General features: G+C 38.0%; 219 protein-coding genes, 1 tRNA gene, 1 pseudogene and 1 riboswitch (2 of these 222 only partly in view). Of the genes and pseudogenes, 177 read left to right on the forward strand and 44 right to left on the reverse strand.

Annotated elements, in window-relative coordinates; translation table 11 throughout:
• From IGK01_RS05130 to IGK01_RS05145, 4 genes are all read left to right on the forward strand, one after another.
• Positions 1 to 123, forward strand: partial view of an ECF transporter S component gene (locus tag IGK01_RS05130; RefSeq protein WP_019723230.1) — the 3' portion only. 489 nt of this gene lie to the left of the window's left edge; only the last 123 of its 612 coding nucleotides appear in the window; its start codon lies beyond the left edge, outside the window; its stop codon occupies positions 121 to 123.
• A 556-nt stretch (positions 124 to 679) separates the two neighbouring features.
• Entirely contained in the window at positions 680 to 2,203 is a 1,524-nt protein-coding gene (locus tag IGK01_RS05135) for a YfcC family protein (protein WP_010735777.1), read from the forward strand.
• Positions 2,204 to 2,579: 376 nt separating this feature from the next.
• Positions 2,580 to 3,920, forward strand: a complete 1,341-nt coding sequence (locus IGK01_RS05140) for a M20 family metallopeptidase (protein ID WP_409173801.1) — start codon at positions 2,580 to 2,582, stop codon at positions 3,918 to 3,920.
• 212 nt (positions 3,921 to 4,132) lie between these two features.
• A complete protein-coding gene (locus IGK01_RS05145) occupies positions 4,133 to 4,864 on the forward strand; it encodes an alpha/beta hydrolase (protein WP_438840538.1) in 732 nt (243 codons plus the stop codon).
• A 257-nt stretch (positions 4,865 to 5,121) separates the two neighbouring features.
• Here IGK01_RS05145 and IGK01_RS05150 read toward each other — a convergent pair whose 3' ends face one another.
• Positions 5,122 to 5,343, reverse strand: a complete 222-nt coding sequence (locus IGK01_RS05150) for a ferredoxin (RefSeq protein ID WP_010735774.1) — start codon at positions 5,341 to 5,343, stop codon at positions 5,122 to 5,124.
• A 29-nt stretch (positions 5,344 to 5,372) separates the two neighbouring features.
• On the opposite strand from IGK01_RS05150, the gene IGK01_RS05155 reads away from it, so the two are divergent.
• From IGK01_RS05155 to IGK01_RS05200, 10 genes are all read left to right on the forward strand, one after another.
• Positions 5,373 to 6,392 carry a helix-turn-helix domain-containing protein gene (locus IGK01_RS05155; protein WP_438747847.1) on the forward strand — a complete coding sequence of 340 codons (1,020 nt, stop codon included), beginning with the start codon at positions 5,373 to 5,375 and terminating at the stop codon, positions 6,390 to 6,392.
• Entirely contained in the window at positions 6,379 to 7,770 is a 1,392-nt protein-coding gene (locus IGK01_RS05160; RefSeq protein WP_023519474.1) for a RecQ family ATP-dependent DNA helicase, read from the forward strand. The genes IGK01_RS05155 and IGK01_RS05160 overlap by 14 nt, the downstream gene beginning before the upstream one ends.
• An 84-nt stretch (positions 7,771 to 7,854) precedes the next feature.
• A complete protein-coding gene (locus IGK01_RS05165) occupies positions 7,855 to 8,490 on the forward strand; it encodes an SAG1386/EF1546 family surface-associated protein (protein ID WP_010735771.1) in 636 nt (211 codons plus the stop codon).
• 126 nt (positions 8,491 to 8,616) lie between these two features.
• Positions 8,617 to 9,297, forward strand: coding sequence for a (d)CMP kinase (gene cmk, locus IGK01_RS05170; protein WP_010735770.1), 681 nt, complete (start codon positions 8,617 to 8,619; stop codon positions 9,295 to 9,297).
• Between the two features lie 133 nt (positions 9,298 to 9,430).
• The gene (gene rpsA / locus IGK01_RS05175) at positions 9,431 to 10,663 is read left to right on the forward strand and encodes a 30S ribosomal protein S1 (protein ID WP_010735769.1); all 1,233 of its coding nucleotides are present in this window, start codon (positions 9,431 to 9,433) and stop codon (positions 10,661 to 10,663) included.
• A gap of 212 nt (positions 10,664 to 10,875) precedes the next feature.
• Positions 10,876 to 12,186: a ribosome biogenesis GTPase Der gene (gene der / locus IGK01_RS05180; RefSeq protein ID WP_010735768.1), complete on the forward strand. Its 1,311-nt coding sequence runs from the start codon at positions 10,876 to 10,878 to the stop codon at positions 12,184 to 12,186.
• A 246-nt stretch (positions 12,187 to 12,432) separates the two neighbouring features.
• Positions 12,433 to 12,708, forward strand: coding sequence for an HU family DNA-binding protein (locus IGK01_RS05185; protein ID WP_002290178.1), 276 nt, complete (start codon positions 12,433 to 12,435; stop codon positions 12,706 to 12,708).
• A gap of 243 nt (positions 12,709 to 12,951) precedes the next feature.
• A complete protein-coding gene (locus tag IGK01_RS05190) occupies positions 12,952 to 13,998 on the forward strand; it encodes a hypothetical protein (RefSeq protein ID WP_409173802.1) in 1,047 nt (348 codons plus the stop codon).
• Positions 13,999 to 15,258, forward strand: a complete 1,260-nt coding sequence (locus tag IGK01_RS05195) for a tetratricopeptide repeat protein (RefSeq protein ID WP_438840539.1) — start codon at positions 13,999 to 14,001, stop codon at positions 15,256 to 15,258. It begins immediately after the preceding gene.
• Positions 15,259 to 15,263: 5 nt separating this feature from the next.
• Complete coding sequence (locus tag IGK01_RS05200; protein ID WP_023519477.1) at positions 15,264 to 15,824, forward strand: YpiB family protein; 561 nt, start codon at positions 15,264 to 15,266, stop codon at positions 15,822 to 15,824.
• A 724-nt stretch (positions 15,825 to 16,548) separates the two neighbouring features.
• On the opposite strand, the gene IGK01_RS05205 is transcribed toward IGK01_RS05200, so the two are convergent.
• Positions 16,549 to 17,430: a YitT family protein gene (locus IGK01_RS05205; RefSeq protein ID WP_438747856.1), complete on the reverse strand. Its 882-nt coding sequence runs from the start codon at positions 17,428 to 17,430 to the stop codon at positions 16,549 to 16,551.
• 247 nt (positions 17,431 to 17,677) lie between these two features.
• Here IGK01_RS05205 and IGK01_RS05210 point away from each other — a divergent pair, with 247 nt between their 5' ends.
• The 14 genes from IGK01_RS05210 to lepB all read left to right on the forward strand — a co-directional run bounded on the left by IGK01_RS05210 (position 17,678) and on the right by lepB (position 30,639).
• Entirely contained in the window at positions 17,678 to 18,016 is a 339-nt protein-coding gene (locus IGK01_RS05210) for a nucleotide pyrophosphohydrolase (protein ID WP_010735763.1), read from the forward strand.
• A 19-nt stretch (positions 18,017 to 18,035) separates the two neighbouring features.
• Positions 18,036 to 19,241: a CCA tRNA nucleotidyltransferase gene (locus IGK01_RS05215; RefSeq protein WP_438840540.1), complete on the forward strand. Its 1,206-nt coding sequence runs from the start codon at positions 18,036 to 18,038 to the stop codon at positions 19,239 to 19,241.
• 265 nt (positions 19,242 to 19,506) lie between these two features.
• Positions 19,507 to 19,962 carry a hypothetical protein gene (locus IGK01_RS05220; protein WP_010735761.1) on the forward strand — a complete coding sequence of 152 codons (456 nt, stop codon included), beginning with the start codon at positions 19,507 to 19,509 and terminating at the stop codon, positions 19,960 to 19,962.
• Between the two features lie 228 nt (positions 19,963 to 20,190).
• Positions 20,191 to 20,466, forward strand: a complete 276-nt coding sequence (locus IGK01_RS05225) for a hypothetical protein (RefSeq protein ID WP_010735760.1) — start codon at positions 20,191 to 20,193, stop codon at positions 20,464 to 20,466.
• Positions 20,467 to 20,478: 12 nt separating this feature from the next.
• Positions 20,479 to 22,575, forward strand: coding sequence for a cation:proton antiporter (locus IGK01_RS05230; protein WP_010735759.1), 2,097 nt, complete (start codon positions 20,479 to 20,481; stop codon positions 22,573 to 22,575).
• Positions 22,576 to 22,797: 222 nt separating this feature from the next.
• A complete protein-coding gene (locus tag IGK01_RS05235) occupies positions 22,798 to 24,684 on the forward strand; it encodes an ABC-F family ATP-binding cassette domain-containing protein (protein WP_010735758.1) in 1,887 nt (628 codons plus the stop codon).
• 10 nt (positions 24,685 to 24,694) lie between these two features.
• A complete protein-coding gene (locus tag IGK01_RS05240) occupies positions 24,695 to 25,642 on the forward strand; it encodes a thymidylate synthase (protein WP_023519479.1) in 948 nt (315 codons plus the stop codon).
• A 14-nt stretch (positions 25,643 to 25,656) separates the two neighbouring features.
• Positions 25,657 to 26,169: a dihydrofolate reductase gene (locus IGK01_RS05245; RefSeq protein WP_023519480.1), complete on the forward strand. Its 513-nt coding sequence runs from the start codon at positions 25,657 to 25,659 to the stop codon at positions 26,167 to 26,169.
• Between the two features lie 264 nt (positions 26,170 to 26,433).
• Complete coding sequence (locus tag IGK01_RS05250; protein WP_438840541.1) at positions 26,434 to 27,276, forward strand: DegV family protein; 843 nt, start codon at positions 26,434 to 26,436, stop codon at positions 27,274 to 27,276.
• Positions 27,277 to 27,518: 242 nt separating this feature from the next.
• Positions 27,519 to 28,415, forward strand: coding sequence for an SGNH/GDSL hydrolase family protein (locus IGK01_RS05255; protein ID WP_409173809.1), 897 nt, complete (start codon positions 27,519 to 27,521; stop codon positions 28,413 to 28,415).
• Positions 28,408 to 29,064, forward strand: a complete 657-nt coding sequence (locus IGK01_RS05260; RefSeq protein ID WP_010735753.1) for a YpmS family protein — start codon at positions 28,408 to 28,410, stop codon at positions 29,062 to 29,064. The genes IGK01_RS05255 and IGK01_RS05260 overlap by 8 nt, the downstream gene beginning before the upstream one ends.
• Before the next feature lie 32 nt (positions 29,065 to 29,096).
• Positions 29,097 to 29,615: a peptide-methionine (S)-S-oxide reductase MsrA gene (gene msrA, locus IGK01_RS05265; protein ID WP_438840542.1), complete on the forward strand. Its 519-nt coding sequence runs from the start codon at positions 29,097 to 29,099 to the stop codon at positions 29,613 to 29,615.
• The gene (locus IGK01_RS05270) at positions 29,612 to 29,839 is read left to right on the forward strand and encodes a YozE family protein (RefSeq protein ID WP_010735751.1); all 228 of its coding nucleotides are present in this window, start codon (positions 29,612 to 29,614) and stop codon (positions 29,837 to 29,839) included. The genes msrA and IGK01_RS05270 overlap by 4 nt, the downstream gene beginning before the upstream one ends.
• A 248-nt stretch (positions 29,840 to 30,087) precedes the next feature.
• On the forward strand, positions 30,088 to 30,639 hold the full coding sequence (gene lepB, locus IGK01_RS05275) for a signal peptidase I (protein ID WP_010735750.1): 552 nt from the start codon (positions 30,088 to 30,090) through the stop codon (positions 30,637 to 30,639).
• Positions 30,640 to 30,691: 52 nt separating this feature from the next.
• Here lepB and IGK01_RS05280 read toward each other — a convergent pair whose 3' ends face one another.
• Positions 30,692 to 31,090: a VOC family protein gene (locus IGK01_RS05280; RefSeq protein ID WP_010735749.1), complete on the reverse strand. Its 399-nt coding sequence runs from the start codon at positions 31,088 to 31,090 to the stop codon at positions 30,692 to 30,694.
• 358 nt (positions 31,091 to 31,448) lie between these two features.
• On the opposite strand from IGK01_RS05280, the gene IGK01_RS05285 reads away from it, so the two are divergent.
• The 12 genes from IGK01_RS05285 (at position 31,449) to IGK01_RS05340 (ending at position 44,659) form a co-directional block, all read left to right on the forward strand.
• Positions 31,449 to 32,093, forward strand: coding sequence for a helix-turn-helix domain-containing protein (locus tag IGK01_RS05285; RefSeq protein WP_409173811.1), 645 nt, complete (start codon positions 31,449 to 31,451; stop codon positions 32,091 to 32,093).
• Between the two features lie 677 nt (positions 32,094 to 32,770).
• Entirely contained in the window at positions 32,771 to 33,547 is a 777-nt protein-coding gene (locus IGK01_RS05290) for an aminoglycoside phosphotransferase family protein (RefSeq protein ID WP_010735747.1), read from the forward strand.
• 120 nt (positions 33,548 to 33,667) lie between these two features.
• Positions 33,668 to 34,528 carry a ribosome biogenesis GTPase YlqF gene (gene ylqF, locus IGK01_RS05295; RefSeq protein WP_023519485.1) on the forward strand — a complete coding sequence of 287 codons (861 nt, stop codon included), beginning with the start codon at positions 33,668 to 33,670 and terminating at the stop codon, positions 34,526 to 34,528.
• On the forward strand, positions 34,521 to 35,288 hold the full coding sequence (locus IGK01_RS05300) for a ribonuclease HII (RefSeq protein WP_010735745.1): 768 nt from the start codon (positions 34,521 to 34,523) through the stop codon (positions 35,286 to 35,288). Before ylqF ends, IGK01_RS05300 begins: the two co-directional genes overlap by 8 nt.
• 55 nt (positions 35,289 to 35,343) lie before the next feature.
• Positions 35,344 to 36,201 carry a DNA-processing protein DprA gene (gene dprA / locus IGK01_RS05305; RefSeq protein ID WP_409173813.1) on the forward strand — a complete coding sequence of 286 codons (858 nt, stop codon included), beginning with the start codon at positions 35,344 to 35,346 and terminating at the stop codon, positions 36,199 to 36,201.
• A 126-nt stretch (positions 36,202 to 36,327) separates the two neighbouring features.
• On the forward strand, positions 36,328 to 38,406 hold the full coding sequence (gene topA / locus IGK01_RS05310) for a type I DNA topoisomerase (RefSeq protein ID WP_023519488.1): 2,079 nt from the start codon (positions 36,328 to 36,330) through the stop codon (positions 38,404 to 38,406).
• Positions 38,407 to 38,428: 22 nt separating this feature from the next.
• A complete protein-coding gene (gene trmFO / locus IGK01_RS05315; protein ID WP_023519489.1) occupies positions 38,429 to 39,754 on the forward strand; it encodes an FADH(2)-oxidizing methylenetetrahydrofolate--tRNA-(uracil(54)-C(5))-methyltransferase TrmFO in 1,326 nt (441 codons plus the stop codon).
• 277 nt (positions 39,755 to 40,031) lie between these two features.
• A complete protein-coding gene (gene xerC, locus IGK01_RS05320) occupies positions 40,032 to 40,928 on the forward strand; it encodes a tyrosine recombinase XerC (protein WP_438840543.1) in 897 nt (298 codons plus the stop codon).
• A gap of 24 nt (positions 40,929 to 40,952) precedes the next feature.
• A complete protein-coding gene (gene hslV, locus IGK01_RS05325) occupies positions 40,953 to 41,501 on the forward strand; it encodes an HslVU peptidase proteolytic subunit (RefSeq protein WP_010735740.1) in 549 nt (182 codons plus the stop codon).
• A gap of 11 nt (positions 41,502 to 41,512) precedes the next feature.
• Positions 41,513 to 42,910 (forward strand): ATP-dependent protease ATPase subunit HslU, encoded by a 1,398-nt coding sequence (hslU, locus tag IGK01_RS05330; RefSeq protein ID WP_010735739.1) that lies wholly within the window; start codon positions 41,513 to 41,515, stop codon positions 42,908 to 42,910.
• A 15-nt stretch (positions 42,911 to 42,925) separates the two neighbouring features.
• Positions 42,926 to 43,717 carry a GTP-sensing pleiotropic transcriptional regulator CodY gene (gene codY / locus IGK01_RS05335; protein WP_010735738.1) on the forward strand — a complete coding sequence of 264 codons (792 nt, stop codon included), beginning with the start codon at positions 42,926 to 42,928 and terminating at the stop codon, positions 43,715 to 43,717.
• A gap of 66 nt (positions 43,718 to 43,783) precedes the next feature.
• Positions 43,784 to 44,659: an aldose 1-epimerase family protein gene (locus IGK01_RS05340; protein ID WP_409173814.1), complete on the forward strand. Its 876-nt coding sequence runs from the start codon at positions 43,784 to 43,786 to the stop codon at positions 44,657 to 44,659.
• A gap of 137 nt (positions 44,660 to 44,796) precedes the next feature.
• Here the strand turns inward: IGK01_RS05340 and plsY are convergent, their stop codons facing one another.
• Positions 44,797 to 45,432 (reverse strand): glycerol-3-phosphate 1-O-acyltransferase PlsY, encoded by a 636-nt coding sequence (gene plsY, locus IGK01_RS05345; protein ID WP_010735736.1) that lies wholly within the window; start codon positions 45,430 to 45,432, stop codon positions 44,797 to 44,799.
• Positions 45,433 to 45,529: 97 nt separating this feature from the next.
• Between plsY and IGK01_RS05350 the strand changes: the two genes are divergently transcribed.
• The 7 genes from IGK01_RS05350 (at position 45,530) to IGK01_RS05380 (ending at position 56,176) form a co-directional block, all read left to right on the forward strand.
• Positions 45,530 to 45,955, forward strand: coding sequence for a CoA-binding protein (locus IGK01_RS05350; protein WP_010735735.1), 426 nt, complete (start codon positions 45,530 to 45,532; stop codon positions 45,953 to 45,955).
• Positions 45,956 to 46,242: 287 nt separating this feature from the next.
• Positions 46,243 to 48,288 carry a DNA topoisomerase IV subunit B gene (parE, locus tag IGK01_RS05355; RefSeq protein ID WP_023519491.1) on the forward strand — a complete coding sequence of 682 codons (2,046 nt, stop codon included), beginning with the start codon at positions 46,243 to 46,245 and terminating at the stop codon, positions 48,286 to 48,288.
• 11 nt (positions 48,289 to 48,299) lie between these two features.
• Entirely contained in the window at positions 48,300 to 50,750 is a 2,451-nt protein-coding gene (gene parC / locus IGK01_RS05360; RefSeq protein WP_010735733.1) for a DNA topoisomerase IV subunit A, read from the forward strand.
• A 273-nt stretch (positions 50,751 to 51,023) separates the two neighbouring features.
• A complete protein-coding gene (gene pflB / locus IGK01_RS05365) occupies positions 51,024 to 53,255 on the forward strand; it encodes a formate C-acetyltransferase (protein ID WP_409173815.1) in 2,232 nt (743 codons plus the stop codon).
• 198 nt (positions 53,256 to 53,453) lie between these two features.
• Positions 53,454 to 54,215, forward strand: a complete 762-nt coding sequence (gene pflA / locus IGK01_RS05370; protein ID WP_010735731.1) for a pyruvate formate-lyase-activating protein — start codon at positions 53,454 to 53,456, stop codon at positions 54,213 to 54,215.
• Positions 54,216 to 54,299: 84 nt separating this feature from the next.
• Complete coding sequence (locus IGK01_RS05375) at positions 54,300 to 55,226, forward strand: manganese-dependent inorganic pyrophosphatase (protein WP_019724232.1); 927 nt, start codon at positions 54,300 to 54,302, stop codon at positions 55,224 to 55,226.
• A 98-nt stretch (positions 55,227 to 55,324) separates the two neighbouring features.
• Positions 55,325 to 56,176, forward strand: a complete 852-nt coding sequence (locus IGK01_RS05380; RefSeq protein ID WP_169058244.1) for a DUF1803 domain-containing protein — start codon at positions 55,325 to 55,327, stop codon at positions 56,174 to 56,176.
• Between the two features lie 163 nt (positions 56,177 to 56,339).
• On the opposite strand, the gene IGK01_RS05385 is transcribed toward IGK01_RS05380, so the two are convergent.
• Entirely contained in the window at positions 56,340 to 56,951 is a 612-nt protein-coding gene (locus IGK01_RS05385) for a hypothetical protein (protein WP_041684186.1), read from the reverse strand.
• Between the two features lie 138 nt (positions 56,952 to 57,089).
• A complete protein-coding gene (locus IGK01_RS05390) occupies positions 57,090 to 57,638 on the reverse strand; it encodes a DUF2179 domain-containing protein (protein ID WP_019724126.1) in 549 nt (182 codons plus the stop codon).
• A gap of 137 nt (positions 57,639 to 57,775) precedes the next feature.
• On the opposite strand from IGK01_RS05390, the gene IGK01_RS05395 reads away from it, so the two are divergent.
• From IGK01_RS05395 to IGK01_RS05415, 5 genes are all read left to right on the forward strand, one after another.
• The gene (locus IGK01_RS05395; RefSeq protein ID WP_041684187.1) at positions 57,776 to 58,162 is read left to right on the forward strand and encodes a hypothetical protein; all 387 of its coding nucleotides are present in this window, start codon (positions 57,776 to 57,778) and stop codon (positions 58,160 to 58,162) included.
• A gap of 8 nt (positions 58,163 to 58,170) precedes the next feature.
• Positions 58,171 to 58,932, forward strand: a complete 762-nt coding sequence (locus IGK01_RS05400; RefSeq protein ID WP_096081472.1) for an alpha/beta fold hydrolase — start codon at positions 58,171 to 58,173, stop codon at positions 58,930 to 58,932.
• A 156-nt stretch (positions 58,933 to 59,088) separates the two neighbouring features.
• Positions 59,089 to 60,057, forward strand: a complete 969-nt coding sequence (locus tag IGK01_RS05405; RefSeq protein ID WP_010735724.1) for a LacI family DNA-binding transcriptional regulator — start codon at positions 59,089 to 59,091, stop codon at positions 60,055 to 60,057.
• Between the two features lie 62 nt (positions 60,058 to 60,119).
• Positions 60,120 to 60,812 carry a hypothetical protein gene (locus tag IGK01_RS05410; protein ID WP_010735723.1) on the forward strand — a complete coding sequence of 231 codons (693 nt, stop codon included), beginning with the start codon at positions 60,120 to 60,122 and terminating at the stop codon, positions 60,810 to 60,812.
• Positions 60,813 to 60,963: 151 nt separating this feature from the next.
• Positions 60,964 to 62,013 (forward strand): zinc-binding alcohol dehydrogenase family protein, encoded by a 1,050-nt coding sequence (locus tag IGK01_RS05415; RefSeq protein WP_438840544.1) that lies wholly within the window; start codon positions 60,964 to 60,966, stop codon positions 62,011 to 62,013.
• A 133-nt stretch (positions 62,014 to 62,146) separates the two neighbouring features.
• On the opposite strand, the gene IGK01_RS05420 is transcribed toward IGK01_RS05415, so the two are convergent.
• Complete coding sequence (locus IGK01_RS05420) at positions 62,147 to 62,812, reverse strand: YitT family protein (RefSeq protein ID WP_010735721.1); 666 nt, start codon at positions 62,810 to 62,812, stop codon at positions 62,147 to 62,149.
• 509 nt (positions 62,813 to 63,321) lie between these two features.
• Here IGK01_RS05420 and IGK01_RS05425 point away from each other — a divergent pair.
• The 8 genes from IGK01_RS05425 (at position 63,322) to IGK01_RS05460 (ending at position 71,775) form a co-directional block, all read left to right on the forward strand.
• Positions 63,322 to 63,537, forward strand: a complete 216-nt coding sequence (locus IGK01_RS05425; RefSeq protein WP_010735720.1) for a hypothetical protein — start codon at positions 63,322 to 63,324, stop codon at positions 63,535 to 63,537.
• A 128-nt stretch (positions 63,538 to 63,665) separates the two neighbouring features.
• Complete coding sequence (locus IGK01_RS05430) at positions 63,666 to 65,204, forward strand: ABC transporter permease/substrate-binding protein (protein ID WP_077151639.1); 1,539 nt, start codon at positions 63,666 to 63,668, stop codon at positions 65,202 to 65,204.
• Positions 65,201 to 66,148 (forward strand): ABC transporter ATP-binding protein, encoded by a 948-nt coding sequence (locus IGK01_RS05435; protein ID WP_409173820.1) that lies wholly within the window; start codon positions 65,201 to 65,203, stop codon positions 66,146 to 66,148. Before IGK01_RS05430 ends, IGK01_RS05435 begins: the two co-directional genes overlap by 4 nt.
• Before the next feature lie 411 nt (positions 66,149 to 66,559).
• Positions 66,560 to 68,044, forward strand: a complete 1,485-nt coding sequence (locus IGK01_RS05440) for a helix-turn-helix domain-containing protein (RefSeq protein ID WP_409173821.1) — start codon at positions 66,560 to 66,562, stop codon at positions 68,042 to 68,044.
• Between the two features lie 330 nt (positions 68,045 to 68,374).
• Positions 68,375 to 69,847, forward strand: a complete 1,473-nt coding sequence (locus IGK01_RS05445; protein ID WP_438840545.1) for a helix-turn-helix domain-containing protein — start codon at positions 68,375 to 68,377, stop codon at positions 69,845 to 69,847.
• Between the two features lie 333 nt (positions 69,848 to 70,180).
• Positions 70,181 to 70,507: an LPXTG cell wall anchor domain-containing protein gene (locus IGK01_RS05450; protein ID WP_224434657.1), complete on the forward strand. Its 327-nt coding sequence runs from the start codon at positions 70,181 to 70,183 to the stop codon at positions 70,505 to 70,507.
• 41 nt (positions 70,508 to 70,548) lie between these two features.
• Positions 70,549 to 71,151: a hypothetical protein gene (locus IGK01_RS05455; protein WP_010735714.1), complete on the forward strand. Its 603-nt coding sequence runs from the start codon at positions 70,549 to 70,551 to the stop codon at positions 71,149 to 71,151.
• A gap of 99 nt (positions 71,152 to 71,250) precedes the next feature.
• A complete protein-coding gene (locus tag IGK01_RS05460) occupies positions 71,251 to 71,775 on the forward strand; it encodes a hypothetical protein (RefSeq protein WP_409173822.1) in 525 nt (174 codons plus the stop codon).
• A gap of 110 nt (positions 71,776 to 71,885) precedes the next feature.
• On the opposite strand, the gene IGK01_RS05465 is transcribed toward IGK01_RS05460, so the two are convergent.
• Positions 71,886 to 72,482 carry a LysM peptidoglycan-binding domain-containing protein gene (locus IGK01_RS05465; RefSeq protein WP_016249999.1) on the reverse strand — a complete coding sequence of 199 codons (597 nt, stop codon included), beginning with the start codon at positions 72,480 to 72,482 and terminating at the stop codon, positions 71,886 to 71,888.
• A 399-nt stretch (positions 72,483 to 72,881) separates the two neighbouring features.
• Entirely contained in the window at positions 72,882 to 73,094 is a 213-nt protein-coding gene (locus IGK01_RS05470) for a DUF378 domain-containing protein (RefSeq protein ID WP_010735711.1), read from the reverse strand.
• Between the two features lie 210 nt (positions 73,095 to 73,304).
• Between IGK01_RS05470 and IGK01_RS05475 the strand changes: the two genes are divergently transcribed.
• Complete coding sequence (locus IGK01_RS05475) at positions 73,305 to 73,997, forward strand: hypothetical protein (RefSeq protein ID WP_010735710.1); 693 nt, start codon at positions 73,305 to 73,307, stop codon at positions 73,995 to 73,997.
• 96 nt (positions 73,998 to 74,093) lie between these two features.
• Positions 74,094 to 74,369 (forward strand): hypothetical protein, encoded by a 276-nt coding sequence (locus IGK01_RS05480; protein WP_034691354.1) that lies wholly within the window; start codon positions 74,094 to 74,096, stop codon positions 74,367 to 74,369.
• A 146-nt stretch (positions 74,370 to 74,515) separates the two neighbouring features.
• Here IGK01_RS05480 and IGK01_RS05485 read toward each other — a convergent pair.
• Positions 74,516 to 74,598 (reverse strand) — tRNA-Leu (locus IGK01_RS05485).
• A 64-nt stretch (positions 74,599 to 74,662) separates the two neighbouring features.
• On the opposite strand from IGK01_RS05485, the gene IGK01_RS05490 reads away from it, so the two are divergent.
• The 4 genes from IGK01_RS05490 to nagA all read left to right on the forward strand — a co-directional run bounded on the left by IGK01_RS05490 (position 74,663) and on the right by nagA (position 78,671).
• On the forward strand, positions 74,663 to 74,824 hold the full coding sequence (locus IGK01_RS05490; RefSeq protein WP_438840546.1) for a hypothetical protein: 162 nt from the start codon (positions 74,663 to 74,665) through the stop codon (positions 74,822 to 74,824).
• A gap of 134 nt (positions 74,825 to 74,958) precedes the next feature.
• The gene (locus IGK01_RS05495; RefSeq protein WP_023519505.1) at positions 74,959 to 76,176 is read left to right on the forward strand and encodes a pyridoxal phosphate-dependent aminotransferase; all 1,218 of its coding nucleotides are present in this window, start codon (positions 74,959 to 74,961) and stop codon (positions 76,174 to 76,176) included.
• 435 nt (positions 76,177 to 76,611) lie between these two features.
• Complete coding sequence (locus IGK01_RS05500; protein WP_010735706.1) at positions 76,612 to 77,448, forward strand: helix-turn-helix domain-containing protein; 837 nt, start codon at positions 76,612 to 76,614, stop codon at positions 77,446 to 77,448.
• A gap of 74 nt (positions 77,449 to 77,522) precedes the next feature.
• Positions 77,523 to 78,671: an N-acetylglucosamine-6-phosphate deacetylase gene (nagA, locus tag IGK01_RS05505; protein WP_349520267.1), complete on the forward strand. Its 1,149-nt coding sequence runs from the start codon at positions 77,523 to 77,525 to the stop codon at positions 78,669 to 78,671.
• Between the two features lie 94 nt (positions 78,672 to 78,765).
• On the opposite strand, the gene IGK01_RS05510 is transcribed toward nagA, so the two are convergent.
• Positions 78,766 to 79,554 (reverse strand): MerR family transcriptional regulator, encoded by a 789-nt coding sequence (locus IGK01_RS05510; RefSeq protein WP_232092493.1) that lies wholly within the window; start codon positions 79,552 to 79,554, stop codon positions 78,766 to 78,768.
• 161 nt (positions 79,555 to 79,715) lie between these two features.
• Here IGK01_RS05510 and IGK01_RS05515 point away from each other — a divergent pair, with 161 nt between their 5' ends.
• Positions 79,716 to 82,307 carry an HAD-IC family P-type ATPase gene (locus tag IGK01_RS05515; RefSeq protein ID WP_137072310.1) on the forward strand — a complete coding sequence of 864 codons (2,592 nt, stop codon included), beginning with the start codon at positions 79,716 to 79,718 and terminating at the stop codon, positions 82,305 to 82,307.
• Positions 82,308 to 82,565: 258 nt separating this feature from the next.
• On the opposite strand, the gene IGK01_RS05520 is transcribed toward IGK01_RS05515, so the two are convergent.
• Complete coding sequence (locus IGK01_RS05520; protein WP_023519508.1) at positions 82,566 to 82,925, reverse strand: hypothetical protein; 360 nt, start codon at positions 82,923 to 82,925, stop codon at positions 82,566 to 82,568.
• Between the two features lie 9 nt (positions 82,926 to 82,934).
• Positions 82,935 to 83,747: a DNA/RNA non-specific endonuclease gene (locus IGK01_RS05525; protein ID WP_349520274.1), complete on the reverse strand. Its 813-nt coding sequence runs from the start codon at positions 83,745 to 83,747 to the stop codon at positions 82,935 to 82,937.
• A gap of 126 nt (positions 83,748 to 83,873) precedes the next feature.
• Here IGK01_RS05525 and IGK01_RS05530 point away from each other — a divergent pair, with 126 nt between their 5' ends.
• Positions 83,874 to 84,398, forward strand: coding sequence for an NfeD family protein (locus IGK01_RS05530; RefSeq protein ID WP_438840547.1), 525 nt, complete (start codon positions 83,874 to 83,876; stop codon positions 84,396 to 84,398).
• 13 nt (positions 84,399 to 84,411) lie between these two features.
• Complete coding sequence (locus IGK01_RS05535) at positions 84,412 to 85,893, forward strand: flotillin family protein (RefSeq protein WP_019723963.1); 1,482 nt, start codon at positions 84,412 to 84,414, stop codon at positions 85,891 to 85,893.
• A gap of 49 nt (positions 85,894 to 85,942) precedes the next feature.
• Here the strand turns inward: IGK01_RS05535 and IGK01_RS05540 are convergent, their stop codons facing one another.
• Positions 85,943 to 86,539, reverse strand: a complete 597-nt coding sequence (locus IGK01_RS05540; protein WP_010735697.1) for an FUSC family protein — start codon at positions 86,537 to 86,539, stop codon at positions 85,943 to 85,945.
• 109 nt (positions 86,540 to 86,648) lie between these two features.
• On the opposite strand from IGK01_RS05540, the gene IGK01_RS05545 reads away from it, so the two are divergent.
• Positions 86,649 to 87,614, forward strand: coding sequence for an aromatic acid exporter family protein (locus IGK01_RS05545; protein ID WP_023519510.1), 966 nt, complete (start codon positions 86,649 to 86,651; stop codon positions 87,612 to 87,614).
• Between the two features lie 57 nt (positions 87,615 to 87,671).
• Here IGK01_RS05545 and IGK01_RS05550 read toward each other — a convergent pair whose 3' ends face one another.
• Positions 87,672 to 88,631, reverse strand: coding sequence for a Gfo/Idh/MocA family protein (locus IGK01_RS05550; RefSeq protein WP_438840548.1), 960 nt, complete (start codon positions 88,629 to 88,631; stop codon positions 87,672 to 87,674).
• A 196-nt stretch (positions 88,632 to 88,827) separates the two neighbouring features.
• Between IGK01_RS05550 and IGK01_RS05555 the strand changes: the two genes are divergently transcribed.
• The 9 genes from IGK01_RS05555 (at position 88,828) to purB (ending at position 97,210) form a co-directional block, all read left to right on the forward strand.
• A complete protein-coding gene (locus IGK01_RS05555) occupies positions 88,828 to 89,364 on the forward strand; it encodes a hypothetical protein (protein ID WP_438840549.1) in 537 nt (178 codons plus the stop codon).
• A 13-nt stretch (positions 89,365 to 89,377) separates the two neighbouring features.
• Positions 89,378 to 90,178 carry a M15 family metallopeptidase gene (locus tag IGK01_RS05560; RefSeq protein WP_019723460.1) on the forward strand — a complete coding sequence of 267 codons (801 nt, stop codon included), beginning with the start codon at positions 89,378 to 89,380 and terminating at the stop codon, positions 90,176 to 90,178.
• A 9-nt stretch (positions 90,179 to 90,187) separates the two neighbouring features.
• Entirely contained in the window at positions 90,188 to 90,802 is a 615-nt protein-coding gene (locus IGK01_RS05565) for a glycoside hydrolase family 73 protein (RefSeq protein WP_023519513.1), read from the forward strand.
• A gap of 24 nt (positions 90,803 to 90,826) precedes the next feature.
• Positions 90,827 to 91,504 carry a hypothetical protein gene (locus IGK01_RS05570; RefSeq protein ID WP_010735691.1) on the forward strand — a complete coding sequence of 226 codons (678 nt, stop codon included), beginning with the start codon at positions 90,827 to 90,829 and terminating at the stop codon, positions 91,502 to 91,504.
• A gap of 276 nt (positions 91,505 to 91,780) precedes the next feature.
• A riboswitch (purine riboswitch) is annotated at positions 91,781 to 91,878 on the forward strand.
• Positions 91,879 to 91,963: 85 nt separating this feature from the next.
• A complete protein-coding gene (locus tag IGK01_RS05575) occupies positions 91,964 to 92,545 on the forward strand; it encodes a xanthine phosphoribosyltransferase (protein WP_438747887.1) in 582 nt (193 codons plus the stop codon).
• A gap of 2 nt (positions 92,546 to 92,547) precedes the next feature.
• Positions 92,548 to 93,852 carry a nucleobase:cation symporter-2 family protein gene (locus IGK01_RS05580; protein ID WP_019723457.1) on the forward strand — a complete coding sequence of 435 codons (1,305 nt, stop codon included), beginning with the start codon at positions 92,548 to 92,550 and terminating at the stop codon, positions 93,850 to 93,852.
• 443 nt (positions 93,853 to 94,295) lie between these two features.
• On the forward strand, positions 94,296 to 94,784 hold the full coding sequence (gene purE, locus IGK01_RS05585; RefSeq protein ID WP_010735688.1) for a 5-(carboxyamino)imidazole ribonucleotide mutase: 489 nt from the start codon (positions 94,296 to 94,298) through the stop codon (positions 94,782 to 94,784).
• Positions 94,777 to 95,901: a 5-(carboxyamino)imidazole ribonucleotide synthase gene (purK, locus tag IGK01_RS05590; protein ID WP_010735687.1), complete on the forward strand. Its 1,125-nt coding sequence runs from the start codon at positions 94,777 to 94,779 to the stop codon at positions 95,899 to 95,901. Before purE ends, purK begins: the two co-directional genes overlap by 8 nt.
• Positions 95,902 to 95,914: 13 nt before the next feature.
• Complete coding sequence (purB, locus tag IGK01_RS05595) at positions 95,915 to 97,210, forward strand: adenylosuccinate lyase (RefSeq protein WP_438840550.1); 1,296 nt, start codon at positions 95,915 to 95,917, stop codon at positions 97,208 to 97,210.
• Positions 97,211 to 97,350: 140 nt separating this feature from the next.
• On the opposite strand, the gene IGK01_RS05600 is transcribed toward purB, so the two are convergent.
• Positions 97,351 to 97,728, reverse strand: coding sequence for a hypothetical protein (locus IGK01_RS05600; RefSeq protein ID WP_010735685.1), 378 nt, complete (start codon positions 97,726 to 97,728; stop codon positions 97,351 to 97,353).
• 256 nt (positions 97,729 to 97,984) lie between these two features.
• Here IGK01_RS05600 and purC point away from each other — a divergent pair, with 256 nt between their 5' ends.
• The 38 genes from purC to holA all read left to right on the forward strand — a co-directional run bounded on the left by purC (position 97,985) and on the right by holA (position 145,094).
• Positions 97,985 to 98,716 carry a phosphoribosylaminoimidazolesuccinocarboxamide synthase gene (gene purC, locus IGK01_RS05605; protein ID WP_010735684.1) on the forward strand — a complete coding sequence of 244 codons (732 nt, stop codon included), beginning with the start codon at positions 97,985 to 97,987 and terminating at the stop codon, positions 98,714 to 98,716.
• 3 nt (positions 98,717 to 98,719) lie between these two features.
• Positions 98,720 to 98,974: a phosphoribosylformylglycinamidine synthase subunit PurS gene (purS, locus tag IGK01_RS05610; protein WP_010735683.1), complete on the forward strand. Its 255-nt coding sequence runs from the start codon at positions 98,720 to 98,722 to the stop codon at positions 98,972 to 98,974.
• A 1-nt stretch (position 98,975) separates the two neighbouring features.
• Positions 98,976 to 99,650 carry a phosphoribosylformylglycinamidine synthase subunit PurQ gene (gene purQ, locus IGK01_RS05615; protein WP_023519515.1) on the forward strand — a complete coding sequence of 225 codons (675 nt, stop codon included), beginning with the start codon at positions 98,976 to 98,978 and terminating at the stop codon, positions 99,648 to 99,650.
• A complete protein-coding gene (purL, locus tag IGK01_RS05620; RefSeq protein ID WP_409173871.1) occupies positions 99,651 to 101,873 on the forward strand; it encodes a phosphoribosylformylglycinamidine synthase subunit PurL in 2,223 nt (740 codons plus the stop codon).
• The gene (purF, locus tag IGK01_RS05625; protein ID WP_438840551.1) at positions 101,858 to 103,297 is read left to right on the forward strand and encodes an amidophosphoribosyltransferase; all 1,440 of its coding nucleotides are present in this window, start codon (positions 101,858 to 101,860) and stop codon (positions 103,295 to 103,297) included. Before purL ends, purF begins: the two co-directional genes overlap by 16 nt.
• A 30-nt stretch (positions 103,298 to 103,327) precedes the next feature.
• Positions 103,328 to 104,371 carry a phosphoribosylformylglycinamidine cyclo-ligase gene (purM, locus tag IGK01_RS05630; RefSeq protein WP_438840552.1) on the forward strand — a complete coding sequence of 348 codons (1,044 nt, stop codon included), beginning with the start codon at positions 103,328 to 103,330 and terminating at the stop codon, positions 104,369 to 104,371.
• Entirely contained in the window at positions 104,368 to 104,946 is a 579-nt protein-coding gene (purN, locus tag IGK01_RS05635; RefSeq protein ID WP_023519518.1) for a phosphoribosylglycinamide formyltransferase, read from the forward strand. Before purM ends, purN begins: the two co-directional genes overlap by 4 nt.
• Positions 104,943 to 106,475 carry a bifunctional phosphoribosylaminoimidazolecarboxamide formyltransferase/IMP cyclohydrolase gene (purH, locus tag IGK01_RS05640; RefSeq protein WP_023519519.1) on the forward strand — a complete coding sequence of 511 codons (1,533 nt, stop codon included), beginning with the start codon at positions 104,943 to 104,945 and terminating at the stop codon, positions 106,473 to 106,475. Before purN ends, purH begins: the two co-directional genes overlap by 4 nt.
• Positions 106,476 to 106,490: 15 nt before the next feature.
• Positions 106,491 to 107,756, forward strand: a complete 1,266-nt coding sequence (gene purD / locus IGK01_RS05645) for a phosphoribosylamine--glycine ligase (RefSeq protein WP_438722744.1) — start codon at positions 106,491 to 106,493, stop codon at positions 107,754 to 107,756.
• Positions 107,757 to 107,874: 118 nt separating this feature from the next.
• On the forward strand, positions 107,875 to 108,789 hold the full coding sequence (locus IGK01_RS05650) for an aldo/keto reductase (RefSeq protein ID WP_153830393.1): 915 nt from the start codon (positions 107,875 to 107,877) through the stop codon (positions 108,787 to 108,789).
• Positions 108,790 to 108,894: 105 nt separating this feature from the next.
• Entirely contained in the window at positions 108,895 to 110,016 is a 1,122-nt protein-coding gene (locus IGK01_RS05655; RefSeq protein WP_409173874.1) for a hypothetical protein, read from the forward strand.
• A 238-nt stretch (positions 110,017 to 110,254) separates the two neighbouring features.
• Positions 110,255 to 111,232, forward strand: coding sequence for a GMP reductase (gene guaC, locus IGK01_RS05660; RefSeq protein WP_438748930.1), 978 nt, complete (start codon positions 110,255 to 110,257; stop codon positions 111,230 to 111,232).
• Between the two features lie 242 nt (positions 111,233 to 111,474).
• Positions 111,475 to 112,911, forward strand: a complete 1,437-nt coding sequence (locus IGK01_RS05665; RefSeq protein WP_153830395.1) for a PLP-dependent aminotransferase family protein — start codon at positions 111,475 to 111,477, stop codon at positions 112,909 to 112,911.
• A 518-nt stretch (positions 112,912 to 113,429) separates the two neighbouring features.
• Positions 113,430 to 114,539 (forward strand): pyruvate dehydrogenase (acetyl-transferring) E1 component subunit alpha, encoded by a 1,110-nt coding sequence (gene pdhA / locus IGK01_RS05670; protein WP_010735671.1) that lies wholly within the window; start codon positions 113,430 to 113,432, stop codon positions 114,537 to 114,539.
• 2 nt (positions 114,540 to 114,541) lie between these two features.
• The gene (locus IGK01_RS05675; RefSeq protein WP_438840553.1) at positions 114,542 to 115,519 is read left to right on the forward strand and encodes an alpha-ketoacid dehydrogenase subunit beta; all 978 of its coding nucleotides are present in this window, start codon (positions 114,542 to 114,544) and stop codon (positions 115,517 to 115,519) included.
• A 24-nt stretch (positions 115,520 to 115,543) separates the two neighbouring features.
• The gene (locus tag IGK01_RS05680) at positions 115,544 to 117,196 is read left to right on the forward strand and encodes a dihydrolipoyllysine-residue acetyltransferase (protein ID WP_023519524.1); all 1,653 of its coding nucleotides are present in this window, start codon (positions 115,544 to 115,546) and stop codon (positions 117,194 to 117,196) included.
• A 7-nt stretch (positions 117,197 to 117,203) separates the two neighbouring features.
• A complete protein-coding gene (lpdA, locus tag IGK01_RS05685; protein ID WP_010735668.1) occupies positions 117,204 to 118,610 on the forward strand; it encodes a dihydrolipoyl dehydrogenase in 1,407 nt (468 codons plus the stop codon).
• Between the two features lie 168 nt (positions 118,611 to 118,778).
• A complete protein-coding gene (locus tag IGK01_RS05690; RefSeq protein WP_010735667.1) occupies positions 118,779 to 119,054 on the forward strand; it encodes a UPF0223 family protein in 276 nt (91 codons plus the stop codon).
• 4 nt (positions 119,055 to 119,058) lie between these two features.
• The gene (locus IGK01_RS05695) at positions 119,059 to 119,826 is read left to right on the forward strand and encodes an inositol monophosphatase family protein (protein ID WP_137072328.1); all 768 of its coding nucleotides are present in this window, start codon (positions 119,059 to 119,061) and stop codon (positions 119,824 to 119,826) included.
• Positions 119,827 to 120,173: 347 nt separating this feature from the next.
• Positions 120,174 to 122,003, forward strand: coding sequence for a translational GTPase TypA (typA, locus tag IGK01_RS05700; RefSeq protein ID WP_010735665.1), 1,830 nt, complete (start codon positions 120,174 to 120,176; stop codon positions 122,001 to 122,003).
• A 504-nt stretch (positions 122,004 to 122,507) separates the two neighbouring features.
• Positions 122,508 to 126,422, forward strand: coding sequence for a cell wall protein (locus tag IGK01_RS05705; protein ID WP_438840554.1), 3,915 nt, complete (start codon positions 122,508 to 122,510; stop codon positions 126,420 to 126,422).
• Positions 126,373 to 127,629, forward strand: coding sequence for an LPXTG cell wall anchor domain-containing protein (locus IGK01_RS05710; protein WP_438840555.1), 1,257 nt, complete (start codon positions 126,373 to 126,375; stop codon positions 127,627 to 127,629). The genes IGK01_RS05705 and IGK01_RS05710 overlap by 50 nt, the downstream gene beginning before the upstream one ends.
• Positions 127,630 to 128,063: 434 nt before the next feature.
• On the forward strand, positions 128,064 to 129,842 hold the full coding sequence (recQ, locus tag IGK01_RS05715; protein ID WP_438840556.1) for a DNA helicase RecQ: 1,779 nt from the start codon (positions 128,064 to 128,066) through the stop codon (positions 129,840 to 129,842).
• Between the two features lie 97 nt (positions 129,843 to 129,939).
• Entirely contained in the window at positions 129,940 to 130,242 is a 303-nt protein-coding gene (locus IGK01_RS05720; RefSeq protein WP_010735661.1) for a YlaN family protein, read from the forward strand.
• A 2-nt stretch (positions 130,243 to 130,244) separates the two neighbouring features.
• Positions 130,245 to 131,411, forward strand: a complete 1,167-nt coding sequence (locus IGK01_RS05725) for an FtsW/RodA/SpoVE family cell cycle protein (protein WP_438840557.1) — start codon at positions 130,245 to 130,247, stop codon at positions 131,409 to 131,411.
• Positions 131,412 to 131,432: 21 nt separating this feature from the next.
• Positions 131,433 to 134,861, forward strand: a complete 3,429-nt coding sequence (locus tag IGK01_RS05730; RefSeq protein ID WP_023519529.1) for a pyruvate carboxylase — start codon at positions 131,433 to 131,435, stop codon at positions 134,859 to 134,861.
• Between the two features lie 17 nt (positions 134,862 to 134,878).
• On the forward strand, positions 134,879 to 136,009 hold the full coding sequence (locus tag IGK01_RS05735) for a CAP-associated domain-containing protein (protein ID WP_062805346.1): 1,131 nt from the start codon (positions 134,879 to 134,881) through the stop codon (positions 136,007 to 136,009).
• Positions 135,996 to 136,427, forward strand: coding sequence for a YlbF family regulator (locus IGK01_RS05740; protein ID WP_041684405.1), 432 nt, complete (start codon positions 135,996 to 135,998; stop codon positions 136,425 to 136,427). The genes IGK01_RS05735 and IGK01_RS05740 overlap by 14 nt, the downstream gene beginning before the upstream one ends.
• Positions 136,411 to 136,752 (forward strand): YlbG family protein, encoded by a 342-nt coding sequence (locus IGK01_RS05745; RefSeq protein ID WP_010735656.1) that lies wholly within the window; start codon positions 136,411 to 136,413, stop codon positions 136,750 to 136,752. The genes IGK01_RS05740 and IGK01_RS05745 overlap by 17 nt, the downstream gene beginning before the upstream one ends.
• Before the next feature lie 183 nt (positions 136,753 to 136,935).
• Positions 136,936 to 137,493 carry a 16S rRNA (guanine(966)-N(2))-methyltransferase RsmD gene (rsmD, locus tag IGK01_RS05750; protein ID WP_023519532.1) on the forward strand — a complete coding sequence of 186 codons (558 nt, stop codon included), beginning with the start codon at positions 136,936 to 136,938 and terminating at the stop codon, positions 137,491 to 137,493.
• Positions 137,494 to 137,985: a pantetheine-phosphate adenylyltransferase gene (gene coaD, locus IGK01_RS05755; RefSeq protein ID WP_010735654.1), complete on the forward strand. Its 492-nt coding sequence runs from the start codon at positions 137,494 to 137,496 to the stop codon at positions 137,983 to 137,985. It begins immediately after the preceding gene.
• Positions 137,975 to 139,018: a SepM family pheromone-processing serine protease gene (locus IGK01_RS05760; RefSeq protein WP_438747905.1), complete on the forward strand. Its 1,044-nt coding sequence runs from the start codon at positions 137,975 to 137,977 to the stop codon at positions 139,016 to 139,018. Before coaD ends, IGK01_RS05760 begins: the two co-directional genes overlap by 11 nt.
• Before the next feature lie 303 nt (positions 139,019 to 139,321).
• Positions 139,322 to 140,464 (forward strand): hypothetical protein, encoded by a 1,143-nt coding sequence (locus IGK01_RS05765; RefSeq protein WP_438840558.1) that lies wholly within the window; start codon positions 139,322 to 139,324, stop codon positions 140,462 to 140,464.
• Positions 140,465 to 140,586: 122 nt separating this feature from the next.
• Positions 140,587 to 141,240 (forward strand): helix-hairpin-helix domain-containing protein, encoded by a 654-nt coding sequence (locus tag IGK01_RS05770; RefSeq protein WP_438747909.1) that lies wholly within the window; start codon positions 140,587 to 140,589, stop codon positions 141,238 to 141,240.
• A gap of 19 nt (positions 141,241 to 141,259) precedes the next feature.
• Positions 141,260 to 141,742 carry a ComE operon protein 2 gene (locus IGK01_RS05775; RefSeq protein WP_034689319.1) on the forward strand — a complete coding sequence of 161 codons (483 nt, stop codon included), beginning with the start codon at positions 141,260 to 141,262 and terminating at the stop codon, positions 141,740 to 141,742.
• Entirely contained in the window at positions 141,735 to 142,013 is a 279-nt protein-coding gene (locus IGK01_RS05780) for a hypothetical protein (protein ID WP_438840559.1), read from the forward strand. The genes IGK01_RS05775 and IGK01_RS05780 overlap by 8 nt, the downstream gene beginning before the upstream one ends.
• A 15-nt stretch (positions 142,014 to 142,028) precedes the next feature.
• Positions 142,029 to 144,011 carry a DNA internalization-related competence protein ComEC/Rec2 gene (locus IGK01_RS05785; RefSeq protein WP_438840560.1) on the forward strand — a complete coding sequence of 661 codons (1,983 nt, stop codon included), beginning with the start codon at positions 142,029 to 142,031 and terminating at the stop codon, positions 144,009 to 144,011.
• 36 nt (positions 144,012 to 144,047) lie between these two features.
• Positions 144,048 to 145,094, forward strand: a complete 1,047-nt coding sequence (gene holA, locus IGK01_RS05790) for a DNA polymerase III subunit delta (protein ID WP_041684194.1) — start codon at positions 144,048 to 144,050, stop codon at positions 145,092 to 145,094.
• Positions 145,095 to 145,208: 114 nt separating this feature from the next.
• On the opposite strand, the gene rpsT is transcribed toward holA, so the two are convergent.
• From rpsT to IGK01_RS05810, 4 genes are all read right to left on the reverse strand, one after another.
• Positions 145,209 to 145,463: a 30S ribosomal protein S20 gene (rpsT, locus tag IGK01_RS05795; RefSeq protein ID WP_010735647.1), complete on the reverse strand. Its 255-nt coding sequence runs from the start codon at positions 145,461 to 145,463 to the stop codon at positions 145,209 to 145,211.
• A 401-nt stretch (positions 145,464 to 145,864) separates the two neighbouring features.
• Complete coding sequence (locus IGK01_RS05800; RefSeq protein ID WP_010735646.1) at positions 145,865 to 146,134, reverse strand: hypothetical protein; 270 nt, start codon at positions 146,132 to 146,134, stop codon at positions 145,865 to 145,867.
• A gap of 195 nt (positions 146,135 to 146,329) precedes the next feature.
• The gene (locus tag IGK01_RS05805; protein ID WP_010735645.1) at positions 146,330 to 146,455 is read right to left on the reverse strand and encodes a hypothetical protein; all 126 of its coding nucleotides are present in this window, start codon (positions 146,453 to 146,455) and stop codon (positions 146,330 to 146,332) included.
• A gap of 70 nt (positions 146,456 to 146,525) precedes the next feature.
• Positions 146,526 to 146,981, reverse strand: a complete 456-nt coding sequence (locus tag IGK01_RS05810) for a DUF441 domain-containing protein (protein WP_010735644.1) — start codon at positions 146,979 to 146,981, stop codon at positions 146,526 to 146,528.
• 434 nt (positions 146,982 to 147,415) lie between these two features.
• On the opposite strand from IGK01_RS05810, the gene IGK01_RS05815 reads away from it, so the two are divergent.
• The 4 genes from IGK01_RS05815 to IGK01_RS05830 are packed head-to-tail and all read left to right on the forward strand — an operon-like array spanning position 147,416 to position 149,660.
• Complete coding sequence (locus IGK01_RS05815) at positions 147,416 to 147,844, forward strand: DUF1310 family protein (RefSeq protein WP_438840561.1); 429 nt, start codon at positions 147,416 to 147,418, stop codon at positions 147,842 to 147,844.
• The gene (locus IGK01_RS05820) at positions 147,831 to 149,069 is read left to right on the forward strand and encodes a lipase family protein (protein ID WP_224434679.1); all 1,239 of its coding nucleotides are present in this window, start codon (positions 147,831 to 147,833) and stop codon (positions 149,067 to 149,069) included. Before IGK01_RS05815 ends, IGK01_RS05820 begins: the two co-directional genes overlap by 14 nt.
• Positions 149,070 to 149,071: 2 nt before the next feature.
• Positions 149,072 to 149,398, forward strand: coding sequence for a hypothetical protein (locus IGK01_RS05825; protein WP_438747921.1), 327 nt, complete (start codon positions 149,072 to 149,074; stop codon positions 149,396 to 149,398).
• Positions 149,399 to 149,420: 22 nt separating this feature from the next.
• Positions 149,421 to 149,660, forward strand: a complete 240-nt coding sequence (locus IGK01_RS05830; protein WP_010735640.1) for a hypothetical protein — start codon at positions 149,421 to 149,423, stop codon at positions 149,658 to 149,660.
• Between the two features lie 181 nt (positions 149,661 to 149,841).
• Here IGK01_RS05830 and IGK01_RS05835 read toward each other — a convergent pair whose 3' ends face one another.
• Together IGK01_RS05835 and IGK01_RS05840 are read right to left on the reverse strand one after the other, a co-directional pair.
• Positions 149,842 to 150,798: a permease prefix domain 1-containing protein gene (locus tag IGK01_RS05835; protein ID WP_010735639.1), complete on the reverse strand. Its 957-nt coding sequence runs from the start codon at positions 150,796 to 150,798 to the stop codon at positions 149,842 to 149,844.
• The gene (locus IGK01_RS05840; protein WP_019723123.1) at positions 150,795 to 151,127 is read right to left on the reverse strand and encodes a PadR family transcriptional regulator; all 333 of its coding nucleotides are present in this window, start codon (positions 151,125 to 151,127) and stop codon (positions 150,795 to 150,797) included. The genes IGK01_RS05835 and IGK01_RS05840 overlap by 4 nt, the downstream gene beginning before the upstream one ends.
• A gap of 507 nt (positions 151,128 to 151,634) precedes the next feature.
• Here IGK01_RS05840 and abc-f point away from each other — a divergent pair.
• Positions 151,635 to 153,218 carry a ribosomal protection-like ABC-F family protein gene (abc-f, locus tag IGK01_RS05845; RefSeq protein WP_438747924.1) on the forward strand — a complete coding sequence of 528 codons (1,584 nt, stop codon included), beginning with the start codon at positions 151,635 to 151,637 and terminating at the stop codon, positions 153,216 to 153,218.
• 115 nt (positions 153,219 to 153,333) lie between these two features.
• Here abc-f and IGK01_RS05850 read toward each other — a convergent pair whose 3' ends face one another.
• From IGK01_RS05850 to IGK01_RS05860, 3 genes are all read right to left on the reverse strand, one after another.
• Positions 153,334 to 154,167 carry an undecaprenyl-diphosphate phosphatase gene (locus IGK01_RS05850; protein WP_010735635.1) on the reverse strand — a complete coding sequence of 278 codons (834 nt, stop codon included), beginning with the start codon at positions 154,165 to 154,167 and terminating at the stop codon, positions 153,334 to 153,336.
• 153 nt (positions 154,168 to 154,320) lie between these two features.
• On the reverse strand, positions 154,321 to 155,025 hold the full coding sequence (locus tag IGK01_RS05855; RefSeq protein ID WP_010735634.1) for a histidine phosphatase family protein: 705 nt from the start codon (positions 155,023 to 155,025) through the stop codon (positions 154,321 to 154,323).
• Positions 155,026 to 155,048: 23 nt separating this feature from the next.
• Positions 155,049 to 155,675: an MBL fold metallo-hydrolase gene (locus IGK01_RS05860; protein ID WP_010735633.1), complete on the reverse strand. Its 627-nt coding sequence runs from the start codon at positions 155,673 to 155,675 to the stop codon at positions 155,049 to 155,051.
• Between the two features lie 315 nt (positions 155,676 to 155,990).
• Between IGK01_RS05860 and IGK01_RS05865 the strand changes: the two genes are divergently transcribed.
• Positions 155,991 to 158,339, forward strand: a complete 2,349-nt coding sequence (locus IGK01_RS05865) for an ATP-dependent DNA helicase (protein ID WP_438840562.1) — start codon at positions 155,991 to 155,993, stop codon at positions 158,337 to 158,339.
• Positions 158,340 to 158,397: 58 nt separating this feature from the next.
• Here the strand turns inward: IGK01_RS05865 and IGK01_RS05870 are convergent, their stop codons facing one another.
• A complete protein-coding gene (locus tag IGK01_RS05870) occupies positions 158,398 to 158,892 on the reverse strand; it encodes a YajQ family cyclic di-GMP-binding protein (RefSeq protein WP_019723741.1) in 495 nt (164 codons plus the stop codon).
• Positions 158,893 to 159,066: 174 nt separating this feature from the next.
• Here IGK01_RS05870 and IGK01_RS05875 point away from each other — a divergent pair, with 174 nt between their 5' ends.
• The 6 genes from IGK01_RS05875 (at position 159,067) to IGK01_RS05900 (ending at position 163,794) form a co-directional block, all read left to right on the forward strand.
• Complete coding sequence (locus tag IGK01_RS05875; protein ID WP_034691361.1) at positions 159,067 to 159,996, forward strand: YitT family protein; 930 nt, start codon at positions 159,067 to 159,069, stop codon at positions 159,994 to 159,996.
• Between the two features lie 247 nt (positions 159,997 to 160,243).
• Complete coding sequence (locus IGK01_RS05880) at positions 160,244 to 160,582, forward strand: metal-sulfur cluster assembly factor (protein ID WP_019723739.1); 339 nt, start codon at positions 160,244 to 160,246, stop codon at positions 160,580 to 160,582.
• A gap of 181 nt (positions 160,583 to 160,763) precedes the next feature.
• Positions 160,764 to 161,741: a tyrosine-type recombinase/integrase gene (locus IGK01_RS05885; RefSeq protein WP_438840563.1), complete on the forward strand. Its 978-nt coding sequence runs from the start codon at positions 160,764 to 160,766 to the stop codon at positions 161,739 to 161,741.
• Between the two features lie 79 nt (positions 161,742 to 161,820).
• Positions 161,821 to 162,441 carry an AbiTii domain-containing protein gene (locus IGK01_RS05890; RefSeq protein WP_104764517.1) on the forward strand — a complete coding sequence of 207 codons (621 nt, stop codon included), beginning with the start codon at positions 161,821 to 161,823 and terminating at the stop codon, positions 162,439 to 162,441.
• Positions 162,434 to 162,994 carry a hypothetical protein gene (locus IGK01_RS05895; RefSeq protein WP_104764518.1) on the forward strand — a complete coding sequence of 187 codons (561 nt, stop codon included), beginning with the start codon at positions 162,434 to 162,436 and terminating at the stop codon, positions 162,992 to 162,994. The genes IGK01_RS05890 and IGK01_RS05895 overlap by 8 nt, the downstream gene beginning before the upstream one ends.
• A gap of 227 nt (positions 162,995 to 163,221) precedes the next feature.
• Positions 163,222 to 163,794 carry a tyrosine-type recombinase/integrase gene (locus IGK01_RS05900; protein ID WP_301357585.1) on the forward strand — a complete coding sequence of 191 codons (573 nt, stop codon included), beginning with the start codon at positions 163,222 to 163,224 and terminating at the stop codon, positions 163,792 to 163,794.
• A 21-nt stretch (positions 163,795 to 163,815) separates the two neighbouring features.
• On the opposite strand, the gene IGK01_RS05905 is transcribed toward IGK01_RS05900, so the two are convergent.
• Both IGK01_RS05905 and IGK01_RS05910 read right to left on the reverse strand, forming a co-directional pair.
• Positions 163,816 to 164,724: a hypothetical protein gene (locus IGK01_RS05905; protein ID WP_136771031.1), complete on the reverse strand. Its 909-nt coding sequence runs from the start codon at positions 164,722 to 164,724 to the stop codon at positions 163,816 to 163,818.
• A 535-nt stretch (positions 164,725 to 165,259) separates the two neighbouring features.
• Positions 165,260 to 165,979 (reverse strand): hypothetical protein, encoded by a 720-nt coding sequence (locus IGK01_RS05910; protein WP_136771030.1) that lies wholly within the window; start codon positions 165,977 to 165,979, stop codon positions 165,260 to 165,262.
• A gap of 346 nt (positions 165,980 to 166,325) precedes the next feature.
• Between IGK01_RS05910 and IGK01_RS05915 the strand changes: the two genes are divergently transcribed.
• From IGK01_RS05915 to IGK01_RS05935, 5 genes are all read left to right on the forward strand, one after another.
• Positions 166,326 to 166,892, forward strand: coding sequence for a recombinase family protein (locus IGK01_RS05915; protein ID WP_123834916.1), 567 nt, complete (start codon positions 166,326 to 166,328; stop codon positions 166,890 to 166,892).
• A gap of 452 nt (positions 166,893 to 167,344) precedes the next feature.
• Positions 167,345 to 168,412, forward strand: coding sequence for a hypothetical protein (locus tag IGK01_RS05920; protein ID WP_136771029.1), 1,068 nt, complete (start codon positions 167,345 to 167,347; stop codon positions 168,410 to 168,412).
• Entirely contained in the window at positions 168,405 to 168,641 is a 237-nt protein-coding gene (locus IGK01_RS05925; RefSeq protein ID WP_136771028.1) for a hypothetical protein, read from the forward strand. The genes IGK01_RS05920 and IGK01_RS05925 overlap by 8 nt, the downstream gene beginning before the upstream one ends.
• A 452-nt stretch (positions 168,642 to 169,093) precedes the next feature.
• A complete protein-coding gene (locus IGK01_RS05930; protein ID WP_136771026.1) occupies positions 169,094 to 169,363 on the forward strand; it encodes a hypothetical protein in 270 nt (89 codons plus the stop codon).
• Entirely contained in the window at positions 169,344 to 171,188 is a 1,845-nt protein-coding gene (locus tag IGK01_RS05935; RefSeq protein WP_430596395.1) for a hypothetical protein, read from the forward strand. Before IGK01_RS05930 ends, IGK01_RS05935 begins: the two co-directional genes overlap by 20 nt.
• An 803-nt stretch (positions 171,189 to 171,991) precedes the next feature.
• Here the strand turns inward: IGK01_RS05935 and IGK01_RS05940 are convergent.
• Positions 171,992 to 172,288 carry a hypothetical protein gene (locus IGK01_RS05940; RefSeq protein ID WP_136771024.1) on the reverse strand — a complete coding sequence of 99 codons (297 nt, stop codon included), beginning with the start codon at positions 172,286 to 172,288 and terminating at the stop codon, positions 171,992 to 171,994.
• Positions 172,289 to 173,437: 1,149 nt separating this feature from the next.
• Between IGK01_RS05940 and IGK01_RS05945 the strand changes: the two genes are divergently transcribed.
• The 6 genes and pseudogenes from IGK01_RS05945 to IGK01_RS05970 form a co-directional block, all read left to right on the forward strand.
• The gene (locus IGK01_RS05945; RefSeq protein ID WP_136771197.1) at positions 173,438 to 173,755 is read left to right on the forward strand and encodes a DUF2500 domain-containing protein; all 318 of its coding nucleotides are present in this window, start codon (positions 173,438 to 173,440) and stop codon (positions 173,753 to 173,755) included.
• 549 nt (positions 173,756 to 174,304) lie between these two features.
• Complete coding sequence (locus IGK01_RS05950) at positions 174,305 to 178,981, forward strand: DEAD/DEAH box helicase (protein WP_136771196.1); 4,677 nt, start codon at positions 174,305 to 174,307, stop codon at positions 178,979 to 178,981.
• Positions 178,982 to 179,067: 86 nt separating this feature from the next.
• Positions 179,068 to 180,327, forward strand: coding sequence for an adenylate/guanylate cyclase domain-containing protein (locus IGK01_RS05955; RefSeq protein ID WP_225429079.1), 1,260 nt, complete (start codon positions 179,068 to 179,070; stop codon positions 180,325 to 180,327).
• Positions 180,328 to 180,334: 7 nt separating this feature from the next.
• The gene (locus IGK01_RS05960; protein WP_053108560.1) at positions 180,335 to 180,829 is read left to right on the forward strand and encodes a Pycsar system effector family protein; all 495 of its coding nucleotides are present in this window, start codon (positions 180,335 to 180,337) and stop codon (positions 180,827 to 180,829) included.
• Positions 180,830 to 180,978: 149 nt separating this feature from the next.
• Positions 180,979 to 181,263, forward strand: coding sequence for a hypothetical protein (locus IGK01_RS05965; RefSeq protein WP_136771195.1), 285 nt, complete (start codon positions 180,979 to 180,981; stop codon positions 181,261 to 181,263).
• 347 nt (positions 181,264 to 181,610) lie between these two features.
• Positions 181,611 to 181,784 (forward strand): annotated as a pseudogene (locus IGK01_RS05970) (metal-sulfur cluster assembly factor); the annotation flags it as partial.
• A 287-nt stretch (positions 181,785 to 182,071) separates the two neighbouring features.
• Here IGK01_RS05970 and IGK01_RS05975 read toward each other — a convergent pair.
• Positions 182,072 to 182,578 (reverse strand): phosphoribosylanthranilate isomerase, encoded by a 507-nt coding sequence (locus IGK01_RS05975; protein WP_153830405.1) that lies wholly within the window; start codon positions 182,576 to 182,578, stop codon positions 182,072 to 182,074.
• A gap of 250 nt (positions 182,579 to 182,828) precedes the next feature.
• Here IGK01_RS05975 and IGK01_RS05980 point away from each other — a divergent pair, with 250 nt between their 5' ends.
• The 4 genes from IGK01_RS05980 (at position 182,829) to IGK01_RS05995 (ending at position 184,603) form a co-directional block, all read left to right on the forward strand.
• Positions 182,829 to 183,317, forward strand: a complete 489-nt coding sequence (locus tag IGK01_RS05980) for an ASCH domain-containing protein (protein WP_062805336.1) — start codon at positions 182,829 to 182,831, stop codon at positions 183,315 to 183,317.
• Complete coding sequence (locus tag IGK01_RS05985; RefSeq protein WP_153830406.1) at positions 183,307 to 183,765, forward strand: GNAT family N-acetyltransferase; 459 nt, start codon at positions 183,307 to 183,309, stop codon at positions 183,763 to 183,765. Before IGK01_RS05980 ends, IGK01_RS05985 begins: the two co-directional genes overlap by 11 nt.
• A gap of 175 nt (positions 183,766 to 183,940) precedes the next feature.
• Positions 183,941 to 184,132, forward strand: coding sequence for a hypothetical protein (locus IGK01_RS05990; RefSeq protein WP_023519549.1), 192 nt, complete (start codon positions 183,941 to 183,943; stop codon positions 184,130 to 184,132).
• 24 nt (positions 184,133 to 184,156) lie between these two features.
• Positions 184,157 to 184,603, forward strand: coding sequence for a GNAT family N-acetyltransferase (locus IGK01_RS05995; protein WP_010735620.1), 447 nt, complete (start codon positions 184,157 to 184,159; stop codon positions 184,601 to 184,603).
• Positions 184,604 to 184,815: 212 nt separating this feature from the next.
• Here the strand turns inward: IGK01_RS05995 and IGK01_RS06000 are convergent, their stop codons facing one another.
• Positions 184,816 to 185,070: a hypothetical protein gene (locus IGK01_RS06000; protein ID WP_010735619.1), complete on the reverse strand. Its 255-nt coding sequence runs from the start codon at positions 185,068 to 185,070 to the stop codon at positions 184,816 to 184,818.
• 21 nt (positions 185,071 to 185,091) lie between these two features.
• Positions 185,092 to 185,274, reverse strand: coding sequence for a helix-turn-helix transcriptional regulator (locus IGK01_RS06005; RefSeq protein WP_010735618.1), 183 nt, complete (start codon positions 185,272 to 185,274; stop codon positions 185,092 to 185,094).
• A 260-nt stretch (positions 185,275 to 185,534) separates the two neighbouring features.
• Here IGK01_RS06005 and arsC point away from each other — a divergent pair, with 260 nt between their 5' ends.
• Positions 185,535 to 185,969 carry an arsenate reductase (thioredoxin) gene (gene arsC, locus IGK01_RS06010; RefSeq protein ID WP_062805334.1) on the forward strand — a complete coding sequence of 145 codons (435 nt, stop codon included), beginning with the start codon at positions 185,535 to 185,537 and terminating at the stop codon, positions 185,967 to 185,969.
• 344 nt (positions 185,970 to 186,313) lie between these two features.
• Positions 186,314 to 186,868 carry a ClbS/DfsB family four-helix bundle protein gene (locus IGK01_RS06015; protein ID WP_438747931.1) on the forward strand — a complete coding sequence of 185 codons (555 nt, stop codon included), beginning with the start codon at positions 186,314 to 186,316 and terminating at the stop codon, positions 186,866 to 186,868.
• Between the two features lie 62 nt (positions 186,869 to 186,930).
• Here the strand turns inward: IGK01_RS06015 and IGK01_RS06020 are convergent, their stop codons facing one another.
• Positions 186,931 to 187,527, reverse strand: a complete 597-nt coding sequence (locus IGK01_RS06020; RefSeq protein ID WP_016249999.1) for a LysM peptidoglycan-binding domain-containing protein — start codon at positions 187,525 to 187,527, stop codon at positions 186,931 to 186,933.
• Positions 187,528 to 187,868: 341 nt separating this feature from the next.
• Between IGK01_RS06020 and IGK01_RS06025 the strand changes: the two genes are divergently transcribed.
• Positions 187,869 to 188,303: a universal stress protein gene (locus IGK01_RS06025; protein WP_023519554.1), complete on the forward strand. Its 435-nt coding sequence runs from the start codon at positions 187,869 to 187,871 to the stop codon at positions 188,301 to 188,303.
• Positions 188,304 to 188,376: 73 nt separating this feature from the next.
• Here the strand turns inward: IGK01_RS06025 and IGK01_RS06030 are convergent, their stop codons facing one another.
• Positions 188,377 to 188,631: a hypothetical protein gene (locus IGK01_RS06030; protein ID WP_010735611.1), complete on the reverse strand. Its 255-nt coding sequence runs from the start codon at positions 188,629 to 188,631 to the stop codon at positions 188,377 to 188,379.
• 170 nt (positions 188,632 to 188,801) lie between these two features.
• On the opposite strand from IGK01_RS06030, the gene IGK01_RS06035 reads away from it, so the two are divergent.
• Together IGK01_RS06035 and IGK01_RS06040 are read left to right on the forward strand one after the other, a co-directional pair.
• On the forward strand, positions 188,802 to 189,065 hold the full coding sequence (locus tag IGK01_RS06035; protein ID WP_010735610.1) for a hypothetical protein: 264 nt from the start codon (positions 188,802 to 188,804) through the stop codon (positions 189,063 to 189,065).
• Positions 189,066 to 189,087: 22 nt separating this feature from the next.
• The gene (locus IGK01_RS06040) at positions 189,088 to 189,276 is read left to right on the forward strand and encodes a hypothetical protein (protein ID WP_010735609.1); all 189 of its coding nucleotides are present in this window, start codon (positions 189,088 to 189,090) and stop codon (positions 189,274 to 189,276) included.
• Positions 189,277 to 189,439: 163 nt separating this feature from the next.
• Here the strand turns inward: IGK01_RS06040 and IGK01_RS06045 are convergent, their stop codons facing one another.
• A complete protein-coding gene (locus IGK01_RS06045) occupies positions 189,440 to 189,625 on the reverse strand; it encodes a hypothetical protein (protein WP_019724087.1) in 186 nt (61 codons plus the stop codon).
• A gap of 159 nt (positions 189,626 to 189,784) precedes the next feature.
• Here IGK01_RS06045 and IGK01_RS06050 point away from each other — a divergent pair, with 159 nt between their 5' ends.
• On the forward strand, positions 189,785 to 190,156 hold the full coding sequence (locus IGK01_RS06050) for a YxeA family protein (RefSeq protein ID WP_010735607.1): 372 nt from the start codon (positions 189,785 to 189,787) through the stop codon (positions 190,154 to 190,156).
• Between the two features lie 92 nt (positions 190,157 to 190,248).
• Here IGK01_RS06050 and IGK01_RS06055 read toward each other — a convergent pair whose 3' ends face one another.
• Together IGK01_RS06055 and IGK01_RS06060 are read right to left on the reverse strand one after the other, a co-directional pair.
• A complete protein-coding gene (locus IGK01_RS06055; protein ID WP_066026276.1) occupies positions 190,249 to 190,671 on the reverse strand; it encodes a hypothetical protein in 423 nt (140 codons plus the stop codon).
• 59 nt (positions 190,672 to 190,730) lie between these two features.
• A complete protein-coding gene (locus IGK01_RS06060; RefSeq protein ID WP_153830407.1) occupies positions 190,731 to 191,480 on the reverse strand; it encodes a C39 family peptidase in 750 nt (249 codons plus the stop codon).
• A 271-nt stretch (positions 191,481 to 191,751) separates the two neighbouring features.
• Between IGK01_RS06060 and IGK01_RS06065 the strand changes: the two genes are divergently transcribed.
• Together IGK01_RS06065 and IGK01_RS06070 are read left to right on the forward strand one after the other, a co-directional pair.
• Entirely contained in the window at positions 191,752 to 191,949 is a 198-nt protein-coding gene (locus IGK01_RS06065) for a hypothetical protein (RefSeq protein WP_010735604.1), read from the forward strand.
• Positions 191,950 to 192,190: 241 nt separating this feature from the next.
• Complete coding sequence (locus tag IGK01_RS06070) at positions 192,191 to 192,679, forward strand: hypothetical protein (RefSeq protein WP_010735603.1); 489 nt, start codon at positions 192,191 to 192,193, stop codon at positions 192,677 to 192,679.
• A gap of 68 nt (positions 192,680 to 192,747) precedes the next feature.
• On the opposite strand, the gene IGK01_RS06075 is transcribed toward IGK01_RS06070, so the two are convergent.
• Entirely contained in the window at positions 192,748 to 193,344 is a 597-nt protein-coding gene (locus IGK01_RS06075; protein ID WP_438840564.1) for a nitroreductase family protein, read from the reverse strand.
• 373 nt (positions 193,345 to 193,717) lie between these two features.
• On the opposite strand from IGK01_RS06075, the gene IGK01_RS06080 reads away from it, so the two are divergent.
• The 6 genes from IGK01_RS06080 (at position 193,718) to pheT (ending at position 206,755) form a co-directional block, all read left to right on the forward strand.
• Positions 193,718 to 195,181, forward strand: a complete 1,464-nt coding sequence (locus IGK01_RS06080) for a peptide MFS transporter (protein WP_010735601.1) — start codon at positions 193,718 to 193,720, stop codon at positions 195,179 to 195,181.
• 142 nt (positions 195,182 to 195,323) lie between these two features.
• Complete coding sequence (locus IGK01_RS06085; protein WP_438840565.1) at positions 195,324 to 198,854, forward strand: PD-(D/E)XK nuclease family protein; 3,531 nt, start codon at positions 195,324 to 195,326, stop codon at positions 198,852 to 198,854.
• Positions 198,851 to 202,570 (forward strand): helicase-exonuclease AddAB subunit AddA, encoded by a 3,720-nt coding sequence (gene addA / locus IGK01_RS06090; protein ID WP_438840566.1) that lies wholly within the window; start codon positions 198,851 to 198,853, stop codon positions 202,568 to 202,570. The genes IGK01_RS06085 and addA overlap by 4 nt, the downstream gene beginning before the upstream one ends.
• Before the next feature lie 66 nt (positions 202,571 to 202,636).
• Positions 202,637 to 202,978, forward strand: coding sequence for a winged helix-turn-helix transcriptional regulator (locus tag IGK01_RS06095; RefSeq protein WP_019724054.1), 342 nt, complete (start codon positions 202,637 to 202,639; stop codon positions 202,976 to 202,978).
• A 308-nt stretch (positions 202,979 to 203,286) separates the two neighbouring features.
• Entirely contained in the window at positions 203,287 to 204,330 is a 1,044-nt protein-coding gene (gene pheS, locus IGK01_RS06100) for a phenylalanine--tRNA ligase subunit alpha (RefSeq protein ID WP_010735597.1), read from the forward strand.
• Between the two features lie 4 nt (positions 204,331 to 204,334).
• Positions 204,335 to 206,755, forward strand: a complete 2,421-nt coding sequence (gene pheT, locus IGK01_RS06105; protein WP_438770686.1) for a phenylalanine--tRNA ligase subunit beta — start codon at positions 204,335 to 204,337, stop codon at positions 206,753 to 206,755.
• A gap of 70 nt (positions 206,756 to 206,825) precedes the next feature.
• Here pheT and trpS read toward each other — a convergent pair whose 3' ends face one another.
• A complete protein-coding gene (trpS, locus tag IGK01_RS06110) occupies positions 206,826 to 207,839 on the reverse strand; it encodes a tryptophan--tRNA ligase (RefSeq protein ID WP_062805322.1) in 1,014 nt (337 codons plus the stop codon).
• Positions 207,840 to 208,092: 253 nt separating this feature from the next.
• On the opposite strand from trpS, the gene IGK01_RS06115 reads away from it, so the two are divergent.
• From IGK01_RS06115 to cbpB, 8 genes are all read left to right on the forward strand, one after another.
• A complete protein-coding gene (locus IGK01_RS06115; protein ID WP_010735594.1) occupies positions 208,093 to 208,830 on the forward strand; it encodes an amino acid ABC transporter ATP-binding protein in 738 nt (245 codons plus the stop codon).
• A 13-nt stretch (positions 208,831 to 208,843) separates the two neighbouring features.
• Positions 208,844 to 209,659 carry a transporter substrate-binding domain-containing protein gene (locus IGK01_RS06120; protein WP_010735593.1) on the forward strand — a complete coding sequence of 272 codons (816 nt, stop codon included), beginning with the start codon at positions 208,844 to 208,846 and terminating at the stop codon, positions 209,657 to 209,659.
• A gap of 12 nt (positions 209,660 to 209,671) precedes the next feature.
• Positions 209,672 to 210,319: an amino acid ABC transporter permease gene (locus IGK01_RS06125; RefSeq protein WP_023519564.1), complete on the forward strand. Its 648-nt coding sequence runs from the start codon at positions 209,672 to 209,674 to the stop codon at positions 210,317 to 210,319.
• Positions 210,320 to 210,333: 14 nt separating this feature from the next.
• On the forward strand, positions 210,334 to 210,990 hold the full coding sequence (locus IGK01_RS06130) for an amino acid ABC transporter permease (RefSeq protein WP_010735591.1): 657 nt from the start codon (positions 210,334 to 210,336) through the stop codon (positions 210,988 to 210,990).
• A 212-nt stretch (positions 210,991 to 211,202) separates the two neighbouring features.
• Positions 211,203 to 212,030: a glutamate racemase gene (gene racE, locus IGK01_RS06135; RefSeq protein WP_019724592.1), complete on the forward strand. Its 828-nt coding sequence runs from the start codon at positions 211,203 to 211,205 to the stop codon at positions 212,028 to 212,030.
• Positions 212,030 to 213,382, forward strand: a complete 1,353-nt coding sequence (gene rph / locus IGK01_RS06140) for a ribonuclease PH (RefSeq protein ID WP_438748932.1) — start codon at positions 212,030 to 212,032, stop codon at positions 213,380 to 213,382. The genes racE and rph overlap by 1 nt, the downstream gene beginning before the upstream one ends.
• Complete coding sequence (locus IGK01_RS06145) at positions 213,383 to 213,895, forward strand: metallophosphoesterase (protein WP_010735588.1); 513 nt, start codon at positions 213,383 to 213,385, stop codon at positions 213,893 to 213,895.
• 106 nt (positions 213,896 to 214,001) lie between these two features.
• Complete coding sequence (gene cbpB, locus IGK01_RS06150) at positions 214,002 to 214,508, forward strand: cyclic-di-AMP-binding protein CbpB (protein WP_010735587.1); 507 nt, start codon at positions 214,002 to 214,004, stop codon at positions 214,506 to 214,508.
• Between the two features lie 279 nt (positions 214,509 to 214,787).
• Here the strand turns inward: cbpB and IGK01_RS06155 are convergent, their stop codons facing one another.
• Complete coding sequence (locus IGK01_RS06155; protein WP_010735586.1) at positions 214,788 to 215,705, reverse strand: mechanosensitive ion channel family protein; 918 nt, start codon at positions 215,703 to 215,705, stop codon at positions 214,788 to 214,790.
• Between the two features lie 177 nt (positions 215,706 to 215,882).
• Between IGK01_RS06155 and IGK01_RS06160 the strand changes: the two genes are divergently transcribed.
• Positions 215,883 to 216,896, forward strand: a complete 1,014-nt coding sequence (locus IGK01_RS06160; protein ID WP_137072360.1) for a branched-chain amino acid aminotransferase — start codon at positions 215,883 to 215,885, stop codon at positions 216,894 to 216,896.
• Between the two features lie 66 nt (positions 216,897 to 216,962).
• Here IGK01_RS06160 and fabI read toward each other — a convergent pair whose 3' ends face one another.
• The gene (gene fabI / locus IGK01_RS06165; RefSeq protein ID WP_023519569.1) at positions 216,963 to 217,718 is read right to left on the reverse strand and encodes an enoyl-ACP reductase FabI; all 756 of its coding nucleotides are present in this window, start codon (positions 217,716 to 217,718) and stop codon (positions 216,963 to 216,965) included.
• A gap of 210 nt (positions 217,719 to 217,928) precedes the next feature.
• Between fabI and fabZ the strand changes: the two genes are divergently transcribed.
• The gene (fabZ, locus tag IGK01_RS06170) at positions 217,929 to 218,369 is read left to right on the forward strand and encodes a 3-hydroxyacyl-ACP dehydratase FabZ (RefSeq protein WP_010735583.1); all 441 of its coding nucleotides are present in this window, start codon (positions 217,929 to 217,931) and stop codon (positions 218,367 to 218,369) included.
• A gap of 444 nt (positions 218,370 to 218,813) precedes the next feature.
• Here fabZ and IGK01_RS06175 read toward each other — a convergent pair whose 3' ends face one another.
• Positions 218,814 to 219,566 (reverse strand): peptidylprolyl isomerase, encoded by a 753-nt coding sequence (locus tag IGK01_RS06175; protein ID WP_019723747.1) that lies wholly within the window; start codon positions 219,564 to 219,566, stop codon positions 218,814 to 218,816.
• A gap of 186 nt (positions 219,567 to 219,752) precedes the next feature.
• Between IGK01_RS06175 and IGK01_RS06180 the strand changes: the two genes are divergently transcribed.
• The 9 genes from IGK01_RS06180 to IGK01_RS06220 all read left to right on the forward strand — a co-directional run bounded on the left by IGK01_RS06180 (position 219,753) and on the right by IGK01_RS06220 (position 229,729).
• Positions 219,753 to 220,844 (forward strand): DUF871 domain-containing protein, encoded by a 1,092-nt coding sequence (locus tag IGK01_RS06180; protein WP_019723746.1) that lies wholly within the window; start codon positions 219,753 to 219,755, stop codon positions 220,842 to 220,844.
• 154 nt (positions 220,845 to 220,998) lie between these two features.
• Positions 220,999 to 221,931 (forward strand): alpha/beta hydrolase, encoded by a 933-nt coding sequence (locus tag IGK01_RS06185; protein WP_438840567.1) that lies wholly within the window; start codon positions 220,999 to 221,001, stop codon positions 221,929 to 221,931.
• Between the two features lie 251 nt (positions 221,932 to 222,182).
• Positions 222,183 to 223,496, forward strand: coding sequence for a GTPase ObgE (gene obgE / locus IGK01_RS06190; protein ID WP_034689254.1), 1,314 nt, complete (start codon positions 222,183 to 222,185; stop codon positions 223,494 to 223,496).
• 264 nt (positions 223,497 to 223,760) lie between these two features.
• On the forward strand, positions 223,761 to 224,348 hold the full coding sequence (locus IGK01_RS06195) for a hypothetical protein (protein ID WP_023519572.1): 588 nt from the start codon (positions 223,761 to 223,763) through the stop codon (positions 224,346 to 224,348).
• Between the two features lie 151 nt (positions 224,349 to 224,499).
• Positions 224,500 to 225,441, forward strand: coding sequence for a ribonuclease Z (rnz, locus tag IGK01_RS06200; protein ID WP_438840568.1), 942 nt, complete (start codon positions 224,500 to 224,502; stop codon positions 225,439 to 225,441).
• Positions 225,438 to 226,226 (forward strand): SDR family NAD(P)-dependent oxidoreductase, encoded by a 789-nt coding sequence (locus IGK01_RS06205; protein WP_029594283.1) that lies wholly within the window; start codon positions 225,438 to 225,440, stop codon positions 226,224 to 226,226. Before rnz ends, IGK01_RS06205 begins: the two co-directional genes overlap by 4 nt.
• A gap of 9 nt (positions 226,227 to 226,235) precedes the next feature.
• Entirely contained in the window at positions 226,236 to 226,670 is a 435-nt protein-coding gene (locus tag IGK01_RS06210; RefSeq protein WP_438840569.1) for a lipopolysaccharide assembly protein LapA domain-containing protein, read from the forward strand.
• A gap of 234 nt (positions 226,671 to 226,904) precedes the next feature.
• Positions 226,905 to 229,202 carry a single-stranded-DNA-specific exonuclease RecJ gene (recJ, locus tag IGK01_RS06215; protein WP_438840570.1) on the forward strand — a complete coding sequence of 766 codons (2,298 nt, stop codon included), beginning with the start codon at positions 226,905 to 226,907 and terminating at the stop codon, positions 229,200 to 229,202.
• 14 nt (positions 229,203 to 229,216) lie between these two features.
• On the forward strand, positions 229,217 to 229,729 hold the full coding sequence (locus IGK01_RS06220) for an adenine phosphoribosyltransferase (protein WP_010735573.1): 513 nt from the start codon (positions 229,217 to 229,219) through the stop codon (positions 229,727 to 229,729).
• Positions 229,730 to 229,933: 204 nt separating this feature from the next.
• Here IGK01_RS06220 and IGK01_RS06225 read toward each other — a convergent pair whose 3' ends face one another.
• Together IGK01_RS06225 and lexA are read right to left on the reverse strand one after the other, a co-directional pair.
• The gene (locus tag IGK01_RS06225) at positions 229,934 to 230,152 is read right to left on the reverse strand and encodes a hypothetical protein (RefSeq protein WP_023519576.1); all 219 of its coding nucleotides are present in this window, start codon (positions 230,150 to 230,152) and stop codon (positions 229,934 to 229,936) included.
• Positions 230,153 to 230,328: 176 nt separating this feature from the next.
• Positions 230,329 to 230,686 carry the 3' portion of a transcriptional repressor LexA gene (lexA, locus tag IGK01_RS06230; protein WP_010735571.1) on the reverse strand. It continues 266 nt past the right edge of the window, so 358 of the gene's 624 nt are visible here — the last part of the coding sequence; the start codon falls outside the window, past its right edge; it ends in the stop codon at positions 230,329 to 230,331.

The following is a 230,686-nucleotide window of genomic DNA, read 5'->3' on the forward strand; positions in this document are numbered from 1 at the left end:
CCTTTTAACTTGATCAAAGGATTTATCGTTAGTGTGGCATTCCTTGTCTTACACGCCAAACTACTGCCTTGGTTGAGCAGAAAACAACACCAGTTAGAAAAACGGCATAGCGTTGTAAAATAAAAGTAAATGACTCTTTTAAAAAAAAGACTAGGATAGCATATAATACAAAGAATACAAGTAAACTTGAAAGTAGGAATTCCTACTTTCAAGTTTTTTTTATGAAAAAGAGCATTTTCAGTTATTTATATAGAGACTAGATAGGTTATATGGGAGGGGAACAAATGACCAATCATAGGTATTCGCATAGCTAACACTTATTTTTTTAAAGTTTTTCTTAATATTTTGTTATGAAAAAAAATTCAATAACCGACATTGTGTAAGCGTTTTATAAATCGTGTCTGAGTATTTTTTGCCTTTTTGTATAAAAATGTATTTTATACGTTTTGATGTGAAATTCTTCTCCTTTTGTTTGTTAGATGGACCGGATATAATAGACGACGGAAACGCTACAATTAGTATGAATAAAGCATTTCAATTAAATAATCAAAGGAGGGACAATAAACGAGGGTTTTGAATAAAATTTATCGAATCTACTAGTTATTATTTTTGTTCTTATCATCTTTTTGATAAAATACCGATGTGTCAAAGATTTTTGAAACAAGAAAGGAAGAAGAAAATGGAACAAACAACGAAGAAGAAATTTCAAATGCCTTCAGCGTACTCGGTCTTATTCATTATTATTGCCATTATCGCTGTACTTACATGGTTCATCCCAGCAGGACACTACAGTGTGGATGAAGCCGGTAATATCATTGCAGGGTCTTACGAAAGAGTCCAACAAAATCCACAAGGACTTTGGGATATCTTTATGGCTCCAGTCAACGGGATGTTGGGTGTACCAGCGGGTGAGTTAACGAAAGAAACACCTGCGGCAATTCCAATTTCCTTCTTTATCTTAATTGTTGGTGGTTTCTTAGGAATCATCAATAAAACTGGCGCATTAGATGCTGGGATCGCAACTGTTGTGAAACGCTTCAAAGGAAAAGAAAAAATGTTGATCCCTGTATTGATGCTTTTATTTGCTTTAGGTGGTTCAACTTATGGAATGGCGGAAGAAACGATTCCATTTTACGCATTATTGATTCCTGTTATGATGGCCGTCGGTTTTGATACTGTCACAGCAGTAGCCATCGTGTTGGTCGGATCTCAAGTGGGTTGTTTGGCATCAACAGTTAACCCATTTGCGACAGGAGTTGCATCACAAGCTGTTGGTATTTCAATGGGTGAAGGAATCGGGTTACGTTTCTTTATGTTCGTTGTCTTACTAGCAATCTCTATTATTTATGTGTATCGCTATGCGTCGAAGATCGAAAAAGATCCAACCAAATCTTTAGTATATAATCAGCGCGAAGAAGACATGAAACACTTTGATATCGAAGCAATCAATCGTCAAGAAATGATCACGAAGAAACAAAAACATGTCAATGTATTGTTCTTCCTTACTTTTGGTATCATGATCATTAGTTTGATTCCATGGACAACATTGAATGAAAACTTCACTATTTTTGAGTCATTGACAAATTGGTTAACTGGCCTACCTGTAATTGGAACTGTTTTAGGTAAAAACATGTTGCCTCTAGGTGATTGGTATTTCCCTGAAATCACAATGTTATTCTTAGTAATGTCAATCGTTGTGGCAATCACTTTTGGTATGAAAGAATCTGATTTTGTCAAAGAATTCTTAGCAGGTGCTTCAGACTTGATTGGTGTAGCAATCGTTGTTGCTGTTGCTCGTGGGATCCAAGTAGTGATGAACAACGGTTTGATCACAGATACGATCTTACATTGGGGAGAACAAGGATTAAGCTCATTATCATCAAGTGTCTTCTTGATCCTTACATTTATCTTCTATATCCCTATGTCATTCTTGATTCCATCAACTTCTGGCTTAGCAGCTGCTACAATGGGCATCATGGGACCAATGGGAGAATTTGCTGGTGTCGGTAAAGATCTAGTAATCACTGCTTACCAATCAGCATCTGGATTAGTGAACTTGATCACGCCAACTTCTGCTATCGTAATGGGTGCAATCGCCATTGCTCGCTTTGATATTTCCGTTTGGTGGAAATTCACTGGGAAGTTGATTGCCATCTTATTTGTTGCTATCTGTGTGATCTTAGGTGTAGCAGCAATGTTCTAATTCTAGACAAATGACAGCCAAAGTTCTATGATAAATGAAGAAACAATATCTGTTGACTGAATAAAGAGACATGAATCCTTTATTCATCAAGTACGATGTATCACTTGTATGTAAGAGATCGTCGGTAGAAACAAGACCTTTGAAAAAACGAGTTACTCTGTTGATGAAATGGTGACTGAAGAATCCAGCGCCAAGAAATAAGCGACAAAACCCGAAACTTGGATTTTGGGTTTTGTCGCTTATTTCCGAAGGCGTTGGCTTTTTCACAGAAAATTTCGTGAATAGTGTCCTATTGCACTCGAGCAGATGTACATGTGGATCAAAGTAGTATTTTCTGCCGTCATCTTTTTTTTAAAATAATGAGGAGGCAAAGTTGATGAAACAATTTGTAACAGAACAACATCATGAACAAGCATTAGAATCATTAAGTGAGTTGATTAGAATTCCTTCTGTGTTGGATGAATCTGATTCTGGAGAGGGACATCCTTTTGGGAAAAAAGTTGTAGAAGCTTTAGATAAAGTGTTAGAAATCAGTGAAGGATTAGGTTTCAAAACATTTAAAGATCCCGAAGGCTACTATGGTTATGCAGAAGTAGGCTCAGGAGACGAGTTATTTGGTATCTTATGCCATATGGACGTTGTCCCTGGAGGCGATGAAAAAAACTGGGAATCTAAACCTTTTGAGCCAACGATCAAAGATGGCTGGTTAGTTGGCCGTGGCTCCCAAGACGATAAAGGACCTTCGATTGCTGCAATGTACGCAGTGAAAGCATTGATGGATGCAGGGGTAGAATTTAATACGCGCATTCGTTTCATCTTCGGAACGGACGAAGAAAATCTTTGGCGTTGTTTAGATAAATACAATGAAAAAGAAGAAGGAATCACACAAGGCTTTGCGCCAGATGCAGAGTTTCCTTTGATCTATGCAGAAAAAGGTTTGCTACAAGCTTACTTGACCGGTCCTGGCACAAATGAATTCTCTGTAAATGCTGGTGGGGCACTAAACGTAGTGCCGGATTCAGCACCTTATTCAGGTGAAAAATTGGCAGAAGTGAAAGCAGCGTTAACGAAACACAACTTCGATTTTGAAGATCAAGGTGACTCGATCACAGTGCTAGGAAAAAGTATCCATGCAAAGGATGCCGCAGAAGGTGTCAATGCGATTTCTCGTTTAGCGATCGCTTTGTCTGAAGTTTTTGATTTTGCGCCAATCAAGTTTTTAGGAGAATTAGTCCAAGAAAATGCGACTGGTGAAAAAGTAGTCGGAAAGACTGTTGACGAACAATCTGGTGAGTTGACGATGAACTTCGCTAGTTTAGAAATCACACCTGAGCAAACAAAAATCGGGGTGGACATGCGTATCCCTGTCACCTTCAAAAAAGATGAACTTGTCGAAAAAATGAAAGAAAAAATCAAAGCATACGATTTATCATATGAAGAATTTGATTTCTTGGATTCATTATACGTTCCTTTGGAGAGTGAATTGATCCAAAACTTATTAGCAACGTACCGTGATATCACAGGGGATATGACTGAGCCATTTGTTTCTGGTGGAGCAACCTTTGCTCGTACGATGAACCAATGTGTCGCTTTCGGTGCAATGTTCCCTGATACACCAGACTTCATGCACCAAGCCAATGAACGATGGGAATTAAGCAGTATGTACAAAGCGATGGAAATCTACGCAGAAGCGGTTTATCGCTTGTGTGGGAAGTAAACCAATAGTTAGTTAAGAAACGAATAAGAGTCATAAAAGTAACCACCCCTATTTTGAGGAACTTTGTCAAAATAGGGTGGTTTTTCATTGTCAGTTGTTCCTCCTTACAAAGATATCCAATAATAACATCTTACATAAAATCATTTGCAATTTTACCGTATTTTATTTAGTGTATAAGAGTATCAAATGAAAGATGACGGAAGGTGATGTTTTTGAAAATATTCAAAAGAGTCCTGATAGGATTAGTGCTCGTACTGGGATTAGGTGCTATTGGAGGTTATTTTTATTGGCAACAAAGTGTGTACGAACCATCGACTCAAGCAGAGCAATCATTTAAGCAAGGAATAGATAAAGAGGATTATTTATTATTCGAATCGCAAAAATCGGCGAAACATCCAATGGTGATTTTTTATCCTGGTGCGCTCGTCGAACCAGAAAGTTATAGTATATGGGCAGAGCAACTAGCAGAAAATGGCTATACGGTAGCCATTGCTAAAATGCCTTTTGAACTGGCGATCCTGAGTGGCAACAAAGCAGACAAAATCAGAGAGGATTTCAAAGATCAAGATTTTGTGATTGGAGGACATTCTTTAGGTGGGGTGATTGCAAGTCGTTATGCTAATGCAAATCTGGATGATGAACGATTAAAAGGTATTTATTTCATGGCAAGTTATCCGGATGAAAAGGGGACATTGGCAAAAACTGATTTACCGGTCATCAGTATCACCGGAAGTGAAGATGAAGTCATGAACCAAGAAGCAGCTGATGAAGCAAAAGCTTATTTACCTGAACAAACAGAATTTGTTTCCATCGCTGGAGGGAACCATGGCGGATTTGGTAGTTATGGTCATCAAAAAGGTGATGGTGAAGCAACAATCAGTAATGAAGACCAACAAACAGCAATCGTCACGACCATGATGAATTGGCTGAATCAAATCAAGTAAGAGCGTCACTTTTCGGACCGGCGAAAAGAAATGATCCGTTTATAATTGAAAATTTCACAAGCTGATCGGCGGATACAGACGTCTCAAAGGAAGCTCCTAGAAAAATAAGGCGTCATCCACAAAAAAATTTAAGAATCATTTTCGTGGATGACGCCTTATCACTTGAGGGGAATACGATTACCTCATCTATTTTTGTAACATAGAAAAACAAGTAGATCATCGGACAGTCCTGCTAAAAGTTAGTTGTAAGAGAGCGGTCAATTTTCTTTTTCCAATAAGATTGCTCGAACCGGACATTTTTGATAAGCTTTGGTTACGTTGGCTTCTTCTAAAGGCTGAACGAATTGTTGATGTGCTTCTGGTTCTTGTGCAAATAAGACGATTCCTTCTTCATCATAATCAAAGATATCAGGCGCCTCGATTTGACATAGACCACATGCGATACAACGTTCAGGAACTAATTTACATAATAATGACATATTCACCATCCTAACGTAAGGGGATTACTATGACTGAGTTTATTTTATCTTTATTTTCTTCAAGTGACAAGTTACGAGCAAGCTCACTCTATCAATTATTAAGTGGCAAGCGTACATCCTCGGTACTACTTTTTGGCTTTTTTCAGCGATTATTAGTTGTTCATGGTTGTTTTCCTTCACTTGAACAAGCAACGTTTGATACGCAGATCCAACAGATGATAGATGAGGGATTATTAAAGTGGGAAGACCGAGAGTTGCAACTGACGAAAAAAGGGGAAATGCGAAGAAAAAATAAATCCCTCCTTGGACTACACTATGATAAGTATGGACGTACAGCTACTGTTAGTTGGCGTTTGCTGAAATTCTATGTACAAGTCGTCTCTCACTTATCCGCCAATGAAACAGCTTATTTACCAGTAGAGACGGGTCCTTTTTATGCTTACCAAGTTAAGAGATGGTTGAAAGAAGCAACGTGTACCAAAACGGAGCTGGTTGCTCAAGTATCAAAGGAACTTTCTACTATTTTTACTCTGATGCCAGACGAACAAGCGAACTTCTTAGCGAACCAATTTTCTGGTAAAAAGCAAACAGGCTTACTCGCGTACCAACTGACTACCCTTGAAGATGGCACAGCTCAGCAATTATTCCAAGATCAGTGTATCCATCGCTTATTAGCGATTATCGAACAGCACCCAGATTTCTTATTATACGATTTGCTTGCACCGTTGCTTAGACAAAATTATAATCAAAGCATGTTGACGACGAGAGCATTGATTTTATCTGGGGATTCGGTGGAGCAAGTGATGGTGAAACGAGGACTGAAGAAAGGCACGATCAATGACCATTTGATTGAGTGGGCCATCTTTTTTGATGATTTTCCTTTTGAACGCCTGATCCACTCCGAGACAAGAAGATCTTTAGCTTCGTTGGATCGACCACTTCTTACGCTCAGATATAAAGATCTTGAAGGACAAACGATCGATTACGGAGAATTTCGTTTGGCACAAATCGAGGCATTTAAAGGAGGGGATAAAAATGGATTTGCTTGATCCATTGAAACAGTACTTTGGTTTTACCTCTTTTCGCCAAGGACAGGAAGAGATCATTTCCACCTTATTGAATCAGAAAGATGTTTTAGCGATCCTGCCAACTGGTAATGGCAAAAGTTTATGTTATCAGTTGACTGGCTATTTGCAAGATGGGATGGTATTGATCGTTTCTCCGTTACTCTCTTTGATGGAAGATCAAGTAGGGCAATTGCAAAAACGAGGGGAGAAAAGGGTGGTTGCCTATAATAGCTTACTCACTAGAAGTGAGAAACAGTATGTGTTAGCTCATTTATCCGAATATAAATTTGTCTTTGTCAGTCCCGAGATGTTGCAGCAACCGGAAGTGCTTCATGCCCTGAAGCAACAAAAAATCTCGTTGTACGTAGTCGATGAAGCTCATTGCGTGTCACAGTGGGGCATTGATTTTCGACCTGAGTATCAATCTCTCGGAAGAGTCGCAAAAGAATTAGGATCACCAACTACTTTAGCTTTGACGGCAACAGCCACGCGACCGGTACAAGAAGAGATCGAACACATTCTCTTTCGCACACAACCTGCCCTCGTCAAACATTCAGTTAATCGAGAAAACATCTCATTATTTGTCTTTCATACAGATGAAAAAGACCAGCAATTACGTCAGTTGATGGCACAAGCAGACGGAGCAATGATCATTTATTGCGCGACTAAAAAAGAAGTCGAACGTCTTTATCAACTGCTTCGCAAAGACTATGCTGTGGGGTATTATCATGGAGGGCTAGATGCCTCACAACGCCGCCAACTTCAACAACAATTCAGTCAAAATCAACTGCAATTTTTGATTGCGACGAATGCATTTGGTATGGGAATCGATAAAGCAGACATTCGGTATGTCATCCATTACGATCTACCAGATAGCCTGGAAAATTATATGCAAGAAATTGGTCGAGCAGGCAGAGATCAACAACCAAGTAGCGCTATCTTACTTTATCAACCAGGGGACGAAGGGATCCATTACTTTTTCCAACAATTATCTAAAGAACAACGTCAGATTTTCGAAGAACATCTGTCAACTGGGCAAACAGAGGCGCCCCAGTTCGATGAGATCCAGCAAAAATGGCTGATGCTGGTAAATGAAATGCAAAGTCCTGATACATGGCTTCTGCAATTAAAAAAACAAGAACAAGTGAAAATCAAGCAACTACAGCAGATGCTTGCTTATATCCATACAACATCATGTAGACGAGAACGTCTGATGGATTATTTCGGTGAAACCCTCAAAGAAAAACCTGAAAAATGTTGTGATCGAGATGGTGCGTCCTTATTTCTTTCTGAAACTGGACATACTAGTCCAACCGTAGAAGCAACAGACTGGCAAACCATTTTACTAAATTTATTTTAAAAAAATGGTGCGAGGTATTTTTTTCGTACAATCAAGATTATCCTATGGTATAATTACTAGGAAAGAATTTAGGAGGTCAATAAGGTGAGTAGAAAAGATAGACATCAATCATCAGAAAATAACGAAACACAAGAACCATGGGAGCAACCAATTTACGATACAGAGGATGAAGCATCTTCAAGAAGTACGCAAAGACAGCAAAAGAAAGGGAACACCCTGTTCTTATCGCTATTTTTGATTTTATTAGTTTTATGTATTGCCATTCCGGCAGGAGCTTACTTCTGGATCAGAAACGGATCAAGTAATAGTGCGACCGCTGCATCTTCTTCCTCTACGACTTCATCGATCGTAGAAAGTTCGACTGTAGAATCAACTGTAGAATCGACGACAGTTTCTAGTGAACCAACTTCTGATACACAATCAGTTGCTGGAGAAACAACACCCACGAGTGCTGTGACACCAGAAACAACACCATCTTCAACAGTAACAGAGCCAGAACAAACAACACCAAGCAGTGTGGCTCCACAAGAAACAACACCTACTTCAACACCAGAGGCAGGCACAGGTGTTTCAGGCTCAACCACAGTCGTTCAAGCGGGTGAAGGTCCTAGACAAGTAGCAGAACGCGCAGGCATTACAGTCGACCAATTGTTCCAATTGAACGGAATCGATCCAAACAACTACATGTTATATCCAGGACAAGAACTTAGAGTCCAATAAATGGAGTTAAAAAGATAATACTGAAGAGTTGTTTTTCCTCAGAGTATCTTCATAAAATGTAATTAAATAAGGAGCAGTGGCTTGAGCCACAGCCCCTTTTTTTTGAGAAAAGGGAGTTTATGAAAAATGACACGAATTAGTATCGCAATTGACGGTCCTGCCTCTTCAGGCAAAAGTACGGTAGCTAAAATCATCGCAAATGAATTGAACTATATTTATACAGATACGGGCGCGATGTATCGTGCAGTCACTTACTTGGCAATCAAACATCACATTGCTTTTTCAGATGAAACAGAGTTAGTCGATTTGATCAACAAACACCCGATTTCATTTGAGCAAATGGCGGATGGACAACATGTCTTTGTAGCTGGGCAAGACGTTACTTCAGATATTCGACAACCAGACGTTACACGAGCGGTCTCTGAAGTAGCTGCGCATTCAAAAGTACGCGAAGCTCTTGTTGCGATCCAGAAAAAAATCGGTGAAGATGGTGGTGTCGTCATGGATGGTCGAGATATCGGTACCGCTGTTTTACCAAAAGCCGAAGTGAAGATTTTCTTGGTAGCCAGCGTATCTGAACGGGCACAAAGACGACACAAAGAAAATCTTGAAAAAAATATTCCAACAGACTTAGAAGAATTGACAAAAGAAATACAAGCACGTGATGAATATGACTCTACTAGAAAAGTTTCACCCCTGAAGCAAGCAGAAGATGCGATACGGATCGATACAACCGGTAAAACGATTCAAGAAGTTGTCCAAGCGATCAAAGAAGTGATTCAACAAAAAGGATATTTTCTTGACTAAATAGAAAAAAAGCGAAGAATCCGACCATTTTAATGGAAAACAAACGAAATCGCTTTATTTTTTTTAAATAATCAATTAAACTATAGGCAGTACCGTAGTTAACGGCAGAATGTTGGTTAGGAGGACAAGTGTTATGACAGAATTTGAACAAAATCAGACAGATAACAACCAATCTATGGAAGATGCAATGAATAGCGTTCAAGAAGTGAGCGTTGGCGATGTCGTCAAAGGAGAAGTTTTAGTTATTGAAGACAAACAAGCCATCGTTGGAATCGAAGGAACGGGTGTTGAAGGCGTAGTTCCTGCAAAAGAATTATCTACTTTACCGGTTGAAGATATCAACGAAGTGGTAAAGGTTGGCGATACGTTAGATCTAGTCGTGATCAGCACGATTGGTAAAGACAAAGAAAACGGAAGTTACCTTTTATCAAAACGACGCTTAGATGCGAAAAAAGTTTGGGAGGATATCGAAAAAGATTTCCAAGCTGGAAACATCATCGAAGCACCAGTGACAAATGTAGTTAAAGGTGGTTTAGTTGTCGATGTCGGTGTTCGTGGATTTGTTCCGGCATCAATGGTAGAAGATCATTTTGTCGCTGATTTTTCTGAATACAAAGGAAAAACGATGACATTCAAAATCGTTGAAATCGAACCATCAGAAAATCGCTTGATCCTTTCACACAAAGCAGTCGTTGAAACAGAAAAAGAAGCACAGAAAAAAGAATTACTATCAACTATCCAAGAAAATGACGTGATCGAAGGACGCGTTGCTCGTATCACAGATTTTGGTGCGTTTGTTGATTTAGGCGGCATCGATGGATTAGTACACGTTTCTGAGATTTCTCACGGACATGTTGCTAAACCCGGTGATGTTTTAGCTGTTGGCGATGAAGTGAAAGTCAAAGTTCTTTCAATCAATCCAGAACAAGGACGTATCTCATTATCGATCAAAGACACATTGCCTGGACCTTGGACAGATATCGAAACAAAAGCTCCAGTAGGCGCTGTACTTGAAGGAAAAGTGAAACGATTAACTAGCTTTGGTGCCTTTGTTGAAGTATTCCCAACAGTGGAAGGGCTTGTCCACATCTCACAAATCTCACATAAACACATCGCGACACCACATGAAGTGTTGCATGAGGGCGATGATGTCCAAGTGAAAGTTTTAGAAGTCAATCCAGAAGAGCATCGGATTGCATTAAGTATCAAAGCATTAGAAGAAAAACCTGCTTCTGATAAAGAACCAAAAGAAGTTGAGTCTTATGAGTTACCTGAAGAAAATACAGGATTTACAATGGGTGACATCTTAGGCGAAGCCTTAAAAGGGGAAGTAGAAGAAACAGCAACAGATGATTCTGAAAAATAAATGAATGATCGTTCCCGAAGCGCGAATTTACAGCATCAAGGGAAGTTGTACATGTGTAAAACAAGTGGTCTGGGGATTACGCCCCAGACCATTTTCTTTTGTAATAGGCAGTGATCCAGAAAAATACTTGAATGTTCACCGATCTAAGCTTGAAAGTTCGCGAAGTATTCGGTACACTAAGTGAGATTGGAAACATGTGAGGAGGAAAAAATATGGCAAATCCAACAATTGCAATCGTTGGTCGCCCAAACGTCGGTAAGTCGACGATTTTTAACCGTATCGCCGGTGAGCGTATTTCGATTGTCGAAGATACTCCAGGAGTTACTCGTGATCGTATTTATGCTAAAGGGGAATGGTTAGGTCGTGATTTCAGTATTATTGATACTGGTGGGATCGACTTAGGCGATGAACCATTTATGGATCAAATCAAGCACCAAGCAGAAATCGCAATCGATGAAGCAGACGTAATCGTCTGTGTCGTCAGTGGCCGTGAAGGCATCACTGATGCAGATGAAGTCGTAGCAAAAATTTTATATCGCAGCAATAAACCGGTGATCTTAGCCGTTAATAAAGTCGACAATCCTGAAATGAGAAACGATATCTATGAATTTTATGCACTAGGTCTAGGTGATCCTTACCCTGTATCTGGAAGTCATGGATTAGGGATCGGCGACATCTTAGATGAGGCAGTGAAATTCTTTGATGAAGAAGCAGAAGAAGAAGAGGATGATACCATCAAATTCAGTTTGATCGGTCGCCCGAATGTAGGGAAATCTTCCTTGATCAATGCGATCCTAGGTGAAGACCGAGTGATTGTTTCGGACATCGAAGGAACGACGCGTGATGCTATCGATACGCACTTCGTCTCAGAAGACGGTCAAAAATTCATGATGATCGATACAGCTGGAATGAGAAAACGTGGGAAAGTTTATGAAACCACAGAAAAATACAGCGTGATGCGTGCCATGCGTGCGATTGACCGTTCAGACATCGTGTTAATGGTCTTGAACGCAGAAGAAGGCATCCGTGAACAAGATAAACGAGTAGCTGGCTATGCGCATGAAGCTGGCCGTGGTGTGATCATCGTTGTCAATAAATGGGATCTAGTAAAAAAAGAAACGAATACGATGCGTGACTTCGAACAAGAGATCCGTGAAGAATTCCGTTACTTAGACTATGCGCCGATTCTGTTTGTTTCAGCTGTGACTAAGCAACGATTAGAACGTTTGCCTGAAATGATCGAAGAAGTGAGTATGAACCAAAACTTACGTGTTTCTTCAGCAGTCTTGAATGATGTGATCATGGATGCCGTAGCGATCAACCCGACACCGACAGATAAAGGTAAACGATTAAAGATTTTCTATGCCACACAAGTTGCAGTTAAACCGCCAACCTTTGTTGTTTTTGTTAATGAAGAAGAATTGATGCATTTCTCTTATGAACGTTTTTTGGAAAATCAAATCAGAAAAGCATTTACGTTTGAAGGAACTTCGATCCGAATTATTCCACGTCGAAGAAAATAGGCATTTTACCATAGTAGTCCGTTTTTTTCAAAAAAAATAAGCATATTTTTGTATTACGTTTTTATGACTAAAAAAAGCGGTTAAATAATGCCAAAAACCTTGCTATTAAGCGATTCATATGATATCGTGATAACAGAATATTGAAACTTAATCAATATTTCTTATAAACTTCTGGACCACTCAGAAAGTTTTTAAACTAAAATGATGTTCCTATCATATCTCTTGTTGGAGGAGGTGAATCTATCCATGGCAAATAAAGCAGAATTAATCGAAAAAGTTGCTTCAGCTACAGATTTAACTAAAAAAGACGCAACTGCAGCAGTTGACGCTGTATTTTCAACTATCCAAGATGCTTTAGCTAACGGCGAAAAAGTTCAATTAATCGGTTTTGGTAACTTTGAAGTACGCGAACGCGCGGCTCGTAAAGGACGTAACCCACAAACTGGTGAAGAAATCGAAATCCCAGCTAGCAAAGTACCTGCATTTAAACCAGGTAAAGCATTGAAAGACGCTGTTAAATAAGACAGTTGAAAAAGCGCTTGTGGCTACGGCTACAGGCGCTTTATTTTTTATATAGATGGATAAAAGAGGCGGAAAGCAGTAGAAAGGCAACAACCAAATAGTTCAGCAACCAAATGGAACTCGTTACATACCAAATAAAAGAATAGAGTTGATCAAAAAAGGCATGGGTTCATTCACTCGTTTTTCTTATTCTTTTTTTATTTTACTTACTAATGGTAAAATAAAAGAAAAGGGGAGGGCAACATGGAGTTATCCTATCGCTACCAACAAGAAGAAACAACAATCTTTTATGGGGAAACATTTGTCAGTCAGTTGAAAAATGAATCGATTGATCAAGCGATTCTTTTTTTAACGAACCAACGTTATTATGATCTATACGCTGAGAAAATGACACAGTCATTCACGAACAAGTTAGCGATTGATTGGTATATTTGTGGCAATACGCAGTGTAATCAATTATCTGAATTGCATAGCCTCTTGTCCTATGCGAGACGCTATCCTGAAAATCGACCGCTTTTAGTAATAGGTTTTGGCAATGAGGGAATTATGGAGTTGGCGGGCTTCTTTCAAAAACATACGTATCTTCAGACTACACTTTGGTTGATCCCCGTCTCGATCCGCTCCATGGCACGGGCACTTAATCCTCAATGCGAGATTTTACATGGGTCGAACGAATCGGCTCTTCAAACGACGAACCTTCCAGAACGGATCATTTATGATCGGACGATCAGTGAAAAACAAATCGAAGGGAAACAAATCGATTTTTTGATTTTTATCTGTTGTGGGTTAGTCTATGATCATCCGTTTCTTCAAAATCTTTACAAAAATTATCCGAATCGCGAAAAATTATTCAATCGTCCTTTTGCTGGCATGTTAGAAGAAATCATTTATTTTTATCGAGAAGACGCTGAACAAGTGGCAAATTATGGTAAACTATTTGAGCAAGCTTTTTATCTGACTGAAAATAGTCATTTGCTTTCCGCCAGTATGAAAAAATTTTTAGGTATCTTGATGCAACTTATCTGGAATTCAGAAATCAAGTCGCTTTCTTTCCAATTGAAGAATTTTTTTATCTGGCTGCAGCATCTAGGTTATCCAATTATTTGGCCTGAAGAGATATCAAAAATGGATTATCTAGAAAATGTGCTGGTTTTAGCAGAAAAGAGCAAAAAAATTCTCGTTTTGGAAAAAATTGGTATAATAGATGGATATCAATTGCCAAACGAGCAAGAACTATTGAAAACAATGGCGTCCTATGAAAGGATCGTTCAAGAGATTAGAGGGATTTAGATGATGACAAATAGTGAAAAAATGCTACAAGCATTAGCAGACGAAAATTTGACAGAAGCAAATGAATATTTGGCAAAGGCGCTCCAAGAAGATCCGGCTGATGTGTTACATGAGTTAGGAGAAGAATTATTAGCCATCGGTTTTTTAGAAGAAGCAAAAGCAATTTTTGAACATCTGCTAACTGTATCGCCTGAAAATGATGAATGGAATATTCCGTTGGCAGAGATCGCTATCGAAGACAATGAGATCGATCAGGCATTTGACTATTTAGAAAAAATCCAGCAAGATAGTGAGTACTATCCACAAGCACTATTAGCAATCGCTGACTTGTACCAAGTAATCGGTATTCCTGAAGTAAGTGAAGCAAAATTGAAAGAAGCAGCGAAGCTATTACCAGAAGAACCATTGATTCAATTTGCATTGGCTGAATTGTATTATTCAGTTGACCGTTTCAATGAAGCTTCCGCACTTTACGAAATGTTGTTAGCAAATGGTATAGAAGAAATTTCTAGTATTTCCATGCAAGAACGCTTAGGACAATCGTTGAGTATGCAAGGGGATTTTGAAGCAGCAATCCCACCACTGGAAGCAGCTTTAGCCGAAGAGCGGACAGATGATCGTTTGTTCCAATTAGCGTTCACGAATCTACAATTACATGAGAACGAAAAAGCTATCAATTATTTGCAAGAGTTACGGGAATTGAATCCACAGTATCAATCCTTATACCTTTATCTAGGTCAGGCCCTTCAAGAAGAAGAGATGATCGAAGAAGCACAAAAAGTCTTAGAAGATGGTATCAAAGAGAATCCATTCCAAGTAGAACTTTATCACCTAGCTTCGAAAAATGCCTTTCGTCTACATGACAAAGAAAAAGCAGAGAAGTTACTACTTGATGCCTTGAACGTCGGCGACAAACAAGATGAAACGTTGTTGACGTTGAGTAATCTTTACTTGGATCAAGAACGTTATGAAGACGTTGTTCAAACAGTCAACCAAATGGAAGAAGTTGCTAATCCATATGCAGAATGGAACCTCGCTCATGCCTATAATCAATTAGAAGATTTTGCGGTAGCAGCAGTCCACTATGAACAAGCAGCCCACGAATTAGATCATGAGCCAGATTTCTTGAAAGAATATGCTTTATTCTTACGTGAAGAGGGCCAATTAGCAAAAACACGAGAATTATTGGAACAATATTTAACTTATGAACCAGGGGATATGGAGGTATTGTCGCTATTAGATGATTTAACAGAGAGGTGATGAATATGTTGATTGATGTTAAAGAAAAGAAGAATTTCTTAACTTGGATGGTTAACCATGTCTCTTTCAGTCGTAGAGAAGTATTTTGGATTTTGAACTATCTGGCAAATCATGAAGCAATCTTACACAATGTGCGTTTTGTTGAAGGTGCAAACTTAACAAGACGTGGTTTACAGATCACCGATCTTTCCTATGAAGGTGAGCCGATGAAGCTATTTTTAGATGGAAAGGAATTTACTGACACTGATCAGATCTTCCACGAAATCCGTCTGAATTGGAAAAATCCACTCTATGTCGAATGCCTTTTTGAAAATGCGTGGCAAACGAAAGAATATTTAGAAATCATCGAAGATAACCCGTTAGCCTCATGGGAAGATGCAATCAGCGAAGAATCAACAGAATTAATCGAGCATTATTTCCAAGAAAAAGAGCAAGCAGCTAAACTAAACATGCTTTACCAACAGATCGATCAGGCATTAGAAGAAGGCGATAAAGATGCGTTTCTTGAACTATCTGATGAAGTGAACCGCATGATTCTTCAAGCGCCACAGAAGAGTAAGAGCTGAGTGTGGGGAAAGCTGACCAGGGAAAAGTAACATTATGATAAGTAAGTAACTATAGTGAAAATATATATAATAAAGTCTAGGCTTCCTTCCGAGTAATATTCGTAAAGGAAGCCTAGTTTTTATTAAGTTTTTTGGTCAACAAAAAATGGATTTCAATAACAAAATTTCTTAAAAAGCTTATTATAATCAAATTTGTTCCAGAATATCTCTGGTCGCTTCCCTAAATTCCTTTGGTTGATCCGTATGAACGAAATGTCCAGAGATCTTTACATATTCTAGATTTTTGGAAGGTGCGTTGATCTGTTAGAAATGTATACATATTTGATTCCAGTGATATTTTCAGATAGTAATATAGGCTCTCTTAAATATTATCAGTTATATTTTAAATAGTTCATCTATCTTTCATTCTGTGCAAAAAAATATGAAACGATAAAGCTATTGATCAAAAAAAGATGTGACATAAGTATCCAGCTATGGCAAATAAGCGTGAATCCCAAAAATTTGAAGAGCCATTTTCGTTTTTCACGCTTATTTATGAAGGTAAGCTTGTGGAGCACCATATATTCGGTTTTAGGAAGCACAAAAGGCCTAATCGCCCAGGTACTTCTGAATGAACTGAGAATATCTCTAAGTAGACATGTGCAACTCCTTGATCACGAAGTACGCAGAACTACGTTATTCTATATACGTAGAAAGCTTCAGTATCAGGTTGATTGATTCAAAATCATTCTGTTATTTTTTTAAATCGCCTCGTTTGTGGTTTAAGATAGGTAAAGCCTTCTCCTTCTACTTCATGGACATTTAGAATTGAAAGAAAGGCATGTTCGTCAATTTCATGAATGATCCGTTTTACTTCGTTTAATTCCCTGGCACTTACCACCATATAGATCATTTTTTTATCGACACCAGAAAAGCCACCTTCTCCATGCAAGAATGTGACACCACGTTGTAAGCCGGTCATCAATAAAGGTGCAATTTCCTCACTTTTATTTGAGACTACCAGAATCCCTTTGGCAGAGTAACCACCATCAAGGATAAAATCGATGACACGACTAAATACATAGGAAGCGATTAACGTGTACATCATCCGCTTCAAATCGATATAAGTTAATGAAGCAAGTAAAACGATGACATCAAAAGCTAAAAGGGAACGTCCCATAGAGATTCCATGATTTTTTTCAAGTATCCGAGCGATGATGTCACTTCCTCCTGTAGTACCTCCCATACGATAAACGATCCCGCTGCCGACTCCGGCAATCAGTCCTGCAAGTAAAGAGACGATCAGTAAATCATGCTCTAAGTTGATTTGTAAGGGAATCCTTTGCCAAATCCATAAGAAGACAGAAAGCGAGACAGTGCCTAAGACAGTATACGCGAGCGCGCGTTTTCCTAAGATTTTTCCGCCTAGTAGGATCAATGGAATATTAATCAATAAAGTAGAATAAGCTGGGTCGATATGAAAAAGAGCACGCAAAATCAGGGTAATACCTGAAACTCCACCCTCGGCTAGCTGGTTTGCGATATTCAAATAGACTAGTCCAAAAGCATAAATACTTGTTCCTAAAATAATAAAAAAAACTTCTTTTATTGTTTTCAATGATGTCATCGAATCCCCACTTTCTACTATATGATATGATTCATTGTGCAACAAGCGGTATATCCTAGATATAGACCTAGGGATTAGGAAACTGGTTCTTCATTTTTATAGTTATAGAATAGACCAAGTTGGCTTGTTGCTAAGAATTTATTAAGTATACCTAACATAATGTAGCATGTATTCTTTGTTTTCACAATTGCACTTCTTGCGGTTTTGCTGTAAAGTTTTTTAGGAAGAGATGATTGGAGGGTTCTTAATGAAAGAAGAGCGTTCACTAAAAAGTATGCAAGAAGAGGTCGATGCGTACATCCAACAATTTAAAGTTGGGTATTTTTCGCCATTGGCGCAAATGGCACGTCTGACCGAAGAAGTAGGTGAATTGGCACGAGAGGTCAATCATTCATATGGCGAAAAAAGTAAAAAAGCAACAGAACCTAGTAATTCAGTGGCAGAAGAATTAGGCGATGTTCTATTTGTAACAATGATCATGGCAAACTCGTTAGGAATTGATTTGACGACGGTATTTGAAAAAAATATGGAGAAGTTCAATCGAAGGGACCATCATCGTTTTGCCCGAAAAGATGAGGAACAGTGAGAGGATAGAAGGAGTAAAAATGAGACTAAATGAATTACCGATCGAATATAAAAAAGCAATTCCAGTAATAAGAAAAATTGAGGCAGCTGGATTTGAGGCGTACTTTGTTGGTGGTAGTGTGCGGGACACGTTACTCGGACAAAAAATTCATGATGTAGATATTGCTACTAGTGCGTTTCCAGAGGAAATCAAGCAGTTGTTTCCAAAAACGATCGATATCGGGATAGAACATGGAACGGTTCTCGTCTTGCATGAAGAGGAGCAATATGAGATCACGACATTTCGTACGGAATCGACTTATCAAGATTATCGGCGTCCTGATAGTGTTTCATTTGTTCGTACACTAGAAGAGGATCTAAAGCGCAGAGACTTTACGATCAATGCTTTTGCTTTGAAAGAAGATGGTGAGATCATTGATTTATTCGACGGGTTAACTGATTTAGAAAATCACGTCTTACGAGCAGTTGGACGACCTTTCGAGCGATTTCATGAAGATGCTTTACGAATGATGCGTGGGCTTCGTTTTGTGAGTCAGCTAGGGTTCAAATTGGAAGAAGAAACGGCCAAGGCGATCGAAGACAACCATGCGTTATTGGACAAAATCTCTGTTGAGCGAATGAATGTTGAATTTATCAAAATGCTTTTAGGGGATTTTCGTAATCATGGCTTGGCCGCATTTGTCGAAACAAAATGTTACATCTATTGTCCACAATTAAAAGAAGATGGTGAGGCATTATTAAGATTTGCCGATTTACCATCTATTCCATTAAAAAAAGAAAGTCAAGCTTGGGCATTATTACTCAATCAACTCGGTCGATCTGAGCAAGAGGTGGCACCTTTCTTAAAAGCATGGAAATGTTCCAACCAAATGATTCGAGAAGTCCAACGTTTGGTCAAAGGATTGGCGAAGCGACAAGAACGACGATTAACACCATTGGAGATTTATCATCTTGGAAAAGACGCATCGTTGGATGTGGAAGAATTGATGATTTACTTCCATCAAACCCCTGACACAACAACTGTGCTAGACATCTATCATGCACTTCCTATCAAGACAATGGGTGAGTTGGCGATTGATGGCAAGGTGTTATTAGCTACGAGTGAAAAAAAACCAGGTAAATGGGTCAGTGAAGCGTTAGCACTTGCGGAGTCAGCGGTAGTGAACGGACTGGTACAGAATGAACAAGCTGCATTATTAACCTATCTGAAAGAGCAACAAGGTTAGTCAACGAAATCGTGACAATCACTAATTACGTCTGTTTGGCGGGCTAATCATATACTGACATAGCTAAAGTAAGGGCATGAGAGTTATCTATAGAAGCGGTTGGCTTTTTTGTAGGATGTTTCTCATGTCCCTTTTCTCTTTTAGAGGAGGATTGTTATCAAAAAAGCTGACAGAAAAGCAAACATGAGAGATGACCGCTTTTGTTGTTTTATGCTAAACTAGTAATGAAACAGAATATAATGCGTCAAAAAAGGAGATTTTTTTAATGAGCAAAGAAATGACAGCGCTAAAATTTTATTTCCGTAACGGCGAAACATGGACGATCAATCGTCGTCACATCGGCGACCTTTGGATCAAACAAATCACGACAAGTTTTGGTCGTATCAATGGGAGTGAATTTATCGAGATCCATCCATGTGCCGGTTTTAAAATCGAAATCTTTCATGAGGGAGATTCAGTAGCTACTCATGATATCAATCTAGGTGGTTTGGAAATGGGTATGTTCAATCGTGCTTTGAAATATGAAGATATTGAACGTATGGAAATCTTGTATCGCAATGGTACACCTGATCTAGTATACTTCCCTTACTTGGACAAAGGAACAGAGGGATTAGATAATCAATATCAATCAACAAAAATCAGTGAAAAAACTGGTAACTTATACATTGTGATCAACCCAGAACAACGTGTTGACGATGTTTATGGCGAATATTTCGAATAAGAGCGAATGACGTTTAAAAATAGCACATGCAAAACTTTTGAATGGGTTTTGCATGTGTTTTTCTTTTGTCTTTATTTTACGATTACAGTTGATATTTTATAGTGATTGGACTAGAATGAGTTTCTGGAATTGAAACGAATACTTCATCCTAAAAGTAAAAAGGTTTTAGTTGCATTCTAAAAACTTTTTGCTATAATTGGTGCAGTTTGAATATAGGAGATCTTGAAAATGAGAGAGAGTTTTGAAGAACAAAAGAAACGACTGGTTGATCACTATGGTACTTTTTCAATGGAAGATCGTCGCCAGATCTTATGTAAGTTGCGTAAAAGGAATATCTTGATGTATCGTCAATTAGGACGCTTGAAACACGAATTGCTCCGTTTAGAATCAAAACGTGTGCAATGTGAGTTAGATGGTCGGGTGACCCAAGCGGAAATTGTTGAAAACAAAATTTTAAAGAAAAAAGAGCAATATTTGAAAGTTCTTGCACAAAATAAAAAATAAAGGGGATCAAGCATGGAATTTGCAGAGTTAGTGATTGTTTTTGCAGTCACGATCACGCTATCCAACATAGCAAGTCGTATCTTGCCAATGATCCCTGCACCACTGATCCAAATATTTCTTGGCGTGGTTTTAGGATTGACCGAATGGGGTGAATCCATCAATTTTGAACCTGAATTATTTTTAGTGATGATCATCGCCCCCTTGCTTTTTAGAGAAGGAGAAAAAGCGGATATCGCCTCGATCCTGAAAAATTTCGATACGATATTGTTTCTCGCTTTTGGTGGGGTGATCTTGACTTTGATTGGCGTTGGAGCAACGTTATCATTTCTGTTGCCCAGTGTCCCTTTAGCCGCGTGTTTCGCTTTTGGTGCAGCACTAGGTCCGACAGATGCGGTGGCAGTCAGTTCGCTTTCCAATCGTGTGAACATTCCGAAAAAAGCCATGCATATTTTAGAAGGTGAAGGGTTACTGAATGATGCTTCTGGCGTAACAGCCTTCCAATTTGCCTTAGCTGCTTTGATCACTGGGACGTTCTCTGCGGTAAACGCAGGCGTTACACTGATTTTATCAAGTATTGGCGGGGCAGTAGTCGGCTTTTTGCTTGTCTGGGTAAAAAGAAAAATCATTGGTTTGATCGAGAAAGCATCGGCACGTGACGTAACAGGCTACTTATTGATTGAATTGTTGTTGCCTTTCTTAGCGTATGTTTTAGCCGAAGTCTTTCATGTTTCAGGAATTATTGCAGCAGTGGTTGCAGGGGTATTACAAGCCTCAGGATTTAAAAAAATCTCAGTCTTTGATGCGGAGTTGTCAACTTTATCGAATAGTACATGGACAACGATTGCCTTCACATTGAATGCGCTGGTATTTATATTTTTAGGAATTGAACTGACACAAGTCTTTACACCAGTTTGGGGAGATGGACTGTATTCGAATAGTTTGTTGCTAATGATCATTTTATTGGTTTCAATCATGCTGTTCGTCATACGCTTCGTTTCAATCAGCTTATTTTATATGTTTAAGGGCGGTTTTCAAAGTTTCAAAAAACAACTGAATGAAGTCTTGATCTTAACTTTTGGGGGTGTAAAAGGAACAGTCAGTTTAGCGACTATTTTTATTTTACCATTCACGATCAATCAAATGGCATTCAATCAACGATCATTGCTCTTATTTTTAACGGCAGGGGTTATTTTGGTCACGTTGATTATCGGGATCATTGTATTGCCAATGTTGACTGAAACAGAAGAAGCAGCGACAACTGATTTAAAAGCTTTGATGATCTTGGAAGAAGTGATTGAAACACTACGCTTAGAAAAAGAAGCGGAAGAACCAGGATCAAAAGCTTATTTAGCGATAGAAGCAGTGATTGAGACTTATCAAGAAAGAATCAGTGAGCTTTATTTATCTGATTTGAGTGGAGATGAAAAGCAAGAAGTCCAAGAAATCCAAGCGTTGATTTTATCGATTGAGCGAGATGGCTTGGATGAAAGATATCGTTCTGGGAAGTTGTCTTCTAATGGCTATCGCTTTTATTCAAGATTCCTAGCTAACTTTGAACAGTCGATCACAAGTCAAATTTTGTCATTCATTGGATTTTGGTTTATTGTGGTACGCCGATTGATGCGGATCGTTCTCCACCCCAAAATGTTTTGGCAAAGACGGCAAAGTGATCGCCAAACTATGATCTCTGATAAAGACATTCAGGAAATTCGAGAGACGTATCAAAAGAATACGCAATTGATCATCGAAAGTTTGGAGAATCTAACGGACGTTTATGATGATACGATGATCGGATTCTTTATCGAACAACGAAAAGCTCAGGGGATTCGGATGATGAGTGGTAATCTGATTTCCACTTGGATGATCCAACAAGATCGTTTGTTTACGAAGAAGATGCTAAGAGGTTACTATTTAGAAAGAAAAGTCATTGATGAATATGAAGTCGCAGAAACGATCACGACTTTTTCTGCGAATCAATATAGACGAAATATCAATCTGTTGGAGTCCTATACAATGAATCAACCGACAGATCGTTTTTCATTTCGCTTTGCGTTCCAAGCGAAAGCAAAGAAATTTCAATTGAAACAAGACCAAAAGAGGAAGTTGTGACAAAGCACAGCTCCTCTTTTTTTTTGAGGTTGTGACAGAAGTCGTTCAACCTTAATAATTAAGTTCATCCAGGAAGTCAGGTTTTTGAATCCTGTGTATTTGGTTATATGAAGTGAGAGAACACGTATCTTCAATGCTACCTAAAAAAAAGAATATTCGAAAAAAACTATCTTTTAAACAATTGTTTTATGTTACAATATCCAAGATAAGGGGGGAGTACTGGTGAAAGAGCTAAAAATAACTGACCTCAAAAAAACATATGGAGAAAAAGAATTATTTAATCAGATCTCCTTTTTGATCCATGAACATGATCGCATCGGTTTGATTGGTACCAATGGAACTGGTAAAACAAGTCTTTTGAATATCATCGCTGGACTTGACAGTGGAGATGGTGATCAGCAGACAGTTTTTTATCCGAATGATTACCGTATCGGTTATTTATCACAAACCGATTCATTTGCAGAAAATGATACGGTCTTACAAGCTGTTTTTCAAGGGAATAGTCCATTGATCCAGACTGTACGACTCTATGAGGAAGCCTTGATTGCATTAGCTGAAAATGGCGATGATGAAGCAGTCCAAAAACGCTACGCATTGGCAGAAGAGCGAATGAATAAAGAGGACGCTTGGACGACGGATACAAATGCCAAGATCATTTTGCAAAAACTAGGGATCAGTCAATTAGAAAAGAAAATCGGTGAGCTTTCGGGTGGACAAAAAAAACGTGTCAGCTTAGCACAGGTTTTGATCGATGAACCTGATCTTTTATTACTTGACGAGCCGACAAACCACTTAGATTATGCAGCGATCGAATGGTTGGAATCTTACTTGAAACAATATCGTGGTGCCTTATTGATGGTTACCCATGATCGTTATTTCTTAGATCGTGTCACGAATCGGATCTTTGAACTTGCCTTTGGGAATCTTTATGAATATAAAGGCAATTATGAAGCTTATCTTATTGAAAAAGCCGAGCGAGATCGTGTCGAAGTCGAACAAGAAGAAAAGCGTAAACGCCTGTATAAGCAGGAGCTTTCTTGGATGCGAGCGGGAGTACAAGCTCGTGGGACGAAACAGCAAGCACGTATCAATCGCTTTGAAGATTTAAAAGAAAACTTATATCAAGTCAATCATGATACGGATATCGAACTAAATATCGCGACACAACGTTTAGGTAAAAAAGTGATCGAGATCAAGGATGGTTCGTATTCGATTGAAGGAAAACCTTTGCTCCAACACTTGGATCTATTGATCCAATCAAGAGAGCGTCTAGGAATCACTGGAGAGAACGGTGCTGGAAAGTCAACGTTGTTAAATATCTTAGCAGGGAAATTATCCTTAGATAGTGGCATCTATACGATTGGCGAAACTGTTCGATTAGCTTACTATACACAGGAAAATGAAAAAATGTCTCCGGACAAACGAATGATTGCTTATCTGCAAGAAGCGGCAGAAGAAGTCCAAACTGCGGATGGAACGCAAATCGGTGTCGCCGAACTTTTGGAGCGGTTCTTGTTTCCAAGATTCATGCACGGAACACTGATCCGTAAACTGTCTGGTGGGGAAAAGCGTCGTTTATATTTACTCAAATTATTGATCCAGCAACCAAATGTTCTATTGCTGGATGAGCCAACCAATGACTTAGATATCGCTACTTTAACGATTTTGGAAGATTATTTCCGGACATTCCCTGGAGCGGTGATCACCGTTTCTCATGACCGTTATTTCTTAGATAAGGTAGTTGATAAACTGTTAGTTTTTCTAGGAGATGGCAAACAAGAGCTTTATTATGGCGATATGTCTAGCTATTTAGCCAAACGCAAAGAAGATCAACAGATTCAACCAGAAAAAGTCAAAGCTAAGATAGAAGAAAAAAAATCTGAGCCAAAGAAAAAGCTTTCTTATATGGAACAGAAAGAATGGGCAACAATCGAAGATGAGATTGCGGAACTAGAGAATCGTTTGGATGAATTGCAAGAGGAGATGAACCATCAAGGGGATGATTTCACACGATTGCAAGAATTACAAAAAGAAGTAACCACAACTGAAGAACTGCTGGAAGAAAAAATGTCACGTTGGGAATATTTAAGTGAATGGGCAGATAATTAGGAGGGAAAAGATGGAGCAAGCATATCTTGATCTAGGGAAAAAGTTGTTATCTGATGGACATGTAAAAGGTGATCGTACGGGAACAGGAACATTTAGTTTATTCGGTTATCAAATGCGATTTGACCTGCAAAAAGGCTTTCCGTTATTGACGACAAAACGTGTACCTTTTGGTTTGATCAAAAGCGAATTATTATGGTTTTTAAAAGGAGACACGAATATCCGTTATCTTTTACAAAATAATAACCATATTTGGGATGAATGGGCATTTGAACGGTATATCAAAAGTGAGGATTACCAAGGGCCGGATATGACAGATTTTGGACATCGTAGTTTGACTGATCCAGAATTCAATAAAGTCTATCAAGAAGAAAGCAAGAAATTCTGTGAAAAGATAGTGGCAGATGAAGAATTTGCAGAAAAACATGGAGATCTTGGTCATATTTATGGCTATCAATGGCGTCATTGGGAAACCAAAGAAGGTAGTTTCATCGATCAAATCAAAGAAGTGATCGAAGCTATCAAGCAGACACCTGATTCAAGACGACTGATCGTCTCAGCATGGAATCCAGAAGATGTGCCAAGTATGGCTTTACCTCCTTGCCACACGATGTTTCAATTCTATGTAAATGACAATAAACTAAGTTGCCAGCTGTATCAAAGAAGTGCTGACGTGTTTTTAGGTGTCCCGTTCAATATTGCTAGCTATGCTTTATTGACACATCTGATTGCGCATGAAACGGGATTAGAAGTTGGTGAATTTATCCATACTTTAGGCGATGCGCATCTTTACTCAAATCACGTAGAACAAATGAAAGAACAATTGTCTCGTGAAGTTCGTCCATTTCCGAAGCTAGTATTGAATACAGAAAAAAACTCTGTGTTTGATTTTGAAATGGATGATATCAAAGTTGAAGGATATGAGCCGCATCCTTCAATAAAGGCACCTATCGCGGTCTAAGAAAGGATGAGAAAATGTTCGCTGCAATCTGGGCACAAGATGAAAACGGCCTGATCGGAAAAGAAGATAGACTTCCTTGGCATTTGCCGAATGATTTGAAATTTTTTAAGCAAATGACTGAAGCGAATGTATTGATCATGGGACGAAAAACATTTATGGGGATGGGCGGTAAGCCACTACCTAATCGTAAAACGATTGTTTTGACAAGAGACCGTGAGTTTACAGCCGAGGGCGTACTAGTGATGCATGATGTCAATGAAGTATTAGCTTATGAAAAAGAAGTAGATGAAATTTTATTTGTTGCTGGAGGGTCAGCAATCTATGAAGAATTTTTACCTTACTGCACAATTTTGTATCGTACGGTGATCCATCACTCTTTCGAAGGAGATACGTATTTTCCTGCTGTAGACTGGCAAGCATGGTCATTGATCAATATCAGTCCGGGAGAAATAGATGAAAAAAATAGTTATGCACATCAGTTTGAGACGTATAAACGTAAAGAAGAACACACAACAGAAGAGATATAATGTTTCGTTGAACCTATAGATTCAAAGCGGAAGAAACCGAAATGGATTTTTTATCATTCAGGTTTCTTCTGCTTATTTTGTCGTTCCATCAAAAAAAGTAGAACAGATAAAGAAAACTGAGTAGAACCATGTTATCATAACAAACAATTTATTTTAAATTTGTTTATAACTGAATTTGATGAAAAAACAGAAGTTCTTTGGTATACTGAAAGTGGACCTGCCTGAAAAATGCTAGGCACTTTGTGAAAGAAAGAGTGTGAAATAATGACAAACGTAAAAATAGTAACAGATTCTTCTTGTACAATGGAAAAAGCAGTACGAGATCATTTGAATATTCATGTTATGCCATTATCAATTATGATCGATGGCGTTGTATATTCTGATGACGATCAACTAGGCGGAGAGAAATTCATGGAAATGATGGCTAAATCAAAATCATTACCTAAAACAAGTCAACCGCCGATCGGCGAATTCATTTCAACGTATGATGAATTAGGACAAGATGGTAGTGAAGTGATTTCCATCCATATGACGAAAGGGTTAAGTGGAACGGTTGAAGCTGCAAGACAAGCAAGCAACTTAACGAAAACAAACGTCACAGTCATTGATAGTGATACGACTGACCAAGGTTTATCTTTCCAAGTGATTCGTGCGGCTGAAATGGCCAAAGAAGGTAAATCAGCAGAAGAGATCCTTGCTGAAATCGAGAAGATCAAAAATAATACCAAACTTTATATCGGTATCTCCACATTGGATAACTTAGTAAAAGGTGGAAGAATCAGTCGTGCAACTGGTTTACTATCAAGTATGTTAAACATTCGTGTGGTGATGAACTTTGTTCATTCAGAGCTGATTCCTGTGACAAAAGGTCGTGGGAAAAAGACTTTCGACAAGTGGTTCGATGGCTTGAAGAAAGAACTGAAGGCTCTACCGAACGTTCGCCAGATCGGTATCTCACATGCAGGTGCCACAGAGCTTGCTCGAGAGTTTGAAGAAGGCTTGAAACAATTGTTTCCCGATATGGACATCCCAGTACTGCATACAAATCCAGTGATTGCTACCCATACAGGGGAAAATGCTTTTGCAATCATGTATTATACCGATTGATGAATGTAAAATAAGGAACAGAAGGACAGATCATGTGAAGACAAATAAACGTGTTCTTTGTGATCTGTCTTTTTTCGTTCAAGTGCTACTAGCATAAGGAAGTGAGGAGGAAAAGACATTTTGAGATGCTCCACTTCCTTTAGCAGATGAGAAACAGCCTCTTTCTTTTTTTCAGAAAAGGGCTATTTTTTTAATTGGAATTTTGGTAATATAAGAAACAATCATGGTCTAGAGGTGAAACAATGAAACGAATGAAACAACAGTGGTTACTTGTTTTGATCCCTTTGTTCACTGCAGTTCTTCTCTTTGTCGGACTCTCTTTGAGCGTGCCGAAAGCACAGCCTTTGTTAAAACCGGCAGCAACGGTTACTTCTGAAAGCAATCAAAAGGAAAAGTTACACTATGTAGCAATTGGCGATTCATTGACTGAAGGAGTAGGCGACCAGACGAAACAAGGTGGTTTTGTTCCGTTAGTCGCAAATGACATAAAAGAAAGATACGGTTTGACAGCCATTGAAATTGAAAACTATGGTGTAAATGGCGAACGAAGTGATCAAATATTAAAAAGATTGAAAAGCAATGAAGAAATCCAAAAGAATATCGAAACCGCAGACATTATTACCTTGACTGTTGGTGGGAATGATTTAATGAAAGTGATCCAAAATAACCTTTTTGGTATCAGTATCCGTTCATTCAATAAACCAATCAAGAAGTATCAAGAAAACGTCCAAGCCATCATCGAAAAGATACGAGGGTTAAATAAAGAGGTACCTATCTATATTTTAGGGATCTACAATCCATTTTATTTGAACTTCCCTGAGATTACAGATATGCAAACGATTGTGGATAACTGGAATGAAGGAACACAGCAAGTAGTAAATGAAGCAGAAAATAGCTATTTTATCCCGATCAATGATCTATTGTATCAAGGATTAAATCAAGAGGTCGGAATTACTGAAGCTTCTGATCAGTCAGCTTCTAGCGATAGTTCGAACGGGACGAAAAATAATGTGTTATATGAAGAAGATCATTTTCATCCTAATAACTTAGGCTATCAATTGATGGCTAATGCTGTGAGAGATCAATTAATCGAAACGCATGAAAAATGGCTGGTCAAGGAGGGAAACAAGGATGGATAAACGTAGTTCAACAGTTGTAAAAAACAAAAGGCATAACTACTGGAAATACGCATTTCTGATTTTATTAGGTCTGATCATTGGTTCGACGATTTTCTTGGGTACGCGGATATTCGCCAATCGTGAACCTGATTTGCCAGAAGTACCAGCGATTACAGAAAGACAAGGCGATCCAGTATTGACGATCAATACTCAAAAAGAAAAAGTCAACCAACTGATCAGCTTTTTCTTGACAGATTTCCAAGAAGGACAAGATATCAAGTACAAATTTTATTTAGAAAATGAAGCATTGCTTAATGGGACGTTTGAAGTGTTAGGATTCCCTATCGACTTTTACTTGTATTTTGATCCGTATGTAATGGAAAATGGTAATGTTCAGTTAAAAGCAAAAAGTCTATCGATCGGTACATTGAATCTGCCGATCAAAGATGTGATGAATATGATCAAGCGAAATTACAAACTACCTGAATGGATCGAGATCAATACAGACGATTTAACGATCATGTTACGATTAGACCAATTCCGTATGCAAAATGGAATGTACATCAAAGCGGACAAAATTGATTTAGTCAACGATGATATTCGCTTTAGTTTGTATTTACCAAAAGATTCCTCAACGACGGAAGAAACGACCGAATCTAGTACTAATTAAGTGATATCTCGAGAGTAAGGGAGGAATCAACAATGGAACGAGCAATATTTGCAGGAGGTTGTTTTTGGTGCATGATCCAGCCTTTTGACACATTACTTGGCATCCACACGATCATGTCCGGTTATACTGGAGGTCATGTGCCAAATCCAACGTATGAACAAGTGAAAGCCAAAACAACAGGACATACTGAAGCAGTAGAAATCTTGTATGATCCTGAATTGATCTCATACGAGGCATTACTTGAGCTTTATTGGCAACAAACAGATCCTACAGACGCTTTTGGTCAATTTGAAGACCGAGGCGACAATTACCGACCTGTGATTTTTTATACTACAGAAGAACAACGTCAAAAAGCTGAAGAAAGCAAACAACAACTTGCAGCAAGTGGTCGCTTTAGTGATCCCATCGTTACGACGATTGAGCCAGCGGAGACCTTCTATTTAGCAGAAGATGAACATCAAGATTACTACAAAAAAAATCCTGAGAACTTTGAGCGTAATCACGCGCGTCGTGCGGCATTTATTGCTGACAATTGGGAGGGAAAGCAATGAATCGCAGCTTCTATCACTATCTGATGACTCTTCGTGGAGGGAAATCTTCCGATGCGTTATCAACGTTTGCAACCGAAGCTGGAAAAGATATCCAGTTTCCAAAACATAGTACGAGTTATGAAGAAATCTCTGATTATTTAGAAATGAATGTTGATTATTTGCCCTCTATGGATATCTTTGATAAAGCTTGGGATCATTATCTAGAGAATAATCATCTCGCCTGAACAATGGATCTGGTATGAAGAGTATGACTAAAAAAAGACGAGACAAGTACTGCTTAGACAATATTTTTGAATAGTCCTATTTGATACAGTGATTTTGGTCTATTCAATTATTTCTAAAGCATCGTACGTATGTCCGTCTTTTTTCGCGTCTATCTGTAAATGATTATTGAACCATTCGCTTTTTCTGTAGTTATTCTATATAATGAGGATAATAGGTTAAGATTTTACGAGGGATGGATTGATGGGCTTTGACAAAAAAGCAGCGTTATATTGACCGTTTTTGGTTATTTATTAAATTTTTACTTTGTTCCATAGTGATTGCATTTATTTTACGGGGATTTATATTGATCCCAGTACCAGTGGAAGGAAACTCGATGGAGAATGTCCTTAAGCAAGGTGATATGGTCGTTATGGAAAAATTCTCTGAAATCAGAAGATTTGATGTAGTCGTTTTCCAACTTTCAGATGGCACGATCTATATCAAGAGAGTCATTGGTTTACCGGGAGAAACTATTAGTTATGAAAAGGACCAACTAAAAATCAACGGCCAGCCAATCGAAGAACCTTATTTAAGTAAAAATATCCGTTCGGACCATGAAAATGCACCTTATACTACCGATTTTACCTTGGAAGAGTTAACAGGATATACAGAATTACCTGAAGATAGCTATTTTGTTTTGGGGGATAATCGTCGTGTGTCAAAAGATAGTCGTTCATTTGGAACAATATCTAGAGATGAAATTTTAGGAAAAGCGAGATTTGTGTATTACCCATTAAATGAAATCAAATGGATCAGGTAAAATAAAAGAAGACTTCCCAATAGTAATATGTTGGAAAGTCTTCTTTTTTTGATTATATTTTCATCCACATTGGTTCCAATGTGTTTCCATCAGGATCTTGTACTTCAAGAGAATACATTTCTTCTTCCGGTATTCCCATCTCGACTGTATGGTAGCTACCACCATTTTCTTTTGCAATTTCACCAAAACGTTTGACTTCTGCAGCATTTGCTAAACTAAAAGCAATCAGTGCACCGCTCATTTTTTTTGTATCTGCGATTTCTTTGTTTTTCAAGAATTTTTTGTAAAAGTCATGTGTCAAGAGCATCACCCAAAATGTGTCATCCCAAACCATTGCGCTTGCTTCCTCAGTTGAAAATTCTTTATTTTGTTTGAATCCTAATTTTGTATAGAATTCGACCGAGCGACCAACATCTTGCACAGGGAAATTGACAAAAACCATTGTGTTCATCTTGCTACAGCTCCTTTCAATTTTCCTCTATCATGCGCTCGTCGGTAAGCGTTGTCAAAGTATTTAACTTGGGGAAGAATTTTTTATTTTATTGGACGTATCCGCTAAATGTATAATCAACAGTACTATAAAAATAATTTTTTCATAAGTACTCCTTTTTTGTTATTTTTTAGTGGACGTTCACCTCTTGATAATAAGTGTTTTGTTTCACATTTTCAATAGCAAGAATCCTTGTTTTACAAGGTGTCACAGATTGTGACATCGAATAATCGGAAATATATCAATTCGTTTCAATAATTCGCTTTTAAGTTCTTTTATGAAATGGTTATAATGAGAGATAGAATAAGGAGGCGATGTTGTGGATTTTGGTAAAATATTAAAAGAAAAAAGGCATCAAGCAGGAATTACACAGGAAGAATTGGCAAAGAGATTAAATGTTAGTCGTTCAGCTATTTCTAATTGGGAAATCGGCAGAAATTACCCAGACATACATACACTAGTGGAAATATCGACCAGCTTAGGTGTGTCTTTAGACGAACTATTGGAAAATTCTACTATGACTGAGACGATGATTGATACTACTAAAGAAATGGCGATGAATCAGAAAAAAAAGCGAGGAAAATTGTTTTTTGTAGTAGCACTTTGTTCGATTGTTCCAGTCATGTCGCTTTTATTTTTTTCATTTTCTAAGCAACCGACGATTGTCTTGAATGCAGTTGAAAACGCCGATTCAGAAGAGGTAGCGCTCTTTAACAAAGAAGACATCAAAGATATTACCCTCAAAGACAAGAAAATGACTGTTCTTTTTACTATACCTAAAGACAGTGAATATGTTGGCTACTATGTTGACGGAAGTAATCAAAAAGGATTTGTAAACCTTGATTTATATAAGACTGCTGATTCTGATGTCAATCAGCGGAAATTAGTACATGATGGACTGATTGAAGTAGATTTAGATATGTTTACAAAAGTGGATAAAATTAGTGTGAATTATAAAAAATAAAGCGTATAGCAAGAAGTATTCAAAAATAGCTGTATGAGGACAAATGAAGGAGTTCTATGGTTAGTGAAGGTAAGTATGGCAAAATAAAAATCTTCTAAAAAACTTTTAGAAATCAGGTGAATCTTCTTGTCAACGAGCTGTATACTTCGAGTCGGATCAGGTTAAAAAGTAAGCTTCATGAAACGAATCGTTCAGTCGATTGTTTTACGGAGCTTACTTTTTTCATTACTATGCAAATTCTTTTTTACATTGATTGCTTTCTAACGTTGGCTGATTGACCGTTTGACATTTCTTAAAACTGACTCATGGCGTACGCCAAAAGATCGGCTAGGAATCAGAAATATAAAGTATTCCTCTTGTGAGTAGATCGGACAAAGGATTTTATCCTGTTAAGGTATTCCCTCCTCATCAAATATTTTTGTCCAGTTTACGATCTGAATAAGCATGGATTCACTTCTCCAGAGTTTCGCATCATATGTCGGTACACGTTCTGAGATAACTATGAAATAGAAGACTTGTTTCAATGGTAAATATTTCTAGGATAGCCAACATTCTCCTTGAATGACTTTAACAAATGGAAACTTGCTTGTTGAAAGGACGTCTCTCTTTCCATTTTTAGAACATGAGGTGGAATCGATATGGTAAACTGAAGAAAAGAGTCGAAAGCGAGGAGCCAGATGATCGAAAAGAAACCAAAAGGAAGAGACGGTGTAGTGATCCAAGAAGAGCAAGTGATTCGTCCTAAGAAAGTCTGGTCGGAGGAGGTCCAAAAATTTTTAAGTTACCTAAGGAACCAAGGTGTAACTTATGTGCCAGAACCACTAGGCTATGATGAGCAAGGAAATGAAGTGGTATCTTATCTCGCAGGTGAGGTCTATGATTATCCTTTGCCCCCTCAATTGTTGACGGACAGTGCCATTTGTTCAGCAGGTCGGTTGTTAAGAGATTTCCACGACCAAAATCAAGGATACCTTACTTCCTTAAGTGGCACAGAACCGTGGATGCTACATTCGTTCGGAGAGCGTGAGGTAATGTGTCACAATGATTTTGCGCCATACAATGTGACAACGAAAAATGGTATAGCCATTGGTATCATTGATTTTGACACGATCACACCAGGATCAAGAACCTGGGATGTAAGCTATGCCGCCTATCGCTGGGTACCTTTAGAGATGAATCAAGGAGATCCAATCACGGATGAAACGTGTCATCGTTTAAAAAAATTTATTGAAGCATACAGACTAGATGAGTCCGAGTATCCAAATTTGATTCCTACGATGATCGAGCGACTTTCTTATATGATGGACTTCATCACTAAAGCAGCGAGTCGCGGGGAAGCAAATTTTCAAAAAAATATACAAGAAGGCCATCTAAAAAAATATGAGCAAGATATTCAATGGTTGCTCGATAATGAGAAAAAAATTCTTAGAAAGTTGCAAAATGAAGAAACTTGAGAATAAGCCGTTTGATTTTTAGTTTTTTTCTTGTATACTCCTAGAAGTGTAGTTCATTCAAGTACTGTATAAGTAAAGAGCAACTTTTTTAGATTTTAAGTTTTAGAGGAGGAAACACCAATGACTATTCAATGGTTCCCAGGACATATGGCGAAAGCTAGACGTGAAGTTTCAGAAAAGATGAAATATGTTGATATCGTCTTTGAGTTAGTTGATGCACGACTACCTTTGTCTTCACGTAATCCAATGTTAGATCAAATCATCCAACAAAAACCAAGACTTGTTTTATTGAATAAAGCTGATCTAGCGGATCCGCAACAAACAAAATTATGGCAACAATACTTTAGAAAGCAAGGACATCAAGCCTTAGCAATCACCGCTCAAGAAAGTAAAGGAATCAAAGCGTTGATCCCTGCGGCAAAAGAAGCATTGAAAGAAAAACGCGAAAGAGACGCAGCTCGTGGCATCAAACCTCGAGCAATCCGCGCGATGGTCCTAGGAATTCCTAATGTAGGAAAATCGACATTGATGAATCGTTTAGTGGGCAAAAAGATTGCACAAACAGGGAATAAGCCTGGGGTAACGAAAGGGCAACAATGGCTTCGTTTAGGAAGTGAATTAGAACTATTAGATACACCTGGTATTTTATGGCCTAAGTTTGAAGATGAAGAAATCGGTAAAAAACTAGCCTTGACTGGTGCAATCAAAGACCAATTGGTACACCTTGATGATCTAGCAATTTACGGCTTAGATTTCTTTGCCCGTTACTACCCTAATAAAATCAGCGAACGTTATGGACTATCAATAGAAGAAGAGCAACAAGTTGCACCTGAGTTATTGATGACGATCACGGAACGTAGAGGGTATCGCCAAGATTATGACCGTGGGAGCGAGCTAGTCGTTTTTGATATCCGCCAAGGGAAACTTGGTCGCTATACTTTAGATCGTTGTGAAGAAATGGAAGAGACTACTCATGAGTGAATCGATCCAGAGTATCAAAGAAAAACTGAAACAACTCACAACGCTTGATGATCCGATAGTCACACAACTAAGATTAGACACAAGAAAAGGTGTCCAACAAGCGTTAAGCTCTTTTGAAAAACGCTTAGCAAAGGAAGCTTTGCTTCGTGAGAAATATGAGACGATGTCCTTCTACGAAAATGAAGGATATGCTCAAGGGTATGACCTGATTGCAGGGATCGACGAGGTAGGAAGAGGCCCCTTGGCTGGCCCTGTTGTAGCCGCAGCTGTTATTTTACCTAAAGGTGTAGAGATTTACGGATTGAACGATTCCAAGCAATTATCTGAAAAAAAACGTGAAGAACTGTATGAACAGATTCAAGAAAAAGCCCTCTCCGTCGGGATTGGTGTGATCGATGAGCAGACGATCGATCGTGTCAATATCTACGAAGCAAGTAAATTAGCGATGTGTGAAGCTCTTAAAGAATTGACACCAGAACCTACGTATTTATTGATCGATGCGATGACTTTAGATCTGCCGATTGCACAAAATAAATTGATCAAAGGAGATGCCCGTTCAATTTCGATTGCTGCTGCAAGTATCATTGCAAAAGTCTATCGCGACCGTTTGATGAAAGAATACGAGTTACAATATCCTGGCTATGGTTTTGCCAAGAATGCAGGTTATGGAACAAAAGAACATCTGTTAGGATTAGCACAACATGGCATCACGCCAATCCATCGTAAAAGTTTTGCACCAGTCAAACAATATTTATCATAAGCGATGCGCCACTTTTTACGTATCTTATAAAAAAGATTAGAAAAGGTGGCGCTTTATGGTTATATACAATGAATTTATTACAAAGTTGGCATTAGTCAAAGGACTGAGCGGAGAGCAAAAATGGCGTGTGATCCGTCATCTATTAAGTGAAAAGAAAGAATGGTTGTCGGTTGATGATATGTTGACAGTTTCGCACTTCAATCGCTCTAGAGCAATTTTTTATGACTATTGGAGCCAGATCAACTATACTTGGCGGAATAGAATAGGAGAGAATCCATACATAACTTTTCTTGATCCGATCTACCCTTCACAATTGCTTCATTTGGCAAATCCCCCGATCTTATTATTTTATCAAGGGGATCTTTCGCTGATGAAACGAAAAATGATCGCTGTCGTTGGTGGTAGACAAACATCTGGTTATGCGCGAAAAATCGTAGAGCGAGTGATCACTCCTGTGATTGACCAAGACTATCTAGTTGTTAGTGGCTGTGCGAAAGGCGTAGACACTTATGCGCATCAAGTAGCGATCCGCTGTTCAGGCAGAACGATTGCAGTGATCGGTACGGGTATCAATCATAGTTATCCGAAAGAAAATCAGCAGTTGCAACGAGGGATTGCTAGAGATCATCTTGTATTAAGTGAGTTTTTACCAGATGTTGGTCCACAAAAATTTCATTTTCCTATGAGAAATCGTCTGATTGCCGCTTTATCAAGTGGAATCTGTGTGATTGAAGCAAAAGCAAAAAGCGGATCATTGATCACAGCAGAGCAAGGCTTAGAGATTGGACGTCCGATTTTTTCTGTCCCTGGGAATATTTTGACAGGTCAATCCACTGGTTGTCACCAATTGATCCAAGATGGAGCGATATGTACCTTTTCAGGACAAGATATCCTTAATGAATTGGAATCATAACGATTGATTTATTATTGCTTTCCTTGACAAACGATTTCTGAATGGATATGATAAGCTACGATTTGTAAAAGTCCTTGTAACATATATATAGTAGGAACCCGAAAATGGAAAGGAGTCCATTCAGGAATGGCATATAAATATTTAGTGATCGTAGAATCACCTGCAAAAGCCAAGACGATTGAAAAATATCTTGGCCGTAATTATAAAGTAATGGCTAGTGTAGGACATATTCGTGACTTACCTAAAAGTAAGATGGGGATCGATTTTGAAAATAATTATGAACCGCATTATATCTCGATTCGAGGAAAAGGCGATGTCATCAAAAGTCTAAAAGCAGCAGCAAAAAAAGCGCAAAAAGTTTACCTCGCAAGTGACCCGGATAGAGAAGGGGAAGCAATTGCTTGGCATTTGGCTTACTTGTTAGGCTTGGATCTCAACGATAAAAATCGTGTTGTCTTCAATGAAATCACCAAGGATGCAGTCAAAGCGGCATTTAAAGAACCACGTACGATCGATGTGGATCTTGTCGATGCGCAACAAGCACGTCGAACGCTTGACCGTATCGTTGGTTATTCGATTAGTCCTATCTTATGGCGTAAAGTAAAAAAAGGCTTGAGTGCTGGTCGAGTCCAGTCGATCGCATTGAAGATCATCATTGAACGCGAAAAAGAGATCCGTGATTTTACGCCGGAAGAGTATTGGAGTATTGACGGAAACTTTAAGAAAGAACGTAAGAAGTTCAAAGCAAACTTTTGGGGAGTCGATGGCAAAAAGAAAAAATTGTCCGATGCCGAAACTGTCAAAGAAGTGACTGACCGGATCACTGGTAAAGAGTTTGCAGTAACAAAAGTCGAAAAGAAGGAACGCAAGCGAAATCCTGCGAACCCATTCACGACAAGTAGTTTGCAACAAGAAGCCGCTCGTAAATTGAATTTCAGAACACGTAAAACCATGATGGTGGCGCAACAGTTGTATGAAGGAATCTCACTTGGAAAACAAGGCACGATCGGGTTGATCACGTATATGCGTACCGATTCTACACGGATCGCCGATACTGCTAAAGCCGAAGTCGCAACGTTCATCGAAGAAACATACGGAAAAGAATTCTCCAGTCATTCGGAACGTAAAGCAACGAACTCTAAAGGGGCACAAGATGCCCATGAAGCAGTGCGTCCAACCAGTGCATTACGTACACCAGATGAGTTGAAACAATACTTGGATAAAGACCAATTGAAATTATATACATTGATTTGGTCACGATTTGTTGCAAGTCAAATGACGCCAGCTGTATTGGATACGATGAAAGTCACGTTGGAACAAAATGATGTAAGATTCATTGCGAATGGCTCAAAAATCAAATTCAAAGGGTTCATGCAAGTGTATGTTGAAGGCCGCGATGATGGGAAAGAAGAAAAAGAAAACATTTTGCCAGAGTTAGCAGAAGGCGATACGGTGCAATCTGTCGATATCGAACCGAAACAACATTTCACACAACCGCCTGCACGTTATAGTGAAGCGACATTGATCCGTGCATTGGAAGAAAACGGGGTAGGTCGTCCCTCGACTTATGCGCCAACGTTAGATACGATCCAACGACGATATTATGTGAAGTTGACACAAAAACGTTTTGAACCAACCGAATTAGGTGAGATCGTCAATTCGTTGATCTGTGAGTTCTTCCCACAAATCGTAGATATCCATTTTACAGCTGAAATGGAAGATGACTTGGATAAAGTCGAAGAAGGAAAAGAAGAATGGATCGAAGTCGTCGATCGTTTTTATAAACCATTTGAAAAAGAATTATCGAATGCCGAAGAAAAAATCGAGAAAATCCAGATCAAAGATGAACCAGCTGGTTTTGATTGTGATTTGTGTGGGCATCCGATGGTGATAAAATTAGGGAAGTATGGTAAATTCTATGCATGTAGTAATTTTCCAGATTGCCGAAACACCAAACCAATCGTCAAGGAAATCGGCGTCACTTGTCCTGTGTGTCATGAAGGACAAGTCATCGAACGTAAATCTAAGAAAAATCGTCTATTCTATGGCTGCTCTCGTTTCCCAGAATGTGAATTCACCTCTTGGGAAAAACCAATCGGCAGAAATTGTCCGAAATGTGACCATTATTTGGTCGAGAAAAAAGTCAAAGGCGGCAAACAAGTGGTTTGTACGAATGGCGATTACGAAGAAGATGTTCAAAAATAAAGAAATGAGAAGAGGTTTTTAGTTGAAAATCGTCAATGTAGTAGGTGCAGGTCTAGCTGGAAGCGAAGCAGCATGGCAAATCGCTCAAGCGGGTGTACCTGTAAAGTTATATGAAATGAGACCAGTTAAGAAGACAGAAGCGCATCATACAGATAATTTTGCTGAATTAGTCTGTTCCAATTCTCTAAGAGGGAATAGTCTTGCGAACGCAGTTGGTTTATTGAAAGAAGAAATGCGTCGCTTAGATTCAGTGATCATCCATTCAGCAGATGAAACAGCTGTACCTGCAGGCGGTGCCTTAGCAGTGGACCGCGATTCATTTTCTGAAACTATCACTCGTAAGGTCAAAGAGCATCCTTTAGTCACAGTGGTGAATGAAGAAATCACTGAGATACCAGAAGGAATCACGGTGATAGCGACAGGACCTCTGACTTCTCATCCTTTAGCAGAAAGCATCAAAGCATTCAATGGCTCAGACGGTTTCTATTTCTACGATGCTGCGGCACCGATCGTCGACAAATCAACGATCGATATGGACAAGGTGTATTTAAAATCACGTTATGACAAAGGCGAGGCGGCTTACTTAAACTGTCCGATGACCGAAGAAGAATTTAAAGCTTTCCATGAAGCCTTGGTCAATGCGGAAGTTGCTGAATTGAAATCTTTTGAAAAAGAAAAATATTTTGAAGGTTGTATGCCAATCGAAGTAATGGCGCAACGTGGCTTTAAGACAATGCTATTCGGACCAATGAAACCAGTCGGCCTAGAAGATCCTAAAACAGGAAAAAGACCATATGCAGTCATCCAGTTAAGACAAGATAATGCAGCCGCTTCTCTTTATAATATCGTTGGGTTCCAGACGCATTTAAAATGGGGCGAACAAAAGCGCGTGTTCCGCATGATCCCAGGATTAGAAAATGCAGAATTTGTCCGTTATGGTGTAATGCATCGCAACAGTTTCATGAATTCACCAGAACTCTTGAAGCCGACTTATCAATCGACTAAACGCGAAGATCTATTTTTTGCAGGACAAATGACGGGTGTAGAGGGTTATGTTGAAAGTGCGGCAAGTGGCTTGCTTGCAGGGATCAACGCTGCTCGCTTAGCGAAAGAATTGGAACCTGTGACGTTGCCACAAGAAACAGCCATGGGAAGTATGGCCTACTACATCACACATGCGGAAGGCAAACATTTCCAACCAATGAATGCAAACTACGGATTATTCCCAGAATTACCTGAACGAATCCGTGATAAAAAATCTCGGTATGAAGCAATTGCACAACGTGCCTTAGCAGCCAATGAAAAAGTGAAGCAAGAAGTCTTGAATAAAGAATTTGCTTCTCGTTAAATGGATGTTATGTAATAAGTCGAAGTGTCTCAGGATGGTGTTTGCCATTTTTGAGTACTTCGGCTTATTTCTCGGTTATTGACTGAACTCATGCCAATTTATATAATAACCATGGTTTTTTTATGTTGATTCTGGACAGCTCATCCCTTAATTGTCAAGCAAACGAATTGAATTGTGAACAAACTTAGAAATATTAGTTAAATTCTGACAATTTGTTTGTTTTTTCTCTGGGGCTATGCTAAATTTATTTTGGGATCTAAAGGTAGGTGTAAAAAGAATGAAGCCAACTTTACAAGAAGATTTTTTGCGTTATTTAATCATAGAGCGCGGGTATTCAGAAAAAACCAAATCTGCCTATGAAGAAGATATCAATGATTTTCAACGATTCTTGGCGGAATCGGGGGAATCGGATCTACTGAAAGTCAGCTATTTGGATGTACGAGTTTATCTAAGTTATCTATCTGATAAGTCGTACAGTCGAAATTCGGTGAGTCGGAAAATTGCGAGTTTACGCTCATTTTATCAATACCTTCTTCGTGAAGAAAAAATCGCTGAAAATCCATTTTCGTATGTTCATTTGAAGAAAAAAAATGTTAAACTTCCTCGTTTTTTTTATGAGAATGAGATGCAAAGCTTATTTGAAAGTGTGACAGGGGATAGTCCTTTAGCATTAAGAGATCGAGCATTATTAGAAGTACTATATGGATCAGGTATCCGTTTGAGTGAATGTAGCCAATTGACGATGTCTGCCATCGATTTTGGCTCAGAGGTGATGTTGATCCATGGAAAAGGAAATAAAGAACGCTATGCGCCGTTGGGTTCATTTGCGCAAGATGCTTTGCAAGAGTATTTTGCCAAAGGGCGCAGCGTCTTAATGACGAAATGCCATAAGTCACATGACTATGTCTTCGTGAATCATCATGGAGAACCAATCACACCTACTGGGATCGAGTATGTATTAAATCAAATCATTAAAAAGAGTAGTTTGGATAGTGATATCCATCCTCACATGTTACGTCATACTTTTGCGACGCACTTATTGAATAATGGTGCCGATATGCGTACAGTGCAAGAACTTTTAGGTCATGCAAATTTATCAACGACTCAAATCTATGCGCATGTCACAAAAGAAAGCTTACAAAAAAATTATCGCTCTTTCCATCCACGAGCGTGATCACATTATTAGGAGGAAATATCTATGGTAGAATCACAGTTTCATTCAACAACCATTTGTGCAGTTGAAAAAAACGGGAAATTCGCGATGGCAGGTGATGGCCAAGTAACGATGGGCGAATCTGTCGTGATGAAGGGCAGTGCGAGAAAAGTACGTCGCATTTACAACGATGAAGTAGTCGTTGGCTTTGCAGGAAGCGTTGCTGACGCGTTTACTTTAGAAGAAAAATTTGAAGGTAAACTAAATGAATACAACGGAAATCTCCAACGAGCAGCCGTTGAATTAGCCCAAGAATGGCGTACACAACAGTCGATGCAAAAGCTAGAAGCGATGTTGATCGTGATGAATGACAAAGAAATGTTACTAGTTTCTGGTACAGGTGAAGTGATTACACCGGATGATGGGATCTTAGCCATTGGTTCTGGTGGGAACTTTGCGTTAGCTGCCGCACGAGCAATGAAAAACTATGCACAAAATGAGATGAGTGCAAAAGAGATTGCTGAAAATGCGTTGAATATTGCAGCAGACATCTGCGTCTTTACAAATCACAACATTATTGTAGAAGAATTATAGAGGTGAATGACATGTATGAATTAAAACAAACACCAAAACAAATCGTCAGTGAATTAGATCAATATATCATTGGCCAACAAGCAGCAAAAAAATCAGTGGCAGTTGCCCTTAGAAATCGTTATCGACGTCTTCAATTAGATGAAAAGATGCAACAAGATATCACACCTAAAAATATGTTGATGATCGGGCCAACTGGGGTCGGTAAAACAGAGATCGCTCGTCGTCTGGCAAAAATCGTCAACGCACCTTTTGTTAAGGTTGAAGCAACGAAGTTTACTGAAGTTGGTTACGTAGGACGTGACGTGGAATCGATGGTTCGTGATCTTGTCGAAAATGCAATCCAGATCGTTGAAAAAGATCAGTATCTTCGTGTTCGTCCACAAGCCAAGAAAAATGCGGAAAAACAATTAGTGAAGATCCTTGTACCAGGTATCAAAAAAGAACAAAAACAATCAAACAACCAGTTTGAGCAAATGATGAATATGTTCAATGCTTCGCAACAACCGGCAGAAACACAAGAAGAAGTCACAGAAGAGATTCGAGTGAATCGTCGCACGGTGTTAGAACAATTGCAAAAAGGCTTGCTTGACAACCGAGAAGTGACGATCGAAGTCCAAGATCAAAAAAAACCAGCACCGATGATGAACAATGGACTGGAACAAATGGGAATCGATTTGAATGAAACACTTGGTGCGTTGACGCCGAAGAAAAAAATCGAACGAACAGTGACCGTCAAAGAAGCCTTAGAATTATTGATCAAAGAAGAATCAGCAAAATTAGTCAATGATGCGGATATCCATAGTGAGGCAATCAAATTAGCTGAATCAAGCGGCATCATTTTTATTGATGAAATCGATAAAATCACTTCTAAATCGCAACAATCTGGGGAAGTATCAAGAGAAGGTGTCCAAAGAGATATCTTGCCGATCGTTGAAGGTTCACAAGTCAATACGAAATACGGTACCTTACAAACAGACCACATTTTATTTATCGCTTCAGGAGCGTTCCACTTATCAAAACCAAGCGATTTGATTCCTGAATTACAAGGTCGTTTCCCAATCCGTGTTGAGTTAGATGACTTAACTGCTGAGGACTTTGTCAAGATCTTGACTGAACCAAACAATGCGTTAGTCAAACAATATATTGCCTTGATTGGCACTGAAAATGTGACTGTCACATTTACTAAAGAAGCAATCGAACGGATTGCCCAAATCGCTTATGATGTGAATCGTGATACCGATAATATCGGTGCACGACGTTTACACACGATATTAGAGAAATTGTTGGAAGACTTGTTATTCGAAGCGCCAGAAATGCAAATGGGAGAAATTACCATTACAGAAGCCTATGTCAATGATAAATTAGGATCAATTGCGGCAAATGAAGATCTAAGTCGCTATATATTATAAAATCGGAGGAAAAAAATGACGGATTTGTTGACGAACACTCGAAAGATAAACAAATTATTGCAACAAAAAAATACGTTTGATATGCAGGCGGATTTACCTTACGATAAAATGGCGGTCACTTTAGGTGCTGTTTTAGACAGCAATACGTATATCATTGGCAGTGAAGGGGTTTTACTTGGTTATAATGAACGGCACGATGTGAACAATGATCGTGTGAAAACAATGTTTGTGCAAAAACAATTTCCTGATGCCTACACAGAAACAGTCGATATGATCACGAAAACAGAGTCCAATATCCCAATCACAAGCGATATGACGGCATTTCCATTTGAAAGTCGCGAAAAATATCCTTTTGGATTGACGACAGTAGTGCCGATCTTTGGCGCTGGTGAACGCTTAGGAACGATCATTTTAGCAAGAATGGAACAAGCCTTTAACGATGAAGACCTTGTTTTAGCAGAATACGGCGCGACAGTAGTAGGGATGCAGATCCTTTATCAAAAATCACGAGATATCGAAGCGGATGTTCGCAGTACGACCGCTGTCCAAATGGCGATCAATACGTTGTCATACAGTGAATTAAAAGCAGTTCAAGCCATTTTTGATGCTTTAGAAGGTAATGAAGGCCGATTGACTGCCTCAAATATTGCGGACAAGATCGGTATTACTCGTTCGGTCATCGTAAATGCCTTACGTAAATTAGAATCAGCTGGAATCATTGAATCCCGCTCTTTGGGAATGAAAGGCACGTATTTAAAAGTATTGAATGCTCGTTTTAAAGATGAGCTGACGAAGCATAGTTATTAAAAGGAAGATTTTTCAGAGGCTTGCTACTCGAAGAAGTGAGTGTCTGAGAAAAGATGGAGGATGACGATGACTGTTATTATTCAAAATGATCAGCTGATTGCTGAAATTTCCGAACATGGAGCAGAATTGATCAGTTTGAAATCAAAAGAACATGATCTAGAATATATTTGGCAAGGCGATCCTAAGTATTGGGGAAGACATGCCCCCGTTCTTTTCCCTATTGTTGGACGTTTGAAAAACGATCAATATGTGTACCAAGGAAAAACGTATTCAATGGGTCAACATGGTTTTGCTCGTGATATGGATTTTGAGATGGTGGAGCACGAACAAGAACGTGCGAAGTTTGTCCTGAAAAGTACCCCTGAAACAAAAGAGAATTATCCGTTTGATTTTGAATTGGTACTTGTTTATGAATTAGGGGGAGACGGGATCACTGTTCATTATCAAGTTGAAAATATTGGGGAAGAAGAGATGTATTTCTCGATTGGCGGTCATCCAGCATTCAATGTGCCATTAGAAGAAGGTTTGACTTTTGAAGACTTTTATTTGGCTTTCTCTCCTAGAAAATCACGTTTGCGTTTACCATTAGCTGGACCATTCATCGACATGGAACAAAAAACGATTGGACAAACGAACACCAACCTTGCGTTATTTCGGGAGCTGTTTGAACAGGATGCGTTAGTATTTGAAACAAGGGGTTTGAATGCTTACAGTATCCGTAGTGAAAAGTCTAGTCACAGTGTCACCCTCAGTTACAAAGATATGCCTTACGTTGGGATATGGTCGCCCTATCCTAAAGAAGCACCATTTGTTTGTATCGAGCCGTGGTTTGGAATCGCAGACACTGTTGATAGTAATGGGCAGTTGAACGAAAAAGCAGGAATCAATCAATTAGGCGCTCACGAATTATTCAAGACGAAATATTCGATCACTGTCAAGTAAACACAAGTCGATTACATGTGTTCTCTTGATCTAGTTCGATGAAACAAAACATGCCTTCTGAACAAATGAACGAATTGTTGAGCAATCGATCAGTCATTTGTTTAGAAGGCATTGTTTTTTATCATTCATCAAAAAGATTATTTCTTTTTGCTACTATTCAAACCGAATGGGATTCGGCTTTCTGTTTTATTTTTGATACGCTTGATATTGTCTTTATGACGGTAAAAAATAAAAGCGGAGACACCACAAGCAATCAACGTCAAAAGTAAATTTGGTTCTGGTAAGATTGCTGGTGCAATGTATGGTAAGAAGATGGTGGATAAAGTGATCAAGACCGCACTTATCATGCTCGTTAAGCTTACCATGCTCGTGCAGTATAAACTGATCACGAAAATTGCTGATGAATAAAGAAAGAACAGTGGATTGAAGCCTAATAACATACCGGCACTTGTCGCCACTGCTTTGCCACCTTTGAACTTAGCAAAGATTGGAAATGTATGTCCTAAGATCGCACAGACACCAAACCATAGCGGGTTGACAGAAGTGACATGGAAAATGACGGGTAAGGCAGTAGCTAATGTTCCCTTTAAGATGTCCATAAATAATACCACTGTTCCAGCGGTTTTACCTAAAACACGAAATGTATTGGTCGTTCCCATATTTCCACTACCGTGTTCACGGATGTCTTTTTTAAAAAAGATTTTACCAACCCATACTCCAGATGGAATGGAACCCAAAAGATATGCTACAATAAACAATAAGATTATTTTCATTTTTTAACCTCTTTCAAGTTGAAACTAATGTATATTTTAGCATGAAAGAATGCTTCAAACAATCGAAAAAATCGAACGATCGAAAGGAGTCATCCACATGTCATTTAAAAATCCAGAACAAGCGAATATCTTTCGCTATCTTCAAGAAGCAAAAACGATCGCGGTCGTTGGTTTAAGTAATAAGCCTGAACGGACAAGTTATCAGATCGCACAATTACTACAAGAACACGGCTATCGTATCATTCCAGTCAATCCAGTATTGGCAGGGGAAGAAGTGTTAGGTGAAACCGTTGTCGCACAGCTGACAGATATCAATGAACCTATTGATATCGTGGATATTTTCCGCCGTAGTGAGTTTTTACCAGAAGTAGCGGTAGATTTTCTGAAAACAGATGCGAAAGTCTTCTGGGCACAGTTAGGCATTGAGAATGAAGAAGCTGCTGAAATGCTCCAAGCAGCTGGAAGAAATGATATCGTCATGGATCGCTGTATCAAGATCGAATTAGCAAAAATGGAACAATAAAAAACAGGAATAACAGAAATAACAGAAATAACAGAAGCACATATCCTGATAGTCAGTGACACTTTTACTGGCAAACGGTTTAGCTAAGTGATGAAAAATGTTTTGACCTGTTATCAAAAAAGAGTAAGTGATCGTTACCACTGACAAGCTGAGAGAAAAGAAAGAAAAAAGCGGGAGAGTTGGTTGTTTCTTGTAATTCTGACCTTCCCTCTTTTTTTTTGAAGACTTTTCTAGTATGATAAGCGTGGTGCGGTTATATCGCAAGTATTATTGAAGGAGCGTTTGCCTTGGCAAAAAAAATTAAAAATGAATACAATGATGCCTCGATCCAAGTTCTTGAAGGATTAGAAGCAGTAAGAAAACGACCAGGGATGTATATCGGGTCGACTGATAGCCGAGGCTTGCATCATTTAGTCTATGAAATCGTTGATAATGCCGTAGATGAAGCTTTATCAGGCTACGGAAATGAAATCGCTGTGACGATCCACGAGGATAACAGTGTGACTGTTACGGATAGTGGACGTGGTATGCCTGTTGGCATGCATGCTTCAGGTATCCCAACGGTCGAAGTTATTTTCACTGTGCTACATGCCGGCGGTAAATTTGGCCAAGGAGGATATAAAACTTCTGGTGGACTTCATGGTGTAGGTGCCAGTGTCGTCAATGCTTTATCTAAATGGCTAACAGTGACGATCGTCCGAGATGGTATCGAATACCAACAAACATTCAAACAAGGTGGAAAACCAGACGGAACGTTGAAAAAAATTGGCAAAACGAAGAAAGCCAATGGGACGTCTGTTCATTTCTTACCAGATGATAGTATTTTCTCAACCACGAAATTTTCCTATGATACGTTATCTGAACGTTTAAGAGAGTCTGCATTTCTGTTAAAAGGTGTAAAAATCACTTTGACAGATCTAAGAGGTGACGAAACAGTTCAAGAAGTCTTTCATTACGAAGAAGGAATCAAAGAATTCGTTGCGTATTTAAATGAAGAAAAAGATACGTTGACGCCAGTAGTCTATTTCTCTGGTGAAAAAGAAGGAATCGAAGTAGAAGTGGCCTATCAGTATAATGATGGCTATTCTGAAAATGTCCTGTCGTTTGTTAACAACGTGCGAACAAAAGATGGTGGGACACATGAAGTCGGCATGAAAACAGCAATGACCAAAGCCTACAATGAATATGCCCGTAAAGTAGGCTTGTTGAAAGAACGAGATAAGAACCTAGAAGGTAGTGACTTCCGTGAAGGACTTGCGACAGTCTTGTCGATCCGGGTACCTGAACATTTGCTACAATTTGAAGGACAAACGAAAGAAAAACTAGGTACACCGATTGCTCGCTCCGTCGTTGATAATGTCATGAGCGAACAAATGGGCTTCTACTTACAAGAAAATAGCGAAATGAGCCAAATGCTGATCCGTAAAGCAATCAAAGCGAGAGAAGCAAGGGAAGCCGCTCGTAAAGCCAGAGAAGAAAGCCGTAATGGGAAAAAACGTAAAAAGGGCGAATCATTACTTTCTGGAAAATTAACACCTGCACAATCGAGAAACCCTAAGAAAAATGAATTGTATCTTGTCGAAGGAGATTCAGCCGGTGGATCAGCCAAACAAGGGAGAGATCGGAAATTTCAAGCGATATTGCCACTTCGAGGAAAAGTCATCAATACCGAAAAAGCAAAAATGCAAGATATCTTAAAAAATGAAGAAATCAATACGATGATCTATACGATCGGTGCCGGCGTCGGGCCTGAATTTTCACTTGAAGATTGCAACTATGACAAGATCATCATCATGACCGATGCGGATACCGATGGTGCCCATATCCAAGTCTTGTTGTTGACATTTTTCTATCGCTATATGAAACCATTGATCGAAGCAGGGAAAGTTTACATTGCTTTACCGCCGCTATATAAAGTATCTAAAGGCCAAGGGAAAAAACAAGTAGTCGAGTATGCATGGACCGATGACGAATTAGCTGCAGTCATCAAGACTGTCGGTAAAGGCTATATGTTGCAACGGTACAAAGGTCTTGGGGAGATGAATGCGGAGCAGTTATGGGAAACGACGATGGACCCAACCTCTCGGACCTTGATCCGGGTGAGGATCGATGATGCTGCGCAAGCAGAGCGACGCGTAACCACCTTGATGGGGGATAAAGTCGAACCACGTCGTAAATGGATCGAAAACCATGTCCAATTCAGCTTAGAAGAAGAACGTAGTATTCTAGACAAAAAAGAAGAAACTGAGACTTCCGCGTCTGTTTCTAATGACCTATTAGAAGAAGAACGCGCAGAAGAAAACAAAAATGAACAATCAGTAGAGGTAGAATAGGAGGTCACCTAATGGAAGAACGTCAAGAAATCCAAGAATTAACGTTAGAAGAAGTGATGGGTGACCGCTTCGGACGTTACTCGAAATATATTATTCAAGAACGTGCTTTGCCGGATATCCGTGATGGTCTGAAACCCGTTCAACGTCGTATTTTATTTGCGATGAACAAAGACGGCAATACGTTTGATAAAGGATTCCGTAAATCAGCAAAATCTGTCGGGAATATCATGGGTAATTATCATCCTCATGGTGACAGCAGTATCTATGATGCAATGGTTCGTATGAGCCAAGATTGGAAACTACGAGAAGTACTCGTAGAAATGCACGGAAACAACGGAAGTATGGACGGAGACCCACCAGCGGCGATGCGTTATACAGAAGCGCGCTTATCGAAATTGAGTGGTGAGATGCTTGCTGATATTGAAAAAAATACGGTCGACCTTGTGTGGAACTTTGATGACACTGAAAAAGAGCCGACTGTATTACCAGCGAGATACCCCAATCTATTAGTCAATGGATCAACCGGTATCTCTGCGGGCTATGCTACTGAGATACCAACGCACAATCTCGCGGAAGTCATTGATGGAACGGTCTATATGATCGACCATCCACAAGCCAGCTTAGACAAATTGATGGAATTCATTCCAGGTCCTGATTTTCCAACTGGGGGCATTTTACAAGGAAAAGATGAAATCAAGAAAGCTTATGAAACTGGTCGTGGGAAAGTGATCCTACGCTCAAAAACGGCGATCGAATCTATCAAAGGAAACAAGCAACAAATCGTGATCACTGAGATTCCTTACGAAGTGAACAAAGCGACTCTTGTCAAAAAAATGGATGAGATACGCTTGAACAAGAAAATCGATGGGATCGCAGAAGTTCGTGACGAAAGTGATCGTACGGGTCTACAGATCGTTGTGGAATTGAAAAAAGACGCTAACGCTCAAGGAATCTTGAATTATTTATTCAAGAATACCGAATTACAGATCAACTACAACTTCAATATGGTGGCAATCGATCATATGACCCCTCATCAAGTAGGGTTGAAGGATATTTTAAGTAGTTACATCGAGCACCGCAAACAAGTGATCACCAAACGTAGTCAGTTTGACTTGGAGAAAGCGCAAAGAAGACAACATATCGTTGAAGGGCTGATGAAAGCTCTATCGATTTTAGATGAAGTCATTGCAACGATCCGTGAGAGTAAAGATAAAAAAGATGCGAAGCACAATTTAGTCCAAATGTTCCAATTTACAGAAGAACAAGCTGAAGCAATCGTTACGTTACAGCTTTATCGTTTGACGAATACAGACATTACCGAACTACGCCGTGAATCGCAAGAATTGATTGCTCTGATCACTGAATTAAATAAAATCCTTTCAAACGATAAAGAATTATTTTCTGTCATGAAAAAAGAACTACGTGAAGTCAAGAAGAAATATGCTTCTTCTCGCTTGACGATGATCGAAGATGAAATCGAAGAAATCAAAATCGATACACAAGTATTAGTTGCGCAAGAGGATGTCATTGTCAGTGTCACACGTGAAGGCTATGTGAAACGAACAAGCCTTCGTTCCTATAGTGCATCAAAACCAGAAGAAATCGGTATGCGTGAAGGAGATTATCTTCTATATGCTGGGGAACTGAATACGTTAGATCATTTGTTACTGGTCACCAATAAAGCCAATGTGATCTATCGACCAGTTCACGAACTACCAGATTTGAAATGGAAAGATGCCGGTGAGCATATCTCACAAACGATAGTGAATCTAGCTGTTGATGAATCCATTTTAGCGGTATTCCCCTATCAGAAAATCGATTCCGAAAAAACATTTGTATTTATCAGTAAAAACGGCTTGATCAAACAGACGCGGATGACAGATTTTGAACCATGGCGTACGTATAAGAGTCGTCCATTGAGTGGCATGAAGCTAAAAGCCAGTGAAGATGAATTAGTGGCTGTCTATCTTGAAAAAGAACAAACAGATCGTGATATTTTCCTTGTTACGCATCAAGGAATGGGCCTACGCTATCCGTTGACTGAAGTGCCAGTTGTTGGAACGAAGGCTGCAGGTGTCAAATCGATCAATTTGAAAGAAGAAGATTATGTCGTTAATGGTTTACTTGTCTTAGCAGAAGGAGATACGCCTATCGTTATCGTCAGCCAGCGTGGGGCAGTAAAACGAATGCTTGCACAAGAAATCAGTCAGACTTCTCGTGCCAAACGAGGTGTGACTGTATTGCGAGAATTGAAGAAACAACCACATCGAGTGATCTATATGTCAGAGGGGCATGCCAAAACGATGACGTTGATCAATCAAAAAGGACAAGAATTACCAATCGATCCGACGGATTATCCAATTGGTGATCGTACGTCCAACGGTTCATTTGTTTTAGATGAGAAAAAAGGCGGAGAAGTACAAATGGTGATTGATTCTCCAACGATGGATATCAAGGAATAACTGTTATAGTTTTTTATGGGATAGCTGGCAACTGTATTATTACAGTTGCCAGCTATTTTTTATTTATTAACATAAAATTAAGACTTGCACAAATAAAATATGAATAGATTCACAATAGATAAATGCCTATGTATCAGCTTTAATAACTACTATTATTTTATATTTGCTTTATTTGTTAATAAAAAAACAAGAAAACCCTTGCATTGGAGGCGACATGTGTTATACTTATCACGTAAAAACTGTTACATAAAACAGAAACGGGAGGTCCATACGATGGAACAATGGAATGGATTTAAAGGAACTAAGTGGAAAGAAGGCGTGGATACACGTGACTTTATCCAAAACAACTATACAGAATACCGCGGTGATGACAGCTTTTTAGAAAAACCCACTGAAGCAACAGAAAATTTGTGGGAAAAATTACAAAAATTGAATGATATCCAATTTGAACGTAATGGTGTATATGACATGGATACAGATGTCGTATCAACAATCACTTCTCACGAAGCAGGATACCTAGACAAAGATTTAGAAAAAATCGTCGGTCTGCAAACTGAAACTCCTTTGAAACAAGCATTCATGCCATTTGGTGGCATCAACATGGCGAATCATGCGTTAACAAGTAACGGCTATGAGCCAAAAGAAGAGTTAACACATATTTTCACAGACTGGAGAAAAACACATAACCAAGGTGTATTCGATGCTTATACTGCAGAAATGCGTGCTGCACGTAAAAACAAGATCATCACTGGACTTCCTGACGCTTACGGACGTGGCCGCATCATCGGTGACTACCGTCGTATCGCATTATACGGAATCGACTATTTGATGGCTCAAAAGAAAAAAGACCATGACAATACAGGCTACCATACGATGAGTGAAGAGGTTATCCGTCTTCGTGAAGAAATCTCAGAACAATATCGTGCATTAGCTCAAATGAAAGAAATGGCTGCAAAATATGGGTATGACATTTCAAAACCAGCTGCAAACGCAAAAGAAGCCGTTCAATGGTTATACTTTGGTTATCTAGCTGCAATCAAATCTCAAAATGGTGCAGCTATGTCGATCGGACGTATCTCTGCATTCTTAGACATTTATATCCAACGTGATTTAGACAACGGTGTGATCACTGAAAAAGAAGCACAAGAATTAATCGACCATTTAGTAATGAAATTACGTATGGTGAAATTTGCACGTACGCCTGAATACAACCAATTGTTCTCTGGCTTCCCGATCTGGGCAACCTTATCAATCGCTGGTATGGGCTTAGACGGACGTTCATTAGTCACAAAAAATGATTTCCGTATGTTGCACACATTGACAAATATGGGACCTTCACCAGAACCAAACTTGACTGTTTTATACTCAGAAAACTTACCAGAAGGCTTCAGAACGTATGCAAGTAAAATTGCGATCGAAAGTTCTTCGATCCAATTTGAAAATGATAACTTGCTTCGTGAACAATGGGGTTCAGATGACTGTGCGATTGCATGTTGTGTATCTGGAACGGTTGTTGGTAAAGATATGCAATTCTTCGGTGCTCGCGCAAACTTAGCTAAGGCTTTGTTATACGCGATCAACGGTGGCGTGGATGAAATGACAGGCGCACAAGTAGGTCCTGAGTATCGTCCGATCACAAGCGACACATTAGACTTTGAAGAAGTAAAACACAACTTCATGAACATCATGGACTGGTTAGCTGAGCTTTATGTCAATACGCTAAACATCATCCACTATATGCACGACAAATATTCTTATGAAGCAGCACAATTAGCTGTCATGGATACAGACTTGAAACGTACATTTGCGACAGGTATCGCAGGTATCTCTCACGCAGCAGATAGCTTATCTGCAATCAAATATGCACAAGTTAAACCAATCCGTAATGACAAAGGGATCACAGTTGACTTTAAAGTAACTGGTGACTTCCCTAAATATGGTAATGACGATGACCGTGCCGATGAGATCGCTGAATGGATCTTAGAATACTTCATGGGTCAAATCAAACGTCATAAAACTTACCGTAATTCAACTCCGACAACTTCATTATTAACGATCACATCAAATGTCGTTTACGGGAAAAATACTGGGAATACACCTGACGGACGTGAAGCTGGTAAACCTTTAGCACCTGGTGCAAACCCAAGTTATCAAGCAGAACAAAATGGGTTGCTTGCAAGCTTGAACTCAACTGCGAAATTCAACTATGCACACGCACGTGATGGTATCTCTAATACACAAACAATCAACCCTTCTGGTTTAGGGAAAGATGAAGAAACAAGAATCGACAACTTACGTAACGTCTTAGATGGTTACTTCTCAAGAGGAGCATACCACTTGAACGTGAACGTATTCAGTAATGACTTATTGCGTGATGCCATGGAAAACCCAATGAAATATCCAAACTTAACGATCCGTGTTTCTGGATATGCGGTTAAATTCCGTGACTTGACAAGAGAACAACAATTAGACGTATTAATGAGAACGTCACACGACAGAATGTAAGACAATTAATGCAGTGTAAAAAGGAAAGGCAAAAGTTCCGCATGAGCTTTTGTCTTCCTTTTTTACAACTATATGTAAAAAAAGGATATATAGAGTGTTAGAGGCAAACAGATAGATCTCCTCTTCACAGCATGTTGAGAAGTCGCAACATTGTCCGTGGCTCATAACGAAAGAAACTAAAGAAAAGAAGTGATTAAAATGGAAGAACAAACAAAAGGCTATGTCCATTCGATTGAAACATTTGGGTCTGTAGATGGACCAGGCGTTCGCTTTGTCGTCTTCATGCAAGGTTGTCGCATGCGTTGTGAATTTTGCCATAACCCAGACACCTGGAATATTGGTGGAGGAAAAGAATATACCACAGATGCAATTTTAGACCAAGCAGAACGTTACCGTTCTTATTGGGGGAAACAAGGAGGGATCACGATCAGTGGTGGTGAACCTTTATTGCAGATCGATTTCCTGATCGAATTATTCCAAAAGGCGAAAGAACGTGGCATTCATACAACAATCGACACATGTGGAAAACCATTTAGCCATGATGAGCCTTTCTTTTCTCGTTTTGAAGAGTTGATGAACTATACGGACTTACTGTTATTCGATATCAAACACATCGATAACGAAGCACATAAAAAATTAACTCATTGGGGCAATGAAAATATCTTAGAAATGGCTCAGTATCTTTCAGATATCAAGAAACCTGTCTGGATTCGTCATGTGTTAGTCCCAGAACGTAGTGACTATGATGAGTATTTGATCCGCCTTGATGCATTCATCAAAACACTTGAAAATGTCGATCGTGTGGAAATCCTTCCTTATCATACAATGGGTAAATACAAATGGGAAACGCTTGGTTTGACGTATCCATTAGAAGGAATCGAACCACCGACAAAAGAACGAGTAGAAAATGCAAAACGTCTTCTTCATATCGAAGATTATACAAAGTATTTAACTAGATAGACGCGAACGGAAGGAAGATAAGTATTGCTTCTTTCCGTTTTTTTGCTATTATTGAATAGGAGAAAACAAAAAGGAGCGAGTCAAATGTCAAAAGTTTTAGTTTTTGGTCATCAAAATCCTGATACAGATGCAATTGGAGCAGCGATTGCATTTTCATATTTGCAAAATCAATTAGGAGTAAACGCTGAGCCTGTCGCTTTAGGCACGCCAAGTGAAGAAACACAATTTGCACTAGATTACTTCAAATTAGAGGCGCCTCGAGTGATCACATCGATCAAAGAGGAACAAGCAGATGTCATGCTTGTCGATCATAATGAATTCCAACAAAGTGTGGTAGATATTGCGGAAGCTACGATTCTAGCAGTAGTTGACCATCATCGTATCGCCAACTTTGAAACAGCGAATCCATTGTATTATCGTGCTGAACCAGTGGGTTGTACAAGTACGATCATTCTAAAATTATTTAAAGAAAATCAAATTGAGATTCCGAAAGAAATCGCTGGAATCATGTTATCAGCAATCATTTCAGATACATTGTTGTTCAAATCACCAACTTCAACAGAAGCAGATCAATTGGCTGCAAAAGAGCTAGTTGAAATCTCTGGTGTAGACTTAGAAGCGTATGGTTTAGACATGTTGAAAGCAGGTACAAATCTAAGTGATAAACCAGCAGAAGTATTACTTGATCTAGATGCGAAAAGTTTCCCTATGGGTGAAGCAAGTGTTCGTATCGCTCAAGTCAATACAGTTGATCTAAATGAAGTAATGGATCGTCAAGCTGAACTTGAAACTGCTATGCAAACAGAGATCGCGACAAATGGGTATGATCTTTTTGTTCTTGTTGTAACAGACATCTTGAACAGCAACTCAGAATTATTGATTGCTGGTGAAAGAAAAGAACAAGTTGAACAAGCTTTTGGCGTGAAGTTAGAAAATAATCGCGCATTTTTACAAGGGGTCGTTTCACGTAAAAAACAAGTGGTACCTCAATTAACAGAAGTTTTCAATTAGGCAATGAGATTGGAAGAAGGGAGTGGGAGTGTAACCAGTTGGCTGGGACCTCCCGCTTTTTTCATTCAAGGTGTCACATAGAAAGCAGGTAAACAGATATGCAATATTTTTATTCTTTAGAGAACGAACGAAAACTAATTGAGCATCCGCTCTTCCAACCAATGATCGACTATTTGATCGAACAAGGCTCACAAGAGGTCATTTTACGCCAACTAAAGAAAGCATTTCCCCAAAAGAAAATGGAACACTTTCTTGATCAAATGATCGATAGTGGCTTGATCATCCGAGAAAATCGCCGTTACCGCTGTGCTTTTCCGGTCTATGACCAAGGAGATTTCCAAACAGAGATCAATCAACTGACTAAAGAATTGATCAATGAATTAATGAAACAACCGGAACACCTCAGAAATCTCTTCTTATCAGAAGAAATTTGGGATTTCTGCCATGAAACAACGTCTCCTTATTTTTATGCCACTACTTTTTCAGTTCCTACGATTGTGCGGTTGGAAGCAGGAAATGAGAACTATCGCTTTGTAACGCTCAACCAAGGAGAGAACGTGGTTTCTTTACCAACGTATTTCCATCTCCAAAAACAGCAAACCCCACTATCTGAGGAATTTCAGGCTCTAGGGCAGTTGATTGGCGATGTGAATGAAACCTATTTTTTTGACCAAATAGAAGTGATTATCGAACGAATTTGTGAAAACAAATACAAAAAACGCCGTGAGTCGATTTTTTTAGATGCCTTATTATTAGCGGGGGTTGTTGTCCAACAGGAGCAATATCAATTGCTCTTGCCTGTAACAGAGGATAGGAATGACGCATTGCTACAAAAATATAAACCTTCAACGGAAACACCGATGCAAGCCGCCTTTATTAAAGAACAAGCGTTGGTCGAAGTCATGCGGCAATTGGATTTAAAATCTTATTCTTATATCAAGAAAATATGACCTCAACAATTGTCGGGGACCCCGCCGACTAAAACCGAAAAAAGTGAGAACAGAAGGAACTACTTCGAAAAATCAGGCAGCATCCACAAAAATTATTTTCTAATTTTTGTGGATGCTGCCTGATTTCACGAGACTTAACACTCCTGTCCAGATCTCATTGGGATCATGCTGCTTTACGAAAATGCCGCATCATATAAGCCAAATTCCCAATAAACAAGATATCTAGAATATTACTAGTGATTTGGATATTGGCAGAATTAATCGATGGCGCAAAGGCTAGGATGAATAGTGCTACGAGACTATAGCAAAAACAGAAAAAGGTGCTGGTTTGTATGACCATTGGCATTCTTAATTGCTTGGTGATCAATGAAAAAATAAAGAAAGTAAATATCGTTAAAATCACAACTAAACCGTTAATAATGAAGAAAAAAAGTGAATCTTGATTAACCGTATAGAGCATAGCTGTTAAAAGGTTCAGTGATTTCAGTATCACGAAAATAACATTTACTTCATTAAATGTATTCATCTTTTTTTTAGCAAAATAGGCGGCGAAACATAACGAGAAGATAAGGCCGCAGAAAGTAGAAAGAATCAAGAATGTTGGGTTGTCAGTCGATTGGTTCAGCTCGGAATGGTCAAGCAATAACCAGCCAAATGAATTGCATGGGATGCTTGAAGTCTTAAAATAAGCATAAAAGAAAAAAAGTAAAGCATTCAAAACGGCAAAAACAGATCCCCAATGTAGATAGGTCGTTGTTTTTTGTTGTATTTCCATAAGTACTCCCATAAATTTAATGATATACAATATAATAACAAAATGATGAGGAATTGTCGATGGTTTTTAATAAAACAAATAAATAGACGATGGTCGGATGAAAAAATTTCATCTGATCATCGTCTATTTTGTGAATATTCATTTCACATTACTTCGACGTTTGCGCACTTTCTTTGTCCAGAATCCGCCAGAAATATATTTTGGTTCGTAGGAGATAATAAAAGCGCGTTCTTCAACTTCTTTGATCAAGCGATAAAGCTCACGTTCACTTTTGCGTGGAGATAAAATCTCTAGAACTAACCGTTCACCTTCTAAACCAGTTGCTGACGTTTGAGTCACTCCAAACCCATTTTGTCGAAGAATGATCGGTAAATTTTTATCCTCTGAAGTATTTGCTGGTAGGATCGTCGTTACCATGATATATCCTAGTGCTAATTTATCCTCAATGGCAATCCCAACACTGATACCAACAGCATAGCCTAACGCATAAACGAACAAATTCAATGGATTATCTAAGCGGTCTAAAACCAGCGATAAACCAACGATATAAATAGTGATCTCAACCATACTAACTAATGGAGCGATGTAGCGATAGCCTTTCATGGTCAACATAAAGCGTAGGGTATTTAATGTGATGTAAGCGAAATTGATGAAAAAGATCATCGCTAACATTTTTGGATCGAACATAATAAGAACTCCTTTCAGTAGCGTCTATGTTCATCATATCAGAAATAATGCGATTGAAGAAAAGAATAAACGTTTATTACTTTAAAAAAATGATAAAATGATTATAATAGAATTATAAAGAGAGTCAGGTGAGCGCGATGAAGCGAATGAACAGGGTCATTGGAGTCAGTCATATATGTAGTATTTTTCTTAGTATGTATTTAGGGACCCATGCGATCCAACAACCCATTGAAGCGAATTCCTTGTTATTCCCAATCTCACTAACTGATGGGGTAATATTAAGTATTTTTCTTTTTCTAATGGTGTTTATTGGTAATATTTTTGGTAGTGTGGCTAGCTTCTTTAAAATGTCGATTTCCCCAGCCTTATCCATAGGATTAGGAACCATAGGAATATTCGCCATGTTATTCTTTGTTAAAAGAATGGATTTTTATACTATTACATTTGGGCTACTATGCCTTGTACAAGTCATGCTAAGTTTATGGTTGTCTTTACGGTCAACCAATCTAATGAAAATCAGGTGAATCAATCAGTGAATCCAATTATTTTGAAACGAACCATCAAAAACATACCCGTATTAGAAGTTGTCCAAAAAGAGTTGAAGACAGAGAAAATCCCAGTAGTGATCTACTATCATGGTTGGCAGACAAGCAAGGAGCTTGTATTGACTCAAGGTAGAAAAATGGCTAAAAAAGGGATGCGAGTTTTGCTTCCAGATGCGATGAACCATGGCGAGCGTAAACAACCCGTTTCAAAAATTCCTTCCTTTACTTTTTGGAGTAGTATCTACGGGAATCTATTCGAGTTTGATACATTGATCGAACATCTAAAAAAACGTGAACTTCTTTCAGATAAATTAGCTGTGGGTGGTGTGTCAATGGGTGGAATGACCACTTGTGCATTGCTAGCCAAACACCCAGAAATCACTGGCGGAATTTGTTTGATGGGATCACCATCACCACTTGAATATGGTGAAGAAATCTCACGTAGAGCACAAGAATTCCAGTACAAGTTGCCCGTTGACTACTTTGATTTGATTTCTTGGGTTAACCAATATGATCTATCTTTACAACCAGAAAAATTAGCAGGTCGTCCTTTATTTTTCTGGCATGGTGAAAAAGATGAAAAGATTCCTTTTCGACAAGTGTCTAAATTTGTCAAAAAAAACCAAGATAAGTCTTATGGTAAGGGAATCGTCTTTCGTGCTTCTTCGGAAAAACGTCATATGGTTGAAGTCCCATTGATGGATGAAGCAGCGGATTTTTTGAGCCAAATGATGGCTGTGTCTATATAGTAAGTAAGAGGACTAAATAGATAAAACGTCTATCAAAGAGAAATTTTTTTCTTTGATAGATTTTTTTTCAGAACTACTTCAGAGTTGCTCTTTTTTAGCACAAATCTTTGCTATAATGACTATAGTTATGGAATTAGGCATGGAAGGGGAGATTTTATGCCAACATTGGCAGATGTAGCTAAACGAGCAAATGTCTCGAAAATGACGGTTTCTCGGGTGATCAATCATCCAGAACAAGTCACTGATGAGCTAAAGGAACTAGTTTTTACAGCCATGGCTGAATTGGATTATCGTCCAAATATTGCAGCAAAAGCGTTAGTTTCGAACCGTTCACAGATCATCAAGTTGTTTATTCTTGAGGAAATCGATACCACGGAACCCTATTATATGAATCTACTCATGGGAATTGCTAAAAGGATTGGTAAAGAGCACTATTCCTTGCAATTAGTGACCAACGATGCTTTTGACGTCGGCTCCTGCGATGGTTATATCATCACTGGCGTGCGTCAAAGAGATTTTGATTGGATCAATCGTCTAGAAAAGCCAGTCGTGTTATTTGGTGAAAATCGTATGGGCTATGATTATGTTGATAGCGATAATCAATATGGGACCGCCAAAGCGACACAATATGCCTTAGAAGTTGGTTATCAAACGGTTGTTTATATCGGCATTGATGAAGCAGAACCTTTTGAACTATCTAGAGAAGCGGGCTATCTAAAAGTGATGGAAGAGGCTGGGCTAACTCCGAAAATGCTGCGTTTTGATAATCATTCCACCACACCAGAAAAATATATCACGGAACATTGGGACGAATTTTCAGATAAAACGTGTTTTGTTTGCAGTTCTGATCGTTTAGCGCTTGGTATCGTTCGTGGCATCACACAAGTTGGCGGACAGTTACCCGATCAATTTGGCGTTATTGGTTTCGATGGCGTATTTCTTGATCAAATCAGTTCCCCAAAACTGACTACCGTTAAACAAGACATCATTCGTATGGGGGAAGTGTGCGGCGAAATGCTATTAAAGAAAATTACTGAAAAAGGAGCAAGCCAAGGATACCGTCACTTTTTCCCAGAATTGATCATTCGTGAAACGACAAGAAAGTTAAATAAGACTAACGCTTAGCTATAGAAAATAGACGATTTGTGCTATTATAAGAGAAAGTCCACTTAAAAAGGATGGTTTACATGACAGAAATCAAACGAAAACATTTTCGCTTTCCTGCATACGATGATCACATAGGTGTAAAGTTAAAAAATGAAAATAGGCGTGTGCTGTTTGACGGACAAGATGATCTGATGACCGATACAAGCGACAAACCATTGTTCGAGCAAATCAATGAATTTCATTTTGAGGATTATTCAAAAAATGAAAAAAATCCTCATTCGACAGTCAATGTTCGGCATGCTTCAACACAAAAAGCAAATCTAGCAAAACATAAACAAAATTTGCCAGACTATAGGCAGAGTAAAAAAACACAAACCAAACGAAACAGTCAGACGAATTTTGGCTATAATCGTCATGCCAGCCCTTCAGAGCAAAGACCAACACAAGAAAAAACAAGCCAATCACGAAGTGTATTCAATAGTTCGGGAAGAGAACGTTCTTATTTTGTACCTAAGTACGTACCAGCTTCGATCATTCCTGATCCGAAGAAAAATAAAATCTCTGAAGAAGAATTGCTCGCTTCGATCAAAAAAGAAAAGAATGCGTATCTTTTATTTGAAACAGAAAATACACCCTATGATGGAAAACAAGGTGTAACAATGAACCAAGAGAAAAGTTCAAGTAAGAAAACTCATGGAGTATTAGATCGTTCGTTGGAAGGCCTGATCAATGACCAAGGTAATTCCTTGAAAGGCAATGGTTATTTCCAATAAGTAGTAACTGCTCAAGTATGAGAAAAAGTTGTTCCTTCAAACATTCAGACACATAAGAAACAAGCAGGACTTGTGAAAAAATGTCTGGATGTTGGAGCGGAACAGCTTTTTTTTGACCGACTATATTATTGCAGTAGAAAGGAACAGGAAAATGATAAATAGACCCTCATCAATGAAAAGGTTTGGTTTTACTTATGAGACCCCTTATCCACAATTGATTGAAGAAGATACTATGGTACCAAAACCTGGCGAACACGACTTATTGATCGAAGTTGTAGCACTTTCGATCAATCCTATAGATACGAAGCGAAGAGAAATCGTCAAAGAAGAAACATTCACTGTGCTCGGCTATGATAGTGTGGGTTATGTACGGGAAATGGGCGCGGCTGTAAAGGGGTTCGAGCTGAATGACCGTGTCTATTATGCAGGAACGACTCAACGCGAAGGGAGTCAACAAGAGTATCAAATCGTTGATGCACGGATCGCTGCAAAGGCTCCTAAGAATCTTAGCGACGAAGCTGCTGCAGGGATTCCATTGACTGCACTCACTGCCTATGAATTGCTATTTGAAAATTTTCAGTTAGTTCCTCAAGAAAAAGCAAATGAAGGGAAAGAGCTTTTGGTGATCAATGGAGGAGGTGGCGTTGGTTCGATCATGACGCAACTAGCGAAGTGGACGGGTATGAAAGTTTATGCAACTGCTAGTCCGCAAAATTTTGGATGGCTTGAAAAAAATGGCGTAGATGTTCCGATAGATTACCATCATTCTCTTTATGACCAATTAAAACAAGCTGGGAGCGAGGGTGTTGACTATATCGCAGTGTTGTATGATATTGAATCCTATCTACCAGAAATAAAAAAAATCATTCAACCTTTAGGGCATATCGGAATGATCGTCAATACAAAAGCGAAAATCGATTGGAATGAATATAAAAATGATTCAATCAGCTTCCATTGGGAGTATGTTTTCACGAAAACAGATCATAATAAAGAAATCGCAACACAAGGCGCAATCCTAGAGACATTGACAAAGTTATTTGAAGAAAATAAACTTCATAGCCACGTAACCACTGTTTACTCAGATGGTATCAGCCGAGCTTCACTTGAACAAGCGATGAAGTTGGTGAAGGAAGGTAGCCAGCAAGGTAAAGTCGTTTTGTCAGGTGGGTTCAAATCCACCGGTGGAAAAATGGCTCGATAAGACAAGTAGTAAGAATGACTATAAAAAAGCAACTGTGGCTGGAACATGGTTTCTCTCGCACTATCTAAAACCAGATAAACGGCGAGAAATAAACACTTCTGTTCCGACCTCAGTTGCTTTTTATGGTAAGAGTTCAATCTATATATGAATCTTCCACAGGTTCTAATTGATTGACTGTTGGGGATGGAGCTGTGATTTTTTTGAAAGGATTAGCGAAGCGGAAGTACTTCACTTTATTCAATGTATAAGATAAAATTGAGCAACTCAAAAGAGTATAGGCAAAATGCGTAAAATCCAAATACAACAAAGACACAACTAAAATCCCAAACGTGATAACAAATAGACTTTTCCCGATATTCACATGATAATATTTTTCAATTGCTTGATAAACGATATCGGTTCCGCCAGTGCTGCCCCCAAAACGAAAAACTAAGCCACAACCGATTCCCGAAAGAATGCCAGTCATTAGACTATTCACTAAAAGATTTCCAACAGCAAAGTGGACATTTAAATTTTCCCATACATGCAAGAAGAAGACCAGAGAAAATGTTCCGACGATCGTTCGAATAAATGCATGTTTTCCAAAAATAAACAAGGAAATCAGCAATAAAGGTAAATTTATGATCAGTGAGGTGATGGAAGGCGCAAAGCCAAATAAATGATTAAGTAAAAGAGCAATTCCTGTGACACCACCGTCAGCTAATTTTGAAGGGAGATTGATTCCGGTTACCGCTAATCCATAAAGAGCAGCCCCAAAAATAATTCCACATAAGTCTAATAAAAATTTTACTTGTTTCATCTCTAACCTCTTTTCTTTTTGAAAATTTTCAGCAATCTTTATATTACACTGAACGGCTCTATAAATTCAATAGGTAAATAGAAAAAAATATACATAATGAAGTGTATTTAATTTCGGTCAATCATTCCTTGTAAAACAATCTTTTAAATCAAAAATGATTCTATGTAAAAATATGTATTGCATAATTTAGAGATAAAAAAATAGTGAATAAAATAGTGTGATAAATAAAAAAATGTATTTAAATATAAAAAAACATAAATTATTTTATTAAATTTAACGATTATGATGTTAAAACAACCGATTTTTACTTTTTTGGTCACTGACACACAACTTAAAGTATAATAATTATTGAACAAGCCAGTAAACAAGTATCTCCCCCACGAGATTTTAAAAGTTACTGGCTGTTTTTTTTGTTCAAAATTCCAACTTCTACTTTACAACGAGAACAATTGTTCGTATAATAAAAGAGCGAACAATCGTTCGGTATAAAATAATAGAGGTGATCAGAGATGCAATCAATGAGACGTTTTGGTGCGATGTTGTTGATTTTATTTTTTGGAATTATTATAGGTAATTATGGGTTACAAACAGCATTATTGATTTTTTTACCTTCGTTTGTATTATGGTTTGTGATGTGGGATGAAAAAAAGTATCGACAAAATGAACGAAAACGCAGGTATGAAGAAACCTTCTATCAACATAGAGCTACGTACGATTCAAAATAACTAAATACAAAAACAAAACTTGCAATCACTTCTCACCATCTAGTCGATTGCAAGTTTTTTTAAAACAACTTAGTTGGGGATTTACTTCGCTATGTTTATACTTAAAGGAGAACAGAAAGGAAGGTCATATGAATACGTTTATCGAAACGCTCAGTGAGAGAAAAGAAGAGTTATTCGCAGCAACATTTCAGCACTTATCTATTTCATTGATTGCATTATTGATTGCCGCAGTGATTGCGATCCCGCTTGCTATTTGGGCAGTCAACCATAAAAGAATGGCAGAATTTTTGTTACAAGTAACGAGTGTGCTGCAAACCATTCCCTCACTTGCACTTTTAGGATTATTGATTCCATTTGTAGGGATTGGCACTTTACCGGCGTTGATTGCCTTGATCTTATACGCCTTATTACCGATATTTCAAAGCACTTATATAGGATTAGCAGAAATCGATCCATCAATTGAAGAAGCAGCAGTTGCCTTTGGGATGTCTCGTTTTCGAAGATTGATCAAAGTAGAGTTACCCATCGCGCTGCCTGTCATTATCTCAGGTATCCGCACTGCGTTAGTATTGATCATTGGTACAGCAACATTAGCAGCCTTGATCGGTGCTGGCGGGCTAGGAACATTTATCTTACTAGGAATCGATCGGAATACACCTGTTTTAACTTTGATCGGCGCAATCAGCTCCGCCTTGTTAGCTATTGTTTTCAGTAGCTTGATCCGTCTATTACAACACTTGAAACCTCGTTATACGATGATCACTTTAGGCTTGATTTTGACTTTAGTCGCAGGTGCTTCCATTTATCAAACTGGTTTCTTGAAACAAGAGAAAATCACGATTGCCGGTAAGCTTGGTGCAGAACCAGATATATTGATCCAGATGTACAAAGGATTGATTGAAGAAGAAACCGAAGCGGAAGTCGAATTAAAACCGAATTTCGGTAAAACCAGTTTTCTATTCAGCGCTTTAGAAAACAAACAAATTGATATTTATCCTGAGTTTACTGGAACAGTATTAGAGAGTCTGGTTACAGTTCCAGAATCAATCAAGGACCAAAAATTAACAAAAGAAGAAACGTATCACGAGGCCAATAGACTGTTAAATGAACAGTTCTCAATGACACTTTTAAGTCCGATGGCTTATCAAAACACATATGCTCTTGCTGTTAAACGCGACTTTGCGGATGAGCACCAATTAAAATCAATTTCTGATTTAGCTAAAATCGAGAATCAAATCAAGGCAGGGTTCACGTTAGAATTTATCGATCGTGCAGATGGGTACAAGGGGATACAGGAACTTTATCAGTTAGATTTTCCGAGTGTCCAAAGCATGGAACCTAGTTTGCGTTACCAAGCAATAAATAATGGTGATGTCAATGTAGTTGATGCCTATTCTACCGACAGTGAACTGAAACAATACGATTTAGTCGTCCTAGAAGATGACCGAGGCTTGTTCCCTACCTACCAAGGCGCACCATTGATGAATGAAGATTTTGCCAATGATCATCCAGAAGTCGTGGCAGCTTTAGAGAAACTTAGCGGCAAAATAACGGAAGAACAGATGCAAACGATGAATTATCAAGTAAATGTCGAGAAAAAACAACCAGCTGAAGTGGCACGACAATTTTTGGTTGACCAAGGTTTAGTGAAGGAGGATAACAATTGACCGAACTGATTGAATTTAAAAACGTCCAAAAAACCTTTAATGATAAGTATGCAATTAGACAATTAGACCTTTCAATCAATGAGGGAGAGATCTTTGTATTGGTAGGTCCTTCGGGAAGTGGAAAGACAACTTCACTAAAAATGATCAATGGACTCTCATTACCAAGTGTCGGTGAGGTATATTTCAAAGGTAAATCATTAAAGGACTATAACTTGCAAAAAATGCGTTGGCAAATGGGATATGTCTTGCAACAGATTGCATTATTTCCAACGATGACTGTCAAACAGAATATCGAAGTGATCCCTGAAATGTTAGGCTGGGAAAAACAGAAACGATCCGAGACTTCGGATCAGTTACTGACAAAAGTTGGTTTAGATCCTGATGTCTATCGTGATCGAATGCCACAAGAATTGTCTGGAGGAGAACAACAGCGTGTAGGGATCATTCGGGCGTTAGCAGCCAATCCTGAAGTGATCTTGATGGATGAGCCTTTCAGTGCGTTGGACCCTTTATCAAGAACTTCCTTGCAGGAGCTTGTTTTATCACTTCATAAAGAATTAGGTACGACGATTGTTTTTGTTACCCATAATATGGAAGAAGCAATTAAACTAGGGGATCGCATCGCTGTGATGAAAGAAGGGGCATTGATCCAATGTGATACACCAGAACAATTATTGATGCATCCTAAGAATGACTTTGTACGTAGTTTCTTCGAGGAATCGATCCAAGAAAAAGATCAGACAGTTGAACAACTTGTACTTGCTGGCTTTTTTGAGAAAGAGATCACTGAACAACGAAGAGTGGTTCAGCTTGATACACCACTAAAACAATTATTTGCTCAACTAGAAGCAGTCGAAACAGTCAACATCTATAAACAAGAAATTCTGATTGGATCGATCTCCAGAGAAAATGTTTTTGCATTTCTAAGTGGGAAACAGAGTTGATTTGGATGTTTTAGACAGGTGAACAATGACTTATTTAGATAACTAGACACAAAGAAGTAGTGGTTCAATAAAAGTTATTTAAAAAAATATTAGAATAACAAATAAAGAAATGATTGAATAAAGGCGTTGAATTTCGGATGCTTTTATTCGATCATTTATTATTACGAATATTATTTAACGGTAAATTAAAAATATCTCATGTTATCTTCATTTTTCTTGTAGACATAAGACGATTTATATTTTAAAATTATGATTAAGTAATAGTACATATATTTTTGTTGAAATCTTATTTCAATGATAAATCTAAAAGAAAATTGAATAATCATATAAGAAAAAAATAAAAAAATCACAGACGGGGTGTTATTTTTTTTGTTTATTACTGTGCTTTTTTATTAGATTTGGGGGAGTAAAATGAAAGGAATATTAAATAAACAAAGTACAAGGCAATTAGCATTATTAGAATTGCTGTGGGAAAATGAATGGTTGACCGTATCGAAAATTGTCCAAGTCATCGGGGGAGTCGAAAAGACGATACGAACGGATATCAAACATTTAAATGAAATAATCAAACCGCTTAAAATTGAAACATCTTTTAAACACGGGGTTTTCTTGGATAAAACACTTGGGGTCTCAAAAACACATCTTTATTCTTTGTTTTTGCAAAACTGCATCGAATGTCAGATCATCGAAGAAATTTTTATCAATCCGAAGCTTTCTAAAGGTGAGTTATGTGATTGCTTGTTTATCTCAGAGACACAGTTGAACCGCTTGTTGGCCAAGCTAAATTCAGTTTTAGAAAAATTTTCAATACAAATCAGTCATGAATTGACGATTGAAGGTTCAGAGATAAATATTCGTAAATTATTTGCTAGTTTGATGTATGAAAAATATCTTTCTGCGGAACCGCTTCTTTTAAAAGAAGAGTTTGACCTGATCGATCGATTGATCCAATGTTTTTATGAGGAAAACATAACGATCATTGAAGCGAATGACCAACATCATTTTTTATTAAATAAAATACATTTAAAAGTACTAGCTGCGCTATATCGATGCAAGCAAGGCGCTTTTATAGAAAAAAAAGCAACTGTTTTTAACTACAAAACTATTTTGAATGACGAAGAATTAAAACGTAGATGTAAAGAATCTTTTGAAATTGAACTGAATGAAGACATATTATACAATTTATTTGCCAACTATTGCGAACCTTTTAAAGTGACCGGAGCTTGCCAACAGTTTGGTAGGTTTCAATCATCCTTACATAGTAAAATTGAACGACTGATCAAAGATTTATCTCAACGATTTAATATCGAGTGTTCCCATAGTGATACATTGATTGCTGACATTTTATGGAGTAGTTTTCGAATCACTGGCCCGACTTTCATATTGAACAATGTGATTGAAGAATTTGTTTTAGAATTAATGGGTGAAAATCAAACAATCATGTTTGAATTAAGAGAGTGTTTTGCAGAAATATATGAAGAACTTGAACTTAAACCGTTTGATAAGAAAAATATGGTGTATCAATCGATCTATAGTTTGGTTACACAGTGGTCTGATTTTAGGATCGAGATGAAAAAGACCTATCAGATCAAAGCTGCATTGATCTTGGATGTTCCCATTGGTCATTTGCGTATGTTGAAGGAAGAAATCGAAATGCATTTCAGAAGTACGTACTCCGTTGATATCTTGTCACCATTTGATCTGTTCAGCCAAGTAAAATTAGAAAAATATGACTGTGTGTTGACAGATGTTTGTACAATCCGAGGGTCCATCGAACAACCGAGGGTGATTGGCATCCCACATTATTTCGATAATGAGTTCATTCACAAATTACATACTTTTATTATAAACAGAAAAGAAAGTGTCAAGTTATTTAGAAAAGAACTTGTGATGTAATCTGTTTAATAATCCAATTTATTAGATATGCCTATACTGGTATATCTTTTCTTATTTTTAATTAATAAAAACGCAAAAAATCATTGCTAAACATCTGTTTTGAAAATGGTTATAAATAGAATGATCACTGAATAAATGAGAATACATTAACTTTTTAATCTATACCAATTTTTTTAATGATAGAATTATTGACATTTTCAATACATTCACCTATAAGTTCTAACGTTATTTTACCAAGCGGTCGGTAGATTGAGATTATTTTTAGATAAATCATTATGTTAAAAATAATGTAGACGTTCAATATTTTTTGTTTGGAGAGGTGGAACCGAAATGAGAGAAATCTTAGATGGACGTTTGAAACGTCAGTTGAAGATTTTGGAAATATTATGGGATACTCAGTGGATGACGACAGCTGAATTAGCCGAAATGATCGAAAGCTCAGAAAAAACAACTCGAAATGATCTTTCACAAATCAATGAGATGATTGCACCGCTGACAATTGAAACCTCCTTTAGATCAGGAGTATTGCTAAAGAAAAATATGAAAACACAAAAAGCATTCATCTATTCAAAAATTTTGAGTAAAAGTTTGGAATATACCTTACTTGAGACACTATTTTTTAGAAGAGTAAGTTCAAAAGACGATCTGAGTGATAGTTTATACATATCTGAAACACAAGTATCACGTGTTATTAATCGAATCAATCAAGTCATCAGTAAATATGAATTTCAAATCAATAATCATCTCGATATTGTAGGTAATGAAGGGAATATTAGAGATTTTTTTTCTGCTTTCTTTGCAGAAAAATATAATTTACCTGAGAATTTAATGAAAGGCGATGATCTCTCTCTGATCACGGATATCATCGAAGTATTTGTAAAAGAGAATACGATCTGGGCATTAGTCAATAATGACAATCATTTGTTTTTAGGAAATATGAAATTTCATTTATTTATTTGTTTTGTTCGTTTGAAGCAAGATTATCAGTTGATCTCGAGGAATATACCGTTTATTTTCCAACATTTCGCAAATGAAACAGAACTTTTAGGACGTATCAATGAAAAGTTTGTCGTCAATTTAAGAGAAGAAAACCTCCAACAACTTTTCTATGAGTTTTATCAACCGATTCATCCGACTTTACGATTACAATATTTAAATGTCCAAGTTGATGCAGTAAATCAAAAAAATAAACTAAATCAAGTAATTGAATACTTAGAAAATAAGTTCGGTATAGTTTGTGAAAATCGTGATCAATTGATTCATGATATTTATTGGACAACCATGAATATGGTAAGACCCACCTATATTTTACATAATAAGAAACGAGAATTTTTTCAAAACGTAAAAAGAGACAGTCCCACACTAGTGAAAGATTTAGAAGACCGATTTTTTGAGATTTATCAGACATTAGGATCTGCATTTCATAGTTATTTAGATGAAATGATCCATCAATCTGTCTTCAAGTTGTTGACTTCCTGGTCAGATCTATGGGTACAAGTACGGAAGCAAAAGATAAAACTCCATGTCGCCCTATTATTAGATAGTTCTTATGATCATATGTGTATGCTCAAAGAGGAAATCAAATTTTATTTTCGACATAATATCAATATAGAGATTCTTCACCCTGCGACAAAAATACAAAATGATTATTTAAAAAAGTTTGATTGTCTTCTGACAGATATATATTTCAATGACTATTTTGAAGTGCCTACTCTTGGAATTTCTAACTATTTAGATGAAGCCATCATTGATAAATTGGTCGAGTACTATCACATCAAAGTGGATGAACTTGCTGAGATTTGATCTACTATACAAAAATCAGTTGGCAATTATTTCTGTTGGTGGGAATTATTAAGAAAAGTTCAAACTGATTAGTTAAAATAATATGTTATTTATTTTTTCTTGATTTCATATGGACTCTATAATGCTATTTTATCACTGTTATATATGGGGGATTGGTCAATTATTGTAATTCTGGTTTGTATTTGTTACTAAAATAAATAACTATATATTCTTATTTTGTTTACCAAACTGGCGGTAAAACTTGGTTTTAAAAGTGCTGGTTTTTTAAGGATAATTGTTTTGTGGGAATCGTGTCGTTTATATTAGGAGGTGAAGGGTGAGATAAAAAAGACGATGTATTACATGATAGGTGTGTTGTTGTTATGCTTTATGAGTCCAACTGTCTATCATGCTCAACAATCAGAAATACAAACAGTTCATGTCGAAGCAACGATCGGTGATTTAGGTAATAGTTCCGAAAATCAAGACGACACAGGGCAGAGTACCCAAAATGAAGAACAGCAAACATCAAACAAAAGTGAAGGTTCTTCCTCTAATTTCCCGCAAACTGGGGAACGTTTGACCAATGGAATTGCTTTGATCGGTTTATTGCTTACTCTTTTTTCGATAGGATCGTTTTATACATTCAATCAAAAAGAAGAACGACTACAAAAAATTTAGTGAAATAATATAGATTATTTCAGCAAGGAGAGAAATTCAATATGAAGAAGCTAAGTAATTTAGCGATTGTATCTACAATTTTATTAAGTGGTTTAGGACTTGGTTCAATAAACGTTGCTGCCAATGACTTGGGATGGATTCCTGGACAACCAGACAATACACCGGGACAAACGATCAAAGGTGATGACAAAGCAGATGTTCAAGTTTCAGGATGGATCGGAGAATGGGATCCAGTTGATCCAGAAGATAAACGCTATATCGATATCACGATCCCAACGACTGTAAGATATGCAAATGCGATGGCAGAAGACGGAACGCCTCAACCAGAGATCGTTTCCCCATTATATGCAATGACAAATAATTCAACTTCACATAGAGTGATGATCGAAGTAGATAGTTTTGCGGAGACAAGCTCAACTGGGATCACTCAAGATTTGTTCTTTACACCATTAAATGAAGCAGCGGTTCGTTTGCAAAGTGCTTCTGGACAGTTCTTGAATACTCGTACTTATTTGACAACTATTGGAACAGGACAAACAAAATCCTTGAAATTTGAAGGAGCAATCACTAGTCCTTTCCAACAGGATGTTATTGTGACACCTGCATACACGATGTCATTCCATTTTTCTGCATTAGCTAACTAATCTTAGCAAAGTTGATAAGTATTCCATTACTCAGTTTAGTAGAAAGAGCCTGAATGAAAGACTTTTCAGTTATAATTTTGAGAAAGGAGGTTGAGAAAAATGGCACATAGTAATAATTTTGAAAAAAAGAATTATAGTAAAAAGAAGAGAACTTATATCTTGTTTTCTTTGCTACTCGTATGTCTTGTAGCAGGGATCGGCGGATACTTTTATTTTAATCAATCTCCTCCTCAAGTAGTGGCAGGATTGCCTGATTTAGATGATCATCTGTCAAGATTGAGTAATGAAGAGATTTTAAAAGCAATGCAAGATCAAGTAGATAAAGACAAAATGCGTATTCTTTTGAAACATGATATAGAAGTTGATAAAGAAGGAAAAGCGAGTGTCGATGTACGTAATAATGGTCAGAATGCATTCAATATCCAAGTAGAATACTATCTAGCATCAAATAATAAACAATTGTATAAATCAGGATTGATTCCTCCAAACAACCGAATAGACTCTATCCCTTTTGAGAATCTACCTGATGCTGGCAGTCATGATGTTAGAATTTTATACAATATTTATAACGAAGAAAAATTGGTCAATACAACAACGATCGATGGTAAAATCAACATTAGTTGATCGCTGATTGAAGGTAACATAAATAAAAAATGGAAGGCTCTGAAAATAGATTATCTATTTTCGAGCCTTCCAATTTTTTATTTAGCTTTTAACTCAATGATAAATTGTTCTTAGTACCAACCGTTAGCTAACCAGAAAGCTTTGGCTGCATCCCAAGAGCCATAACGAGAAGCAACATATTGTTCTGCCACTCTTTCTTGATTGGCAGCAGAATAGTCACCGTTCAAGTAAGAAGAGTCTAATTGGTAACGGCCGATATAACGTCCGTTTGTTGCTGTATAAGAACCGCTAGATTCTTTTTGTGCGATCCATTCTTTGGCATCGTTCGTACCAGTTGAAACAGCGACTTCAGTAGCTGGTGCTTGTTCTACAACTGGTGCTTGTTCTACTACAGGTGTTTCCACAACTGGCGCTGTTTCTTGAACAGGTTCTACAGGTGCTTGAGTAGCGACAGGAGCAGTTGCTTGCTCACCAGTAGGAATAGTTAATTCTTGACCTGAAAAAATCAGGTGAATGTTTGAGATTGAGTTAGCTTCGGCAATTGTTTGGATCAAGGAGTTGTCACCAACGTATTTTTGAGAAATCGTTGATAAAGTATCACCTGATTGAACAGTGTAGGCTTCGTCTGCGTGTGCAGAAGTACCCATAAATAATGCAGCGCCGGCGGCCAAAGTTGTTCCAAAAAGAATAGTTTTAAGTGATTTCATGAAAGATCTCCTTCGTATTTTAAAAAGTTATTTTGATTAGCTGTTTTCGCTAACGAGTAATACTTTACCATGATGAGACATTTCATAGGTGATAAAAACGTAACAGTTTATGACAAAGCTACCTTTTTTGTAATATTCAACGAAACATATGTAATCGAAAAACGCTTTCTTTCTTTTAATTGAAAGAATGTATGTTCTCGTTTTTTGATGAAAAAAATTAGTTAAGAAAATATTAAGCGGATAATAAATATGTTTTTTTCTATTGTAGAAGATAAAATGGGTGGCTATCTATCAGTCATAATAGCTATTCTTAAGCCTAATGACGACAATCAAAGGAGTAAATAATAAAAAAACATGGAGCAAATGGTTGCCCCATGTTCTAAAAAAATCAAATCCCAATTATTGATGTTCAACACGATTGGAGATCATTGGAAAGAATTTCAAACAATAAATAGCACAAATCCCAACAATAATATATATAGCTTTAGCTAAAATAGTCGTAGAGCCGCCTGCAATCGTCGCAACTAAATCAAATTCTAATAAACCGACTAACAACCAGTTCAATCCTCCAACAATCAACAATGTTAAAGCAATCATATCTAATGTTTTCATTGAAATTACCCCTTTCCTATATGACATACTATTATTATAAAACAATTAAAGAATTTGTACTAAAATATTGCCTGTAATTTAATTTATAGTCCTTTCATTTCAACGTTTTATAGAATTTGAAAATTTAAAATAGATATGTCTTGACAATAGACAAGTAAAAGATTAGATTTAGCTGGTTATAAAATAATAATATTTATTAAGGAGAAGAACATGAAAAAAAAATGGATGATTACTGGATTGATTGCATTGTTGCTAGGGGCTATTGGTTATACGGGCACACGGTTTGCAGGAGAAGTTTTATTCTGGGGTGGAGAATCTGATATCACTAAGATCAACGAAAATTTAGAAAAACTTGATCAACAGTTAACAAGCCATGACCAAAAAATCACTGACTTAAATAGTCAATTAGCAATAAAAAATCAAGATCTTCAAAATATACAAACAAAAGCGCAAGAATACCAAACAAAGATCACTGACTTGGAAACGCAAAAAAGCCAATTGGTTGCTGAACATGCAAATTTACAAAACCAATTAACTAGTAAAGAAAATCAATTAAATGACAAACAAATCGAAATCAACAATAAGATCAATGAAATAACTCAAAAAATAAACGAAATCAATACCCTAAATAGTCAATGGAATACTAGACTTCAAGAAATCCAGGGCAAATATACAGAGATGCAAAGTACTGTTAATCAATTAAACGAACAAATCAGCCAATTAAATCGAGAAAAAACAAATTTGCAAACTGATTTAGCAACCGCGAAGAAACAATTAGAAACTATTTCAGCAGAAAATAGTAATTTGAGAAGTTATATCGCACAATTAGAAAAAGCGAGAAACGATGCAAAGCAAACGGCGGAAAAATCTCAACAAATCGTTGATCGCCAAGTGAATAAGTAGACGTTAAAGATACTTTTTTAGAGTTGTTTTTCCAAGGAAAATCACTTGAAAAACGGAACATTTGTTCGTATAATGGTGATGAGGGGAGAGATGACAATGGAAAGAAAATATGGAACAGTCTCAAAAATCAGAACGATCAAACTAGGGGAACGACCACTGATCCGTTTTACTTTAGGCTCAGAGAATTGCTTGATTGCTAATCATAGTCTTAATTTTATTGCCGATGTAGATGAAGGAATGAAGATATTTGTGAAAGGCTACTATAATAACCGCAAGCAATTTGTCGTCAAAGACTACACGGTATTAGAAAAATCAAACATTGTTGTCGCTTTTGAAAATAGTCTCTTCCCTAAACAGAAGATCATCAAATGAGAGAACAAAGTCAATGTTCGATATCAAGAACTAATGGATTACTCTTATATAGGTAGAAAAATTGTAAATTGACTCGATGAACTGCCTTGTTTTTTTAATAACAAACAAAAAAACTCATGGCATAAACCATGAGTTTTACTTATTTATGCAGACGATGGGATTTGAACCCACACGAGCTTACGCTCACAAGACCCTCAATCTTGCATGTCTGCCGTTCCATCACGTCTGCAAGAAACAACACTTTAATCATAGCGAGTAACGAAATAGATGTCAAGATATGAAAGAGGAAAATCATGAATAAATATGATGGGGAATTTTCAATTTTAGGAATGGTGGTAGGCATTATCATTGGATCTGCATTTGGACAATTGACCATGGGGATATTCTTAGGTGTGATTATCGGAATTGCTATGGATTGGGCAGCAAATCTTTGGAACGATCGGCATGAGAAATAAAAGTAAAAAAAGTTGATTTTCATCTAGGATTTCTTTAAAACGGTGGCAAAATCCAGATGAATGGAGTATGATATGGAAATAAATGGGTATAATCAGAAATTTCTAACTTTTTTGAAACGAGGGATTGGATCACTATGAGAGAATTTGAAAAATCCAACAAATTAGAAGGCGTAAGTTACGATGTCCGCGGACCGGTTCTTGAAGAAGCAGAACGAATGCAAGAAGAGGGCATCAGTATATTAAAATTGAATACGGGAAATCCAGCACCATTTGGATTTGAGGCACCAAATGAAGTGATCCGTGATTTGATCATGAATGCCAGAGATTCAGAAGGCTATTCGGATTCAAAAGGGATTTTTTCTGCACGAAAAGCGATTGAACAGTATTGTCAATTGAAAAAATTTCCAAATGTGACGATCAATGATATCTATACTGGTAATGGGGTCAGTGAGCTGATCACGATGTGTATGCAAGGGCTGTTGGACAATGGCGATGAAGTATTAGTGCCAATGCCAGATTATCCTTTATGGACAGCTTCTGTTTCTTTGGCTGGAGGAAAACCAGTTCATTATGTATGCGATGAACAAGCCGAATGGTATCCAGATATTGAGGATATCAAATCTAAAGTTACCAGCCGGACAAAGGCAATCGTGATCATCAATCCTAATAATCCAACAGGAGCTTTATATCCGAAAGAATTATTAGAAGAAATCGTGAAAATCGCACGAGAACATCAATTGATCATTTATTCAGACGAAATCTATGATCGTTTAGTGATGGATGGCTTAGAGCATATCCCGATTGCGACTTTAGCACCTGATCTATTCGTTGTCACATTGAATGGCCTATCTAAATCACATCGTGTGGCGGGATTCCGTGTCGGCTGGATGGTGTTGAGTGGTGACAAATCAAATGTAAAAGGCTATATCGAAGGGTTGAATATGCTTTCCTCTATGCGTCTTTGTTCAAATGTTCTGTCACAACAAATCATCCAAACTGCTCTAGGGGGCTACCAAAGTGTGGATGAATTGCTATTGCCAGGTGGACGGATCTACGAACAAAGAGAATACATTTATAATGCAATCAATGATATCCCTGGATTATCAGCGGTTAAGCCGAAAGCAGCTTTTTATATCTTTCCAAAAATCGATACGAAACGCTTCAATATTACCAATGATGAGCAGTTCGTATTAGATTTTCTGCACGAGCATAAGATTTTACTTGTTCACGGAGGCGGTTTTAACTGGCCTGATCCAGACCACTTCAGAATCGTTTACTTACCAAAATTAGACGATCTAAAAGTAACGGCGAAAAAAATGCGTGAATTCCTGACAACCTACCGACAAAGATAGGAAATGTCATATTTTGGCTGTTGTGCGTGTGTATTAAGTAGGTAGTTTTAAGCGTAAGCGAGTAACTGACGGGATAAATCAAGATTTTATGAAGTAAGTGAATCACTATAACAATTGGAATCAACGATTCTTATGGGCATTTGCTTACTTCACTAAATCAACCGTTTTTGTCTGAGTTTTATTCTCATTTGACACCTGCAAATAACCAGTTTCGAGTAAGAGCCAACGAGTAGTAAAAACGATGTGATTGGCAAATTTTTTTATAAAGTAAATACGACTTCACCTAAAAGCCGTCCCGATACCGAGGCGTTTTTTTAATGTCAATTTTTGAAAAATGATTCGTTGCTATTGGACTTTTCTTGAAGTTTACAAAGTAGTCAAGTACAATACATGTAGTCATGCGAATACGCATATTTTTTTGAGAGGGGGATACTTATGGAAGCATTAGTCGATTCCTTTGGTACGATCATCAAAGAAATCCGAAAAGAACAAAAAATGACTCAACAAATGCTTTCACAAGGCATTTGTTCTCAAAGTGTGCTGAGTAGAATCGAAAATAACGAAGAGTTACCAAATGTATTAGTGATGGCTCAGATCTGTCACAGGCTTGGTGTAACGATCGATTATGTAATGAACTTATCCAAGGACAAGATTCGAGCAGCAACTAGACAGTTTGATCTTCTGGATCTTTACTTTTTAAAAAGAGATTATCGTAAATTAGAACAAGAACTAAAATCAGCGAAGGTGACAGAGAATCTCTATTCAGCTGAGGATTTTCAACGGTATTATTATTATTTAGGTGTTTGTGAATTTACATTAAGGAAAAACCTAGTAAAGGCACTTAGTTACTTGAAAGAAGCATTGACTTACTCCAGCCAAAAAGATCGGACACATGTCTGTGATATAGAGATCCAATTGATCAGCTGTATTGGTAAAGTCTATGGGGTTGCAGGGAGAAGTACAGAAGCAAGATATTATTTAAGTCGTAGCGTCCAACTCTTACATGATACGATCAACGAGCACAACAAAAGCGAATTGACCCAGATTTTTTATAATTATGGTAGTTTTCTATTTCATCAAGGAGAACGCCAAGCAGCCCTTGAACAAGTGAATCAAGGGATTCGTTGGGCACAAGAAAAAAATAGCTATTATTATTTAAATGATTTATTTATTCTAAAAAGTTTGATCTACAAACAGCAAAATGAACTGTCAAAAGCATTGTTTTATGAAGAATTAGCTCAAGCAGTAAAAAAGATTGCTAAAAGTATATAAATGGTGTAGACCATTCTTGACTTCTTTCGTAAATAAGAGTAATTTAAAGGTAGATCATCAAAGGAGAGAATAGAATGAGAACTTATATCTATGCTGACAAATTCTTTTTAGCATCTGGTGTGAAAAACGCTGGATATCTTGAAATCACTGATGGGCTTTTTGGCGAATATCTTTCAGAAAAACCAGTTGGTGAAGTAACGATCATTGATCAAAGCGGTAAATGGATCGCCCCTGGACTTGTAGACACACATATTCATGGGTTTATGAATCACGATGTTATGGATAATGACGCAGAAGGAATCAAAGCTATGTCAGAAGGTCTGTTATCTTGTGGGGTAACTGCCTTTTTACCTACAACATTAACCTCTAGTAAAGAACGTCTAAGAGATGTGGCAGAGACGATCGGAAAAATGTACCATGAAGCTCCTGGCGCTAAAATCAAAGGGATCTATTTTGAAGGACCATTCTTTACAGAAGAGCATAAAGGCGCGCAAAACCCAAGTTATTTTGGCGACCCTGATTTGGCAGTCTTCAATGAATGGCAAGAAGCTTCAGGCGGATTGATCAAAAAAATCGCATTAGCACCAGAACGCGCAGGTGCCGAAGAATTTGTAAAACAAGTGACAGATGAAGGCGTTGTAGTTGCTTTAGGTCATAGTAATGCAACGATCAATGAAGCACAAGCAGCTGTTGAAGCAGGTGCAAGCGTGTTTGTTCATGCGTTTAACGGGATGCGTGGCTTGAACCATCGTGAGCCAGGTATGGTCGGCGCATTATTATCATTGGATCACGTATTTTCTGAGTTGATTTGTGACGGTCACCATGTCCATCCAAATGCAGCACAGATCCTGATGGAAAAAGCAGGACATGAACATGTGGCTTTGATCACGGATTGCATGATGGCTGGGGGGATGCCTGATGGTAATTACAATTTAGGTGAGTTCCCAGTAGTCGTAAAAGATGGAACAGCTCGTTTAGAATCTGGAAATCTAGCTGGAAGTATTCTAAGATTAAAAGAAGCAATCAAAAATGTCGTAGATTGGGGCTTAGCTACACCAGAACAAGCCATCATGATGGCTACGTACGTTCCTGCAGTTAGCTGTAAGATCGACGATACATGTGGAAAGATTGCTAAAGGAAGAGATGCTGATTTCATCGTCTTGAATCCTGACATGACCTTAGATGCCACTTATTTAGATGGTATTGAACGTTATCATGCGTAAAAAAGAATAAATGAACAGCCAAAAGGAAGAAGCAACTCGTAGCTTTACTCTCTTTTGGCTGTTTTTTTGTGGTGTTTTTTAGATAAATAGTTGGTTACTGGATCAATACTTCTAAGCGTGTAATAAATTCATTCTGGTCATTGGTTTCATGGAAATCTACGAGATAGAGTTCATAAAATGGACTCTTTAATTCTAGTTGATGTGTTTGTGCATATTTTTTCATTTCTTGAATGCCTGTGACTTGTTGCTCATAGGCTCCTTGGTAAGTGTAGGCCAAGTATTTCCCGGATGGTAACGTGGACACCTCATTGATCAAAGAGGCAGTTTCTGGATAGAAATAAAAGACTTGATAGGCAAAAGACTCTGACTCTTCATGTAAGATACTTCCAAATAAATTTTGATTGTTGGCACTGAGTTGTTTCTCATGTTTTTTATGCAGCTGTTTCAATGCGTAATCGACATCATCGCTAGTCGTCATTTCATCGTCTTTGATTACTTGACGTAATTGATGTTCCATCACGATCGGTTGATTGAATGGAGTATCTTCTACTTCATAGATCAACTGTAAGCGATCATCTAATAAGGAGATTTTTTCTTTTGATTCTGCAATCAAACGATGCAAAGAATCAATTTCAAATCGTAAAAGTTCTTTTGTTCGATCGATATTTTTATTATTCAGATATTCGACGATCTCAGGCAAAGAAACATCAAAATATCGCAGATCGCGAATCGTATTTAGTTGTTCTAATTCTTTGTACGAATAATTTCGATAACCGTTATCGTCATAATCTGGTTGGATCAAACCGATTTTTTCATAGTAACGTAAAGTATGTGGGGTAATATCATATAATTTTGCTAATTCATTGATTTTCAATCGATTCACTTCCGTTTGATTTATTTATACTTTATATCTGTTCCTCATTTTACTATTAGTTGATTCAAAAAAGCGAGTATTTTTAAATTATTTACACGAAACCCTTGACCTTAGAGTTACTCTAACCTGTAAGCTGATTATAGATTAGTTAGTGTTGGAGGAGAAAAAGTATGGAATGGTATAACAAGTCAACGGAAGAAACAATCAAACAAGTTCAAGTCACAGAATATATCACAGAGAGTGATCGGCTGGAACGTCAAAAAAAATATGGAAAAAATAAAATGGAAGAAAAAGATCAAACACCAGAATGGCAAAAATTCTTATCTTATTTCCATGATGCGTTGATGTACATCTTATTAGGGGCAGCGATATTGAAAGTTGCAACTGGTGCATTGATGGAAGGTGGCATGATCTTTTTAGTTGTTTTTCTAAATGCGATGATCGGGTACTTCCAAGAACGAAAAGCAGCTTCTTCTTTAGATAGTATCAAAGGATTATTGAGTGATAAAGCAGTGATTTTAGAAGATGGAAAAAAACGAGAGATCGATCCGGCAGACTTGGTCGTCGGCGATCAAGTAGTCTTGACTGCTGGAGATATCGTACCAGCAGATGTTCGGATCATCGAATCATTCAATTTACAAGTGGATGAGGCGATTTTAACAGGAGAAACACATTCTGTCAGCAAAACTGTTGATAGCTTACCTGAAAATACAGAATTAGCTGAACAAGTAAATATGGCTTTTTCGGGCACTAAAGTTGAATCTGGCAATGGATTAGGTGTCGTTGTTGAAGTAGGTTCGAATACTCAAATCGGTAAAATCAGTCATTCTTTATCAACTGTTGAAGAACAAGAAACCCCGTTATTGAAGAAAATCAAGGAAATGAATACAAGTATATTTAAAGGAATCAGTGCGTTGATTTTGTTAATTGCTCTTGTTTCGTATTTTTATTATGGTATGACATGGGGCTATATCGCTACGGCGATCATTGCTTTGATCGTTTCTTCGATTCCAGAAGGCCTGCCGTCGATTTTAACGATCATTTTGTCGATTGGCGTGAATCGAATGGCAAAGAAGAATGCCATTGTAAAAACATTGCCTACAGTAGAAACCTTAGGTGCGATGACGGTTATTTGTTCAGATAAGACAGGGACATTGACAAAAAATGAAATGTCTTTAGTTCATATAGCGACACTAAATGATTGGTATACGCCTGAATCATTTGCACAAGTAGCACATACAAAAGTCGAAGAATATTTGTTACAAGCAATGCATAATTGTCAAGAAACACAATTAGCAGATGGGGATTGTCCTGAAACGGGAAATGCAACAGAACTTGCATTATTACGTTATACAAATACGCAACAGGCAATAATCCATTCACCTATTGCCAAAATTCCTTTTGATTCAACGTATAAATACATGGGGACTGTTCATGAGATCAATGGGAAAAATATCTTGTTCGTAAAAGGTGCACCGGATGTATTGATCGAAAAAGCGGGACAACAAATGGATGCTAGAGGTATGAGCCAGTCGATCGATAAAAAACGTTGGCATAAGAAAAATGAAGATTTAGCGAGCCAAGGGCAACGTGTGTTAGCTTTTGCGATGAAAGAAATCGGCGATGAAGACTTATCTCATGATGCACTAGATGAAGCATTGACGATGATTGGCTTATGCGGTGTGATCGACCCACCAAAAGAGTCAGCAATCGAAGCAGTGAAATCAATGCAACAAGCTGGAATACGTGTCAAAATGATCACAGGCGATCATCCACTGACAGCGAAAGCCATCGCAAAACAACTAGGATTGCAAAATCATCAAACAGCAATCACAGGAAAAGAGCTGAATCAACTGTCAGAGCAACAATGGCAACGCGCAGTAAGTGAAAACGATGTATTTGCGCGAACGACACCAGAACACAAATTGGCAATCGTTTCTTATCTGCAAGCGCAAGGTGAAATTGTTGGGATGACCGGCGATGGTGTAAATGATGCACCAGCATTGAAAAAAGCTGACGTCGGGATTGCTATGGGAATCAAAGGGAGCGATGTTAGTAAGCAAGCAGCAGATATGGTTTTAGTCGATGATAATTTTGAGACGATCGCTTATGCAGTCAAAGAAGGACGTCGGATATTCGACAACTTGAAGAAAACGATTCTCTTTTATTTACCAACATGTTTGGCGCAAGGATTATTGTTACTATTCTCATTGATCGGAAACTCCCCATTACCTTTGACGACTGTGCAAATCCTATGGTTGAATCTAGTTGCTTCGATCACCTTGTCCTATGCTTTAGGATTTGAACGGGCAGAAAAACAAGTGATGAGTCGACGACCACGACCATTGAATGAACGGATTTTGTCACGATATGCGTTGGTGCGCATTTTATATGTAGGGATGATCTTGACGATCTTAGGCTTAACTGCGATGGAATATGTCTCAAACGATGCACGTCAGACGGTGTTGATCAATGCGATGGTGTTTGGTCAGGCCTTCTATATGATCAATTGTCGTAGGATCAGCGAATTTAGTTTAGATAGAGGATTATGGAAAAATACCGCATTGTTTTATTCAATTGGGATCATGATTTTGCTTCAAGCTGCGATGATCTGGTTCCCACCATTAAGAATGGCTTTAGGAACAAACCTACTATCAAGTACGGAAGTCGTCATCAGTCTTTTACCTGGATTACTTTTATTCTTCTTAGTAGAAATCGAAAAATATGTTTTATCAGCTAGAAGTTACAGGGTAGGTGCTTGATCATTCATATTATTGAAAAAAACATAGAAGGATACCAAAGTAACTAGGTGCTTTTTATTCACACTAAACCCAAGTAACGTTGGAAGAAGAAACTAGTTTATAAAATAAGTTAGTAAAAACGTCCGAAATGAGAATGATCATTTCGGACGTTTTTTTGTTTTATATACCTAAACATACGCGATACGTTTTTTGTTAAATGTTCAAAGATAAAGCCCCAGTTTGTCATTGTTAATGCGAGCAACCTTAGTTAGTAGAAAGTTAAAAAAATTCGACAATCGATTTCGAAGAGTTTGCGTATCTTATTAGTAAATCGGCAAAACTCCCATTAAATCGCTGGATTTCTTCTTTTTGGTGAGAGCGAGGAAACAAACAAACCGTTTTTTCATTTGCTAAGAGATAATCACCATCGATCGTACGAGCCACCAAGTGAAAGGATGAAAGGAGATTCGCGACCTCCGCTTCATCCAGGGAGTTATAATCGATTGTTCGCAGAATACTAGCTTTGAAATGTTGGTAAGAAGGGAAAAACACAAGTTCCTCATAATCGAACAGCTCGTTTTCTTCCAGCCATGCGAGTGTTTCTTCTAATGTACGATTTTGCTTCAATTGTTCAAACAATCGTTTCACCTACTTTTTATTTGGTATCAATACCGTAAAATCAATCGTTGGGTTATTGCCTGTTCCTTTTGCCTCTAACTCGACACTTTCAGGGATGAGTTCATCGCCAACATAATGTGGAGTAACACGATAGCGTACAGTTTCACCATGATTCAACGCCTTACGGATTTTTAGTTCATAGTAGTTCATGTAAGGATCATTTACTGGGAATTGAAACAAAGTAACTAGATTTCTTTCGTCGTCGCCACTACCACCGAACTGTTTAGCGATCAGATGTCCGCGAGAATGATCATATCTGGGTCCAGAAATAAATCCAGGAGGACGGATGTCACGGTTTGCGCTGGTTCCTGTATTGATCATTGATTTTTCCAATAAGGCAGCCGCACCAGTGGGACGTCCTAATCGATCAAGCTCATGATACTCGATCCATCCTTTGTTTGTTGAGAGCTCAGCCACATCAAAGGAAGCTGTTCCTAATTCTTGTGGCCCAGGATTGTTTCCAGTCGGTGCTAAGTCTTCTTCTTGAGGTAAGCCGTTGTTTCTTGGCTCAGATGAGTCAGGTATACTACTTGTGATAGTAGCTTCACTTTTGCTTGTACTTTCGACTGGTTTATCAGAAGATTCCATACTATATGTATTCATGTTTGATCGTTGGTCAGTAGAAACTCCCGCTTCACTCTCGATTGAAGCAGTATAACTAGATTCACTGTAATCACTTGAGATCGGTTGTTCTACATTCAATAGATCCATTCCGATAAAGCCAATTGCGCCAAAAACAACTATAGAGATCAATGTACCCCATAGTTTTTTTAAATTTTTCATTCGTTCACCTCCTTTGTTAGTATAATCCAAAACCAAGCGGACTAAAAGTGAAAACTTTATCCAAAGTAGGTTAATTATATAGGTTAGTATGATATGATAATCTTGTACACAAAGGAGGCGAATGAGATGATAGGAGGAATCGCAATCATCACGATTTACTGGTACGTTTTACTCATATGCGCTGGGGTTGCAGTGTTACTTGTTATTTTTGGAGATGTCTTTGATGTCGATGGACCTATTGATCCGATGCTGATCGTTCCCTGGTTGACTTTTACCAGTTTATTAGGTTATTTAGGTGAATCCTTGACCAACCAGTCCTCATTAGTGATTTTCGTGATCAGCGCGATTATTGCAACCGTTTTAGTTTTTTTGTTGAATTTTTATATCTTGATGCCGATGAAGCACGCAGAATCGACGCTATCAACTTCTGAAAAAACATTAGAAGGTCAAATCGCGACAGTGGTGACCCCGATACCGATCCAGGGAATGGGAGAAATCCAATTAAAAAGTGTTACTGGTTCAATCAGTCGCCCTGCTTGTTTTTATACGCCCCAAGAGAAAATGATCGGACGTGGCGAAAAGGTTTTGATCATTGAAGTAAGAGACCGTGTTTGTTATGTTACACCGTACGAAAGTATGTTGAAAATGTAAAGGAGTGGAAGAAATGGAAATATCTGGAGTGTTTGTTGCAATTGTTTTAGCAGTGTTGATCGTTTTAATGTTATTAATCGTCTTTGTCGCTAAGTACCAAACGGCAAAGCCTGACGAAGCATTGATCATCAGTGGTAGTTACTTGGGAAGTAAAAATGTCCATGCCGACGAGAGTAACAATAAAATCAAAATCGTCCGCGGTGGAGGTGCATTCGTATTACCAGTTTTCCAACGTTCGAATCGCATCAGTTTATTATCAAGCAAATTAGACGTGTCTACCCCAGAAGTTTATACAGAGCAGGGTGTGCCGGTGATGTGTGACGGTACTTCGATCATCAAGATCGGTTCTTCTGTCGAAGAAATTGCGACAGCAGCGGAACAATTTCTAGGGAAAACGCGAGAAGAACTTGAAAATGAAGCCCGTGAAGTCTTAGAAGGTCATTTGCGGTCGATCCTAGGTTCGATGACAGTAGAAGAAATTTACCAAAATCGTGACAAATTCAGCCAAAGTGTGCAAGAAGTTGCCTCGGTGGATCTAGCAAAAATGGGCTTGATCATTGTTTCGTTCACGATCAAAGAAGTCCGTGATAAAAATGGTTATTTGGATTCTTTGGGGAAACCACGGATTGCTCAAGTCAAACGTGATGCAGATATTGCAGAAGCAGAAGCACTAAAAGAAACGCGTATCAAAAAGGCGGAAGCAGAGAAAGAATCTCAAGCCGCAGAATTACAACGCCAAACAGAGATCGCCGAATCTTTAAAAGAAAAAGAATTGAAATTAGCTGCCTATAAACAGGAGCAAGATGTGGCACGAGCAAAAGCTGACCAAGCGTATAATTTAGAAAGTGCCAGAGAACAACAACAAGTAATCGAACAAGAGATGCAAGTAAAAGTCGTCGAACGTCAAAAACAAATCGAATTAGAAGAAAAAGAAATCATTCGTCGTGAAAAACAATACGATTCTGAAGTGAAGAAAAAAGCCGATGCGGATCGTTACGCCAAAGAACAAGAAGCCCAAGCACAAAAAGTCAAAGAAGTGACTGAGGCAGAAGCAGAACAATTTAGAATCGAAGCCTTAGCCCAAGCCCAAGCCAACCAAACTCGTTTAGCTGGACAAGCCGAGGCAGAAGCCACGTTAGCAAAAGGGAAAGCGGAAGCAGAAGCAAAACAAAAAATCGCAGATGCGTTCAAAGAATATGGAGAAGCTGCTGTGCTTAGCATGGTGATCGAAATGTTGCCTCAATTGATGCGTGAAGCGGCACAACCGCTAGGCAATATCGAAAAAATCTCTGTTGTTGATACAGGAAACTCCTCAGGTGAAGCAGGTGGCGCCAATCGAGTGACAAGCTATGCGACAAACTTATTGTCGACGACACAAGAAACGTTGAAAGAAACAACTGGATTGGACATCAAAGATATCATTGAGAATCTTTCCACTCGTGGAAATTCTAGACAATTGAATGTCTATGAAGGATCAAATGAACCGAAAGAATAACTTAAGAAAGACTCAAAGGATCATGTCCTTTGAGTCTTTTGTTGGTTCGCTATTTATTTTCATTTTGCTCACGGATCTGTGCTTTTACTTCTTCAAGACTTTCAAGTAAAGCCTGCTCTTTTTTTCTTAATTGTTCTAAGTCCTCGACAATCTCTTCTTTTTTTTCAACTTCTGGCGGACGCAAGCAAAAATTGATACCGATAGCAATAAATGTCCCGATAAATGTATCGAAAACCCGCTCAATCGCATAGAAGGCTGACTCTCCTTGAGGGATACTTAAAGAGATCAGTAATAATGTTGCAATAGCAGCAATGATTCCAGAATTATTATTGATACCGTCAGATAAGACGATCACAATGATCACTAAAAGTGGGAGAACGATCAGTTCAACTAAAAAATCATTGTGGAAGTAACTTTTTACAAAAAAATAGAAAATACCTAATCCGCCACCAAGTAGATTGCCAATAATACGCGAGCGACCAAAAGAAAAGGTCGTAGTCAAATCCTGGCGCAAGGAAAAAACAGCAGATAGGGCAGCAATCATTGGAATGCCACGATCAAAGAGATGAAAGATCAAAATACATAAGAAAACGGCTAAAGCACTCTTCATTGTACGCATACCAAGTCGAAAGCGTCCAAATTGCATAGTATACTCTCCTTTACGTTCTTTACAATATCATAACTAAACTTACCTTGGATTGCTAGTTTTTCATGAACGAATTTAGTATAATTCAATAAAAAGAAAGGAGCCGATCATGCGTATTGGAATGAGAACGGTAAAAACGGTCATCAGTGTATTTGCTTCCATGTTGGTTGCAAACTACTTTTCCTTATTATTCTGGCCATCTGCCGGTATTATTGCGTTGTTAAGCGTAGGGAATACTCGTCGCTCCACCTTGATGACTGGGATCTATCGAGTCGCTGCATTTATTGTCGCTACGCTTATTGCCTACATGTGTTTTACACTTTTGGGCTATCGAATCATCAGTTTCAGTGTCTTTCTATTATTTTTTATTCCAATCGCCGTGCGGTTCAAATTGACAGAAGGAATCGTTGTAAACTCAGTCTTGATCACTCATTATCTTAGTGAACAAAGTATGAGTTGGCAATTGATCACAAACGAAGCAGCCTTGATGATCATTGGTGTAGGCTTTGCTTTGTTATCTAATGTCTATATGCCAGATAGTAAAAAACGTTTAAAGGAAAATCAAATGATCATCGAAGAGCGATTTCGTCTTCTTTTGAAGAATATGGCAGACTTTTTGCTTTCTGGCGAAGCTTACGAAAATCAAGGGTTATGCAAAGAATTACAAGTTTATATTCGAGAAAGTCAAGCATATGCACGGAATCACCAAGAGAATAACTTGCTTAGACAAAATCAATACTATGAAACCTATTTTTCTATGCGACGGGCTCAGATCAATGTGATCCAAGATATGCAAGAAAATTTAGCTTATATCCAGGACCCAGTGCCTTATAGCGACCATATATACGGCTTGTTGATCTATACAGCTGAGACATTTTCTGAATCAAATGATGGCAAAGAAATATTGACACGGATCGAAGAGGTCTATGGAATGTATCGTCAAATGCCATTGCCGACTACTCGAAGTGAATTTGAGGATCGTGCGGAATTGTTTCAGTTTTTACAGTCATTTAAAAGTTTTATTGAAATAAAAGTAGAATTTTCTCAGCAGATGATAGTGGATGCGGAAAAGTGAACAAATAAGACGAAGCGATGAGGAGACCATTCTCGCTTCGTCTTATTTTTATTTTGTTTATTTGTTATTCTTCCAATGCTCTTGCATATCATCTAAGAGTGCAATCACTTCGGTGGTTAAGTACAGGGAACGGTTTGGAAGTTCTCCTTCGATCATTTTTACCATATTTTCAATTTCATAATTCATTGCTTGCGCACGATGGCCACTTTCGATCAATTCTTTTGTACCGTCAGTATACATGATTTCGGCTTGGTCAGCTCTAGGATAATCATTGATCGAGATATACCCATTTTCAAAAGCAACGATTCCGACTTTTGGCATTTTTGCTTGGAAGGTCAGGTTGATCGTAGCTAGTTCATTTTCTTTATTTTGCAAGATCGTTACAGATTGTTCATCGACACCTGTTTTAAATGGAATCATACGAGAGGCGATGACTTCCGGTTGTGAGCTCAAAAAGAATCGAGCAAATGAAACAGCATAGGTTCCAATGTCAAGTAATGCTCCACCTGCTAAATCAGGGTTGAAGAAGCGGTTGGTCGGATCAGGTTCTTTGTAACTGCCAAAAGGTGCTTGGATCATCTTTAATGCACCTAACTTGCCTGAATCGATCATTGAACGAAGTTGATGATACAAAGGCATGTTGAAAATCGTCATCGCTTCTGCCAAGATCAGCTGTTTTTGTTCGGCTAATTGGATGGCTTGTTGAAGTTCTGCCTTATTCATCGTGATGGCTTTTTCGCATAAGACATGTTTCCCAGCTTCCAAGGCAGAAAGGATATAGTCGATATGTTGACGATTCGGAACGGCGATATACACGATATCAACTTCAGCATCTTGCAACATTTCATGATAATCGCCATACGCTTTTTTGATAGAATGGCGTGTAGCAAAATCCTGTGCTTTTTCCAAAGTTCGTGATGCAACAGCAACCAATTCACTTGATGTTTGATCGAAGTTTTCTGCAAATTCGTTAGCAATCGATCCTAGACCGACAATGCCCCATTGGTATTTTTTCATTTTTCATCTCTCCTTGACGTGATATATTTAATATAAGGGTATTTAGTTGAATACTCTTGGTTTCGCTATTATTATATCAAAAAAAGGACTTCCAATCGTTTTGAAGAATTGCTTTCTAAAAAAAGGTGAAAGAAATGTTCTAATAGATGATTTTTTACCTTAATTTAAGTAGAATAAGAAGGAGGAGGAGATTGCGATGCATCAAGTATACGTTGATCTTATTATGAGTGTTTTACTCGAACAATTTGAAACAGAAGAAAATTTCTTAGATACTTATCTATTGGTGGATGAAACAACTTGGCAAGCTTGGAAGCGTGGTGAACAAAACTTACCATCCGAGGTCATGCAAAAAGTGAAAAATCTTTTTACGGACTATGAATGGATGTTGACGCAAAAAATTCTACGTCAAACCACTATTTTCCCTGAAAAAAGAAACGTTGCAGTAGCCGAATATAAGCAAATCAAAACACGTATTGCTCAGAAATGGGTAAGTAGTGGCAGTGCGAATGTAGAGTTGCTCCCTTTAAAAAATGATCAAATTGTCAATGGATATCTTGACTTGAAAGTCAGTATTCAATATGATGAGTGGGGTTATGATGACATTTTGAACTTTCGATTACCAGCAGAAGTTCAAAAGCAAATCGAAGGGGAGAAAATCGAGTTGTTAGATTGGGTAAATGAAAATCTGGAAGAAACTTACGTGAGTGAGAAAGTGGAACCAGAAAGGGAATGAAAGGATTTTTTGCGTGAATAAAATTTTAGGCGTTATCTCAGTCGTGATTATGATTGTTGCGATGGGCTATCTGGTTGTTAGTGAGAGTCGGACGGATACGAAAGCTCAAGCTGATAATTCAAAGACAGAACAAACAAATACGACGAGTGCGACAGAAGAAAGTACAGAAAAAGCAACAAAAAAAGCAACCTCTAGTGATTTGCCAGATGTTAAGTTGGATGATTGGTCGCTAGTATTGGTAGGACCTGATCATAAAATCGAGACAGAAATCGATGAAGCCAACCAATTGGCTGCGCTAGATAATGGCTATCTGATCGACAAACGTATTAAAGCTGATTATGAAGAACTGGCTAACGCAGCTAAAGCTGCGGGCTTTCCTTTAGTTATGGTATCGGCTTATCGCTCAGTTGCGACACAACAAGAGGTGTTCGCTCAAAATGTCCAACAGGTGATGAGTAGTCAGGGAGTCACTGAAGAAGAGGCGACCGCGATTACGAAAAAAACTATGACAGAACCGGGTTACAGTGAACACCATACAGGTTTAGCTGTGGATGTGGTCGATGAAACATGGTACAACAATTATCCCAATACTGTATTGGATGAAAAATATGGTGACGAACCAGGTGCGAAATGGCTTGCGGACAATGCCTCTAAATATGGCTTTATCATCCGTTATCCAAAAGGTCGAGAAGATATTACAAAAATCACTTACGAACCTTGGCACCTGCGTTATGTAGGCAAAGAAAGTGCAGAATATATCACATCAAACGATTTAACGATGGAGGAGTACTTGGACCAACTAAAAGAAAAGTAGGAATAAGAGATGGCAAAAAACAAATGGAAAAAACAAAGGCGTAAAAATAATCGCTGGTTTGCTGTAGTTTTAGGGAGTATGTTGATCATGATGGCTTTTGTTTTTTCTTTGAGAAGTTTGTCATCGCCCTACTCTACGGAAGCACAGCAACAAGAAACACTGACTCATCAGGAATTTATCAACGCATTAGTTCCACATGCGAAAGAACTACAACAAGGCTATGGCGTTTTGCCAAGTATCATTATTGGGCAAGCCATCCTTGAATCTGATTGGGGCAATAGTACGCTTGCCAGTAAATATAAGAACTTGTTCGGTATCAAAGCGTTTGGGAACGAAGAAAAAGTCAATCTGGAAACAAAAGAATATATCAATGAAGAATGGATCACCATCCAAGGAGACTTTCGAGTCTATTCTTCGTGGAAACAATCAATGGATGACCACACAGCTTTATTTGTCAATGGTGTCGATTGGAATCCTGCATTGTATGCGAATGTGATCACTGCGACCAATTATATTGAAGCAGCTCATGCGTTACAGGCGGCAGGATATGCGACAGATCCGACATATGCTGATAAAATCATACATGTGATTGAAACTTACCAGTTAAATCAATACGATCAATAATCAGGAAAGAACGGAAGTGGACGGATGGCAGATTTATTTGTTCCAGAAATAATGACAGAATTACGTAAGGATATCGTGAGAGTCCCAGAGGTCATTATGGAAGCAAGTGGTATTAAAATTTTTGGCAAGTTGATACGTTCGATTATCTTCACCACGGATATTGCGATCATCAGAAACACCAATGCAAATGCAGTGATCGCAGTTTATCCTTTTACACCCCATCCGGCGATTACGAAAAGCATCATTGAAGCAGCGGATATCCCTGTATTTTCAGGTGTCGGTGGTGGCTTGACACAAGGGATGCGTTCGGCATATATGAGCCTTTTTGCAGAAGCACAAGGATCATTAGGCGTAGTCTTGAATGGTCCAACACCAGTAGAGACTGTCCATGATGTCTGTCAAGTGGTTGATATACCGGTAATCAGTACAGTCACGTCTAAATACTCGGAAATCGACGAAAAATTGGCAGCAGGCATTACGATCATCAATATCAGTGCGGGAAAAGATACAGCAGACACTGTTCGCTTTTTCCGAGAAAAGTACCCAGAATTACCGATTATTGCGACTGGAGGTCCCACGGAAGAAAGCATCAAAGAAACGATTGAAGCTGGCGCCAATGCAATCACCTACACACCACCTAGTAGCGGAGAGTTATTCAGTCGTAAAATGGACAAGTATCGAAAAATCGAGAAAACCAATTGAGTACCAAACGAAAATAAATATCATTCAACCAACCATAGATAATAGTTATCGATATAAACTTGGCTTTAGCAACCTTTTCCTTTATGGGATTGGTTGCTTTATTTCATAAATACTATTTTGTTTGTTAGGATGAAACTATGAGGTTTATCAAGTCTAATCTAAAGATAAATCCTTCATGAGAAAAACAAGAAATATAGTTGTAAGTTTCAGAAACAAGTGTTAGACTGTTTTCATCGTTTAAAAATTAAAATATTTTGTTTCTAAAAATATCATTTATCAATCGAATATCGAACAACTTATATATCGTCATAATAAGGATGACAGTTTCTAGCCAGCACCGTAAATGTTGGACTATAAGTGAAAAAGTAGTGAAACATCTTTTTTGCTTATACATGAGCAGTAGAGATGTTTTTTTCTATTTTGAGTGGCATGAATTTAGCAAGAAAAGGAGTAAATAAAGTGAGAGAATTAGTTGAACGTATCAATAAAGATGGACAAGTCTTGGGTGAAGGCGTGTTGAAAGTAGATAGTTTTGTTACCCATCAGGTAGATCCAGTGTTGATGGAACAAATGGGCCAACGTTTTGCGGAAGTATTTAAAGAACAAGGAATCACTAAAGTGGTGACAATTGAAGCTTCTGGTATCGCCCCTGCTTTATTTGCGGCTAAAGAGCTCGGTGTACCGATGATCTTTGCAAGAAAAGCCAAAAGTTTGACGATGGATGAAGAATTATTGACGGCATCCGTTTATTCATTTACGAAACAAGTAACAAGCACGATATCGATTTCTCGTAAATTCTTGTCTTCTGAAGATAAAGTATTGATCATTGATGACTTTTTAGCGAATGGTCAGGCGGCAAAAGGTTTGATCGAATTGTGCCAACAAGCAGGTACGAGTGTTGAGGGAATCGGGATCGTCATTGAAAAATCCTTCCAAGACGGTCGTCAACTTCTTGAAGAAATGGGCTTAAAAGTGGTCTCACTTGCCCGCGTAGCATCACTTTCTGATGGTCAAGTAGATTTTCTTGAGGAGGATGCGTAAGCGTGGAGAAAGAAACTCAAAATGGAAAAGCAGCTGTCTTAGGGTTACAGCATTTATTAGCGATGTATGCGGGAGCAGTCGCTGTACCGTTATTGATTGGTACGGGGTTAGGATTTAATCAAGAACAAATGACTTATCTTATCTCAATCGATATTTTCATGTGTGGATTAGCGACGCTCTTGCAATTAACTGTCAATCGCTTTTTCGGGATCGGTTTACCAGTTGTTTTAGGTTGTGCGATCCAAGCAGTTGCGCCGTTGATTTTGATCGGTAGCACAGAAGGTGTCGGTGCGATCTATGGCTCGATCATCGCGTCAGGGATTTTTGTTGTGCTAGTTGCTGGTTTCTTTTCAAAGATCAAAAAACTATTTCCGCCGATTGTTACTGGAACAGTGATTACAGTGATTGGCTTGACGTTGATTCCAGTAGCCATCGAAAAAATGGGTGGCGGCAGTGCAACTGCTCCAGGCTTTGGTGATCTGACGAATTTATTATTAGCGTTTGTCACGATCCTACTGATCGTTGGTGTGCAATTATTAGGCAAAGGGTTCATTCGATCCATTGCGGTTTTGATCGGTTTGATCGGTGGAAGTATCTTAGCTGCCTTTTTAGGTAGAATCGATCTAGGAGCAATTGGACAAGCCCCTGTTTTTCACGTACCGCAACCTTTTTACTTTGGAAAACCGACATTTGAAATCTGGTCGATCTTATTGATGATCATCATTTCAATGGTAAGTATGGTAGAATCAACAGGCGTCTATTTTGCCTTAGGAGATATCACTGGAAAAAAAGTCGGGGAAGAGCAGTTGAAAAAAGGTTATCGAGCAGAGGGGTTAGCCGTCATCTTAGGTGGTATCTTTAACACATTTCCTTATACAGGATTTTCGCAAAATGTTGGGTTGGTACAACTTTCAGGAATCAAAACAAGAAAACCCATTTACTTTTCCGCTTTCTTTTTGATCATCTTGGGCTTATTCCCTAAAATCGGCGCAGTGGCTCAAATCATACCTGAACCAGTCCTTGGTGGCGGGATGTTGGTCATGTTTGGAATGGTGGCGATCCAAGGAATTCGGATGTTATTAGAAGTAGATTTTACAAATGACAAAAATTTATTGATTGCTGCAGTGTCGATTGGTTTTGGTTTAGGCTTCAATTTGATGCCCGAATTATTCAGCCAGTTACCTGAAACAGTTCAAATGTTCACAGGAAATGGGATCGTTATGAGCAGTATCACAGCAATTGTGTTGAACTTAGTTTTTAACGGACTAAAACAAGACGAGAGAATCATTAAAGAAGCATTGAAGTAATGATGTAGATTACTTTTATAAATCATAGCTAGTAACTGAATAAGGTAGAGACCTTTTTAGCTTAGAGAGATAAGGCGCCATCCACGAAATTTGTTTTTCAAATTTTTGTGGAGGGTGCCTTATTTTCGAAGAGTTTACTTTTGTACCTGCCGTTTATTCGATTTTAGGTGGTGCGAGAAGACGAATGTCCCAGACGAATTTTTTAATTGTAGCAAATTCATGAACAGATTCTCTCTGCATTTTGGATACATGAAGAAAAAGTGTTATATCCTTAAAAAAAAACAAATGATTTGGACCAGAAAAAGCTTGATTTCAACAAGCAAGAGTTGATTTGTTAAAGACGAACAATAAACCTTTTTATCTATTTTTCATTCGAATTTATCTTGATTTACAGAGGGGCGATTGATAAAATATAAGTGAATACGAATCGAGAGGAGAAACGAATGGCTGCAAAAATTTCTGTAATAATGGGGAGCATCTCGGATTGGGAGACAATGAAACATGCGTGTGAGATTATTGAAGAATTTGGCGTTTCTTTTGAAAAGAAAGTAGTTTCAGCACATCGAACACCAGATTTGATGTTTTCGTATGCAGAAGAAGCTCGAGAAAAAGGTATAAAAGTGATTATTGCAGGTGCGGGAGGAGCAGCTCATTTACCAGGGATGGTTGCTGCAAAGACGACATTACCGGTTATTGGTGTTCCTGTTCAAAGTCGAACATTGAACGGATTGGATTCTTTGCTATCCATTGTCCAAATGCCAGGCGGCGTGCCTGTGGCGACGACAGCGATTGGAAAAGCAGGCGCAATTAATGCCGGTCTACTTGCGATACAGATGCTTTCAATGTATGATTTAGAGTTGGAGGCTGCATTAGCGAAACGACGCGCAATGTCGGTTGAATCTGTAATAGAAAGTAGTGATCAACTTGGTTAAACCATTATTACCAGGCTCGACGATCGGAATCGTCGGTGGTGGACAGTTAGGTCGCATGATGGCGATCAGTGCAAAAGAGATGGGATTCAAAGTCGGTGTGCTTGATCCGATGAATGATTGTCCGGCTGCTCAAGTAGCGGACTGGCACATTGAAAGTTCCTACGATGATACGTTTGCTCTAGAAGAACTTGCAAGACGAACTGAGGTTATCACCTACGAATTTGAGAATGTGAGTGTGGAAGCACTGAATGCGATTTTGCCGATGTCATTTATTCCTCAAGGAACAGATTTGTTGGCGATCACGCAAGATCGTCTACTAGAAAAATCATTTTTAGAAACAAATAATATCGTGATCGCTCCACATGCAACGATCGTCAGTCCCACAGATATCCAAGATGCAATCGATGGTATCGGTTATCCTTGTGTCTTGAAAACAACTCGTGGCGGATATGACGGTAAGGGGCAATATGTACTGAAGAGTCGAGCGGACTTAGCTCCTGCGATGGATCTTTTAAGAGAAGGAACTTGCGTATTAGAAGCTTGGATTCCATTTGAAAAAGAACTATCGATCATGGTCGCAGGCAATGGGCAAGGGCAATATACGACATTTCCAGTTGTTGAAAATATCCATTGTAATAATATTCTCCATGAAACGATTGCGCCAGCAACTGTTTCAGCGGATGTGATCGAAGAGGCAGAAAGAATTGCTAAAGTGATTGCTGAAGCAGTGAGTTTGTCCGGTGCACTGGGCGTCGAAATGTTTTTGACGAAGACTGGTGGATTGTATGTGAATGAATTGGCACCGCGTCCACACAATTCAGGACATTACACCTTAGAAGCATGCGGAATGACACAATTTGATGCGCATATCCGTGGGATTTGCGGTTGGCCTTTACCTAAAAAAGTCCCATTGTTAAGTGATGCCGTCATGGTCAACGTTTTAGGTGAACAACTATTAGAAAGTTACAATTTGATTGCGAAAAAACAAGATTGGAAATTTCATTTCTATGGCAAGAAACAAGCGAAAAAAGGTCGTAAGATGGGACACATCACGATTTTGACAGAAGATATCGAGTCGACATTGAAAGAAATCGAAAAAACGAATATTTGGGATTAAAGGAGAATAGTTGATGTTAGAACGTTATACACGACCTGAAATGGGCAATATTTGGACAGAGCAAAATAAATATCAAGCATGGTTAGAAGTTGAAATACTTGCTGATGAAGCTTGGGCAGAATTAGGAGAAATACCTAAAGAAGATGTAGCGAAAATCCGTGAACACGCGTCTTTTGATATCGCTCGTATTTTAGAGATTGAGCAATCGACACGCCACGATGTCGTTGCTTTTACTCGAGCAGTTTCGGAAACACTTGGTGACGAAAGTAAATGGGTTCATTATGGATTAACAAGTACAGATGTGGTGGATACAGCTTATGGTTACCAAATCAAACAAGCAAATGACATTTTGCGCGAAGATTTGAAACGTTTCACAGCGATCATTGGTGAAAAAGCCAAAGAGCATAAGTATACAGTCATGATGGGACGTACGCATGGTGTGCATGCTGAGCCAACCACTTTCGGTCTTAAATTAGCTACTTGGTATTCTGAGATGAAACGAAATATCGAACGTTTTGAACATGCAGCAAAAGGCGTAGAAGCAGGGAAAATCTCCGGTGCTGTTGGTACGTTTGCGAATATCCCTCCGTTCATTGAAGAATATGTCTGCGAAAAACTAGGCATCCGTCCGCAAGAAGTATCGACGCAAGTTTTACCACGTGATCTACATGCCGAATATTTTGCGACAATGTCATTGATTGCGACCAGTATCGAACGCTTTGCGACAGAGATTCGTGGACTTCAAAAATCGGAAACACGAGAAGTCGAAGAATTTTTTGCTAAAGGACAAAAAGGCTCATCTGCTATGCCACATAAACGTAATCCGATCGGTTCAGAAAATATGGCTGGCTTAGCGCGAGTGATCCGTGGGCATATGATTACCGCTTATGAAAATGTTTCGTTGTGGCACGAAAGAGATATCTCCCATTCTTCTGCAGAACGGATCATTCTACCTGATACAACGATCCTACTTGATTATATGTTGAGCCGCTTCGGCAATATCGTTAAAAATCTAACGGTATTCCCAGAAAACATGAAACGTAACATGGATGCGACATTTGGCTTGATCTATAGCCAACGTGTCATGTTGAAATTGATTGATAAAGGGATGCCAAGAGAAGAAGCGTATGATCTTGTTCAACCTAAGACAGCATATGCGTGGGATAATCAAGTGTCCTTCCGTCCTTTACTTGAAGAAGACGAAGCGATCACTTCTGTTTTGACACCAGAAGAAATCGCTGAAGCATTTGATTACAACCACCATATGAAAAATGTGGATGTCATTTTTGAACGTGTCGGTTTAGCATAAACCATTCAGTAAGAATAGATGTTAACAATGTTTCTCGACTGATCGAAAAAAACGAACAATCACTAGCTAGAACTATTTTTTTAAATGCAAGAAAAAAAGAACATCCTTCAGACTAACTTCTGAGGGATGTTCTTTTTGGTTTAAGCATAAGCCATTTGATGACCCAAATTGAAATGTTGGGAATGTAGAAGATTCAATAATGTTTCAACAAATGTATAGCCAAATTCTTGTTGATCGAAGGTCACGAGCAATCGGTAATGATGCTTGAATAACTTTTGCTCATGGATTTGTTTGATCACTAGTTCATGGTTGTTTTGGGTCAAGTAATGGAATGTTCGTTTTCGACACTCCGATTGTCGTTTTGCTGCACGTCGAAGTTTTCTAAATGTATAAAAACTTCGATCCTTCATGCAGGCATCAACATCTTTGATAGCAAGTAGATCATTGTATAAGCGTGATTTTTCTTCAACAGATAAATCGAGTAAAAAGCGTTGGGCAGACGTACTTGGATCTTCCATTTAGTTACCTCCTTGAAACCTCTAACTGTTTTCTTTAAATCTACTATATCACCAATCAATAAATGTGTAAACGCTTCTTAACGAAGAACAACTATTCTTAATAAAAGTGCGAAAGACGAACATTAAATGTTTTTAATGGTTTAAATGTACACTTTTGTATTGATTTGATTACTGACCCTTGGTAAAATTTAAAGTGAAAAGACGAACAAATAATGTGTGTTGGTAATACAACGTTAACAAACAAGGAGTCGTAGACATGGAAAAACAGAACTTGCTCTATGAAGGAAAAGCAAAAAGAATGTTTAACACGAATGATGAAACTGTCCTGTGGGTGGAGTATCTAGATCAAGTGACTGCCCTCAACGGTGGAATGAAAGACCAAATGCAAGGGAAAGCAGAATTGAACAATCAAATCACAAGTGCTATTTTTGAATACTTATCGAATCAAGGAATAAAAAATCATTTTATTGAGAAATTGTCAAAAACCGAACAATTGATTAAAAAACGGTCGATCATTCTCTTAGAAGTGGTCGTCAGAAATATTTCAGCTGGAAGTTTTTCAAAACGCCTAGGAGTAGAAGAAGGGCAAGTGCTACCGACACCGATCGTTGAATTTTATTACAAAAAAGATGAACTAGATGATCCCTTCATTAATGATGCCCACGTTGGTTTCTTAGAGTTAGCAACGCCTGAAGAGATAGCGGAGCTTAAAAAACAAGCGTTGCAAATCAATGACCATCTGATAGAACTATTCAAAAAAATCAATTTACGATTAGTCGATTTTAAAGTGGAATTTGGACGTACTGCGACTGGCGAGATCGAATTAGCAGATGAAATTTCTCCGGATACATGTCGCTTATGGGATCTTACCACTAAGGAACATATGGATAAGGATGTCTACCGGCGAAAGATCGGCAACATCATTCCTGTCTATCAAGAAGTACTCGATCGTTTAAATCAATTATCACTCGAAAATAAAGGAGAATAAATCATGTATTTTGTAAAAGTGTACGTAACATATAAAGATTCAGTATTAGATCCACAAGGAGAGGCAGTTAAAAATGCGGTACATCGTTTAGGCTACGACAACATTGAAGATATTCGTATCGGGAAGTATTTTGAAATCCAAGTCTCAGCTAGTGAAGAGGAAGTAGAAGCAACGATCGAAGCGATTTGCGATCGTTTATTAGCAAATGTCAATATGGAAACGTATCGTTATGAAATCAACAAAATGGAGGAAGTTTAGCATGAAATTTGCCGTGATTGTTTTTCCTGGATCGAATTGTGATGCGGACTTGCTTTGGGCGATCCGTGATGTGATGGGCGCAGAAGCAGACTATGTTCGTTATGACGAATCTTCTCTTGAAGGGTATGACGGAGTATTGATCCCTGGCGGCTTTTCTTACGGCGATTACTTACGTTGTGGAGCGATTGCTCGTTTTTCAACAATCATGGATGAAGTGATTCGTTTTGCGGAAGAAGGAAAACCTGTTTTTGGTACATGTAATGGATTCCAAGTGTTGACGGAGGCTGGATTGCTACCAGGCGTATTAAGAAGAAATGATTCATTACGTTTTATCTGTAAGTCAGCATCACTGAAAGTTAACAATCAAACATCCTTTACTTCAGAGTACGACAAAAATGAAGTGATCCAGTTGCCGGTGGCCCATGGAGAAGGCAATTATTTTTGTGACGAAGAGACGCTTCAAGAACTGATCGACAACAACCAAATCGTGTTTACCTACGAGGGAGAAAATCTCAACGGCAGTGTGGCCAACATTGCAGGGATTACAAACAAAGCAGGAAATGTGTTAGGGATGATGCCCCATCCAGAACGAGCAATGGAAGCATTACTTGGCTCAGAAGATGGCAAACGTTTCTTCGCTTCGCTATTGAAGAATTTCGGAAAGGTGACTGCATAAATGAAAACAATGATGGAGCCAACTGCATTAGAAATCAAAGAACAAAAGATTTATACGCAATGGGGACTGACGGATGAAGAATACCGGATGATCGAAGAAGACATCTTAGGTAGAATGCCTAATTATACAGAGACCGGTCTGTTCTCAGTCATGTGGAGTGAACACTGTTCTTACAAAAACTCCAAGCCGATCTTAAGAAAATTCCCAACAAGTGGGCCGAATGTCTTACAAGGGCCTGGTGAAGGCGCGGGGATCGTTGACATTGGAGACGGACAAGCAGTGGTTTTTAAAGCAGAAAGCCACAATCATCCTTCGGCAGTCGAACCTTATGAAGGCGCAGCAACAGGTGTTGGGGGCATTATTCGTGATATTTTCAGTATGGGTGCACGTCCGATTGCTCTACTTGATTCACTGCGTTTTGGCGAATTAGATAATCCTCGTACAAAATACCTGTTAGAAGAAGTTGTTGCTGGTATCGGAGGGTATGGTAATTGTATTGGCGTACCGACAGTTGGTGGTGAGATCGCCTTTGATCCTTGTTATGAGGGGAATCCATTGGTAAATGCCATGTGTGTTGGGTTGATCGATCATAAAGATATCCAAAAAGGACAAGCATCAGGTGTTGGCAATTCGATCATGTATGTAGGCGCTAAGACAGGTCGGGATGGTATCCACGGTGCGACATTTGCCTCCGAAGAATTTAGTCAGGAAGAAGAACAACAACGTTCAGCTGTGCAAGTGGGCGATCCTTTTATGGAGAAATTATTGTTAGAAGCTTGTTTGGAATTGATTTTGGACCACTCAGACATTCTTGTCGGCATCCAAGATATGGGTGCGGCAGGACTTGTTTCATCAAGTTCAGAAATGGCCTCAAAAGCAGGCTTTGGTTTGGTATTGACCTTGGACGATGTACCGCAGCGTGAATCGCAGATGACCCCTTATGAAATGATGTTATCTGAATCCCAAGAACGGATGTTGATCTGTGTGAAGGCTGGTTCAGAAGCGCGTGTCCAAGCACTATTCCAAAAATACGATCTAGACGCGGTGACGATTGGAAAAGTAACAGATGATGGTCAGTACCGTTTGTATCATCATGGAAAAGAAGTAGCCAATCTTCCGGTAGATGCCTTGGCAGAAGATGCGCCTGTCTATCAGAAAGAAATGGTTGAACCAGAACGGATGGCAAAATTCCGTGAATTAGGTCAATACCAACCAGTGATCTCTGATCCAAATGAAGTATTGACTGCGTTGTTGAAGCAACCGACGATCGCATCAAAACGTTCGATTTATGAGACGTATGATTCGCGTGTCCAAACCAATACAGTGGTTGCTCCAGGTAGTGATGCCGCAGTTTTGCGTATTCGCGGGACCAAAAAAGCGTTAGCGATGACGACAGACTGTAATGCTCGTTATATTTATCTAGATCCAGAAATTGGTGGTCAGATTGTTGTTGCGGAAGCAGCAAGAAATATTGTCGCAAGTGGTGGTCAACCTTTAGCGATTACGGATTGTTTGAACTATGGTTCTCCAGATAAACCAGAAGTATTCTGGGAGTTATCGTACTCAGCTGATGGAATTGCTAAAGCATGTGAAATGTTGGAAACACCTGTGATCTCAGGAAATGTTTCTCTATATAACGAGACAGATGGCCAAGCGATCTATCCAACGCCGATGATCGGTATGGTCGGATTGATCGAAGCCCACGAACATATCACTACCCAAGAGTTCAAACAAGCAGGAGATGTGATCTATGTGATCGGCCAGACGTTTGCAGACTTTAACGGCAGCGAATTACAAAAGCTGCAGCTAGGTAGGATCGAAGGAATGGTGGAGCATTTTGATCTAACTACCGAAAAAGAAAACCAAACCTTGATGTTAGAAGCAATCAAAGCTGGACTGATCCAAAGTGCGCATGACTGTGCAGAAGGTGGGTTAGCGGTGGCTATTGCGGAATCAGCGTTCACAAATGGTTTCGGTGTTTCAACGAGAGTTGATCTGCCAGCTGCTCATCTGTTTTCTGAATCACAATCGCGTTTTATTGTATCTGTAACAAAAGAAAACCAACAAGCCTTTGAAACATTAGCTGGTGAGCGTGGGACACTTCTTGGTCACGTAACGGAAGAAAAACAATTGGTGATACAAGCAAATGATGGAAGAGTTGACTTGGCAGTCGCTTCGGCGAAACAGTCTTGGGAGGAAGCAATCGAATGTCTTATGAAGTAAGAAGCATCAATGAAGAATGTGGAGTGTTCGGTGTTTGGGGACATCCTCAAGCTGCCAATGTCACTTACTTTGGTTTGCATAGTTTGCAGCATCGTGGGCAAGAAGGTGCTGGCATCGTATCAAATGATGATGGGAAATTATATGGTCACCGTGATCTTGGGCTTCTTTCAGAGGTATTCAAAGATCCAAGAAAACTAGCAGCTTTATCTGGACAAGCAGCGATCGGTCACGTTCGCTATGCTACCGCAGGCAATGGCAGTGTGGATAATATCCAACCTTTTTTATTCAAATTTTACGATCAATCGATTGGGTTGGCTCATAATGGCAATCTGACGAATGCTCGCTCTTTACGGACGTCTTTAGAAAAAGATGGTGCCATCTTTCATTCAAATTCAGATACAGAGATCTTGATGCATTTGATCCGTCGTAGTAACGAAGAAACGTTTTTAGACAGATTAAAGGAAGCCTTGGCTGAGGTAAAAGGCGGATTTGCTTACTTATTACTGACAGAAGACGCGATGGTTGCGGCACTAGACCCTAATGGTTTTCGCCCATTAGCCATTGGTCAAATGAAAAATGGCACATATGTCATTACTTCTGAAACCTGTGCGCTGGAAGGGATCGGTGCGCGGTTTGTACGTGATGTCTTGCCAGGAGAAATCGTGATCATCAATGATGATGGCTATACGATCGAGCAATACACGACAGATACTCAATTGGCGATTTGTTCCATGGAATATATTTACTTTGCACGTCCGGATTCTGATATTGCAGGGATCAATGTGCATACAGCACGTAAAAATATGGGGAGACGTTTAGCGGCTGAAGCGCCGATCGAAGCAGATATGGTGGTTGGTGTGCCCAATTCTTCGTTGTCAGCAGCCAGTGGTTATGCTGAAGCAAGTGGTATCCCATATGAAATCGGCTTGGTGAAAAATCAATATGTGGCACGTACGTTCATCCAACCAACCCCAGAATTAAGAGAACAAGGTGTGCGGATGAAACTTTCTGCGGTTCGGGGCGTTGTGGAAGGGAAAAAAATCATTATGGTCGATGATTCGATCGTTCGCGGCACTACCAGCCGAAGAATCGTCAATCTATTAAAAGAAGCTGGAGCAAAGGAAGTCCATGTGCGGATCGCATCTCCACCATTGAAATATCCATGTTTTTACGGGATCGACATCCAAACGAGAAAAGAACTGATCGCAGCGAATCATTCCATCGAAGAGATCAGAGAATGTATCGGCGCAGATTCGTTGGATTTCTTGAGTGAAGAAGGCTTGATTGGAGCAATCGGCCTACAAAAAGATTCCCCTTATTCAGGGTTATGTATGGCTTATTTCAACGGCGATTATCCGACACCGCTATATGACTACGAAGAAAAATACCAAGAATCTTTAAAAGAAAAAGTATCTTTTTTTTAAACGGAGCAAATGAAAGGAGCAAGTAATCAAATGGGTAATGCTTATGCAAAAGCGGGTGTGGATGTAGAAGCGGGGTATGAAGTCGTGGATCGCATCAAAAAACATGTGAAGAAAACAGAAAGAATCGGTGTGATGGGTGCATTAGGAGGCTTTGGTGGCTGCTTTGACCTTAGTGGATTCCAATTAAAAGAACCTGTCTTAGTTTCCGGGACAGACGGTGTGGGTACTAAGTTAGCTGTAGCTATCGCCGCAGATTGCCATGAAACGATCGGTATCGATTGTGTCGCGATGTGTGTCAATGATATTTTGGCACAAGGGGCAGAACCTTTATACTTTTTAGATTATTTGGCAACAGGTAAAAATGACCCAGAACGTCTAGAAAAAGTCGTATCAGGCGTTGCTACTGGTTGTGTTTCAGCAAACATGGCATTGATCGGTGGCGAAACAGCAGAAATGCCAGGTATGTATCAAGGGGACGATTATGATCTGGCAGGTTTTGCGGTAGGGATTGCGGAAAAAGCGCAATTGATTACTGGTCAATCGATCACAACAGGTGATATCTTGCTAGGTTTGCCTTCTAGTGGCATCCATTCCAATGGGTACTCTTTGGTTCGTAAAATCTTTTTTGAACAGCAAGGTTTTTCATTAGAAGAAACGATCGAAAGGTTGGATACCTCTTTGGCAGATGTGTTGCTTGAACCGACAAAAATCTATGTTTCGACTTTATTACCATTAATCAAAAAAGAGAAGATCAAAGGTGCCGCACATATTACAGGTGGCGGGTTCATTGAGAATATTCCGCGGATGTTGCCAGAAAATGTTGCTGCCCGCATCGATCTAGGCACATGGCCAGTTTTACCGATCTTCGATTGTTTGCAAAAGTATGGTGAGATCCCTGCACATGAAATGTATGAGATCTTTAACATGGGCATTGGAATGGTCATTGCAGTTTCTCCTGAACATGCGAGTGAAATCATTGATCAAATCCGTAAATCTGGCGAAGAAGTCTATCAAATCGGGCAAGTCGTACCGTTTGAGGAGCAAAAAGTCGTGATCGCAGAGGGGAAAAAATGAAGATTGCCGTCTTTGCTTCAGGAAATGGCAGTAACTTTCAAGCGCTGGTCGATTATTTTAAAAAGAACCGACTTTCTGCGACAATCGAGTGGTTGTTTTGTGATCAGCCACATGCCTATGTTTTACAACGGGCAAAAAAAGCGCAAGTTCCGAGCACCTGTTTTTCACCGAAAGAGTTTGCATCCAAAACGGAGTACGAACAAGCGATCCTTGAAGAATTAGCAAACCGAGAGATTGATTTGATCGTACTGGCAGGCTATATGCGAATCGTTGGTGAAGGCTTACTGTCAACTTATGAAAATAAAATGATCAATATCCATCCTTCGTTATTACCGAATTTTCCCGGTCTTCATGGGATTCGCGATGCTTTTGAAGCAGGCGTGAAGGAAACAGGTGTGACTGTCCATTATATCGATCGTGGGGTGGATACTGGACCAATCATTCGTCAGGAAAAAGTGATGATCGAAAAAGAAGATACATTAGCTACATTGGAACAAAAAATCCATCAGATCGAACATCAGATCTTTCCAGAAGTGATTGCAAATATAGTAAATATGGGAGATGTAAAAAAATGACAAGAGCGTTAATAAGTGTTTCAGATAAGACTGGGGTCATTGACTTTGCGAAAGGACTACGTGCTGCCGATATAGAGATCATTTCCACAGGTGGAACTAAAACAGCTTTGGAAGAAGCAGGAATCGAAACCATTTCTATCGATGAAGTGACTGGTTTTCCTGAGATGATGGATGGCCGAGTAAAAACTTTACATCCAAAAATCCACGGAGGATTATTAGGGCGTCGCGATAGTGAAAGCCATATGGAGGCAATGGAAAAAGAAGCCATCCAACCAATCGATATTGTCTGTGTCAACCTTTATCCATTCAAGGAAACGATCTTAAAACCAGAAACGACCGAAGCAGATGCGATCGAAAATATTGATATCGGTGGACCGAGCATGTTGCGAAGTGCTGCAAAAAATCATGCTTTCGTAACAGCCATCGTTGATCCCGTTGATTATGCGATCGTTTTAGCAGAAATCCAGCAAGAAGGTCACACGAGCCTTGAGACACGTAGAAAGTTAGCAGCAAAAGTTTTTCGTCATACGGCTGCTTATGATGCGTTGATTGGTCAATATCTCACAGAAGCTGTGGGTGAAAAAGATCCTGAGAATCTAACCCTTACTTATACGCGCAAACAAGACCTTCGCTATGGCGAGAATAGCCATCAAGAAGCAGCATTTTATCAAGCGGCTTTACCAACGAGTTATTCGATTGCAAGTGCGGAACAATTGCACGGTAAGGAACTTTCTTTCAATAATATTCGTGATGCGGATGCTGCGTTACGTATCATGAGAGAGTTCACGGAACCAACTGTCGTTGCGTTGAAACATATGAATCCATGTGGGATCGGAAGTGGCGAGACGATTTTCTCTGCGTGGGAAGCTGCTTATGCTGCTGATCCAGTATCGATCTTTGGCGGCATTATCGTATTGAATCGGGAAGTCGATTTGGTTAGTGCACAAGCAATGACTCAATTGTTTTTAGAAATCATTATCGCTCCTAGTTACAGTGAAGAGGCCCTAGCTGTACTGAAAACGAAGAAAAATCTCCGTCTGTTGCAAGTCGATTTCTCGAATGTGGAAGGAAATGCTAACGAAATGGTCTCTGTCTTAGGAGGTTTACTGGTCCAACAAGATGATCGTGCAATGGAAGAACCAGAAAGTTGGACCGTAGTCACCGATCGTCAACCCACCAAAGAAGAGCAAGCAGCGATGGCTTTTGCTTGGAAAGCGGTCAAACATGTGAAATCAAATGCGATCGTCGTTGCAAATCAACAGCAAACCCTCGGTATTGGTGCCGGCCAAATGAATCGTGTGGGTTCGGTCAAGCTTGCGATCGAACAAGCTGGTGCTAAAGCCGAAACAGCCGCGCTTGCAAGTGATGCTTACTTCCCAATGGATGACTCTGTCGAATACGCTGCGAAGCATGGCATCAAAGCAATCATCCAGCCGGGAGGAAGTATCAAAGATCAAGCCTCGATCGATATGGCAAACAAGTATGGTATCGCAATGGTATTTACCGGCGTGCGTCATTTTAGACATTAAGAAGGAGCGGATAAAATGAAGTGTTTAGTGATTGGCTCGGGCGGGCGAGAACATGCGATAAGCAAAAAACTTTTAGCTAGTCCATTAGTTGAAGCTGTGTATTGCGCACCTGGAAATGCAGGAATGAAAAAAGATGGGGTTCACTTGGTGGATCTTGTTGAAACGGATCATGAAGGATTGATCGAATTTGCTCGAGCTGAAGGGATCGCCTGGACATTTGTTGGTCCAGAAATCCCTCTACTCAATGGGATCGTTGATGATTTTCAAGCGGAAGGATTAGCGATTTTTGGCCCAACAAAAGCTGCAGCCTTAATTGAAGGTTCAAAGAGCTTTGCCAAAGAGTTGATGGCACGTCAAGGTATTCCTGCTGCAGAGTCACAAACGTTTACCCGTTTTGCCGAAGCGAGAGAATACATTGAAGCAAAAGGCGCACCGATCGTTATCAAAGCAGACGGATTAGCTGCTGGTAAAGGGGTCGTTGTGGCGGAAACCCTCGAAGCCGCTGTCGAAGCCGCTTCAGAGATGCTAGAAAATGATCGGTTTGGTGCTAGTGGGCAGAAAATCGTCGTGGAAGAGTTCTTGTCAGGAGAAGAGTTCTCTTTACTTGCTTTTGTCCGAGATAAAGAAGTTTATCCCATGGTGATCTCGCAAGACCATAAGCGAGCGTATAATGGGGATAAAGGTCCTAATACTGGCGGAATGGGCGCTTATACACCTGTGCCGCAAATCCCTCAAACCATGGTTGATCAGGCTGTCGAAAAAGTATTGAAACCAGCAGTGCGAGGGATGAAAGAGATAGGGTGTTCATTTACTGGTATTTTATATGCAGGGCTGATTGCCACAGCAGAAGGACCAAAAGTAATCGAATTCAACGCTCGGTTTGGTGATCCTGAGACGCAAGTTGTGTTGCCACGACTTAAAAGTGATCTAGCGGAAATCATTGACCGCCTATTAACAGGAAGGGCAGTCGAGTTAACATGGGAGACAGAAGGAGTTTGCTTAGGTGTAGTCGTTGCGGCAGAAGGCTATCCAGGAAAATACCAAAAAGGAGCCTTGCTTCCAGATTTTTCAGCTGATCCAGATGTGGCCGTCTATTATGCGGGGGTAGAGGAACAAGCGAAAGAACTGGTAGGTGCAGGGGGACGGATCTATTTGGTGGAAGCGAGTGGTCAGACAATCGAAGAAGCGCAAGAAAAAATATACTCTGTTTTAAAAGTCAAGAATACTGAACGTACATTCTATCGGACGGATATCGGCTCAAAAGCCTTGGTACAAAAGTAAAAGTCACATAAAGAAATAAAACTATTTTTTGCAGAAACGGAAAAATAGTTTTATTTTTTTTGAAGCCTTTTCATGATGGTTATGGTAAAATCGAGTTGCTAAGAAAGGATGAGATTTGATGAAAAAGATTCGTTTAGGGACTTCCGACCAGCTCGTATCCTCCGTCATTTTAGGTTGTATGCGTTTGAATGGTTCTGAGCAACCTGAAAAAGTGATTGAAACAGCTTTTGAAAATGGCATCAATTTTTTTGACCATGCGGATATTTACGGTGGTGGGGACTGTGAAACAATTTTTGCTCAAGCGTTAGCAAAAACTTCGCTAAAACGTGATGAATTATTTATCCAAACGAAATGCGGGATCGTACCAGGAAAGATGTTTGATTTCTCAAAAAAACACATCATTCAATCGGTTGAAGATAGCTTGCGTAGATTAGATATGGAATACGTTGATGCCTTGTTACTTCATCGTCCAGACACGCTCGTTGAACCCGAAGAAGTGGCGGAAGCGTTTGATGAGTTGGAGCGATCTGGCAAGGTTCGTTTCTTTGGTGTGAGCAATCAAAAACCAATGCAGATCGAGTTATTGAAAAAATATGTGAACCAGCCATTACTGGCGAACCAATTACAATTTGGTCTTAAACATTCCGAAATGATCGATCAGGGAATCCATGTGAACATGACGGATCAAGCAAGTATTGACCATGATGGCAGTATCCTAGATTATTCTCGTTTACATGAGATGACGATCCAAGCGTGGTCGCCTTATCAATATGGCTTCTTTGAAGGTGTATTCATTGGAAATGAAAAATTCCCAGAATTGAATCAGTCGTTAAACGAACTGGCAGAAAAATATCATACGACACCAACAGGGTTAGCGTCGGCGTGGATCTTACGTCATCCTGCAAATATGCAGGTGATCGCTGGAACGATGAATCTGACAAGGATTGAAGAAATCGCGAAAGCATCGATGATCGATATGACTCGAGAAGATTGGTATGAATTGTATCGTGCTGCTGGCAATATTTTGCCATAAAATAAAAGATATCGTTAGCCGACTCTCTGTTTTTTATGAGAAAGAGAGTCGGTTTTTACAAAAATAGAAAAACGATGAACAGTATCGAAGAAAAGAGGAGAATCAATGGATAAACAGTTAAGGAAACTATTACAAGATGAGAGAAAATACTTATACGCCGATTTTAGTACATTACATAAAACACAACAAAAACTATATAATGAGATCATCAAAGAACAAAATAACTTATTGAATAAATTTCCCGAAAATGAAAGACAAGCAAAAAAACTCATCAACCCAATCAATTCTTATGAAAATAAGATTGAAATGTGGGTAGCCAACGCCATGCGGATGGAAAAAATGGAGAAACATATCCAATCTATCCGATTAAAATTGCATGCGGGCTTTCATCAACCAAGCAAGGCTTTCGAAAGAATGGGTTATCAGGAAAATTCGGCAAGATTCATGCTTGAAAAACGTAACGAACAGTTTTATCCCAAGGTGTTTCAACAATTGATTTCAAATATCACTTCCTTCCTTGGTCAGGATGTAACTTTCGCTCGTGGTGAAGCAAAAATTCCGCAATCGGTTGATCTAAATCTAAGTAAAAAAACGCTACAAACACGTAAAGATCGTTTGTCAGCTGAGTTTAAAGTACTACATAAAGAATCAAATGAATGGAAAAATGATTTAAAAACCTTAACGAAACAAGTATTACAGCATCGTGAAGATTTAGAAAATCCTGATTTTCGCATGGATTTCAAAAGAGGTTTGGAGTCGCATCATTCTATTGAACATATTGCAGCCCCCGTCATCAATTCGATCGAATCACTCCATTCAAGTATGTTGAATTACGCAGAAAGTTTGATCCATTTAAATAAAAAAGAGGGAGAACTTTTTGAAACCAGAGCGCAAATCAACGGGAAAGAGCAGTATGTTAATGGGAGCCATACGCTGAAAAGTTTGAATTATCAGCGTGGTCAGGCATTAACTGATCTAAAAGCAATAAGCAAATCACACTATACTCCTAAACTGCTGTCAGCGATCGATTATGTACGTAGTTTAGGTGCGGGAGTACTGAGAATAGTTGATGTAGATAAGCATGTACAGACGGACCGAAAACTCCAACAAGTAGCTCAGTTGAAAGCGCAAGGCTCTTTCGCTGACCGGACGAATCGTGCGAAAAAAATGGCGGGAGATTTCCAACAAAATCGCCCAACAACAAGTAACCATGAAAAAAGTCGTTAAGAATCATTGTGATTTTACAAACAAAAAAATAAGGTAGCATCAAAAAAAGCGAACGTTTAAAAATGTTCGCTTTTTTTTACACGAAAACTTAATTAAAGGTAAAATACAACTTTTTTATAATAAAAAGCTTGATTTTTTTATGAAATTACGTTAAATTACTTGAGGTGCTAAAAATGAGCACGTAAAAAGTAGATAATGTTCGTGTTTTTTGCGAATATGAAATCGAGAGGACGATATGATGAAAGTATTTGATTACGAAGATATTCAACTGATTCCTAATAAATGTATCGTAAACAGCCGTTCAGAATGTGATACAACTGTGAATTTAGGTTCACATACATTTAAAATGCCGGTTGTACCAGCAAATATGCAAACGATCATTGATGAAACGATTGCGGAATTTTTAGCTGAAAATGGTTATTTCTATATCATGCATCGTTTTGAAGAAGAAGCACGAATCCCATTTATCGAAAAAATGAAAGCAAGAAATTTAATTTCTTCTATTAGTGTAGGAGTGAAAAAAGACGAGTATGCTTTTGTAGAAGAATTAGCAGAAAAATCGCTTGTACCAGATTATATTACAATTGATATTGCCCATGGACATTCAAATGCTGTGATCGCGATGATCCAGCATATCAAAAAGCATTTACCAGATACGTTTGTCATTGCAGGGAACGTCGGCACGCCAGAAGCCGTTCGAGAATTAGAAAACGCTGGAGCAGATGCAACGAAAGTCGGCATTGGCCCAGGAAAAGTATGTATCACAAAAATCAAAACTGGTTTTGGTACTGGTGGTTGGCAATTAGCGGCACTAAGATGGTGCGCGAAAGCTGCCCGCAAACCTATCATTGCTGACGGTGGTATCCGTACACCTGGAGATGTCGCGAAATCAGTACGTTTTGGTGCGACGATGGTGATGATCGGTTCATTGTTTGCAGGACACGAAGAATCACCAGGAGAAACAAAAGTTGAGAACGGTGTCGTTTACAAAGAATATTTTGGATCAGCTTCTGAATTCCAAAAAGGCGAAAAGAAAAATGTTGAAGGTAAGAAAATTTGGATTCAACACAAAGGATCTTTAAAAGATACGTTAGTTGAAATGCAACAAGATTTACAATCTTCGATTTCTTATGCCGGTGGTCGTGATTTAGAATCGATTCGTAAAGTCGATTATGTCATCGTTAAAAACTCGATTTTCAATGGGGATACGATTTAATTCGAAGTAAGAGAGGTCGGGACGGAAGTGTTCAGCCTCGAGAAATAAGGCGCCATCCACGAAAATTGTTTTTCAAATTTTTGTGGATGGCGCCTTATTTTTCGAAGAGGTTACTTTTGTTCCCGCCGTTTATTCGGTTATAGGTGGGTGAGGTGAACGAATGTCCCACTCCCTTTTTTTACATTTTCTTTCTTTTTGAAACTAAGCTACAATAGTAGAAAGTAAATATTTGGAGAATGCACATGTGGACGAGAATAACTAAACATAAAGGTTCTGCTTACCAACAGATCATGGATCAAATTTTGAAGAAAATCGAAAATGGGCAATTGCAACCAGGAGATAAATTACCTTCTGAAAGAATGTTTGCTGATTTTTTTGGTGTGAATCGTACGACTGTTGTTCATGCGTTAGATGAATTGCGTGGGCTAGGGATATTGGAAAGTCGTCAAGGGAGTGGTCGGTTTATTTCTTCGGTGACTTGGGGTGATTTTTCAGAGCCGCGGATCGATTGGCGTCAATTGATCTCTGCAAGATACGATAAAATCGTTGATAGTTACGGAGAAAAAGTCAAAGAAGCAAGTCGGAAATCCGATTTTTTAGATTTATATTCAAGTGAAATGCCGCTTGATGTATTACCTAATATGAAGATGCCCAATTATACATTAGAAGGTATTTTAAAAGAAGAACAAGCCGTTTCCGTGTTTGGGTATCAACCGCTGATGGCGCAGATCAGAGAACGCTTGACCAGAAATAACGGATTTTCGTTTAAAAAAAGTCAATTGCTAATCACTGGTGGGGGACAACAAGCGATCTTTCTGATTTTACAAACCATTTTGTCGGTAGGAGATGCCATCGCGGTGGAATCCCCCACTTTTTTCTACCGCTTGCCATTGTTTAAAGCACTTGGTACCCGCTTGTTCGGTATTCCGATGGATGATCAAGGGATTGATCTAGAAAAATTGGAAGAAGCTATTCATAAGCATAAGATCAAAGCGGTCTTAGTCAATCCAAATTTTCAAAATCCGACAGGTACAGTGATGGCTGCTGAACGTCGCCAACGTTTAGTCGCGCTGTGCCGCAAATACCAATTGCCGATCATAGAAGACGATGTATTTGCAGATTTAGCCTTTTCTCCGGAGAAACAAGCTTCGATCGCTCCGATCCATGCGATTGATCCGGAAAATGTCTTGTATGTCGGCTCGTTATCGCGTTTGTTGGGGGAAACGACTAAAATTGGTTGGATCGTGGGCCCAACTATTCTGATCCAACGATTGTCTGAGGCACAAAAAATGATGGATGTCTCTTTGAGTATCTTTACACAAATGGCCGCAACTGCTGTTTTTGATTCTTCTTTTGACCAAAACATGGCAAGTCTGTGTCAACGACTAGAAAAGAACAGTCAGCTTTTACGTAGTTGGGTCGATTCGCAAGACTTCTTTCATTTAGCCCCTCTTGCAGGCGGATATTATGGCTGGTTGACTTGGGAGGGTGAAAAGTTCACGAAAGTATTAGCAGAAAGATTATTACGTGAGGGGTTAGGTGTGGCTCCAGGTTATCTTTTTGGCGAAGACATTGGTTTAAGAATCAACTATAGCCGTATGAGTCCTGATGTCCTACCATTGTTCGTTTCACGAATGGACAAACTACGTACATGGTTGGAAGCGAAAGAGAAGCAATAGTAAGAAAAGAAAGAGTAACTTTTGTTATTTTTTCTTTTCTTTTTTATTTTGTGAAGAAATTTCTGGAAAAGTTGGCGTATTGCCTGTTAATTAAAAGAAATATGTAGTTGGACAGGCTTATTGTTTGTAAAAAAGCCTATGTTAAGGATAAAATTAAAGTAAGTGGTTTGTGTAATCACTCACTATCGAGAAAAAAATTAATACAGTGATTGGTAAAAGGTTGTAACAACTTGAATACAGAAAAGAAACGATTGTTATAAAAGGGGAGAAACATCTCTATGTTTTTTTAGAAAAAATGTAAACCGCTTACTACCTTGTGATTACCTTCACTATTTTAACAGAGATAGGGATTGTTATAATTTTTTTAAATGGTGAAAATTTGTGCTTAAAGCTTGTATTTCGGAGGAATACGTGATAATTTATTAGTGAAGCCGGAGAAATAGTGATACAGATATCGTCGCTGTTTCAACCGCGGAATGAAGAGAGTTTCTTATAGATGAGAGAGGAATGTGTGATAAATGGCAAACAAGAAAACACCTATCGACTTCCAAGCGTTGCTTGAAGAAGTCAATTCAGATTTTCCGGTATACCAAGCACTTGATCAAGATGGGAAAGTAGTAAACCCTGATCTTGTTCCAGATTTGACAGATGAAGAGTTAGTAGAATTGATGACTAGCATGGTTTGGTCTCGTGTATTGGATCAACGCTCAACAGCATTGAACCGTCAAGGACGTTTAGGATTTTTTGCTCCTACTGCTGGACAAGAAGCAAGTCAATTAGCTAGTGCATTCGCTTTTGACAAAGAAGATGTACTATTACCAGGTTACCGTGATGTTCCACAATTGATCAAACACGGCTTACCTTTATCTCAAGCATTTCTATGGTCTCGTGGGCATGCAGCTGGTAACTTCTACCCAGAAGAATTGAAAGCTCTACCACCACAAATCATTATTGGTGCACAATACGTCCAAGCAGCAGGTGTTGCATTAGGACTTAAAAAACGTAACAAGAAAAATGTTGTTTTCACTTATACAGGTGATGGCGGTTCTTCTCAAGGTGACTTCTATGAAGCAATCAACTTTGCTGGAGCTTACCATGCGAATGCTGTATTCTACATCCAAAACAATGGATTTGCGATTTCAACACCTCGTGAAAAACAAACAGCAGCAAAAACATTAGCGCAAAAAGCAGTAGCAGCTGGTATCCCTGGTATCCAAGTAGATGGTATGGACCCATTAGCCGTTTATACTGTTTCAAAAATGGCACGTGACTGGGCAGTCTCTGGTAACGGACCTGTATTGATCGAAACATTGACTTACCGTTACGGTCCACATACATTATCTGGTGATGACCCAACACGTTACCGTGAAAAAGATGTTGACGATGAATGGCAATTAAAAGATCCATTGATCCGTTTCCGTAAATACCTAACTGAAAAAGGTTTATGGAGCGAAGAAAAAGAAGAAGCAGTCATCGAACAAACAAAAGAAGAAATCAAAGCAGCAATTGCTGAAGCAGATAAAGTTCCAAAACAAAAAGTTTCAGATTTCTTGAAAAATATGTTTGAAGAAACACCACAAACAATCAAAGAACAAATTGCAATCTATGAAGCGAAGGAGTCGAAATAACCATGGCACAAAAAACAATGATTCAAGCAATCACAGATGCCTTAGCACTTGAACTTGAAAACGACGAAAACGTACTCGTTTTTGGTGAAGATGTCGGCAAAAACGGAGGCGTATTCCGTGCAACTGAAGGATTGCAAGAAAAGTTCGGTGAAGACCGCGTATTTGACACTCCTTTAGCAGAATCAGGTATTGCCGGATTAGGTTTCGGTTTAGCACTTGAAGGATTCCGTCCTGTCCCTGAAATCCAATTCTTTGGCTTTATTTTTGAAGCAATGGATGAAGTTGTAGCACAAATGGCTCGTACGAGATACCGTATGGGTGGAACAAGAAATATTCCAGTAACGATCCGTTCACCATTTGGTGGTGGTGTTCATACACCTGAATTACACTCAGATAACTTAGAAGGATTGATTGCTCAATCTCCTGGTATCCGTGTAGTGATTCCGTCAAACCCATATGATGCAAAAGGATTATTGATTGCTTCTATTAGAAGTGATGACCCTGTTGTTTTCTTGGAGCATATGAAACTTTATCGTTCATTCCGAGAGGAAGTGCCAGATGAAGCGTACGAAGTGCCTTTAGATAAAGCCGCAGTGACTCGTGAAGGAACAGATGTATCAATCATCACTTACGGTGCAATGGTACGTGAAGCCATCAAGGCAGCAGATAATCTTGAAAAAGAAGGTATCTCTGTTGAGATCGTTGACCTACGAACAGTTGCTCCATTAGATGTTGAAACAATCATCAAATCTGTTGAAAAAACAGGACGTGTCGTTGTTGTTCAAGAAGCACAACGTCAAGCAGGCGTAAGCACTCAAGTAATCTCTGAAATCTCTGAACGTGCAATTCTTTCATTAGAAGCACCAATCGGACGCGTTTCTGCACCAGATACTGTTTTCCCATTCGGTCAAGCAGAAAACATCTGGTTGCCAAATGCTTCTGACATCGAAGCAAAAGTAAAAGAAATCGCAGAATTTTAAGGAAAGAAAGGACGTTAAAAACCCATGGCTTACCAATTTAAATTACCTGATATCGGTGAAGGTATCGCAGAAGGTGAAATCGTTAAATGGTTCGTTCAACCAGGCGATACGATCAATGAAGACGATACATTATTAGAAGTACAAAATGACAAATCAGTGGAAGAAATTCCATCTCCAGTAACAGGAACAGTGAAAAGCATCGTTGTTCCAGAAGGTACAGTTGCAAATGTTGGTGACGTATTAGTTGAGATCGATGCACCAGGACATGAAGGAAACGAAGAAAGCGGAAGCGAAGGCGTGGCAGCTACTGAGCAAACACCTGAAGCACCTGCTGCTGAACCAACAACAGAAAGTTCATCTGCATCAGCAGAAGCTTCTGACGGTGGCGTATTCCAATTCAAATTACCTGATATCGGTGAAGGTATCGCAGAAGGTGAAATCGTTAAATGGTTTGTTAAAGCCGGTGACACGATCAATGAAGACGATACATTATTAGAAGTGCAAAATGACAAATCAGTGGAAGAAATTCCATCTCCAGTAACAGGGACTGTGAAAACAATCGTTGTTTCTGAAGGTACAGTTGCAAATGTTGGTGACGTATTGGTTGAGATCGACGCGCCAGGACACAATAGTGCACCTGCAAGCAAACCAGCGGCAGCAACTTCTGATGCAAAAGTGGAAACTTCAGGTTCTTCAAGTATCCCTGAAGCGGCAAACCCAGATAAACGCGTATTAGCAATGCCATCTGTTCGTCAATTCGCTCGCGAAAAAGACGTGGATATCAGTCAAGTTTCTGCAACTGGAAAAGGCGGACGTGTGACAAAAGAAGATATCGAAAACTTCTTATCTGGCGGAGGCGCTCCAGCAGCTGCAAGCAAACCTGCTGAATCAGCTGCACCAACAGAAGCATCTGCTGAAAAACCAGCTGAAACAAAAGCTGCTCCAGCAAAAGCATTCAAATCAAACTTAGGCGATCTAGAAGAACGTGTGGCATTGACACCAACACGTAAAGCAATTGCCAAAGCAATGGTCAACAGCAAACAAACAGCACCTCATGTCACTTTACATGATGAAGTTGAAGTAACAAATCTTTGGGATAACCGTAAGAAATTCAAAGAAGTGGCAGCTGCTAACGGCACGAAATTAACGTTCTTGCCTTACGTTGTCAAAGCGTTGACTGCAACAGTCAAAAAATTCCCAATCTTGAATGCGTCAATCGATGATGCAAAACAAGAAATCGTTTATAAAAACTATTACAATATCGGTATCGCAACAGATACAGACCATGGTTTGTATGTGCCAAACGTGAAAGATGCTGACCGTAAAGGAATGTTTGCGATCGCAGACGAAATCAACGAGAAAGCAAAACTTGCTCATGATGGCAAACTAGCGGCAGACGATATGCGTAACGGAACGATCACGATCAGTAACATTGGTTCAGTTGGTGGCGGCTGGTTCACACCAGTAATCAACTACCCTGAAGTAGCAATCTTAGGTGTAGGAACAATTGCACAACAACCAATCGTCAATGCTGAAGGTGAAATCGTTGTTGGCCGAGTGATGAAATTATCATTGAGTTTCGATCACCGAATCGTCGATGGTGCGACAGCACAACAAGCAATGAATAACATCAAACGTTTATTAGCTGATCCAGAGCTATTAATGATGGAAGGATGAGAAACAAATGGTAGTTGGAGATTTTGCTGTTGAATTAGACACAGTTGTAATCGGTGCGGGACCTGGCGGCTATGTCGCTGCCATCCGCGCTGCTGAAATGGGCCAAAAAGTAGCGATCATTGAAAGAGAATATATCGGCGGCGTTTGTTTGAACGTTGGTTGTATTCCTTCTAAAGCGTTGATCGCAGCAGGTCATCATTATCAAGAATCACTTGATTCATCGATGTTCGGTGTAACAAGTGAGAATGTCTCACTAGATTTTACAAAAACACAAGAGTGGAAAGACAACAAAGTAGTGAAAACATTGACTTCAGGTGTCGGCTACTTGTTGAAAAAACACAAAGTTGAAACGATCGAGGGCGAAGCATTCTTCGTAGATGATCATACATTACGTGTGATCCATCCGGATTCTGCTCAAACTTATTCATTCAACCATGCTATCGTTGCGACAGGTTCTCGTCCAATCGAAATCCCTGGATTCAAATTTGGTGGTCGTGTCTTAGATTCTACAGGTGGATTAAGCCTAACAGAAGTTCCTAAGAAATTCGTCATCATCGGCGGCGGGGTAATCGGTGCTGAACTTGGTGCGGCTTACGCAAACTTAGGTTCTGAAGTAACGATCCTTGAAGGTTCACCACAAATTTTACCTACGTATGAAAAAGACTTGGTGAAATTAGTGGAAGATGACTTCAAGAAAAAAGGCGTAACAGTCATTACAAATGCAATGGCTAAAGAATCAATCGACAATGGTGATAGCGTAACTGTAAAATATGCAGTAGACGGAAAAGAAGAATCAGTAACAGCTGACTACGTGATGGTCACTGTTGGACGTCGTCCGAATACTGAAGACATGGGCTTAGAACAAGCTGGTGTTGAAATCGGTGAACGTGGCTTGATTCCAGTTGATAATCAAGGACGTACAAATGTACCTAACATCTTTGCAATCGGCGACATCGTTCCAGGCGCTGCTTTAGCACATAAAGCAAGTTATGAAGCAAAAATCGCCGCAGAAGCAATCTCTGGCAAAAAAGTAGCAGTTGACTACAAAGCAATGCCAGCTGTTGCCTTTACTGATCCTGAATTAGCATCAGTAGGGATGACGATCAAAGAAGCAAAAGAAGCCGGACTAGAAGCAACAGCTTACAAATTCCCATTCTCAGGGAACGGTCGTGCTTTATCATTAGGTAAAACAGAAGGCTTTATCCGCTTAGTGACAACGAATGAAGACAATGTCATCATCGGTGCGCAAATCGGTGGAGTTGGAGCAAGTGATATGGTTTCTGAACTTGCTTTGGCAATCGAATCAGGTATGAACGCTGAAGATATCGCATTGACGATCCATCCACATCCATCTTTAGGTGAGATCACAATGGACGCAGCTGAATTAGCTTTAGGCTTACCGATCCATATTTAATCATTCAACTAAATGCAACTTTCTCTGAGAAGAGAGAGTTGTGTTTTTTTATACTCTAAATAGCGACTATAAAATTATTATGTAAACTAAAATAGAGCAAAACCACTTGGAAGAAGTCTTCTTTCTATGATAAACTGAAAGGGATGAATAGAATAGGAGATAATATCTATGAATGAGTATCAATATCCATTAGACTTGGACTGGACCACTGAAGAAATGGTCATCGTGATGAACATGTGGGAAGCCCTCGAAAAAGCGAATGAACAAGGAATCAATAATCAGGAATTTCTATCAACCTATCAACAATTCAAAACAGTGATCAAATCGATCGGAGAAGAAAAACGGTTAGGACGCGAGTTTGAAAAAGCTTCTGGCTATTCGCTATACCGTACTATTCAAGAGGCAAAGAAGAACACCAACAAAATGCTAAAAATGAATGGGTGAGACGATGGAGAAAATGATTGAGGAAATAATTGCCTGGTTGGCAGCAGCAAAAGAAAAGATCCTCCATGCACAAAATGAGCAACTAACAGTTGCAGAAAAAACGAATCGTAAAGATCTAGTGACAAACATGGATCGAGAAATCCAAGCATTTCTGATCAATAAAATCCATTCTGCCTATCCTCAAGCAAAAATTTTGGCAGAAGAAGAAGGATACAACAACTTATCTGATTTGAGTGGTCAAGTCTTTATCATTGACCCCATTGATGGTACGTTGAACTTCGTGGTACAAGGAGAAAATTTTTGTATCATGCTTGCTTATTACGAAGATGGAGTGGGACAGCTAGGATTCATCTATGATGTCATGCGAGATGAATTATACTGGGGCGGTAAAACGATCGGTGTTTACAAAAATGATGTGAAATTACCCCAACCGCAAGACCTTCCATTAGACAAAGGATTAGTAGCAATCAATAGCTATCTCTTCGGTCATGATCGATTCAACATCCATGCGATTGGTGAACAAAGTATCGGCGTTCGGATGTGTGGCTGTGCAGGCTTAGAATTGATTGCGATGTTAAAAGGCAACCACATCGGCTATATCTCTAATCTAAGTCCCTGGGATTACGCAGCTGGTAATGTCTTGTTGGAAGAATTCGGTATGCGATATAGTGGGTTTTCCGGTGCACCATTGAGTTTCAGTGGCAGAGAATATTATTTAGCCGCAACTCCAACCGCCTATGCGACCATGCTTGACATGCTTCAATTGGATTGATTATTTTTCTAGCTTTGAGATACATCCATCAAAAAAGTTCTTATAAAATAAGTGGGGGACGATAAAATTGCTTTTTTGAGCAATGTAATCCTTCGCTTATTTTTTTGATCGATGATAGTATCGGAACAGTCATTTATAGAAGATGCTAATGAAAAAGTTTTTGTAATGACTTTTTTTTACATAAATTCGGATTTTTCGGGCTGTTTTGATTAGAAAAAGGGCGAATTATTAATTTTCTCGAAAAAATGAAAACATTTCACTATATTTCATGAAAAAAGTTTGGTATAATAAACAGTCGAGTAAAATTGCCCTGTGATAAAGAATCGATAAAAAAGGAGTTACTTAAATTGAATAAAAGAAATGACATCCGTAACGTAGCGATCATCGCCCACGTCGACCACGGAAAAACAACATTAGTTGATGAACTATTAAAACAATCTGACACATTAGACGCCCACACTCAATTACAAGAACGTGCGATGGACTCAAACGCACTTGAACAAGAACGTGGAATCACAATCTTAGCGAAAAATACAGCTGTTGATTATAAAGGGATTCGCGTCAATATCATGGATACACCTGGACACGCGGACTTCGGTGGTGAAGTAGAACGTATCATGAAAATGGTAGACGGCGTTGTCTTAGTTGTAGATGCCTATGAAGGCACCATGCCTCAAACACGTTTCGTATTGAAAAAGGCTTTAGAGCAACATATCACACCGATCGTTGTTGTAAACAAGATCGACAAACCATCCGCTCGTCCTGAGTATGTGGTAGATGAAGTCTTAGAATTATTTATCGAATTAGGCGCAGACGATGATCAATTGGATTTCCCAGTGATCTATGCATCTGCTTTGAACGGAACATCTAGCTTATCCGATGATCCAGCGGACCAAGAACCAACAATGGCACCGATCTTTGATACAATTGTCGAAGCTATTCCTGCACCAGTTGACAATAGCGATGAACCTTTACAGTTCCAAGTATCATTACTTGATTACAATGATTATGTTGGACGTATCGGTATCGGCCGTGTCTTCAGAGGGAAAATCAAAGTTGGTGACCAAGTATCACTGATCAAACTTGATGGCACAGTGAAGAAATTCCGTGTGACAAAATTATTTGGTTTCTTTGGCTTACAACGTTTAGAGATCCAAGAAGCTAAAGCTGGTGACTTGATCGCTGTCTCAGGAATGGAAGATATCTTCGTTGGGGAAACAGTTACACCAGTCGATCATCAAGAAGCATTACCGATCTTGCATATCGATGAACCAACATTACAAATGACTTTCTTAGTCAATAACTCTCCATTTGCTGGACGCGAAGGAAAATACGTGACATCACGTAAAATCGAAGAACGTTTGATGGCAGAATTACAAACAGACGTTTCACTTCGTGTTGAACCAACGAATTCACCAGATGCTTGGACAGTTTCAGGTCGTGGTGAACTTCACTTATCGATCTTGATCGAGAACATGCGTCGTGAAGGTTATGAGTTACAAGTATCACGTCCAGAAGTTATCGAAAGAGAGATCGATGGCGTAAAATGTGAACCATTTGAACGTGTTCAAATCGACACACCAGAAGAATATATGGGTAGTGTCATCGAATCATTGAGCCAACGTAAAGGTGAAATGCAAGATATGGTTCATACAGGAAATGGTCAAATTCGTTTGACATTCTTGACACCTGCTCGTGGATTGATCGGTTACTCAACAGAATTCTTGTCAATGACTCGTGGTTACGGAATCATGAACCATACATTTGATCAATACTTGCCAATGCTTCCTGGCCAAATCGGCGGACGTCACCAAGGTGCGTTAGTATCCATCGATACAGGTAAAGCAACAACGTATTCAATCATGAGTATCGAAGAACGTGGTACTGTATTTGTTGAACCAGGGACAGAAGTCTACGAAGGTATGATCATCGGTGAAAACAGCCGTGAGAATGACTTGACAGTCAATATCACAAAAGCAAAACAAATGACTAACGTTCGTTCAGCTAACAAAGACCAAACATCAGTCATCAAAAAACCAAAACAATTAACACTTGAAGAATCATTAGAATTCTTGAACGACGATGAATACTGTGAAGTAACACCAGAAAACATCCGTCTAAGAAAACAAATCTTAGAAAAAAATGCGCGTGAAAAAGCATCTAAAAAGAAAAAATAATAATTTTGACCGAATCCTAGAGAAAGCTCTGGGATTCGGTTTTTTTGTTATATAGGATCGATCATCAAATCAAACATAGTTATTCAATAAAATACTAGCTAAAAGCCGTTGGTGTACCACTTTTCTCTATCCGATGTTTTTTTAGTATAGTCAAAATAAATCATAAAATTATACGATTTCTTGATGGATAAGATTAAATAACAATATTCTTTCAATTTATACCAATTAATAGGGAAAAAACGGCGTTATCAAAAAGTGTATTTAGGTTTAGAGTTAAAGTAGGAAAGTTCTAATAGAATATTATTAATGATGGAGGATGAATAAAATGTAAAAAAGAAAAAATAAATGACGTTATAATAAAATGAAGCTTTGCTTTTGAATGATCATTAGAAAAAAGGAGGAGTATAGAAGACTCAAGATGAGAATGATTGCTTACTCAACTGAATATTTTCTAAGACTTCTCCGAATATACTTGTAGAATAAATGGAGGTAAATCTTAGAAAAATGAAAAAGACAAAAATTCTGAATAGCCTGATAATTATCGGCTTGGTGTTAGGAAGTATGAATGATGCTGTTGTACAAGCAATTTCGAGCATAGAGTTAAAGACTGAGAAGACATCATTGGTTGAAAAAAAACAACCCTCAGTAGAACCAAACAAAGAAGAAGACAAAATAAACAACAAAAAAATAGCTATTAAAGAAGAAAGTAATGAACAACCAATTGAGAAAAATAAAAGGACTAGTGCTAAGAATAATAATCCGAGCGATAATTTTGATAGTGTTAGCAACGGTAATTACTTTAAACCGACTACTGATGCAACTTTACTGAAAATTGGTGAAGAGCAGGCAGTTCGAGTGCAATCAGATTTGTCAAAAACAACTTTTAATATTTCTGAGTTGCAACACGAGAAAGACGACAGCTTTGAAGTTTTAAATTTTTCTAAGAGTATTTTTCCGAATGATAAAGGAATGGTTATGTGGCCATTAGGTGGAGGGCGTAATAATGTCTATTGGACGCAAGTAGATTCTAACAATGGAATTTGGCGGATGCGCCTATACGCTTCAATGGCTTCAACAAGCGAGCCTTATTTAAATGCAAGTTTTACTCGACTAAAATACGGTTCTGTCAGTGGGAATGAAGTATTTGTCTTTCCAAGAGTGGCTTATTTATCGAATCCTACATCTAATGTTAACGATGTGAAACCATTTCTCATGGCAGCTACATTTGAAGTACGGTTACCGACTGCTGAAGAGGAAATCGGTAAAATTGTAGCAACTGCCAAAGAAGGTACACATAAACTCATGCAAAATACTCAACCGATCCCTAATCCAGAAACTTATCTAGATGTAAAAAATACACGTGGAAAAGTTGAATATAGTTGGAAAATAGCCCCTGATACAACGAAAGTAGGAAAGCAAGATACGAAGATTTTAGTAAAAGACGAGTCGGGTAGAGAAATAGAAGCAGTAGTTCCAATCACTGTAGAACCTCTAGCTGTAGAAATCGAGGGAAAACCAGGACCATTTGACATTTATCAATATGATAAATTGCCAGATGTGACTGAATACTTTGAAGTAACAAATCTGTATGGTACCTATACGCTAAAATGGTTTGATGATGTGAATACTGATTCGCCAGGCGAACAAACATGGCGAGCAAAAGTAACAACTTCTGATGGACGTGAAGCAACTGCTTCGATTCAGATGGATGTGACGCCACATGAGGGCTTAAAGGTTAACCTCAAATCAATTGAAGATCGAAAACTCGGTTATAATTATCCAACATTTGCAACAAACTTTAGAGATTATATTGATTCGGTCACTATGCATGGTGAACCAGTCGAATTAAGAGATCTTGAATTTATTCCACAAGAAAGTGTGGAGGCAGATTATCGGATAGGTGGTCTTCAAACGCTCAAATTGACAGTTCAAACCAAGCACCCAAATAGCGGTGTGATGATTAAGGGAACTGGTGAGGTAACACTCAATGTTCTTTGGGACCACTCGATTTTGATGAAATCAATCAATGGTGAATCAGCTGGATCATTTACTTTAAGAACAGATAATTCAGGAAATGAGACGGCAAAAGTTGTATTTGGGATGGGGATACCAACCTCAATAAATACGGCAGTTGGTCCGCAGAGTTCCCCATTTTCGCTATATTATTCGTTTGAAGTTTTACGAGGCGAAACAGTCGTTTATAGCCAAGAAGTGACAAATCGCGCAACTTGGCAGCAAATCATGGATAAATTTGGAGATTCTACTGGAACGATCGATGTCCGTTATGGTGATGTCATTAAGATATATCATCCAGAACGAACGCCTAATAGTTCAGTCTTGATGATTGACGAACAGGAACAGGATTATACATATGATACGGCGTACGCCTACTACAAGATTACTCCTTATGGATTTGATCCATTCCCCTTGCTAGAAGCAGAAGCTTCACAAAAGAGTTTTGTTTTAGGCGAGAACACTAAGACAATTGATCCAGCTTCATTAATAAAGAATGTAACGATCAATGGTCGAGTAGTTGATAGTAGTTTATACGAAGTGGAATCATTGATCGATTTTGATACAAGTAGTATTGGAACAAGAAAAATGAAATTGAAAGTCACGATGAATGATGGACTTTCAGCAGAGGAATTCGAAGTCGATTACCAAGTCAAATGGGGCAGCACATTTGTGCTAAAAGGCTTGAATGATGCGACGGTTGGCGCATTTAGTCTACTAAAAGAAAACGATCAATGGGCATTGCATGCTAGTCAAGGAGTAAATGGGACAGACTTGAGTCAACCGGTCAATAATCATTTTGGCCGAGACATCTACTATGGTATTGAAGTGATCGAAAATATTACTACCAAATACCAATATAACGTGCTAGGAAATCAATCGATTAGAGATGGGATCGAAGGGTTCAATCAAGGAAAACCATTAACCGTCAAACAAGGTGACGTCATCAAAGTGTATCATGCAGAACCAACAGGTAATAGTCTATTGATGCAAGATGAAATAGCCAAAGACTTTACAATGGGCTCAAATGATGCCTATTACGAAGTCACAGAGCATGGGCTAGAACCGATCCTCGCGATTTCTACGGATACTAAACCACAAGAATTTAGTCTAGGTGATGATGCCACAGAGATTGATGGAACCCAACTGATTAATTATGTGACGATCAACGGTACCGAGTTAACACCGGATTTATATACAGTGAAGCAATTAGGAAACTTCGATACAACCACAGTTGGTCAAAAAGAACTTGCTATCCAATTTGACACAAAAGATGGGGTAGTATCAAAAGTCATCACAGTGCCTTATGAAGTGAAATGGGGCAGAACGATCGTGATGAAATCTAGCACCGGTGGTTCAGCAGGTGTTTTCTCACTGCAAACTACTAATACGACAAGACAACTGAAAATCCATCATGGGTTTGACTCGCCATTAGACGAGCGCTTAGGAAACGATCAAGACCTCTATTATTCAATTGAAGTCCTACGGGGTGAAAGAGTCCATTATAGTCAAGAAGTCCCAGGTCGTGTCACGTTACAAGACGTCATCAACAGCTTTGGAACTAATGGTACTCAAGCTGTCACTGTCCAGTTAGATGATGTGATCAAAATTTATCACCCGCAAAAATCTCCTGGTAGCTCGGTACTGATGGTCGATGAACTAGAAGAGGACTTCACTTATGGTTCAGATTATGCGTATTACAAAGTAACGACTTATGGTTTTGAAGCAATGCCAGTCATGGAAGTCCATACAGCTAATAAAGCCTTTTATCTCGCGCAAGATGTGACTACTGCAGCTGATGCTGAATTAATTGATCGTGTGACGATCAACGGCAAAACAGTCGATCCAGAGGAATACACGATCGAAAGACGTTCAGAAATCGATACGACAACGATAGGAAATAAAAACGTCTCTATGCGTGTGAAAATGAACGATGGTTTATCTAGTGTGCAACTTGAACTGCCTTATCAAGTCAAATGGGGAAGTACATTTGTTCTGAAAGGCGAAGAGAAAGAAGGGAAAAGAGGCATCGTCGGTTCTTTTAGCCTGCTTGATCAAAATGATGAGTTGGCTATCTATGCCACGAAAGGCGAAGATGAAACAGAACTTAATGCGCCAGTCAATCCTGCCTATGGTCGGAATGCCTATTATCGAATCGACATCCTAGCAGATCCTAAAAATAAAGCAAATAGTTTATTTCCCGATAACATCAAATATACTTATGAAGTGGCAGGTAATCAAACGGTTCGTCAAGCAATCGAAGGGTTCAATAATGGCCAATCATTACCTGTGGAAGAAGGAGACATTTTCCGTGTCTACCATGCAGAAACAGATAACCAGAACTTACTGATGTGGGATGATATCGTCAAAAACCTATACAGCTGGGTTGAATTACGCTTATTATGAAGTCAAGAATGGCGAGTTTGAGCCGATTACGATGATTTACGCAGATGTTGCTAGTCAGGAACTCGTCTTAGGTGAGGATACCAGTGAGGTAGACGTGACAACGTTGATTGAGAATGTTGCATTCAACGGACAGAGTTTGAACACAGAGCTTTATAAAGTAGAACAAATGGGAGCGTTTGATACCCATACGACAGGAGAAAAAACAGTAACGGTAAAAGTATCGACAGCAGATGGTGTTTCTTCGACTGACATCGAAGTGCCTTATGAAGTGAAATGGGGTAGCACGATCCATTTGAAAAATCGTAAAGGTGAAACGGTTGGATCGTTTGGTTTACTTAAAAACAGCAAACAAATTGAAATCCAATCTGTCCAAGGAACCGATCAAACAGTATTGAAGAATCGAGTGAATGAATACGATGACACCGAAGTATATTATGGAATCGAAATTCTCAACGAACGTAAGCAAAGCAAATATCAATACGAGGTTCGTGGCACACAAACAATCGAGCAAGCCATTTCACGTTTTAATACTGGTAAATCACTGGCGGTGACCCCAGGTGATATCGTGAAGGTTTATCACGTAGATACTAGTAACAATTTATTGATGGCAGAAGAGAACGAACGAAACTACACCTATGGCAGTAATTACGCGTATTATAAGGTAACAGATTATGGTTTTGAGCCTACAGGTGAGTTAACAGTTGAACCTGCTCAGCCTTCTTTTGCACAAGGCACTGAAAGAGTTGACCTGAAATCGTTAGTAAAAGAAGTGAAAGTCAATGGGCGTGTAATACCTAAAAACGTCTATACTGTTTCTTTAGATGGAACATCTGAAATCGATACAGAAACTATGGGCAGTCGTTTTGTTTCTCTCGATGTCAAAGTGGATCGGAGTTATGGGAGTTTATCTACTCGTACAGAATCTTCATATGAAATCGTTGAACCTGGACAAGAAACAGCGCCAGGAGAAGAGGACGCTAGTGCAGAAGATGGTACTGGTACATCCAACGATCCAGATGCAGATGGAATTTCAGCAGAGACTGGATTAGGTGAGGGTTCCGCAGCCGAAGGTGATGAGAGTAAATTGCCACAAACCAATCAAACCATCAATCGAGTACTGCCATATATTGGTGCATGTTTCTTACTAATAGTAGGATTTGTTTTTTGGAAACGAAAAATGTCTAAGAAATCGTTTGATAAACAGTAACGGATAGTTAAAATGACAACGAAGCAGTTGAAAGAGCGAAGTGATAATTACTTTGGCATTCTTTCAACTGTTTTTTTATGATCACTAAAGGAGTCACGGACAAGAAATATAAAAATAAATCCTATGAGCAAAAATCAAAATTCTCGTAATAGGAAGTCAATCCTTAGCTGTGGAGAACTTAAAGAAACAAAAAATGAAAGCAAGAACGGCAAGATGAATTTTTTAAAGAACTTTTAAAAAACTCAAAGCACTCTGTTTTTGGTTTCACAAACGGTGTTTTGTTTCACGGAGTTAGGCTTGCTCTTATGAGCAGACAGAAGTAGAATAGATAGTACATGTCTGATGAATCATTTGAGAAAATGCGTAATTAATAGTTAGATGAAAGAAGTAAAACTTGAAAGTGTAAAAACAAACAGAAATCGAGGAGGGCGCATGTGGAGCAGTTATTAAAAAAATATTTTGGATATGAGCTTTTCCGCCCAGGCCAAAAAGAAATCATTGAAAAAATCATGGCTCAAGAAGATGTCTTGGGTATCATGCCGACTGGAAGCGGAAAATCAATATGTTATCAGCTACCTGCGCTAGCCTTGGAAGGGGTGACGATCGTCGTTTCTCCCTTGATCTCTTTGATGAAAGATCAAGTGGATGCTGCGAATCAACTGGGGATCGCTGCTACGTTTATTAATAGTTCATTAGAAGGATATGTAGTGGCACAACGTTTTCGTTCATTAGATGAAGAAAAGTATCAATTGTTATATGTTGCACCAGAACGTTTTATCATGCCTGATTTTATCCAAGCGATGAATCGTTGGTCCGTTCACTTGATTGCCATTGATGAAGCCCACTGTATCTCGCAATGGGGGCATAATTTCAGACCCAGTTATTTACAGATGGCGAATATTTTAGAAGGTATTCCTCAGCGTCCGCCCATCGTGGCCTTGACAGCAACTGCTACTGTCCCTGTAGCGACAGATATCAAAAGACTTTTAAAAATCCCTGAACAGAACCATATTCAAACTGGATTTGCACGAGAAAATCTGAGGTTGCAGGTTATCAAAGATCAAAAAAAAGAACAATATTTGGTCGAGTATTTAAAAGTGAATCAAAATCAATCCGGCATCATTTATGCCGCGACTAGAAAAGAAGTGGATCGACTATATCAGTTGTTGGCGAAATTTGGTTTTTCCGTTGGCAGATACCACGGCGGTATTTCAGAAAGGGAACGGACGGAAATGCAAGAAGCTTTCCTCTATGATCGTATTCAGCTATTAGTAGCAACGAACGCTTTTGGAATGGGGATCAATAAAAGTAATATTCGTTTTGTCATTCACTACCAAATACCAGGTTCATTAGAAGCATATTATCAGGAAGCTGGTCGTGCCGGAAGAGATGGCTTACCTAGTGAAGCCATTTTGCTATTTGCGCCACAAGATGTGCAAGTCCAAAAGTTTTTTGTTCAACAATCGCAACGTGAGGAAGCACAAAAACATAAGGAATACGACAAGATCCGAGCAATGACTGAATACGTCCATATCGAATCCTGTCTGCAACAATATATTCTTTCTTACTTTGGAGAAGCAAGCGAGCCTTGTCAGCGTTGTGGCAACTGTCTTGATGATCGTGAACTTGTCGATGTGACCACAGAAACGCAAATGGTTTTGTCTTGTTTGAAACGAATGGGTGAGAACTACGGAAAACAATTACTAATGAAAGTCCTTGCCGGATCAAAAGATCAGAAAATCAAACAGTTTCAGTTTGATCGATTGTCTACTTATGGTCTACTAAGGAATCTGTCACAAAAAAATATATTACAGTTGATCGACTATCTGATTTCAAGTGGCTACTTACTTGCGGCTAGTGGTGAATACCCTGTTTTGAAAGTCAGCGATCTTGGGGTGCAAGTGCTTATGGGAAAAGTAACTGTCCACAAAAAGGAACCCAAAAAAGTGCAACAATTGTCGCATGACGAAACGGATGGTCTATTTGAAGTATTACGCCAGTTACGGACTGATTTAGCTGTTGATGCAGGTGTTCCGCCGTATGTTGTTTTTTCAGATGCGACACTCAAAGAAATGAGTCAGCATCGACCAAATGACCGATTGGCACTTCTCCAAATCAAAGGGGTAGGGCAAAGCAAGCTTGATAAGTACGGTGAAATGTTCTTGCAGGTAATCAAAAATTTCCAAGAAAGCGCTACGCCAAGTGACAGTTAAAAAACCTAAAAAAAAGCCTAGATAAATCTAGGTTCTTGCTCAGTTATCGCATAAAATATGCTATAATGAATGAACTTAGAAATGGAGGGAAAGGCAAATGGATTCTCTTTCAAAAGAGACGGCACTCAATGTGTTGATTGATGAGGCAGATCGCATCAAGCGTTTGATCCAAAATCAAACAAACAGTCTTTGTATCTCGCAGTGCAAAGCCTTTGAAGAGGTAGTCGATACACAAATGTATGGATTTTCTCAACAAGTGAGTTTTGCGATACGTGTAGGGATCATTGAAAAAAAAGAAGGGCAACTGATGCTCAGTGAGTTAGAACGTCAATTGAATCACTTATACAATGAAGTTTACCGAGAAAATTATGATAAAAAAGAAAGTGGCAAGGGGGAATAAGCTTGCCGAATAAAGTGAAAAAAAGGCATCTGTTGGATTACAGTATTTTGATTCCATATTTGATTTTATGTATCATCGGGTTGATCATGGTTTATAGCTCCACCTCCTACTTGCTATTAGCAAATGGGAGCAATCCAGCGTCATCAGTCATCAATCAAAGTATTTTTTGGGTGCTTAGCTTGATCGTTATTGCATTCCTATACAAAATGAAAATCGGTGTATTAAAAAATCAGCGATTGATCATGGCGGCTATCGCAGTCTTGACGATTTTATTATTGATCGTCTTATTTTTTGGGGAAGAACGTAATGGTGCAAAAGGTTGGCTTGAAATTGCCGGATTTTCTATCCAGCCCGCCGAATACCTAAAGATCATTGCCATCTGGTATCTTTCCTTTACTTTGTCACAGAGACAAATGAGTGTGCAAAAAAACTTCATTGCAACGGTCAAACGACCTTTATTGTTAGTACTTGCCTTGACAGTGTTAGTGGCAAGTCTACCCGATTTTGGGAATGCAACGGTTATTTTTTTGATCATCATCGTGTTACTATTAGCTAGCGGCGTCAATTATTTTTACACCTTGATCGTCGGTGTCGGAGGAATCATTTTTAGTGTAGTAACAATTTGGTTGATCAACGTGACCCAAGGGAAACTTTTCCCTGGTCGCCTACAATATATTTATCATCGTTTTGAGATTTTTCAAAACCCTTTTACTGATGAATTGAATAACGGACACCAAATGGTGAATGGTTATTATGCGATGTTCAACGGTGGTCTATTCGGTCGCGGATTAGGGAATAGTATCCAGAAAAAAGGATTTCTACAAGAAGCGCAAACCGACTTTATCTATGCCATCGTAGTAGAAGAATTAGGAGTGATCATGGGTATTTTGATCTTAGCTTTATTGATGTTCATGATTGCGCGTATCATCTTAGTGGGTATCCGCTCAAAAGATCCATTTAATTCTTTGCTATGTATCGGAATCGGTTCGATGTTTCTGATCCAAGTATTTGTCAACCTTGGCGGGATCACTGGGATCATCCCATTGACAGGGATCACATTCCCATTCTTGAGTCAAGGTGGTTCGAGTTTGCTGATGCTTTCGATCTGCGTAGGTTTCGTCCTGAATATCAGCGCAGATGAGAAACGGAAGAGTTTAGGTATTTACTAAAATTGACGTAGGAGTGATTCGATGAGAAAAGTTTTGGTAGCTAACAGAGGAGAAATTGCTGTACGGGTATTTCGTGCCTGTACAGAATTAGGGATCCAAACTGTAGGTGTCTATGCAGAAGAAGATGAATATTCCGTGCATCGCTTTAAAGCGGATGAGGCATATCTAGTTGGTAAAGGAAAAAGACCGATAGATGCGTATCTTGATATTGAAGGGATTCTTGAGATTGCTAAGGCTAGTGGAGCGGACGCGATCCATCCCGGTTATGGATTATTATCTGAAAACTTACACTTTGCCACACGGTGCAAAGAAGAAGGCATCACTTTTGTTGGGCCAGAACTTCATCATCTTGATATTTTTGGCGATAAGATCAAAGCGAAAACAGCAGCAATCGAAGCTGGTATCGCATCGATCCCTGGGACAGATGGTCCAGTAGAGTCAATTGAAGAAGTTTTATCATTTGCTGAACGTCATGGCTATCCAGTGATGATCAAAGCAGCATTAGGCGGTGGCGGTCGTGGGATGCGTGTAGCATATGACGAAAAAGGCGCTCGTGAAGGATATGAACGTGCAAAAAGTGAAGCGAAAGCTGCTTTTGGTAGTGATGAAGTCTATGTTGAAAAGTATATCGCTGATCCGAAACACATCGAGGTCCAGATCTTAGGGGATACCCATGGAAACATCATCCATCTCTTTGAACGGGATTGTTCAGTCCAGCGGCGTCATCAAAAAGTCGTAGAAGTCGCTCCTTGCGTTTCGATGAATGAGCAACAGCGTCAACGTATTTGTCAGGCTGCTGTCCAGTTGATGAAGCATGTGGGGTATGTCAATGCAGGGACAGTCGAATTTTTAGTGGAAAATGACGAATTTTATTTTATTGAAGTCAATCCACGTGTCCAAGTGGAGCATACGATCACTGAGATGATTACGGATGTCGATATCGTGACGACGCAATTATTGATTGCACAAGGAAAAGATCTGCATAAAGAAATCGGATTGCCACAGCAAAGTGAAATAAAAATCAAAGGTTCAGCCATCCAATGTCGGATCACAACGGAAGACCCATTGAGTAACTTTCTACCAGATACTGGTAAGATCGATACGTATCGCTCACCAGGTGGGATGGGCGTCCGCTTAGATGTAGGGAATGCCTATGCAGGTTACATCGTTACCCCATATTTTGATTCGCTTCTAGTAAAAGTTTGTACCCATGCGGCTGATTTTGCAACAGCGATCCAAAAAATGGAACGTTGCTTGAGAGAATTCCGTATCCGTGGAGTGAAAACAAATATTCCATTTATGTTGAATGTCATCTTGCACCCAGAATTTCAATCAGGACAAGCTAAAACGACGTTCATCGATAGTACCAATGAATTATTTGACTTCCCACGCTTACGTGACCGTGGAAATAAAACGATGAAATACATCGGAGAAATCACAGTAAATGGTTTCCCTGGCATTGAACGTGGTGAAAAACCATATTACGATGCACCACGTATGCCAAAAGAGCTGATCACTCGTCCGGATTACATCACAGCAAAAAATGTCTTAGACAAAGACGGCGCTTCTGCATTAGTGGATTGGGTCAAACAACAAGAAAATGTGTTATTGACAGATACCACGTTTAGAGATGCCCATCAAAGCTTATTGGCTACTCGTGTGCGCACAAAAGATTTCAAAGAAATCGCGCGATTGACTGGTGAAGGGCTTCCTGAGCTGTTTTCAAGCGAAATGTGGGGCGGTGCAACATTTGACGTCGCCTATCGTTTCTTGAATGAGGATCCATGGAAACGCCTGAGAAAGATTCGCTCCTTGATGCCAAATACTTTATTGCAAATGCTCTTTAGAGGATCGAATGCTGTCGGCTACTCCAACTACCCAGACAACGTGATCGCTGAATTTATCAAAGAAGCAGCGACACAAGGCATCGATGTCTTCCGGATCTTTGACAGTCTGAACTGGGTACCGCAAATGGAAAAGAGTATCCAAGCCGTTCGTGATACAGGGAAAATTGCAGAAGCGACGATTTGCTACACAGGTGATATCAATGATCCAAGTCGTGCGAAATACAATGTGCAATATTATAAGGACATGGCAAAAGAGCTGGAACAGTTAGGCGCTCATCTGATCGCAATCAAAGATATGGCAGGACTGTTGAAACCGCAAGCTGCTTATCGCTTGATCAGTGAACTGAAGGCGACAACGGATCTACCAATCCATTTACACACACATGATACGAGTGGCAATGGCATCATCACTTACTCAGCAGCAACTAAAGCGGGTGTCGATATCGTCGATGTAGCGATGAGTGCGATGAGTGGAAATACTAGCCAACCAAGTATGAGCAGTTTGTATTACGCTTTGGTCAATGGTCCACGTGTACCAGAAATCAATATTGAAAATGCGCAACAGTTGAATCACTATTGGGAAGATGTTCGCATGTATTACAAACCATTTGAGAATGGCTTGAATGCACCTGAAACTGAAGTTTATATGCACGAAATGCCAGGTGGACAATACTCGAACTTACAACAACAAGCCAAAGCAGTTGGCTTAGGTCATCGTTGGGATGATATCAAAAAAATGTACCACACAGTAAACTTGATGTTTGGTGATATCGTCAAAGTCACGCCTTCTTCTAAAGTTGTAGGCGATATGGCCTTGTTCATGGTCCAAAATGAGTTGAGCGAAGAAGACATTTACGAAAAAGGCGAGACATTGAGTTTCCCTGAATCAGTCGTTACCTTCTTCCAAGGTGAATTAGGCCAGCCAGTAGGCGGGTTCCCAGAAAAACTCCAAAAGATCATTTTGAAAGGTCGTCCAGCCATCACCGAACGTCCAGGATTGTTCGCTGAAACAGTAGACTTCGAAAAAGTCAAAGCAGAATTAGCTAAAAAGATCGGCTATGAACCAAAACAAGAAGAAGTCTTGAGTTACTTGATGTATCCACAAGTCTTCTTGGATTATCAGACCGCTTATAATCAATTTGGCGATGTCACATTACTGGATACACCGACTTTCTTCCAAGGGATTCGTTTAGGGGAAACGGTCAACGTTCAAATCGAAAAAGGCAAGATCCTGATCATTCGTTTAGACGAGATCGGTGAACCTGATATTGAAGGAAATCGTGTGTTATTCTTTAATTTGAACGGTCAACGAAGAGAAATCACCGTCAAAGATACGTCGATCGTCAGTGCGGTAAAAACTAGACGAAAAGCAGAACCAACCAATCGCGAACAAATCGGTGCGACGATGTCCGGTTCAGTTTTAGACGTCTTGGTGAAAAAAGGCGATACGGTCAAAAGAGGCGATACATTGATGGTTACTGAAGCAATGAAGATGGAAACGGCCATTGAAGCACCATTTGATGGAGAAATCGCACATCTCTATGTTGTTGCTGGCGATCCCATTGCCTCAGGAGATCTATTGATCGAAGTTACAGAAAAATAAGAAAGGAGAGGGAACATTTGAAACGACTAGGTCTATTTATAGCAACACTACTATTCGTCACGTCGGCTTTATATTTGGAGCCAGTAGTGTTCCCTCCCAAACTTGAAACATCCACGCAAGACCAACAACTGATAGGAAATCAAAATCAGGTAACGTCTTGGAAATACCAGGAGCTAAATGCGACTGGCTTTTCTACATATATTGGTCGATCAGTCACCGAATTAGAAGCAGAGATTGGTTCACCTAAAGATCGTTTGACGAGCGGATTCGGCTTTGAGATCAGATATTATCAAGATCCAATTCAACAAATCGTACTTGAAGCAAATATACAAAATGACCGAGTAGAGGCTATCAAAGTTTTAAATGCGAACGCAACTAGTTTGACACCATTTGCCGTTGGCATGACTATGCAGGATCTGACAGAGATTACAACGATTTTTCCGAACTTCACATTTGAGTATGAAGAGACAGAAGTCGGAATCGAGTTAACTGAAGAAGACATGAATTATCGTCCCTTGATTGCTTTTGATAACGGTACATTTGCGATGCTTTTCTTTGATCAAGACACAGGTGGATTATTTTCAACAGTTTATTTAAATAAGAAAAGCTTATTGAAATTAATGCCTTACCAGGTCTTTGGAGAGGGATTGCCCCACTACGAAATGGACAGTTCAGCAGACTGGGAAAGTATCAATCAATCAAGAGAGCGTGTCATCACTCGAGTATTGACGAGATTACGCCAAGAAGCTGAACTGCCTGATTATCATTACTCTCCAGATTTTATGATCCAAACGAATGTACTGTTAACAGACTTTATCGAACAACCAGAAGAATGGTTGGCAGAAAATCGTTTGGCAGAGTGGCAAATGGCAACACAGACTTCGCAAACTACAGTTAAATTTACGTTGTCAAATGATGAAATCAATCGCTTAGTGGAAAAACGACAATTAGATCAAACAACTGGGATTTTCATGCATCCAATCATTGATCCGACTTTTTCAGTGTTATTGTTATATACTGATCCTTATTATCATGATCGATTCTTGGAAAAAGAACCAACACAGTTAGGCGTTGCGTTTTCGAAAGAAAACATGTTAGTCTTAATGAAGGAAAAAGAGGAGACTAGTGAAAGCAGTGATAATCAATGAGGAGTTGTTTGAACTGGAGGACCAGTGTCATCAGCTTGTTCAAACGATTGTAACAAGTAAAATGATGGAACAATATCTCAAAACTAAAAAAGAGATGGAAACTTCTATCAACGTCAACCAGTTAAAAAATGATTTTATTGTAAGCAGACAAGCATTTGAAGAAATTTCACCTTATGGAAAGTACATTCCAGAGTTTCGTGAAAAACAACGAACTGTACGCCAAGCCAAAAGGCAGTTGGATCTAAATGAGGAAGTAGCAGCTTTTCGAATAAGTGAAACAGAATTACAAAAGATACTAGATTCCATTGGAAAACAACTTGCACATACGATTTCGACGGAGATCAAAATCAGTGCAGGTAGTCCATTTTTTGAAAAAAGTGAAGGGTGCGGAGGAAACTGCCATGGACATAGAAAATAAAAAATTTGAACAAACACATCGGCGAGGGTTAGTCGTGTGGGTATATAGTTTAAAACAATTGAAAAATCTTCGCAAATTTGGATTAGTGCATTATGTCTCTCGTAAAATGAAGTATGTGATCATGTATTTAAATGAAGACAACTATGAACAAACGGAAGAAAGGATCAAGAAATTACATTTCGTACGAAATGTCGAACGTTCTTATCGACCAGATATCGAAATGAATTTTGCTGAAAAAATCGGCAAAAAGGCGGACACAAAAGAAGAAGGCTTCGAGATCGAAGAATTAAACACCAAGATCCGCTTAGCTGATCACGTTTTCTAGTAAAGAGAGTCTAGCGTTATAGTTAATAAAATCGACGAAAATGAAGAAAATGTGATAAAAAGATTTTGAATAGTTATAAAAAGTTAAATTAAGAAAAAATAGACTTGAGAATTGACGATTTTAGTCGGAATCAAGTCTATTTTTTTGGTATACTAATAACAGTATGTTTCAAGGAGTGAGTAGATGCGAGTAATTTCAGGAGATTACGGCGGTCGCCGTTTAAAAAGTTTAGCAGGGCCAAATACTCGACCGACGTCTGATAAAGTCAAAGAGTCGATATTCAACATGATCGGTCCTTATTTTAATGGAGAGGTCGTTTTGGATCTTTACTCAGGAAGCGGGGGTCTAGCGATCGAAGCAGTTTCCAGAGGCTGTAGCTACGCAATCTGCGTGGAGAAAAACTATCAAGCACTAAAAATAATCAAAGAAAATATTGAAATCACTAAAGAACCGAACAAATTCAATACAATGAAATTAGATGCTGATAAAGCGATTGAGTCACTGGCGAAAGAAGATCAAAAGATTGATATTCTATTTTTAGATCCACCTTATGCTAAACAAAAAATCGTCGATCAAATTAAACGTATGGAAGAATTGGCTCTTTTTCAGGATGCTGCCTTGATCGTATGCGAAACAGATAAGTCAGTGGAGCTTCCTGAGACAATAGGAAATTTTCAACAAATCAAACAGCAGACCTATGGCATCTCTGCGGTGACCATTTATAGAAAAGAGGAAATATAAATGAGAAGAGCTTTATTTCCAGGGAGTTTCGACCCATTGACTATGGGACATTTAGACACGATCGAACGAGCTGCGAAGTTGTTTGATGAAGTGATCATCGGTATCTTTATCAATACATCAAAAAAAACATTGTTCACGGCTGAGGAACGCTTGGAATTGATCACACAAGCAGTCGCACACTTAGAAAATGTCCGAGTGATCCACCAAGAGACACAGTTGACAGTGACGACGGCAAAAGAACTAGGTATTCAAGCGCTGGTTCGAGGTGTTCGCAGCTTCAAAGATTTTGAATATGAACGTGACATTGCGCAAATGAATCATCATTTGAGTCCTGAATTGGAGACGGTGCTTTTTATGGCAAAACCAGAGTATAGCCATATCAGCTCAAGTATGCTTAAAGAGGTTCTTTATTTTGGTGGGGACGTGAGCACCTATTTACCTACTGTGATCAACGAAGCATTAGCTAGAAAGCGTGAAAGTGATGCAGAATAAGAAATGGTGGAAAACATTATCCGTAATCCTTTTAGGTACGTTATTAGCAGGCTTTGTCATTGTTCCTTTACCCTATTATGTGGAGGCTCCAGGTGCCACAATTGATCTTAAAGATATGATCACAGTCAATGATCAAGAAGATAAAGAATCAGGCTCTTTCTCTCTCACTTCTGTAGGAATCAGAAGAGCAACAGGATTTGGTGTCGTCTCCGCACTGCTGTCAGATTTCAAAGATGTTATCAGTGAAGAAGAGTTGACTGGTGGAGCGACAAATGAAGAATATAATCAGATGCAAAAATATTATATGGAATCCTCACAAAATGCCGCCATCGAGCAAGCCTTGAAACTAGCGAATATTCCGTATACGATGGAATTCAAAGGTGTCTATGTCATGGGCGTCGAAAAAAATTCGAGTTTTTACAAGAAACTATCTGTTGGCGATACAGTCACGAAAGTAGATGGGATGAGTTTCAAGAGTGCGGAAGAATTTATGGAGTACGTGAAAGGACAGGAAGTAGGACAGGTTGTCACAATCACCTTCATCCACAATGGCAAAGAAGAAGAAGCTTCAGGTAAACTGATCGAGTTATCGACAGATAAAAAACCAGGAATCGGGATCACGTTGACCGACCATACAGAAATCGCCACAGACACAGAAGTGGCAATCAATTCTGGTTCAATCGGTGGCCCTTCAGCAGGCTTGATGTTTACTTTGGAGATCTATGAACAGTTGACCCATAAAAACATCCGTAAAGGGAAAAAAATAGCCGGTACAGGGACAATCAATCGTGCAGGTGAAGTGGGACGAATCGGTGGAATCGATAAAAAAGTGGCAAGTGCAGACGAAGCAGGAATGAATATCTTTTTTGCGCCAGATGATACGATTTCTGAGGAAGTGAAAAAAGAAAATCCAGATATCAAAACGAACTATGAAGAAGCCAAAGCTGCGGCTAAAAAACTCAATACATCGATGAAGATCGTTCCGGTCAAAACAGTGCAAGATGCCTTAGAGTATCTTGAGAACATGAAATAAACGGTTTATCGACTTGTATGTTTTGTACTCATATTTTAAAGCGAGGTCTAGACATGTTTAGCCTCAACTAATAATGCGCCATCCACGAAAATTGTTTTTTAAATTTTTGTGAGTGGCGCATTATTTTTCGAAGAGTTTCTATCTGTTCCCGCCGTTTATTCGGTTTAGGTGGTACGAAAGGGCTCATGTCCCCTCTTTTTCTTTTTTTTTCAATAATTACAAAAAAACGTTTTGTTATTTTGTAGGTAATTTTAAGTAAGTTTGCTACTATATAAAAAAGAGTTAGAAAGGGGCAAGATAAATATGGAACAACCAAGCAATCGAGAATCATCATTCGATATCGGAGAATATTACTCCGAAAAAAAGTATAAAAAAAATTTTGGGCATTTGCGGAAAACAGCAGACTTTAAACGTGTATTGATTGATTTTGACAAACAATTGGAAGAAACGAAAGACCAACTGTCAAAACATCGAAACGGTGTGTTGTGGACCAGGCGCTTACTTGCAGATTTTCGACAGAAGAAGTTGAGTAAAACGGATAGAGTTTTCAATTTTATTCTTAGGCGTAAGAATAAAGAGCCTAAAAAATATGAGAATACACTAAAGGATTTGAATAGTAAATATTTTAAATCAGAATATATTCAATCGATTGTTGCTAAAGATGTATGGATTGATTCAAAAGAAATCGTTGATGAAATCGAGCGCTTAGCTTCAAGAGCGAAATCTATCCCTACGGCTCGCGGGTTGAAACTAAGGGAACAGCTTCGAGCACAATCTTCGGAGCAAAAAAAATGGCGTCAACCTGAAACAGAAGATGAATTACACTACAGTACCCTTTCTTTCCTAGAGGAAGGTGGAGAAAGCGAGAAGTCTCGCAAGATAACTATCCATGGAAAAGATGACTCCGTTATTTACGCAGTAATCCGACGAGCGAACAATGGGGAGAACGTTTCATCGTATATAGAAGTTTCCCATAATGAAGAGGAACGAATCGAACGACCTATAACTGGACACCACAGAAATTCTTCCGTTCATGGCGAGGGAGCATTTACTGGTCATCATGAGCAACAAAGCAAACAACCAAGACGGTTATCACCAATTTCAGAGTTGCAAGAAAATAATGGAAGAAAAAATTCATTGAAAGATGAGGTTGAACGACGTGATTCGAAACCTCGAGAAGTAAAATCTGCGATCAATCAAGGACTTATTTCGTCAAAAAACTTATCTGTAGAAGGTGCTGTGCAATCGGTGAAACAACGAATCTTGGAAATAGAGAACAGATCTGGGAAGTCCGACCGTATGGTTTTTAATAGTCATAATGACTCAGGCAAACGTTCATTTGGCATGACCAAACAAGCAGCAATGAGTAAGTCAGGGGAAAATCGACGACCAGCTCCGCCTTCTCCAAGTTTGAAGCCGAAACCAAGGATAGAACCAACTAAATAAACCGTGGATATAAAAATAAAAGAAATCATCATTTGAGGCGTATTTAATAGTGAAGGAACATCGAAGTATAGATGTTTTTTCACTATTTTTTAGAAAGGAAAATGAAATAGCAAAGAATACCAATGAAGAAAATAGTTCAAGAAATCTTTGATTCGCCAAAACGTTTCATTCTATTTTTTATATGCAGTGTATCAGTTAGTATGATAGTAGGAGTGGTCTTATACCGTCAGATCGGTCCAACTAAGATCAATGAAGCTAGTAACGTACCGTTGCTAACTGCTACAAGCTCGGATAGTTACCAAAAAACTGCGACAACCGGAACAACGACAAACGACCCAATCATGTATGTAGACGTGAAAGGCAATGTCCATCGACCAGGAATATACGCATTTACCGACGAGGAACGTGTATTTGATATCATTGAAAAAGCAGGAGGATTGACTGCACACGCTGATGAAAAACAAATCAATTTTGCTGCAAAAGTTTCGGATCAACAAGTGCTTTATATTCCCCAAGTTGGGGAAGAGATGCCTCAGTTCGCAGAGGAAGTAAAGGCAAAAGAACAGCCAGAGGAAAAGAAAGTCAATCTTAATACTGCCAGCCTTGCTGAATTACAGGAGCTTCCGGGAATCGGGGCAATGAAAGCACAAGAGATCATCAATTATCGCGAAACCAACGGTTCCTTCCAAACAATTGAAAGTTTGAAAGAAATATCGGGATTTGGCGAAAAGACAGTTGAAAAACTGAAAAACTTCGTTACAATTACAATAGAATAAACCAATGAGGAGACAAATTATGAGCAATGAACGAATTCCTTGGGATCAGTATTTTATGGCACAAGCCGTATTATTATCATTAAGAAGTACATGTACACGATTAGAAGTAGGTGCCACATTAGTTAGAGAAAAACGAATCATTGCGGGTGGTTATAACGGCGCAGTGAGTGGGGATGTTCATTGTATCGACGAAGGTTGCTATGTCGTGAATGGTCACTGTTTACGAACGATCCATGCAGAAATGAATGCGTTACTCCAATGTGCAAAACTCGGAGTTCCTACAGAAGGAGCAGAGATCTATGTCACCCATTTTCCATGTTTGGCATGTACAAAAGCATTGCTTCAAGCAGGAATCAGGAAAATCCACTACTTGCATGATTATCGCAATGACCCTTATGCACAGTCATTGATTACCCAATTAGGTGCATCCGTCCATCAAGTCAATTTAGATATGAAATATTTTGCTAAACTTCAACAAGAGTCAACAGGAGAACTTGATTAAACAATTTGGCGAACAAGTTCGTAATTACTTGATTTTACCAGCAATGTCTTCGGTCATTTTATGTTTCGTTTACTATAAGGAGCATGATCTTTCTCGCTTGATCGTTGCTGGTCTTTTTCTTCTGGTCCTATTCAAACACAAGCAAGCCGTGATCTATCTTTGTTGTTTTTGCAGTCTGACAGTCTGGTTGGCTTGTCTTCGTTCAGAGGTTCCCTCGATTGATCACACAAAAACAACTGAAGAGTTTCTATTGATGACCGATACAATTTAACGGAATGGCGACTGGTTGATTGTAGAGGCGCGAAGAATCCCAACGAAACAAAAAGTACAGCTAAGTTATCAAGCCAAAACAAAAGCAGAAGCACAACAATGGGAAGACTTTCGCGGGTATCCGATCGAACTTCGAGTAACTGGCAGTTATCAGAAACCTGAATCCCTGCGTAATCGTTATGCATTTGATGCGGTCAAATATCTGAAGGGATCACGAACCAGTGGTCAGTTTCATGGAACTGATTTTCAAGTCCTGCCTTCAACAATGGGAGGGGTGACTCTATTTCGTGACCTCCGTGGCAAAGCAATCAATTATGTAAAAAAACGCTATCCTGAAAAAATAGGGAAGTATATCAACGCTTTACTTTACGGTTATCGTGATGCTTCTTTTCGCGAATCCGAATCAATTTTTAAAGCCACTGGGTTACTGCATCTATTCGCAGTTTCTGGGATGCATGTCCACTATTATTTAGGATTTTTGTATTATCTTTTTCGACGAAGTGGCTGTCTTTTGTCTATTACGATTCTTCCACTGACATTACTTACAGTGGGGTATATCCTATTAGCTGGAGGCTCATTTTCTGTGGTTAGAGCAGGGAGCTTATTTATGTTGAAGCTTATACTTAAATTGGCAGCAATCAAACTATCTACGCTTGATTGCTTTTCTTTGAATCTATGGTTGCTTTTATTGTTCGATCCATTGATCCTGCTTCAAATGGGCGCGCAATTAAGTATATGGATGAGTTTATTGTTTTTGACATTTTCTCACTCATCAAAAGGTTGGAACAATCGTTTATTCTATTTATTCCAAACAAGTGCAATCCAATTACCTTTAAGTGCTTGGTATTTCTATGAGTGGTCGTTTTTAGGTGGCCTATTCACGACACTTGGTATTCCATTATTCCAATACGTCCTTCTTCCAGGGGTGATCATTCTCTTTTTAGCAGGCAACATCCTTCCGCAGTCCTTATTAGAAATCCTCGAATCGTGTTTGATTCTCTTTGAAGACTTCCTCTCTTGTTTTGATTTCTCCACACTGACGATCGGGCAACCCGCTTTTTATTTCGTTTTATTGAGTATTGTCGTCCTCTTACTTTTGTTTGAGAGCGTAACGATTCCGCCATGGAAAAAAATCATTTATTCATTATCACTCCTCCTCAGTTATTTCTTGATACCATTACTTGATGCCTCGACTACGATCACCTTTATCGATGTCGGACAAGGCGACAGTATCCTACTAAAAAGTCCGATGAAACAAGAAGTGATTTTAATCGATACTGGGGGCAGATTAAATGTTGAAACAGAAGCGTGGCAGCAACGTATTACTCGTCCTTATGCAGAAAATAATATCGTTCCGTATTTAAAAGGACAAGGGATCACCACGATCACAAAACTATTTCTCACACATAATGACACTGATCATATCGGAGAATTAGAGACACTCTCGTCACATTTCACCATTGAAAAGATATATATTGGTTGGGGCGCTGCCAAAGAGCCAAAGTTTCGCGAACGATTGATAAAAATTAGTCAGTTAGGAACCAAGATCATAGAAGTCAGGCAAGGAGATCGAATATCTGCTTGCTTTGACTTGTACGTTTTGATGCCAAGTAAAGAAGGGCAAGGAAAAAATGAAGATTCAGTGGTTCTCTGGTTCGCATATAAGAAGCAGCGCTTTTTATTACTGGGGGATTTGGATCAAGAAGGGGAACTCGACCTGTTGAATGCTTACCCAACATTAAGGGCGGAGGTCGTGAAACTAGGACATCATGGGAGTCGTAGTTCGAGTCATCCTATGTTTTTGGCTGCTTTACAACCGAAGATGGGGATTTTATCTAACGGGCTTGACAATCGCTATGGCCATCCACATCCTGAAGTCCTTGAAACGTTAGAAAGCTTAGAGAGTGCAGTTTATCGAACAGATAAAAATGGAGCGATCACTTTTTATTGGCATCCTATTTGGACAAAAAATGGCCGACTTCATAAAATGATAGACTAGTAATTTTTGTTTTCTCGTGATAGGATAAATTGGAAAGTGGTGAGAGATGTGAGTATCCAAGTTGAACTACAAAAAATTCGTAAAGAAAAGCTCGCACCTTGTTATCTCGTTTTAGGAACTGAGAAGTTTTTACAAGACCAAGTGCGTACAGAAATCCTCAAGAAAATACAAATATCAGGAGAAGATGACCTTAATTTTCTGCGATTTGATATGACTCAAGCAACGATCGATGACGTAATCGCTGAAGCAGAAACCTTACCGTTTTTCGGTGATCAACGGGTGGTTTTTGTCGAAAACCCTTATTTTTTGACGGGTGAAAAAAACAGCAACAGTATCGAACAAAACACAGATCTTTTAGTAGACTATTTAAAAGAACCGCTTGAATCAACCGTACTCGTTTTTTTTGCGCCTTATGAAAAATTAGATGAACGAAAAAAAGTCACGAAACAATTGAAGAAAACGGCGATATCGATCAATGTTCAGCAATTGAATGAAAAAGAAGTGCGACAGTATTTATTGAATACATTAGAAAATACACCGCTTACTCTAGATCGTAAAGCAATTGACCTTTTTTTACGATTGACTGATTTAGACTTATCAAAAATGATGGCAGAATTAGATAAATTGATGTTATATGGACAGAATCAATCAGCAATCTCTGCGAAAGAAATCGAACAATTAGTGCCTAAGACATTGGAACATAATATCTTTGACATGACACAATATATGCTTTCTGGAGATACGGAACATACCCTGCGATTATTTGAAGATTTAGTCACACAAGGGGAAGAGATCATCAAGATCAATGCGATCCTACTCTCCCAACTACGATTGTATCTCCAAACGAAATTTTTAGTCAAAATCGGGTACCAACAAGCAAACATTGCGGAAACTTTGAAAATCCATCCCTATCGGGTAAAATTGGCAATGCAAGAAGTTAGGAAGTTCGATGAACGAACATTAGTCCAATTGTTCGACCAATTAGTCGAGATGGACTATCAAGTAAAAAGTGGACAGATCGAAAAGAAATTGAGTTTCCAATTATTTGTGTTTCAGGCAGCTGAAAGATTAAATAATAAATAAAAACAATAGCAACACAAATACACACAGTTCGGTTGATCATCAAAGGGATCAGCCAAACTGTGTGTATTTGTGTATAGAAAAAGGAAATAAAAAAACCGGCCGTGGCCGATTTCCTTATTTAGCGATTTTTTTGCTTAAACGAGATTTGTCGCGGTTTGCTTTGTTTTTGTGGATAAGACCTTTAGTTTCAGCCATATCGATCGCTTTAACAGCGTCTTTATATAACGCATCTACGTTGTCAGCACCTGAAGCTACAGCATCCTCAAATTTTTTGATTGCAGTACGCATAGCACTAGTTTGAGATGAATTTTTTACATTCGCGTTTTCGCTTGTGCGAACACGTTTGATTGCAGATTCAATGTTTGGCATTTGTTTCACCTCCGATAAGTAAAGTTCTTACGCGTGTTACCGCATAATTCAACATTCATTATTATACCTAATGCGAGCGCGCATTGCAATATCAACATGACAAGTTTTTTTCCTTAACACGTAAGAAATATCAGAGAGCGTGGATTTATGAGTGGCAGAAAAACAAAAAAACAAAAGAAAAAGCGCTGTTGTGGGAGACAACGAGCGCTTAACCAAACGTGGTTTAATTTATCTTGGTAAATAAATAATTGAATGGGATGTTTGGTACTGAAATAGTATATAACAAAGTCAACCGTTTGCAAAGTTTTTTTTGAAAAGGGATACGATTGCTTCAAATCAATGAATCATAACGTTAACATAGTTTAGTTATTTTATAACTAATTAGAATGCATGAAAAGGAGCTATTCGGGTGTTCCAATGATTTTGATGTATTCATCGATGTTTTTGATCATCATTCGTTTGATGACTAATTGATTTCGACGATTCCATTTTCCGCTAACTTCCAATACATATTTGTTTAAAGGTAAACGTAAAACATATTTTGCCAAGTAGCGATCTTTAATTAGACAATTGATTACCCGATCTTCAAGTTGGAGATTCAAACCAGTCAACATCATTGGTTGTTCTTGTAAAACATACGTATCAATCAAAAGACCTTCAAAAGTTTCCACGAGCGTCTTCCTTTCTTCTAAATCAAACATTTCGCACTTTTTTTAAAATTTCCTGCATAAAAGAGGTGCACTTACACTTAGTATAACAAAAAAGAAGCACCAAGCCAAAAAAAAGCCGAAAGAACTTGAATAATCCCAAGATCTTTCAAGTTTTTCGCCTTTTTTTATAGATATTTAAAAAAATAGTTACGTATATTAAAAATTGGCATCAAAGACGTTTTGGATTAAATCAGGAAATAGTAAGTAGGTCAATCCAATAATCAATAGAACAGCCAATAAAAACCATCCAACAGTCCCAAAGAAATATTTTAGTTTTTGCATATGCGATCACCTCAAAACTAGTATACCACGAACAAAAAAATTATCCTTTTCTCAACCACTAGATGCATCATTATTTATTAAAAGAAAACAATTGGAGAATGCAATAGGCGATTCCAGAAGCAATCACAGGGCCCGCTGCGATTCCTTTTAAGAACACAACGCCTAAGATCGTTCCAAAAACTAAAGCCACAGTGATTTGTGGATCTGTCGCAATCAAGCCAACGCCTTTAGACGACAATACAGCAACTAAGCCACCACAGAAGATCGCTACCCAACCCATAGGTGATTTGAACGCATCAAGCAAATCTTTTAAACCAATATCACCTGTAGCAATAGGCACTAAAATCGCCGCAGTAATGATCGTCACGCCAATATTGATTCCTTTCCCTTGGAGCCATGTCAAAAAATCTTTTGATGCAGGAATAAACTTAACAAGTAAAATAAAACCAGTCGCTAACATCAGACTTTGATTTTTAGCAAGGACGGCTACCAGCATGATCAAACCAAGAAATAACCAACTTTCCATCAAAAAACCTCACTTTCTAATTATTCATCATACCATTTTTTTAATACGATGCAAAAGAGTCATTAGCAAAATATTTGATCGACCATAGAAGGAACAAAAAGGTACGAAGAATTAGACGAAAAGGCAAAATGAGAAAAATACCTACGTTGATGATGTCAAAACATGTTTTTATGAGGTGAAGAATAGAGTGTCTGATTTATCATGTATACTTGATGTGAAAAAGTAACAGATCAAAAATATATAAAAAAGAAAGGGTGAATGTTTGTGAGAGTCAGTTGAAATGGCGTAATTAAATAAGAGGAGATGGGAAAAAGAGAAGAAGATTATGTGGCATGTCATTCCATACACTGATTGATCAATTAAACATACATAAAAGCTGTGACGTACTGCTTACAACAAAATTATGATAGACATAATAAAAAAGGAGGTCATTTATGAAGCGAAAACCGATCAAGAAGCGCCAAATCGTACTGATCATCACTGGCATATGCCTATTATGGATTGGAGGAACAATGTATATGGACCATTTGAAGTTAGAAGAAGAAATGATTCGAGTTGTGAATAGTGAAGAAGCAAAAATCGTTTTGGAGAAAACATTGAAAAATCTGGACTCTAAGGCGTTGACATCTGAAGGAGTGATAAAAAACTATAAAATTGATTATAAAAATATCAAGAGAAATCCAATGGGTGGGATTAGTGTACCTCTAATTATAAATGATAATAATAAGTTACTTGTTTTTAATCTACTAGATCGAAATCAGATAAACGGGGAGCTAAGTAAGCTAAAAAATGATATTGTGCGTACTACTTCTGACCTATATGAATTACTAAAAAAAGGAGGGGAAGATAGTGAAGAATACTGAAAAAGAAAAGGTTGGAATAGCCAAGCAACAATATGAAACTTTGCGCTTAAAAGAGCCTTTCTTTAAAAACGAGGATAAAGAGTTCATCGGTTACGTCTCCCACATCAACAGCAAAATCACCGGCGAACAATCATTTATCATTACCGACAAATATGTTCCCTTATCAGCATCTCTTAGCGAAAGGGAAAGCGTAAAAGAAGTCATGGTTTTATATCGTGGTTCGTCGTTTGATTCTTCATTAGATACCAAATTAGATTGGCAGTACAATAATATTTTTACAGCTTTTCAGGTGATCAATGGTGGTGGGGCAGCAGCGATGCCTCAGCTTCAATCTTCTGCGACAACACTACAACAAACATTGGAAGCTTATCCAAATGCTGAATTTTATGTATATGGTCATTCTTTAGGATCAATGAATGCGCAATATGCGTTAGCGAGTATTTCTTCAAGTGATGCGGATCGTGTTTATGGCTATGTGTATCAGGGACCGAATATCTATGAGGTATTAACGCCTGAGCAAAAACGGCAAGCGGATTATTTGACCGCAGAGTATCGTCTTTTGAATTACATTGACTCAAAAGACTTAGTTGCGATTGGATATGGGGGAGGCAAAAAGGCAGTTGGGCAGATCGTTTATCCACTATCTGAACGGCTGGGCTTGAGGCGCACGATCGATCAACATATGTGGGGAGGTTACCAATTTGAGGAAGATGGTTCTTTATTAACAACGAATAGCAGTGGCACTGTATTAGCTGAGTATCAAAGACGATTGAAAAAAAGATCAATTGCTAGTATTAAAAGTGAATGGAGCGGACAAACAGGGGGAATTTCGGCAGCTAAAGAAGTTTACCTGGATGCAGTTCAAGCGAAAAGCATTGTTTCAGGAATGAAGACAGCGATTGATGAAAAAATCACTGAACTGATGACGGTCTATCAAACAGGCATCGATCAGGCGAATCAACTGTGGCAAGATACAATCGCTAATGCGCGTTCATATGGAAGCAATCTTACAGAAATGGAACAAATAGAAGCGTTAGAGCGAGGAGGGGTGACTCGACAACACGTACTAATCGAACCAGTTACTGACTATGAAGCGGCGTTGAATCAACTTCGCTCGATCAAATCAAGTTACGAAGATCTGATCTACCCAATCAATCAGACGATTGATCAGCAAATACAATTGGATAGTGAATTAGCGAGCCAATTCAAGAAAGGAACATTTTAGTGATGGCTAATAATGAGTCGAAAGAAATGAAAAAAATCGAAGAAGATTATTGGCGCAAGAAAGATGAATTAGAGAATAAAATAGCGTATCTTGAAGCAGAAAAACGTTCATTTACACGCTACTTAGATCAATTAGGAGAAAAAATCCCGCTGACTCAACGAATATTTTCAGACGGAGGAACTATCGATCCTCGTATCGCGTATCGCTTGATCAATGATGCAAGCGAAGAAGGGCAATATCTTGTACGTAAAGCATTACATAGGATTGAAGACGAATTAGCAGAAAATCAGCAAAACTATCAGTCAGCTAAATTAAATCATAAAAATTAATCAATGGAAGGGAAAGAGAGCAATGTTTGATGAGCAAATAAGGGGACTAGAAAAAGCATTGATTTCTTGGTTTATTGCTAGTCATAGCCGTGCCAGTTCAGATACAAAGAAGAAGACGATCCAAGTCACGCGAGAACTCACAAACCAAGAATTAAAAGATAGGATAAAACAGTATACCGATCGCTTAACTGATGCGGCAAAAGGAGAATGGGTCGATAAGGCAACGAACGTGGTCAAAGACATAACAAAAGCTTTTAGTTAGAAAACAGAAAAATCTCTGGAACATCCATCCTCTCGCACTACCTAAACTGAGTAAACGCTGGGAACAAAAGTAACCTCTTCGAAAAATAAGGCGCAATCCATAAAAATCTGAAAAACAATTTTCGTGGATTGCGCCTTATTTCTTGAGGCTAAACAATTCTGCCCCGACCGCGATTGAGAAGTTATTTACGTTTCAATCTTTCAAGAAAATAGTCTTCTAATACACCGCCTAGTACAAAGATGAGCCAAGAGTAAGCCCAGCTTCGGGTCATAAAGGACCAAACCATGTAAACGATGAAGATGCCCGGCCAGTATAAACGTTCAAATAAACGAATCGCTTTTGCTGAGTCTCCGTACATGTGTTGAGATGCTCGTGGTCCTGGCTCATCTTCATCTGAGATAAAGAACGTGCCTTCAGCGACTTTTGAAAACCAAGTGTAGATGATGCTGACGTAGACGATAAAGAAGACGCCGAGTGCCACGGAAGCAAAGAAAAGTAATAAAGCGAATCCAATCGGTAAGCCAAAGGCTCTATTCGTCAAGATAGGTGTGACCGAAAGGATACATAAAATGATACCGAAAACTAGTCCTACTCGAAAACTTTTCGCATAGGCTTCTGTTTGTTGTCTTGCTTCGATTTTTACTTGTTGTGAATAGGGTCGATCATTTAGTTTCTTCTTACTAGCTGAATAGCTCAAACTTGTAGTAATAATCAAACCAACGCCTAAAGCGACCAGAAGAAACATTGCCAAAAAACCGATGATCTCGCTAATACCATTAGCAAAAAATAAGAGCATTCCTACAGCTAAGATACAACTAGCAATTCCTGTTGAAAGAAAAAGGGAGAAACGACGGACTTGGTTCCAAAATGAAATCACTTCATCGAGTTCAATCTCGTTTTCCCAGACTTCTTCGTCAAAAGAGGACCGAGAAAGTTCCAATTCTTGGAGGATCTCATCAATAGAACCAAATTCACTGATGACTGCACCAATGGCTTCATGCTCTGATTTTCCTTCTTCTAATAATCCGTGATACTGATCTTCCATGATTGCCAATAGGTCTTCTTTGGCTTTTTTTGTTTCAGGTGTATTCGGTACATTTAAAAATAAACTATCTAGATAATCCTTAATGGTTTTCATGTTTCTCCTCCTTGTAGAAAACGGTCAACAACGATTTTTGTTTGCTGCCACTCGTCTTTTTTTTCTTCTAATAATTTCTTCCCAGCACTACTGATTCGGTAATACGTTCGTTTCTTGCCATGGGTGACTTCGCCAGGATAAGAAAGGATCAGCCCTTGCTTTTCTAGGCGTGTAAACGCGGAGTATAAGGTTGTTTCCTTGATGATATACATTGAATCAGTTCCCTCGCGAATCTGTTTAGAGATTTCGTACCCGTAGGAATCTTCTTTGGAAAGAATCGATAAGATGATGGCATCATTATACCCACGAATTGCATCACTTGATATCACTCGATCGCCTCCTTTATAATTACTACATCTGTCGTAATAATTATAAAACAATTACTACGACAGGTAAAGTAAATAAAATGAATTACTTAGAATTCAGTCTTAGATCTGAGTCTTTTTGGTAGAAATCGATCAGTAGAGACAATACATGTAGAAATGTAGCAATGTTCAGTCTAGATGTTTATTTCTTTTAGTCTCATTTGAGCTTTTATGAGTGATTTGGTACAATTGATATAAATATAATGAAAAGGAGGGACATATTTAATGGGCAGCTTGACTAAAATAACAGAAACAGATAATTATTCTAGATATCATATTAGCTTTAGTCATGCAATTATTTTTGTATTTTCTATCCAAGGCATCAGTGCGCTTAAAAATAGAAAAACCAATCAAAAATAAATGACCATTCAATATGTTTATTCCATTTTTAGCTAAGTACCAGATAAATGAAATAACAACAGGTCATGAATTTCTTCATGGCTTTTTTGATTGGTCTTAAGTAGCGAGAAAATGTATATTCAAGCGAATAAGATCAGTAAAAATTATAGTGACGTACCTCTTTTTGAAAATTTGAGTTGCACACTCAATATGCAAGACAAAATCGGATTGATCGGACAAAATGGAACTGGGAAAACAACTCTTCTTCAAATGTTGATCGGATCTCAAGGTGTTGATGAAGGGACAGTTAGTAGGAAAAAAGGGCTGTCGATTGGTTATATTCTACAGAAAATGGAAAATGGCTCAATCGCTACTTTTGACTATGTGTATCAAAGCTTCAAAGACATCCAAGAATTGCAAACACAACTCAATTACTATGAAGAAAAAATGTGTATCGCAACGGAAGATCTGGACCATATCATGAAAGTATATGGCGACTTGCAGCAACGATTTGAGACGATGGGCGGATATGGATTAGAAGATCGGATCACGAGTGTTTTGAAAGGATTAGACCTTGCAGAACAAATTGAAACACCGCTCGGTCAATTAAGCGGAGGCGAACGTATTCGAGTAGAATTAGCCAAAGTATTATTACAAGAAAATGATGTCCTTCTATTAGATGAGCCAACCAATCATCTTGATCTCGACTCCGTACAATGGTTAGAAGAATATCTGAGATTGACAAATTGTGCGTTCCTCGTGATTTCCCATGATCGTGCGTTCCTTGACAATGTAGTCAAAAAAATCATGGAGATCGAGGACGGTCAGATAATCGAATATTCGGGAAATTATAGTCGTTACATGACGTTGAAAAAACAACGGATACAGGAACTTCAAAAAAATCATGAACTTCAGCAAAAAGAAATCAAACGATTGAAAGGAATGATACGACGCTATCGCCAATGGGGGAATGAAGGAGACAACGAAGCATTCTTTAAAAAAGCAAAAGAAATCGAGCGTAGATTAGAAAAAATGATACTGATAAATGCGCCTAAGGTCCCCCGCAAAAAACTAACTACAATCAGTCAAGATGATCTGTCGGGGAAAGAAGTGTGGGTTGCCAAAAATATAAAGAAAACAGTAGGTAAAAAATATTTGTTTTCAGATAGTTCGTTTAAGGTCTATCGTGGTGAGCGGATCGCCATATTAGGTAAGAATGGTTCTGGGAAATCAACGCTATTAAAAGTAGTGATGGGGGAAATAGGAGTAGATGAAGGGGCCATTAAAACTGGCGCAAGTTTGTCAATTGGCTATTTACCTCAACGCTTAACGTTTGAACAACCAGAACAACGGATATTGAATTATGTTAAATACCTGATACTTGATGAACAGAAAGCACGACAAGTATTAGCGAATTTTGGATTCTTCAGTGGGGATGTTGCTAAAAGGATCAAAGATCTTTCTGGTGGAGAACAAGTAAGGCTGTACCTCTTGAAACTGTTCCAAAAGAAAATCAATGTATTGATCCTAGATGAACCAACCAATCACTTGGATATCTATGTAAGAGAAGAAGTCGAAGAATTATTGTCTACATTTACCGGTACCATTTTAGCAGTTACTCATGATCGCTATTTCTTGCGAAAGAATTTCGATCAGATCTTATTAGTGAAAGATAAAAAAATCGAAAAGTTGTTGTATGAGGATCATTCATTTTAGCTCAAAAAAGTATATAAAAAATAGTAGTAAGCTCAGCGATGCGTGAGCTTACTACTATTTTGTTTTGTTGTTGCGCTTACCAATCATTAAGCTGGTTTGCGATGAGCATATCAAATTACATTGCGATGAACCAGTAACCGATCAAGATGATCCCTAGAATGATACGATACCAGCCAAAAACAGTAAAGTCATTACGTTTCAAGTAGTTGATCAAGAACTTGATCGCAAAAATCGAAACGATGAATGAAACCACAGTACCTACTAAAAGAATAACTGTTTCTTCCATTTGGAAGCTGTTGCCATCAGCAAGGTATTTCACGATCTTTAATCCACTGGCACCAAACATCACTGGAATGCCAAGGAAAAATGAGAACTCAGTGGCAACGAAGCGGGAAGCACCAATCAGGATTGCTCCAAGGATCGTAGCGCCGGAGCGTGAAGTCCCTGGTATCAAAGCCAAGACTTGGAAAGCCCCAATCAGAATCGCTGCTTGGAAAGTCAAATCATTCAGGTTTGACCAACGAGGTGTTTTATTTTTGTTTCGCTTTTCAACAATGATGAAACCGATACCGTAAACGATCAAGGCGATCGCTACTGGTAAAAATTTATAAAAATGGGCATCTAACCAATCGTCCAATAATAAACCAATAATAGCTGCTGGCACACAAGCAACAAGTACTTTTGACCATAAAACCCACGTATCTTTTTTCTCGTTCGAGGATTTGCTAGGAGCAAAAGGGTTCAACTTGTGGAAATACAAAACAACGACGGCTAAGATCGCTCCTAATTGGATCACGACATTGAACATCGACATGAATTGTGAACTCGCATCAAGCTTGATGAATTCATCTGCTAAGATCAAATGTCCTGTACTACTGATTGGCAGCCACTCTGTGATTCCTTCAATGATTCCTAGAATCGCTGCTTTTATGATATTTGCAAAAAACATAAATTCCTTCCTTCCCAATTAAAATACAACATTTAGTATACCGTTCTTTGTTTCCAAAGCCAAATTGTTTCTTTGAGATTCATACAAAAATAAAGGACTTAAAAAAAAGTACACTGAAATCAAAAGACTTCAATGTACTTATTCAATGACTCATCACATAAATGATTCTCTTGTCTGTTGTTTTCCTTGTTCGATATAACTGGTATCGTTGACACTTTCAATTGAAAAACGACCATTTTTATAGGTTACTTTTGTGACACTACCATTTAACAATCCAGCACGAACTGGTTGAGAAGGATCGATCAAGCTAAGAAGAAAAGCAATCGTTAGGCCGTGGGAGACGACTAAAACATTGCCACCATTGTTCTTCTCACACTGATGGGCGATATCTTCAAAACCTGACCAGACACGTTCTTTTAATTCGGCATAAGGTTGCGCCCAGCCAGCAGTATCCGTCTCATAGATGGCATTAGCGATTTGTTCAAAGGTCACATCTGTGGTGAACATCTCATCGTATGTTTGAAAATTTAGTACACGAGGAATGACACCCCACATCTCCATATCGTAGCCACCTTCTAGCGAACCAAAACACCATTCACGAATCCGTTTATCAATAAAGTAAGGAATTTCTTTCCCTTTTGTATGTTCGCTTAAAACGATCCGTGCCGTTTCGATTGCTCGGCCACTGTCGCTTGAATAGGCGTAAGAAAAATCGATATCTTTTAGACCTTTACCTAAAAAATGGATACCTTCTTGTCCTTGTTTCGTCAATGGTGTGTCACACCAGCCTTGCACACGTTCAATCGTATTGAACATTGTTTTACCATGACGGACGATATACAGGGTTGTTTCACTCATGTTGAACGACCTCCTAAGTTTGATTAAGCGTTAAAAAATGGGTTTGTTTTTTTCTCGTGTTCAATCGTTGTTGGTTCTCCATGGCCAGGATAGACCACAAATTCATTTGGTAGAACAAAAAGCTGTGTCGTGATGCTATAGAGTAACTGCTCTAAATTACCGGTGTAGAGATCGGTGCGACCGATACTCCCTTTAAAGAGTGCGTCTCCAGATATCACGAAGTCATCGAAAATAAAGCTAACACTACCGGCTGAATGACCAGGTGTTGGAACGACTTCAAATGACATATTCCCAAGACGGTATTGTTTCATTTCAAATTCATATTCCGCAGGAGAAACAATGATATTATCCATATCATCATGGCGACCAAGTCCTGAGAGATTCAAGATGGGATCTCCAAGCCATTCTTGTTCTAATGGACTGACATAGACAGGGATGTCATAGGTATTTCTCAATGCTTCGACAGCGCCAATGTGGTCGTAATGCGTATGAGTCAATAAGATAGCGACAGGTTGTTGCTGGGTCTTCTTGATTTGTTCTTGGATCATTTCAGCGTCAGCTCCTGGATCAATGATCAGAAGCGCTTCGTCGTTGTAGACAAGGTAACAGTTTTCCTCGATTGTTCCAGTTTTTAATTGTAAAACATGCATAAAAGGAAACCTCCAACTTTTAAAAATTCTTTCTTCTATCGTTCGATATAAGTATAACGCAAATATGGATCAGAAACAAAAGTGTCTACTTTTATAACATCAGTTATCTGAATTGTCAGATTATATGAAAAGTGTTTAAAAATTTTAAACGGAAGAATAGAAAATTTTCATTGATTTTTCATTTACTCTTGTTACATTGAGTGTATCCAAAAATCCAAATTCTATATCCTATATCCCTGCTTATCCGAGCAGGGTGTTTTTGTTTTTTGCGAAACGGTCTATTTTGCGGTACTCTAATACAAGAAGGAGGCGACCATGGTGAAAAAATCTAAAATATCCGTCCGTCACTTAGTCGAGTTCATCTTGCGTCGCGGAAGTATCGATAATCGAAAGAAAAGTAATCATACCGCCTTGGAAGGTGCAAAAATCCACCGCAAGCTCCAAAAAGAAGCAGGCGAAGAGTATCAAAAAGAAGTGTTCTTACAAACCAGTGTACAGCTTGATCCTTATGAACTGATCGTTGAAGGACGAGCAGATGGTATCTTCAAAAAAGATGGTGTGTACCACATCGACGAAATTAAAACGTCGGAACCACGCTTTGAAGATTTAGAACCCGAACAAGTCGAATTGTTTTTTCATCAAGCAAGAGTGTACGCCTATATTTATAGTCAAGAAAACAACTTAGAGGAGATCAACCTCCAGCTAACCTATTATCAAACCACAGAAGAAGTCATCACACGGAAAGTGGAACATCAGACGAGAGAACAACTGGAAGTGTTTTTTAAAAAACTGACCGAGGATTACCAAGAGTGGCTGATTTTTCAGCAAAATTGGCGTACGGTACGTAATGCCTCATTGATGGCACTAAAGTTTCCATACGAAGAGTATCGTAAAGGACAAAGGGAACTGGCAGTTGCTGCCTATAAAACGATCCGGACAAAACAAAAACTGTTCGCGGAAGCTCCCACTGGTACTGGAAAAACGATCTCTACATTATTTCCATCCTTAAAGGCGATCGGAGAAGATGAAGGAGAACGTATTTTTTACTTAACCGCGAAAACCATTACGAGACATGTGGCTGAAGATGCGTTAGCAGCTTTAAAAGATGTTGGGGCTGAGACAAAAAGTGTGACCTTGACAGCTAAAGATAAGATTTGCTTCTTAGATGAGACCACGTGTAATCCAGACCAATGCCCTTATGCCAATGGCTATTATAATCGAATCAACGAGGGGTTATGGGATTTATTAAACCACGAAAACCAGATTACTCGTGAGGTAATTGAGAAATATGCGAAGAAACATACCTTATGCCCATTTGAACTCTCTTTAGATGTCAGTTTATGGTGTGACGTGATCATCGGGGATTACAACTATCTGTTCGACCCAACGGTTTACTTGAGACGATTTTTTGATGAAGAGAAAAATGAAGATCATCTTTTCTTGATCGATGAAGCACACAATTTAGTCAATCGTTCAAGAGAAATGTATTCTGCTGAGTTATCTTATGGAAAAGCACGTAAAGTCTATGGAGAGATCCCGAAGGAATTTAAAAAACTACGTCGTCGATGGAATCGTCTTTTAAAAGCTTTTGATCAGATCCAAGAAATTGCTCTTGAAGAAGGATGGAACTATCATCATCAAAAAGCCCCAGCAGATTCATTGATCAACGCAGGGTTTCAACTCGGTGAATTTATTCAAGAATGGTTGGCTGAATATCCTGAACACCCGATGCAAGAGCAAATTTTAGGATTTTATTTTGACTTGAATCATTTTTTAAAAATCAGTGAATTCTATGACGATCACTATGAAACAACTGTAGAGAAAAGTTACCATGATTTGATCGTGAAGCAATTTTGCATCGATCCTAGTTTATTTTTAGAACAATCGTTGAATAAAGGACGGAGTAGTCTTTTGTTTTCTGCGAGTTTTTCACCACTTTCTTATTATCAAGAAACATTAGGGGGCAAAGAGAGTTTAGCGTATCGCTTACCTAGTCCATTCCCAATTGAGAATCAACAAGTACTTATAGCAAGTTATCTTGAAACGACGTATCGCAAAAGAGAGCAGAGTATGCCACGTTTAGTCGAAACGATTCAACGTTTCATTCAAGGGAAGAAGGGCAATTATATGATTTTCTTTCCTTCCTATCAATATTTGGACCAAGTCGCCGAAGTGTTCAAAGAAACTTACCCTTCGACTCGCACACTTATCCAAGGAACCCAGTTGAATGAACAAGAACGAGAAGATTTCTTAGCAGAATTTATAGTCGAACCGCAAGAAACATTAGTAGGCTTTTGTGTACTTGGCGGCATTTTTTCAGAAGGAATCGATCTACGCGGATCACGCTTGATTGGTAGTATGATCGTTGGTGTGGGCTTACCACAAATGAATCATGAGCAAGAGTTGATCAAATCTTACTATGATGAAAAAGAACAACTAGGTTTTGCTTATGCTTACCAGTTACCAGGAATGAATAAAGTATTGCAAGCAGCTGGGCGAGTAATCAGAGATATGGAAGATCAAGGCATTGTGCTTTTAGCAGATCAACGCTTTGTCTCATCAAATTATCGTAAACTTTTCCCGCCATATTGGCACCAAGCAAAAGAAGTTCGAACAGTTGAGGCACTATCACAAACTATCCATCAGTTTTGGCAAGACCACTAAAAAAGGACAAAGCAAAATGCTTGTCCTTTTTTAGTGATATCTCAATAGTACCCATGAACTAACGGTAGTTTGTAAATTGCAATTCGATCGGCAAGTCTAGTTTTCTTAAAAGTGCGATCACAGCTTGTAGATCATCGCGATTTTTACCAGTTACTCGGATCTGGTCTTCTTGGATCTGTGTTTTCACTTTTAGTTTTTCATTTTTGATCGCGGTCGTGATCTTCTTGCCATTATCGCGGTCGATCCCATTGACTAGATCAGCAGATTGGCGTGCTTTACCACCTAAAGCGTGTTCCGTTTCAGAAAAGTGGATATTTTTGATTGGCACATTGCGTTTATTCAATTTTCCAAACAAAACATCTTTGATTTGTTCGATTTTAAATTCATCGTCACTTAGCACAACTAATTTATTTGTATTCTCTAACTTGATCTCAACCGTTGAATCCTTGAAATCGAAACGGTTAGTTAATTCTTTCGTGGTTTGTTGGATTGCATTTTTTACTTCTTCAACAGATACTTCTGAAATGATATCAAAACTTGCATCTTTTGCCATAATGTCCTCCTCGTTCATTCGGTTTTCTTTTATTGTAGCATAGGCTTATTTTTTTTGTGACATCTTTACTAAAATTCTTCTCATTTAAGTAGTCGCTATTTTATTTTCTGGAAGAAACTGTTATTCTTACATTTGGAATAAACTTGAAAAGGAGAGGTGCTTGTGAGCAGATTCATGACTGTCTATCAAAGAAACGAAAATCTTAAGAAAATAGTGGTTATCTTGATGACCGGTTTGTCTGCAGCGGTGGCATTGAATTATTTTTTGATTCCAGCCAACGTCTTTTCTGCAGGAATGAACGGGATTGCCCAAATCATTGCTTCACTATTATCTGAATGGGTCCATATAGATGTCGATACTGGAACGTTTATTTTTCTATTGAATATTCCTGTATTTATACTAGGCTTTTTAAAAGTCGGAAAACGCGCAACTGTACTTAGTTTCATCAACGTTGTTTGTGTGTCAGTCATGACGACAGTTTTACCGACAGGACAGGTAACAGATAATATACTGATGAATGCATTAGTCGGTGGTGTTTTACTTGGCGTCGGTGTCGGTATTTCTCTAAAAATGGGTTTTACGACTGGTGGAATGGACATCATTTCATTGGTTCTTTCTCAAACGACAGGGAAAACCGTAGGAAACTATATGCTGATTTTAAATGGCATTATCGTCGTAGCAGCTGGCTTCCTCTTTAATTGGGAAAGTGCTTTGTATACAATCATCTCGATCTATGCAATGACTCAAGTCATCGATGCGATCCATACGAGTCACCAAAAAGTGACCGCCATGATTGTCACTGTGAAACCTGAAGAAGTGACTGCTGAAATTGCGCAACGCATGGTTCGGGGGATGACTCTCTTACCTTCAGTTGGTGGATATTCAAAACGTGAAGGAAAAATGATCATGATGGTCATCACACGTTACGAAATGTATGATCTTGATCAAATCGTCCATGAGATCGATGAAGATGCGTTCATCAATATTTTACCAACGCATTCCGTTTTTGGTCGCTTTGCCAATGAAAACGAACAAAAAATGTATCGTTCAACAGGGGTTCTTCCTGAAATCAAACATGCATCTAAAAAGGCAAAAAGCAAATAAAAAAGTAATAGGCAAACAAATCTACCCCTTTGTTTGTCACCTTTGAACCGAATAACTGGTGGAAAAAGAAAAAGTTCTTAGGAACTAAGAGGATCTATAAAAAAATTTGAAAAACAATTTGCGTAGCTGTCACCTTAGTTTTTGAGGTGAAAGACTTCTGTCCAGACCTTGCTAGCCAAATGAATATTTACAAACCTCTTAAAAAAAGGTATGATAAACAAAAATTGTGAGAAGGAGAATCCGAAGAATGAGTGAACAAAAATGGTCTGCTGAAGAAGTAGATGAAATCAAAGAGCGAATTCTCACCGCGTTAGAAATGGTGATTGACCCAGAACTAGGAATCGATATCGTGAACCTAGGTTTGATCTATGAAATCGAATTTGACCCTGAAAATGGAGATACCGTTGTTAAAATGACTTTGACAACGATGGGCTGTCCGTTAGCTGATATCTTGACTGAATCGATCCATGATGCACTAAAAGAAGTGCCAGAAGTGTCGAAAGCAGAAGTCAAATTAGTCTGGTATCCCGCTTGGACAACCGATAAAATGAGTCGTTATGCACGGATTGCTCTAGGAATTAGATAGGAAATAGTGCTGATTTAACAGCGTTTCTCACTCATTTAGTATGTAGTCTAAGCCGATTTTTCGGACTTCGGATACCAGATAAAATGTGGTCATTTTCGATACGGATACCATACTTTATGAGAAGACAATTTCTGAACTCTTTTATTAACTTTTAGAAAAAGTTGATAAGGGAGTTTTTGTTTTGAAAAATTTCAGGTTAGAGGAACTATTAGAAGAAATGTTATTCAATGAAAAAGCTAGAGGAATCTCACAAAAGACGATAAAGAAGCATCAGAAGTTTTTGAAACTGTTCTTTGAATTTTTGAAAAAAGAGCAGATATACTTTATTGAAGACGTGACACCAAAAAGCATTCGTCAATTCATGTTGCTGAAATTAGAAGAGGGCTGTGCTGAAACATATGTGAATAGCCATCTAAGAAGCATCAGAGCGTATTTTAAGTATTGTGTAGATGAAGATTATATCCGATACGATAGAAACCCTTGTATGCGTGTTAAGTGGGTAAAAGAGCGTAAGGTAATTATTCAGACATTTAATAATATGGAAATCAAAGAAATGTTGAAAGTAGCAAAGAAGTTAACTTTCTTTAAACCTCAGAAAATGGATAAGCAACATACTGGCTATCAAACTAGATTCACGAATCAAAGAGATTATTTGCTCTTGCTTATTCTTGTAGATACAGGACTTAGGATTAATGAGGTAATGAACTTAAAAGATGTTCACATCACTAATAAAGAGTTATTTGTTGAAAATGCTAAAGGAAAGAAAGATAGGATTGTTCATTGCTCACCGTTGATTTACAAAGAATATATAAAATACAAGCGAGTAGCAAATTCCTTTTTTGAATATAATGAAATAGAGAATATAGACAATTATGTATTTTTAACAAGAGAAGGCAAACAATACAACTATATTTTAGCTGAACGAGCAATCATAAAAATTGGAAATCAATGCAAGATTAGAAAATCTATTCGGGTAAGTCCACACAGTTTTCGACATTATTTTGCTCAAAAATTGGTTCGTAATGGCACTGATATTTATAGAATTCAGAAATTATTAGGACATGCTTCAATTAAAACAACGGAAGTTTATCTAAGAAGTTTAAATATTGAAGATGAAATTAGTAAAGCGGTAAATTTTTCACCATTGCAGACGATTTAAATAAATCGAACGTTCAATTGTTATTGTATTTTTAAAAAGGTATAATTAAGTATTAATTTAAATGAGGAAGGTGACTATAATGGCAAAAAGTCAATTAATCAAAGATATTGCTACGAATAGTATTAGTATTGAAGAATCATTACAAAGATTACTTTTGATAACTAGTGAGCTTGACAATCAACTTATTTCTAAATGGATATTGTCAGAAATAAATGGTTATCACCGACAAGCTACTTTGCCAGAATATAGAAGAAATATTGCTTATAAATTGATTTATTCAGGAATTAATGGTAATTTTCAAATGAAGAATCAGCCACTACCATTACTCCATTTTTCTGAAAGATTTAGAGATGGTATTAATGAAACTAATATATATATTAGTATAAAATCTATTGAAAGAATTATTCAAAAAAATGAAACTGTTTGCGAAGACTTAACATATCTAGCACCTGATATACTTAAAAATACAAATATTATGTGTTATGAAATTTTTAAAGAATATAGTAATTTATCTTTGGAACAATTATTAAGTAATATAAAAAGCAAACTTATTTTATTTTTGATTAACCTTGAACATCAATTTGGAAACTTAGATACATTGGATATTGAAAAAGAAATCATAACTACTGAAAAAGTTAAGACTCTTTCGAATACTTTTGAACAACTTATGTATGATGGAAAGGTAGACCAAAATGAATAATGATATAAATTTACTTCTTATTGGAGCTTTAGTCTCTCTAATATCAACAATGATTGGTTTCCTTGGGCAAACGCTTATTCAATATTTAATTTCTAATAAAGGAACAGTAAAAATCTATATAAAAAAAGTCTATAGCAAGGTAAACAATCAACCATATGGATTTATCAAAGATGGTAAGGATATGATTTTTTCAGTTCCAATTTGGATTGAATTTCATAATACTAAAGAAAAAAGAGAAATTATTAGAAACGTTAATCTTCAAATCTATAATAAAGGTAAATACATTAGTAATATGGTTCAAGCTTCGCATATAAAAGAAACCGCCTATGCTAACAACGGAGCCTACTCCTTTATTTTAGAGCCGTTATCTATTTCAAAATTCGATTTGCAATTTCTAATTAAAAAATCAGAAATTGAAGACGATTTTAGTGAAGTTAGAATATCATATTATGATTCTAAAGATATGTATCATGAAAGAAAAATTTTAGATATAGATAATCCGTGGGAAAGTAAAATGTACTCTATTGACAAAGATTGGTTTTTAATAAATTAATAATAATCGTATGCCACTTAGAAAAATATAAGTGGTTTTTTCGTGTTCTACAAATTTGCTACAGTTTACATCTGTAGATATAATAAAATTATGGATACTTTTTCAATTTCTATCCATCGTAAACCTTAATCTATCAATAGTTGAGACTGTGATTTAATAAAGATGGATAGATTTATATTATGAGAGATAGAAAGTATCCATAAATCATTCATTATGGAGGGAGGAATATGCCACAAGGAAATATTAATGTCAAACCAATTAAAGAAAAAGAGGTATTGAAGAATTTTGCATCTGAATTACTAAGAAATAAACATGGACAAAGAGATTATACGATTTTTGTGTTTGGTGTTTTTACTGGACTAAGAATTTCAGATATATTGAATCTAAAAGTGGAAGATGTAAAAGGGAAATTAAAAGCGAATATTATTGAGAAAAAGACAGGAAAGAAAAGAACACTTAATCTGATGCAATTGACTAATCAAATCATTATATATCTAGATGAAGAACATGATGGGGAAAGTGAGTGGTTATTTCCATCACCTAGGGATAATACGAAACATTTAGCTACCCATCAATATTATAAGATTATGCAGAAAACGGCTAATATTCTTGATTTAGACTATATAGGAACTCATACATTGAGAAAAACCTTTGGTTATACCTATTATCAGAAAACAAAAGATTTAACTTCACTGATGAAAATTCTAAATCATAGTTCGCAGAGCGTAACTTTGCGTTATATTGGTATTGAGGAAGAGGAGCTTCAGTCAAGTTTAGATAATTTCAATCCATTTAAATAATCAATATAAAAGCACAATCAACTAAGACTGTGCTTCTTTTTTTGCATTCTTTTTCGCAATGGTATTATATTGTTTTCTATTCTCAGTGCTTCTTTTATATAAATTATTTAATCCTTCATAATTATCTATGTCATTTGAAAAAATAATTTTTTTAGTGGTCTTGAAAAAGTTAGCTAAATAGAAAAGTAGTTCAAAAAGACTATTTATTTTAATCAAATGCCATTGTTGTTCTTTTTTTATATAGTAATAGAAACTATCTTTGCTTTGGATATAAATTAAAATATCATCTCGGATAAATTCAGTATTATTTTTCACTCGATACATATTGAAATCTTTCAATTTTTCTATAATTTTAGGTAGTTGTTGCATGGTAGGAATTGCAACAATATCTAAATTATCTAAAGAGGAAGTATGAAACAGTTGATTATCATCACGAATACTAGAGAATTGAACAGGTATCTGAACATGATGGTGATTTATAAAATCTAAGAGCAACTCTTTGTTCTGATTAGACAAACATTGATTAAACAATTGGAAAGCTTGTGGCTTCTGACTGAAATTTTTATGATTATAGATATTTCTTACAGAACTATAAAAAGTAGCACTCACTTGTTTTTGTTGATTCGTAGCTATTGAAAGTTCATTTGTTCTAAAGCCTAGTGTTAACATTTTTTGTATGGCATCAGCTTGCAAGTCCAGACGATTTAAATTGTCTAAATCAAACTTTTTAGCATAGTAGAAGTGTTTAGATAACTTCTTTTTAGAAACCCATTTATGCTTTTTTAAAGTGCTTAATCGAGCTTCTAAGCTGATTCTGTTGCATTGTAGTAGTTTCTCTAGGGTGGATTCATAAATCCCATTAGATGCTATAATTAAGTGTAATAATTCATCACCATCAATTGCTCTTTTGTTGACAATATATTTTTTCAAATTCACTCCCTCCAATAATTTTTATACATTTTTTTTCAGTAATTTTCAATCTCAAAAGTATCCATTTTTGCATAGCTAAGAAAGGTTGAAATAATCCAATTTTATGACCTTTACATAGTAGGGAATCTCTTGTTCAAATTTTAGAAATTTTTTTAGGTAGCTGCTGTTTTGAAAAATTCACGGAGGTTTCCATTAGAAATTTGTAAAATTTCATCAAAAATCATCGAGTTTTCAAAAAGTTATCACGAAAGTTATCTAAAAGTTATCATCCATAAAATCCAAAAAGCACTTTGTGTAGGGTTGATGTAGGGTTGATGTAGGGTATGGAAATTGAGAATGTAGGGATAATGTAGGGGTAGAAAAATTAAGAGAAAAAAAGAGAAATTTCTCTCTAGTATCCATCTCGTAATTATCCATTTCCAATTTACTCCTATCTATATTATACCATCGGAAAAATGATGATGGAAATTTGAATGATATATCTAGAATTGTTGACAAAGAAAAAAACCAACAGTTTAATTCTGCTGGTTTACTGTTAGTAATAGTTTACTACTTTAAATCTATTTTCATAGCTTTTTAGTTGTTCTTTTAATTCTTTAGGGGCGTTTAGAGTTATTTGATTTCTTGGAATAGCCATAAACCCATCAGATAAATCTGTTATTGACGTCTTATTTGTTAAAGTTAATTCTTCTAACACAGAATTTTGAAATGGAGCATACCCAAAAGATGTAAAATGTTCCCCTAATGTCAATTTCTTTATTGATGTATTATCTCTTAAAAAATATTGAACTCCTAAATTTGTTACTTTTGTTTTGCTGAAATCTAATTCAAGTATAGTGTCACTTCTCATATTTGCTGTAGAAGTCACTCTATTTAGATTAGAATTTCCAACTATTTTTTCGACCCCTTGAAATCTAGTGCCTGAATTATTAAAATCAATAGTTTTTAAATCCTTACCACGAATAGTATTCGGTAATACTAGTGTTTTTAAATTTGATTTTATACTTCCATCTTCGTTATAAGCACTTGAAGTTAAACCGTTTATTCCAATTCCGTTAGTAGTAGAAAAATTTAAGTATTCTTGGTTTGCGACTCCTGTTAAATAATCTGTTGATTGTCCTAAACTATCGCTAAATACTCCGGATAAACTAGGCTTTAAAGTATCCTTGAATAGTAAATAGCTTATCAAAACAAAAATACCGAATATTACGATTGCTACAACTACAAATAGTCCTTGTGAGCTTCCATTTGTCATTAAAAATACCTCCTTTGTGTTATTTTATCACCTCTTTATTATATCGAATCTGAGTGTTTTTACAAATTTTTAGTGTATAGAAATGCTGTGTATAATTCGATAAATAAGCAATTAATGCTTTGTTTAAGGGGATATAATAGAAAAGTAAAGGTATGATTCATTTTATAGACAATCGTTATATTTGATGAGATAATATAATTACCTTGACGAAAACCATTTATAATGACCTCTAAATCTTTAAGTGTTTTTCAATTACCTTGACTATTCCCCAGTTAGTCAGGGTATTTTTGTATTTAAAATTATTTATTTAAACTAAACTAAGAAAAAGGAAAGGAGGAAACCATTTATGACAAGAACTATTGGTTATATACGCACAAGTAAAAACACACAAGACCTAGGATTGGAAGTACAACGAAAAGCATTAGAACGATTTGAGCCAGATGAATTATTTTCTGAACAAATCAGTGGGCGAAAAGAAAATCGAACAGAACTAGAGAAAGCGTTGAATTGCTTGGAAAAAGGTGACACTTTACTTATTTACAATTTATCAAGGTTGAGTCGTTCCTCGAAACAATTAGTAAATTTAATGTCTGAACTGAATGAGCAGGAGATTTATCTGAAAAGTATCCAAGAATCCATCGATACCAGAACAGCGAGCGGACGCTTGTTCTTTACCGTTTTAGCAGGTATTGCAGAGTTTGAAGCGGAAAGTATTAGTTTACGAACAAAAGAAGCGTTGGCTAACTCGGATAAACGACTAGGCAGACCACCGATTAAGAAAAATAAATGCAAAAAAATTATTATTTTGTATCAAGAAAATAAGTTATCGCTAAAAGAAATTGCAAAAAAATGTGGTGTATCTGAGAAAACGGTTTACAATATTGCTAAAAAAGCAGGTTTATCCCGAAAATGAGACTTGATAAATTATCAATCTAAGGGTAACATTATTGGAGGGAAGCAAGATTTTACCGGCAATAAATCAACGTTTTTTACCGACACTGTATAAAAAAATAAAATACATAAAAAAGACGATTGTATCAACATTTTTGAAGTTGATGGAATGGTCTTATTTTGTTGTGGCAAAAACGTTGATTTATTACCTCTTATTATGTGAAGAAAAGGGTGAGTTTTATGAATTTAAAAGTTCCTATAAAGATAATTATTCGAGATGTAGTTGAACCTTGGTTTGAAAAGATGGTTTCTGAATGAAATAAGGAAGTTTCTATTATCACAATGGTAGTAATTATCGTGTTACTTGTTTTACAGATTGAAATTTTAATGACTTATCTAGTTTTTTAGATTTTAGGAGCTGGACTTTTGAATATTTATTTAGTAATAAAAGATAAATAAAAGGTGTTGAGATTAATGAATAAAAAGAAATTGGGGATTTTAATAGGGATTCTTATAAGTATTATCCTAATTGCAAGTATTAGTTATTACCAATATGAACATCATAGAGAATATACGATAGATGATGCTAAAGATTTAGAACCATTTCGTATGACTGACGACCCTGAATCAGATGAATCAGGAAATTTAATTTTTGAATTTAGTATAGGAAGTCACATTAATGATAATAAATATAAAAAATTAGAATATTTTGTTTACAATACTAAGAGTAAAAAATTTACTGAATTAGAAGGAGATTTTTCTGGATTAAGTTATCAGTTAAATTTAAAAGAACTGGCTCAATATCGAATCAATAAATTTGTGGAAACAGGAGCAGGACAGTATCCGTATGACCCTGAACGATTTGAAAACTTATTAAAAGATGAATTAGTTGAGGAAAAGCTATATCTATTAGCGTTTCCTAAAGGATATGCTTCCGAACACGATTTATATGCTTCCAGTGATTCTGAATTTGCTGAAGCCAATAGTTTTGAAACCATCAGTTTAAGTAACGATTGGTATTTAGATAATCCAAAAAACTTTCGTGGTGGCTATACAACATTAAGTGAATATGTATCAAGCCTTGTGACACAAGAATTATCGGCTGAAGATTTTGCATACCTAGTTACAAAAGTGAGAAGCCATGTGCCAAGAACTGTTGAAATTATTAATGCCATGCCTGTTGAGACCCAGAATTCAAAACGATTAGAAGAAGGCTACTTTGCTAGGGGAAATTTTGATAGTAGGAAAACAATGTATATATTCCCAGAATTACTAAATTTAGCAACTTACAGTCCTGAAATTGACTATTTGAGAACGTATAGCATATCTGAAAGTGAACAAGAAGAATTGAAAGACAAGGTTGATGAGTGGAATCAGAGAATCATCGATGACAAGAAAAAATATGAAGAACAAACAGAGAAAGTATTTTTAGATGAAAATATTCAAGACGTTGGGAAGTTAAATAATACGCTTTTCCGATTTAGAATTAATGAAGATGGTGAGCAATGGATGGAATTAAGCGTGGACAAAGAAGATGAATAATTTAGCAACGAAAAAATATATTATTCACAAAGTGAAAAGCACTTTTTTCAAAGCAAATGTAACGATTACTAAGTTAGTTGTAAATGGAATAGCCAATCAATTATATGATGAGTTTGCCAAGTGTTCAAAAAGCGAGCAGGAACGTTTGTTATTATCTGATGAGCTTGTGAAGTTACTTTGGGATAAATACATGGATAAAATTAATGCAGAAATGTTGGAGGAGATGTGAGTAAAATCATGTCTCTTTTTTTGCTCAAAATTTACAATAAAAACCACTTAAAAAATGACCTTTAAAAAACCCTTATTTATCAAGGGTTCTATGCTTGTTGACAAAAATACAAGATTACTGTTATATCAACGTTTTAAAGCACAATTTTTTGAAAAACACCTCTCAGACAACACGAAACTTTTTTTGTGGGTAAATCCCCATTAAAAATCATCTGAGAGGTGTTTTTTAGGTTGGATTTAAGATGGAAAATATAATAAACATTGATATATCAGTGTTTTTAATAGTTTTGATGAATCTAAGAAAGAAGTAATAAAATAAGAGTATGCTTTTAATAAAAATACACCAATTATTTCATTGTCCGATTGTGATAGATTTACTTTACTTCAGCATTAGATGATGGTAATGTAAGGACCCATTTTTGATTAATATAATAATTTACGGAGGATAATTAAATGGATTCAAAAAAATTAACAGCAGAGGAATTGACTGAGAAACAAGAAAAAGTCAAAGCGTGGTTACATATTTTAGACAAAATCTACGGAGTAAAAATGACGGTTTTTTCTAAAGCAATCAATATTCATAACCAAAACTTGCATAATTTTAGAAAAGGAAAACGTGGATTGACGGAAGAAAAAACGATATTATTAGAGAAAGTGATTGTGATGAAATACGGTAGATTACTAATGTTGGAGGACAGAGAGTATGAAAGTATATCTAAGTAATATTCTGAATAAAGTAAAACCAGACCAATACAAAGTAAAGAAGATTTCTAATACTATTATGAACAATTTAAGAGAGATAACTATTCAAGAATTTGCGGAAGAAATAGCTGTGAATGGGAAAACGGTTGTTTTAGCTGAATTATCAGAAAATAAGTTATCAAAAATGACGAAGATTGTCGGACAAGAACTAGTGATGTTGGATTTTGATAACAAGGATGAGAATAATTTATATACGATTGACGATTTAGAAGCCGATACGTTTATGCAAGAGAATGCTTGTTTTATCTATCGAACATTTAGTGACTTGTTCTCTGAGGTTGATAAATTTAGAGTTGTTTTTCAATTGGATAAATTGGTAACAGAGAATCATGAGATAGAACAGATATATCAATCTTTACTTAAAAAATACCCACAAGCTGACACAAGCATTGGTCAAACAAGTAGAATGTTTTTTGGGAGTAATAGTGGTTATGAAGTGATTGATTGGGATAATCGGTTAGATATTGATAGCTTGCTTATTGACGAAAAGATGAAAACTACTAATGGATTGGAAGTAGTAACTGGGGAAATGCTAAGTAAAGACACACCTGTCTACTTATTACTGAAGTATAAGAAATATGATTTAGTCAAACAAAAGTTTGGCAATGAACACAGCAATATTTTTCCTGATGATATTACAGCTTCTAATTATTTTAAAACAAGAGATATGCGAGAGTTCTTGGAAATATCTGATGAAAATCCATTCTATGATATTTTTCATGAAGAAGATAATCCAAGTGCCAGCGTTTATTTTACGAAAGATATTCAAATTTATATGTATAAATGCTTTTCTGAAAGTCATCCATTTCATGGAGATATTGTGAAAGTATTAAAGGAATACTTAGGATTTCGTTCATTTTCTGAAGTGATGGATTTATTAATTGAAGTGACTGATAGTGAAATAAGTTATTTAAGTGAAATAGGTCAAGCAAAGCGTGATTATAACGATTTAAGAGACCAATTGAGATATAAACAATTGAAAAATAATTATCCAGAAGTCTATAGTTATTTAAATCGTTATGAAGATGAAGTGATTGAAATAATGGATATCATGTTCGATTTTACTTATCTGGATAAAACTACAGGAGAATTACAATATTTGAACTATTTATCTTTAGACAGAATCACAAAATATGTCAATGATAGGTTGCATAAGAAAAATTCTAGAAATAAAATTTCAAATATAATGAATTTAATTATAGTGATGGAAATGGTCACAAAGTTACCACCAGAGAGTATTCCAGTAGAATTAAAAGAACAATTGATTGATAAACAAGAAAATGATTCCAAGCAAATAAGAACAAGTAATGTTTATATTCCTACAATTGATTTAGGGAATGCTTTTGAAATCGCTAAGATATTGGAGAAAAATGATACAACTATCAAAAGCCTAGGATTTGAAGTCGTTTATCGAATGTTTGGATTAGAGAAGGCAAAGAAGGATTTTCCTCAAGCATATACCCCTTTAGAAAAAAGAAAATTGATTAAAATGAGTAAGAAAGATTCCAATCTACCTAAAGAGAACGTGGAATTTGAAGACAAAGTTACAAAAATACTTTTTAGGGAGTTAAAGAAATATGGCTATGTATTTGAAGTAGATTTAATTGAATTGATAGCTAAAAAATTAAAGATAAATAAAGCAACAGCTAGGGATAAATATAATAAAGTTAGAGCTGATATGATGAATAAGTATGATTTGATAAGACATAGGAATAATATAGAAACTAATAACCTTCTAGAAATAAAAGGTAAATTTAGTTCTAAAGTAATTATTTATCATCAGTAAGAATAGATTTCTAAATGCTCTAATTATTATTAAGGTATTTTAGAATCTAAATGAATTAATTTTTGGATGATTTTTAAGAGAATTAGGAATAATCTTCTCTTGAATTTCATCTAATTTTTTTAATTTTTGAAAAAATAGGTTAATAAAAGTCAATAAAATCAATAGGTTTTTATCAATTCATTTTAGGGGTATATATTAGTATATTCTTTTTTATACCCCTAAAATGAATCTCGATTTTATCCTAGAAAAAAGGGATATTTTTAAAGGTCTTTTTCAAAAAAATTCTATTTTTTTCTATAATATTATATACCGCTAAAACGAACTGAAATATTTCCCTAGAGGAAAGCGACTTTTGAGCAACTTTATTTTCATTTTTTTTAATTTTTACTTTTAAGCATTGATAAATCGGTGGTTTTACCACCGTATTAAACAGAGAATTATAGGTTTAATAAAATAGCGAAAGTTTGCTCTTTATAGTTCCTAAAATAACTAATTAGTGGTAATTAATCATGAATCCTAGTTTAAATATATTTTTAGGGAATCAGTCCTAAAAAAAATCATAACAATAGTATATCTTTAATGGTACATTTTATTCTTTATTAAATGTACAGGTGTTTAAATAACATTAAATTCGTTTTGAACATTCCACCTTCATCCCTTAGTGTCTTGAAAATGATTTTCGATGAATTATACATAAAAATTTATAATCACCTAGAACGCAATTTAAGCAGCATAAAATTTATTATGAAATTTTAGCAAAGAAATTACTAATGATTATAATAGTCAATAAGATTTGAGAAGTATTAATCTGTGATTTGACCATCAGAATTCATTTTTTCAATTTCAACCATTTGTTGTTCATAAAACGGCGAGATAGCTATTTTAATCTTTTTATCTGTTGAAATCGTTAAAGATGAAATATAGTGAGGAGTTACTGCCACTTCAGCAGATGTTTCTGATAACGTAATTAATAATGATTGATTGTCTCCAAAGGTAGCATATCCAGAAACAATAGCAACTAAGCCATCTTTATTAGTTAGTATCGACAAATACTTAGGAACTTCGATAATCCATCCAAATTGCATCTTGTGAGTATTCATTATATGTTCCAACTCTCTATTTATTTTTTGTTAATATAATAGTAACTTAAAAAAAGAAAAAGTGCGAGATAAGAAAATCTTTATAGTTTATCTCAAGAAACACTGGCATAATTGATAGAAATCATTATACACATCTATAGAGGATATTCCCTCTAGATTTGTAAAATGGTAGGATAATAAAAGTCAATAAAATCTAGGGGAATTTACCTGTTTGCACACATATCTTTATGCAAAAGTTTATTTAAGTTTGATAATAGTGTGATTAAAATAGCTATAAACCGTTGAAATATCAGCATTTTTTTTAAGCTCCAGTAAGATTTTATATAGCCTACTTAATAGATGTGCTTATGTTTAGCAATATAGATAAAATTTGCTCTTTATAGTTTTAAATATAACGAAAATAGAGATAATTATTCATGAATTATAGTTTAAATATTCTTAGAAAAATAATCTTTAAACATCGTCTCAACAAGAATATATCATAAAGTATATAATTTTTTCTAAACTACAAGTATTGTATTAAAATAACTCAAAATTAATTTTAAAAAGGTCTGATATTGTTCCTTAGAGCCTTGGGAATCATTTGCGATAAATTATACATAAAAGATTAGAAACGCTTAGAACGCAATTTAAGCAGCACAGGATTGATTATAATTATAGAGCAAATACTTCGGAGCTATTAAAAATTAAAATTATTGTTATTCATGGTCAAATGGGTAACTATTATATTTTAGTTGTGCTAGATTTAGACTTTGAGAATTTACATATAGCCATTGATATATAAGTGTTCAATCAGTATTCATGTAAATTGTAAATGCAAAAAACATCTCTCAGATGAAAGTTAGTGGTTAATTCCCCACAATTATTTCTTCGTTTCATTTGAGAGAGGTTTTTTCAAAAATTCATTGAAATATCGTTGGTATTACAATAATCTTGTATTATTGTCAACAAGTAGAAACCCCTTGATTTTATTGACTTTATTGAGGGTCATTATTTTAGTGTGAGTTTCCATATTTTATGAGCTAGAAAAATATCTTTTTAGGGATTGATATCTAATTAATTTATTTATTTTATAATTAATTTGTTATCATGATATAGAAATTTTGTATTCTTATAATTTCCAATAAAAATGAAAAGGAGCGTAACTATATGGATTTTCTATTTACTTTGTTTGCCTTAATTTTTATAGCAATAATCTTATATCAAATTATGGAGTTCTTAAGGAATGAATCAGCACCGGAAATTTCTGTTCCTGCCACATTAGTGGATAAAAGCATGAGAAGTAGCAGTAATATTGATGCGAATGGGATTTCTAATCAATCAATTACTTACTATCTTTTATTCGAATTTGAGAATGGAGAAAGAAAAGAATTTAGAGTTGGGCATGGAAAATACAAATTATATGTAATTGGAGATACTGGAATTTTGAGATATCAAAGAAAAAGGTTTAATTCTTTAGAAAGGTAAAAATCATTTTGGATAAAATGGAGATATGGATTAAAAAGATTATTGTCTCTAGTTTATTTCTCCATTTTTATTATAACTTTTCCTTATAGATACGCCACCACTAGCTGAGTGACTCCAACCTATATAATTTCCATCTTCATTTTCTATTACATTGGAAAAAATCACTGAACTCTCTGTCAACAGAACTGCTAAAGCTGATAAAATTTCAAATAAATATCTTATATTTCCGTATTCAGGCATCATTGCAAAAATTGATGTTTTAAGCTTTGGTAGGCATTATTCCATGAATATTGAGTTTGTCCAACTGCATGTTTGTTGGTATTTTTCTTATTTAGTTTTTCTTGATTTTTTTGAAATGGGGTGAACTTTTTTTGAAAGAACTTATATTCTGGATTGGATACTATGACGGTCTTATTCGCTATACCTAAGTAATTAATGTCTAATAAATTATATAAAATCTAGTCTATTATAGATTAGATTTTTTTGTTTCCCAAAAACAAATAGGAAACTGTTATAATTAGATAGAATACTTGGCAAAGGAGAAAAATAATGACATTTGATGAACTTATTCAATTAGCAAGGGAACAATCAAGTGAGATTCAAAGAGATAAGGGAACTCTTTTTGAAAAAATTGCACAAATTTATTTCAAAAATGAACCCACATACAAAAATTTATTTTCAGATGTTTGGTTATTAAATGAAGTTCCAGAGGAATATGCAATCCCTAAGAAAGATACAGGAGTTGATTTAGTAGCAAGAAATGAAGCAACAGGGGAATTAACAGCTATTCAAGCTAAATTTTATGACAATAAAATATATAAAAGACATATTGATTCATTTTTAGCTGAACTTGGGAAGTCTTATTATTCTGATGGAATTATTGTTTATTCATTAGATTCATTGAGTAGTAATGCAGATGAAGCGATTAATCAATTGTCAAAACCAGTTGCACAAATTGGTTTGAGTGATTTAAGAAATAGTCAAGTTGATTGGGAATCTTTTATTCCAAGTAGACCGAATGAAGTAAAAGTAAAGAATGTGAAGAAAACTAGACCTTATCAGAATGAAGCAATTGATTTAACAATTGAATACTTTAAAGAAAATGACAGAGGTCAATTAATTATGGCACCGGGAACAGGGAAAACCTTTACCAGCTTGAAATTAGTTGAAAAGATGGCTAAACAAACGAATAAAGAAACCTTTAATGTTTTATATTTAGTGCCAAGTATACAATTATTGAGTCAAACATTGATTGGTTGGAATAATGACACGGAACTAAGTATGCACTCATTTGCTGTGACAAGTGACAGAAATGCTTCTAAAAAGAAGAATGATGACGAATTATCTGCTAAAGATATTGGCTTTCCTGCGACAACAGATTCAGAAAAATTACTATCCAATTATAAAAAAATAGAGAATAATCAACGTGATTTAACGGTTGTGTATTCTACTTATCAATCTATTGAAGTTTTACATGAAGCACAAGAAAAAGGGTTTCCTGAATTTGATATTATTATTTGTGATGAAGCACATAGAACAACAGGTGCTAAGGCTTTAGGAGAAGAAGCAAGCGTATTTACAAGAGTTCATAATAATAACTATATCAAAGCAAGTAAACGCTTGTATCAAACAGCAACGCCTAAAATTTATGGAACAGATGCGAAACAAAAAGCAGAAGATTCTAGTATTGTCTTGTCATCAATGGATAATAAGGATATTTATGGAGAAGAAATTTTCCGTTTAGGGTTTGGTCAAGCAGTTTCAAATGATATTTTGACGGATTATAAAGTAATGGTCTTAGCAGTTGATGAAAAAGTGATTCAAAAAGACATGCAGAAAGTCTTATCTGATAGTGAAAATGGCTTAGATGTTGATGATGTTTCTAAATTAATCGGTGTTTGGAACGGATTAATGAAAAGAAGCAGTGTAGATAAAGAAGCTGTTTTTGAAGGAAAACCTATGCAGAGAGCTATTTCTTTCATTAATACCATAAATAATTCAAAGAAAATTTCTTCTCAATTCAATGAAGTAGTCAATGAATACCTAGATGGAAATGAGAGTATTCAGCAATCAATTAATGTTCGACATGTAGACGGTATGATGAATACCTTAGAAAAGAAAGAAGCGTTAGATTGGCTATCAGAAGATTTTGCAGAAGATGAAACACGAGTGCTTTCTAATGTGAAATTTTTGACAGAGGGAATTGATGTTCCTAATTTAGATGCTGTAATATTTTTAGCACCTAAAAAGTCCCAAGTAGATATTGTTCAAGCAGTTGGACGTATTATGCGGAAATTTAAAGATAAAGAGTATGGGTACATTATTCTACCTATTGTAATACCAGAAGGAACAACCCCAGAATCAATTTTGGATAATAATAAAAAATATGAAGCGGTTTGGCAAATTCTAAATGCTTTGCGTTCAGTGGACGAGCGGTTTTCGGCAATGATTAATAAACTGGAATTAAATAGAAAAAAACCTGAAAATATGGACGTTATTGGTATAGGTGAAGCCCCATCAGTTGAAGATGTAGAAAACTCTTCAAAAGGCAATGATAATGAACAATCCTCTTATCAAACTGCTTTAGATTTAGATTGGGGAGAAATAGAGAATGCTATTTATGCAAAAGTTGTCAAAAAGGTAGGAGACAGAAGATACCTTGAAGATTGGTCAGAAGATGTTGCGAAAATAGCACAACGTCATATTGAACAAATAACCATTATGATTAGTGATGAAAATTCTCAAACTGCCATTGAATTTGATAAGTTTTTGAAGAGTTTACAACATAATATCAATGAAAGTATTGATGAAAAACAAGCAATTGAAATGTTAGCTCAACACTTAATTACTGCTCCTATTTTTGAAGCTCTTTTTGGAGAATATAGCTTTGTGAATAACAATCCTGTTTCAGAAGCGATGGATAAAATTGTAGAAGAGTTGTCAAGATTTGGTGGGTTTAATAAAGAGCAAGATGAATTAAAAGAGTTTTATGATTCTGTAAAATTACGTGCTGAAGGTATTGATAACGCAGAAGCAAAACAAAGAATTATTATCACTTTATATGATAAATTCTTCTCGAAAGGGTTTAAAGAAACTACACAACGTTTGGGTATAGTATTTACCCCTGTGGAAGTTGTTGATTTCATTGTTAAATCAGTCGATGATGTGTTAAAAAAACACTTTGGAAAAGCCATTGAAGATGAAGGAGTTCATATTTTAGACCCATTTACAGGAACAGGAACATTTATTGTTCGAACTTTACACTATTTAAAAGATAAGTTAGCGAATGGAGAAATAACTTTAGCTGATATTACAAGAAAATATATGCAAGAACTACATGCAAATGAAATTGTGTTATTAAGTTACTATATTGCAGCGATTAATATCGAATCAACTTTTGCAGAGATGAATCATGAAGAATATAAACCATTTGAAGGAATCGTATTGACTGATACGTTTGAATCAACGGAACAAGAAGATATGTTAGATGACTCTTTCTTTGGAACAAATGATGAACGGTTGAAACGCCAACAAAAAGCACCGATAACTGCAATAATCGGGAATCCTCCATATTCAAAAGGGCAATCTAATGAGAATGATAATAATAAAAATATAGATTACCCTAAGCTATTCAAATCAATTTCAGATACCTATGTCAAAAATTCTAAAACTACTAGTGTTTTAGGTATGTATGATAGTTATGTTCTATCTATCCGTTGGGCTTCTAATCGTTTGAATGGGAAAGGTATTATTAGCTTTGTATCTAATGGTTCATATATAGACAGCCAGTCGGCAGATGGGCTGAGAAAATCATTGTTTGAAGAATTTAATCATTTATATATTTTTAATTTACGAGGCGATGCTAGAACTTCGGGAGAGCAAAGACGAAAAGAAGCAGGAAATGTATTTGGTTCTGGCAGTCGGACGCCAATTTCCATAAGTATTTTAGTAAAAGATGGCAGTAACAGCCACGAGATTCATTATCATGATATTGGAGATTATCTAAACCGTGAAAAAAAACTAGATATCCTAAAATCAACTCAAAGTATCAATGGTATCGAGTGGAATAAAATAGAGCCTGATAAAAATAACGACTGGATAAATCAACGTGATAAGAACTATGAAAATTATCGTGCGTTAGCAGATGAAGAAAATTCTTATTTTGGTATTAAAGATATAGGGATTGTAACTAACCGTGACGCTTGGGTTAGTAACTTTTCTAAAATAGATGTAGCTAAAAATGTGAGACGAATGATTGATAACTACAATGCTGAGGTTGATAAATTAGAAAAAGTTAGTGAGGCTATTGATATAAAGAACTTGAGTTCTTTTGTCACAAATGACGAAAGCAAAATAAGTTGGGCAGCTAGTCTAAAAATGGCAGCAGTTCGGCACGAAAAAATGACTTATGATTCAGAAAATATTTTACTTTCAATGTATCGCCCATTCACTAAAAAATATCTATACAGAGCACGTATTTTAAATGAACGTCCAAGAAAATCTTTCCAAACATTCCCAAATACTGATTCACATAACTTGTCAATAAATGTATCAGGGGCAGGCTTTAAAGGAAACTTCTCCACATTAATAACCAAAGAAGTTACATTCATGGATATGATAAATAAATCTCGAAATTTACCAAAATATATTTATGAACAAGATGGCTTATTTGAAGGGAAATTGGATAATGTATCAAATGATATGGATTTTTATTATATTTATGGAATTCTCCACTCGGAAGAATACCGAATTAAATATGATAATGACTTACAGAAAGCACTTCCTCGTATTCCAGAAGTTAAAGACAAAGAAAAATATGTTGAAATTGGCAGAAAATTAGCTGATTTACATCTGAATTATGAAGACATCCCTGCTTATGGAGGCGTTAATATTAGATTTAAATCAGATAATCCAAGTTTTAAAGTGAAGAAGATGAAACATCCTAAACGTGCTCAATTAGATACCATTATTTTTAATGAAGATATTGTGATAACAGATATTCCTGAACGTGCATATGAATATGTTGTAAATGGAAAACCTGCTATTGAGTGGATTATTGACCAATATCAAGTGAAAAAAGATAAAAAATCTGGGATAGTTGATGACCCTAATGAGTTCTCAGATAATCCGAAATATATATTTAATCTCTTGTTATCTATTATTAATGTCTCTATACAAACAATGGATTTAGTAGAAAGTTTACCGCCATTGGAGATAATTGACTAAATTTTAAATATTTAAAATAAGAAGCCTTTAAATAGGCTTTTTATTGTAAATATGTGTTCGTATAATTGAAAGGGTGTTGTATTAATTTGTATAACAATATTAAAAGAGTTTTTCATAAAAATTTACAAAAAGAAAATTTGGACAAAAATTTAGAGAAATCTGTAGTTCACAGTAGATATATGGATTTTTCTCAAAGCATAATTGTTCCAGAGGATGAAACACTTACTATAGCTAAATTTCCACCAAATAGATTTTCTGAAAAAATAGGAACACATCCAGATTTTACTGATGATAGTTTACTTCCAAAGACACAATATATTTGTTCAATTTTTTTAGATATTAAAGGTTCCACTAGATTAGCACTCAAGTATGATTTAGAAACTGTTCAGAAAATAAAAAATGCTGTTCTTTCAACTGGAATTGAAATCATTAGATATTTTGGTGGTCATATCCACCGACTTCAAGGAGATGCAATTTTTGCTTTTACTGGACATAGTAAAATTTCAAAAAGTGATGCAATAATTCAAGCTATAAATGCAGCTTCAATCATACAATATATGAATCAAAATATTTTGAAAGAGTATTTTGAGAATGTTTTAGGTGTATCATCATTAAAAATAAGAATTGGTATAGATTTTGGGGATGATGATGAAGTTCTTTGGTCTAAATATGGCATCGATGATATTAATGAAGTTACTGTGACTAGTTTACATGCTGATTTGTCATCTAAACTCCAAAATAAGGCTTCTGCAAATAGTATTATGATTGGTGAAAATGTTTTTTCATACTTGCAATTACCAGATGATTTGCTCAGTGATATCTACATTAAAGGTAACTCTGAAGAAAAAGACTATTATATTATGAAATATAAGTCATTTAATTATAAAATGAAAAATTTTGATTGGTCAAAATATTTGGAAAGAATAGCCCATTTTGAGTCTTATGAGGGAGACTTTCAAATGAAATGTTATTACTTTTCAGAAAGCGAAGGTTGGATACCTTACTATTCAGAAAAAGCATTAGAAAAAGATACAGACATAGTTTATCGGATTGAAGCTAGTCAGCTTTTGCTACATAAAATTAACAGTGTAGAATGGACTGTTTCAAACTCTGGTATTGAAGCTTCTGAAGAAGAAGAGTTAGACTATGTTGTCCCAAAAGACGCTTTCTCGGAGGAAGACATTGCTGATTTTCGATGCCCGAGGCATACTGCTTTTAATGGACTGCATTACATGATTTGTAAGATAAAATCTGAAGGAAACATTACTAAAAACAAATATTTTAGTTTATATGTTAATGACAATGATTTATCTAGAAGTTACTTAAAAAAATCTGAATTGGAGTGATACTTATATGTCATCATCAAAAAAAGACTTTGTTTATTCACAAAATGACTATCTAAACAATTATATACAGTTTGCAGATACTAAATCAGCAGTATTTATAACTGTAAACGGTGTATTGATGGGATTTTTGTATACTCAATTTAAAGATACTTTACCTTTCGAATTAGAAAAATCGAGTCATCTTGTTTTATTAGTGAGCATCGTACTGTTACTTGTAGCTTATGTTTTTTTATTTTTAGTTATCTTTCCACGTAGAAGCTATAGAAATGGCAACGGAATTGTTTTTTGGGAAGACGTAGCTACCTATAAAGATGCTGAATCTTATAAAATAAAAGTATCTGAAATCTCTCAAGATAGTTTTGAAGAAGTCATGATTGAACAAAACTATTATCTTGCAAAGACAGCAACTAAAAAGTATAAAAACTTACACTGGAGCTTTATATTTTCAATAGCTTCTTATATATTTGTAGTTATTTTCAGTATTCTAAATATTTTACAATAACTATTGAAATATGTGATTACTGAACTTTATGGGGAATTTTTACTAATAGTGTGACAAATAATTATACTTATGATTACCTCGAAGTATAATGAGCTTTATATATGCACCAAAAGTATTTAATAAGCATAGAATTAAAAAAGGAGAATGAGATGGATATCAATAAATCTCTATTAAATTTTATTACAGATGGAGTGGTTACTTGTAAGCAGCTTGACGATTTTTATAATGCTTATCATGAGAATAAAGAATTTCCTGATGCAGTTGATTTTTTGAGTGGAAGTGTCGTAATAGATATGGCTCAATTAAAAGAGGAGTTGTATCACTCAGAAGATGCACACTTATTAGGTGCTGTGGAATATATGCAAAAATATTACCCATCAGCAATTTCATTGATAGAATTAATTCCTAAGGAAAAGAGAAAGTTCATCCATTAAAATAAAATTTATTAATTTTAAACCTGTATCTTTGTTATAAAAAATGAAAAATTAGCGATGATTTTGAGCTGTATTTAAGGACATATTTCTGAAAATATTTGCACATTTGAATTGCTTGTTTTTTTGAGAAAATTTAATTGAACTACAGACAAAATGCGTAAAAAAATCCTCATTAAGTATGTAGTCCAAGCTATTTTTAGGGACAATTCAATCGTTTTTTAAGGTATAATGAATCTACAAAAGTTAATAAAAAGAACAGAATATTGGCTTCTAACATGCACTGGAATCGAGGAGATGCTATCGCTTTAACGAAGGAAAAAGCGATAGAAATGCTGATATAACAGCACTTGACCTTAACAACAATGGGCTGTCCCTTAGCCGACGTATTGACTGAATCGATACACGAAGCACTAAAAGAAGTGCCAGAAGTGTCGAAAGCAGAAGTCAAATTAGTCTGGTATCCCGCTTGGACAACCGATAAAATGAGTCGTTATGCACGGATTGCTCTTGGTATTCGTTAGAAATAACTAATGATTAAATTAACGCTGAACTCTTTTATTAACTTTTAGGAAAAGTTGATAGGAGAGTTTTTTATTATGCAAAATTTTATGTCGATGATTGGCTAGAAGATAGGTTATTTTGTGAAAAAGAGAGTAGCTTTCACTTATTTCAACTTAAGATATCCCACTGCTATTTAGCACGTCTGGTAGGGGATTTACTATGGAAGGGTCTCAGTGAATAAAGAGACTTAAACATGAAATAACCAATTATCTTTGAAAAGATAATTGGTTGAAGGCTTCAGAATTTCTCATTGCTTATTCTTATTCAAGTACTTTTCCAAATACTCGATCTTTGCTAGATCCTTATGATTATTTTTCTCTGCACGGTAACTATCTTTAGCAGAACGTTGATATACTTTCAAATATTGTTCCGCTGTAGGTAAGTAAAAGGAACAGTCATCGATTCTGATTAGAGAGAGTTCATTAAGTGGAATACCTGCAAAGCCGAGAAGACTGTCCACGCTGCCAAACTGGATGTTATAAGAATCTTTTGCAAATTCATGTTCGTGTAAATCAACTAGTTGGTAATTCAACGTTTCCATAATTTTCATGATGCTTTGCCAATTGTGCAAGCGATCTTTGTCGGGTGCCTCCCAACCCCGTGGATCGCCAGGAACATGGATGTCAATGTCTCTTGGTTGCCAGTCGATATCTGTTAAGTAAGACAAGCCTAATGAACCTAGTAGTAGCGGAGTGATCTGTTGCCTGTTTAATTTTTGCGTGATCAATAAAAACTCTTTGAAATAAAGTTCCATGGATTTTCTCCTTTTCTTTGGTTGCATTTATTGTAACAAAGTAGATGTCTAATTTTCCATTTCATCCTGAAAACAAAACTAGATTATCTCAAAAAGTGAATCTAGTTTTTTATTTCTTGTATTTAAGAAGTGAAGTTGGTGAGTAACTATAAATGTGACTATCGGAGTTGTAAAAAATTGAGTGTGAATGGCTTAGTTTTCCAATTTTTGGTACACTTGATTTACTATCAATCAGAAAGTTGGTGACAGATTGAACCTAGAAGCACAAAAATATTGGGAAAGCTTTTGCTTAAAAAATGGTGTGTCACAAGCGTCATTATATGAAATTTTTGCTTTTGGAAATACGAAAGAACACGCAGATGAATTAGCAGATCTAGTATTGGAAGGGAAGAAAACAGGGACAAGCTCAGGGTATGAGCTTTACCAAATGGATAACGAACCATTACCTAAAGTTGGTGACTACTCCGTCGTTGTGAATAGCTCTAAAGTACCGATAGGCATTATCCAGACTGTCGAAGTGTTGATCCTACCTTGGAAAGAAATCACCGAAGAACTGGCAGCTACAGAAGGTGAAGGCGACTTATCTCTTATGTATTGGCAAAAGGGGCATTACAATTATTTCAAACCTTACTATAAAGAACATGGACTATTGCTCAATGAAGAAACAAAAATCGTCTTTGAACGATTCCAACTTGTTGATCGATATTTGCCGAAAAAAGAGGAAACCAATGCGTATTGATTTAGTAGAAGAAGCAATAGAAAAGAAAAAAATCGTCCAAGAAGTCTTGAATGATTTGCCAGAATGGTTTGGCTTGCCAGATTCGACACAAGAATACATCGAGAACTGCCAAAAATATCCGTTGTGGGTCTTGCAAGAAACAAATGAATCAATAGGGTTTATCAGTTTAAAAGAAACAAGTAAAGCCACCGGTGAGATCTATTGTATGGGGATAAAAAAAGCCTATCATCATCGAGGATTAGGTAAGCGATTACTAGATGAACTAGAATCCTATGCAAGAGAACATTACCTATTTTTACAAGTGAAAACGGTCGCCGAAGGGCATTACGCTATCTATGATCAGACGATTGGATTCTATCGAAGGATGGGTTTTGTTGAGCTAGAAGTGTTCCCAACCTTATGGGATGAATGGAATCCATGTTTGGTAATGCTAAAAATTCTTAACTAAAAAAGAAAGCGAAGTTGGAACTCTCGCACATGACAGTTGTCGTTCGTGGTCGTAAATGTTCGACAGAAGTCTTTACGGAGATCTTTGATGCAAAAGAAGTGTATTCGAGTAAGGAAAACAATACTCATTAATTCCAGAAACATTCTTATTGATCGGTGATCTGTGGGTGGCATTGATGGAAGATAAGCAGACAAAGCTTCTCAAAACCTACAATCATATTGATTTTCAAATCACTCCGGAACAACTTCTTTGTTATACAGAACAACTTCGTCTTCTAGACCTCAAAATTGAAGAAGGACGTTCGCGGGTATCAGTAAACATCCATGCGGGCAATCTAAATGATCGTTTGAAGAGGTATGAAGAATAACTATAAGCTTTCAGGAGTAATGGGATGATTAAAAAAGTGAAGAAACTAGACCAAGAGATAATGGACCGACTACTAGCTATTTGGTTAACGACCAATATCAGGACACATGATTTTATTGATGAGAAATATTGGTATGAGAAAAAAGCGTTGTTGAAAAAAGAATTGCCAAAAGCAGAAATTTATTGTTGTGAAATGAATAGTCAGATTGTTGGCTTTATGGGCATCGTAGATGAATCTTATTTAGCTGGAATTATTGTAGAGTCAACATATCAAAATAGAAAAATTGGACAAAAATTGATTGAAGCTGCTAAAAAAGAAAAAGAACGAATAAGCTTGCATGTTTATCATAAGAATAAACGAGCGATCCGTTTCTACTATAAAAATGACTTTAGAAAAGTGGATGAACAAATGGATGAATCGACGGGTGAGAAAGAATACCTCATGGTGTGGGAAAGAAATAGACAGATTTAATGACTACAAACCATGGGCAGTCTACTAACGCCTAGGTGTAAAAAAACAAGATCAATCTTTGAAGGTGGATCTTGTTTTTTTCTATGGGATTACTAGCGATCAAGAAGTATAAACGGCAGACTTGCGAGGAAAGCGATCACTCCACAAATGAGTCCAAACAAAATGACGATGCCTACTTTTTTTCGATCCGATTTCTGACCTTGTTTCTTTGTTTACGTAGAGGTGCTACTTCTTTGTTTTCCATGAATGCGACGATTTCTTTGTAGGTTTTGATATTCTCTTGTTTTGAGTCCCTCAACTTTTATTGAGCCGTACATGCTGGCGATCCAAAAGATCAAGGGAAGGGCTAATCGCCAATTACCGGGTAAAAATAAGGATGGGCCTACTGAAATCAAGGTGAGAAGCATGAAAACTAGCATGATCTTAGTATATTTGTTCAGTTCAGTAAGGGTAACATTTTCTTTCATCTTTTCTATATCTCCTTTGATTCATTCATCCAAAGAAACGTCAAATAGGACACTCAGCAATAATAAATTATGAATATCAGGATAGCTACGTTCATTCTCCCAGTTTGAAATCGTTTGTCTTGAAACATATAATTTTTCGGCTAATTCTTCTTGGGAGAAAGCTAGTTGTTTGCGATATTTTTTTATTTGATGACTTAAGTCCATAGTATCCGCTCCTTCTTATCTCAGTGTGATCGAAGAGGTCAAAATCGACGATCAAAGGTTTTTGTCATTGCCAGATTTAGCATGTAAAAAGTCTTTGACATGCTTTAAAATGCTGTTTTGTCTGTATTCTTAGTTTTTTGTTATGTAACTGGCGGATCATTGCTTTATTAAAAACCATACGTTTTTTTTGAATAAACTAACGATCCCTTGAATTTATGATATCATACACTTAATCCTCAAAGGATTAATGGATTGGAGGAATGGTTTTGGAGAAGTCAACAAGTGTAGAAAAAAAGAAAGTTTATTTTTTATGTACAGGAAATTCTTGCAGAAGTCAGATCGCTGAAGGGTATGGCCACGAATATCTGGAAGATCAATTTGAAGTTCGTAGCGCGGGAGTAGAGACACATGGATTAAATCCACGTGCAGTAAAAGTGATGGAAGAAGATGGCATCGACATTACGAGTCAAACTTCAGACTTGATTGATCCAGATTATTTTAGCCATGCGGACTTGATCATTACGCTTTGCGGAGATGCGTTAGATAAATGCCCAGTGATTCCTGCTCATATCCGTCATGAACATTGGGATCTAGAAGATCCGGCAAAAGCTACTGGTACAGAAGAAGAGATTTTTGCTGAATTTAGAAAGACCCGCGAAATCATCAAGAAAAAAATAAAGGATATGGCTAACTAAGGAAAAAACGCCTGTCGATAATTAAGAATATGCAGTATTTTTTTGGCAACGAGAATTCAATGGATGATTGAATGGAAGAAAAAGATGCCTTTGCAATTGTCAGCGTACCAAAGTGAGTACCGCTAAATGAATGACTTGCTCAAAAAAGTGTATAGTGATATGTGGTTTTCAGTCAAGACATGGAATGAAAATCGTTGAATCAAGTGGATAAAGACGAGTAATGATCTAGAATGTATATTCATTCTAGGATATTACTCGTCTTTTTTTTGAAAATCAGGCATACTAGAATTATAGTTGGATTGGAAACGTTTTAAAACGAATGTATTTTTAATAAGGAGAAGAAGATGAGACCAAAGTCAAAAGAGGAGTTATTGATACTTGCAACTAAAAATTTTGAAAAATTGCAACAGTTGATCGATTCAATACCTGTGGAACAAAGGGAAGCAACATTTGATTTTGAGGAAGTATTTCTTGAAAAAAGAAAAGAAGCACATTGGCGAAGAGATCAAACGATCAAAGACGTGTTGATCCATTTGTACGAGTGGCATTCTTTATTATTAACATGGGTAAAAAGTAATCAATTGGGAGAAGGCGTATCTTTTTTGTCGGAACCCTATAATTGGCGAACGACAGCCGAGATGAATCGTGGCTTTACAAAAAAACATCAGTCTACTACGTTACGGCAAGCGTCTGACTGGTTGAAGGAAAGCCATGCAGAAGTGATGTTACTGGCGAAAACCTTCGATGACGATCAACTGTTCCAAAAAAACCAGTATTCTTGGGTGGGGAATACAACGCTTGGCAGTTATTTCGTTTCTGCTACTTCGAGTCATTATGATTGGGCAATCAAAAAAATCAAACAAAGTCAAAAGCAGAAGCAAAAACAAAAGGGAAATTAAGTGAAACAAGAACAAAAAAAATAGGAATCAATAGGATTCCCATTTTTTCAAAATCGTTCTTTTTAGTACCAACCGTTAGCTAACCAGAAAGCTTTGGCTGCATCCCAAGAGCCATAACGAGAAGCAACATATTGTTCTGCCACTCTTTCTTGATTGGCAGCAGAGTAGTCACCGTTCAAGTAAGAAGAGTCTAATTGGTAACGGCCGATATAACGTCCGTTTGTTGCTGTATAAGAACCGCTAGATTCTTTTTGTGCGATCCATTCTTTGGCATCGTTCGTACCAGTTGAAACAGCGACTTCAGTAGCTGGTGCTTGTTCTACTACAGGTGCTTGTTCTACTACAGGTGTTTCCACAACTGGCGCTGTTTCTTGAACAGGTTCTACAGGTGCTTGAGTAGCGACAGGAGCAGTTGCTTGCTCACCAGTAGGAATAGTTAATTCTTGACCTGAAAAAATCAGGTGAATGTTTGAGATTGAGTTAGCTTCGGCAATTGTTTGGATCAAGGAGTTGTCACCAACGTATTTTTGAGAAATCGTTGATAAAGTATCACCTGATTGAACAGTGTAGGCTTCGTCTGCGTGTGCAGAAGTACCCATAAATAATGCAGCGCCGGCGGCCAAAGTTGTTCCAAAAAGAATAGTTTTAAGTGATTTCATGAAAGATCTCCTTCGTATTTTAAAAAGTTATTTTGATTAGCTGTTTTCGCTAACGAGTAATACTTTACCATGGGATTATATTTCATAGGTGAAAGATACGTAACAGTTTGTGACAAATGCTCCTTTTTTGTAACAAGAATGTGTTTAAATAATGTGCGTTTTAATTAGAAAAACATCATAAATGAAGAATTGTGCGCTTCTGACATTTGTTTTTTATTAGAAAGATTCAAAATAAAAAAATAGAAAATGCTCAATTTTAGTTTGAAAAGCCGAGAAAAAAGTGAATTTTTTATAAAATTTATACGAAGTGATAGAATAAAAGAAACAAGGAGATGGGATGGATGACGAATATGTATAAAAAAATAATGGTAGCGATTGATGGTTCGGAAAAAGCAGAGAAAGCATTTGGCGAGGCTTTAGAATTAGCGAGAGATAACCAAGCAGAATTATTGATCGTTTCAATTATCAATAAAATCGATTTGACACATAGTGCCTATGCGTTCTCAAAAATCTATGCAGAAGAAAAACAAAAAACAGAAGTGGAACTATTGAAGAGAATCAATGATGCCAAAGAATTCGGGATTGAAACAATTCATGCAATTGTGGAGACCGGTGATCCAAGAACATTGATCGCCACTGTCTTACCAAAACAAGAGTCAATTGATCTTATCGTGATGGGGGCAACAGGTAAAGGCTCGATCCAACAAGCGTTAGTAGGGTCGACAGCTTCTTATGTGGTGACTCATGCACCTTGTAATGTGTTGGTCGTTAAATAGATGCCGATTCCTGATAAGCTACGTTGCTGATTTCCAACGTGGCTTTTTTGTTCGTGAAGAGTAGTACTGCTAACTAAGGATGTTTGTAAAGGTAATAAATCCATAAGATCAATATCGTTAATGAAATAATCAACCCTAATTCATGTGAAAGTAGTTTTGGGGTGGGTTCCCAATGCCGAAGGGAAAATATTTTGTGGGAAAAATAAGCGACTGGTAAAAGTGTCAGCAATACGGAAAATTTACGCTTCGTCCATTTCGTGTAGTAGATTGCTAAAGTTGTCATTAGAAAAAAAGGAACATAAAAAACCAATTGTCCCAAAGTGTCCATATAATATACGCCTCCAAGGAAAAAAGAAATCTATAATTAAAAATAACACTTTGTATGTTTGTGCACAAGAGGATATGTTATAAAATTTCTTGTTTTTTAAATAAAGTTGTTTTTTTGATTCTTGATGTACTTATTGTTATAATTCTTTTAAAGAAAGGGTGTAGTATTTCATGGACCAAGTGATATTAGAAGTTGATCTACATTTAGTAAACAATATCCGTATTTGCTATTATATTGTTAGTAATAGTGTGGAACCGCGAGTGTTAATGAACAAAATCGATGGTATTTTATCAAAAACGGATGTCCATCAATTTAACGATGGAGACGAAAGTTACTACAGTATTCCAGTTGAAAAAGTGATTTATACGAAAGTGAACGTGCGAAAAGATTTAGATACGAAAGAAATACATGCACCGATCTTCACTGAATATTGAAATAAGCTGGAGGCAATCAAAGATGAATCCCTATGAACAAATGATCCAAGAGTTGATGGATGGAAAAATCCAAAAAATAGAGGTCAAACGTGAGGAAGTCATGGCTTTTCGTGAAGCGTGGTTAAAAATTGAGAATCGCAAGTTTGTTGTTGGAAAGGCCGAACTGAATGGCAATGTGACGTACCACTATGACCCATCAAGATTGTATTAAAAGTAGGTTTTGATAGAAGTGTGGCGATTTGGAGATTAATCGCTTATTTTTGAAACACAAGAAATCCTAACAAAAAATCCCCGACAATCCTTGATTGTTGAGGATTTTTTTGTTTCTAGATCATGACAGACTCGCTCCGATCATCCCTATGAAAATATAAATTTTATTTGAATAGATTTTTGAATTTATCCGTTATTCCTTGAAAATCGACATTTTGGAGAAATTCTTGGGCTTTTTCTTTGTAAGGACCTAGTTGTTCTTTATGCTCTTCGAAAAATGTTTTGGCTTCAGTGAAATTGCCACTTTGGACCAGATCTTTGATTTTCTGAAGTATTTCTTCTTTATTCATAATGAAACACATCCTTTCTTTCCTAATATAATAGCAAAAATCTATGAAATTTTGTAAAAATAACTTCTGTGCTAAAGTCCGATAAAAAACTCGATCTAGAGACGGATGAATGTGATTTTTTTACAAGCTATACTCAAAGAGTAAAGAGGAGGTAGAAAAATGAAAGTAATCAAAGTATTAGTAGGTGCCGTTGTATTTAGTGGGTTGGCGTTATTTGGCTTGAAGTTTTATACCCAAGACGCTACTGGAGAATTACCAGCAGTTATAGACCAATTGAATCCGTTAGTCACAAAGGGAGAAGTGTATGTCAAAACAAAACAGCCTGATGAAGTCAATTCATTTGGGACAGCAAAATATATCCAAAAGGCAGTTGATGCAAATGGCAACGAACGCGAGATTGAATTTAACGGGTTATCTGTTTTAAAAAAAGACCGTTACTTGAGATTGACGAATAAAGGCGCTCATGTAGAAACATACGAAGAAATTCCCAAAGAAGAGGTACCTAAAGAAGCATTAGCTATAATTGGTTGATTTTATTTTTATTATGTAAACTAAATGTTGAATTAAAAAATAAGCCTAAGAATAATTGATTAATAACTTAATCATTCGTTCTTAGGTTTATTTTATTTTCTCGCCATGCTCAATTTCAATTGATCGATCCGCCGTTCCAGTTTTTTGATCAAACCAGCAGGCAAGCCGATGATCTCAGCGGATGCTAAGACAGAAGAGAGCAACTGATATTCAAGTGCTTCTGCATGGATTTTACGATAGATGGTGGCTAGACGTTCGATGTACTCAAAATGAGTATAGCCAGTTTGAATGATCAAAAATTTCAACAAATCAATGGCTTTCTCGTAGTCTTGCTCAGAATAATAAGCCAATGCTTGTCGATAAAGTTTGATTTCAAGTAAATCGAGGGAAGCAGGGCTGTATCGGTTCGTCCATTCATTGACTGACACTTTTTTTTGGATATTACCAGCAGTATCACGGACGAAGATGATTGGGATTTCATTTGGATCCGCCTTTTTATGAATAAATCGTTCCACAGATTCTTGCTCCTTCCATGCGTTGTTAGCTTGAGTATAAGCTATTTTTCTAGGAAATACTAGTTCTTTTCTAAAGTAAGCATTTGTCCGCCCATGGCAGTAAATACTTGCTCAAAGTCATCGATTGGTACCGCACGATTTTTTATGCCATAAGGATCATTGACATAGATTGATTGATCATCGTAGCCAGTTACAACACAGGCATGGACTAATGGCGTGACTTGTACTTCACCGTTTGCAGTCGTCCAAGTCATGAAATCATTTTCTGTCGGCACTTGAAAATCGATCGTGACAGAAGCCCATACAGGTTTTTCTTCTTTTAGTGTATTTTTGATGTCAGTCAAGCTTGCATCCGTTTGCGGTTCGGTATGATAATCGGTTTGCAGGATTTCTTGGGCTAACGTAGCGATTGGTGGAACATAGACACCCATTGCCCAGTCACCGCCCCAGATCTCACCAACGAACCCTTCATTTGGATCGCCATGAGTGCCATCAGCATTGAAAACGGGGACATAATTTAATTGTTCGGCTAATTGATTCTTGGTAGTTTCGTAGCCATAGAAGCGCAACAACATCGATAAGGCGGTTACTTCACAGCCATTCTCTAGTGCAGGTTCATCGAATTGATTTTCAAGAGGTACGTCGAGTAGTACTTGTTTTTCTTCGGTTTTGATTGTCTGCTCTATGTTTTCCTCCGTTATTGATTTTTTATCTTCTAATTGTTTATTTGTAAAGTAAAAGACGCCTGAAATCAACACTAGCACTGCCCCGCCTAGTAGTAATCGTTTTTTACTTTTTTGTTTTGACATGAAAGACTCCCCCAGACTTCTTTCTATTATAATTGTTTTTCTAAAAAAAACTACATGAATCTGCCTGATCAAATGTAAAAAACAAGGAAAAACAGTCCAAAAAACGATTTTTTTATTATGTTTAGCTGTTAAAATTTGTGAAAACGAAAACAGTACGCTATAATGCGGATAGATCAAATAAGAGTTTGATCAAATCACCACTAACGAAACACACAGATAAAACGAAATGATTTTCTGTGGCAAACTGTTTGAGTAGTTTAGGAGGATTTTGATGACGGAAGAAATGATTAATTTAGGAGAACAATATTCATGTAGGCCCATTGGTTTTACCAAATCAGTTGTTGGAGAAGTTGTTTCAAAAATGACGAATTGCGCCGTAGTCAAAGTTGCCCAATGCGCTATAGAAGATCAAGAATTATTAGAAGAAAAAGCTAGCATGGTAGTAGCTAAATATGATACATTTGAATAAGAAGATATGGACATGCAACATCGAATGATCATGTTGCAGGTCCTTTTAAGGTTATGAAACGAGCATTGAACACTAAGGCATAAGATAGAAAAAACGAAAACGCCTATTTCATTTTTGAGTTTTTTGGCTTATGACCGAAGTACTGCTCCTTGAATACCGTTTGTTCAGTTAGAGGGGATATGATTTACCCCCTTTGATTTTCTAGTTTCAAGAGTTGAAAATAAAGGTGTGGATCGATAAGATGGTTTCCTTTTTTACAATAGTTCTTTTTTTATTTGTCATCGTCATGTGCTTATTTCTATGGCTTGTACGACGAGAGATCGTTTATAAAACGGTTCGGAATCGCTGGGTCTATTTAGTTGTTCCGTTCCTTGCTTTACTGGTTTTATGGTATACATTGGTCAGTCAACCAACCACTGATGAGTTAGTGAAAGGCGTCTTGGCTTCTCTTGTGTTATTGAGTTTCTTGTTAGATAGTCGAGGACTTACTACAGATGGGCTAGTTTTGAACAGCTTTGACCATCGTGGAGTGCCATATTCTGAAATCAACAAAGTCGTTCTTTACCAACCAAAAGATTCGAAAGAAGTCAAAATGAATTTTTTCCGGAACGGTTGGCGTGGTCCGTTATTGAAATTTTCTGTCTCATTAGAAGAATTGATTCCTTTTTTAGCAAAACACTTAAATGATGATGCAGAACTTGATATCATGATCGAGCATGAGGATGAATGATCCATTGAAATGACAAAAAGACAGCTCCTTCTTTTAGTAGAAGGAGCTGTCTTTTTGTATTAGTAGAATTAGCCAAACACGCGGAAACGATCAGCATCGTTCATATATTCTTTTTCGCCAGCTGGAGATTCAGGTGAACCAAAGACTAATTGTGCACGTAATTTCCAGTTTGCAGGAATCGACCATTCTTTTGCGACAGCTTCATCGATCACTGGATTGTAATGTTGTAGGTTTGCACCTAAACCTTCTTCGCTTAATGCCACCCAAGTATTGGCTGTAGCAATACCATTTGATTGTTCTGACCAATCAGGGAAGTTATCTGCATATAATGCAAATTGCTCTTGCAAGTTTTTGATCACATCTGTGTCTTTGAAGAACAAGACAGTACCATAACCTTTTTTGAAACTAGCTAATTTGTTTTGAGTATTTGGGAAAGCATCAGCAGGTGTCAGTGGACGTAAAGCTTCTTCTGTCATTTCCCATAATTTTTCATGTGCATCGCCAAATAAGATTACTGCACGTGTTGATTGCGCATTGAAAGCAGTAGGGCTTTCTTTGATTGCTTCTTGGATCAATGTTGTTAATTCTTCATTTGATTGTGATACGTTACGGCCTAGATTATAGATCGAACGGCGGTTTTTTAAGATATTTGTAAATTCAGTCATAGATTAGTTCTCCTTTAATTCGCTTTTCTGCGTTTTTTTTCTTGATGACAAAACGAAGTATATCACCTTACAAAAAGTAAGTAAAACAAAACGCTTAACAAAATGTACGAATAGAAAAAAGATGTTCTTTTACATAAAAAATTCGTTACGATACCGTTTACATACTGAATATACCGACATTTAAGCTTTATGACATAAAGTAGACTATATAATTATTAAAAATAACCTATGTTTTTTCTTATTGTTTTCCCATTAAATTTTTGTTGTATTTATAGAAAATAAGTATATATTTCTTAAATAAATATTTTTACACGGATTTTCGGTAAATATGTGTATTATTTTCTGAAAATTAAAAGAATTGGGGTATGGGAATATGGAAAAACAAGACAAAGGGTTCTTCGGTCAGCCGAAGGGATTGTCTACATTGTTCTTCACAGAGATGTGGGAACGATTCAGTTATTATGGTATGCGTGCCTTACTGATCTATTATATGTACGACACGGTAGCAAATGGAGGCCTTGGTTTACCTCGTGCCACAGCGTTGTCGATCATGTCGATCTATGGTTCGTTGATTTATATGTCGAGTATCGTAGGCGGCTGGTTTTCTGATCGTGTGTTAGGAGCCAAAAAAACCGTCTTTATTGGTGGGGTCTTCATCATGATCGGTCATGTTGTTTTGGCATTGCCGTTTGGTGTCTCTACTTTATTTATCTCGATGGCGTTGATCATCATCGGTACAGCTTTCTTAAAACCAAACGTTTCGGGAATGGTCGGGCATTTATATACGAAAACCGATTTACGAAGAGATGCAGGATTTTCGATCTTTTATATGGGTGTCAATTTAGGCGCATTGCTCGCGCCGTTGATCGTCGGTACGATTGGTCAAGAGTATAACTACCATTTAGGTTTCTCATTAGCCGCTATCGGTATGTTCTTCGGGTTATTGCAATATGTGATCCAAGGACGTAAGACATTGGATGGAGTGGGTATGACACCTCCAAATCCTTTGACACAAGGCGAACGTAAAGGATTTATCCGTAATGTTGTGATCGCTTTGATCGTATTTGCTATTATTTTTGGTGGAGCGCAACTGACTGGACATTTGACGATCGATTTCTTTGTTAATACGATCAGTGTCTTAGGAATCGTTTTACCACTCTATTACTTTATCAAAATGTTGACTTCAAAAGATGTTTCAGTGGAAGAAAAACCACGTGTATGGGCATATATCCCATTATTCTTAGCAGCAATCATCTTTTGGTCATTGCAAGAACAAGGGTCATCGATCCTTGCCCTATTTGCAAGTGAACGAACACAATCGACCTTGATGGGTGTTCCGATCCAAGCAAGTTGGTATCAATCATTGAACCCGATCTTCATCTTTATTTTGACACCTGTGTTCGTTACTTTATGGACTCGTTTAGGTAAACGTCAACCATCAACTGTAGTGAAATTCTCTCTAGGGTTGTTATTTGCCGGATTGTCTTACCTATTACTGATGTTGCCAGGAATGTTATATGGAACAGCTGGAAAAGTCAGCCCACTTTGGCTGATCGGTAGCTTTTTCATCATCGTGATTGCTGAACTTTGCTTATCACCTGTCGGCCTATCAGTGACGACGAAATTGGCGCCTAGAGCCTTCGAATCGCAAACGATTGCGATCTGGTTCTTAGCAGATGCTTCTTCCCAAGCCATCAATGCACAAATCGCACGGTTCTATACACCAGGTACTGAATCTGCCTACTTTGGTATCATCGGCGTCGTTGCAATCGTCGGTGCAGTGATTTTATTTGCAATCAAAGAGCCAATCAAAAAATTAATGGGGTCGATCCACTGATTGGATCTACATCATTTGTCGGAGAGGACAGTCGTCCTGCTCCGGCTTTTTTATTTCCAAAATTTAAACGATAATAGAACAAATGTTCAGCTATCTTTGTTATAATGAAGAGGTATATCAACCAGGAAAAGGAGGCAATAAGGTGTCGTTACAATTTATCTTAGGGAATGGTCAAAAAGACCACCGCAAAGCACTGATCGATGAAGCCGCCGCTTGGCTTGACAAAGATGAAGACAATCAAGTATTTTTCCTTGTACCTAACTATAATAAATTTGAACAAGAGCAAGAATTACTCGCTGAGATGCGTAAAAAAAGCGGAAAAAGCTCATTTAGCACAACCAACATGCAAGTATTCAGTTTCTATCGTTTGGCTTGGTACTTATTGCAACAAACTACGTTGCTGACAGGTAGTGAATTGACCGAATCTGGTTCAGCGATGATCCTCCGCCAAATTTTAGAAAAAAAACAAGAAGAACTGACGATATTTCGAGGAGAAATCCGCAAAAAAGGGTTTATCCGTCAGTTACAAGAGCTATATAGCGAACTACAAGTCGGAAAAATTTCCCCTGTTGATCTGTTAACTTCTGTGACAGGAGAATCTCCAAAAGAAGAAGACCGACAATTGAAAATGAAGGATCTACAACTGATTTTCTCTGCATTTGAAGAAGAATTAGTCCAACGCGCCCTACAATCTGAAGATGCGCTGACGGTGTTAGCGAATTATATGGCGACGCAGGATTATCATAAGATCAAGTTCTTAGTGAGTGGTTTTGCCCGGATCAATGCCCAAGAATACCAGTTGCTGCAAAAAATGATGGAAAAAGGACATCTAGTGGTCGATTTGCTATTGGATCGTCCCTACAAATCTGATCTACCCGATCCGTTGACCTTGTTCTTCAATACAGGAAAGATCTATTTCCAACTTCTCAACGCAGCAAGAGAATTGAATGTTCCTGTGGCTGTCGATCATTATGCACCGAATCGAGAACACCAAAACGAACTTCAAACATTACAACAAATGTGGGAAGAAACATCTAGCCAGCAGAAAAGCCAACCTGTGAAACTTGGCGCGCAAGAGACATTACATCTGTGGGAGGCAGAGAATCCAACGGAAGAAGTTCGCCAATTAGCGGTGGAGATCCGTCGTTTGGTCAGTCAAGAAGGATTTCGCTATCGAGATATCCAAGTATTGACGAAGGATATGACACTGTATGGCAATTTATTGCGACCAATTTTCCAAGAGATGGCGATCCCTTTTTATCTGGATGAAGAGCAACTGATGGAAAACCATCCATTGATCGAATGGATCAACAGTTTGTTTGCTTTGGATCGTTATCAATATCGCCTAAACGACATCATGCGTTTCTTCAAGACGGAGTTGACGATCGGTCGGACAGATGAAGAGCTCGATCTGGCTACTTGGGAAGCTACTAGAAATCAATTCCGCACGAATTTAGATATCACGGAAAACGTAGCACTAGCGTACAACTACCAAGGGAAGTATTGGCTTCGCGAAAAAGATTGGCAATTTGTTGCCTATGATTTTGAAGCAGAACAGCTAGAAGACGTCAAACAACTAGAAGAGCAATCAAATACGATCAGGAGACTTTTTCGCGACATGGTGCCGGTGTTTTTGAAGAACATCAAAAAATGCCAAACAGGGCAAGAAGCAGTCACTTTGTTTTATTGCTTCTTGATCGAAAGCGGCGTACAACAACAATTGCTTTTTTGGCGAGACCAAGAAGTGGCGCGTGGCGGGTTAGCTGCGGCTAGAAACCATGAACAAACTTGGGGTGCTTTGATGGATCTTCTGGACGAGTATTCATTGATCTACGGAGAAACAGCATTCGATTGGTCATTATTTCAAGAGATCATCACGAGTGGTCTAGAAAATCTCAGCTATGGGAAGATCCCTACAGCAATCGATCAGGTGAGGATCAACCGGTTGGAACTTGTACGTGCCAATCAAGCAAAAGTAACATTTGCGGTCGGCTTGAATGACCAAGTGTTTCCAGATCGCCATGAAACTAAAGGTTTATTATCGAGTGAAGAACGTGAAGCGTTGAATCAAGGGTTAGGCGAGGATCAGTTTTTATTCGATCCAGCAAAAGAAAGTATGTCTTTCGAACCTTTCCAAGCGTATTTAGTGTTTGTTTCGGGAACGGAACGTTTGTACTTGAGCTACGCGCAGAGCTATGATACCAATCGGTTAAAAATGTCTCCGTATTTGAAACGAGTCGTTGACTATCTAGGTGTTCCAGTCGAGCCAAAATGCCAGTTGCAATTGACGAGTAAGCCAGATTGTTACGTTGGCACTTACCGTAGTGGGATCAATACGATCAATCGGGTCTATCGTTTAGCGAAAGAAGCCAAACAAGCAGTACCACTTTATTGGCAACAACTAAAAGAGTTAGTTCTGCGTTCGGATCAACGAAATTTTGCATTGACGATTTTTGAAAGTCAAGATCATCTAAATGTACCAGTTTCCTTATCAGAAGAAATGGCAGAAGCTCTTTATGGCAAAGAAATCTATACGTCGATCTCACGCATGGAAAACTTTTATAACTGTGAATATAAATACTTTGTCCAGTTTGGTTTGAAGCTGAAAGAACGTAATATCTATGGACTGACACCAGCTGCCACTGGAGACTTTTATCATGAATCATTGGATCGCTTCTTCAAATTGCTGTTCTCGAATCAACTGTCACTTGTGGCGATGTCGGAGAAGGAACGACAAGAATTTACTGAAAAAGTCTTACAAGAAGTATTTGGTGAATTACGCTTTGAGATTTTAGATAGCTCTGCCCGCATGAACTATATTCGTTACCAATTAGGGCAAACGATCCAAAAAGTGGCTTGGGCGTTACAAAAACAAAGCAAGAATACGGGCATGAAGCCATTACAGACCGAGATTTTATTTGGTCAGATCGCTGGTGCACGAGGGATACCAGGTTTGGAAATACCTTTAGACAAAGGCGGAAAACTCCACGTTCGCGGAAAAATCGATCGCATCGATGTGGCAACTGAACAAAGTGATACATGGTTAAGTGTAGTCGATTATAAATCAAGTGGTCGTTCGTTTGATGTGACTGAAGCTTACTACGGCATGGCGATGCAACTATTGACATATCTTGATGTGGCATTGATGGATGCTGTACGATTGACTGGGAAAGCTGCAGTCAAACCAGCAGGCTCTTATTACTTGCATGTGCATAATCCAGTCTTGACGGATACGACAGACGTCGAGAAGAATACCTTGAAGAAATTCAGCTATGACGGTGTTTTTGTCGATGATCCTGGTCTGTTAGAAGTGCTCGATCATTCATTGGAAGCAAAAGAAAGTTCGTTGATCTATCCGGTGAAGAAAAACGCCAAAGACGAGTTGCAAAAGGGCAGTTATAGTAAAGAGAAATTCTATACAGAAGAAGAACTTCAATTATTCATGAACCATAATCGTGAGAATATGCGTTTAGCTGGGGAAGCGATCACCTCAGGGGAGATCAAACTGAATCCCGCTTACAAAGACAAACAACGGATTGCTTGTGAGCATTGTCCGTTCAGAAGTATTTGTACGTTTGATGTCATGCTCAAAGAAAATAATTATCATCGTTTAGAAAAACTGGATAAAGATGAAGCATTGCGCAGAATACTAAAAAGGAGTGAAGACGAGTGACATCAATTCCTTTAAAACCGGAAAATGAACGTTTTACCGATGAACAATGGCAAGCGATTTTTGACCAAGGCGACAACCTACTTGTTTCGGCTTCCGCTGGCTCAGGTAAGACGACTGTGTTAGTCCGCCGAGTGATCGAAAAGTTAAAAATGGGTGTCAATATCGACGAGTTGCTGATCGTGACGTTTACAGAAGCGGCAGCAAGAGAAATGAAGGAACGGATCCAAGTAGCCTTGCAAGAAGCAGTGAATAGTGAAAGTGATCCGGTCTGGCAAAAACATTTTACGAAACAGCTCGTTTTACTACCCACCGCCAATATCTCGACACTCCATGCGTTTTGTTTAACGGTGATCCGTAAATATTACTATTTGATCGATATCGATCCAGTCTTTCGGATGTTGACGGATGAAACGGAAACGATCTTGATGAAAGAAGATGTCTGGGATGAGATCAGAGAACAACTTTATGCAGAAAATCGCGAAGCTTTTTTTCAGCTGACGATGAACTTTTCAAATGATCGCTCAGACGATGGTTTGACTAACCTCGTGTTTTCTCTCTATGATTTTGCCAGAGCGAACCCTGATCCGTTGGCTTGGTTGAATCGTTTACCAGAAGCATATCGGCTAGAAGAGGGATTAGCAGCTTCTGCATTGTACCAAGAACAGATCCGACCGCTCGTCTTGGCTGATTTACTTCATTGTACGCAGCTATACGAAGAAATGGTCGTTTTGGCACAAGAAGAAGGACTTGAAAAAATGTTTGATCAAGTCTCACAAGAACAAGCGAGTATCCAACAAATCTATGAACGTTTCCTGAGTGATGAGTTGGACGAAGCTTACCAAGCTTTAGAAAACCTGACGTTTTCGACCTTCAAAAGTAGTCGGAAAGCAGAGTTGAAAGAGCGTTCTGCTGAAGTAAAAACCTTGAGAGACCGTGCCAAAAAAATCTTACAACAAATTGGCAAAAACTACTTCCCGGTTTCACCTGCACAAATTGAAGAGTTGAGTCAAAAAGCGTTCCCCCTCGTGGAACAAATGACCGAAGTCACTAAGCTTTTCATGGAAGGCTTCAGTGCGCGCAAACGTGAAAAAGGCGTACTAGATTTCAATGATCTGGAACACTTGGCGTTACAAATATTGACGAAACAAACAGAGGAAGAGTGGCTACCAAGCGAAGCATCGGTTTATTATCGCAGAAAGTTTAAAGAAGTCATGGTCGACGAGTACCAAGATGTCAATCAATTGCAAGAAGAATTGCTCTATTGGGTCAGAGAGCCAGATGAAGAGAGAGGCAATCTCTTTATGGTGGGAGATGTCAAACAGTCGATTTACTCCTTTCGTTTAGCAGATCCAACTCTATTTATCAATAAATATGAGAAATTCTCGGAAGAAAAAGGGGGACGACGAATCGTCTTAGCTGAGAATTTCCGTTCAAGGCAGGAAGTCTTAACATTTACCAACTTGATTTTTGAGCAGTTGATGGACCCAACAGTTGGACAAATCGCTTATGATGAAGCGGCTCGGCTGGTTCTAGGTTTTTCTGGGTTTCCAGAAAATGAACGATTTGCACCAGAAGTCTTGATCTATGAAAAGGAACAAGAAACGACAGAAATCGAGTTGCCGATGGACGATATGTTGGAAGACAAAACAGAAGGGGAACTCTTGATGACTGGTTTGAAAATCCGTGAATTGATCGATTCAAAATTCATGATCTACGACAAAAAAAGTCAAGAAGAGCGCCCGATCGAATTCAAAGATATCGTGTTATTGACACCAACGAAGAAAAATAATTTGACGATTTTAGAAGTATTCAAAACGTTTGATATTCCGTTGGAACTCAATGATGCCCAAAATTATTTCCAAGCGACAGAAATCAGGATCATGATTTCATTGCTCCAATTGATTGACAACCCTTATCAGGATATCCCATTAGCTTCAGTGTTACGTTCACCAGTCGTGGGCTTGATCGAACCAGAGTTAGCACGTATCCGATTAGCCGATAAGGCGCATACTTACTATGATGCAGTCTTAGCTTATCAAAATAATAACCAAGATGAATTAGCGGCTAAATTGCTTCATTTCAATGAGCAACTGGAACAATGGCGAGAGTTAGCGCGGCGTTCTTCGATCACGGACTTATTATGGGAAATCTATTACCAAACAGGGTATTTAGAATATGTCGTTGGGTTGCCAGCTGGTGCACAACGTCAAGCGAATCTGTATGCGTTAGTGGATCGTGCCAAAGCTTATGAACAAAGCTCGTTTCGTGGTCTCTATCAGTTTGTACGATTTATTGAGAAAATGCAGGAGAAAGACAAAGACTTGGCGGAACCAGTGATTGCTTCTAGTGACAATGCCGTTCGTGTCATGACTATCCATGCAAGTAAAGGATTAGAGTTCCCCATCGTTTTCTTATTAGATATGACGAAGCAATTCAATCTGCAAGACTTGAAAAACCGTTATGCCTTCGAAGAAAAACTAGGTGCGGGCGTGCGCTACATGGAGCCAGACACGCGGGTCTTGTTTGATACATTGCCTTATCAAGCCATCAAATTAGCCAAACAGAAGAAATTGCTTTCCGAAGAAATGCGTAAATTATACGTAGGACTGACTAGAGCAGAGCAAAAATTGTTTATTGTTGGTTCGTACAAAAGCAAAGAAGACACGTTCAAAGCCTGGTCAGAAGCAAGTGAGCAAACGGATGTAGTGTTAGATCCTGTGATTCGCCTGAAAAGTTCGAGTAGCTTGATGAATTGGATCGGTTACAGCTTGATCCGTCATCCTAAAATGACCGAATATTTTCCAGAAGTCACGCCTTTACCACAACTGAAAAATTCACCGGGAGATTTTACGATCACCTGGATGGATCAACAAGAGATTTTAACCCAACGCCAAGCATTGACAGTCAAAGGAGAGCAAGCAGAAGAGCAAAAAGGAGATCTAACCCCATTAACGACTGAACTACAAGCACGTTTAGCCTTCAGTTATCCTTATGAGGCTTCTGCACAAACAACGAGTTATCAATCAGTTTCTGAGATCAAACGATTGTTTGAAGATCCAGACGACTCTCCAGAGGCACGTTTGACTTGGGAAAGCAGTGATAAAAAAGCCTTTGCTCAGCCTTTCAGGTATACGCAAGACCAATTAGCTGAACCACGCTTTGTACAAAAAGAGCGCAAAGTTTCTGCCACAGCTGTTGGGACAGCAACACATTTTCTGTTACAAGTCCTACCATTGGAACAGTTGACGAAAGAAAGCATCGAAAAAGAACTGACGACCCTCGTCAAAAAACGTTTAGTCGATGAACAAGTAGCGAAACGTGTGCCAATTGATTCCATCTTATGGTTTTATGAATCTACCCTTGGCCGATCACTGATCGAACATCCAGAAAAAGTGAAACGCGAACAACCATTTTCAATGCTTCTACAAGCAGAAAAGGTATTCGATCACTACCCGAATGAAGACGATGAATTATTGATCCATGGGATCGTCGATGGATATCTTGATTTTGGGGAGTATGTGCAGCTTTATGATTTCAAGACTGATTTTATTTTACATCCTGAAAACCCAGAGGAAATCACTAAGGTCATCAGCAAATACCGCGGGCAATTGAACTTATACCAACGGGCATTGAGTGAAGCGTTGAATAAACCCGTTCAAGATGTCTTTTTGGTTTTGTTACAGGCGAAGAAAATAATAAATCTTAATAAAGAATAAGAAGTGAGCAAACTGGACTTACACTTTGTAAGTAATATGCTATACTCATGAAAAGAGGTGAGTAAGATGGAGCTAACACAGACAGAATTCATTCTGTGTCCCAAATTTGAAAAAACATTCTCGATTTTAGGGAAAAAATGGAATGGATTGATTATCGATGTATTACTCGAAAATGGTCCGCAGCGCTTTGTTGATCTCTCTGCAAAAATCCCGATGGTCAGTGACCGTGTCTTGGTCGAACGATTAAAAGAGCTTGAAAAAGAAAAGATCGTTACCCGTAATTTTTCGTGTAATGAATCCAGTCGTTCAGAATATATGCTGACAGAAAAAGGGGCAGATCTACAAAAAGCGATGGTCCAGTTGCAGCTTTGGAGTGAGAAATGGGTCACACCCGAAGAATGCAGTTGATTTTGCATCAAAAATCTTGTACACTAGTTTTTAGTTGAATAGACAAAAAGAATGTTGACGAAAAAGAGTAGTTTGGCTAAACCAGTATAGGGAGATCTGTCATGGACTGAAAGCAGATCCTGTGTTTGAAAAATGAAGTTCACTTTCCGAGTTCGTCTGAGAGATTTTTCAGACCGGCAGTATGTCTGTCGTTATTAAAATGAGTGTACGATCTCGTTGGGATCGTAAATTAGGATGGTAACGCGAAGACCTCGTTCCTTGATAGGAATGAGGTCTTTTTTGTAGTTGAATTTAAAGGAGGAAATCGCATGTCTTTACAAGCACAACTCGAAAGCTTGAAAGAAGCAACGATCGTCAAGATCAAGCAGGCGCAGGATTTGAAAGAACTAAATCAAATTCGTGTCGAAACATTAGGGAAAAAAGGACCGATCACTGAGGTCTTACGTGGAATGAAAGATCTAAGTGCCGAAGAGCGCCCGAAAGTGGGAAGCTTTGCCAATGAGATCCGTGATCTATTGACACAAGAAATCGAAGAAAGAAAAGCAGTCTTGGAAACCGCTGCAATGAATGAAGCATTAGAAAAAGAAACCATCGATGTAACGCTTCCAGGTAGCTCAGTCAAACAAGGTACACGCCATATCTTGACGCAGATCATGGAAGAAATCGAAGATATTTTTATCGGTATGGGGTATCAAATCGTTGAAGGATATGAAGTCGAGTCAGACCACTATAACTTTGAACGAATGAATTTACCAAAAGACCATCCGGCACGTGATATGCAAGATACTTTTTATATCTCAGAAGAAATCTTGATCCGTACGCATACGTCGCCTGTGCAAGCACGTACCATGGAAAAACATGATTTTTCAAAAGGTGCGCTACGCATGATCTCACCAGGAAAAGTTTTCCGACGTGATACTGATGATGCAACACACAGCCATCAATTCCATCAAATCGAAGGATTGGTGATCGACAAGAACGTGACGATGGGTGATCTAAAAGGAACACTTGAAGTCGTGATGAAGAAAATGTTTGGTGAAGATCGCCAGATCCGTTTACGCCCAAGCTACTTCCCATTTACAGAACCATCTGTTGAAGTCGATGTCAGCTGTTTCAAATGCGGTGGTTCAGGCTGTAACGTCTGCAAACACACAGGTTGGATCGAGATCTTAGGTGCTGGTATGGTTCATCCAAATGTCTTGGAAATGTCAGGGATCGATCCTGAAGAATACTCCGGATTTGCTTTTGGACTTGGCCCAGATCGTGTCGCAATGTTACGTTATGGGGTCAACGATATTCGTAATTTCTATCAAAATGACTTGCGCTTCTTAAGTCAGTTCAAGGGGGAGTAAAAGAATGTTAGTATCATATAAATGGCTGAATCAATACGTTGATTTATCAAATGTGACACCGCAAGAACTTGCAGACAAAATGTCAGTCACAGGAATCGAAGTCGAAGGTGTAACTGTACCTGAAGAAGGCTTGAAGAAAATCGTTGTCGGAGAAGTGAAGGAATGTATTCCACATCCTGATTCGGATCATCTATCGATCTGTCAAGTCGACATCGGCGAAGAAGAATTATCACAAATCGTTTGTGGCGCACCAAATGTCAAAGCAGGAATCAAAGTCATCGTGGCTTTACCAAATTCACGGATTGCGGGCAATGTCAAAATCAAAAAAGGCAAGATGCGTGGACAAGTCTCGAATGGGATGATCTGTGCCTTACAAGAAATCGGTTATTCTGACAGTGTCGTACCGAAAGAATATTCAGAAGGCATCTACTATTTGCCACAAGAAGCGGTCAATGGAGAACCAGTCTTTTCTTATCTAGATATGGACGATGCTATCATCGAACTATCGATCACACCTAACCGTGCCGACGCATTATCAATGAGAGGTGTGGCATATGAAGTTGGCGCGATCTACCGCCAAAAACCAACATTCAATGATGAAAAGTTAGTAGAAGTTGAACGTAAAGCTTCAGAGAAAATTGCGGTAAAAGTAGAAGATGAAGAATTGGTACCAGCATACCAAATCCGCATCATTGAAAACGTCAAGATCCAACCGAGTCCACAATGGTTACAAAATATCTTGATGAATGAAGGAATCCGACCAATCAATAACGTCGTTGATATCACAAACTATATCTTATTATTGTTCGGTCAACCGTTACATGCATTCGACTATGATAAGTTAGGTTCAGAAGAAATCGTGGTGCGTCATGCAGCAGAAGAAGAGAACATCGTGACGTTAGATGGCGAAACGCGTTCATTGACTTCAGAAGACTTGGTCATCACAAATGGACAAGTGCCAGTGGCTTTAGCTGGAGTAATGGGCGGACAAGACTCAGAGATTACGGAAACAACGACAACCGTTGCGTTAGAATCCGCTTTATTCGATCCCATCTTGATTCGCCGCACAGCCAAACGTTTCAATTTACGTAGTGAATCATCTGCGCGCTTTGAAAAAGGCATCAATAAAGGAACCGTCGGCGAAGCAAGCGATGTTGCAGCAGCGATGATCGTTGCTTTAGCAGGAGGAGAAGTGTTACAAGGAGCGGTCAAAGGTTCTGAGTATCAAGCAAAAGAAGTCGAAGTACAGATCACATTGAAGCGCATCAACCAGTACCTTGGCACAATCTTAAATGTCGCTGAAGTAAGTGAGATCTTTGAAGCATTAGGATTCGGCTATCACCTCGATGGAGAAACTTATACTGTTGTTGTACCTCCAAGACGTTGGGATATCCAGATCGAAGCAGACATCATCGAAGAAGTGGCACGTATTTATGGGTATGATCGTTTACCTTCAACGTTACCAAGCGGCGAAACAGTTGCAGGTAGTTTGACACAAGAACAAGCGACAACACGAAAGATCCGTACATTACTTGAAGGCAGTGGTCTAACTGAAGCCATTAGTTATGCACTGACAACGGAAGATAAATCACGTCAATTCGCTTTGAAAGAAACAGCCATCACTCGCTTGGATTGGCCGATGAGTGAAGACCGTTCTGTCTTACGTATGAACTTGATCAGTGGTCTTTTGGATAACGTCCAATATAACACGGCACGTAAAAATTCAGATGTCGCATTTTATGAAGTAGGTCGCGTCTTCTATCAAGAAAACGATCCATTGACTCATCTACCACAAGAAGTCACTCACGTAGCTCTTGCGGTGTCTGGCACATGGGAAGAGAAGAGTTGGCAAAGTAAGCCACAAGCGGTTGATTTCTTTACAGTAAAAGGAATATTAGAAAATGTATTCGAACAACTTTCCATCAATGAGGAAATCACTTATCAAGCGTTGACAACGATCGATGAACTTCACCCAGGTCGGACGGCGGCCATTTATTTAGGTGAAACAATGATCGGGTTTGTTGGCCAAGTGCATCCTATGACTGCTAAAGCTTACGATATTCCAGAAACTTATGTGGCAGAGTTTGATTTAGCCACAGTTGTGGAAGCATCACAAAAAGGCATCACTTTCCGACCAGTCACAAAATTCCCAAGTGTGACGCGTGACATTGCGATGTTAGTAGCTGAACAAGTGACGAATCAAGAAATCGTTCGCACAATCCAAGCAGCTGCTGGCCGATTCTTGACAAATGTCGAACTATTCGATGTCTACCAAGGAGCAAATATTGAAGCAGGGCATAGATCAGTCGCCTATACGTTAAGCTTTGAAAATCCCGAAGCAACGTTGACAGATGAAGAAATCAACCAAGCAATGAGCAAGGTTGAAAAGGCGTTGACAGAAACAGTTGATGCAAGTATTCGTTAAACCTTAATAATAGAAGAAAAAACTGGGACAAAAATCATTCAATGATTTTTGTTCCAGCTTTTTTGTGTGATTACTGATTGAAATAATTGATGCCCATTGCCGCTTTCACTTCAGAAAGTGTGGCTGCCGCAACTTTAGCCGCTTCTTCACTACCATGACGTAAGATATCCATCACGGCTTGTGGGTCCTTCGCCAATTCTTCACGACGTGCGCGGATCGGTGCGAACTCTGCTTCTAATACGTCGATCAAGTAACGCTTGATTTTCACGTCACCGAGTCCACCACGACGATAGTGGGCTTTCATCTCTTCGATTGCTTCTTTGTCTGTACCAAAAACATCTAAGTACGTAAAGACCATATTGCCTTCGACTTGTCCTGGATCTTGGACATGGATGTGATTTGGATCAGTATACATACTCATCACTTTTTTCTGTAAAACATCCGCAGGGTCAGAAATGTAGATGCCATTTCCTAATGATTTACTCATTTTTCCGTTACCATCGATCCCAGGTAAACGACCCATTCCTTTAGGAGGGAAGACGGCTTTCGGTTCAACTAGTACTTCTCCATAAGTGTGATTGAAACTTTGGACGATCTCTTGCGTTTGTTCCAACATTGGTTTTTGGTCTTCACCAACTGGCACTAGATTTGCTTTGAACGCAGTGATGTCAGCAGCTTGTGAGACAGGGTAGATAAAGAAGCCTGTTGGGACACTTTCGCCAAATTTCTTTTGCTCGATCTCCGTTTTAACAGTCGGGTTACGACGCACACGACCAATACTTACTAAGTTTAAGTAATACATTGTCAACTCAGCTAATTCAGGGATTTGCGACTGGATAAACAATGTTGATTTGGCAGGATCTAAACCAACCGATAAGTAATCTAAAGCAACTTCTAATACATTGGAAGACACTTTTTCAGGGTCTTTCGCATTGTCAGTCAAGGCTTGCATATCTGCGATCATTACGAACAACTGATTGTTCTCATCCGCTTGCATTTCTACACGTTTTTTCAAAGACCCGACATAATGGCCTAAGTGTAGTTTGCCAGTAGGACGGTCTCCTGTTAAAATAATATTTTTCAAAAAAGAACACCTCTTTGTAATTTCTAAGACTAATACTTAATATCTTACCGTTTTTTTGCAGAATTAACAACAGGATAAACCGAAAATCATTGAAAAAATCAGTCAGGAAATCGTTATTTATACAAATGGTAAAAGAAAACGGACAAAGGAATTTTCTTGGAAACTTTACAAGTTGCTTCGCTTTCGGATATAATGTGTTCTATTATATATCTTTAAATGAAATCTTACTAAATAATAATGGGAGTGTAATGTTATGACAATGATTAAATTTGATAGCGTGGAAAAGTATTACGGCAAATTCCATGCGTTGAAAAACATCAATCTTGAGTTTGAAAAAGGGGAAGTTGTCGTTGTCATTGGTCCATCAGGATCAGGAAAAAGTACGATGCTTCGCTGTATCAATGGCTTAGAAACAATCACTTCAGGAAAGCTTTTGATCAATGATGTCGATATTCGCGATAAAAACACAAAATTGACGGAGATTAGAAAAAATGTCGGAATGGTCTTTCAACATTTTAATCTTTACCCCAATAAAACAGTTTTAGAAAACATCACATTAGCACCAATCAAAGTATTAAAACAAGATGAGGCAACTGCTGTAAAAAATGCGGAAAAGTTTTTAAAGACAGTCAATATGCTAGATAAAAAAGATTCCTATCCTTCCATGTTATCTGGTGGACAACAACAGCGTGTAGCGATTGCTCGCGGCTTAGCGATGAATCCCGAAATGCTGTTATTTGACGAGCCAACATCTGCCTTGGACCCAGAGATGATCGGTGATGTATTGGACGTAATGAAAAAATTGGCAAGAGATGGCATGTCAATGATCGTGGTCACACACGAAATGGGCTTTGCGAAAGAAGTGGCAGACCGTGTCATTTTTATGGCGGACGGACAAGTATTAGAAGATAGTCGCGATGTACGCAATTTCTTCGATGATCCAAAAGAGGAACGTGCAAAACAATTTATCAGTAAAGTAATCAATCATTGATAGGAGGAACGATATGCGTAAGACAACATTCACTCGTTTATTATTTCTTTTTGGGCTAGTATTTCTAGTATTGAGCGGCTGTAAAGGTAGCAGTTTGGCAGAAAAAGATATTTTAACTCGTAGTAAAGAAACGAACGAGATCATTTGGGGTGTCAAATACGATACACGATTGTTTGGGATGATGGATATCGAAAGCCGCACTGTTCAAGGGTTTGATATCGATATCGCCAAAGCAATCACGAAGAAGATTTTAGGAGAGGACGGAAAAGCAGAGTTTGTCGAAGTCACTTCTAAAACAAGAATCCCATTATTAAAAAATGGGAATATCGATGCCATCATTGCGACGATGACGATTACCGAAGAACGTAAAAAGCAAGTCGATTTCTCTTCAGTTTATTTTGACGCCGGACAATCATTGCTCGTTGAAAAGGGTAGTCCCATCAAAAGTGTGGAGGATTTAAACGCTGAAACGACTGTTCTAGCGGTAAAAGGCTCGACTTCAGCTGCCAACATCAGAGAACATGCACCTGATGCGCGGATCTTGGAGTTAGAGAACTATGCAGAAGCATTTACTGCCTTACAATCGGGGCAAGGTGATGCCATGACGACAGACAATGCGATCTTACTCGGAATGGCAGCGGAGAACCCTAGCTATGAATTAGCAGGTGGAACATTTACCAAAGAGCCTTATGGTATTGCAATCAACAAAGGACAAGAAAATTTCTTAGATGCAGTCAACCAAGCATTAGCGGAAATGGTTGAAGACGGCACCTACGATAAGATTTATGAAAAATGGTTCCCAGATACGACTCAGGGAAAAATTGATTAAGGAGGGAATACAATGAGTGAATTGATACAAACTTATGGGCCAGCCTTCCTTGATGGATTTAAAGTAACGATCCTATCAAGTGTCTTGGCACTTTTATTCAGTTTGATCATCGGAACGTTGATGGCGATTTTTCAATTGTCACACAATAAATGGATTCGTGGTTTAGCGAAAGCCTATGTTGAATTTTTTAGGAATATCCCGTTATTGATCATCGTGATGTTCTTCTATGTCGTATTACCACTTTATTGGATCAGCTTTGATGGTTTTCAAGCAGGAACGATCGGGCTGACGATCTATACTTCCGCATTTATTGCAGAAACCGTTCGTTCGGGCATCCAAACTGTGCCAAAAGGTCAAATGGAGGCTGGTCTTTCATCAGGATTTACTTACTCAGAGACGATGCGTTACATCGTATTGCCACAGGCATTTAAAATCGTTATCCCACCATTAGGCAATCAATTTATCAATTTGGTCAAAAATTCATCGATTTTAGCAATTGTTGCTGGTTTGGATATCATGTATCAAGGGGATTTGATCGCTAGTGAAACTTTCAACACGTTTGATACCTATATCATCGTCGGTTTATTTTACTTGATCATTACCTTACCATTGTCTTATTTGATGGTTTATCTTGAGAAAAAATGGGCAGTTCGTTCATAGAAAGGAGAATCTCAATGGATTTTAGTGGTGCATTTTCATGGATGAATATTCGCTTTTTACTGGAAGGACTAAAAGTAACGATCGAAGTTTCGCTCTTCTCCATCATTTTTAGTTTTCTGATCGGTGGGCTGACAGGTGTTCTTCGTTTTGCGAGTATTCCTTATTTATCAAAAATAGTAGGTTTGATTATCGACATCATTCGTAATCTGCCATTATTGCTGATCATCTTTTTCACTTATTTTGCTTTACCGCAAATCGGTATCCAAATGAACATCTTTTGGTCAGCAGTTGCAGCATTGACGATTTTTGAATCTGCCATGTTATCAGAGATTTTCCGTGCAGGTTTGAATGCTGTGCCGAAAGGTCAGATGGAAGCAGGGCTTTCCACGGGATTAAGCTATGTGGAAACGATGCGTACGATCATCATGCCGCAAGCATTTAAGTCAATGATTCCTGCTATCGTCAGTCAGTTGATCTCGTTGATCAAAGACACTTCTTTAGCGGTGATCATCTCGTTGCCAGAATTGACACACCAAGCGCGGATCGTCTACGGTCAAAATACCAATTATGTCTTACCAATGTTCGTTATGATGACTTTCATGTATTTTGTCGTATGTTACGCACTTTCTTTACTTTCTTCTTACCTAGAAAGAAGAAAGTATAGTTATTAGTAGAAAAAATCGTATTTTAAATGGGAATTAAGAAGGAATCCACGAAATTTTTTTAAAAATTTTTTGTGGATTCCTTCTTACGTTATCCAAAAAATCCATCGGGACACGTGTTGAGTCGTCATGTGGAAAAAGAGCAGGAAAGCAGATTGTAGGACTTGATAAATCACGTCAAAAAGTCCACAATATAGAAGGTAGAATTTTTTTGAAAAAGGATGATTCGATTGACAGATAAACGTCCGATCGGTTTTATTGATTCAGGAGTTGGCGGTCTTACAGTCGTCAAAGAAGCATTGAAGCAATTGCCGAATGAAAACATATTATACGTTGGCGATACCGCGCGCTGTCCATATGGACCAAGACCAGCAGAGCAAGTGATCGCTTATACATGGGAAATGACGAATTATTTAGTTGAAAAAGGCATAAAGATGCTTGTGATTGCCTGTAATACGGCAACTGCGGTCGCATTAGAAGAAATCAAAGCAACACTCTCGATTCCAGTGATCGGTGTGATTTTGCCAGGAACGAGAGCGGCAGTCAAACAAACGAAAAATCACCGAGTAGGGGTGATTGGAACAATTGGAACCGTCAAAAGTGCCGCTTACGAGACGGCCTTGCTGGATAAAGCACCCGAACTGAAAGTCACCAGCTTGGCGTGTCCAAAGTTTGTGTCAGTCGTAGAAAGTAAAGAATACCGATCATCAGTCGCTAAAAAAATCGTGGCCCAAACTTTAGCTCCATTAGAATTAAAAGGGATCGACACCTTGATTTTAGGTTGCACCCATTATCCACTCCTTCGCCCGATCATTCAGAATGTTATGGGGGATAAAGTCATGCTAATCGATTCAGGAGCAGAAACGATTGGCGAAGTTTCGATGTTACTTGACTATTTTGAAATCAGTAATTCACCACAAAATGGCCGAACGCTTTGTCAGTTTTATACGACAGGATCAGCTAAAATGTTCCATGAGATTGCCCAAGATTGGTTAGGATTAAAAGAACTGATCGTTGAATCGATTGATTTAGGAGGAAAAGAGCAATGATGCGTCATGACGGAAGAAATGTCCAAGATTTACGTAAAATCACGATTGAAACAAATGTGCTGAAGCATCCAGAAGGATCAGTTTTGATCAGCTTTGGCGATACGAAAGTGATTTGTGCGGCAACGGTTGAAGAGACAGTCCCCCCGTTTTTAAAAGGGACTGGTAAAGGATGGGTGACAGCAGAATACAGTATGTTGCCCCGCGCCACGAATACGAGAAATCGTCGTGAAAGCAGCAAAGGTAAGTTAAGTGGACGGACGATGGAGATCCAACGTTTGATCGGTCGTTCGTTGCGTGCGGTCGTCGATCTCGAGAAACTTGGTGAACGCAGTATCATCGTTGATTGTGACGTGATCCAAGCAGACGGTGGCACCCGAACAGCAAGTATTACCGGTGCATTTGTGGCTTTAAGATTAGCTATCGAAAAATTATTACAGAAAAAAGTGTTAGCGAATGATCCAATCAAAGAACATTTAGCTGCCATCAGTGTAGGGATTTTAGCTGATGGGACATGTGTGACTGATTTGGATTATCACGAAGACGTTGCAGCAGAAGTCGATATGAACTTAGTGATGACGGAATCGGGCAAATTTGTGGAAATCCAAGGGACAGGCGAAGCAGCTACCTTTGATGGTGAACAATTGAACGAAATGCTTGTTTATGGCAAAACAGCGATCGAATCACTGATTTTTGAACAAAAAAATGTTTTGTTGAGTGAATGGTCAGACACTACGCCTGAACCGACAGAAAAAACGATTGTGATTGCTACTCGAAATGCAGGCAAAGCAGAAGAATTCCGTACCTTATTTGCGAAAGAAGGCTATACAGTCAAAACATTGTTTGATTATCCTGAGATACCTGATGTCGAAGAAACAGGTACAACATTCGAAGAAAACGCTCGGTTAAAAGCAGAAACGATTGCTCAAGTATTGAACCAGCCAGTATTGGCGGATGACTCTGGCCTGAAAGTCGATGTGTTAGGTGGTAGACCAGGAGTTTATTCTGCCCGTTTTGCTGGCGAACATAAGAGTGATGCGGCAAATAACGCAAAATTACTTTTTGAATTAACCGATGTAGCTGATGAAGAACGCACCGCACAATTTCATTGTACGTTGGTTTTCGCTGAGCCAAATAAAGAAAGTTTAGTAGTGGAAGCAGAGTGGCCTGGACGAATTGGTCGGATACCTAAAGGCGAAAATGGTTTTGGCTATGACCCTTTGTTCATTCCTGATGGGTACACTCAAACAGCGGCAGAAATCTCAAGTGAAGAAAAAAATAACCACAGTCACCGAGGCTTGGCTATGGCAAAACTAAGCCAAGTTTGGCAGGGATGGTTGGAAGGAGTGGAGTAGATGCGCTATTTAGTCGTTAGTGACAACCATGGGGATCGAGCAATCATCAAAGAATTGCTGACCCAGTATCAAAATCAAGTTGATTATTTCTTTCATTGTGGCGATTCAGAACTTGACGCAACAGATGAAGTTTGGGAAACCTATCTCGGTGTACAAGGCAATTGTGATTTCGGCACAGACTTTGAGACCAAACGAGTTGTAGATACTGGGCTTGATCGGGTATATATGACGCACGGCCATTTATCGAATGTCCGCTTTGGTTTGACTCAGTTAGCCCTTGAAGCAAAAGAGCAACAAGCAACGATTGCTCTTTTTGGGCACACCCATCAACTAGGGTGTGAATTTGAAGAAGGTATCTTGTTCTTAAATCCAGGAAGCATTTCCCAACCTCGAGGAATGATCCAAATCCCAGCTTACGCAATCATTGAGAGTACGAAAGAGACACTTGCTGTCCAATACTATAATCGATCACACAAAAAAATCGATAACATGGCATTTGAATATAAACGCTGACAAACAAACTCTAATTTTTGCTAAAAAAAGAAATGTTTGTATAGATTTTGCATCCGTTTTCGGTAAAATAGAGATATTGAAAGAATTTGAAATGGAGGGCCAATACATGATTGGACCAATTGTAAGAGAGTTATTACTGCAAAATCAAGAGACATTTTTGGTTCCAGCAGAAAACGTGGCAAATGTTATGTATCAACATCCGTTATCGCATGGACTATTAGTTTTATCGAAAGTTGGCTACACTAAAATCCCTGTCTTAGGGAAAGATGATCGCTTTGTTGGTCTAGTCAGTCTGTCGAATGTTGTCAATAAGATGATGGACCTACAAACAATCAGTATGGAACCATTAGAAGGCCTAACAGTTGCTGATGTAATGGAAACCGATGTACCAACCATTGATGAAAATTGGGAACTAGAAGAAGTTCTTCATTTACTAGTGGATGCTTCGTTCTTGCCAGTTGTCACAGAGGATAAAGTGTTCAAAGGAATCATCACACGAAAAGAGTTATTGAAAGCAGTCAATTACATGGTACACGAATTAGAACGTCAAAATATTGTATCACCAAAAATAGATGTAGATGATTTAAGAGAAAGAATCGATATCGTTAGTTAAAGGTAATTGATCCTACTCACAAAATAGAAAGACATAAAACAAATGAAGCGACGCCTAAAAGTTAGATTATATTTCTAACTTCTGGACGTCGCTTCATTTGAAGTATTAAGGAATGGCACGAGTGGGAATAAAGTTTGTCCTGAGAATCAAATAATTTAGTCATTTTAGACATTTTTCTAATGATTAAAAAAAGAGGTCAAACCTAAACACTTCTGTTCATTCGGTTTTAGATGGTAGGAGAGGGCTAATGTCCCACTCCCAGCGTAGACACTACATAAACTATTTCAACACGATCGGTGTATTTGGGATGCTGTAACCGGCAGCTGTCAGTTCTTTGACATATGAACTCAAAAATTCTTCTTTCAATTCGAACTGTTTACCATTTAAAACGTAACAAATTGTCCGAATCGCAAAGTTACTGTTGCCGATATCGACCAATCCAAAGATCGATGGCTCAGTTTGTAATTCTTCTTCGTATTTTACAGCTAACGTTTCATTAACTTTTTGAATGATCTCATAGATCTTATCATAGCCTTCTTCCGGAACGATCCGAATATCAAGAACGACTTGCATATTGGAACGAGAAAGGTTACTGATCGTTGTGATACTACGGTTTGGAATGAAGTGGACGGTACCGTCAACACCTTTGAGTTGCAGTGTCCGGATACCAACGGATACCACGGTTCCTTCGATCGTAAGATTCGTTAATTTGACATAGTCGCCAACGTCCATTTGTTGTTCCATGATAATAAAGAAGCCAGTGATTACATCACTCATAAAGCCTTGTGCGCCTAAACCGATGGCTACTCCGGCAATCCCTGCTCCGGCTAATAGTGAACCAATCGGCACACCGATCACGGATAGGATGGCATAAATAAAGAAAAAGCCAATCGTATAATTGAAAATGGTATTTAAAAGACTTTGTAACGTTTTTAAGCGGCTACCGTTAAGAACGGTTTTTTTTGAATATTGTTTAAAAGATTTGTCGATCAAGTATTTACCGATTCGATTAATGAGGCCAAAAAGAATAATCAAAAAAATAAGGAATAATCCTTTTTGGATCATTGTAGAAAAAATCCCATCCCAATCAATATTATTCCAAAAACGTTGGAACGCATTGAGTTGACTAACCGCTTGATCAGTCAAATTTTCTCCAGTTGAGCTTGTTGTTTCTGCTGTTGCAATGAATGAAAACATAAAATCCCCTTTTCTAATTAGTCTCTTTTGTATTGTAACAAGAACAGCATAAAAATCAAAATAAATCATTAGATAAGCTACCAATCACACTTGCAATAACAAGTGGTTAAAATAAACGATGACAAATGGGAGAGATAGTGCTAAAATATTTCAAAACTGACGATTGGTGGTATGAACATGCAAATAGATTGGGATAACTTAGGATTTTCTTACATCAAAACACCTTGGCGCTACGTTGCCAAATGGAAAGATGGAGAGTGGGAAAAAGGCGAATTGACCGAGGATAATTATCTGTCACTTCATGAAGGATCGCCCGCACTTCACTATGGCCAACAGTGCTTTGAAGGATTAAAGGCTTATCGCAGAAAAGATGGAAAGGTCAATTTATTCCGTCCAGAGCAAAACAGTCGTCGCTTGAACCAGAGTGCCAGACGTTTATTGATGCCCATGGTTCCAGAAAAAATGTTTGTTGATGCAGTGAAAGAAGTCGTAAAAGCAAATGAAGCCTTTGTTCCACCTTATGGTTCAGGAGCAACGTTGTATTTACGGCCTTTCCTGATCGGGGTTGGAGAAAACATTGGTGTTCATCCAGCGCCTGAGTATTTGTTTGTTGTTTTCTGTACGCCTGTAGGAGCCTATTTCAAAGGTGGATTGAAACCAACGAACTTTATCGTTTCTGACTATGACCGAGCGGCACCTAATGGAACAGGAGCTGCCAAAGTAGGAGGTAACTACGCAGCAAGTCTATTACCGGGGACTGAAGCGAAAGAATTAAATTATTCAGATTGCGTTTACCTAGATCCAGCGACGCACACAAAAATTGAAGAAGTCGGCGCGGCGAATTTCTTTGGTATCACTAAAGACAACCAGTTCATCACACCGCAATCGCCTTCGATTTTACCAAGTATTACGAAGTATTCCTTGTTGCAGATTGCGGAAGAACGTTTGGGGCTTAAAGCAGTTGAGGGAGACATCTACATCGATCAACTTGATCAATTTGCAGAAGCAGGTGCGTGTGGAACCGCAGCGGTGATTTCACCGATTGGTGGAATCTACTATAAAAATGATTTACATGTCTTTTACAGTGAGACAGAAGTAGGACCAGTAACTAAGCGTTTATATGATGAATTGACGGGTATCCAGTTTGGGGATATCGAAGCACCAGAAGGTTGGATCGAAGTCGTCGAATAATGACTGGCTTTAAAAATAACTACAAAAAAATCAGCTCTCACATTGGAGGGCTGATTTTTTATTGGATCAAGATAAGTGAACACCTTTATCTACGTAAATGATATCACCGATGATCCCGCTAGATAGGGGGCTGATCAAGAAAGCACAAGTATTTCCGACTTCTTCGATCGTCACACCTTGTTGATCGGGGGTGCGTGATTCGGATAACTCGATCAATTTTTGGTAATCCTTCACACCAGTAACTGCTAACGTTTTGATCGCACCAGCAGAGATCCCATTGACACGGATTCCTTTAGGTGAGAATTCAGCGGCTAAGTAGCGAATGGCAGCTTCTAGTGAAGCTTTTGCGATTCCCATCATATTATAATTAGGGATCGCTCGTTGTGAACCAAGATAAGACATACTTACGATGCCGCTGTTGGGAGCTAAGTATTTTTGGGCATACTTCGATACAGCGATCAATGAATAGCTGCTGATGTCTTGTGCTAATTGATAACCCTCTCTTGAAATATCAGAAACGTTACCTGAAAGCTCTTCTTTGTTGGCATAAGCAACAGCATGGACCAAACCATGGATTTCACCGGCATATTCACCAATCGTATCCATCGCTTTTTCGATGCTCTCATCGCTAGCAACATCACACTCTACAGTGAAGGCATCTTCACCGACTAATTTGACTAGCGATTTTTTCATACGTTCATTTTGGTACGTATAGATGATCTCAGCGCCTTGTTGCATCATTGCTTCTGCACAACCCCAAGCAATACTGCGTTTATTCGCAACACCCATGATCACGATTTTTTTTCCTTCTAAAAAAGACATATAGACACTCCTTTGATTCAATAAAAGTTTTGTTTGACGATAATATAAGTGCAAAAAAATAACTTCTTGATTTCTTATTATTCAGTAAAATGCTTTGATTGTCAAACTATTTTTTTGATGAATAAAAAATGATTGCCAAATAATCAAGAATATGATACTTTGATAATCAAAGTATTAATTACGGCAATTGCCCGAAAGAAGGAGTAAACTATGTCATACGCATTATCAGCAACGGAAGTAATGGATCTTATTCCAAACCGTTACCCAATTTGTTACATCGATTACGTGGATTCGATCGATTCAGGAAAGAAGATCATTGCAACAAAAAATGTAACGATCAATGAAGATTTTTTCCAAGGTCATTTCCCTGACAATCCTGTCATGCCCGGAGCGTTGATCCTAGAAACCCTTGCACAAGCAGGTTCGATCTTGATTTTAAAATCAGAAGAGTTCCTAGGGAAACGTGCGTATATCGGTGGGATCAACAAAGCAAAATTCCGTCAAAAAGTCGTTCCTGGGGATGTGATGAAGTGTCATTTTGAGATCATCAAAATGAAAGGACCTGTAGGGACTGCGATTTCTGAAGCTTTTGTTGACGATAAAAAAGTGTGTGAATGTGAATTTACATTTATCGTCAATGAGCAAGCATAAAGATAAAAATAAACTTTAGGAACCCATAGAGAGGTTCTAAAAATATCAATAGATATGGCAATAGGGGAGTGGAAAGTAGCTTTCCGCAAAAAAGAATCATCTTCTGAATAGTTTTCTATTCTTAGATGATCTTTTTTTGTCTATTTAAGACTGTTTTGAAAATGTTAAGTTTTACTAAAGATGAAAATAAAAAAATTATTTTTTAGCGAAAATATAAAAAATAGTTGTAAAGTCCCAGCCATCAAAAGTTTTTTTAGTAAAAAAGGGAGTGGGACATTCGTTCATCTCACCCACCTATAACCGAATAAACGGCGGGAACAAAAGTAACCTCTTCGAAAAATAAGGCGCCATCCACAAAAATTTGAAAAACAATTTTCGTGGATGGCGCCTTATTTCTCGAGGCTGAACACTTCTGTCACGACCTCAAAGTGATCAAATGTGTGTTTATTTTGCTTCCTGTAAGATGTTGATTTTTTCGATCTTCACATCTTCTTTTGGCTTATCTGAGCTATCTGTTTCGACAGCAGCGATCGCATCAACGACGTCCATACCTTCAACGACTTGACCAAAGACAGTGTATTCACCATCTAAGCTAGGGTAGCCGCCATTTTTATAAGCGTCAATGATAGCTTGTGGGTAATCATCTTTCAATAAACCATCATGCATGTCATCAGAGTTTTGTACGATGAAGAATTGGCTGCCATTACTATTCGGGTCTTGTGTACGAGCCATTGAAAGGGCGCCGCGGATGTTATACAGTTGGTTTGAGATCTCCGTTTCGAAACCTTCTCCCCAAATACTTTCTCCGCCAGTTCCGTTCCCTTCAGGATCGCCACCTTGGATCATAAAGTCTTGGATGACACGATGGAAAGTGACGCCATCGTAATAGCCATCTTTAGCATGAGTCATAAAGTTCTCCACAGCTTTTGGTGCAAGCTCTGGGAATAGTTTGATCTTGATCGTTCCTTTAGTTGTGACCATTTCAACTAGATCTTCGTTATCAGCGACTTCTGTATTCAATTGAGGTAACTCTAAAGAATTTAAATCGATGCTTTCTACAGTGCTAGTCTCTGTTGTTTTTTCTGTAGATTCTTTTGTACTTGAAGACGCGGTATCTGAACCGTTCGACGTACAACCAGCTGCAAATAATAGCGTTGCAGCCATACTCATAGTTAAAAATAATTTTTTGTGTTTCATAAGTAATTCCTTTCTTTTTTAGTTCGTTGTTATCTTTAATGATAGCAAATTATCAGATAAATACCTACACTTTTTCGAACAATAAGCGAAATTATTTAATAAATAGCAAAAGGTGTAGACCATTTGAAAGCGGTTTGTTATAATGTAAGTGGATACAAAAACGCACATCCAGGAGGGTATCAACACATGGGAAAATTAGGAATTTCAATTTATCCAGAACGTTCAACGTTTGAAAAGGACAAAGAATATTTAGATTTAGCACATAAATACGGATTTAAACGTGTATTCACAAGTTTATTACAAATTGCAGACGATAAAGAAAAAGTCTTAGCAGACTTTAAAAAGGTAGTCGATTATGCCAATCAATTAGAGATGGAAGTCATGGTGGATATCAATCCAGCTTTATTTGAACAGTTAGAGATCTCTTATGATGATCTATCGTTCTTTGATGAGATGGGCGCTGACGGCATTCGTCTTGATATTGGATTTACTGGAGCTGAAGAAGCAAAAATGACTCGCAATCCATACAATATCAAAATTGAGATCAACATGAGTTCAGGCACGAATTATGTTGACAATATCATGAGCTATTCGCCGAACACAGATAACTTACTAGGTTCACATAACTTTTACCCTCATCGTTATTCTGGTTTAGGATATGATCATTTTGTCGCTTGTTCGGAGAAATTCCGCAAATATAATTTGAATACGATGGCATTCGTAAATTCACAAACAGCCGACTTTGGCCCATGGCCGACACAAGACGGACTTTGTTCACTAGAAGACCATCGTGATCTTGAAATCGCGACGCAAGTCAAACACTTGATGTTGACAGGTTTGATCGATGATATCTCAGTAGGAAATGCTTATGCGAGTGAAGAGGAATTACGCGCAATGTCTGAAGCCTTCTTTGCAAGTTATCCTACATTAAAAGTGGATGTAGCAGACGATATCACAGAAGACGAACGTATTTGTCTATTCGACAACCTTCATAGTTATCGTGGAGATCGCTCAGAGTATATCTTGCGTTCCACGATGACACGCATCTATTACAAAGACAAACCATTCCCAGCGCATAATACGAAAGATATGACCCGTGGGGATGTATTGATCGATAACGTTGGTTATGGTCAATATAAAGGCGAAACACAAATTGCTTTAAAGGAAATGAAAAATGATGGGCGAGTGAATGTCGTCGGACGTATCTCAGACGATGAGTTATTCTTACTTGATTTCTTGAAACCATGGTCAAACTTCAAGTTGATTGAAAGTAAATAATTATACAATTAAATATTGAAAAGACCCGTAAAGCTTTGATCGCTTTACGGGTCTTTCAATGACGATTATTATTTATTCTAGATTGCATCACACGTCCTCTTTGTTTATACTAATTTTAGACAGTACATCAATGTGAAAGCAAGGAAGGTATAAGATGAAACTTTGGATCAAAATTTTAATCGGCGTGACATTACTCGTGACAGTCGTATTAGTCTTTGCGGGTAATTATTTTTATAACTATGCCGTTGTTCCTTCAGAAAAAGACTTTTTAGAAGGCGATACTCCTGGCACAACAAAAACAAATGAAGAATCGAGTGCACAATCTTGGTTTGCGAATCCTGACAATCGTAAAGAGTGGCAACAGATATCTACGGATGGGTTGAAGCTATCAGCCATTTATCTACCAGCAACAGACAGTCATAAGACGGCGATTGTGGCTCATGGATATATGGGCAATGCAGAAACGATGGCAAATTACGCAAAGATGTTCCATGATCTTGGCTATAACGTATTAGTACCTGATGCGCGTGGACACGGAAAAAGTGAAGGGGATTATATCGGCTTTGGCTGGCACGAACGGAAAGATTATGTGAAATGGATCGATCAAGTGCTTGAAACAAACGGTCAATCGGAAGAAATCGTTCTATACGGTATTAGTATGGGGGCAGCGACGGTGATGATGACTAGCGGAGAATCACTGCCTACAAATGTTAAAGCGATCATCGAAGATTGCGGTTATTCCTCTGTTAACGAAGAATTGGCTTATCAGCTCAATGAATTATTTAGCTTACCGCCGTTCCCACTGATCCAAGTAACCAGCTTGATGACAAAAATCAGAGCCGGCTATTTCTTTGGGGAAGCTAATGTGATCAAACAATTAGAAAAAAACCAATTACCGATGCTGTTTATCCATGGGGATGCGGATACATTTGTTCCTTACGAAATGTTGGACAAAGTCTACCAAGCGACGAACGGACCAAAAGAAAAATATATCGTCCCAGGAGCAGAGCATGCCAAAGCATATTCGATCGATCCTGAGAATTATCAAAAGACTGTAAGTAGTTTCCTAGAAAAATATGTAAAATAACTGTTGTGACCAAAGTGTTTCTTAAAGAACTTTAAGAACTTTCTTGAAACTTTTGGTCACAACGTTTTATTTTGTCTCCATTCGTTCTTGCAGTAAAATAAAGAAAGAGTCAGGTATTTCCGTGAAACTTTCAGTTTAATGATGGACAAACGGGCCATTCACCGATAAAATAGACAGGACTTGTGTTTATTGTGGAAATTCAGGTAGTCAGTATAGTTAGAATAGATAAAAGGAAATAGGAGGACGATAATATGTCCATGTTTTTAGATCAAGTAACAATCGACGTGAAGGCTGGTAAAGGCGGAGACGGGATGGTTGCGTTTCGTAGAGAAAAATATGTACCTGATGGAGGACCGGCTGGTGGTGATGGCGGTCAAGGAGGCGATGTGATCTTAGTCGTTGATGAAGGCTTACGCACGTTGATGGACTTCCGTTTCAACCGTCACTTTAAGGCTCAGCCCGGTGAAAATGGCATGAGTAAAGGGATGCATGGACGTGGTTCTGATGATACGTATGTCAAAGTCCCTCAAGGAACAACTGTACGTGATGCAGAAACAGGGGCACTCTTAGGAGATTTGATCGAAGATGGTCAGACTTTAGTAGTAGCAAAAGGTGGCCGCGGCGGTCGCGGAAATATCCGTTTTGCTTCTCCAAGAAACCCTGCGCCGGAAATTGCTGAAAACGGCGAACCCGGCCAAGAACGTAAAATCGAATTAGAATTAAAAGTACTAGCAGACGTAGGTCTCGTAGGTTTTCCTTCGGTTGGGAAATCGACCTTGCTTTCTGTGATCTCTTCGGCAAGACCAAAAATCGGGGCGTATCACTTTACTACCCTTGTACCAAATCTAGGGATGGTCACTACAAGTGACGGACGTAGTTTTGCGGCGGCGGATCTTCCAGGACTAATCGAAGGAGCTTCACAAGGCGTCGGATTAGGCACACAATTTTTGCGTCATATCGAACGTACTCGTGTCATTTTGCATGTGATCGATATGAGTGGAATGGAAGGGCGCGATCCTTACGAAGATTACTTGGCGATCAACCATGAGTTGTCTTCTCATAACTTGCGCTTGTTAGAGCGTCCACAGATCATTGTAGCAAATAAGATGGATATGCCGGATGCAGAAGAAAATCTAGTGAAATTCAAAGAACAACTAAATAAAAACAAAGAAGATGAATTTGCCGATGACATCCCAGTATTCCCAATCTCTGGTGTGACTCGTAAAGGACTGGATGCCTTACTGAATGCGACAGCTGATCTGTTGGAAGTAACACCAGAATTCCCATTATACGAGGAAGAGATCGAAGAAGAAACCGTTCATTATGGCTTCAATCCAGAAGGTCCTGAATTTACGATTGATCGTGAACCAGATGCGACATGGGTATTGTCAGGTGAGAAAATCGAGAAGTTGTTCCAAATGACTAACTTTGACCACGATGAAACGGTGATGCGTTTTGCTCGCCAATTACGTGGGATGGGTGTCGATGAAGCCTTGCGTGCCAGAGGTGCAAAAGATGGTGACTTGGTGCGTATTGGTGAGTTTGAGTTTGAATTTGTCGAATAATATTAGATACACCACATATTTAAGTGACTAGATAGCCGTTCAGTTCCAAGTAGTAAGGCAAAATTTGAGAAAATGATCGTTCATTTTTTTGGGTTTTGACTTACTCTCTTAGGAGCAGGCTTTCGTAGAACCTTTATCGGATTTGAGGAGTTGACGAATGTCAAACTCCTTTTTTTGTATACTGCGTTATTTTTTAAAGGTTTTCCCTTTTATTTTTGTTTATTCCAAGGTACACTAAAAGAAAATGAGAAAGAGGCGATCTCCATGAGCAAACGAGTGATCATATTGAATTTTGAGTTAGAAAGTCAAGCTTACCAAGCATTTTCCGAAATCAAGAAGCTTCACATGACGAGAGCGATCAAAGGCGAACAAATGGCGGTCATCAGCCATCAGTCTAATGGCGCCCATCAATTCAAAATCGAAGACTTCTTAGATTTTACTGGGAACAATAAATCCTCTAAAGGTGGTCTGATCGGAATGCTAGTTGGCGTTTTAGGTGGCCCATTAGGGATCTTGCTAGGATGGTTTGCGGGCGGAATGATCGGTGCGAGCCAAGATGCCAAGGAAATCAAAGATGCACAAACGGTGTTTGATTTTGTTGGAAATAAGATCGGCGAAGGCGCAACAGGTCTGATCTTGATCGCAGAAGAAGAGGACAACCGACCATTGAACCAACTTGTGATGATGGAATTAGGTGGAGAAATCACTCGATTGGATTATGAAGAAGTAGAACAAGACGTTCATGATGCAACTGAGGTAGAAAAACATGCAAAAGAAACAGCGCAGAAAAATTGGGATGAAAAGCACAAAAAGCCAACCGATAGCTCAGAGGATACTACGCCTTCTGAATAACGATAAAAAGAATGGATGTAAGAATAGTGGTACTTATTCACTCTTTTCATTTATAGGGACAGTCTTCTAAAAATTATCCTGCGAATTTCAGTTGATTGTCGGCTGATTTTACCCTAGAATTAATAAGAATGAATAGAAAGTTAGGTAAATTATGGAACTAGAATTTTTAGGTACAGGCGCAGGGGTTCCTGCTAAACATCGAAATGTCTCAAGTATCGCATTGAAACTTTTGGACGAGCGAAATGAGATTTGGTTGTTTGATTGTGGGGAAGGCACGCAAATGCAGATTCTACGAACAAATATCCGTCCAAGAAAAATAGAAAAAATATTTATCACTCATCTCCATGGGGATCATATTTTTGGTTTGCCAGGTTTAATCAGTAGTCGCTCTTTTCAGGGTGGCGAAACACCATTAGAAATCTATGGCCCTAAAGGAACGGAAGCATTTGTACGCAATGCGCTGACGATTTCTCAAACCAAACTAGGCTATCCCCTTGTTTTTATTGATTTATCAGAAGATCAAGCTATTTTTGAAGACGCACACTTTTCTGTGTATGCAAAAAAATTAAGCCATGGCATCGATAGCTACGGATATCGGATCGTTGAGCATGATCACAAAGGCGAATTACAAGTGGATAAGCTTAAAGAACTGAATATTCCAGCTGGTCCCATCTATGGAAAACTAAAAAAAGGGGAGACGGTCCAATTAGACAATGGCCAGCTCCTCAATGGACGCGATTTTGTCGGTCCAGATAAAAAAGGACGAATCGTGACCATTTTAGGAGATACTCGAAAAACGACCAATTCTGTTATATTAGCAAAAAACGCAGATGTCTTGGTGCATGAAAGTACGTTTAATAAAAACGAGGCGAGAATGGCCCATAATTATTTCCATTCAACGACTCATCAAGCCGCAGAAGTGGCAAAAGAAGCAAATGTCCAAAGATTATTACTGACCCATATCAGTGCGAGATATCTAGGAAAAGCAACACAAGAACTTGAACAAGAAGCGCAAGAAATCTTTCCAAATACAAAAGTCATGAAAGATTTTGAGGTTGTGGATGTTCCGTTTCAAGAGGAGGAAAAAAGTTGAATTTAGAAAATAAAGTCGTTTTAGTCACTGGTGGCTCTGGTGGTTTAGGTGCACAAATCTGTTATGAAGCAGCAAAACAAGGAGCAATCGTTGTCACGTGTGCGAGAAGAATCCAACAAATCGGCGAAGTGAAGGCGGTTTGTCAAGAACTAAGTGGAAAACCAGCATACGCGTTTCAACTAGATGTTAGTAATCCTGACAGCGTAGATGAATTGTACGACAAGGTGATGACTGAGGTCGGTCGTGTTGATATCTTAGTCAATAATGCTGGATTTGGTATCTTTGAGGATTTCTTATCCTTTGACTTAGGAAAAGCCTACGATATGTTCGAAGTCAATGTCTTGGGGATGATGGTATTGACACAAAAATTTGCGATCGATATGGCAGAAAGACGTCAAGGACATATCATCAATGTGGCATCCATGGCAGGAAAAATGGCGACAGCTAAATCTACGATCTATTCTGCTACTAAATTTGCTGTTTTGGGCTTTTCAAATGCGTTACGTTTAGAGTTGAAGCCACTAGGAGTCGCGGTCACTACGGTAAATCCCGGACCAATCGAAACGGAATTTTTTGATAAGGCTGATCCAAGTGGTAGTTATTTGGAAAAAGTCGGTCATTTAGTTTTGGATTCAACTAAATTAGCACAAACGATCGTGCGAGCGATGAAGCATCCTAAACGTGAGATCAATCAGCCGGTATTGCTAGAAATCGCGTCTAAATTTTATGCACTTTTCCCAACCATTGGGGATTATTTTGCAGGTGGAATTTTTAATAAAAAGTAGGTGAAGTAAATGAAAAAGCAAGGTAGTGTGATCGTTGGTTTTTTACTTGTACTTGTCATTGTCGTGTTCGCTGTATTGAACAATCAAAATGTTCCTGTAAGCTTTGGATTTGCTTCTTTTAATGCGCCATTGATTCTAGTGATCATTGGTTCAGCATTGATTGGTGCATTGATTGTATTTTTAACAGCCTTTACGACACTATGGCAACAGAAGAAACAATTAAAACAATTAACAAAAGAATTAGCAGAGAACCAAGCAGATATCCAAAAGAAAATCGAAGAGGCGACAGAAGAACAACAAAGACAATTTCGAAATGAACGTGCGGAACTTGAAGCGGCCTATCAAGCAGAATTACAAGCAAAGCAAATACAGATCGAACAAATGCAAACACCTTTTGAATCACCTTCTCAAACACCAAAGCAAAGCGTCAATTACTTTGATTGATCATGGATAGCTGATGTTTTTTTGAAAGTAAATAGAATAAAGTGGTAGAAATCACTGTATCAAAAATCAAATAGAGGATTTATTACTCAATTTCTAAAAGGCAACCAAAGTAGGCAAACGAATCTGTTTTGTCTACTTTGGTTTATTTAAGTTGGAGATGTCAGAATCTAATCTTCTGAAATTCTTTTTTTTAGAGAAGACGTTTGCTATAATGACTAAGTTAGGGGTGAGTATGTGAGACGAGCAAATTTTGATTGGAAGGTCAATGAAACAACACCTTCTGAATCTTTTATCCAAATAATCAAACAACAAGGATTGTCTCCTCTGATCGGGCAATTGCTATGGCAAAGAGGATACCGAGAGGAAGAAAGTATCCATCGGTTTTTACATCCAAAAGAGCAAAAGTTGCATGATCCATATTTGATGTTTGATATGGACAAGGCAATCAGCCGTATCCAAGAAGCCGTGATCAATGGTGAACAAATCTTAGTTTACGGAGATTATGATGCAGATGGCATCACCAGTGCGACCGTCATGAAAGAAACGTTAGAATTGCTTGGTGCCCAAGTGGAAGTCTTTTTACCTAATCGATTTGAACATGGGTATGGACCTAATCTAACCGTTTATCAAGAGAAAATAGCCGCAGGGACTCAATTGATCGTGACTGTCGATAATGGGGTAGCTGGGCATGAAGCAATTGCTTATGCACAACAGCAGGAAGTAGATGTGATCGTGACAGATCATCATGAGTTGCCTAGTGAATTACCGGCGGCTTATGCAATCATCCATCCCCGCCATCCACAAGGCAATTATCCTTTTGGAGAATTAGCAGGTGTCGGTGTCGCGTTTAAAGTAGCGACCGCTTTGTTGGAAGAACCACCAGCAGAATTTTTAGATTTAGTCGCAATTGGCACAATCGCTGACCTTGTCTCTATGACTGATGAGAATCGGACGCTAGTGGCGTTAGGTTTAGAGGCAATTCGTCATACCGAGCGAGTAGGCTTACAGGCACTGTTTGCGAAAAGTAGTGTACGTACGAATGAAGCGGATGAAACGATGATCGGTTTTTCGATTGCCCCGCGCTTGAATGCCATCGGCCGGATGGGAGACCCTAATCCAGCGGTTGAATTACTAGCCACATTCGACGAAAGTCAAGCTCAGACATTAGCCGAACAGTTACAAACGGTCAATGAAGAACGTAAAGCGATCGTTGAGCAAATCACCTCAGAAGCATTTGCGATGATCAATGAAGAGAACCAGATCCATTTATTAGCACATCCAGGCTGGCATGAAGGGGTACTAGGGATCGTTGCAGGAAAAATCATGAATCAAACAGGCAAACCAACAATCGTGCTAGGCATCAAAGACCAGTCCGTTGCAAAAGGATCAGGTCGAAGTATCGAAGCGTTGAATCTTTTCGATATGCTGAATGAGATGCGTGAATTGTTTACATTTTTTGGCGGCCATCACGCAGCAGTCGGATTAACAATGCCAGCGGAAAATATCCCTGAGTTACAAGACCGGATGAATGCCTATATAGAAGAAAAGCAAATCGACTTGTCTAAAGGTCCTGTGTTGGTGATCGATGAAATCGTCTCCCCAAAGGATGTAACGGTCGAACAAATCGCTACATTGAAATTACTGGCACCATTCGGAACAGATAATCCTGTACCTAACTTTTTATTCAAACAGGTTGCAGTCGAAAATGTAAAACGAATCGGTTCGAACCAACAGCACTTGAAGCTTTCTTTAGTGGATGAAGATAGTGAATTAGAGGCTGTCGCGTTTGGTTTTGGCCCACAAGAAAATGAATTTGTAGATGATTCGCTTGATATTGTAGGACAATTATCGATCAATGAATGGAATGGGCGCAAAAAACCGCAGCTGATGGTTTCTGACTTTGCAGTAGAAGGATTGCAAGTATTTGATTGGCGGGCGAAACGTTACCGAACATTAGCAAATGAAATCGAAAGTCCGTTCTATTTAGCGTTTGATGAAGCATCGATCAAAGAACTAAATGAGTCGATACAAAAACACATCATTCATTGGACAGATAAAGAAATGATTCAATCATGGATTCAGGAAAATGACCCAAACGCATTAGTCGTGATCGATTGTCCAACCGATTTGAACGACTTGAAAGAGATCTTATCATTTGGGTCCTTTAGCCGAGTTTACTTTTTAGGTATTTCTGTTGATGAAGCATACTTGAACGGTGTAGGAACAAGAGAACAATATGCTCGACTCTTCAAATTGATCCATGCGCAAGAACGGATCGATATCAGACATAAATTAGGTGCAATGGCCAACTATTTAAAAATTCCACAAAAATTATTAATTTTTATGATACAGGTGTTTTTTGAGTTGAAGTTTGTTACAATAAACAATGGTGTTTTGGAGAAAGTCGCAGATCCGGCGAGTCATCTATTGACTGCAAGTGACCGCTATCAGGAGCGATTGAAAAAAATCAAATCAGAGGAATTCTTACTATTAAGTGACATTCCCACAATAAAAAAATGGTTAACAACCTAGGAGGAAACAATAAAGTGGATTTAAAAAATTATATTGCCAGTATTCCTGACTATCCGTCCAAAGGAATTATATTTAGAGATATCTCGCCATTGATGGCTGATGGAGATGCTTATCGTGAAGCAACGAAGCAAATCGTTGATTATGCGAAAGAAAAACGTATCGATATGGTCGTTGGACCAGAAGCACGTGGATTTATCGTAGGGTGTCCAGTGGCTTACGAATTAGGCGTGGGCTTTGCTCCTGTGCGTAAAAAAGGAAAATTACCTCGCGAAACGATCGAAGTCACTTACGGGCTTGAATACGGTACAGATACCTTGACGTTGCACAAAGATGCAATTCAACCAGGACAAAGAGTCTTGATCTGTGATGACTTATTAGCAACAGGTGGAACGATCAAAGCAACGATCGAATTGATCGAAGAACTTGGCGGAGTTGTTGTGGGTTGTGCCTTTTTGATCGAGTTGATGGATCTGCATGGTCGTGACAAAATCGAAGGCTACGACATGATTACTTTGATGGAGTATTAATCAAATAAAATATTGAACAGAAAACCCCCTTCCACAAACGGATGAATCGTTTGCGGAAGGGGATTTTCGTTGGATGAGTAGCCTCAATTTATTGATGGAACAAATGTGTGCAAGGAGTAGGTAGTCAGTTTGTCGTTAAAAAAAGCAAACGAGCGATCATCGTTTGCTTGGACGGATTTTTCATAGAAGCGATCTTATTTACTTTTACGAGTGCCTGGAGCTGTAATAGGTTTCGTGATAGAAGGAGTCTTCATGGGATTGACGACGTTGTGATTGACGGTATTTTTTTTCATCCCACAACATAAACCACAATGTAAACAAAGGAACAAAAACCAACAGCGCTGTACGTAGACCAAAATTACCAATAATAATACCTAAAAACAAAACGATCAATACTAAACCAAAACGTCTCATTGATTTCATGATTTTCACCTCTTTATAGAATGCGAACAAAAGTTCGTATCATTAGTATACGAACTTTTGTTCGGTTTGTAAAGAGGGAAGTTCAAAAAGAACAAAGATATCTACTAAAAGAGGAAAAGACGAGCTTGAGATCATGATCTCAAGCTCGTAAATAAATAACTGAATTTTCTTTTTTATCAATAAATATGACTACGGTACAGACCGACGACACGACCTAAGATCGACACCTCATCTAAAATGATCGGTTCCAGTAAATCATTCTCGGGTTGCAAACGGAAATGATCTCTTTCTTTATAGAACCGTTTGCAAGTTGCTTCGTCTTCTGCAGTCATCGCAATCACGATATCACCATTTTGTGCAGTTTCTTGTTTACGGACAATGACATTATCGCCATCCAATATCCCAGCATTGATCATACTTTCTCCTCGGATCGTCAACATGAACAGACTGCCTTCTTCTGAGGAAAGGTTTGGTGGGACTGGAAAGAAGTCAGAAGCTTCCTCGACAGCTAGTATCGGCTCTCCGGCAGTAACA

It is taken from the genome of Enterococcus sp. AZ080 (assembly GCF_051714945.1).
GTDB classification, from domain to species: domain Bacteria; phylum Bacillota; class Bacilli; order Lactobacillales; family Enterococcaceae; genus Enterococcus_B; species Enterococcus_B pernyi.

Excerpts from the sequence above, each read along its gene's own strand:
- cbpB (WP_010735587.1), top strand. The coding sequence starts at position 214,002 with ATGATTGGACCAATTGTAAGAGAGTTATTACTGCAAAATCAAGAGACA.
- IGK01_RS05430 (WP_077151639.1), top strand. The coding sequence starts at position 63,666 with ATGAATACGTTTATCGAAACGCTCAGTGAGAGAAAAGAAGAGTTATTC.
- IGK01_RS05675 (WP_438840553.1), top strand. The coding sequence starts at position 114,542 with ATGGCACAAAAAACAATGATTCAAGCAATCACAGATGCCTTAGCACTT.
- IGK01_RS05470 (WP_010735711.1), bottom strand. The coding sequence starts at position 73,094 with ATGAAAACATTAGATATGATTGCTTTAACATTGTTGATTGTTGGAGGA.
- IGK01_RS06115 (WP_010735594.1), top strand. The coding sequence starts at position 208,093 with ATGACAATGATTAAATTTGATAGCGTGGAAAAGTATTACGGCAAATTC.
- IGK01_RS05665 (WP_153830395.1), top strand. The coding sequence starts at position 111,475 with ATGTGGACGAGAATAACTAAACATAAAGGTTCTGCTTACCAACAGATC.
- IGK01_RS05230 (WP_010735759.1), top strand. The coding sequence starts at position 20,479 with ATGGAATTTGCAGAGTTAGTGATTGTTTTTGCAGTCACGATCACGCTA.
- codY (WP_010735738.1), top strand. The coding sequence starts at position 42,926 with ATGACGGATTTGTTGACGAACACTCGAAAGATAAACAAATTATTGCAA.
- IGK01_RS05945 (WP_136771197.1), top strand. The coding sequence starts at position 173,438 with ATGGATTTTCTATTTACTTTGTTTGCCTTAATTTTTATAGCAATAATC.
- IGK01_RS06045 (WP_019724087.1), bottom strand. The coding sequence starts at position 189,625 with ATGAATAAAGAAGAAATACTTCAGAAAATCAAAGATCTGGTCCAAAGT.
- IGK01_RS05680 (WP_023519524.1), top strand. The coding sequence starts at position 115,544 with ATGGCTTACCAATTTAAATTACCTGATATCGGTGAAGGTATCGCAGAA.
- IGK01_RS05545 (WP_023519510.1), top strand. The coding sequence starts at position 86,649 with ATGCGTATTGGAATGAGAACGGTAAAAACGGTCATCAGTGTATTTGCT.
- IGK01_RS05515 (WP_137072310.1), top strand. The coding sequence starts at position 79,716 with ATGGAATGGTATAACAAGTCAACGGAAGAAACAATCAAACAAGTTCAA.
- IGK01_RS06005 (WP_010735618.1), bottom strand. The coding sequence starts at position 185,274 with ATGGACTTAAGTCATCAAATAAAAAAATATCGCAAACAACTAGCTTTC.
- IGK01_RS05255 (WP_409173809.1), top strand. The coding sequence starts at position 27,519 with ATGAAACGAATGAAACAACAGTGGTTACTTGTTTTGATCCCTTTGTTC.
- IGK01_RS05135 (WP_010735777.1), top strand. The coding sequence starts at position 680 with ATGGAACAAACAACGAAGAAGAAATTTCAAATGCCTTCAGCGTACTCG.
- purH (WP_023519519.1), top strand. The coding sequence starts at position 104,943 with ATGACAAGAGCGTTAATAAGTGTTTCAGATAAGACTGGGGTCATTGAC.
- purC (WP_010735684.1), top strand. The coding sequence starts at position 97,985 with ATGGAAAAACAGAACTTGCTCTATGAAGGAAAAGCAAAAAGAATGTTT.
- IGK01_RS06030 (WP_010735611.1), bottom strand. The coding sequence starts at position 188,631 with ATGGACACTTTGGGACAATTGGTTTTTTATGTTCCTTTTTTTCTAATG.
- guaC (WP_438748930.1), top strand. The coding sequence starts at position 110,255 with ATGAAAGTATTTGATTACGAAGATATTCAACTGATTCCTAATAAATGT.
- IGK01_RS06040 (WP_010735609.1), top strand. The coding sequence starts at position 189,088 with ATGAATCCCTATGAACAAATGATCCAAGAGTTGATGGATGGAAAAATC.
- IGK01_RS06020 (WP_016249999.1), bottom strand. The coding sequence starts at position 187,527 with ATGAAATCACTTAAAACTATTCTTTTTGGAACAACTTTGGCCGCCGGC.
- IGK01_RS06130 (WP_010735591.1), top strand. The coding sequence starts at position 210,334 with ATGGATTTTAGTGGTGCATTTTCATGGATGAATATTCGCTTTTTACTG.
- pflB (WP_409173815.1), top strand. The coding sequence starts at position 51,024 with ATGGAACAATGGAATGGATTTAAAGGAACTAAGTGGAAAGAAGGCGTG.
- IGK01_RS05835 (WP_010735639.1), bottom strand. The coding sequence starts at position 150,798 with ATGAAAACCATTAAGGATTATCTAGATAGTTTATTTTTAAATGTACCG.
- IGK01_RS05185 (WP_002290178.1), top strand. The coding sequence starts at position 12,433 with ATGGCAAATAAAGCAGAATTAATCGAAAAAGTTGCTTCAGCTACAGAT.
- IGK01_RS05915 (WP_123834916.1), top strand. The coding sequence starts at position 166,326 with ATGACAAGAACTATTGGTTATATACGCACAAGTAAAAACACACAAGAC.
- IGK01_RS06050 (WP_010735607.1), top strand. The coding sequence starts at position 189,785 with ATGAAAGTAATCAAAGTATTAGTAGGTGCCGTTGTATTTAGTGGGTTG.
- IGK01_RS05395 (WP_041684187.1), top strand. The coding sequence starts at position 57,776 with ATGAAGCGAATGAACAGGGTCATTGGAGTCAGTCATATATGTAGTATT.
- fabZ (WP_010735583.1), top strand. The coding sequence starts at position 217,929 with ATGTCATACGCATTATCAGCAACGGAAGTAATGGATCTTATTCCAAAC.
- IGK01_RS06175 (WP_019723747.1), bottom strand. The coding sequence starts at position 219,566 with ATGAAACACAAAAAATTATTTTTAACTATGAGTATGGCTGCAACGCTA.
- IGK01_RS05895 (WP_104764518.1), top strand. The coding sequence starts at position 162,434 with ATGAATAATGATATAAATTTACTTCTTATTGGAGCTTTAGTCTCTCTA.
- IGK01_RS05870 (WP_019723741.1), bottom strand. The coding sequence starts at position 158,892 with ATGGCAAAAGATGCAAGTTTTGATATCATTTCAGAAGTATCTGTTGAA.
- IGK01_RS05420 (WP_010735721.1), bottom strand. The coding sequence starts at position 62,812 with ATGAAACAAGTAAAATTTTTATTAGACTTATGTGGAATTATTTTTGGG.
- IGK01_RS05950 (WP_136771196.1), top strand. The coding sequence starts at position 174,305 with ATGACATTTGATGAACTTATTCAATTAGCAAGGGAACAATCAAGTGAG.
- cmk (WP_010735770.1), top strand. The coding sequence starts at position 8,617 with ATGACACGAATTAGTATCGCAATTGACGGTCCTGCCTCTTCAGGCAAA.
- purF (WP_438840551.1), top strand. The coding sequence starts at position 101,858 with ATGTCTTATGAAGTAAGAAGCATCAATGAAGAATGTGGAGTGTTCGGT.
- IGK01_RS05260 (WP_010735753.1), top strand. The coding sequence starts at position 28,408 with ATGGATAAACGTAGTTCAACAGTTGTAAAAAACAAAAGGCATAACTAC.
- IGK01_RS05280 (WP_010735749.1), bottom strand. The coding sequence starts at position 31,090 with ATGAACACAATGGTTTTTGTCAATTTCCCTGTGCAAGATGTTGGTCGC.
- IGK01_RS05160 (WP_023519474.1), top strand. The coding sequence starts at position 6,379 with ATGGATTTGCTTGATCCATTGAAACAGTACTTTGGTTTTACCTCTTTT.
- coaD (WP_010735654.1), top strand. The coding sequence starts at position 137,494 with ATGAGAAGAGCTTTATTTCCAGGGAGTTTCGACCCATTGACTATGGGA.
- IGK01_RS05690 (WP_010735667.1), top strand. The coding sequence starts at position 118,779 with ATGAATGAGTATCAATATCCATTAGACTTGGACTGGACCACTGAAGAA.
- IGK01_RS06095 (WP_019724054.1), top strand. The coding sequence starts at position 202,637 with ATGGAGCTAACACAGACAGAATTCATTCTGTGTCCCAAATTTGAAAAA.
- IGK01_RS05730 (WP_023519529.1), top strand. The coding sequence starts at position 131,433 with ATGAGAAAAGTTTTGGTAGCTAACAGAGGAGAAATTGCTGTACGGGTA.
- IGK01_RS05240 (WP_023519479.1), top strand. The coding sequence starts at position 24,695 with ATGGAGCAAGCATATCTTGATCTAGGGAAAAAGTTGTTATCTGATGGA.
- msrA (WP_438840542.1), top strand. The coding sequence starts at position 29,097 with ATGGAACGAGCAATATTTGCAGGAGGTTGTTTTTGGTGCATGATCCAG.
- IGK01_RS05140 (WP_409173801.1), top strand. The coding sequence starts at position 2,580 with ATGAAACAATTTGTAACAGAACAACATCATGAACAAGCATTAGAATCA.
- rpsT (WP_010735647.1), bottom strand. The coding sequence starts at position 145,463 with ATGCCAAACATTGAATCTGCAATCAAACGTGTTCGCACAAGCGAAAAC.
- IGK01_RS05475 (WP_010735710.1), top strand. The coding sequence starts at position 73,305 with ATGAAAAAAAAATGGATGATTACTGGATTGATTGCATTGTTGCTAGGG.
- IGK01_RS05425 (WP_010735720.1), top strand. The coding sequence starts at position 63,322 with ATGCAATCAATGAGACGTTTTGGTGCGATGTTGTTGATTTTATTTTTT.
- IGK01_RS05555 (WP_438840549.1), top strand. The coding sequence starts at position 88,828 with ATGCATCAAGTATACGTTGATCTTATTATGAGTGTTTTACTCGAACAA.
- IGK01_RS05465 (WP_016249999.1), bottom strand. The coding sequence starts at position 72,482 with ATGAAATCACTTAAAACTATTCTTTTTGGAACAACTTTGGCCGCCGGC.
- IGK01_RS05205 (WP_438747856.1), bottom strand. The coding sequence starts at position 17,430 with ATGACATCATTGAAAACAATAAAAGAAGTTTTTTTTATTATTTTAGGA.
- IGK01_RS05500 (WP_010735706.1), top strand. The coding sequence starts at position 76,612 with ATGGAAGCATTAGTCGATTCCTTTGGTACGATCATCAAAGAAATCCGA.
- IGK01_RS05805 (WP_010735645.1), bottom strand. The coding sequence starts at position 146,455 with ATGCAAAAACTAAAATATTTCTTTGGGACTGTTGGATGGTTTTTATTG.
- obgE (WP_034689254.1), top strand. The coding sequence starts at position 222,183 with ATGTCCATGTTTTTAGATCAAGTAACAATCGACGTGAAGGCTGGTAAA.
- IGK01_RS06075 (WP_438840564.1), bottom strand. The coding sequence starts at position 193,344 with ATGACTGAATTTACAAATATCTTAAAAAACCGCCGTTCGATCTATAAT.
- purE (WP_010735688.1), top strand. The coding sequence starts at position 94,296 with ATGGCTGCAAAAATTTCTGTAATAATGGGGAGCATCTCGGATTGGGAG.
- IGK01_RS05770 (WP_438747909.1), top strand. The coding sequence starts at position 140,587 with ATGAAGAAAATAGTTCAAGAAATCTTTGATTCGCCAAAACGTTTCATT.
- IGK01_RS05535 (WP_019723963.1), top strand. The coding sequence starts at position 84,412 with ATGGAAATATCTGGAGTGTTTGTTGCAATTGTTTTAGCAGTGTTGATC.
- IGK01_RS05290 (WP_010735747.1), top strand. The coding sequence starts at position 32,771 with ATGATCGAAAAGAAACCAAAAGGAAGAGACGGTGTAGTGATCCAAGAA.
- IGK01_RS05340 (WP_409173814.1), top strand. The coding sequence starts at position 43,784 with ATGACTGTTATTATTCAAAATGATCAGCTGATTGCTGAAATTTCCGAA.
- xerC (WP_438840543.1), top strand. The coding sequence starts at position 40,032 with ATGAAGCCAACTTTACAAGAAGATTTTTTGCGTTATTTAATCATAGAG.
- IGK01_RS06035 (WP_010735610.1), top strand. The coding sequence starts at position 188,802 with ATGGACCAAGTGATATTAGAAGTTGATCTACATTTAGTAAACAATATC.
- purM (WP_438840552.1), top strand. The coding sequence starts at position 103,328 with ATGGGTAATGCTTATGCAAAAGCGGGTGTGGATGTAGAAGCGGGGTAT.
- IGK01_RS05900 (WP_301357585.1), top strand. The coding sequence starts at position 163,222 with ATGCCACAAGGAAATATTAATGTCAAACCAATTAAAGAAAAAGAGGTA.
- IGK01_RS05415 (WP_438840544.1), top strand. The coding sequence starts at position 60,964 with ATGATAAATAGACCCTCATCAATGAAAAGGTTTGGTTTTACTTATGAG.
- IGK01_RS05865 (WP_438840562.1), top strand. The coding sequence starts at position 155,991 with ATGGTGAAAAAATCTAAAATATCCGTCCGTCACTTAGTCGAGTTCATC.
- IGK01_RS05150 (WP_010735774.1), bottom strand. The coding sequence starts at position 5,343 with ATGTCATTATTATGTAAATTAGTTCCTGAACGTTGTATCGCATGTGGT.
- IGK01_RS06060 (WP_153830407.1), bottom strand. The coding sequence starts at position 191,480 with ATGTCAAAACAAAAAAGTAAAAAACGATTACTACTAGGCGGGGCAGTG.
- IGK01_RS06120 (WP_010735593.1), top strand. The coding sequence starts at position 208,844 with ATGCGTAAGACAACATTCACTCGTTTATTATTTCTTTTTGGGCTAGTA.
- IGK01_RS05765 (WP_438840558.1), top strand. The coding sequence starts at position 139,322 with ATGGAACAACCAAGCAATCGAGAATCATCATTCGATATCGGAGAATAT.
- IGK01_RS06070 (WP_010735603.1), top strand. The coding sequence starts at position 192,191 with ATGGTTTCCTTTTTTACAATAGTTCTTTTTTTATTTGTCATCGTCATG.
- IGK01_RS05215 (WP_438840540.1), top strand. The coding sequence starts at position 18,036 with ATGAGACTAAATGAATTACCGATCGAATATAAAAAAGCAATTCCAGTA.
- IGK01_RS06015 (WP_438747931.1), top strand. The coding sequence starts at position 186,314 with ATGAGACCAAAGTCAAAAGAGGAGTTATTGATACTTGCAACTAAAAAT.
- IGK01_RS05350 (WP_010735735.1), top strand. The coding sequence starts at position 45,530 with ATGTCATTTAAAAATCCAGAACAAGCGAATATCTTTCGCTATCTTCAA.
- IGK01_RS06195 (WP_023519572.1), top strand. The coding sequence starts at position 223,761 with ATGAGCAAACGAGTGATCATATTGAATTTTGAGTTAGAAAGTCAAGCT.
- IGK01_RS05490 (WP_438840546.1), top strand. The coding sequence starts at position 74,663 with ATGAATAAATATGATGGGGAATTTTCAATTTTAGGAATGGTGGTAGGC.
- IGK01_RS05695 (WP_137072328.1), top strand. The coding sequence starts at position 119,059 with ATGGAGAAAATGATTGAGGAAATAATTGCCTGGTTGGCAGCAGCAAAA.
- IGK01_RS06225 (WP_023519576.1), bottom strand. The coding sequence starts at position 230,152 with ATGAAATCAATGAGACGTTTTGGTTTAGTATTGATCGTTTTGTTTTTA.
- purS (WP_010735683.1), top strand. The coding sequence starts at position 98,720 with ATGTATTTTGTAAAAGTGTACGTAACATATAAAGATTCAGTATTAGAT.
- rpsA (WP_010735769.1), top strand. The coding sequence starts at position 9,431 with ATGACAGAATTTGAACAAAATCAGACAGATAACAACCAATCTATGGAA.
- rnz (WP_438840568.1), top strand. The coding sequence starts at position 224,500 with ATGGAACTAGAATTTTTAGGTACAGGCGCAGGGGTTCCTGCTAAACAT.
- IGK01_RS05880 (WP_019723739.1), top strand. The coding sequence starts at position 160,244 with ATGAGTGAACAAAAATGGTCTGCTGAAGAAGTAGATGAAATCAAAGAG.
- IGK01_RS05445 (WP_438840545.1), top strand. The coding sequence starts at position 68,375 with ATGAGAGAAATCTTAGATGGACGTTTGAAACGTCAGTTGAAGATTTTG.
- nagA (WP_349520267.1), top strand. The coding sequence starts at position 77,523 with ATGAGAACTTATATCTATGCTGACAAATTCTTTTTAGCATCTGGTGTG.
- IGK01_RS06160 (WP_137072360.1), top strand. The coding sequence starts at position 215,883 with ATGCAAATAGATTGGGATAACTTAGGATTTTCTTACATCAAAACACCT.
- IGK01_RS05760 (WP_438747905.1), top strand. The coding sequence starts at position 137,975 with ATGCAGAATAAGAAATGGTGGAAAACATTATCCGTAATCCTTTTAGGT.
- IGK01_RS05220 (WP_010735761.1), top strand. The coding sequence starts at position 19,507 with ATGAGCAAAGAAATGACAGCGCTAAAATTTTATTTCCGTAACGGCGAA.
- dprA (WP_409173813.1), top strand. The coding sequence starts at position 35,344 with ATGGTTATATACAATGAATTTATTACAAAGTTGGCATTAGTCAAAGGA.
- IGK01_RS05850 (WP_010735635.1), bottom strand. The coding sequence starts at position 154,167 with ATGTTTTTTGCAAATATCATAAAAGCAGCGATTCTAGGAATCATTGAA.
- IGK01_RS05890 (WP_104764517.1), top strand. The coding sequence starts at position 161,821 with ATGGCAAAAAGTCAATTAATCAAAGATATTGCTACGAATAGTATTAGT.
- IGK01_RS05390 (WP_019724126.1), bottom strand. The coding sequence starts at position 57,638 with ATGTTCGATCCAAAAATGTTAGCGATGATCTTTTTCATCAATTTCGCT.
- IGK01_RS05530 (WP_438840547.1), top strand. The coding sequence starts at position 83,874 with ATGATAGGAGGAATCGCAATCATCACGATTTACTGGTACGTTTTACTC.
- purD (WP_438722744.1), top strand. The coding sequence starts at position 106,491 with ATGAAGTGTTTAGTGATTGGCTCGGGCGGGCGAGAACATGCGATAAGC.
- IGK01_RS06000 (WP_010735619.1), bottom strand. The coding sequence starts at position 185,070 with ATGAAAGAAAATGTTACCCTTACTGAACTGAACAAATATACTAAGATC.
- rsmD (WP_023519532.1), top strand. The coding sequence starts at position 136,936 with ATGCGAGTAATTTCAGGAGATTACGGCGGTCGCCGTTTAAAAAGTTTA.
- IGK01_RS05985 (WP_153830406.1), top strand. The coding sequence starts at position 183,307 with ATGCGTATTGATTTAGTAGAAGAAGCAATAGAAAAGAAAAAAATCGTC.
- IGK01_RS05225 (WP_010735760.1), top strand. The coding sequence starts at position 20,191 with ATGAGAGAGAGTTTTGAAGAACAAAAGAAACGACTGGTTGATCACTAT.
- IGK01_RS05875 (WP_034691361.1), top strand. The coding sequence starts at position 159,067 with ATGACTGTCTATCAAAGAAACGAAAATCTTAAGAAAATAGTGGTTATC.
- IGK01_RS05855 (WP_010735634.1), bottom strand. The coding sequence starts at position 155,025 with ATGAGTGAAACAACCCTGTATATCGTCCGTCATGGTAAAACAATGTTC.
- IGK01_RS05600 (WP_010735685.1), bottom strand. The coding sequence starts at position 97,728 with ATGGAAGATCCAAGTACGTCTGCCCAACGCTTTTTACTCGATTTATCT.
- IGK01_RS05570 (WP_010735691.1), top strand. The coding sequence starts at position 90,827 with ATGGCAGATTTATTTGTTCCAGAAATAATGACAGAATTACGTAAGGAT.
- pheS (WP_010735597.1), top strand. The coding sequence starts at position 203,287 with ATGTCTTTACAAGCACAACTCGAAAGCTTGAAAGAAGCAACGATCGTC.
- pheT (WP_438770686.1), top strand. The coding sequence starts at position 204,335 with ATGTTAGTATCATATAAATGGCTGAATCAATACGTTGATTTATCAAAT.
- hslV (WP_010735740.1), top strand. The coding sequence starts at position 40,953 with ATGGTAGAATCACAGTTTCATTCAACAACCATTTGTGCAGTTGAAAAA.
- IGK01_RS05655 (WP_409173874.1), top strand. The coding sequence starts at position 108,895 with ATGGATAAACAGTTAAGGAAACTATTACAAGATGAGAGAAAATACTTA.
- IGK01_RS05935 (WP_430596395.1), top strand. The coding sequence starts at position 169,344 with ATGAAAGTATATCTAAGTAATATTCTGAATAAAGTAAAACCAGACCAA.
- IGK01_RS05910 (WP_136771030.1), bottom strand. The coding sequence starts at position 165,979 with ATGACAAATGGAAGCTCACAAGGACTATTTGTAGTTGTAGCAATCGTA.
- der (WP_010735768.1), top strand. The coding sequence starts at position 10,876 with ATGGCAAATCCAACAATTGCAATCGTTGGTCGCCCAAACGTCGGTAAG.
- IGK01_RS05480 (WP_034691354.1), top strand. The coding sequence starts at position 74,094 with ATGGAAAGAAAATATGGAACAGTCTCAAAAATCAGAACGATCAAACTA.
- purL (WP_409173871.1), top strand. The coding sequence starts at position 99,651 with ATGAAAACAATGATGGAGCCAACTGCATTAGAAATCAAAGAACAAAAG.
- IGK01_RS06080 (WP_010735601.1), top strand. The coding sequence starts at position 193,718 with ATGGAAAAACAAGACAAAGGGTTCTTCGGTCAGCCGAAGGGATTGTCT.
- hslU (WP_010735739.1), top strand. The coding sequence starts at position 41,513 with ATGTATGAATTAAAACAAACACCAAAACAAATCGTCAGTGAATTAGAT.
- IGK01_RS05830 (WP_010735640.1), top strand. The coding sequence starts at position 149,421 with ATGTTTGATGAGCAAATAAGGGGACTAGAAAAAGCATTGATTTCTTGG.
- IGK01_RS05975 (WP_153830405.1), bottom strand. The coding sequence starts at position 182,578 with ATGGAACTTTATTTCAAAGAGTTTTTATTGATCACGCAAAAATTAAAC.
- IGK01_RS05270 (WP_010735751.1), top strand. The coding sequence starts at position 29,612 with ATGAATCGCAGCTTCTATCACTATCTGATGACTCTTCGTGGAGGGAAA.
- IGK01_RS05380 (WP_169058244.1), top strand. The coding sequence starts at position 55,325 with ATGCAATATTTTTATTCTTTAGAGAACGAACGAAAACTAATTGAGCAT.
- IGK01_RS05405 (WP_010735724.1), top strand. The coding sequence starts at position 59,089 with ATGCCAACATTGGCAGATGTAGCTAAACGAGCAAATGTCTCGAAAATG.
- IGK01_RS05460 (WP_409173822.1), top strand. The coding sequence starts at position 71,251 with ATGGCACATAGTAATAATTTTGAAAAAAAGAATTATAGTAAAAAGAAG.
- IGK01_RS05925 (WP_136771028.1), top strand. The coding sequence starts at position 168,405 with ATGAATAATTTAGCAACGAAAAAATATATTATTCACAAAGTGAAAAGC.
- lpdA (WP_010735668.1), top strand. The coding sequence starts at position 117,204 with ATGGTAGTTGGAGATTTTGCTGTTGAATTAGACACAGTTGTAATCGGT.
- IGK01_RS06145 (WP_010735588.1), top strand. The coding sequence starts at position 213,383 with ATGCGCTATTTAGTCGTTAGTGACAACCATGGGGATCGAGCAATCATC.
- IGK01_RS05540 (WP_010735697.1), bottom strand. The coding sequence starts at position 86,539 with ATGCAATTTGGACGCTTTCGACTTGGTATGCGTACAATGAAGAGTGCT.
- IGK01_RS06210 (WP_438840569.1), top strand. The coding sequence starts at position 226,236 with ATGAAAAAGCAAGGTAGTGTGATCGTTGGTTTTTTACTTGTACTTGTC.
- fabI (WP_023519569.1), bottom strand. The coding sequence starts at position 217,718 with ATGTCTTTTTTAGAAGGAAAAAAAATCGTGATCATGGGTGTTGCGAAT.
- IGK01_RS05250 (WP_438840541.1), top strand. The coding sequence starts at position 26,434 with ATGACAAACGTAAAAATAGTAACAGATTCTTCTTGTACAATGGAAAAA.
- IGK01_RS05940 (WP_136771024.1), bottom strand. The coding sequence starts at position 172,288 with ATGAATACTCACAAGATGCAATTTGGATGGATTATCGAAGTTCCTAAG.
- parC (WP_010735733.1), top strand. The coding sequence starts at position 48,300 with ATGGAAGAACGTCAAGAAATCCAAGAATTAACGTTAGAAGAAGTGATG.
- IGK01_RS05210 (WP_010735763.1), top strand. The coding sequence starts at position 17,678 with ATGAAAGAAGAGCGTTCACTAAAAAGTATGCAAGAAGAGGTCGATGCG.
- IGK01_RS05960 (WP_053108560.1), top strand. The coding sequence starts at position 180,335 with ATGTCATCATCAAAAAAAGACTTTGTTTATTCACAAAATGACTATCTA.
- purB (WP_438840550.1), top strand. The coding sequence starts at position 95,915 with ATGTTAGAACGTTATACACGACCTGAAATGGGCAATATTTGGACAGAG.
- IGK01_RS06185 (WP_438840567.1), top strand. The coding sequence starts at position 220,999 with ATGAAACTTTGGATCAAAATTTTAATCGGCGTGACATTACTCGTGACA.
- rph (WP_438748932.1), top strand. The coding sequence starts at position 212,030 with ATGCGTCATGACGGAAGAAATGTCCAAGATTTACGTAAAATCACGATT.
- purN (WP_023519518.1), top strand. The coding sequence starts at position 104,368 with ATGAAGATTGCCGTCTTTGCTTCAGGAAATGGCAGTAACTTTCAAGCG.
- IGK01_RS05450 (WP_224434657.1), top strand. The coding sequence starts at position 70,181 with ATGTATTACATGATAGGTGTGTTGTTGTTATGCTTTATGAGTCCAACT.
- IGK01_RS05930 (WP_136771026.1), top strand. The coding sequence starts at position 169,094 with ATGGATTCAAAAAAATTAACAGCAGAGGAATTGACTGAGAAACAAGAA.
- IGK01_RS05495 (WP_023519505.1), top strand. The coding sequence starts at position 74,959 with ATGAGAGAATTTGAAAAATCCAACAAATTAGAAGGCGTAAGTTACGAT.
- pflA (WP_010735731.1), top strand. The coding sequence starts at position 53,454 with ATGGAAGAACAAACAAAAGGCTATGTCCATTCGATTGAAACATTTGGG.
- IGK01_RS06065 (WP_010735604.1), top strand. The coding sequence starts at position 191,752 with ATGACGGAAGAAATGATTAATTTAGGAGAACAATATTCATGTAGGCCC.
- IGK01_RS05825 (WP_438747921.1), top strand. The coding sequence starts at position 149,072 with ATGGCTAATAATGAGTCGAAAGAAATGAAAAAAATCGAAGAAGATTAT.
- pdhA (WP_010735671.1), top strand. The coding sequence starts at position 113,430 with ATGGCAAACAAGAAAACACCTATCGACTTCCAAGCGTTGCTTGAAGAA.
- IGK01_RS06155 (WP_010735586.1), bottom strand. The coding sequence starts at position 215,705 with ATGTTTTCATTCATTGCAACAGCAGAAACAACAAGCTCAACTGGAGAA.
- IGK01_RS05525 (WP_349520274.1), bottom strand. The coding sequence starts at position 83,747 with ATGAAAAATTTAAAAAAACTATGGGGTACATTGATCTCTATAGTTGTT.
- ylqF (WP_023519485.1), top strand. The coding sequence starts at position 33,668 with ATGACTATTCAATGGTTCCCAGGACATATGGCGAAAGCTAGACGTGAA.
- IGK01_RS05815 (WP_438840561.1), top strand. The coding sequence starts at position 147,416 with ATGAAGCGAAAACCGATCAAGAAGCGCCAAATCGTACTGATCATCACT.
- IGK01_RS05810 (WP_010735644.1), bottom strand. The coding sequence starts at position 146,981 with ATGGAAAGTTGGTTATTTCTTGGTTTGATCATGCTGGTAGCCGTCCTT.
- IGK01_RS05440 (WP_409173821.1), top strand. The coding sequence starts at position 66,560 with ATGAAAGGAATATTAAATAAACAAAGTACAAGGCAATTAGCATTATTA.
- IGK01_RS05410 (WP_010735723.1), top strand. The coding sequence starts at position 60,120 with ATGACAGAAATCAAACGAAAACATTTTCGCTTTCCTGCATACGATGAT.
- plsY (WP_010735736.1), bottom strand. The coding sequence starts at position 45,432 with ATGAAAATAATCTTATTGTTTATTGTAGCATATCTTTTGGGTTCCATT.
- IGK01_RS05155 (WP_438747847.1), top strand. The coding sequence starts at position 5,373 with ATGACTGAGTTTATTTTATCTTTATTTTCTTCAAGTGACAAGTTACGA.
- abc-f (WP_438747924.1), top strand. The coding sequence starts at position 151,635 with ATGTATATTCAAGCGAATAAGATCAGTAAAAATTATAGTGACGTACCT.
- IGK01_RS05710 (WP_438840555.1), top strand. The coding sequence starts at position 126,373 with ATGATATCGTCAAAAACCTATACAGCTGGGTTGAATTACGCTTATTAT.
- IGK01_RS05705 (WP_438840554.1), top strand. The coding sequence starts at position 122,508 with ATGAAAAAGACAAAAATTCTGAATAGCCTGATAATTATCGGCTTGGTG.
- IGK01_RS05195 (WP_438840539.1), top strand. The coding sequence starts at position 13,999 with ATGATGACAAATAGTGAAAAAATGCTACAAGCATTAGCAGACGAAAAT.
- IGK01_RS06125 (WP_023519564.1), top strand. The coding sequence starts at position 209,672 with ATGAGTGAATTGATACAAACTTATGGGCCAGCCTTCCTTGATGGATTT.
- IGK01_RS05995 (WP_010735620.1), top strand. The coding sequence starts at position 184,157 with ATGATTAAAAAAGTGAAGAAACTAGACCAAGAGATAATGGACCGACTA.
- purQ (WP_023519515.1), top strand. The coding sequence starts at position 98,976 with ATGAAATTTGCCGTGATTGTTTTTCCTGGATCGAATTGTGATGCGGAC.
- IGK01_RS05650 (WP_153830393.1), top strand. The coding sequence starts at position 107,875 with ATGAAAAAGATTCGTTTAGGGACTTCCGACCAGCTCGTATCCTCCGTC.
- IGK01_RS05565 (WP_023519513.1), top strand. The coding sequence starts at position 90,188 with ATGGCAAAAAACAAATGGAAAAAACAAAGGCGTAAAAATAATCGCTGG.
- IGK01_RS05245 (WP_023519480.1), top strand. The coding sequence starts at position 25,657 with ATGTTCGCTGCAATCTGGGCACAAGATGAAAACGGCCTGATCGGAAAA.
- racE (WP_019724592.1), top strand. The coding sequence starts at position 211,203 with ATGATTCGATTGACAGATAAACGTCCGATCGGTTTTATTGATTCAGGA.
- IGK01_RS05375 (WP_019724232.1), top strand. The coding sequence starts at position 54,300 with ATGTCAAAAGTTTTAGTTTTTGGTCATCAAAATCCTGATACAGATGCA.
- IGK01_RS05385 (WP_041684186.1), bottom strand. The coding sequence starts at position 56,951 with ATGGAAATACAACAAAAAACAACGACCTATCTACATTGGGGATCTGTT.
- IGK01_RS05190 (WP_409173802.1), top strand. The coding sequence starts at position 12,952 with ATGGAGTTATCCTATCGCTACCAACAAGAAGAAACAACAATCTTTTAT.
- arsC (WP_062805334.1), top strand. The coding sequence starts at position 185,535 with ATGGTTTTGGAGAAGTCAACAAGTGTAGAAAAAAAGAAAGTTTATTTT.
- topA (WP_023519488.1), top strand. The coding sequence starts at position 36,328 with ATGGCATATAAATATTTAGTGATCGTAGAATCACCTGCAAAAGCCAAG.
- IGK01_RS05990 (WP_023519549.1), top strand. The coding sequence starts at position 183,941 with ATGGAAGATAAGCAGACAAAGCTTCTCAAAACCTACAATCATATTGAT.
- IGK01_RS05300 (WP_010735745.1), top strand. The coding sequence starts at position 34,521 with ATGAGTGAATCGATCCAGAGTATCAAAGAAAAACTGAAACAACTCACA.
- IGK01_RS05775 (WP_034689319.1), top strand. The coding sequence starts at position 141,260 with ATGAGCAATGAACGAATTCCTTGGGATCAGTATTTTATGGCACAAGCC.
- IGK01_RS05200 (WP_023519477.1), top strand. The coding sequence starts at position 15,264 with ATGTTGATTGATGTTAAAGAAAAGAAGAATTTCTTAACTTGGATGGTT.
- IGK01_RS05455 (WP_010735714.1), top strand. The coding sequence starts at position 70,549 with ATGAAGAAGCTAAGTAATTTAGCGATTGTATCTACAATTTTATTAAGT.
- IGK01_RS06025 (WP_023519554.1), top strand. The coding sequence starts at position 187,869 with ATGACGAATATGTATAAAAAAATAATGGTAGCGATTGATGGTTCGGAA.
- IGK01_RS05720 (WP_010735661.1), top strand. The coding sequence starts at position 129,940 with ATGGATTCTCTTTCAAAAGAGACGGCACTCAATGTGTTGATTGATGAG.
- IGK01_RS05920 (WP_136771029.1), top strand. The coding sequence starts at position 167,345 with ATGAATAAAAAGAAATTGGGGATTTTAATAGGGATTCTTATAAGTATT.
- IGK01_RS05745 (WP_010735656.1), top strand. The coding sequence starts at position 136,411 with ATGGACATAGAAAATAAAAAATTTGAACAAACACATCGGCGAGGGTTA.
- IGK01_RS06180 (WP_019723746.1), top strand. The coding sequence starts at position 219,753 with ATGGGAAAATTAGGAATTTCAATTTATCCAGAACGTTCAACGTTTGAA.
- IGK01_RS05965 (WP_136771195.1), top strand. The coding sequence starts at position 180,979 with ATGGATATCAATAAATCTCTATTAAATTTTATTACAGATGGAGTGGTT.
- IGK01_RS05860 (WP_010735633.1), bottom strand. The coding sequence starts at position 155,675 with ATGCATGTTTTACAATTAAAAACTGGAACAATCGAGGAAAACTGTTAC.
- IGK01_RS05550 (WP_438840548.1), bottom strand. The coding sequence starts at position 88,631 with ATGAAAAAATACCAATGGGGCATTGTCGGTCTAGGATCGATTGCTAAC.